Annotated in this window: 210 protein-coding genes, 3 tRNA genes and 1 pseudogene (2 of these 214 cut by a window edge); 95 read left to right on the forward strand and 119 right to left on the reverse strand. The window is 64.1% G+C overall.

Annotated features, from left to right (window positions below; genetic code table 11):
• The 3 genes from FGK63_RS02085 to FGK63_RS02095 form a co-directional block, all read left to right on the forward strand.
• Positions 1 to 590 carry the 3' portion of a TraB/GumN family protein gene (locus FGK63_RS02085; RefSeq protein ID WP_171052545.1) on the forward strand. It extends 397 nt beyond the left edge of the window, so only the last 590 of its 987 coding nucleotides appear in the window; its start codon lies beyond the left edge, outside the window; the stop codon is at positions 588 to 590.
• 26 nt (positions 591 to 616) lie between these two features.
• On the forward strand, positions 617 to 1600 hold the full coding sequence (locus FGK63_RS02090) for a TraB/GumN family protein (RefSeq protein ID WP_138839943.1): 984 nt from the start codon (positions 617 to 619) through the stop codon (positions 1598 to 1600).
• Positions 1601 to 1756: 156 nt separating this feature from the next.
• On the forward strand, positions 1757 to 3016 hold the full coding sequence (locus tag FGK63_RS02095) for a DUF2254 domain-containing protein (RefSeq protein WP_138839944.1): 1260 nt from the start codon (positions 1757 to 1759) through the stop codon (positions 3014 to 3016).
• A 151-nt stretch (positions 3017 to 3167) separates the two neighbouring features.
• Here the strand turns inward: FGK63_RS02095 and FGK63_RS02100 are convergent, their stop codons facing one another.
• Together FGK63_RS02100 and FGK63_RS02105 are read right to left on the reverse strand one after the other, a co-directional pair.
• On the reverse strand, positions 3168 to 3455 hold the full coding sequence (locus FGK63_RS02100) for a sll1863 family stress response protein (protein ID WP_138839945.1): 288 nt from the start codon (positions 3453 to 3455) through the stop codon (positions 3168 to 3170).
• Between the two features lie 47 nt (positions 3456 to 3502).
• Positions 3503 to 4003 carry a Dps family protein gene (locus FGK63_RS02105; RefSeq protein WP_138839946.1) on the reverse strand — a complete coding sequence of 167 codons (501 nt, stop codon included), beginning with the start codon at positions 4001 to 4003 and terminating at the stop codon, positions 3503 to 3505.
• Positions 4004 to 4224: 221 nt separating this feature from the next.
• On the opposite strand from FGK63_RS02105, the gene FGK63_RS02110 reads away from it, so the two are divergent.
• Both FGK63_RS02110 and FGK63_RS02115 read left to right on the forward strand, forming a co-directional pair.
• A complete protein-coding gene (locus FGK63_RS02110; protein WP_138839947.1) occupies positions 4225 to 4443 on the forward strand; it encodes a hypothetical protein in 219 nt (72 codons plus the stop codon).
• A gap of 153 nt (positions 4444 to 4596) precedes the next feature.
• The gene (locus tag FGK63_RS02115) at positions 4597 to 5517 is read left to right on the forward strand and encodes a manganese-dependent inorganic pyrophosphatase (protein WP_138839948.1); all 921 of its coding nucleotides are present in this window, start codon (positions 4597 to 4599) and stop codon (positions 5515 to 5517) included.
• Between the two features lie 90 nt (positions 5518 to 5607).
• Here FGK63_RS02115 and FGK63_RS02120 read toward each other — a convergent pair whose 3' ends face one another.
• Positions 5608 to 6396, reverse strand: a complete 789-nt coding sequence (locus tag FGK63_RS02120; RefSeq protein WP_138839949.1) for a hypothetical protein — start codon at positions 6394 to 6396, stop codon at positions 5608 to 5610.
• A gap of 170 nt (positions 6397 to 6566) precedes the next feature.
• On the opposite strand from FGK63_RS02120, the gene FGK63_RS02125 reads away from it, so the two are divergent.
• A complete protein-coding gene (locus FGK63_RS02125; protein ID WP_138839950.1) occupies positions 6567 to 7442 on the forward strand; it encodes a TIGR01459 family HAD-type hydrolase in 876 nt (291 codons plus the stop codon).
• Positions 7443 to 7546: 104 nt separating this feature from the next.
• A complete protein-coding gene (locus FGK63_RS02130; RefSeq protein ID WP_138839951.1) occupies positions 7547 to 7990 on the forward strand; it encodes a MaoC family dehydratase in 444 nt (147 codons plus the stop codon).
• 79 nt (positions 7991 to 8069) lie between these two features.
• Here FGK63_RS02130 and FGK63_RS02135 read toward each other — a convergent pair whose 3' ends face one another.
• Positions 8070 to 9059: a methylenetetrahydrofolate reductase gene (locus FGK63_RS02135; RefSeq protein WP_138839952.1), complete on the reverse strand. Its 990-nt coding sequence runs from the start codon at positions 9057 to 9059 to the stop codon at positions 8070 to 8072.
• Complete coding sequence (locus FGK63_RS02140) at positions 9056 to 9637, reverse strand: methylenetetrahydrofolate reductase C-terminal domain-containing protein (protein ID WP_138839953.1); 582 nt, start codon at positions 9635 to 9637, stop codon at positions 9056 to 9058. Before FGK63_RS02140 ends, FGK63_RS02135 begins: the two co-directional genes overlap by 4 nt.
• A 224-nt stretch (positions 9638 to 9861) precedes the next feature.
• Between FGK63_RS02140 and FGK63_RS02145 the strand changes: the two genes are divergently transcribed.
• Genes FGK63_RS02145 through FGK63_RS02155 form a run of 3 tightly spaced genes read left to right on the forward strand, consistent with a single transcriptional unit; the run spans position 9862 to position 12301 of the window.
• On the forward strand, positions 9862 to 10794 hold the full coding sequence (locus FGK63_RS02145; RefSeq protein ID WP_138840431.1) for a bifunctional riboflavin kinase/FAD synthetase: 933 nt from the start codon (positions 9862 to 9864) through the stop codon (positions 10792 to 10794).
• A complete protein-coding gene (locus FGK63_RS02150; protein ID WP_138839954.1) occupies positions 10791 to 11264 on the forward strand; it encodes a YcgN family cysteine cluster protein in 474 nt (157 codons plus the stop codon). The genes FGK63_RS02145 and FGK63_RS02150 overlap by 4 nt, the downstream gene beginning before the upstream one ends.
• On the forward strand, positions 11264 to 12301 hold the full coding sequence (locus tag FGK63_RS02155; RefSeq protein WP_138839955.1) for a threonine aldolase family protein: 1038 nt from the start codon (positions 11264 to 11266) through the stop codon (positions 12299 to 12301). The genes FGK63_RS02150 and FGK63_RS02155 overlap by 1 nt, the downstream gene beginning before the upstream one ends.
• Here the strand turns inward: FGK63_RS02155 and FGK63_RS02160 are convergent, their stop codons facing one another.
• The gene (locus tag FGK63_RS02160) at positions 12302 to 13114 is read right to left on the reverse strand and encodes an alpha/beta fold hydrolase (RefSeq protein ID WP_138839956.1); all 813 of its coding nucleotides are present in this window, start codon (positions 13112 to 13114) and stop codon (positions 12302 to 12304) included.
• A complete protein-coding gene (locus tag FGK63_RS02165) occupies positions 13111 to 13713 on the reverse strand; it encodes a 2-hydroxychromene-2-carboxylate isomerase (protein ID WP_138839957.1) in 603 nt (200 codons plus the stop codon). Before FGK63_RS02165 ends, FGK63_RS02160 begins: the two co-directional genes overlap by 4 nt.
• 107 nt (positions 13714 to 13820) lie before the next feature.
• On the opposite strand from FGK63_RS02165, the gene FGK63_RS02170 reads away from it, so the two are divergent.
• The gene (locus FGK63_RS02170) at positions 13821 to 14840 is read left to right on the forward strand and encodes a ribose-phosphate pyrophosphokinase (protein WP_138839958.1); all 1020 of its coding nucleotides are present in this window, start codon (positions 13821 to 13823) and stop codon (positions 14838 to 14840) included.
• Positions 14841 to 14928: 88 nt separating this feature from the next.
• Here the strand turns inward: FGK63_RS02170 and FGK63_RS02175 are convergent, their stop codons facing one another.
• The 8 genes from FGK63_RS02175 to FGK63_RS02210 all read right to left on the reverse strand — a co-directional run bounded on the left by FGK63_RS02175 (position 14929) and on the right by FGK63_RS02210 (position 21886).
• Complete coding sequence (locus FGK63_RS02175; RefSeq protein WP_138839959.1) at positions 14929 to 15426, reverse strand: hypothetical protein; 498 nt, start codon at positions 15424 to 15426, stop codon at positions 14929 to 14931.
• Positions 15427 to 15509: 83 nt separating this feature from the next.
• Entirely contained in the window at positions 15510 to 15860 is a 351-nt protein-coding gene (locus tag FGK63_RS02180; protein WP_138839960.1) for an H-type lectin domain-containing protein, read from the reverse strand.
• A gap of 117 nt (positions 15861 to 15977) precedes the next feature.
• A complete protein-coding gene (locus FGK63_RS02185) occupies positions 15978 to 16388 on the reverse strand; it encodes a F0F1 ATP synthase subunit epsilon (protein ID WP_138839961.1) in 411 nt (136 codons plus the stop codon).
• A 12-nt stretch (positions 16389 to 16400) separates the two neighbouring features.
• Positions 16401 to 17825 (reverse strand): F0F1 ATP synthase subunit beta, encoded by a 1425-nt coding sequence (atpD, locus tag FGK63_RS02190; RefSeq protein ID WP_138839962.1) that lies wholly within the window; start codon positions 17823 to 17825, stop codon positions 16401 to 16403.
• A gap of 18 nt (positions 17826 to 17843) precedes the next feature.
• Complete coding sequence (locus FGK63_RS02195; RefSeq protein ID WP_138839963.1) at positions 17844 to 18719, reverse strand: F0F1 ATP synthase subunit gamma; 876 nt, start codon at positions 18717 to 18719, stop codon at positions 17844 to 17846.
• Positions 18720 to 18731: 12 nt separating this feature from the next.
• Positions 18732 to 20270, reverse strand: coding sequence for a F0F1 ATP synthase subunit alpha (atpA, locus tag FGK63_RS02200; protein ID WP_138839964.1), 1539 nt, complete (start codon positions 20268 to 20270; stop codon positions 18732 to 18734).
• Positions 20271 to 20831: a F0F1 ATP synthase subunit delta gene (locus tag FGK63_RS02205; RefSeq protein ID WP_138839965.1), complete on the reverse strand. Its 561-nt coding sequence runs from the start codon at positions 20829 to 20831 to the stop codon at positions 20271 to 20273.
• Positions 20832 to 21151: 320 nt separating this feature from the next.
• Entirely contained in the window at positions 21152 to 21886 is a 735-nt protein-coding gene (locus tag FGK63_RS02210) for a class I SAM-dependent methyltransferase (protein ID WP_138839966.1), read from the reverse strand.
• Positions 21887 to 21947: 61 nt separating this feature from the next.
• On the opposite strand from FGK63_RS02210, the gene gloB reads away from it, so the two are divergent.
• Together gloB and clpA are read left to right on the forward strand one after the other, a co-directional pair.
• Entirely contained in the window at positions 21948 to 22715 is a 768-nt protein-coding gene (gene gloB, locus FGK63_RS02215) for a hydroxyacylglutathione hydrolase (protein ID WP_171052546.1), read from the forward strand.
• Positions 22716 to 22891: 176 nt separating this feature from the next.
• A complete protein-coding gene (gene clpA / locus FGK63_RS02220; protein WP_138839968.1) occupies positions 22892 to 25216 on the forward strand; it encodes an ATP-dependent Clp protease ATP-binding subunit ClpA in 2325 nt (774 codons plus the stop codon).
• A 288-nt stretch (positions 25217 to 25504) separates the two neighbouring features.
• Here clpA and FGK63_RS02225 read toward each other — a convergent pair whose 3' ends face one another.
• The 4 genes from FGK63_RS02225 to FGK63_RS02240 form a co-directional block, all read right to left on the reverse strand.
• Entirely contained in the window at positions 25505 to 26308 is an 804-nt protein-coding gene (locus FGK63_RS02225; protein WP_138839969.1) for a hypothetical protein, read from the reverse strand.
• Between the two features lie 79 nt (positions 26309 to 26387).
• Positions 26388 to 28151: a peptidoglycan -binding protein gene (locus FGK63_RS02230; RefSeq protein WP_138839970.1), complete on the reverse strand. Its 1764-nt coding sequence runs from the start codon at positions 28149 to 28151 to the stop codon at positions 26388 to 26390.
• Positions 28152 to 28154: 3 nt separating this feature from the next.
• Positions 28155 to 29333, reverse strand: coding sequence for a biopolymer transporter ExbB (locus FGK63_RS02235; protein ID WP_138839971.1), 1179 nt, complete (start codon positions 29331 to 29333; stop codon positions 28155 to 28157).
• A 68-nt stretch (positions 29334 to 29401) separates the two neighbouring features.
• Entirely contained in the window at positions 29402 to 29932 is a 531-nt protein-coding gene (locus tag FGK63_RS02240; RefSeq protein WP_138839972.1) for a gamma-glutamylcyclotransferase, read from the reverse strand.
• A gap of 68 nt (positions 29933 to 30000) precedes the next feature.
• On the opposite strand from FGK63_RS02240, the gene FGK63_RS02245 reads away from it, so the two are divergent.
• Entirely contained in the window at positions 30001 to 31002 is a 1002-nt protein-coding gene (locus FGK63_RS02245) for a DUF2125 domain-containing protein (protein WP_138839973.1), read from the forward strand.
• A 13-nt stretch (positions 31003 to 31015) separates the two neighbouring features.
• On the opposite strand, the gene FGK63_RS02250 is transcribed toward FGK63_RS02245, so the two are convergent.
• The 4 genes from FGK63_RS02250 to FGK63_RS02265 form a co-directional block, all read right to left on the reverse strand.
• A complete protein-coding gene (locus FGK63_RS02250) occupies positions 31016 to 31855 on the reverse strand; it encodes an extensin-like domain-containing protein (protein WP_246043902.1) in 840 nt (279 codons plus the stop codon).
• A gap of 14 nt (positions 31856 to 31869) precedes the next feature.
• Complete coding sequence (locus FGK63_RS02255; RefSeq protein WP_138839974.1) at positions 31870 to 32790, reverse strand: prephenate/arogenate dehydrogenase family protein; 921 nt, start codon at positions 32788 to 32790, stop codon at positions 31870 to 31872.
• Positions 32787 to 33872, reverse strand: a complete 1086-nt coding sequence (gene hisC / locus FGK63_RS02260) for a histidinol-phosphate transaminase (protein WP_138839975.1) — start codon at positions 33870 to 33872, stop codon at positions 32787 to 32789. Before hisC ends, FGK63_RS02255 begins: the two co-directional genes overlap by 4 nt.
• Positions 33873 to 33936: 64 nt before the next feature.
• Entirely contained in the window at positions 33937 to 35352 is a 1416-nt protein-coding gene (locus FGK63_RS02265; RefSeq protein ID WP_138839976.1) for an aminotransferase class V-fold PLP-dependent enzyme, read from the reverse strand.
• Between the two features lie 103 nt (positions 35353 to 35455).
• Here FGK63_RS02265 and FGK63_RS02270 point away from each other — a divergent pair, with 103 nt between their 5' ends.
• Entirely contained in the window at positions 35456 to 35917 is a 462-nt protein-coding gene (locus FGK63_RS02270) for an Lrp/AsnC family transcriptional regulator (RefSeq protein WP_138839977.1), read from the forward strand.
• A 4-nt stretch (positions 35918 to 35921) separates the two neighbouring features.
• On the opposite strand, the gene FGK63_RS02275 is transcribed toward FGK63_RS02270, so the two are convergent.
• The 4 genes from FGK63_RS02275 to FGK63_RS02290 all read right to left on the reverse strand — a co-directional run bounded on the left by FGK63_RS02275 (position 35922) and on the right by FGK63_RS02290 (position 38853).
• Entirely contained in the window at positions 35922 to 36365 is a 444-nt protein-coding gene (locus FGK63_RS02275) for a toxin-activating lysine-acyltransferase (RefSeq protein ID WP_342777304.1), read from the reverse strand.
• 56 nt (positions 36366 to 36421) lie between these two features.
• Positions 36422 to 37363 (reverse strand): Hint domain-containing protein, encoded by a 942-nt coding sequence (locus tag FGK63_RS02280; RefSeq protein WP_138839978.1) that lies wholly within the window; start codon positions 37361 to 37363, stop codon positions 36422 to 36424.
• 150 nt (positions 37364 to 37513) lie between these two features.
• Positions 37514 to 38134, reverse strand: a complete 621-nt coding sequence (gene rpsD / locus FGK63_RS02285) for a 30S ribosomal protein S4 (protein WP_138839979.1) — start codon at positions 38132 to 38134, stop codon at positions 37514 to 37516.
• A gap of 182 nt (positions 38135 to 38316) precedes the next feature.
• On the reverse strand, positions 38317 to 38853 hold the full coding sequence (locus FGK63_RS02290) for a hypothetical protein (protein ID WP_138839980.1): 537 nt from the start codon (positions 38851 to 38853) through the stop codon (positions 38317 to 38319).
• Positions 38854 to 40008: 1155 nt separating this feature from the next.
• Between FGK63_RS02290 and FGK63_RS20895 the strand changes: the two genes are divergently transcribed.
• From FGK63_RS20895 to FGK63_RS02305, 3 genes are all read left to right on the forward strand, one after another.
• Positions 40009 to 40494 carry a hypothetical protein gene (locus FGK63_RS20895; protein ID WP_218961092.1) on the forward strand — a complete coding sequence of 162 codons (486 nt, stop codon included), beginning with the start codon at positions 40009 to 40011 and terminating at the stop codon, positions 40492 to 40494.
• Positions 40495 to 40723: 229 nt separating this feature from the next.
• Entirely contained in the window at positions 40724 to 40996 is a 273-nt protein-coding gene (locus FGK63_RS02300) for a hypothetical protein (RefSeq protein ID WP_138839982.1), read from the forward strand.
• 532 nt (positions 40997 to 41528) lie between these two features.
• Positions 41529 to 42200 (forward strand): ankyrin repeat domain-containing protein, encoded by a 672-nt coding sequence (locus tag FGK63_RS02305; RefSeq protein ID WP_138839983.1) that lies wholly within the window; start codon positions 41529 to 41531, stop codon positions 42198 to 42200.
• Between the two features lie 32 nt (positions 42201 to 42232).
• Here FGK63_RS02305 and FGK63_RS02310 read toward each other — a convergent pair whose 3' ends face one another.
• Positions 42233 to 44029, reverse strand: a complete 1797-nt coding sequence (locus FGK63_RS02310; protein ID WP_138839984.1) for a PHA/PHB synthase family protein — start codon at positions 44027 to 44029, stop codon at positions 42233 to 42235.
• Between the two features lie 640 nt (positions 44030 to 44669).
• Positions 44670 to 45614, reverse strand: coding sequence for a LysR family transcriptional regulator (locus FGK63_RS02315; protein ID WP_138839985.1), 945 nt, complete (start codon positions 45612 to 45614; stop codon positions 44670 to 44672).
• 194 nt (positions 45615 to 45808) lie between these two features.
• Here FGK63_RS02315 and FGK63_RS02320 point away from each other — a divergent pair, with 194 nt between their 5' ends.
• The 8 genes from FGK63_RS02320 to FGK63_RS02355 all read left to right on the forward strand — a co-directional run bounded on the left by FGK63_RS02320 (position 45809) and on the right by FGK63_RS02355 (position 57478).
• Complete coding sequence (locus tag FGK63_RS02320; protein WP_171052547.1) at positions 45809 to 46813, forward strand: TRAP transporter substrate-binding protein; 1005 nt, start codon at positions 45809 to 45811, stop codon at positions 46811 to 46813.
• Between the two features lie 68 nt (positions 46814 to 46881).
• Entirely contained in the window at positions 46882 to 47436 is a 555-nt protein-coding gene (locus tag FGK63_RS02325; RefSeq protein ID WP_138839987.1) for a TRAP transporter small permease, read from the forward strand.
• On the forward strand, positions 47433 to 48689 hold the full coding sequence (locus tag FGK63_RS02330; RefSeq protein WP_138839988.1) for a TRAP transporter large permease: 1257 nt from the start codon (positions 47433 to 47435) through the stop codon (positions 48687 to 48689). Before FGK63_RS02325 ends, FGK63_RS02330 begins: the two co-directional genes overlap by 4 nt.
• A gap of 39 nt (positions 48690 to 48728) precedes the next feature.
• Positions 48729 to 49940 (forward strand): serine hydrolase domain-containing protein, encoded by a 1212-nt coding sequence (locus FGK63_RS02335; protein ID WP_138839989.1) that lies wholly within the window; start codon positions 48729 to 48731, stop codon positions 49938 to 49940.
• Positions 49941 to 49965: 25 nt separating this feature from the next.
• Positions 49966 to 53421 (forward strand): indolepyruvate ferredoxin oxidoreductase family protein, encoded by a 3456-nt coding sequence (locus FGK63_RS02340; RefSeq protein WP_138839990.1) that lies wholly within the window; start codon positions 49966 to 49968, stop codon positions 53419 to 53421.
• Between the two features lie 16 nt (positions 53422 to 53437).
• Complete coding sequence (gene ilvD, locus FGK63_RS02345; protein ID WP_138839991.1) at positions 53438 to 55309, forward strand: dihydroxy-acid dehydratase; 1872 nt, start codon at positions 53438 to 53440, stop codon at positions 55307 to 55309.
• A gap of 19 nt (positions 55310 to 55328) precedes the next feature.
• Positions 55329 to 56270: a 2-hydroxyacid dehydrogenase gene (locus tag FGK63_RS02350; protein ID WP_138839992.1), complete on the forward strand. Its 942-nt coding sequence runs from the start codon at positions 55329 to 55331 to the stop codon at positions 56268 to 56270.
• A 32-nt stretch (positions 56271 to 56302) separates the two neighbouring features.
• Positions 56303 to 57478: an L-lactate dehydrogenase gene (locus FGK63_RS02355; RefSeq protein WP_218961093.1), complete on the forward strand. Its 1176-nt coding sequence runs from the start codon at positions 56303 to 56305 to the stop codon at positions 57476 to 57478.
• Positions 57479 to 57839: 361 nt separating this feature from the next.
• On the opposite strand, the gene FGK63_RS02360 is transcribed toward FGK63_RS02355, so the two are convergent.
• A complete protein-coding gene (locus FGK63_RS02360; protein ID WP_171052548.1) occupies positions 57840 to 58745 on the reverse strand; it encodes an NAD(P)-dependent oxidoreductase in 906 nt (301 codons plus the stop codon).
• Between the two features lie 52 nt (positions 58746 to 58797).
• Positions 58798 to 60579: an IlvD/Edd family dehydratase gene (locus FGK63_RS02365; protein WP_138839994.1), complete on the reverse strand. Its 1782-nt coding sequence runs from the start codon at positions 60577 to 60579 to the stop codon at positions 58798 to 58800.
• Between the two features lie 126 nt (positions 60580 to 60705).
• Here FGK63_RS02365 and FGK63_RS02370 point away from each other — a divergent pair, with 126 nt between their 5' ends.
• The 3 genes from FGK63_RS02370 to FGK63_RS02380 are packed head-to-tail and all read left to right on the forward strand — an operon-like array spanning position 60706 to position 64031.
• Positions 60706 to 61398 (forward strand): GntR family transcriptional regulator, encoded by a 693-nt coding sequence (locus FGK63_RS02370; protein ID WP_138839995.1) that lies wholly within the window; start codon positions 60706 to 60708, stop codon positions 61396 to 61398.
• A 23-nt stretch (positions 61399 to 61421) separates the two neighbouring features.
• Positions 61422 to 62573 (forward strand): fumarylacetoacetate hydrolase family protein, encoded by a 1152-nt coding sequence (locus tag FGK63_RS02375; RefSeq protein ID WP_138839996.1) that lies wholly within the window; start codon positions 61422 to 61424, stop codon positions 62571 to 62573.
• Positions 62574 to 62594: 21 nt separating this feature from the next.
• Complete coding sequence (locus FGK63_RS02380; protein ID WP_138839997.1) at positions 62595 to 64031, forward strand: aldehyde dehydrogenase family protein; 1437 nt, start codon at positions 62595 to 62597, stop codon at positions 64029 to 64031.
• Between the two features lie 33 nt (positions 64032 to 64064).
• Here FGK63_RS02380 and FGK63_RS02385 read toward each other — a convergent pair whose 3' ends face one another.
• The 6 genes from FGK63_RS02385 to FGK63_RS02410 form a co-directional block, all read right to left on the reverse strand.
• Entirely contained in the window at positions 64065 to 64937 is an 873-nt protein-coding gene (locus tag FGK63_RS02385) for an NAD(P)-dependent oxidoreductase (RefSeq protein ID WP_138839998.1), read from the reverse strand.
• Between the two features lie 73 nt (positions 64938 to 65010).
• Positions 65011 to 65997: an AraD1 family protein gene (gene araD1 / locus FGK63_RS02390; RefSeq protein ID WP_138839999.1), complete on the reverse strand. Its 987-nt coding sequence runs from the start codon at positions 65995 to 65997 to the stop codon at positions 65011 to 65013.
• Between the two features lie 10 nt (positions 65998 to 66007).
• Positions 66008 to 67294 carry a TRAP transporter large permease gene (locus FGK63_RS02395; protein WP_138840000.1) on the reverse strand — a complete coding sequence of 429 codons (1287 nt, stop codon included), beginning with the start codon at positions 67292 to 67294 and terminating at the stop codon, positions 66008 to 66010.
• Positions 67291 to 67848 carry a TRAP transporter small permease gene (locus tag FGK63_RS02400; RefSeq protein ID WP_171052549.1) on the reverse strand — a complete coding sequence of 186 codons (558 nt, stop codon included), beginning with the start codon at positions 67846 to 67848 and terminating at the stop codon, positions 67291 to 67293. The genes FGK63_RS02395 and FGK63_RS02400 overlap by 4 nt, the downstream gene beginning before the upstream one ends.
• A gap of 60 nt (positions 67849 to 67908) precedes the next feature.
• Complete coding sequence (locus tag FGK63_RS02405) at positions 67909 to 68895, reverse strand: TRAP transporter substrate-binding protein (protein WP_246043905.1); 987 nt, start codon at positions 68893 to 68895, stop codon at positions 67909 to 67911.
• Positions 68896 to 68959: 64 nt separating this feature from the next.
• Entirely contained in the window at positions 68960 to 70042 is a 1083-nt protein-coding gene (locus FGK63_RS02410) for a 4-hydroxythreonine-4-phosphate dehydrogenase PdxA (RefSeq protein ID WP_218961094.1), read from the reverse strand.
• 100 nt (positions 70043 to 70142) lie between these two features.
• Between FGK63_RS02410 and FGK63_RS02415 the strand changes: the two genes are divergently transcribed.
• The gene (locus FGK63_RS02415) at positions 70143 to 70817 is read left to right on the forward strand and encodes a GntR family transcriptional regulator (RefSeq protein ID WP_218961095.1); all 675 of its coding nucleotides are present in this window, start codon (positions 70143 to 70145) and stop codon (positions 70815 to 70817) included.
• 55 nt (positions 70818 to 70872) lie between these two features.
• Here the strand turns inward: FGK63_RS02415 and FGK63_RS02420 are convergent, their stop codons facing one another.
• A complete protein-coding gene (locus FGK63_RS02420; protein WP_246043907.1) occupies positions 70873 to 71757 on the reverse strand; it encodes a LysR substrate-binding domain-containing protein in 885 nt (294 codons plus the stop codon).
• Positions 71758 to 71886: 129 nt separating this feature from the next.
• Here FGK63_RS02420 and FGK63_RS02425 point away from each other — a divergent pair, with 129 nt between their 5' ends.
• The 8 genes from FGK63_RS02425 to FGK63_RS02460 all read left to right on the forward strand — a co-directional run bounded on the left by FGK63_RS02425 (position 71887) and on the right by FGK63_RS02460 (position 84427).
• A complete protein-coding gene (locus FGK63_RS02425) occupies positions 71887 to 73428 on the forward strand; it encodes a trimethylamine methyltransferase family protein (RefSeq protein ID WP_138840004.1) in 1542 nt (513 codons plus the stop codon).
• Positions 73428 to 74897 carry an aldehyde dehydrogenase family protein gene (locus tag FGK63_RS02430; protein WP_138840005.1) on the forward strand — a complete coding sequence of 490 codons (1470 nt, stop codon included), beginning with the start codon at positions 73428 to 73430 and terminating at the stop codon, positions 74895 to 74897. Before FGK63_RS02425 ends, FGK63_RS02430 begins: the two co-directional genes overlap by 1 nt.
• A 4-nt stretch (positions 74898 to 74901) precedes the next feature.
• The gene (locus FGK63_RS02435) at positions 74902 to 76203 is read left to right on the forward strand and encodes an aspartate aminotransferase family protein (protein ID WP_138840006.1); all 1302 of its coding nucleotides are present in this window, start codon (positions 74902 to 74904) and stop codon (positions 76201 to 76203) included.
• A complete protein-coding gene (locus FGK63_RS02440) occupies positions 76200 to 78605 on the forward strand; it encodes a GcvT family protein (RefSeq protein WP_138840007.1) in 2406 nt (801 codons plus the stop codon). The genes FGK63_RS02435 and FGK63_RS02440 overlap by 4 nt, the downstream gene beginning before the upstream one ends.
• On the forward strand, positions 78602 to 81013 hold the full coding sequence (locus tag FGK63_RS02445) for a GcvT family protein (RefSeq protein WP_138840008.1): 2412 nt from the start codon (positions 78602 to 78604) through the stop codon (positions 81011 to 81013). Before FGK63_RS02440 ends, FGK63_RS02445 begins: the two co-directional genes overlap by 4 nt.
• 4 nt (positions 81014 to 81017) lie before the next feature.
• Positions 81018 to 82691, forward strand: coding sequence for a thiamine pyrophosphate-binding protein (locus FGK63_RS02450; protein WP_138840009.1), 1674 nt, complete (start codon positions 81018 to 81020; stop codon positions 82689 to 82691).
• Between the two features lie 2 nt (positions 82692 to 82693).
• A complete protein-coding gene (gene tcuA, locus FGK63_RS02455; protein WP_138840010.1) occupies positions 82694 to 84169 on the forward strand; it encodes an FAD-dependent tricarballylate dehydrogenase TcuA in 1476 nt (491 codons plus the stop codon).
• Between the two features lie 105 nt (positions 84170 to 84274).
• The gene (locus FGK63_RS02460) at positions 84275 to 84427 is read left to right on the forward strand and encodes a transposase (RefSeq protein ID WP_138840011.1); all 153 of its coding nucleotides are present in this window, start codon (positions 84275 to 84277) and stop codon (positions 84425 to 84427) included.
• Between the two features lie 135 nt (positions 84428 to 84562).
• Here FGK63_RS02460 and FGK63_RS02465 read toward each other — a convergent pair whose 3' ends face one another.
• Positions 84563 to 86845, reverse strand: coding sequence for an adenosylcobalamin-dependent ribonucleoside-diphosphate reductase (locus FGK63_RS02465; protein ID WP_138840012.1), 2283 nt, complete (start codon positions 86843 to 86845; stop codon positions 84563 to 84565).
• A 130-nt stretch (positions 86846 to 86975) separates the two neighbouring features.
• On the opposite strand from FGK63_RS02465, the gene FGK63_RS02470 reads away from it, so the two are divergent.
• Positions 86976 to 87407 (forward strand): DUF1489 family protein, encoded by a 432-nt coding sequence (locus tag FGK63_RS02470; protein ID WP_138840013.1) that lies wholly within the window; start codon positions 86976 to 86978, stop codon positions 87405 to 87407.
• Positions 87408 to 87432: 25 nt separating this feature from the next.
• On the opposite strand, the gene hisG is transcribed toward FGK63_RS02470, so the two are convergent.
• From hisG to FGK63_RS02490, 4 genes are all read right to left on the reverse strand, one after another.
• Positions 87433 to 88122 carry an ATP phosphoribosyltransferase gene (gene hisG / locus FGK63_RS02475; RefSeq protein ID WP_138840014.1) on the reverse strand — a complete coding sequence of 230 codons (690 nt, stop codon included), beginning with the start codon at positions 88120 to 88122 and terminating at the stop codon, positions 87433 to 87435.
• Entirely contained in the window at positions 88119 to 89207 is a 1089-nt protein-coding gene (locus FGK63_RS02480) for an ATP phosphoribosyltransferase regulatory subunit (protein ID WP_138840015.1), read from the reverse strand. Before FGK63_RS02480 ends, hisG begins: the two co-directional genes overlap by 4 nt.
• On the reverse strand, positions 89207 to 90703 hold the full coding sequence (gene hisS, locus FGK63_RS02485) for a histidine--tRNA ligase (protein WP_138840016.1): 1497 nt from the start codon (positions 90701 to 90703) through the stop codon (positions 89207 to 89209). Before hisS ends, FGK63_RS02480 begins: the two co-directional genes overlap by 1 nt.
• Positions 90704 to 90862: 159 nt before the next feature.
• A complete protein-coding gene (locus tag FGK63_RS02490) occupies positions 90863 to 91666 on the reverse strand; it encodes a crotonase/enoyl-CoA hydratase family protein (protein WP_138840017.1) in 804 nt (267 codons plus the stop codon).
• 98 nt (positions 91667 to 91764) lie between these two features.
• On the opposite strand from FGK63_RS02490, the gene FGK63_RS02495 reads away from it, so the two are divergent.
• Entirely contained in the window at positions 91765 to 91959 is a 195-nt protein-coding gene (locus FGK63_RS02495; protein WP_138840018.1) for a SlyX family protein, read from the forward strand.
• 163 nt (positions 91960 to 92122) lie between these two features.
• On the opposite strand, the gene FGK63_RS02500 is transcribed toward FGK63_RS02495, so the two are convergent.
• Both FGK63_RS02500 and dnaE read right to left on the reverse strand, forming a co-directional pair.
• Positions 92123 to 93538: an arylsulfatase gene (locus FGK63_RS02500; protein ID WP_138840019.1), complete on the reverse strand. Its 1416-nt coding sequence runs from the start codon at positions 93536 to 93538 to the stop codon at positions 92123 to 92125.
• A gap of 164 nt (positions 93539 to 93702) precedes the next feature.
• Positions 93703 to 97230, reverse strand: coding sequence for a DNA polymerase III subunit alpha (gene dnaE, locus FGK63_RS02505; protein ID WP_138840020.1), 3528 nt, complete (start codon positions 97228 to 97230; stop codon positions 93703 to 93705).
• 129 nt (positions 97231 to 97359) lie between these two features.
• On the opposite strand from dnaE, the gene FGK63_RS02510 reads away from it, so the two are divergent.
• The 10 genes from FGK63_RS02510 to FGK63_RS02555 all read left to right on the forward strand — a co-directional run bounded on the left by FGK63_RS02510 (position 97360) and on the right by FGK63_RS02555 (position 109042).
• Positions 97360 to 98124: a sulfite exporter TauE/SafE family protein gene (locus FGK63_RS02510; protein ID WP_138840021.1), complete on the forward strand. Its 765-nt coding sequence runs from the start codon at positions 97360 to 97362 to the stop codon at positions 98122 to 98124.
• A 300-nt stretch (positions 98125 to 98424) separates the two neighbouring features.
• Positions 98425 to 99786: a xanthine dehydrogenase small subunit gene (gene xdhA / locus FGK63_RS02515; protein WP_138840022.1), complete on the forward strand. Its 1362-nt coding sequence runs from the start codon at positions 98425 to 98427 to the stop codon at positions 99784 to 99786.
• Positions 99783 to 102230, forward strand: a complete 2448-nt coding sequence (gene xdhB / locus FGK63_RS02520; protein WP_138840023.1) for a xanthine dehydrogenase molybdopterin binding subunit — start codon at positions 99783 to 99785, stop codon at positions 102228 to 102230. Before xdhA ends, xdhB begins: the two co-directional genes overlap by 4 nt.
• Complete coding sequence (xdhC, locus tag FGK63_RS02525; protein ID WP_138840024.1) at positions 102220 to 103155, forward strand: xanthine dehydrogenase accessory protein XdhC; 936 nt, start codon at positions 102220 to 102222, stop codon at positions 103153 to 103155. The genes xdhB and xdhC overlap by 11 nt, the downstream gene beginning before the upstream one ends.
• Complete coding sequence (locus tag FGK63_RS02530; RefSeq protein ID WP_138840025.1) at positions 103152 to 104669, forward strand: ABC transporter ATP-binding protein; 1518 nt, start codon at positions 103152 to 103154, stop codon at positions 104667 to 104669. Before xdhC ends, FGK63_RS02530 begins: the two co-directional genes overlap by 4 nt.
• A gap of 54 nt (positions 104670 to 104723) precedes the next feature.
• Positions 104724 to 105806 carry an ABC transporter permease gene (locus tag FGK63_RS02535; RefSeq protein ID WP_138840026.1) on the forward strand — a complete coding sequence of 361 codons (1083 nt, stop codon included), beginning with the start codon at positions 104724 to 104726 and terminating at the stop codon, positions 105804 to 105806.
• A 3-nt stretch (positions 105807 to 105809) separates the two neighbouring features.
• Entirely contained in the window at positions 105810 to 106730 is a 921-nt protein-coding gene (locus FGK63_RS02540) for an ABC transporter permease (protein WP_138840027.1), read from the forward strand.
• A gap of 38 nt (positions 106731 to 106768) precedes the next feature.
• Complete coding sequence (locus FGK63_RS02545) at positions 106769 to 107842, forward strand: BMP family ABC transporter substrate-binding protein (RefSeq protein ID WP_138840028.1); 1074 nt, start codon at positions 106769 to 106771, stop codon at positions 107840 to 107842.
• Positions 107843 to 108260: 418 nt separating this feature from the next.
• Complete coding sequence (locus tag FGK63_RS02550) at positions 108261 to 108488, forward strand: YjhX family toxin (RefSeq protein WP_342777305.1); 228 nt, start codon at positions 108261 to 108263, stop codon at positions 108486 to 108488.
• A 14-nt stretch (positions 108489 to 108502) separates the two neighbouring features.
• Positions 108503 to 109042, forward strand: coding sequence for a GNAT family N-acetyltransferase (locus tag FGK63_RS02555; protein WP_138840030.1), 540 nt, complete (start codon positions 108503 to 108505; stop codon positions 109040 to 109042).
• Positions 109043 to 109316: 274 nt separating this feature from the next.
• Here FGK63_RS02555 and FGK63_RS02560 read toward each other — a convergent pair whose 3' ends face one another.
• Positions 109317 to 111422: an amidohydrolase family protein gene (locus tag FGK63_RS02560; protein WP_138840031.1), complete on the reverse strand. Its 2106-nt coding sequence runs from the start codon at positions 111420 to 111422 to the stop codon at positions 109317 to 109319.
• 289 nt (positions 111423 to 111711) lie between these two features.
• Between FGK63_RS02560 and FGK63_RS02565 the strand changes: the two genes are divergently transcribed.
• From FGK63_RS02565 to FGK63_RS02585, 5 genes are all read left to right on the forward strand, one after another.
• Positions 111712 to 112650, forward strand: a complete 939-nt coding sequence (locus tag FGK63_RS02565) for an aldo/keto reductase (RefSeq protein ID WP_138840032.1) — start codon at positions 111712 to 111714, stop codon at positions 112648 to 112650.
• A complete protein-coding gene (locus FGK63_RS02570) occupies positions 112647 to 113720 on the forward strand; it encodes an NAD(P)/FAD-dependent oxidoreductase (protein WP_138840033.1) in 1074 nt (357 codons plus the stop codon). Before FGK63_RS02565 ends, FGK63_RS02570 begins: the two co-directional genes overlap by 4 nt.
• A complete protein-coding gene (locus tag FGK63_RS02575; protein ID WP_138840034.1) occupies positions 113717 to 114370 on the forward strand; it encodes a DUF938 domain-containing protein in 654 nt (217 codons plus the stop codon). The genes FGK63_RS02570 and FGK63_RS02575 overlap by 4 nt, the downstream gene beginning before the upstream one ends.
• A 73-nt stretch (positions 114371 to 114443) precedes the next feature.
• Positions 114444 to 114782: a carboxymuconolactone decarboxylase family protein gene (locus FGK63_RS02580; RefSeq protein WP_138840035.1), complete on the forward strand. Its 339-nt coding sequence runs from the start codon at positions 114444 to 114446 to the stop codon at positions 114780 to 114782.
• Positions 114783 to 114813: 31 nt separating this feature from the next.
• Positions 114814 to 115251: an EF-hand domain-containing protein gene (locus tag FGK63_RS02585; protein WP_138840036.1), complete on the forward strand. Its 438-nt coding sequence runs from the start codon at positions 114814 to 114816 to the stop codon at positions 115249 to 115251.
• Between the two features lie 42 nt (positions 115252 to 115293).
• On the opposite strand, the gene FGK63_RS02590 is transcribed toward FGK63_RS02585, so the two are convergent.
• The 5 genes from FGK63_RS02590 to FGK63_RS02610 all read right to left on the reverse strand — a co-directional run bounded on the left by FGK63_RS02590 (position 115294) and on the right by FGK63_RS02610 (position 123736).
• Positions 115294 to 117801 (reverse strand): GcvT family protein, encoded by a 2508-nt coding sequence (locus FGK63_RS02590; protein ID WP_138840037.1) that lies wholly within the window; start codon positions 117799 to 117801, stop codon positions 115294 to 115296.
• A gap of 140 nt (positions 117802 to 117941) precedes the next feature.
• Positions 117942 to 119264, reverse strand: a complete 1323-nt coding sequence (locus FGK63_RS02595) for a hypothetical protein (RefSeq protein WP_138840038.1) — start codon at positions 119262 to 119264, stop codon at positions 117942 to 117944.
• Between the two features lie 80 nt (positions 119265 to 119344).
• Positions 119345 to 120772: an FAD-binding oxidoreductase gene (locus tag FGK63_RS02600; protein WP_138840039.1), complete on the reverse strand. Its 1428-nt coding sequence runs from the start codon at positions 120770 to 120772 to the stop codon at positions 119345 to 119347.
• A gap of 93 nt (positions 120773 to 120865) precedes the next feature.
• Positions 120866 to 122659 carry a gamma-glutamyltransferase gene (gene ggt, locus FGK63_RS02605; RefSeq protein WP_138840437.1) on the reverse strand — a complete coding sequence of 598 codons (1794 nt, stop codon included), beginning with the start codon at positions 122657 to 122659 and terminating at the stop codon, positions 120866 to 120868.
• Between the two features lie 90 nt (positions 122660 to 122749).
• Positions 122750 to 123736, reverse strand: coding sequence for a 2-hydroxyacid dehydrogenase (locus tag FGK63_RS02610; RefSeq protein ID WP_138840040.1), 987 nt, complete (start codon positions 123734 to 123736; stop codon positions 122750 to 122752).
• Between the two features lie 172 nt (positions 123737 to 123908).
• Here FGK63_RS02610 and FGK63_RS02615 point away from each other — a divergent pair, with 172 nt between their 5' ends.
• Positions 123909 to 124397: an SH3 domain-containing protein gene (locus tag FGK63_RS02615; RefSeq protein ID WP_425471832.1), complete on the forward strand. Its 489-nt coding sequence runs from the start codon at positions 123909 to 123911 to the stop codon at positions 124395 to 124397.
• Positions 124398 to 124408: 11 nt separating this feature from the next.
• On the opposite strand, the gene FGK63_RS02620 is transcribed toward FGK63_RS02615, so the two are convergent.
• Positions 124409 to 125317, reverse strand: a complete 909-nt coding sequence (locus FGK63_RS02620) for a haloalkane dehalogenase (protein WP_138840041.1) — start codon at positions 125315 to 125317, stop codon at positions 124409 to 124411.
• Positions 125318 to 125404: 87 nt separating this feature from the next.
• On the opposite strand from FGK63_RS02620, the gene FGK63_RS02625 reads away from it, so the two are divergent.
• Complete coding sequence (locus tag FGK63_RS02625; RefSeq protein WP_138840042.1) at positions 125405 to 126397, forward strand: NADPH:quinone reductase; 993 nt, start codon at positions 125405 to 125407, stop codon at positions 126395 to 126397.
• Positions 126398 to 126487: 90 nt separating this feature from the next.
• Positions 126488 to 126562, forward strand: a tRNA-Gln gene (locus FGK63_RS02630).
• A gap of 558 nt (positions 126563 to 127120) precedes the next feature.
• Here the strand turns inward: FGK63_RS02630 and FGK63_RS02635 are convergent.
• The gene (locus FGK63_RS02635; protein WP_138840043.1) at positions 127121 to 128665 is read right to left on the reverse strand and encodes a primase-helicase family protein; all 1545 of its coding nucleotides are present in this window, start codon (positions 128663 to 128665) and stop codon (positions 127121 to 127123) included.
• A 1044-nt stretch (positions 128666 to 129709) separates the two neighbouring features.
• Here FGK63_RS02635 and FGK63_RS02640 point away from each other — a divergent pair.
• Complete coding sequence (locus FGK63_RS02640; protein ID WP_246043909.1) at positions 129710 to 130243, forward strand: NYN domain-containing protein; 534 nt, start codon at positions 129710 to 129712, stop codon at positions 130241 to 130243.
• A gap of 236 nt (positions 130244 to 130479) precedes the next feature.
• Positions 130480 to 131043, forward strand: a complete 564-nt coding sequence (locus FGK63_RS02645) for a hypothetical protein (RefSeq protein ID WP_138840045.1) — start codon at positions 130480 to 130482, stop codon at positions 131041 to 131043.
• Positions 131044 to 131174: 131 nt separating this feature from the next.
• Here the strand turns inward: FGK63_RS02645 and FGK63_RS02650 are convergent, their stop codons facing one another.
• On the reverse strand, positions 131175 to 131468 hold the full coding sequence (locus FGK63_RS02650) for a hypothetical protein (RefSeq protein WP_138840046.1): 294 nt from the start codon (positions 131466 to 131468) through the stop codon (positions 131175 to 131177).
• A 191-nt stretch (positions 131469 to 131659) separates the two neighbouring features.
• Between FGK63_RS02650 and FGK63_RS20645 the strand changes: the two genes are divergently transcribed.
• The 4 genes and pseudogenes from FGK63_RS20645 (at position 131660) to FGK63_RS02660 (ending at position 133362) form a co-directional block, all read left to right on the forward strand.
• Positions 131660 to 131833, forward strand: coding sequence for a hypothetical protein (locus FGK63_RS20645; protein ID WP_171052550.1), 174 nt, complete (start codon positions 131660 to 131662; stop codon positions 131831 to 131833).
• Positions 131826 to 132020 carry a hypothetical protein gene (locus FGK63_RS02655; protein WP_138840047.1) on the forward strand — a complete coding sequence of 65 codons (195 nt, stop codon included), beginning with the start codon at positions 131826 to 131828 and terminating at the stop codon, positions 132018 to 132020. Before FGK63_RS20645 ends, FGK63_RS02655 begins: the two co-directional genes overlap by 8 nt.
• A 37-nt stretch (positions 132021 to 132057) precedes the next feature.
• A pseudogene (locus tag FGK63_RS21145) lies at positions 132058 to 132240 on the forward strand (DUF6538 domain-containing protein); the annotation flags it as partial.
• Positions 132241 to 132507: 267 nt separating this feature from the next.
• Complete coding sequence (locus tag FGK63_RS02660; RefSeq protein WP_246043912.1) at positions 132508 to 133362, forward strand: tyrosine-type recombinase/integrase; 855 nt, start codon at positions 132508 to 132510, stop codon at positions 133360 to 133362.
• 571 nt (positions 133363 to 133933) lie between these two features.
• Here the strand turns inward: FGK63_RS02660 and FGK63_RS02665 are convergent.
• Positions 133934 to 134395 (reverse strand): hypothetical protein, encoded by a 462-nt coding sequence (locus FGK63_RS02665; RefSeq protein ID WP_138840049.1) that lies wholly within the window; start codon positions 134393 to 134395, stop codon positions 133934 to 133936.
• Positions 134396 to 135299: 904 nt separating this feature from the next.
• On the opposite strand from FGK63_RS02665, the gene FGK63_RS02670 reads away from it, so the two are divergent.
• The 4 genes from FGK63_RS02670 (at position 135300) to FGK63_RS02685 (ending at position 137921) form a co-directional block, all read left to right on the forward strand.
• Positions 135300 to 136340: a hypothetical protein gene (locus FGK63_RS02670; protein ID WP_138840050.1), complete on the forward strand. Its 1041-nt coding sequence runs from the start codon at positions 135300 to 135302 to the stop codon at positions 136338 to 136340.
• Positions 136341 to 136406: 66 nt separating this feature from the next.
• Positions 136407 to 136703, forward strand: coding sequence for a hypothetical protein (locus tag FGK63_RS02675; RefSeq protein ID WP_138840051.1), 297 nt, complete (start codon positions 136407 to 136409; stop codon positions 136701 to 136703).
• Between the two features lie 272 nt (positions 136704 to 136975).
• Entirely contained in the window at positions 136976 to 137557 is a 582-nt protein-coding gene (locus FGK63_RS02680) for a multicopper oxidase domain-containing protein (protein WP_246043914.1), read from the forward strand.
• Positions 137558 to 137636: 79 nt separating this feature from the next.
• Positions 137637 to 137921, forward strand: a complete 285-nt coding sequence (locus FGK63_RS02685; protein ID WP_218961096.1) for a copper-binding protein — start codon at positions 137637 to 137639, stop codon at positions 137919 to 137921.
• A gap of 69 nt (positions 137922 to 137990) precedes the next feature.
• Here the strand turns inward: FGK63_RS02685 and FGK63_RS02690 are convergent, their stop codons facing one another.
• The 6 genes from FGK63_RS02690 to FGK63_RS02710 all read right to left on the reverse strand — a co-directional run bounded on the left by FGK63_RS02690 (position 137991) and on the right by FGK63_RS02710 (position 145547).
• Complete coding sequence (locus tag FGK63_RS02690; protein ID WP_138840052.1) at positions 137991 to 138470, reverse strand: DUF411 domain-containing protein; 480 nt, start codon at positions 138468 to 138470, stop codon at positions 137991 to 137993.
• 249 nt (positions 138471 to 138719) lie between these two features.
• Positions 138720 to 139061 (reverse strand): copper-binding protein, encoded by a 342-nt coding sequence (locus FGK63_RS02695; RefSeq protein ID WP_246043915.1) that lies wholly within the window; start codon positions 139059 to 139061, stop codon positions 138720 to 138722.
• 38 nt (positions 139062 to 139099) lie between these two features.
• On the reverse strand, positions 139100 to 142279 hold the full coding sequence (locus FGK63_RS02700; RefSeq protein ID WP_138840053.1) for an efflux RND transporter permease subunit: 3180 nt from the start codon (positions 142277 to 142279) through the stop codon (positions 139100 to 139102).
• Complete coding sequence (locus FGK63_RS02705; protein WP_138840054.1) at positions 142276 to 144465, reverse strand: efflux RND transporter periplasmic adaptor subunit; 2190 nt, start codon at positions 144463 to 144465, stop codon at positions 142276 to 142278. The genes FGK63_RS02700 and FGK63_RS02705 overlap by 4 nt, the downstream gene beginning before the upstream one ends.
• Before the next feature lie 89 nt (positions 144466 to 144554).
• Entirely contained in the window at positions 144555 to 144959 is a 405-nt protein-coding gene (locus FGK63_RS20905; protein WP_218961097.1) for a hypothetical protein, read from the reverse strand.
• Between the two features lie 174 nt (positions 144960 to 145133).
• The gene (locus FGK63_RS02710) at positions 145134 to 145547 is read right to left on the reverse strand and encodes a MerR family DNA-binding protein (protein WP_138840055.1); all 414 of its coding nucleotides are present in this window, start codon (positions 145545 to 145547) and stop codon (positions 145134 to 145136) included.
• Between the two features lie 90 nt (positions 145548 to 145637).
• On the opposite strand from FGK63_RS02710, the gene FGK63_RS02715 reads away from it, so the two are divergent.
• From FGK63_RS02715 to FGK63_RS02725, 3 genes are all read left to right on the forward strand, one after another.
• Positions 145638 to 146666 (forward strand): lysylphosphatidylglycerol synthase domain-containing protein, encoded by a 1029-nt coding sequence (locus FGK63_RS02715; RefSeq protein WP_138840056.1) that lies wholly within the window; start codon positions 145638 to 145640, stop codon positions 146664 to 146666.
• Positions 146656 to 147888, forward strand: coding sequence for an MFS transporter (locus tag FGK63_RS02720; RefSeq protein WP_138840057.1), 1233 nt, complete (start codon positions 146656 to 146658; stop codon positions 147886 to 147888). The genes FGK63_RS02715 and FGK63_RS02720 overlap by 11 nt, the downstream gene beginning before the upstream one ends.
• Before the next feature lie 75 nt (positions 147889 to 147963).
• Positions 147964 to 148434, forward strand: a complete 471-nt coding sequence (locus tag FGK63_RS02725; protein WP_246043916.1) for an ion channel — start codon at positions 147964 to 147966, stop codon at positions 148432 to 148434.
• Positions 148435 to 148452: 18 nt separating this feature from the next.
• Here the strand turns inward: FGK63_RS02725 and FGK63_RS02730 are convergent, their stop codons facing one another.
• From FGK63_RS02730 to FGK63_RS02790, 13 genes are all read right to left on the reverse strand, one after another.
• Positions 148453 to 150909: a phosphoketolase family protein gene (locus FGK63_RS02730; protein ID WP_246043917.1), complete on the reverse strand. Its 2457-nt coding sequence runs from the start codon at positions 150907 to 150909 to the stop codon at positions 148453 to 148455.
• A gap of 89 nt (positions 150910 to 150998) precedes the next feature.
• Positions 150999 to 151547 carry a ubiquinol-cytochrome c reductase iron-sulfur subunit gene (gene petA / locus FGK63_RS02735; RefSeq protein WP_171052551.1) on the reverse strand — a complete coding sequence of 183 codons (549 nt, stop codon included), beginning with the start codon at positions 151545 to 151547 and terminating at the stop codon, positions 150999 to 151001.
• A gap of 159 nt (positions 151548 to 151706) precedes the next feature.
• The gene (locus FGK63_RS02740) at positions 151707 to 152150 is read right to left on the reverse strand and encodes a hypothetical protein (RefSeq protein WP_138840058.1); all 444 of its coding nucleotides are present in this window, start codon (positions 152148 to 152150) and stop codon (positions 151707 to 151709) included.
• Entirely contained in the window at positions 152147 to 152485 is a 339-nt protein-coding gene (locus FGK63_RS02745) for a DUF2933 domain-containing protein (protein WP_138840059.1), read from the reverse strand. The genes FGK63_RS02740 and FGK63_RS02745 overlap by 4 nt, the downstream gene beginning before the upstream one ends.
• A 5-nt stretch (positions 152486 to 152490) precedes the next feature.
• The gene (locus FGK63_RS02750) at positions 152491 to 153813 is read right to left on the reverse strand and encodes an APC family permease (protein WP_246043919.1); all 1323 of its coding nucleotides are present in this window, start codon (positions 153811 to 153813) and stop codon (positions 152491 to 152493) included.
• Positions 153810 to 154937: a saccharopine dehydrogenase family protein gene (locus FGK63_RS02755; protein ID WP_138840060.1), complete on the reverse strand. Its 1128-nt coding sequence runs from the start codon at positions 154935 to 154937 to the stop codon at positions 153810 to 153812. The genes FGK63_RS02750 and FGK63_RS02755 overlap by 4 nt, the downstream gene beginning before the upstream one ends.
• Positions 154938 to 154939: 2 nt before the next feature.
• On the reverse strand, positions 154940 to 157297 hold the full coding sequence (locus FGK63_RS02760; protein WP_171052552.1) for a copper-transporting P-type ATPase: 2358 nt from the start codon (positions 157295 to 157297) through the stop codon (positions 154940 to 154942).
• A gap of 202 nt (positions 157298 to 157499) precedes the next feature.
• Positions 157500 to 157985 (reverse strand): c-type cytochrome, encoded by a 486-nt coding sequence (locus FGK63_RS02765; RefSeq protein WP_138840061.1) that lies wholly within the window; start codon positions 157983 to 157985, stop codon positions 157500 to 157502.
• Positions 157986 to 158147: 162 nt separating this feature from the next.
• The gene (locus tag FGK63_RS02770) at positions 158148 to 159047 is read right to left on the reverse strand and encodes a c-type cytochrome (RefSeq protein WP_138840062.1); all 900 of its coding nucleotides are present in this window, start codon (positions 159045 to 159047) and stop codon (positions 158148 to 158150) included.
• 9 nt (positions 159048 to 159056) lie between these two features.
• Positions 159057 to 159626 (reverse strand): c-type cytochrome, encoded by a 570-nt coding sequence (locus FGK63_RS02775; protein ID WP_138840063.1) that lies wholly within the window; start codon positions 159624 to 159626, stop codon positions 159057 to 159059.
• A gap of 54 nt (positions 159627 to 159680) precedes the next feature.
• Entirely contained in the window at positions 159681 to 160022 is a 342-nt protein-coding gene (locus tag FGK63_RS02780) for a hypothetical protein (RefSeq protein WP_138840064.1), read from the reverse strand.
• Positions 160023 to 160025: 3 nt separating this feature from the next.
• Positions 160026 to 160475, reverse strand: coding sequence for a c-type cytochrome (locus tag FGK63_RS02785; protein ID WP_138840446.1), 450 nt, complete (start codon positions 160473 to 160475; stop codon positions 160026 to 160028).
• A 70-nt stretch (positions 160476 to 160545) separates the two neighbouring features.
• Positions 160546 to 161127 carry a L,D-transpeptidase gene (locus tag FGK63_RS02790; RefSeq protein ID WP_138840065.1) on the reverse strand — a complete coding sequence of 194 codons (582 nt, stop codon included), beginning with the start codon at positions 161125 to 161127 and terminating at the stop codon, positions 160546 to 160548.
• Positions 161128 to 161367: 240 nt separating this feature from the next.
• On the opposite strand from FGK63_RS02790, the gene FGK63_RS02795 reads away from it, so the two are divergent.
• Entirely contained in the window at positions 161368 to 161643 is a 276-nt protein-coding gene (locus tag FGK63_RS02795; protein ID WP_138840066.1) for a hypothetical protein, read from the forward strand.
• A gap of 25 nt (positions 161644 to 161668) precedes the next feature.
• Here the strand turns inward: FGK63_RS02795 and FGK63_RS02800 are convergent, their stop codons facing one another.
• The 3 genes from FGK63_RS02800 to FGK63_RS02810 all read right to left on the reverse strand — a co-directional run bounded on the left by FGK63_RS02800 (position 161669) and on the right by FGK63_RS02810 (position 165113).
• Complete coding sequence (locus FGK63_RS02800) at positions 161669 to 162334, reverse strand: L,D-transpeptidase (protein ID WP_138840067.1); 666 nt, start codon at positions 162332 to 162334, stop codon at positions 161669 to 161671.
• A 698-nt stretch (positions 162335 to 163032) separates the two neighbouring features.
• The gene (locus tag FGK63_RS02805) at positions 163033 to 164409 is read right to left on the reverse strand and encodes an ATP-binding protein (RefSeq protein ID WP_138840068.1); all 1377 of its coding nucleotides are present in this window, start codon (positions 164407 to 164409) and stop codon (positions 163033 to 163035) included.
• 2 nt (positions 164410 to 164411) lie between these two features.
• The gene (locus tag FGK63_RS02810; protein WP_425471829.1) at positions 164412 to 165113 is read right to left on the reverse strand and encodes a response regulator; all 702 of its coding nucleotides are present in this window, start codon (positions 165111 to 165113) and stop codon (positions 164412 to 164414) included.
• 240 nt (positions 165114 to 165353) lie between these two features.
• Here FGK63_RS02810 and FGK63_RS02815 point away from each other — a divergent pair, with 240 nt between their 5' ends.
• The 7 genes from FGK63_RS02815 to FGK63_RS21180 all read left to right on the forward strand — a co-directional run bounded on the left by FGK63_RS02815 (position 165354) and on the right by FGK63_RS21180 (position 171229).
• On the forward strand, positions 165354 to 165773 hold the full coding sequence (locus FGK63_RS02815; protein ID WP_138840070.1) for a hypothetical protein: 420 nt from the start codon (positions 165354 to 165356) through the stop codon (positions 165771 to 165773).
• Positions 165774 to 165937: 164 nt separating this feature from the next.
• Positions 165938 to 166630: a hypothetical protein gene (locus FGK63_RS02820; protein WP_138840071.1), complete on the forward strand. Its 693-nt coding sequence runs from the start codon at positions 165938 to 165940 to the stop codon at positions 166628 to 166630.
• Between the two features lie 464 nt (positions 166631 to 167094).
• Positions 167095 to 168561 carry a sensor histidine kinase gene (locus FGK63_RS02825; RefSeq protein ID WP_246043921.1) on the forward strand — a complete coding sequence of 489 codons (1467 nt, stop codon included), beginning with the start codon at positions 167095 to 167097 and terminating at the stop codon, positions 168559 to 168561.
• The gene (locus FGK63_RS02830) at positions 168558 to 169166 is read left to right on the forward strand and encodes a response regulator transcription factor (RefSeq protein WP_138840073.1); all 609 of its coding nucleotides are present in this window, start codon (positions 168558 to 168560) and stop codon (positions 169164 to 169166) included. Before FGK63_RS02825 ends, FGK63_RS02830 begins: the two co-directional genes overlap by 4 nt.
• A gap of 89 nt (positions 169167 to 169255) precedes the next feature.
• Positions 169256 to 169738: a GlcG/HbpS family heme-binding protein gene (locus tag FGK63_RS02835; protein WP_138840074.1), complete on the forward strand. Its 483-nt coding sequence runs from the start codon at positions 169256 to 169258 to the stop codon at positions 169736 to 169738.
• Positions 169739 to 169804: 66 nt separating this feature from the next.
• Positions 169805 to 170479 carry an ankyrin repeat domain-containing protein gene (locus tag FGK63_RS02840; RefSeq protein WP_138840075.1) on the forward strand — a complete coding sequence of 225 codons (675 nt, stop codon included), beginning with the start codon at positions 169805 to 169807 and terminating at the stop codon, positions 170477 to 170479.
• 258 nt (positions 170480 to 170737) lie between these two features.
• Positions 170738 to 171229 carry a nucleoside deaminase gene (locus FGK63_RS21180; RefSeq protein ID WP_138840076.1) on the forward strand — a complete coding sequence of 164 codons (492 nt, stop codon included), beginning with the start codon at positions 170738 to 170740 and terminating at the stop codon, positions 171227 to 171229.
• Between the two features lie 317 nt (positions 171230 to 171546).
• Here the strand turns inward: FGK63_RS21180 and FGK63_RS20910 are convergent, their stop codons facing one another.
• The 25 genes from FGK63_RS20910 to FGK63_RS20650 all read right to left on the reverse strand — a co-directional run bounded on the left by FGK63_RS20910 (position 171547) and on the right by FGK63_RS20650 (position 189437).
• A complete protein-coding gene (locus FGK63_RS20910; RefSeq protein ID WP_218961098.1) occupies positions 171547 to 171666 on the reverse strand; it encodes a DUF3604 domain-containing protein in 120 nt (39 codons plus the stop codon).
• A 467-nt stretch (positions 171667 to 172133) separates the two neighbouring features.
• Entirely contained in the window at positions 172134 to 172652 is a 519-nt protein-coding gene (locus FGK63_RS02855) for a DUF3299 domain-containing protein (protein ID WP_246043923.1), read from the reverse strand.
• Positions 172649 to 173731: a hypothetical protein gene (locus tag FGK63_RS02860; protein ID WP_138840077.1), complete on the reverse strand. Its 1083-nt coding sequence runs from the start codon at positions 173729 to 173731 to the stop codon at positions 172649 to 172651. The genes FGK63_RS02855 and FGK63_RS02860 overlap by 4 nt, the downstream gene beginning before the upstream one ends.
• A gap of 35 nt (positions 173732 to 173766) precedes the next feature.
• Positions 173767 to 175020, reverse strand: a complete 1254-nt coding sequence (locus FGK63_RS02865) for an ABC transporter permease (protein WP_138840078.1) — start codon at positions 175018 to 175020, stop codon at positions 173767 to 173769.
• A complete protein-coding gene (locus FGK63_RS02870) occupies positions 175017 to 175742 on the reverse strand; it encodes an ATP-binding cassette domain-containing protein (protein ID WP_138840079.1) in 726 nt (241 codons plus the stop codon). Before FGK63_RS02870 ends, FGK63_RS02865 begins: the two co-directional genes overlap by 4 nt.
• A gap of 2 nt (positions 175743 to 175744) precedes the next feature.
• Positions 175745 to 176338, reverse strand: coding sequence for a DUF2796 domain-containing protein (locus FGK63_RS02875; RefSeq protein ID WP_138840080.1), 594 nt, complete (start codon positions 176336 to 176338; stop codon positions 175745 to 175747).
• A gap of 860 nt (positions 176339 to 177198) precedes the next feature.
• Entirely contained in the window at positions 177199 to 177672 is a 474-nt protein-coding gene (locus FGK63_RS02880; RefSeq protein WP_138840081.1) for a hypothetical protein, read from the reverse strand.
• A complete protein-coding gene (locus tag FGK63_RS02885; RefSeq protein WP_138840082.1) occupies positions 177653 to 178873 on the reverse strand; it encodes a tyrosine-type recombinase/integrase in 1221 nt (406 codons plus the stop codon). The genes FGK63_RS02880 and FGK63_RS02885 overlap by 20 nt, the downstream gene beginning before the upstream one ends.
• Before the next feature lie 150 nt (positions 178874 to 179023).
• Positions 179024 to 179098 (reverse strand) — tRNA-Phe (locus FGK63_RS02890).
• Positions 179099 to 179177: 79 nt separating this feature from the next.
• A complete protein-coding gene (locus FGK63_RS02895) occupies positions 179178 to 179360 on the reverse strand; it encodes a DNA gyrase inhibitor YacG (RefSeq protein ID WP_138840083.1) in 183 nt (60 codons plus the stop codon).
• On the reverse strand, positions 179357 to 180379 hold the full coding sequence (locus FGK63_RS02900) for a ribonuclease E/G (RefSeq protein WP_138840084.1): 1023 nt from the start codon (positions 180377 to 180379) through the stop codon (positions 179357 to 179359). Before FGK63_RS02900 ends, FGK63_RS02895 begins: the two co-directional genes overlap by 4 nt.
• The gene (locus FGK63_RS02905; protein ID WP_138840085.1) at positions 180379 to 180954 is read right to left on the reverse strand and encodes a Maf family protein; all 576 of its coding nucleotides are present in this window, start codon (positions 180952 to 180954) and stop codon (positions 180379 to 180381) included. The genes FGK63_RS02900 and FGK63_RS02905 overlap by 1 nt, the downstream gene beginning before the upstream one ends.
• A 10-nt stretch (positions 180955 to 180964) precedes the next feature.
• Positions 180965 to 181183: a translation initiation factor IF-1 gene (gene infA, locus FGK63_RS02910; RefSeq protein WP_005620785.1), complete on the reverse strand. Its 219-nt coding sequence runs from the start codon at positions 181181 to 181183 to the stop codon at positions 180965 to 180967.
• A gap of 69 nt (positions 181184 to 181252) precedes the next feature.
• The gene (locus FGK63_RS02915) at positions 181253 to 182149 is read right to left on the reverse strand and encodes a carbon-nitrogen hydrolase family protein (protein WP_138840086.1); all 897 of its coding nucleotides are present in this window, start codon (positions 182147 to 182149) and stop codon (positions 181253 to 181255) included.
• Between the two features lie 67 nt (positions 182150 to 182216).
• Entirely contained in the window at positions 182217 to 182486 is a 270-nt protein-coding gene (locus tag FGK63_RS02920; RefSeq protein ID WP_138840087.1) for a DUF4242 domain-containing protein, read from the reverse strand.
• Positions 182483 to 182680 carry a hypothetical protein gene (locus FGK63_RS20915; RefSeq protein WP_218961099.1) on the reverse strand — a complete coding sequence of 66 codons (198 nt, stop codon included), beginning with the start codon at positions 182678 to 182680 and terminating at the stop codon, positions 182483 to 182485. Before FGK63_RS20915 ends, FGK63_RS02920 begins: the two co-directional genes overlap by 4 nt.
• 109 nt (positions 182681 to 182789) lie before the next feature.
• The gene (locus tag FGK63_RS02930; protein ID WP_138840088.1) at positions 182790 to 183506 is read right to left on the reverse strand and encodes a winged helix-turn-helix transcriptional regulator; all 717 of its coding nucleotides are present in this window, start codon (positions 183504 to 183506) and stop codon (positions 182790 to 182792) included.
• A 514-nt stretch (positions 183507 to 184020) separates the two neighbouring features.
• Positions 184021 to 184614 (reverse strand): GNAT family N-acetyltransferase, encoded by a 594-nt coding sequence (locus FGK63_RS02935; protein ID WP_138840089.1) that lies wholly within the window; start codon positions 184612 to 184614, stop codon positions 184021 to 184023.
• Complete coding sequence (locus tag FGK63_RS02940) at positions 184607 to 185005, reverse strand: ketosteroid isomerase-related protein (RefSeq protein ID WP_138840090.1); 399 nt, start codon at positions 185003 to 185005, stop codon at positions 184607 to 184609. Before FGK63_RS02940 ends, FGK63_RS02935 begins: the two co-directional genes overlap by 8 nt.
• Positions 185002 to 185460, reverse strand: coding sequence for an arsenate-mycothiol transferase ArsC (locus FGK63_RS02945; RefSeq protein ID WP_138840091.1), 459 nt, complete (start codon positions 185458 to 185460; stop codon positions 185002 to 185004). Before FGK63_RS02945 ends, FGK63_RS02940 begins: the two co-directional genes overlap by 4 nt.
• A 2-nt stretch (positions 185461 to 185462) precedes the next feature.
• Positions 185463 to 185942: a UPF0262 family protein gene (locus FGK63_RS02950; RefSeq protein ID WP_138840092.1), complete on the reverse strand. Its 480-nt coding sequence runs from the start codon at positions 185940 to 185942 to the stop codon at positions 185463 to 185465.
• 106 nt (positions 185943 to 186048) lie between these two features.
• Positions 186049 to 187350 carry a histidinol dehydrogenase gene (gene hisD, locus FGK63_RS02955; protein ID WP_138840093.1) on the reverse strand — a complete coding sequence of 434 codons (1302 nt, stop codon included), beginning with the start codon at positions 187348 to 187350 and terminating at the stop codon, positions 186049 to 186051.
• A 180-nt stretch (positions 187351 to 187530) separates the two neighbouring features.
• A complete protein-coding gene (locus FGK63_RS02960; protein ID WP_138840094.1) occupies positions 187531 to 188004 on the reverse strand; it encodes a DUF2948 family protein in 474 nt (157 codons plus the stop codon).
• The gene (gene murA, locus FGK63_RS02965) at positions 188004 to 189269 is read right to left on the reverse strand and encodes a UDP-N-acetylglucosamine 1-carboxyvinyltransferase (protein ID WP_138840095.1); all 1266 of its coding nucleotides are present in this window, start codon (positions 189267 to 189269) and stop codon (positions 188004 to 188006) included. Before murA ends, FGK63_RS02960 begins: the two co-directional genes overlap by 1 nt.
• Positions 189270 to 189275: 6 nt before the next feature.
• The gene (locus FGK63_RS20650; protein WP_171052553.1) at positions 189276 to 189437 is read right to left on the reverse strand and encodes a hypothetical protein; all 162 of its coding nucleotides are present in this window, start codon (positions 189435 to 189437) and stop codon (positions 189276 to 189278) included.
• Between the two features lie 83 nt (positions 189438 to 189520).
• On the opposite strand from FGK63_RS20650, the gene FGK63_RS02970 reads away from it, so the two are divergent.
• The 5 genes from FGK63_RS02970 to FGK63_RS02990 all read left to right on the forward strand — a co-directional run bounded on the left by FGK63_RS02970 (position 189521) and on the right by FGK63_RS02990 (position 194895).
• Positions 189521 to 189595 (forward strand) — tRNA-Thr (locus tag FGK63_RS02970).
• A 261-nt stretch (positions 189596 to 189856) separates the two neighbouring features.
• On the forward strand, positions 189857 to 190870 hold the full coding sequence (locus FGK63_RS02975) for a glycosyltransferase family 2 protein (RefSeq protein ID WP_138840096.1): 1014 nt from the start codon (positions 189857 to 189859) through the stop codon (positions 190868 to 190870).
• Complete coding sequence (locus tag FGK63_RS02980) at positions 190870 to 191853, forward strand: lysylphosphatidylglycerol synthase transmembrane domain-containing protein (protein WP_138840097.1); 984 nt, start codon at positions 190870 to 190872, stop codon at positions 191851 to 191853. Before FGK63_RS02975 ends, FGK63_RS02980 begins: the two co-directional genes overlap by 1 nt.
• Positions 191850 to 193250, forward strand: coding sequence for an NAD(P)/FAD-dependent oxidoreductase (locus FGK63_RS02985; protein ID WP_138840098.1), 1401 nt, complete (start codon positions 191850 to 191852; stop codon positions 193248 to 193250). The genes FGK63_RS02980 and FGK63_RS02985 overlap by 4 nt, the downstream gene beginning before the upstream one ends.
• A complete protein-coding gene (locus FGK63_RS02990) occupies positions 193243 to 194895 on the forward strand; it encodes a hypothetical protein (RefSeq protein ID WP_138840099.1) in 1653 nt (550 codons plus the stop codon). The genes FGK63_RS02985 and FGK63_RS02990 overlap by 8 nt, the downstream gene beginning before the upstream one ends.
• A 20-nt stretch (positions 194896 to 194915) precedes the next feature.
• On the opposite strand, the gene FGK63_RS02995 is transcribed toward FGK63_RS02990, so the two are convergent.
• From FGK63_RS02995 to FGK63_RS03015, 5 genes are all read right to left on the reverse strand, one after another.
• Positions 194916 to 195161 (reverse strand): MoaD/ThiS family protein, encoded by a 246-nt coding sequence (locus tag FGK63_RS02995; protein ID WP_138840100.1) that lies wholly within the window; start codon positions 195159 to 195161, stop codon positions 194916 to 194918.
• Positions 195154 to 197412 carry a xanthine dehydrogenase family protein molybdopterin-binding subunit gene (locus FGK63_RS03000; protein ID WP_138840101.1) on the reverse strand — a complete coding sequence of 753 codons (2259 nt, stop codon included), beginning with the start codon at positions 197410 to 197412 and terminating at the stop codon, positions 195154 to 195156. The genes FGK63_RS02995 and FGK63_RS03000 overlap by 8 nt, the downstream gene beginning before the upstream one ends.
• The gene (locus FGK63_RS03005; RefSeq protein WP_138840102.1) at positions 197412 to 197891 is read right to left on the reverse strand and encodes a (2Fe-2S)-binding protein; all 480 of its coding nucleotides are present in this window, start codon (positions 197889 to 197891) and stop codon (positions 197412 to 197414) included. The genes FGK63_RS03000 and FGK63_RS03005 overlap by 1 nt, the downstream gene beginning before the upstream one ends.
• Positions 197888 to 198754, reverse strand: a complete 867-nt coding sequence (locus FGK63_RS03010) for an FAD binding domain-containing protein (protein ID WP_138840103.1) — start codon at positions 198752 to 198754, stop codon at positions 197888 to 197890. Before FGK63_RS03010 ends, FGK63_RS03005 begins: the two co-directional genes overlap by 4 nt.
• A gap of 158 nt (positions 198755 to 198912) precedes the next feature.
• Complete coding sequence (locus FGK63_RS03015) at positions 198913 to 202125, reverse strand: reductive dehalogenase (protein ID WP_138840104.1); 3213 nt, start codon at positions 202123 to 202125, stop codon at positions 198913 to 198915.
• Between the two features lie 74 nt (positions 202126 to 202199).
• Between FGK63_RS03015 and FGK63_RS03020 the strand changes: the two genes are divergently transcribed.
• Positions 202200 to 203102 carry a LysR family transcriptional regulator gene (locus FGK63_RS03020; protein WP_138840105.1) on the forward strand — a complete coding sequence of 301 codons (903 nt, stop codon included), beginning with the start codon at positions 202200 to 202202 and terminating at the stop codon, positions 203100 to 203102.
• On the opposite strand, the gene FGK63_RS03025 is transcribed toward FGK63_RS03020, so the two are convergent.
• The gene (locus FGK63_RS03025) at positions 203093 to 203944 is read right to left on the reverse strand and encodes a LysR substrate-binding domain-containing protein (RefSeq protein WP_138840106.1); all 852 of its coding nucleotides are present in this window, start codon (positions 203942 to 203944) and stop codon (positions 203093 to 203095) included. The two genes, FGK63_RS03020 and FGK63_RS03025, sit on opposite strands and share 10 nt — an antisense overlap.
• 103 nt (positions 203945 to 204047) lie before the next feature.
• Between FGK63_RS03025 and FGK63_RS03030 the strand changes: the two genes are divergently transcribed.
• Positions 204048 to 204752: an SDR family oxidoreductase gene (locus tag FGK63_RS03030; protein WP_138840107.1), complete on the forward strand. Its 705-nt coding sequence runs from the start codon at positions 204048 to 204050 to the stop codon at positions 204750 to 204752.
• Between the two features lie 3 nt (positions 204753 to 204755).
• Here the strand turns inward: FGK63_RS03030 and FGK63_RS03035 are convergent, their stop codons facing one another.
• The 4 genes from FGK63_RS03035 to FGK63_RS03050 are packed head-to-tail and all read right to left on the reverse strand — an operon-like array spanning position 204756 to position 210485.
• Positions 204756 to 206027, reverse strand: coding sequence for an NAD(P)/FAD-dependent oxidoreductase (locus FGK63_RS03035; protein ID WP_138840108.1), 1272 nt, complete (start codon positions 206025 to 206027; stop codon positions 204756 to 204758).
• A gap of 46 nt (positions 206028 to 206073) precedes the next feature.
• The gene (locus FGK63_RS03040) at positions 206074 to 207108 is read right to left on the reverse strand and encodes an ACP S-malonyltransferase (RefSeq protein ID WP_138840109.1); all 1035 of its coding nucleotides are present in this window, start codon (positions 207106 to 207108) and stop codon (positions 206074 to 206076) included.
• Entirely contained in the window at positions 207105 to 209294 is a 2190-nt protein-coding gene (locus FGK63_RS03045; protein WP_138840110.1) for a dehydrogenase E1 component subunit alpha/beta, read from the reverse strand. Before FGK63_RS03045 ends, FGK63_RS03040 begins: the two co-directional genes overlap by 4 nt.
• Before the next feature lie 24 nt (positions 209295 to 209318).
• On the reverse strand, positions 209319 to 210485 hold the full coding sequence (locus FGK63_RS03050; RefSeq protein WP_138840111.1) for a pyridoxal phosphate-dependent aminotransferase: 1167 nt from the start codon (positions 210483 to 210485) through the stop codon (positions 209319 to 209321).
• A gap of 101 nt (positions 210486 to 210586) precedes the next feature.
• Here FGK63_RS03050 and FGK63_RS03055 point away from each other — a divergent pair, with 101 nt between their 5' ends.
• From FGK63_RS03055 to FGK63_RS03065, 3 genes are read left to right on the forward strand one after another with little or no spacing between them, the layout of a single operon-like run.
• A complete protein-coding gene (locus FGK63_RS03055; RefSeq protein ID WP_138840112.1) occupies positions 210587 to 211501 on the forward strand; it encodes a LysR family transcriptional regulator in 915 nt (304 codons plus the stop codon).
• A gap of 23 nt (positions 211502 to 211524) precedes the next feature.
• The gene (locus tag FGK63_RS03060; RefSeq protein ID WP_138840113.1) at positions 211525 to 211875 is read left to right on the forward strand and encodes a hypothetical protein; all 351 of its coding nucleotides are present in this window, start codon (positions 211525 to 211527) and stop codon (positions 211873 to 211875) included.
• Positions 211875 to 212654 (forward strand): extensin-like domain-containing protein, encoded by a 780-nt coding sequence (locus tag FGK63_RS03065; RefSeq protein ID WP_138840114.1) that lies wholly within the window; start codon positions 211875 to 211877, stop codon positions 212652 to 212654. The genes FGK63_RS03060 and FGK63_RS03065 overlap by 1 nt, the downstream gene beginning before the upstream one ends.
• Positions 212655 to 212717: 63 nt before the next feature.
• On the opposite strand, the gene FGK63_RS03070 is transcribed toward FGK63_RS03065, so the two are convergent.
• The 6 genes from FGK63_RS03070 to FGK63_RS03095 all read right to left on the reverse strand — a co-directional run bounded on the left by FGK63_RS03070 (position 212718) and on the right by FGK63_RS03095 (position 221280).
• Positions 212718 to 213875, reverse strand: a complete 1158-nt coding sequence (locus tag FGK63_RS03070; RefSeq protein ID WP_138840115.1) for an acyl-CoA dehydrogenase family protein — start codon at positions 213873 to 213875, stop codon at positions 212718 to 212720.
• Between the two features lie 106 nt (positions 213876 to 213981).
• Entirely contained in the window at positions 213982 to 214773 is a 792-nt protein-coding gene (locus FGK63_RS03075; RefSeq protein WP_138840116.1) for a TIGR03084 family metal-binding protein, read from the reverse strand.
• A gap of 2 nt (positions 214774 to 214775) precedes the next feature.
• Positions 214776 to 215906: an NAD(P)H-dependent flavin oxidoreductase gene (locus FGK63_RS03080; RefSeq protein WP_138840117.1), complete on the reverse strand. Its 1131-nt coding sequence runs from the start codon at positions 215904 to 215906 to the stop codon at positions 214776 to 214778.
• 4 nt (positions 215907 to 215910) lie between these two features.
• A complete protein-coding gene (locus FGK63_RS03085; RefSeq protein ID WP_138840118.1) occupies positions 215911 to 217881 on the reverse strand; it encodes an acetyl-CoA carboxylase biotin carboxylase subunit in 1971 nt (656 codons plus the stop codon).
• A gap of 2 nt (positions 217882 to 217883) precedes the next feature.
• Positions 217884 to 219503 (reverse strand): acyl-CoA carboxylase subunit beta, encoded by a 1620-nt coding sequence (locus FGK63_RS03090; RefSeq protein WP_138840119.1) that lies wholly within the window; start codon positions 219501 to 219503, stop codon positions 217884 to 217886.
• A 13-nt stretch (positions 219504 to 219516) separates the two neighbouring features.
• Positions 219517 to 221280 (reverse strand): acyclic terpene utilization AtuA family protein, encoded by a 1764-nt coding sequence (locus FGK63_RS03095; RefSeq protein WP_138840120.1) that lies wholly within the window; start codon positions 221278 to 221280, stop codon positions 219517 to 219519.
• A 121-nt stretch (positions 221281 to 221401) separates the two neighbouring features.
• Here FGK63_RS03095 and FGK63_RS03100 point away from each other — a divergent pair, with 121 nt between their 5' ends.
• The 5 genes from FGK63_RS03100 (at position 221402) to FGK63_RS03120 (ending at position 227897) form a co-directional block, all read left to right on the forward strand.
• A complete protein-coding gene (locus tag FGK63_RS03100) occupies positions 221402 to 222034 on the forward strand; it encodes a TetR/AcrR family transcriptional regulator (protein WP_138840121.1) in 633 nt (210 codons plus the stop codon).
• Positions 222031 to 223188: an acyl-CoA dehydrogenase family protein gene (locus tag FGK63_RS03105; RefSeq protein ID WP_138840122.1), complete on the forward strand. Its 1158-nt coding sequence runs from the start codon at positions 222031 to 222033 to the stop codon at positions 223186 to 223188. The genes FGK63_RS03100 and FGK63_RS03105 overlap by 4 nt, the downstream gene beginning before the upstream one ends.
• Before the next feature lie 224 nt (positions 223189 to 223412).
• On the forward strand, positions 223413 to 224267 hold the full coding sequence (locus FGK63_RS03110) for an OST-HTH/LOTUS domain-containing protein (RefSeq protein ID WP_138840123.1): 855 nt from the start codon (positions 223413 to 223415) through the stop codon (positions 224265 to 224267).
• A 264-nt stretch (positions 224268 to 224531) separates the two neighbouring features.
• Positions 224532 to 225740: an acetyl-CoA C-acetyltransferase gene (locus FGK63_RS03115; RefSeq protein ID WP_138840124.1), complete on the forward strand. Its 1209-nt coding sequence runs from the start codon at positions 224532 to 224534 to the stop codon at positions 225738 to 225740.
• A gap of 12 nt (positions 225741 to 225752) precedes the next feature.
• The gene (locus FGK63_RS03120; protein WP_138840125.1) at positions 225753 to 227897 is read left to right on the forward strand and encodes a 3-hydroxyacyl-CoA dehydrogenase NAD-binding domain-containing protein; all 2145 of its coding nucleotides are present in this window, start codon (positions 225753 to 225755) and stop codon (positions 227895 to 227897) included.
• A gap of 28 nt (positions 227898 to 227925) precedes the next feature.
• Here FGK63_RS03120 and FGK63_RS03125 read toward each other — a convergent pair whose 3' ends face one another.
• Complete coding sequence (locus FGK63_RS03125; RefSeq protein ID WP_138840126.1) at positions 227926 to 228492, reverse strand: TetR/AcrR family transcriptional regulator; 567 nt, start codon at positions 228490 to 228492, stop codon at positions 227926 to 227928.
• 310 nt (positions 228493 to 228802) lie between these two features.
• Between FGK63_RS03125 and FGK63_RS03130 the strand changes: the two genes are divergently transcribed.
• Positions 228803 to 228898, forward strand: the beginning of a protein-coding gene (locus FGK63_RS03130; RefSeq protein ID WP_138840127.1) for a nuclear transport factor 2 family protein. It continues 369 nt past the right edge of the window; 96 of the gene's 465 nt are visible here — the first part of the coding sequence; its start codon is at positions 228803 to 228805; the stop codon falls past the right edge of the window.

A 228898-nucleotide genomic window follows, 5' to 3' on the forward strand; every position in this document is an offset into this window, starting at 1 on the left:
GGAGCATGTTGCAACTGCGGATGCGGCCCGAGGGCATGGACAGCGAGATCCTCGCGCGCTTGCAGCCCTGGTACATCTCGCTGGCGCTGTCGCGCTCGGGTTGCGGCGGCCGGGGGATCGCCGCCTATGCCGGCCTCGACGAACGGATCGAGCGGTTGGCGGTCCGCAACGGCGTGCCGGTCGGATCGCTGGAACGGGTGGGCGACGGGATACGCGCCCTGTCCGCGCAACCGCTGCGCGACCAGTTGCGGCTGCTGGAACTGGACATGAAAAGCACGCTCAACTACGACGACCAGATCGTGACGATGTCGAACGCCTATTTCGAAGAGCGTCTGGCCGAGGCGATGCTGATCCAGAAATGGACGCTTTACAGCGACATCAATATCCCGCGTGGCGAGGTGGACCGCCTTCTCAGGCAGTATGACCGGCAGATCCTGGACCACCGCAACCGCGCGTGGTTGCCCGTCATTCAGGCCACCAGGGGCCAGGTGCTTGTGGTTGCGGTCGGGGCGGGGCATCTTCCGGGCAAGGCGGGCCTGCTGAACCTGCTGAAACAGCGCGGCTACAGCCTGACCCGCACCGAATTCTGACAATCGACCTACCCGGGACTCGACACATGCGACTGATTTTCGGCCTCCTCTTCCTGTGCCTGTTGCCGCTGCAAGCCCTCGCCGCTTGCGACGGGCGTGACCTGCGGCCGGACATGACCGCACAGGACCGGGCCGAACTGGACGCGGCGCTGGCCGGGATACCCTTTGCCGAGGGCAATCACTGGATCGCCACCAAGGGCGGCGCGACGCTGCACCTGATCGGAACCCTGCACACGAACGATCCGCGCATGGATGCGGTGATCGAACGTCTGTCCCCTGCCCTGTCCGGGGCCGACAGCTATTACTTCGAGATCACCGAAGCCGACATGACGGCCTTCGAGCGGAAACTCGCAAGGGATTTCAGCCCGGTGCTGATCACTTCGGGCCCGACATTGGTGGACCTGATCGACGAGGACAACTGGGCGTCGCTGTCGGACAAGCTGGCCGAGCGTGGCATTCCGGGCTGGATGGCGGCCAAGATGCGCCCCTGGTTCCTCAGCATGATGCTGGGCATGCCGCCCTGCCTGCTGACGGCACCCGACGCCGACCGCGGCATGGACAAGCGCCTTTCGGAACTGGCCGGGGCGCAGGATATCCCGCAGCATTCGCTGGAACGGATCGAAGATCTGATGGCCCTGTTCGACACCAACCCGATCGAGGAACAGGTACGCTCGGTCGTGCGCCTGGCTGCGGCGCTGGATGCGGGCGACGACCAACTCGCCACGATGGCCAACGCCTACATGGAGGAAAAGCACGCCGAGATCCTGCAGTTCGCCCGCCTTCAGGGGCTGCGCGACTCGGGCCTGCCGCGGGCAGAGTTCGACGCGGAGTGGGCCGGGTTCGAGGAACAGTTGCTGGTCCAGCGCAACGAGAACTGGCTGCGCCACATCCTCGCCATCCGCGACCAGACAGCCGTCATTGCGGTCGGCGCGGGCCACCTGAGCGGCGAGTACGGTCTGCTCAACCATCTGCAGCAGGCGGGATATGCGCTGGAACGCGCGGCGTTCTAGGATCGGAACCTGTTTGCCGTCGTGTCAGAGGTTATCGGCCGCCTCGCCCTTGCGGCTCCGGCGACGCCCGCCGCCAAGAGAAGAAAAACGCCACCGGCACGCAATTCATTGTAGGATCGATTTTCAACAGGCAGATCTTACCTTTGGGCAGGTTTCATGTTCGATTCCCGGATTCTCACCAAACCCATTTTCCTGTTCCGCCAGTTGGTCCGGCGGCTCTGGGTGCGGACCAGCCTGATCGCGGCCCTGGCGCTGGTCAGCGCCTCGCTTGGTCCGGTCCTCGGCCCTCTGGTGCCTGCAACCTTCGCCGAACGCCTGAACGCCGACGCCGTCGGGCGGATCCTCGAAATCCTCGCCTCGTCGATGCTGGCGGTGACGACCTTTTCGCTTTCGATCATGGTGGCGGCCCAGAAATGGGCATCGAACCAGTCCTCGCCACGGGCGCAGCAGGTGATCGAGGAAGACACGGTGACGCAGAATGCGCTCGCCACCTTTCTCGGCGCGTTCATCTTTGCGCTCGCTTCATTGATCCTGGTCGAGACCGGCGTCTACGACGAACGCTCGAACGCCGTCATTCTTGCCTTCACCTTCATCGTCATCCTGCTGGTCGTCATCGCGATCCTGCGCTGGATCGAGCAACTGTCGAACCTTGGCGGGGTGTCGGAAACGGCCGACAAGATTGAAACCGCGGCGCGGCGCGCCCTGCGCCGCCGGTCGGAACTGCCGTGCCTCGGCGCGGTCGCGTGCGACCTCGACTCGGTTCCCGGTTCCGCCGAACCCGTCACCGCCGAGACCACCGGATACGTGCGGCACGTCGATACCGGAATGCTTGAGGAACGCGCCTGCGCCGACGACAGCCGAATCTGGATCCTTGCGCTTCCCGGCACCTTCATCGCCGCCGGCCAGCCGCTGGCCCGCGTCTCCGGGCCGCTGGACGAGGATCGGGTGCGCGCGGCCTTCCTGATCGGCGCCGAGCGCAGTTTCGATCAGGACCCGCGTTTCAGCCTGCAGATCCTATCGGAAATCGCCCAGCGCGCGCTGTCGCCCGGGGTCAACGATCCGGCCACCGCGATCACCATCATGGGGCGACTGCTGCGCCTGCTCGTGCCGCTCACCGCCGAAACGGCCCCCGAAGATACGGCAAGCTTTACCCGCGTCGCCGCGCCGCCCATCCCGACTGCCGCCCTGCTTGAGGACGCGTTCGCCGCCATCGCCCGGGATGCCGGCGACAAGGTCGAGGTTCACCTGTTCCTGCAATCCGCGCTGGAAAGACTGGCCAACAGCCAGGACGACGAAATGGCCGGGGCCGCCCGCGCCGCGTCGCGGCGGGCGCTGGCCTTTGCGGATCGCGACCTTGTGTTGAAAGAGGACCGGGACCGCGTCAATGCGTCGGCCCCGGTCTCTCTGAAAGACTGAATGCGTCCCTTCGCCCGCGTGGGAGGGGGAACTTTCGGGAAGCGGGCGCAGATCGTCATCCAGCCTTCCGTGGCAATTGCCGCAGCCCATCCGCCGTGCCCGGCGTCCCGGGCGTCAGCCTTGCCTGCTGCGGCATCCAGCGGTCACACGATCAATTGAAACGGCTGGCCGCCTTCTGGAACGCCTCCTGGATCTGGCCCCAGGCCTTTTCCGAGCCGGCCCGCATGTCGTCCCATGCGCTCTCGCTGGCCTTCTGCACCTTTTCGATCTGCTCCTTCGCCTCGTCGCGCTGTTCGCGAACCTGCTTCAGCTGATCTTCGTATTGCACTTTCGCGTCAGCTTCCGCCTTCTTCCAGCGCGCCTCGAGTTCCTCGATCTGCGCGTTCCAGCGGTCAAGCTGCGCCTTGGCCTTTTCGATGTATTCATTGCGTGTAGACATGTTTCACTCCTTTTTTCTTGTCATGCGCCTTGGCTGGACGTGTCCTGCTAGGCGGTTGCGATGGCCTTCAGCATCCAGATCGCCTCTTCGTGCTTCGCCATCCGGGCATTCATCAGGTCTTCGGTCGCGCCGTCGCCGTGACGGGCAGCCAGCGCCGCGGTTTCCCGCAACCGGCGCGCCAGCGACTCGTTGTCGGAAATCAGCTGCTTGATCATACCATGCGCGTCCCTGACGGTTTCCTCTTCGGTCAGCCGCGACTGGCTGATCATGTCCGTCACGGAAATCGGGGCGATCTGACCCAGGGCGCGAATGCGTTCCGCCAGCGTGTCGATTGCCTCGAACAAGTCGCGGTACTGCCGTTCGGTCAGTTCGTGGATCGGCAGAAACAGGGGGCCGACCACGTTCCAATGATACCCTTGCGTCTTCACCATCAGCAGAACGCTGTCGCAGAGCACTTCGGTGATCGCGTTCGCGATCCAGGCATTCTTGTCGATACCGGTGTCGTTGACCTCGTTCTGGGGTTCGGATTTCAGAACTTGCTGTGTCATTCTTGCTCCTGTTCGTGTGGTATCGAGTTCAGGAACCTAGGCGCTTCTGTAATTTTTTTCAATAAAAATCATATACTTAACTTACGTCACCCACTTGAGCGGCGTCCGTTGCCGATGCTCAATCGCCTGTGCGGGATACGGTGGTTCCGTAGGGAAATGATGCCAAGGAGGTTCATCAACATAGATAAATGGAGTAAGTGATGGTCAAGAGAGAGGAAATCATGCCCGACCAAGCCCGGCCGCCGAAGCGCACGGAAAAGCTGCAGTTGATGCTGGATGTCGAAGAACTGAAGGCCATCGACGACTGGAGATTCGAAAACCGTCTCCCTTCGCGGGCCGCCGCCATCCGCGAACTCATCCGCCGCGGGCTGAACACCGAGGAGTTCGAGGAACCCCCATCCGAGGTGCCGTCGGGCGAATTCCGCGTCGTGGACGATTGACGCACGACTGGCCGGGCCACCAATCGTTCCCCCGGCCACAGCCGCTTTATGCCAGCCCCTCTGACCAACCGTCGCATGCCGTCCGCAGCCGCGTGACAAGCCGGTGCAGCCGCCCTATAAGGCGCGCAAATTTCCACACTGCAGGACGCTGACATGACCACGCAAGTTTTTGGCCACAAATCCCCCGACACCGACTCCACCGGCTCGCCCATTCTCTGGGCCTGGTACCTGAACGAGGTGAAAGGCGAAAAAGCGGAGGCCGTGCTGTTGGGCGAACCGAACACCGAAGCCGCCTTCATGCTGAAACGCTGGGACCTGCCCAAACCGCAGATCATCGCCGACGTGGCCGAGGGCGCCCCGGTCGTGATCGTGGACACCAACAACCCCGCCGAACTGCCCGCCAGCATCAACAGCGCCGACATCCGCGCCATCATCGACCATCACAAGCTGGTCGGCGGGCTGGAAACCAAAGGCCCCATCGACATCACCGTGCGCCCGCTGGCCTGCACCGCCACCATCATGTACGACCTGATGGGCGACGACGCCGCCAGGATGCCCGACTGGGCCAAAGGCGCGGCGCTGACCTGCATCCTGTCCGACACGCTGGAATTCCGCTCGCCCACCACTACCGATCATGACCGCGAAGTGGCCGAGAAACTGGCCGCCGACCTGGGCCTCGACATCCCCGGCTACGCCGCCGAGATGTTTGCCGCCAAGTCGGACGTCTCGTCCTTCTCGGATGCCGAACTGCTGCGCATGGACAGCAAGGAATACAACGTCGACGGCAAGGAATTCCGCGTCTCGGTTCTGGAAACCACCTCGCCGCAGATGATCCTCGACCGCAAGGACAGCCTGATGGCGTCGATGACCGACGTCGCCAAGGAGGACGGCGCCGACCAGGTGCTGCTGTTCGTCGTGGACATCCTGAACGAGGAAGCCACCCTGCTGGTGCCCAACGACCTGGTCAAGACCGTGGCCGAGAAAAGCTTCGGCGCCTCGGTCGCCGGCGACACCGTCGTCCTGCCCGGCATCATGAGCCGCAAGAAGCAGATCATTCCGAACCTGAAGGTGTGATTTCCACCTGAACTCGCGAAGTCTCCGGGCGCCCCACGCGGGCGCCCGTTTCATTTCCAGCACCGCAAGCGGCCGGGCATCCGCCGCCGGTCATAGTCGCGCATGACCGTTGAAAAGACTTCCGTCCCTTCTGTAGATGATCATGTTGTGCTCGCGATAGAGCACGTCCTTGCCCACTTCTTCCCAATCCCGCGCGCCGTCGGCGATGACGGCGCGAAAGTACTGGACGCACAGGCGCGTCACCCCCACCCACAGGTTGTCGCCGGGACACTTTTCGCCCTCGGGGCGTTCCCATGTATCCGCCCTGAACTCGTAGCAGGTCTCGAACGGATAGATCCCGTTGCACCGCTGGGCCGCATAGTAAAACACCTGATAGGAAAACACGTAGGCGTTTTCGGTGTTCGCGAAGAACAGGATCTCGTTTTTCTGCTTCTCGTTTTTGTCCAGCCAATAGTACGGCGAGAACAACTCGAACGCGGTCGCGTGGGAAAAACCGCGTTCCCCGATGTTCTCGGCGAACCGGAACGCCTCGTGCTCGGTGGTGCTCCAGTCGCGTATGCCGAAAATCGGCCCTTCCTCCGGCGGATAGAACTGCTCTTCGCCCAGCACAGCCTTTGCGAACAGCAGGCTGACGCCGCGGTTCCCGGTATTCTGGATCACCGAACTCAGACGGATGGGAACATAGTCCGAGCCCTCGGAACCATCGCCGATTGGATCGCCAATCGACGCCGACACGTCGATTTCCAGAACGTATTTCTTGCGCGCCTCGAACACGCCGAATTCGAACACGGCCCACAAACCCGCCAGGGTAAGCGCGGCGACCTGAAACCACGGGGCGAAGATTTCGGAGAAACGGTGCGTTCTCTTGCCATCGATCATGTTCACCCCTCCAAGGACGAAGAAAGACCAGTCCACATCCTAGCACAACCCGGCCGATTTCCCGCGCAGGGGCTGTTGCAGCATGGATTGCTTGCGTTCTAGCGGGTGGCCTTTCTGCCTGAGCTTTGCCATAGCTGACTCAGAACCCTTGTGATCCATCAGAGGCCCCAATGACCCAGATCATCCACGCACTCTCCGACATCTCCGACCGCTACAAGGCGCTCTTCGTCGACCTGTGGGGCTGCGTTCACAACGGCGTCACCGCCTATCCCGAGGCGGTCGCGGCCCTGCGCGCCTATCGCGCCAAGGGCGGCATCGTGGTGCTTCTGACCAACTCGCCAAAGCCGCGGGCCGGCGTCGCGGAACAGATACGGCGGTTCGACGTGCCCGACGACGCTTATGACACCATCGCTTCCAGCGGCGATTCCGCCCGGGCGGCGATGTTCGAGGGCGCGGTCGGCGAGAAAGTCTATTTCATGGGCGAATGGCAGCGCGACGAAGGGTTCTTCGAGCCGCTCAAGATCCTGGATCATCCGGTCAAGATCGAGCGCGTGCCACTCGACCAGGCCGAAGGCATCGTCTGCTGCGGCCCGTTCGACCCGATGGCCGACCCCGCGGTCAACCGCCCCGATTTCCTCTATGCCAAGCAAAAGGGCCTGAAACTGCTCTGCGCCAATCCCGACATCGTCGTGGACCGGGGCGAAGTGCGCGAATGGTGCGCGGGCGCGCTGGCGCGGCTCTATACCGAGATGGGCGGCGAAAGCCTGTATTTCGGCAAGCCGCACCCGCCGATCTACGATCTGGCCCGGCGGCGCCTGGTCGCGCTGGGCGCTGATGTTTCGGACAGCGACATCCTCGCCATCGGCGACGGTCCGCAGACCGACATCGCCGGAGCCATGGGCGAGGGCATAGATTCCCTCTTCATTACCGGCGGCCTTGCCGCGGCCGAGACAAAAACGTCGCACCATCCGGACCCGGATGCGCTCAAGGCCCATATGGAAAAGGAAAAAACGGAACCGACCTATTCCATCGGGCGTTTGCGCTAGCAGAATTTTTTGACTTGATTTTCTGCGCCCGCAAAGTAATAAAGTTGCCACTCGGAGGCCGAATGTGACTTAATGTTGCTTGGTCGATGCAAAGAGAGGGCGACATGTTGGACAATCTTCCGCGCGGAACGATCTGTATCGAAGACATCGAAATGGGCATGACCCGGCACCTGCGCAAAGTGGTGACCGATGAAGATATCGAGATGTTCGCGCAGGTATCGACCGACCGGAACCCGGTGCATCTGGACGACGACTACGCCCGCGACACCATCTTCGAGGGCCGCATCGCCCACGGAATGCTGACCGCCGGATTGATTTCGGCCGTGATCGGCGAGCAACTGCCTGGCCACGGCACCGTCTACATGGGACAGTCGCTGAAATTCCTGGCCCCGGTGCGCCCCGGCGATATGGTCTATGCCGAGGTCAAGGTGATCGACATCGACTTTGCCAAGCGCCGGGTCAAGCTGGACTGCCATTGCTCGGTCGATGGCAAGAAGGTTCTGATCGGCGAGGCAATGGTGCTGGCCCCGTCGCGCAAATTCGACTGACAACATCCTCAGCCGGTGTGGAAAGGCGCCCCACGGGCGCCTTTGTCAATGCCGGAACGCCTTGTGCTGCGCCGGCCCGTCAGGCCCTGCGCGCCTTGCCCCGTCCCTTCAGCACCCCGGATTCCAGAATGATCTCGGACACCAGGTGCTCGCGCCGGTAGGCCATGACATGCACGCCGGCGACGCCAGCGATCTCCTTGATCTGCTGGATCAGTTCGATGCAGATCTTCTTGCCCTCGTCAGCGGGTTTCTCGGCCTTTTCCATGCGCTCGATCACGTGGTCCGGGATGTGGATGCCCGGCACATTCGACCGCATCCAGCGCGCCGCCTTGGCCGAGGCGACCGGCCCGACCCCGGCGATGATGTACACCTCCTTGTCCAGACCCTCGTCCCGCACCCGCGTCATGAACTTCTCGAACAGCGGAATGTCGTAGATATAGTTGGTCTGGATGTACTCGGCCCCCGCCTCCACCTTCTTGGCCAGTCGGTTCGGGCGCCATTCGTAAGGCGGGATGCACGGGTTTTCGGCCGCGCCCAGGAACAGCTGCGGCGGCCGCGTGATCTTGCGCCCGGACAGGAACTTGCCCTGATCCCGCATCGTGCGGATCGTGCGCAGCAAGGTCAGCGAGTCGAAATCGAACACGGGCTTCGCCCCCGGCTGGTCGCCGACGCCGACCCCGTCCCCGGTCAGGCACAGGACGTTGGTCACGCCCAATGCGGCCGCCCCCAGCACGTCGCCCTGGATCGCGATGCGGTTCCGGTCGCGGCACGAGATCTGGTAGACCGGCGAATAGCCCGCCCGCGTCAGCAATGCGCAGATCCCGATCGAGGACATGTGGCAGTTCGCGCCCGACGCATCGGTCGCGTTGATGGCGTCCGCCACCTCGCCCAAAGGCTGCGCCGCGTCATAGACATCCGCGGGGTCGGCGCTGTCCGGCGGGTTGAGTTCCGCCGTCACCGCGAACCGGCCCGAGCGCAGGACGCGTTCCAGCCGGCTGTGGGAAACGAATCCCTCGGGCGCGGGCACATAGCCCGAAGCGGTGATGTCCTTTTCTCCTGCCGGGCTCATTTCCGCGCCTCCTGGCTGGTCGCGCGCGGCGGTTCCTCGGCCAGCGGCGCTGCGGACGGCTCGGTCTTGCGCGCCTCGGGAAAGGCCTGCGCCAGGGTCAGCCGCGCGGCGTCGCGCGCCTCTCGCCGTTTCGCGGCGATCTCGCGGCTCACCCGCAGCCACGACGACGACCCGCGCAACGAGTGTTCGACCGGCGGCAGGACCTGCTTGATCTTCTCCGGCCCTTCGCGCATCCGGCTTGCCCCGTCCCAGGCCAGCGCCCAGACGCATTTCATCTCGGGCTTGACCTCGCAGAAGCCGCCCTCTCTCACGCCGCCGCACGGCCCGTTGCGCAGCTGCTTGGGGCAGTTCATCGGGCAGGACATGCCGGTCGAGGACAGGACGCACTGGCCGCACATCTTGCAGTCGAACAACAAAACCTTGACGCCCTTTTCGACCAGCGCGATCGGACGCTCGACACGGTTGTATCCGATTTTCGCGAACAGCGGATCAAGCGCCACCATGCCCTGTTCGACGCGCTTGTAGATCCACTCGAACGCGCGCGCGTGGCGTATGGCGAAGAGGCGCACTCGGTACATGGCGTTCATCCCCTCGATGTGCCTGCCGGCATATGGCCCTGAGCCGGATTACCTTTTCCCCGACAAAAGGTTAAGCAACCGGAACTTCAGTCTACACCCCGGCTTTTCCGCAGATCAAGAAATGGTTTTCCGCGGTTGATGCTGCGACCCCTCGTGCCCAACCGGCCGGGCCTTTCGCGAAGTGGCGCTTGAACATGCCCCGCAGTCCCGCTACGCAATCGCCCATGCGGATCATCCGGGACTACCAATTCGTCGAACCAGAGGACCGCGGCGCCAGCGTCGCGATCGGCAATTTCGACGGCGTGCATATCGGCCACCGGTCGGTGATCGAGCTGGCGCGAAAGGCCGCGCCCGAGGCGCCCTTGGGCGTCCTGACCTTCGAGCCGCATCCGCGCGAATTCTTCGCGCCCGAAAGTCCGCCGTTCCGGCTGATGCGCGGCGGCACCCGCGCGCACCGCCTGCAGAAGCTTGGGGTCGAGAAGCTTTACGAGCTGCCGTTCAACGCGGCGCTCGCGGGCCTGTCGCCCGAGGAATTCGCCCGGAACGTGATCTGCGATGGCCTGGGCCTCGCCCATGTGGTCGTGGGCGCCGATTTCTGTTTCGGCAAGGGACGCAGCGGCGATGCCGACGACATGGTCCGGTTTGGCCGCGAGATGGGCTTTGGCATCACCATCGCGCCACTGATGGAGCGGTCGGAGAACGTCGTCTCCTCGACCGCAATCCGCACCGCGCTGAGCGAGGGCCGCCCCCGCGACGCGGCCACCATGCTGGGGCACTGGCACCGGATCGAGGGCGTGGTGATCGGTGGCGAACAGCGCGGGCGCGAATTGGGCTTTCCCACCGCCAACATGTCGATCGAAGGGCTTCACCAGCCCAAGTTCGGCGTTTACGCGGTGCTGGTCGATGTGCTGGACGGGCCGCATCAGGGCAGCTACCACGGCGCGGCCTCGGTCGGCACGCGCCCGATGTTCAAGGGCGAACAGCCCAATATCGAAACCTTCCTGTTCGACTTTTCCGGCGATCTCTACGGCGCCACGCTGTCCGTGGGCCTGGTGGATTTCCTGCGCCCCGAGATGACCTTCGACGGCGTGGACGCGCTGGTGCGGCAGATGCAGGACGACTGCGCCAGGGCGCGGGACATTCTGGCCGCGCCATGAAGAAGGATCCGATCGACCGTTCCGGCCTCGCGCCGCGCTTCTGGGAACGCAAGCCGCTCAGGAACCTCAACGAGCAGGAGTGGGAGGCGCTCTGCGACGGCTGCGGCAAATGCTGCCTCAACAAGCTCGAGGACGAGGACAGCGGCGTCGTTGCGCTGACCTGCGTGGCCTGCCGCCTGCTGGACGACGAAACCTGCCGCTGCACGCAATACGAGATCCGGCACCAGTTCGTCCCGGAATGCATCGTCCTGAAGCCCGACAACCTGGACACCCACGCCTACTGGATGCCCCGAACCTGCGCCTACCGGCTGCTGTGGGAGGGCAAGCCGCTTTACGACTGGCACCCGCTGATTTCCGGCACCCCGGACAGCGTGCATGCGGCGGGCGTGTCGGCTCGGGGCCGGACGGTCTCGGAATTCGAAACCCCCGAGGAAGAGTGGGAAGACTACATAATCGAGGAGCCGACCTGATGTTCTTTGCCTCCGACAATTCCGGACCCGTGCATCCCGAGGTGCTGCAGGCGCTGGCCGAAGCCAACCAGGGCTACGCGATGGCCTATGGCGCCGACGCGCTGATGAACGAGGTGCGCGACCACATCCGCGGCATCTTCGATGCGCCCGGCGCTGCGGTCTATCTGGTGGCGACCGGGACGGCGGCGAATGTACTGGCGCTGGCGACGCTGGCGCAGCCCTGGCAGACGATCTTCTGCTCGCCCGTCGCCCATATCCACGAGGACGAGTGCAACGCGCCCGAATTCTACAGCGGCGCCAAGCTGACCCTCGTTCCCGGCGGCGACAAGATGACACCCGAGGCGCTGCGCGGCGCGATCGCCGCGGAGGAAACCCGCGGCGTGCACGGGCCGCAGCGCGGGCCGGTCTCGATCACGCAGGTGACCGAGCGGGGCTCGGTCTATTCCCTGGACGAGTTGCGGGCGCTTTGCGGCGTGGCCAAGGAATACGGCCTGCCCGTCCACATGGACGGCGCACGTTTCGCCAACGCGCTGGTCGCGCTCGACTGCTCGCCCGCCGAGATGACGTGGAAGGCGGGCGTCGATGCGGTCAGCTTCGGCGGCACCAAGAACGGGCTGATGGGGGTCGAGGCGGTGATCTTCTTCGACGAATCCAAGGCCTGGGAATTCGAATTGCGCCGCAAACGCGGAGCGCATCTGTTCTCGAAACACCGCTATCTCTCGGCGCAGATGGCCGCCTACCTGCAGGATGACCTCTGGCTGACCTCGGCGCGCCGGGCCAATGCAAACTGCGCGCGGCTCGTCGAGGGGCTGCGCGCGGCGGGCGCGGACTTCCTGCACGAGCCGCAGGCCAACATCGTCTTCGCAAGCTTCCCCCGCGGCACCCACAAGCGTCTGCACAAGGCCGGAGCGGTCTACCACCTGTGGGGCGCGCAACTGGAAGGCGACGACGAGGACGAGCCGCTGGCCTGCCGCCTTGTCTGCGACTGGTCGCTCGGCGGCGATCAGATCGACCGCTTCATCTCTCTGCTGGCGTGATCAGACCCGCGCCCACAGGGCGCGTATCTTCCCGGCGGTCTCGGCAGGATGCGAGATCGGCAGCATGTGCCCCGCCCCGTCGATCACCAGGCTTTCCGCGTCCGGCAGGCGCCGGGCCAGACCCTCGTTGATCGCCGTCATCACCGGATGGGTCAGCGACCCGCGCAGCAGCAGCACGGGCATCGCCGCGCGGTCCAGGACACCCGGCTGCAGCAACCCGGCTCGATCGTCGAACAGCGCCGGATCGACGAACGGGACCACGTGGATGCCCCGGATCATCGCGGCCCGCGTGCTTTCGGGCAGTTGCGGCCAGCGGGGGCTGTCCTCGGTGCTCCACATGCGGTTGAAAAGCCGCGCCGCAAGCGCCTCGTCCCCTTCGGCCATCGCATCCAGGTAGGGTTCGGCGTCGCGATGGTGCAAATCGATCAGGTCCGGCGCATCGCGCTTGGCGACCGCAAAGAACACCGGCTCGATCAGCACGACGCTGCGCACCAGGTCCGGGTGCTGCACCGCCAGGCGCAAGGCGACCGTCGCGCCGAAGGAATGGCCGATCACGTCCATCGGCCCGCTCAGCTGCGTTTCCGCGATGTCGGTGATCCGGTCCTGAAAGTCGCCCTGCCTGTCCCAGTCCCGGCTGCGCCCGTGCGACAACATGTCGGGGGCCACGAACGTCGCCTCCTGCCCCAGCTCTCCGGCCAGCCCCTTCCACGCGCCCGAATGGGCGATGGTGCAGTGCAGCGCCAGAACCCGGCGCGGCCCCTGGCCCAGATGGCGCACATGCGGGGTCTGCGGCAGCAGGGCCACATCCTTCATCCCCGGGTCTCCGCCAGATGCGCGTCCAGGTCGTCCAGCCGGTCCTGCCCCCAGAACCTCTGCCCGTCGCTGGTGATGTAGAACGGCGCGCCGAAGACGCCGCGCTCCACCGCTTCCTCCAGGTTGGCTGCATAGGTCTCGGCCCCCGCCAGCAGGCCACTGTCGGCCAGCTTGGGGTCGAAACCCGCGGCTTCGAGACAGTCCCGGATCACCGCATCCTCGGCGATGTCCTTTTCCTCGGCCCAGCAGGCGCGCAGGATCGAATGGCACAGCTTGCCCAGGTCGCCGCCGCCGTCACGGCTGGCGGCAATGATCGCGTAAGAGGACGGCGCGGGGTTGGTCGGCCAATGCGCGGGCTTCAGGTTGAGTTTCATGCCCAGCTTTTTCGCCTGCCGCTGCATCTCCTGCAGGCGGTATTCCTGGCGCGAGGGGTGGCGGTCCTTGGGTGGCGTGCCGCCGGTGCGCCCGAACAGCGCCACGATGTCCAGCGGCTTGTAGGCGATGGTCGCGCCATTTTTCGCTGCGATCTCTTCCAGCCTGGTGCCGGCCAGGTAGGAATACGGCGAGAGTGTCGCAAAAAAGTAGTCAATATCGGCCATGTTCACTTTCTCCGCGCCGTTAGCTTTGCTGAACGGTACGCCCATGCTAAGCGGTGTCAACATCACGAATCTGTCACAAAGCGCCTGCTGCCCGGGGATCACAGACAATGCCGACACTCAACGAACCCAAGCTCATCGCTGGGAACGCCAACCTTCCGCTTGCCGAATCCATCGCCCGCCGGATGAGCCTCTATCGCGGTGTCGATCAGGGTCTGGTCGATGCGCGGGTCGAGCGTTTCAACGATGGCGAGATCTTCGTCGAGGTGTTCGAGAACGTCCGCGGCGAGGACATGTTCATCATCCAGCCGACCTCGAACCCGGCCAACGACAACCTGATGGAACTGCTGATCATCGCCGACGCGCTGCGCCGGTCGTCGGCTGCGCGCATCACCGCCGTGATCCCCTATTTCGGCTATGCACGCCAGGACCGCCGCACCAAGGCCCGCACCCCGATCTCGGCCAAGCTGGTGGCCAACATGCTGACCGGCGCCGGCATCGAACGGATTCTGACGATGGATCTGCACGCCGCGCAGATCCAGGGCTTTTTCGACATGCCTGTGGACAACCTCTATGCCTCGCCGATCTTCGCGCTGGACGTGCGGAACCATTTTAAAAGCCAGATGGATGACCTGATGGTGGTCTCGCCCGACGTGGGCGGCGTGGCCCGCGCCCGCGAACTGGCCAAGCGCATCAACGCGCCGCTTTCGATCGTGGACAAGCGCCGCGAAAAGCCCGGTGAAGTGGCCGAGATGACGGTGATCGGCGAAGTGAAGGACAAGATCTGCCTGATCGTGGACGACATCTGCGACACCGCCGGCACGCTCTGCAAGGCGGCGCAGATCCTGATGGATAACGGCGCGAAGGAGGTCCACTCCTACATCAGCCACGGCGTCATGAGCGGCCCCGCGGTCGAGCGCGTGACCGGTTCGGTGATGAAATCGCTGGTGATCACCGACTCGATCCAGCCGACCGACGCGATCCTGAAGGCCCCGAACATCCGCGTGGTGCCGACCGCGCCGATCTTCACCCAGGCGATCCTGAACATCTGGAACGGCACCTCGGTCTCGTCGCTGTTCGAAGACAAGACCCTGATCCCGATCTACGAGACCTTCTATCGGTCCAACTGACTTGAAAGGGCGGCCCCACCGGGCCGCCCGATGACGTTTTCGCAGCGGCGCACGGTCCGCGACATGCGCCCCGCGACCCGGTGCGGTATCAGAACCGGAAGCCGACGCTGACGCCCGCGACGATCGCCGTGTCGCCGTCCACCCAATCGACGTTGACCTCGGGTTTCAGGGTGTAGTCGGTCAGTTCGAACTCATAGCCGACCCCGGCGCGGAACAGGAATTCCTCCTCGCTGTCTTCGATCTCGACTCCGGGCATGGCGGTCAACTGCCAGTTGGTTTCACCGAGGTTGAAGACCACCGGCGCGCCGACGATCCAGGCGTCGAGCGGTTCGTTCGCATATTCCGCAAGAACGCCGAACGACACCCTGTGGGTGATGGCATATCGGTACTGCACCCCCGCCGAGAACACGGTCTCGCTGCTTCCGTGATGGTCCGCATGGGTGCCGCCCAGAAAGACCTCGATGATGTGCGGGCCGTGCTCGGCCACCTCGAATCCATAGGTGGCGTCGTCGGCCAGGGTTTGACCTGGCGCATGGGTCAACGCGGCAACAACAGGCAAAAGCAGAATTCGGGTCGTCCGGCGCATTTGACATCCCCCTCCCAGAAGGCAGCATCAACAATTTGATCGGATTGGCGCCATTTCGGAGATAATTCTGTTAAACGCCGATCCTACGAAATCTCCCAATCATCCACATGCGGCACTTCCCCGAACGCGGTCCAGGCGACGCGGATGCGTGCGATGCGGGTGTCGGACCAGGTGCGGAACACCGCCTCGAACCCTTCGCAGGTGATGTTTTCCGCCTTCACCTCGGCCCGCAGCGCCGATGACGTGTCCACATCCCAAAGCGCGACGCCGATCTGGACCGCCGGCGGCGAACGAAAACCCTCGCTGAAACGGATGGCCGACCGCCGTTCGCGCGGCCCCTTGCCCGTCCACATGTCGCCGCCGTCTGCGAATTCCGAAAACAAGATCTCTTCGCCCTGATCAATGCCGATGGGATGGCTTCGAAAACTCTTCATTACCAAATCAAAACTGACAATTTGATGAACCATAACCCGCGATTCCCCCAAATCGCTACAAAAAAGACGGCCCCGCCAAAAGCAGGGCCGTCCAGCGTTTCATTCAGGTCACGAGCCTTACAGGCTCATATGCGTTCCCAGGGCTTCCATGTCGGCCAGCAGCTTGGCTGCATCATCGACAATGCTCGGGTGCTCCTGCCCCTTGGCGGCTTCGTGCGAAGCGCGCGCCTCGGCGATCAGATCGTCCAGTTGCGCACGGGTCATTTCGCCGACGGGGATGGCCTTTTCGGCCAGCACCGACAGGGCATCGCCATTGATCTGGGCGAACCCGCCGGTCACCAGGTACTCGCTGGAGCCTTCGGGCGCTTCGACCTTCAGGATGCCCGGGCGCAGCGTGGTGATGGTGGGGGAATGATCGGGCATCGCCGTCATGTCCCCGTCCGCGCCGGGAATCTGGACCGCGGTCACCTGAAGCGAAGCAAGGCTCCGCTCCGGGCTCACGAGGTCGAATTGCATCGTGTTTGCCATCAGGTTTACTCCTTAGGCAGCTGCGGCGGCCATACGCTCGGCTTTGGCGATCACTTCGTCGATGCCGCCGACCATCAGGAAGGCCGCTTCGGGCAGGTGGTCGAATTCGCCGGCCACGACGCGCTTGAACGAGTCGATGGTGACATCCAGCGGAACCTGAACGCCGGGCGAGCCGGTGAAGACCTGGGCCACGTCGAAGGGCTGCGACAGGAAGCGCTCGATCTTGCGGGCGCGGGCCACGGTCAGCTTGTCCTCTTCCGACAGTTCGTCCATGCCGAGAATGGCGATGATGTCCTGCAGCGACTTGTAGCGCTGAAGGATCTGCTGAACGTCGGTCGCGACCTTGTAGTGCTCGGCGCCGACGATGGCCGGGTCAAGCAGACGCGAGGTCGAGTCGAGCGGGTCCACGGCCGGGTAGATGCCCTTTTCCGAGATCGCGCGGTTGAGAACGGTGGTCGCATCCAGGTGGGCGAACGAGGTTGCCGGCGCGGGGTCGGTAAGGTCGTCTGCAGGCACGTAGATCGCCTGCACCGAGGTGATCGAGCCGGCCTTGGTCGAGGTGATGCGCTCCTGCAGGGCGCCCATGTCGGTGGCCAGCGTCGGCTGGTAGCCCACCGCCGAAGGAATACGGCCCAGAAGCGCCGACACCTCGGAACCCGCCTGGGTGAAGCGGAAGATGTTGTCCACGAAGAACAGAACGTCGGTGCCCGACTGGTCGCGGAACTGCTCGGCCAGCGTCAGGCCGGTCAGCGCCACGCGCGCACGCGCTCCCGGAGGCTCGTTCATCTGGCCGTAAACCAGGGCCACCTGCGATTCCGACAGGTTGTCGGGCTTGATCACGTTCGATTCGATCATCTCGTGATACAGGTCGTTGCCCTCACGGGTCCGTTCACCAACACCCGCGAACACCGAGAAGCCCGAGTGCACCTTGGCGATGTTGTTGATCAGTTCCATGATGAGAACCGTCTTGCCCACGCCGGCGCCGCCGAACAGGCCGATCTTGCCGCCCTTGGCGTAGGGGGCCAGCAGGTCCACCACCTTGATGCCGGTCACCAGAACTTCGGACTCGGTCGACTGCTCGTCGAACTCGGGCGCCGGCTGGTGGATGGCGCGGGTCTCGGTGGTTTCGACCGGGCCCTTTTCGTCGATCGGCTCGCCGACGACGTTCAGGATGCGGCCCAGGGTGGCGTTGCCCACCGGCACCGAGATCGGTGCGCCGGTGTCGGTCACCAAGGCACCGCGGACCAGACCTTCGGTCGCGTCCATCGCGATGGTGCGGACGGTGTTCTCGCCCAGGTGCTGCGCAACTTCGAGCACCAGGCGCTTGCCGTTGTTTTCGGTTTCCAGCGCGTTCAGAATTTCAGGCAGCGCGTCATCGAACTGCACGTCGACGACGGCCCCGATGATCTGAGTGACTTTGCCTTTTGCATTCGCCATGTTTCGTCTCCGGTTTTCTTACAGCGCTTCGGCGCCGGAAATAATTTCAATCAGCTCGTTGGTGATCACGGCCTGACGCGAGCGGTTGAACTGGATGGTCAGCTTTTCGATCATCTCGCCCGCGTTGCGGGTCGCGTTGTCCATCGCGCTCATCCGGGCACCCTGTTCGGATGCGCCATTCTCCAGCAGGGCCGAGAAGATCTGGGTCGCCACGCCGCGGGGCAGCAGGTCGGCCAGGATCCGCTCTTCGCCGGGCTCGTAGTCATACACCGCGCCCCCGGTGTCCTCCTCGACTTCCTCGAAGGAGGCCGGGATGATCTGCTGCGCCGTCGGGATCTGGGTGACGACGTTCTGGAACTTCGCGTAGAAGATCGTCGCGACGTCGAACTCTTCACCGTCGAACCGGGTCAGGATGTCCTTGGCGATGTCCTGCGCATTGGCATAGCCGATGCGCTTGACGTCGCTCAGGTCGATGTGCCCCACGAACAGATTGCTGTATTCACGCTTCAGCGCGTCGCGGCCCTTCTTGCCGACGGTGATGATCTTGACCGTCTTGCCCTTGGCGGACAGTTCGTCCGCCTTGGCGCGCGCCAGCTTGGCGATGTTCGAGTTGAACCCGCCGCAAAGCCCGCGTTCGGCCGTCATCACGATCAGCAGCTGAACCTGGTCGCTGCCCGTGCCGCGAAGCAGTTTCGGGGCGCTGTCGCTGTCCCCGACCGAAGCCGCCAGCCCCGCCATCACGGCATTGAACTGCTCGGCATAGGGGCGGGCGTTCTCGGCAGCTTCCTGGGCGCGGCGCAGTTTTGCCGCCGCGACCATCTGCATCGCTTTGGTGATCTTGCGGGTCGATTTGACCGACTCGATCCTGTTTTTTAGGTCCTTAAGACTTGGCATTGCCGCATCTCCTTAAGCGAAGGTGGCGGCGTATTCGTCCAGCGCAGCCTTGACCCTGTCTGCAGCCTCACCCTTGATCTTCGGATCCTCGTCGGTGATCCACTTGAGCAGGTCGGCGTGCTTGCCGCGCAGATGCGCCAGCAGACCGGATTCGTAGCGGCCCACCTCCGATACCTTGATCTTGTCCAGGTAGCCGTTGGTGCCGGCGAAGATGACGCAGACGATCTCGGCGTTGGTCAGCGGCGAGTACTGCGGCTGCTTCATCAGCTCGGTCAGACGGGCGCCACGGTTCAGCAGCTGCTGGGTTGCGGCGTCGAGGTCGGAACCGAACTGCGCAAAGGCCGCCATTTCGCGGTACTGCGCCAGTTCCAGTTTCACCGGGCCTGCGACCGACTTCATCGCGTTGGTCTGGGCCGACGAGCCCACGCGCGAAACCGACAGACCGGTGTTCACGGCGGGGCGGATGCCCTGGTAGAACAGTTCGGTTTCCAGGAAGATCTGGCCGTCGGTGATCGAGATCACGTTGGTCGGAATAAAGGCCGACACGTCGCCGCCCTGGGTTTCGATGACCGGCAGAGCGGTCAGCGAACCGGCGCCGAAATCCTCGTTCAGTTTCGCCGAACGCTCCAGCAGGCGGGAGTGCAGGTAGAAAACGTCGCCCGGATAGGCTTCTCGTCCCGGCGGACGGCGCAGCAGCAGCGACATCTGGCGGTACGACACAGCCTGTTTGGACAGGTCATCATAGATGATCAGCGCGTGGCGGCCGTTGTCACGGAAGTATTCGGCCATCGCGGTCGCCGCATAGGGGGCCAGGAACTGCATCGGCGCCGGGTCGGACGCGGTTGCGGCCACAACGATCGAATAGTCGATGGCCCCGGACTCTTCCAGTTTCTTCACCAGCTGGGCCACGGTCGAACGCTTCTGACCGATTGCCACGTAGACGCAGTACAGCTTCTTGGACTCGTCGTCGCCTGCGGCCTCGTTGTACACCTTCTGGTTCAGGATGGTGTCCAGGGCAACGGCGGTCTTGCCGGTCTGACGGTCGCCGATGATCAGCTCGCGCTGGCCGCGGCCGATCGGGATCATCGCGTCGACCGATTTCAGGCCGGTCGCCATCGGCTCGTGCACCGACTTGCGCGGGATGATGCCGGGCGCCTTGACGTCGGCCACGCCACGCTTGGTGGCATTGATCGGGCCCTTGCCGTCAATCGGGTTGCCCAGGCCGTCAACGACGCGGCCCAGCAGCTCGTCACCGATCGGAACGTCCACGATGGCGTTGGTGCGCTTGACGGTGTCGCCTTCCTTGATGTCCCGGTCGGACCCGAAGATCACGACGCCGACGTTGTCGCTTTCCAGGTTCAGCGCCATGCCCATGATGCCGCCGGGAAACTCGACCATTTCACCGGCCTGCACGTTGTCGAGGCCATATACACGGGCAATCCCGTCACCGACGCTCAGCACGCGACCGATTTCGGCCACCTCGGCTTCCTGACCAAAATTCTTGATCTGGTCCTTCAGGATTGCAGAAATCTCTGCAGCTTGGATTCCCATTTATCCGACCTCTTTCATTGCATTCTTGAGGGAGTTGAGCTTGGAGCGGATCGAGCTGTCGATCATCTTCGAGCCCACTTTAACGACAAGACCGCCAATGAGGCTTTCATCGACGGTCGCATTGATAGTCACGGTTTTGCCCACACGCTCGCTGAGCGTCTTGGCCAGTTTGTCCATCTGGGTCTTGGTCAGCGCCTTGGCCGACGCGACATCCGCGGTCACTTCGCCGCGCTCGTCCGCCAGCATCCCGCGCAGCACCTTGATCAGTTGCGGGACGACGAACAGGCGGCGCTTCTGCGCCATCAGTCCCAGCGAATTGCGCAGCAGGGCGTTCAGGCCCATCTTGTCTGCGATTGCGGTGATTGCGGCCTCCTGCCCCGAGCGCGAGATCAGCGGCGAGGCGATCAGCTGGCGAAGATCGGCGCTTTCGTCCAGGGCGGCGGCCAGATCGTTGATGCCTGCTTCCAGGCCGGCAAGGTCTTTGTTGTCTTTTGCGATCTCGAAGATCGCGGTGGCATAGCGCTCGGCGATGCCTGCGGAAATCGAAGCTGGTTCGGACACGTCCACCCTTCCGATACTTTAGGCCCCGAATTCGCGTAGCAAAGGCTTCCCCGGGGGCGTGAAGAAACCCCGCCTTGGCGGCAGGGCATCAAAATCACCGGGGATGTAGCAGAGCATATCCAACCTCGCAATATACTATAGCGGTAACAGTGTTATCCACAAATCCAAGCTTTTCAGGGCGTTACGGCAACTGCGACCCTTTGGACCCCATTGCTGCGTTGAAAAATGTTACGGATTTGCAGGTTTTTGCGATTCCTGTGACGGAATTCACGCAAGGCGGGACGGACTGGCAATCGCGATAAGTCCAGCCCCCCGCCCGCTCACACCGGTTTCAGCAGGCCGTCCAGCACTTTCGCCGGGCGGCGCGGCGCGTCCTTGGCCACGTTGCCGCTGGGCGGATTCACCCGTTTGCTGACCTCGACCATCAGAACGCCCCCGGCCATGATCGTCGGTATGCGCTGGCCGGCCTTTTCGATCAGGCTGCCCGATTTCAGCCAGAACCGCCGGAAGGACGGCGGCAGGTACAGCGCCGAGCAATGGTTCTCGGGCAGGAAATGGTGGATCTTGAGCTGCGTCTCCAGCTGCCCCAGCGTGTAGGGCCGCCCGAAGCCGAACGGCGTCTTGTCCGAGCGCGACCACAGCCCCGCCCGGTTGGGAACGATGAAGATGGCCTTGCCGCCCGGCCCCAGCACCCGCCAGCACTCGTCCAGAAGCTGGCTGGGCCGCTCCGAGGTTTCCAGGCCGTGCATCACCACCAGCTTGTCGACATGTCCCGTTTCCACGGGCCAGTTGGTCTCTTCGCTCAGGACCGAGACATTGGGCATTCCCGCGGGCCAGGGCATCACCCCCTGCGGGCCCGGCATCACGCCGATCACCCGCCGCGCGTCGGCCAGATAGGGGCGCAGCAGCGGGACCGCGAAACCAAAGCCGGCAACGGTCTGCCCCTTCGCCTCGGGCCAGATGTCCAGCAGGCGACCGCGGATCGCGGCCTGTGCCGCGCGCCCGAGCGTGCTGCGGTAGTAGAAATTCCTCAGATCCTGCACATCGAGATGCATTGCGGATACCTGCCCGATCAGCTTAGCTGGGGGCAGTCTAGCAATGAAAGGGCAAAACGCCATGCCTCTCGAGATCGTCACGATCCCCTGCCTCAGCGACAATTACGCGTTTCTGGCGCATTCCGCCGAAACCGGGGAGACGGCCTTGGTGGACGCGCCCGAGGCGGCCCCGATCCTCGCCGAGCTTTCGGCGCGCGGCTGGCGACTGAGCCACGTGCTTCTGACCCATCACCACTACGACCACGTGGACGGGCTGGCCGCGATCCTGGCGCAGCACCCCGCGCAGGTGGTCGGCGCGGCGGCCGACGCGCATCGCCTGCCGCCGCTCGACATCCAGGTCGCCGAGGGCGACACGTTCGAGGTGGGCGGCGAGCCGGTGCAGGTTTTCGACGTGTCCGGGCACACGCTGGGCCATGTCGCCTATTACATGCCGCAAAGCCGCGCGGTCTTCACCGCCGACAGCCTGATGGCGCTGGGATGCGGCCGCCTGTTCGAAGGCAGCGCGCCGCAGATGTGGGCCTCGCTCGGCAAGCTGGCGGCGCTGCCCGACGATACGACCGTCTGCTCGGGCCACGAATACACCCAGTCGAACGGCAAGTTCGCGGAAACAATCGAACCGGAAAACCCGGCATTGCAACAGCGCATCGCCGACATCGCCCGCGCCCGCGCCGCCGGAGAGCCCACGGTGCCGTCGTCGCTGGCGCTGGAAAAGGCAACCAACCCGTTCCTGCGCGCCGCCGAGCCCGGAATTCAGGCCAATCTGGGCATGACCGGCGCCGACCCGGCCGCGGTCTTCGCCGAGATCCGCGCCCGAAAGGACCGCTTTTGAAGGCCGAAAAACCGATCTTCACGGCCACGGTCACGGGAAATGTGACTGTCAAGAGCAAGAAAACCCTTGAAGCCGCGCGACGATCAACCAAACTCTATAAGTATGAGGACATGGTTGGGCTGGGGGTCCGACCGCAACTCCACCCCCTCCCGACCCAAGACTAGAGGAGCACACGCGTGCCTTCATTCTCGAGCACACTAGAACAAGCCATTCACGCGGCCCTCGCGGCGGCGAATGAACGGCGACATGAATTCGCGACGCTGGAGCATCTGCTGCTGGCGCTGCTGGACGAGCCCGAAGCGGTGCGCGTCATGAAGGCGTGCAGCGTCAACCTCGAAGAGTTGCGCGGCACTCTGATCGAATTCATCGACGAGGACCTGGCGAACCTCGTCACCGACATCGACGGTTCCGAGGCGGTGCCGACCGCCGCCTTCCAGCGCGTGATCCAGCGCGCCGCGATCCACGTCCAAAGCTCGGGCCGGACCGAAGTGACCGGCGCGAACGTCCTGGTAGCGATCTTTGCCGAACGCGAAAGCAACGCCGCCTATTTCCTGCAGGAACAGGACATGACCCGCTACGACGCGGTGAACTTCATCGCGCATGGCGTGGCCAAGGATCCCGCCTATGGCGAGAACCGCCCGGTGACCGGCGCCGACCAGGCCGAGGAAGGCGCCCAGAGCAACGCCGGCGAGGCCGACCAGAAGGAAAGCGCGCTCGGCAAGTATTGCGTCGATCTGAACGCCAAGGCCCGCGCCGGCGATGTCGACCCGCTGATCGGACGCGCCGACGAGGTCGAGCGTTGCATCCAGGTGCTGTGCCGCCGCCGCAAGAACAACCCGCTGCTGGTAGGCGATCCCGGCGTGGGCAAGACCGCCATCGCCGAGGGCCTGGCCCACAAGATCGTCTCGGGCGAAGCGCCGGACGTTCTGGCCAAGACGACCATCTATGCGCTCGACATGGGCGCGCTTCTGGCCGGCACCCGCTACCGCGGCGACTTCGAGGAACGGCTCAAGGCCGTCGTGACCGAGCTTGAGGATCACCCGGACGCGGTGCTCTTCATCGACGAGATCCACACCGTGATCGGCGCCGGCGCCACCTCGGGTGGCGCGATGGACGCCTCGAACCTGCTGAAGCCCGCGCTGCAGGGCGGCAAGCTGCGCACCATGGGTTCGACCACCTACAAGGAGTTCCGCCAGCACTTCGAAAAGGACCGCGCCCTGTCGCGCCGGTTCCAGAAGATCGACGTGAACGAACCGACGGTCGAGGACAGCATCAAGATCCTGCGCGGCCTCAAGCCCTATTTCGAAAAGCACCACGACATCAAGTACACCGCCGACGCGATCAAGACGGCCGTGGAGCTGTCGGCGCGCTACATCAACGACCGCAAACTGCCCGACAAGGCCATCGACGTGATCGACGAGGCCGGCGCGGCGCAGCACCTGGTCGCGGAAAGCAAGCGCCGCAAGACCATCGGCGTGAAAGAGATCGAGGCGGTCGTCGCCAAGATCGCCCGCATCCCGCCCAAGAGCGTCAGCAAGGACGACGCCGAGGTGCTGAAGGATCTCGAAGCTTCGCTGAAACGCGTGGTGTTCGGCCAGGACGAGGCCATCGAGGCGCTGTCCAGCGCCATCAAGCTGGCCCGCGCCGGGCTGCGCGAACCCGAGAAACCGATCGGCAACTACCTGTTCGCCGGCCCCACCGGCGTCGGCAAGACCGAGGTGGCCAAGCAACTGGCGGACACGCTGGGCGTTGAACTGCTGCGCTTCGACATGTCGGAGTACATGGAGAAGCACGCGGTCAGCCGCCTGATCGGCGCGCCGCCGGGCTATGTCGGCTTCGACCAGGGCGGCCTGCTGACCGATGGCGTCGACCAGCATCCGCATTGCGTGCTGCTGCTGGACGAGATCGAAAAGGCGCATCCGGACGTGTTCAACATCCTGTTGCAGGTGATGGACCACGGCGAGCTGACCGACCACAACGGCCGCACCGTGAATTTCCGCAACGTGGTGCTGATCATGACCTCGAACGCGGGCGCGCAGGAACAGGCCCAGGCCGCCATCGGCTTTGGCCGCGACCGCCGCGAGGGCGAGGACACCGCCGCGATCGAACGCATGTTCAGCCCGGAATTCCGCAACCGTCTGGACGCGGTCATCTCCTTCGCGCCGCTTCCCAAGGAGGTCATCCTGCAGGTGGTCGAGAAATTCGTCCTCCAGCTCGAGGCGCAGCTGCTTGACCGCGGCGTGACCATCGACCTGACCCCCGCCGCCGCCGAATGGCTGGCCGACAAGGGTTATGACGACAAGATGGGCGCCCGTCCGCTGGGCCGCGTGATCCAGGAGAACATCAAGAAGCCTTTGGCCGAGGAACTGCTGTTCGGCAAGCTGGCCAAGGGCGGCATCGTCCGGGTGTCGGTCAAGGACGGCCAGCTCAACCTCGAGATCCTCGGGCCGGATCAGCGGCGCATTTCGGGCAACAAGCCTCCGCTTCTGACGGCGGACTGACGCGCGCCACCCGATAGAAACGGAACGCCCGCCGCAATCCACGCGGCGGGCGTTTCACGTTGCGCCGTAGCGCCGCGAGGGCGGATGGCCTGCCCCGCGTCCGCGTCCGGGACAAGCCCCGCGTCTTTCCCGGTAAAAGAAATCGCGCGTCCGGAAACGCGCGAATTCAGGTCTTTCGGATTGTGGGTGCAGGGTCTTCGGTTGCCCCCTTCTTCAGGCTGCCGCATTCGCGTTTCCGAAAACCGGGACCAAACCGAAGCGCCGGTTTGGCCCCCTGCGCGTGGCGTTTTACTTGTCGTTGAATTCGCCGTCACCTTCGGCTTCTTCACCACCTTCTTCTTCGCCACCTTCTTCTTCGCCGCCTTCAGTGGTTTCTTCGCCGCCGTTCTCGACTTCCTCACCGCCGTTCTCGGCTTCTTCACCGCCGTTCTCGGCTTCCTCACCGCCGTTCTCGGCTTCTTCACCGCCGTTCTCGGCTTCTTCACCACCGTTCTCGGCTTCCTCACTGCCTTCGGTGCCTTCTTCACCGCCTTCGGTGCCTTCTTCGCCGCCTTCGGTGCCTTCTTCACCGCCTTCGGTGCCTTCTTCACCGCCTTCGGTGCCTTCTTCACCGCCTTCGGTGCCTTCTTCGCCGCCGTTCTCGCCCTCTTCGCCGCCGTTCTCGCCCTCTTCGCCGCCGTTCTCGCCTTCCTCGCCGCCGTTCTCGCCTTCTTCGCCGCCGTTTTCACCTTCTTCGCCGCCGTTCTGGCCTTCTTCGCCGCCGTTCTCGGCTTCTTCAGCATAGGCCGTGTCAGCCTGGAAAACCGCGAATATCGCCGTAGCCGGAACCAGAGCAAGAGCAGACAGGCTTGCCGCGATCGTCAGAAACTTTGCTAAAATCCGCATTTTCTTTTCCTTTTTTTCAATTTGAGCAGGTAGTTTTGAAAGATTCATTCGCCCAATGTCACATGCAACGACGAGATGGGGGCGTACCCGCTTTGGGCGATAGTTCGCGAAACCAAGGGCGCTGGCACGGCCAAAATGCGCCGATTTTGACGGTTTGGCACCGGAACCGCGCCTCTTGCGGGAAACGCCATCCGGACACTCTTCCATAGCGAAACCGGGCGCGATCCGGCGCCCGCAGGACCGTCAATCCAGCGCAGTCCGCCACTGCGGCGACTGTCAAAAGAGGCTACTTTTCCGTCAGCTTCAACTCGATCCGACGGTTCTGGGCGCGGGCTTCGGGCGTGTCCGCCGGGTTGACCGGCTGGAACTCTCCGAACCCGTTGGCGGCCAGTCTGTTGGGCGGGATGCCCAGTGAATCGACCATGTAGCGCACGACCGACAGGGCCCGCGCCTGGCTGAGTTCCCAGTTGTCCCGATAGCGCCCGCCGCCGCCAAGCGGGATGTTGTCGGTATGGCCGTCGACCCGGATGATCCAGTTCAGTTCGGGCGGGATGTCGGCCGCGACGCTGCGCAGGATTTCCGCGACCTTGGCCACCTCGCGCCGGCCTTCCGCGGACAGGACCGCCGAACCCGTGTCGAACAGCACCTCGGACGAGAACACGAACCGGTCGCCCTCGATCCGCACGCCTTCCTGCTGCCCCAGAACGTCGCGCAACCGGCCGAAGAACTCCGAGCGATAGCGTTCCAGATCCTCGGCCCGCGCGGCAAGCTCTTCCGTTCGGCCCGCCAGCGCCGCCGCCTCCGCCTCCAGGCGCTTGCGCTCGGCCTCTTCCAGCAGGCGGCGTTTGCGCTCTTCCGAGGCCGCGCGCGCCAGCGCCGCGTTCAGGTCCTGACCCAGCGTCTGGATCTGGATGTCGGCGGCCTCGTTGCGTTCCTTGTAGTCGTCGAGCAGGGCCTGCAAGGATCCCAACTGGCTGCGCAGGGCGGCGATCTGCTGGTTCAGCAGCGCCGCCTGCCGCTGCGCCTCTTCCGAGATCGCCTTTTCCTCCGCCAGGGCGCTGCGCGCCGCGGCCAGCAGGGCGGCGCGTTCCTCGGCCAGGGTCATCTGCGACGCGGCTTCGGCTTCGGCTTCGGTCCTTGCGCTCAGCGCCGCCTGCAACTGCTCCTGCAATTCTTCGGCGTTGAGTTCCCCGAACCGCCGCTCCAGCTCCTTCTTCGCTGCCTCGGCCGCCGCCAGCAGGGTCAGCGTCTCTTCGGCCTCCTTCCGCTGTGCTTCCAGCGCCAGCGTCATCGCCGTCAATTCGGCATCCGCGTTGCGCAGCCTCTCGCGCAGGGCGTTGGCCGCGGCGGATTCGGCAAGCTTCGCGGCTTCCGCCTCGGTCAGTTGCTGTTCCAGCGCCTCGGCCCGCGCCGCGTTCTCCTCGCCGCTGCGCTCCAGATCGGCCACCAGCGCTTCGAGCGCCTCGCGCCGGGCGGCGGCCAGCCGGGCGGCTTCCGTCTGCGCGTCGATCTCTTCGCGGCTGCGCGCCAGCGCCAGGTTCAACGCCTCCTGTTCCGACAACAGCTGTTCGCGCGCCGCCTCCAGTTCCTCGCGCTCGGCCTCGAGCGTCCGGATCTCGCCCAGGCTGCGTTCCTGCTCGGCCAGCAGCACGGCAACCTGCACCTCGAATTCGGCGATCTGGGTCTGCGCCAGATCCAGCGCCGCCGCCTGCCGGTCGCGCTCGGTGGTCAGCGACGAGATCATCGCCTGCGCCTGTGCCAGGTCATCCTCGGCCTCGGTCAGCGTTGCGCTCAGCGCGCCCAGCCGGGCCTGCAGGCGGCTGTTCTCGCGTTCCTCCAGGCCCAGCGCGGTGGCCAGCGCGGAAACCTCGTTCGCCAGCGCGCTCAACTCGTCCTCCTGCCCCGAGATGGTCTCGCGCAGCACGAACTGCACCACCATGAAGATGGTCAGAACGAAGGTCAGCACCATCAACAGCCCCGTCATCGCATCCACGAAACCGGGCCAGACCGACCCCTGGAAGCGTTGACCGGTGCGGCGAGACAGGGCCATGGCTTATTCTCCGTCGGGCGCGGCCCGCGCGGGCCCGCGCGGATAGGACAGCGCCTTGATCAACAGGTCGATATCCTTGCGGAACTCGATCATGCTTTCCTGGCGGCCCGCCGACATCTCTTCGAGAATGCGCAGCAATTGCACGTCCATCGACCGCAGCCGCATCCGGCTCTCGGCGTCCAGCCCCTCGCCCGCGCCCTTCTCGCGCATGTGGTCAAGCAGGGCTTCCTGCCCCAACGCCACCCGGTCCAGCGCGGCGGTGACCCCTTCGCTCCCGGCCTGCCGCTGGTTCATCTCGCCGATCACGTCGACCAGATGCCCCAGCTTCGACGACACCTCGACCTGCCCCTTCTCGGTGGACGAAAACATCGTCTGCAGTGCGTCCATCTGTTCGGACATCGCCTCGAGAACCGGCGTGAGCACCGCCAGTTCCGCGCTGCCCTCGTCGCCCGCGGCAAAGCCGACACGGGTAATGGTCGACAGCCATTCCTCGAGCTCGCGATAGAACCGGTTCTGGCCGTGGCCGGCGAACAGCTCCAGCAGACCCACGATCAGCGACCCGGCCAGCCCCAGCAGCGACGAGCCGAAGGCCACGCCCATGCCGCCAAGCTGCGCTTCGAGCCCGGTCATCAGCCGGTTGAACACGGCAAGCCCTTCTTCGCCCTCCTGCGGGTTCAGGCTGCGGATGGTGTCGACCACCGCCGGAACCGTGGTCGCCAGGCCAAAGAAGGTGCCCAGCAGGCCCAGGTAGATCAGGACGTTGGTGATGTACCGCGTGATCTCGCGCTCTTCCTCGATCCGCTCGGACACCGAGTCGAGGATCGACCGGGTCGAGGTCGAGCTGATCTGCATCCGTGCGCCGCGCGTGCGCAGCAGCGACGCCAGCGGCGCCAGCAATTGCGGCGGCCGCGTTCCGTCTCGCTCGAACCCGCCGACGAACTGCTCGATCCAGCGAACCGAGCCGATCAGCTGCGCCACCTGAAAGAAACAGGCGAAGACGCCGACGACAAAGACCAGCAGGATGAAACCGTTGAGATAGGGGTTCGCCTCGAATACCGGCATGACGCGCGGCAGGGCCAGAAACACGCCGACGCTGGACAGGGCGATCACGATCAGCATCATCACGATCTGCCGGATCGGTTGCGAGAATAGCGGCCTCGCCTCGTGGTGTGCCTGCGCCATGCGCCTTGTTCCTGGTATTATCTGCTCTTGCCCAAACCTACCGGTATTTCGCAGGTTACGCCAAGAGTTTATGCCGTCAGACTGCGCACCCGCCGGGACAGCCATTCGAGGTCCGGGTCATGCAGCCCGATTTCCGACAGGTGCTCGGCCGTGTTGTAAAGGTACTCGGTGTTCGGGCCCCGCCCGCCCACCGCCCGGGCGATGATGCTGGCCTGCTCTTCCAGCGGCATGCCGCCGCAATACTGTACGTGGTGGGGGTCGATCACGTAGGTCACCGCGTTCACCACCTCGCCGCAATCCAGATGCACGTCCAGCATCCGCTCGAGATAGGCCGACGAGATCAGCTCGCGCTCGCGCAGCTCGTCCAGCGTCCGCTCTTCGTGCCCACCCTCGACCGCCATCGCCAGGCCCTTGCAATGCGCGCCCTCAACCTCGTCCAAGGCCAGGACCAAGCCGGGGTTCTCCTCGGTGCCGCGATGGTGGATCGAACTCATGCAGAAGGACCGGGCATAGCCGTGCAGCACCGCCAATTCGCTGCGGGCCACGGGAAACCCGGGATTCCACAGAAGTGATCCATATCCGAACACCCACATCGTCATCGCGCTGGTCCTTGCCTTTCCCGCCCTATAAACAGCAATTCCAAACAAGGCAAAAGAGGCCATTTTCCATGAACCGCCTGGTGCGTTTGATCGTTTTCATCATCATCGCCTGGTCAGTCTACTGGTTCGTCGCGGGCTACGGTCTGCGCTCGGCGATCGCCGGCTGGTTCGAGCAGCGCCAGCAGCAGGGGTGGCAGGCCGAGTTTTCCGACATCGGAACAACCGGCTATCCCGCGCGGCACGTGACGCGGCTTGGCGCCCCCATCCTGGCCGACCCGGCCAACGGCACCGCCTGGAGCGCGGACTGGATCGATCTGGACAGTCCCGCGATCTGGCCCGGGCGGCAGACCCTGCGCTTTGCCGACACCCCGCAGCGCCTGTCCTATTTCGACCAGACGGCCATCGTCGCCGCCCGGAACATGCAGGCCGACCTGCACCTGAAACCGGGCGTGGCCCTGATGCTCGAACGCATGGCGCTGACCTCCGATCCGTGGTCGGTCGCGCGCGACGGGAAACTGGTGGCCGGGGCGCGCAACCTGAACCTCATCATGGTCCAGACCGAGACGCCCGAAACCTACGCCATCGTCGCCGAGGCCCAGGCGTTCACACCGGGCGAAGACCTGCGCGACCTGATGCAATCGGCGGCCTCTCTGCCGCAAGAGTTCGAGACCCTCCAGCTCGACATGACCGTGCGGTTCGACAAGCCCTGGGACAGGTCCGCGCTCGAAGAGCGCCGACCGCAGCCGGTGGTGATCGACCTTGCCCTGGCCGAGGCGAAATGGGGCGCGCTGCGGCTGTTCGCGACCGGCGAGCTGAACGTGGACGCGCAAGGCGTGCCCACCGGGGAAATCGCGCTCAAGGCGGAGAACTGGCGCGACATGGTGGCGATGGCGAATGCCGCGGGGGTCCTGCCGGATCAGGCCATCGATCCGGTCAACCGCGTGCTGAACCTGCTGGCCGGACTGGGCGGAAACCCGAACGCGCTGGACGTGTTGCTCAATTTCCGCAACGGCTACATGGCCCTCGGGCCGATACCGCTGGGCCCCGCGCCGCGCCTGATCCTGCGCTAGGCCGCAGGCGCGGTCAGCGGCAGACCGGGCCGCTGCGGTGCCGCGCGGTATCGAAGTGGAAATGATCCTGGTGGTGGCCGTCCGAGCCGGGCCCCAGAACCGTGCCGAACGGGCCGCAGGCGCCCTTGCGCACCTGCCGCAGCAGCTTTCGCGCCGGGTCCCGCTTCCAGCCTTCGAGCACGGTCAGAACCTCGCCGTCCATCATCGTGAAGGCGGAAATGTCGATCGCCCTGCCCTTGCCGTGTTCCGAGATCCGCGCGCCCTTCTGGTTGTTGCGGGTCCGGCAGGCGTAATGCGCGGCGACCTTCAGCTCGACCACCGGCCCGCGCCGCCGAAAGGTCGGTTTGACCGTGCGTTCGACCCAATGGTTCAGCGCCTGCGCCGTGCCGCAATCCATCACCGACGGCTGGCTCAGCCGCACGCCGGAAATCGAGGTGATCTCGACCGCGTCCTTGATCCCGCATACCCCCCGCCCGGGAACCTTGCCGATCTCCTTGCCCTGGATTTCTATGTCGCCGCACACCGCGCCCTTCTTCTTCAGGCGCCTCTTGAACAGGATCTTCTGCTCAAGCGACTCGGGCCGCAGGAACGGAAACGCCGACACGTCCGGCGCAAGCCCAGGCAGATCCGCCGGGCGGGTCGCCACCAGCAAAGCCTGCGGCGACTCCGGCCGGATCTCGGGCCGGACGGAGAAAACCTTTTCCACGACCGCCGCCGTGTCCTCCGCCACCGCGCTTGCGGCTGCCACCAGGGCGTCCTCGGCATCGGTCCGCGACTTGGGATGCAGCGACGCGTCGGGTGCATTCGCCGCGGCCGCCGTTGCGACAAGAGCCAGCGCGCCCAGCAAAGCCATTCCGCCCCGGCGCATCATGACTTGGCCTTCGCGCGCCCAAAGTCCGGCGCGTCCGTATCCTGTCCGGCGTCGATGATGCCCCGCCGGATCGCCCGCGTGCGGGTGAAATAGTCGTGTAGCAATTCGCCGTTGCCGGTGCGGATGGCCCGCTGCAACGCGAACAGTTCCTCGGTGAAGCGCCCGAGGATCTCCAGTGTCGCGTCCTTGTTGGTCAGGAACACGTCGCGCCACATCGTCGGATCCGAAGCCGCGATCCGGGTGAAGTCGCGGAAGCCCGCCGCCGAATATTTGATCACCTCGCTGTCGGTCACGCGGCGCAGGTCGTCGGCCACCCCGACCATCGTGTAGGCGATCAGGTGCGGCGTATGGCTGGTGACGGCCAGAACCAGATCGTGATGATCGGCCTCCATCTCGTCGACATTGGACCCCATCCCCTCCCACAGCGCCCGCAGCCGGGCCACCGCGTCGGGGTCGGTGCCTTCGACCGGAACCAGCAGGCACCAGCGGTTGTCGAACAACTCGGCAAAGCCCGACTCGGGGCCGGAATGCTCGGTTCCCGCCAGCGGATGGGCTGGTACAAAATGGACACCAGGGGGGATGTGAGGATGTACAGATTGGATAACATCGCGTTTCACCGACCCCACGTCGGTCACCGTCGCCCCCGGTTTCAGGACCGGCGCGATCTCTTCGGCCACCGCCCCCATCGCGCCCACCGGCACGCAGAGTACCACCAGATCGGCCCCCTCGACCGCCTCGCGCGCGCTGTCGCAGACGCGGTCGCACAGGCCGATGCGCCGGGCTGTCTCGCGCGTCGCCTCGGACCGGGCATAGCCCGTTACCTCGCCCGCCAGCCCGGCGCGCTTGATCGCCCAGAACATCGAAGACGCGATCAGCCCCAGCCCGATCAGTGCCACGCGGTCGTAAATCCGGCTCATGCGAGGCCCCCCTTGAAGGCCGTGACGGCCGCAACCACGCGGCGGCAGGCCGCTTCGTTCCCGACGGTGATGCGCAGCGCGTTCGGCAGTCCGTACCCCGCGACCCTGCGTACGATCAGTCCCTGGCTTTGCAGATGGACGTCGCAAGCCTCGGCCTCGTCCCTGTCGGCGAACCGCGCCAGTATGAAGTTGGTGCAGGAGGGGTCGGACGGTACCCCGATTTCGGCCAGGGCCGCAGCCAGCCACATGCGCAAACGGGTGTTTTCCGCACGGCAATACTCCACGTATTCCCTGTCGCGCACGGCCGCCTCGGCGGCGAGCAATGCGGTCGAAGACAGGTTGAACGGTTGCCGGATGCGGTTCAGAACATCGATCATCGCCTTTGGCGCGTAGCCCCAGCCGACCCGCATGCCGCCGAGGCCGTAGATCTTGGAAAACGTCCGCGTCATGATGACGTTGCTGCGCGCATCGACCACGGACACGCCGCCATCGAAGCCGTCGACGAACTCGGTATAGGCCCCGTCCAGAACAAGGATGACCTGCGGCGGCAGGTCGTCGGCCAGCCGCACCACTTCCGCCTCGGGGATCATGGTCGAAGTCGGGTTGCCTGGGTTGGTGAGGAACACGACCCTGGTATTGTCCGTGCAGGCCGCAAGGATCGCGTCCACACCGACAACGCGCTCGCGTTCTGGCACCTGAACCGGAACAGCGCCGGCCATCCGCGCCAGGATCGGGTACATGGAAAACCCGTGCTCGGTGTGGATCACCTCGTCGCCCACACCGGCATAAGCCTGCACCACGAATTGCAGCACCTCATCGGAACCGACGCCGCAGATGATCCGCTCGGGGTCCAGCCCGTGAACCTCGCCGATCGCCGCCCGCAAGGCGTAGTGATCGGTGCTAGGATAACGGTGCAGCGTCGCGGCGCTTTCGCGCACCGCCTCGATCGCCTTGGGGCTGGGCCCGAACGGGTTTTCGTTCGAGCTAAGCTTGATGACATTGGCCACGCCCTCGACATGGGACTTGCCGCCCTGGTAGAGCGCGATGTCCATGATGCCGGGCTGCGGAGTGATCTTGTTCATGTCGGGGCTCCTTGGATGCGCCCCTCATAACGATGTCACCGACCTGAGAAAAGCTTCAAAACCCTCATGCGGCCTTGAAGCGCGCGGTGGCGGGGTCAGCGTCGTAGAACCGCGCGAATTCCTCGGTCCGATGCGACAGGTCGTTGACGCTGTCGATGATGAAGCGCACCGTTTCCTCGCTCATCAGGTAAGAGAAGTTCAGCCGGACCCAGCCGGGTTTCCTCATTTCTTCGCCTGCGCTCAAAGCGGCGTGCAGCGCCTCGGACGCGGCCCGGTCGATCCCCAGCAGGCGGTGGGCGTAAGGACCTGCGCAGGCGCAACCGCCGCGCGCCTGAATGCCGTAGATGTCCGAGAGCATGCGGGTGAACAGCTGCTGGTGAACCGGCCGCCCTGCATTGTCCCGGACAAGGAACGAGAAAATCGGCAAACGGTGCGCCTTGTCGGTGCCCAGAAGGGTGAGGTTCGGATTTCCGCCCCAGCCCTCCAGCGCCATCCGGTTGTACAACGCCTCGCGCCGGGCGATTTCCTCGGTGCCCACGACATCCTTGACGATGAAGGCCAGCGCCGCGCGGATGTCGCCGATAACATTGGGCGTTCCCGCCTCTTCCCGTGCGGCCAGGTCGGCGCTGTAGTCGTGCCGCCAGGGCGAAACGAAGGTCACCGTGCCGCCGCCCGGCCAACTGGGGCAGGCACGTTTTACGGCGCCCGTGTTGACGGCCAGCACGCCCGAAGCGCCCGGCCCGCCGGGAAACTTGTGTGGCGAAACGACGATTGCATCCTTGCGCGCATCCGCAGGCCCCATGCTCATCGGCAGGTACGGGCCACCACCGGCATAGTCCCAGACGGCCAGCGCGCCATGCCGCTTCAACAGACGCGTGACAGGGTCCGGGTCGGTGATGATCCCTGTCACGTTCGACGCTGCGGAAAACGATCCGATCACCAGATCCGCATCGGCATTCGCAACCAGAGCCGTTTCCAGCGCCATCAGATCAGGCCCGCCCTCGGCGGCCTCGGGAATCTCGATCACTTCGGCCTTGCTCTCGCGCCACGGCAGGATGTTCGAGTGATGCTCGTAGGGGCCGATCAGGACAACCGGCCGGTCAGCCTCCCCGATTCCAAACAAGCTGACCAGCCGGTTGAGGCCCGCAGTCGCGCCGGACCCGGTGAAGATCACCGCATCCTCTCCCTTGGCGCCGATGATGCGGGCGATCTCGGCGCGCGCCTCGCGGCGCAGCCGGGTGATGTAGGACCCGCAATAAGAGGCTTCGGTGTGGCTGTTGGCATAGAACGGCAGTACATGCTCGGCCACAAACTGTTCGACTTGCCGCAGGGCGCGGCCCGAAGCGACGTAATCCGCATAGACCAGCGGCACGTCCCCGCACAGTCCGGGGATGAGAATGTTCTCACCGATCAGTCCGTCGCGCAGGACATTGTCGTGAGTGGCGGTTTCAATCGCTGCGCGGAAATTGGACAGGGACATGTAGCGGGCTCCTTCTTGCACTTTCCAATGTGATTGAGGGTGCGCGGGGAAACTTCACCTTTCTTTGTTCATTTTTTCCCATTTTTGTGTCATATGCTTCAAAATGAGCAAAACTTTGGATCATATTGACATGCGCATGTTGCGCGAACTGCAACAGGACGCCACTTTGTCCCAACGGGATCTGGCCGATCGGGTCGGCCTGTCACAAAACGCCTGCTGGCGGCGGTTGAAGGCGCTGACCGACGGCGGCGTGCTCAAGGGCTCTACTGCCCGGATCGCGCGGGAAAAACTGGGACTGAAACTGGTTGTCTTCGTCATGCTGCGCACGCGCCACCATTCGAAGGACTGGCTGCAGGCCTTTCGCAACCACGTGCTGACCATTCCCGAAGTGGTCGATTTCCACCGCATCGGCGGCGATTACGACTATCAGCTCAAGGTGGTGACGCAGGATATGACGACCTATGACAAGGTCTACCAACGGCTGATCGAAAAGGTCGAACTGGACAGCGTGACCTCGTATTTCGCGATGGAGGCGATTGCCGAGGGACGGCCCTTGCCGCTTTGACGGGTCAAACCGGTGGGAAATCCGCCTCGGACAGAAAGCGCGCCTTGCCTTCGGCGCGCTCGAAATCAATGTGCAGGATCCGCCGCGTCTTGTTCCCTTCCTTGACGCGCCGGAAGAAAAACTCGCGTTCTGCAAAGTTGCCCGGCTGCATGATCCACCTAGTCAAACCCGCCGCCATGCCCTTGTAGGGGGCGATCAGGTCGACAAGCCAAAGCCGGTCGCCCGACTTCCAGTCATCGAAGCTCAACACCTCGACATTGACCAGCCGGGCCTCGGCGTTCGAGTTCAGATAAGCCCAGGAAAACATGGCCCGGGGAACACCGTCGAAGCGAAATATCCGAAACTGCCCCAGCTCCACAGGGGGTTCCACCGCTGCCCGCAGATTCGCGACACTCATGCCGGCATGATGTGGGCTGCGCAAAGCCAGGAACATCACGTCGCCATACACGCGCAGCTTTTCCTGCGAGGGGTACTCGGCCCCCTGTTGCTGACCACTGCCCGCGTTCAAATCTCGACCTGCGTCAGCAATTTGGCTTCCTTGACTCTCGCCACGAAACGCGCGGTCATTCTGTATCCCGAATCCGCCTCGATTTCGGGAAACAGTTCAAGCAATTCCGCCCGCATGTCCGCGTCGATCGCTCCCAGGGAATAGTCCGCGGGATGAAAACTCTCGGTCGGGGTTCCATTCGTGAAGATCACCTGATGGCTGTCGAACAGCACGTGGTAATAGTCGACGTCCTCGACCGTGTCGTCGACGTAGATGTTCTGCCCATCAACCAATCCCTTGGCGGGAACGAGGGCTTCGTCCTCACCCAGGAAAAGCTGGACCCGCCAGTCGCCGATCAGCACTCGATGCTGCGGCGAGACAAGCAAATCCTGTTTCGGCCGCCCGTCGCCAAGCGCTCCGGCGGTAATCCGAATTGGCCGCAGGTTGGGATTGTCCTGCAGATCGCCGGCGGTCAATGAGCGTGATCCCACCCATCGAATCCGTTGCATCCCGTCATCCACCGTCGGCACCAGGTCGCCAACCCTCAGATCTTCCACGGGAACTTGGCCTTTCTCGGTTTTGACCAACGTACCCCCGGCCAGGCAGATCAGCAGAGTGACCGTGACCGTATCGTCGTCCGACTGGCTTCCCGTCCTCCCGACGATCGTGAACGAGACCGTCTGATCGACGCCGCTCTGGATCACGGCCTGTCGGTCGATATCGAAAGAAAAGCTGCCATCCGGATTCAGAACGAAATTGTTCGTGTAGGTGCCGAAATTGGCGCTGAACTGGGCGATCGAGTAACTGTTGGCCTCACCAACGGACTGACCAGTGACGAGGCTGACGAGATCGAAATCGCCCGTGACCGTCGTGACGGATGGGTCGGACAGATCGGCTGTCATGGTCCAGTCTGACGGGCCGCCCGCGTAGCCAGTAACTTCTCCGATGTTGTAGCCCATTCGCGCTGCTCCCCGGCATCCGTTCCAGTTGCCGCTGGCCTGTCACCTGATATCCTGTATCGGCCCTGTTCTACCCGCTTTTGGGAAGCGGTTCCAAAGAAAAAAGCCGCGCTGATCGCGCGGCTTTCGCATTCCGTTGGTCGGCGAAGATCAGTTCTTCGCGTAGAATTCGACCACCAGGTTCGGTTCCATCATGACCGGGTACGGCACATCGCCCAGGGCGGGTGTGCGCACGAAGGTGGCGGTCATCTTGGAGTGGTCGGCGTCGATGTAATCCGGCACGTCGCGCTCGGCCAGCGAAACGGCTTCCAGAACGGCTGCCAGTTGCTTGGACTTGTCGCGGACCTCGATCACGTCGCCTTCCTTGACCCGGTAGGACGGGATGTTCACGCGCTTGCCGTTCACCTTGACGTGGCCGTGGTTCACGAACTGGCGGGCGGCGAACACGGTCGGCACGAATTTCGCACGGTAGACGACGGCGTCCAGACGGCTTTCCAGCAGGCCGATCAGGTTTTCACCGGTGTCGCCGCGGACCCGCTCGGCCTCGGCGTAGATGCGGCGGAACTGCTTCTCGGTCAGGTCGCCGTAGTAGCCCTTGAGCTTCTGCTTGGCGCGCAGCTGAAGGCCAAAGTCCGACAGCTTGCCCTTGCGGCGCTGGCCGTGCTGGCCGGGGCCGTATTCGCGGCGGTTCACCGGGGATTTCGGACGGCCCCAGATGTTTTCGCCCATCCGGCGGTCGATTTTGTACTTGGCAGACGTGCGTTTGGTCACGGCTGATCTCCTTCAGTTTTGGTCGAAGCCCATACAGGCCACTATGAAGGGCGTTGTCCTCTTGGGTTTCCCCATGACAGGCATCCCCTTGCGGGGGCCACCAACACCAATGAAGCCGCGCTTATATCCGCGTTGTTGGGAGAGTCAACATGGCGATGCGATAGAAACGAACTTTCCCGGGCTCAGCTGGACAACGGCTGACGGCTGCCGAGTTCCACTGCCGCCGAAGCGGTCGCCGCAGCGGGCCGTGACACCGGCGCTTGTTCCTGCGCGGCGGCGGCCGCAGTCGCCTGCCGCCAGCTTGACAGGTAGGTCACCCCGTCCTCCTCCGAATGCGCCGTATCCATCTCGCCGGTGGAGTAGCGGGTGATCCCGCCGATCCAGAAGTCCGTGTCCCGCGGCGGCATTTCCCCGTCGAACACCAGCAAGGGCGAGGATTGCGCATCCGCTTCGACCAACAGCATCGTGTAGCTGCGGGCGCCGTTGGTGATCATGACGCTTGCGGTGACGTTCTGCACTGCGAAACCGGTTGCGCCCGACACGCGGCGCCGTCGCGCCACGGACAGCAGGGCATCGGGTCCAGCCGGGCTGTCGACGATTTCGGGAACGGACCAGAACCCCGTCTGGGCCACGCTTTCGGCCTGCGCCAACCGGGTGGTCCGCCCGCGCCAAGACCAGGCGGACCCTATCGCCATCGACGCCATGGGCGCCGATTCCAACCCGTCAATCTCCGTCTGCGACCATTTGATGGCTGTCACACCGCCTGAGCCGGTTATCATCCGCCTGTCTGCCCGTTACCCAAAAGCATTCGTACTTTTTTTCAGCGTAACATTAACAAATGCAGAACAGAGGAAGAAGAGCCCCTTGCCTTGAAAGAAACAACTGTTGCCGTAGTATCATTTCGACCTGAGACCTGTTCATCTATAGGTTGCATTTCTGCCACGGCTTTGCGGCTGAATACAACCTATGGGGCGTCAATCGCCCTGCTGCCTGTCGATATCATGTTGACGGCTGAGAAAGTATCGCGCCGAAACGCACATTTTGAGGCCGAAACGGAAACTGTTGCAACGGCTGTTGTTACGACAAACGTCACTCGGGGCGGTTACAAAACACAGCAACACCAGTACCCCAGCCACACTCGCAACTGAAAGCGGTGGCTTTCCTTGCCAAGCAGGCGGGCATAGTTTGCCAAGTCGCAATCGAATTTCCGGCAACGTCGCCGCCGCCGCGAGCGACCGGGACAATACCCTCGAACCGACACCGCGTTCGGTCACGTTCATCAAGGTGAAAAAAACGAGATGGCCTGAGGATATGCTCAGGCGGCTTCCGCTTTAGTACTGAGAAATGGGTCGGTGTAGCCTGCCCGGACTTCATCGAATGTGATCTCGTCCATGCCTTGCGTCATGGCCCTGCCCGGCGGCGGTCAGGTGCACCATGAGGCGTCGGCTCGGATAGGTGGAGGAACTCGCGGCGGAATGCCTCCGTCGATGCCCGATCCGGGCAATGTCACGGCAATTCTACCCGCTGCACCAAGCGCGACAGCCGCGCGGGAGACATTGCAGGCCGGAGGAATGTCAGGCCAGGCCCGGTCGGGTTGATCGCCTCGGGCGGCGGTGGAGACTGGCACGTTGGGCAGCGGCAGAGCGCCCTTTCCTCTTGGCCAAACCTGTTAAAGGGGCACACTCCACTCATGTGCGTCGCGGCCTTCTTGCGGAAGCCACTCGCCAAAGAAGGTTTTCAAGGTCCATCTGATCTCGCAGACGTGACCATCGTGCCAGAACGCGGCGCATGTCTGCGGCGGCATGAGCTTCTGGCTTCCCCTCCCCGAAGCGTGACATGAGTTCATTGGCCTTTTGCCTGCGGCTTGGCCCATCATGCAGATGGTCCCTCCGGCGAAAACGAAAGGCGGCACCATGTTCCAAACCGCTCTGATTTTTTTTGTTGCCCCGGCGTTGGCAGTTGCAGCCAATCTGTCGTTTGCGCAGGTCGCAATGGCCCACGACGCAGGCGCCGGATCCGTCAATGTTGTTGATAGGATCATTTCTCCAGGAGTTGTGGCCGAAAGCTCGCATGAACGCCACAAACCGCGCGTCAACAGATACTACATTCAGCCGAAGCCCTACCATCCTCGCAAGACTTCCCGATATCCCGGCAGTTCAGGTGTCGAAAAATACTTCGATCGGCCCAAAAGGTATCATCCGCGCAAGCGGTACTACTACCACAGCAGCAAACCCCGCTACTCGCCTCGCTCCTACAGGTATCCACGCTACAACTACGGATCTTACCCGTATCCCAGCCAGCTGCGAAAACCCTACCGGCAACGCAGCTCGTACCGCGGGTATTTTCGGTTTGGGCACTGACCAGTGCATTGCGGCGAAGCTTGTACGGGAGCTTTCGAGGGGGAGAGAGGCCAGCTTGAGGGGGTAGAAGCCAGCCTCTCTCTCAGGGAAACCCCTCAGGGTGTCAGTGAACCCTTCGATTGGCCCCAGATTACCTCTACTTCCATACGTCTGAAATTGGGGGTTTCCCGTAAAGTTTTCCGATTTCGGCGTTGTTGGTCATCTTTAATGAACCGGACACAAATTCGCCATGGCGCAGAGCTACGACGTAGGGGCGGCGCGTCCTGAATTTCCGATAGCGATTTCCAAGAGGGGGTATGAGTTCGGCGCGCCGTTCCAATTCAACCTGCGCTTCGTTGACCTCGGAAACCGTCCCTTGAAACTGGAGCCGGAGAATATGGCCGTGGTGCCGGACTCAGAGTTTGAGTGGCAGTCACAGAGAGACGGCAGCGCAAAGAAATTCGCCTATTTTGGTTGCTGCATTTGTTCGGCAAAAACGGTCGCACAAACGATCGTTGCGTGAACATGTGACGCTCATCGGTTTGCACGAATGGCGAATGGCAGAACTGACAGGCCGCAGCAATTCAGGATCTGACGGACAAGTGCTGAAAACCTACACGGACGCCCAATTCGACGCGAGCCGGATGGAGACCCCGGCAAGCGAAGCCTTGGCGAGCGGCACGGTCCAAGGTGCTGTAGCCGAGCGAGGCGGAGCGCACGGATCATGCTTTTGGTGGCCGGACAGGCAAATCGATCGCTTCTAGAAGGGTGGTTCTCCCGGTTGTGAAGGTGGCTATCCTGGGGTCGAAAAGCCATGATGATCGCAAGTGCAACGAGCCGGCCTGCTTTTCGCGTGCAGCACGTGCAATTCGTACGCCGCGGCATTTCTCGTCTTGGGCGAAGGTTGATTTGTCCCTTGGTCTTGCTGAGCGCTCGCGACATTCGAAAGATCGCGCATTTGCAGCGTTTTCGAAGCGCTTTTTTCTGCGGACGTGTATCCTGGCCCTGGCGCCCTGCCATTGATGCGGGCCACCTACCACACTGGGAGAGCCGTCATGTTCAAACACATTCTGGTCCTCTTGGTCCTGGGAGCGGCCGTGCCAGCGCTGGCGCAGACCGCTCCTTCACCGTCGGACATTGCCGGCTACCAGGGGCTGCACCGGGCCGCGCATGAAGGCAGCGTTACCGAGATCGTACGGCTCGCCGCGGAAGGCGCCGACGTCAACGCCCGTGACCGCCGCCGCCGCACTCCGGCGCATGTCGCGGCCTTTGCGTCGCACGATGACAGCCTGCGCGCCCTGGCCGAAGCCGGGGCCGACATGAATGCGCTGGAAGGCCAGGACTACGACGTCGTGACCATTGCTGCCGTCGCCGACGACCCTGCGCTGATGTCGCTGGCGATCGAACTGGGCAATGACCCGGGCCTCGTCACCAGCCCCTACGAAGGCACCGCCCTGATCGCCGCCGCGCATCTGGGGCATGTCGAGGTCGTCCGGCGCCTGATCGAGGCGGGCGCGCCGCTGGACCATGTCAACAACCTCGGCTGGACCGCACTGATGGAGTCGGTCGTACTGGGCGATGGCGGCCCGGATCACCAGGTCGTGGCGCGCCTGCTGGTCGAGGCAGGGGCCGACCGCGGCATTGGCGATTTCGACGGGGTAACGCCGCTGGAACACGCCAAGGCAAGGGGATTCTCGGAGATGGTTTCGATCCTGTCCGGGAAATAGACGTGAAGCTGAAATGCCCGCCGGGTGCATTGTCAGCTTTCGAAGATATAGGTGCCCGGCGCGTCGCAGAGCGGCGGATATCCGGCCTTGGCCGCGCCCATCGTCGGCGGTTTCACGTGACCTGAACTGCGGGCGTTCAGCCAATTCGTCCATTCGGGCCACCAGGACCCCTGGATTTGCTCTTGCTGCGCAAACCATTTGTCCGGGCCAACGTAAAGATCGTCGGGCGAGGTTTGGCCGATGTAGTAATGGCGCCCCGGACGCCCCGGTTCGCTGACGATACCGCCGTTGTGGCCGCCGGAGGCCAGAACGAATGTCAGTTCAACATCGGTGAACAGACGCGCCTTGTAGACCGACTGCCATGGCGCGATATGGTCCTTTTCGGTGCCGACCACGAACATGGGCGCGGCGATGTCCTTCAGCGCGATCACGCGCCCCTCGACGGCGAAGCGACCGGCGGTCAGCCGATTTTCCAGAAACAGCCCACGCAGGTATTCCGAATGCATCCGCGCCGGCATCCGGGTGGTATCGCCATTCCAGACCATCAGGTCTGACGGAAGATCGGCCTTGCCCAAAAAATACCGCCGCACCGCGCGGGCATAGATCAGATCCTCGGCGCGGATTGCCGCGAAGGCACGCGACATCTGCGGCCTGTCGAGATAGCCCTGCTCCCACATCAGGTCCTCGAGAAAGGCGACCTGGCTTTCGTCGAGAAACAGCAAAAGCTCACCGGCTTCCACGAAATCGACCTGCCCGGCCATCAGCGTGACGCTGGCCAGCCTGTCGTCACTGTCGCGGGCCATGGTCGCGGCGGCGATCGCCAGCATCGTACCACCCAGGCAGTAACCATTGGCATGGATCTTGCGGCCGGGAACGATCGCTTCGATCACGTCCAATGCCGCCATGACGCCGCGTTTCCGGTAGTCCTCCAGCCCCAAATCCGCCTTCTCGGCCTCGGGATTGCACCACGAGATGACGAATACCGTGAACCCTTGCCCAACCAGATAGTTGATCATTGAGTTTTCGGGCGACAGGTCGAGAACATAGTATTTCATGATCCACGCGGGAACGATCAGAACGGGTTCCGCCTGCACCGAGTCCGTTTGCGGAACGTATTGGATCAACTCGAAAATGTCGTTGCGAAAGACGACCTTGCCCAGCGTGCAGGCAAGATCCACGCCGATCTTGAACCCTTTGGGCGCTTCGGCCTTTCGCTGGCTGATGGTCTGAACGTAATCTTCCCAGAAATGTGCCGAGCCCTCGATCAGGTTCCACCCTTTTCGCCTGGTGGTCTCTTCAATGATCTCAGGGTTCAACCAGGGAAAGTTCGAAGGCGCGACAAGGTCCAACGTCTGACGCACCAGAAACGCGATGCGGTCGGAATCTCTCTGGCTCAGCCCGTTCAGGCCATGAGTGGCATGATCCCACCAGTCCTGCACCGCCAGAAAGCTCTGCTGCCAGACCGAGTAGGGAAAAATCTGCCATGCCGGATGCCGGAAACGGGGGTCGATGTCCTTGGGTTGGAATGGGGGGGTGTCGACCTGGTTCGATGCCGACAACGCCGCATGGGTCCAGACCTTGGCGGCATTCTCATTGGCAAGTTCCACCAAATCCATCTGCCGTCCCGGCGCCCGCGCCGTGTGGAGCGCCCAGTCGCTCCACGCCTGTGAGATGGCATAGGGCGACACACCTCCGGTCAACCGCGCGACGATTGAATGAAGCCGTCTGTCCAACGTCGCACGGGGGTATTCGGGCGCGTCCGACCCTGCGCGGTGGTCTGCCGCCGAAACCGGCTGAGTTGCCGCTGGTCTTTTCGTGATTGCACCCATCGGGATCCTCCTGGGGTGAGACGCATCGAAACCCGTCAATGCCGAGGCGGTGGCCTAACTCTGCTTTAGCACAGTTTTCGGCATCGGCAGGGACAATCGGCGCAGAAATTCGCGTCACACCTTTTTTGGTGGCAGCCTGGTGGCAGAGCGCCCCGACCTCGGACCTGGGATTCTTGCACTGTCAATACCAAGGCAAAAAGGGCCAGTTTCCCAGAGCAGTAATCCCCAGTTGTTTTGATATGGCGGGGACGGCGTCAGTAAAGAAGACCTTGTGCGGGGTCCGGCTTGGACTGCCGCCATGCCATCAAACGATGCTCGAAGCTTTTCAATGGTTTCGCAGTTGGCAATGGCAGCTTCATGCAGCGTCATTGGGTCCATTCTCGTCCGTTTCCGTTCGCCCCACGTTCAAACGGTACTTTGCGTACGCTTGCGTTGCCGGGTCCGATGAGATCGGTCAAAGGCGGATATTCGAACCGTTCCGCGGGATGCGCGTCCGTTGTGTTTGTCTCAATCCTGAAACCGAACGATTTCGATGCGCGAGAGAGAATTACCGGGAAGGACAGTGGCGGCTTCGACGCGACGTGCGCTTTGACAGATCCGTTGGCATGGCTGTTTCAAACCTTTCAACGCAATTCGATCTCTAGCGCAGATACTGGCTTGTGTAAGGCGTCAGGCGGCGGTCGTGCTCGCGTCGGCTGACCTCGGCGATCTTGCGGATCATCTGGGGCACAGCGGGATGCGTGACGCGGCCTTTGAGGGTGACAACCGACCAGAGCCCGTCGATCCCGATCTCTATTGCGACGCGCTTGAGGATACCCAGCGCCAACATGTTGCGGACGGTGCCGCGGGTCGTCAGCAGGATCAGGTCGCTTTCGGCGACGGCATCGCGCAGCGCGGCCACGTTGTGACTGTTTATCGCGATGACGTCCTGATGTCCGTCCTGGACCCCCAGAAAGCGGGTCACGGCATTCGCAACCTCGGCAGGAAAATGGGATGCGGCGAAGCGATAACGCGCGAGATCGGCAGGCAGCGGTTTGGGGATTTTCAGGATCGGGTGCCCGGCCCTGCAAAACGCGCCACCCGCCTGCGGCGACAACTCGACGATGTCGAACTCGCTGGAATTCTCGGGCAGGTCGCGTACGTCGCCAACGATCAGGTCAAAGGCTTCCTCGCGCAAACCGGCCAGCAACTCCACCGTTTCCGTGACGATCAGATCGAGTTTCACGTCAGGGTTTGCGTTGTGCCATTCGGCGATGATCGGACCGGCGAGGCTGGTTGAGAAAACCGCCGTCATGCCGACGCAAACATGTCCACCCTTGCCGGCGGCGAGGTTGGACAATTCTTGATCCAGATTGCGGGCTTCGAACAGGACGCGGTCGACGCGGTCCAGGATGCTCCGGCCGAAAGGGGTAAGCCTGACCGGACGTTCCGACCGTTCGATGAGTTGGTACCCAAGCCGCTCCTCCAGCGCGCGAATCGAGTTGCTGAGCGCCGGTTGGGTGATGCTCGCCAGTTCCGCGGCGCGGGCGAAGCTGCCTTCACGGGCAACGAGCTGGAAGTGACGCAACTGGTTGAGGTTGAGCACTGGCCTGCATCCCGATCAACGATGTGACGCAACGTCGGATTGTCCCGTCTGCGGAAGTCAGGCGGAAAACCCAAGGATTTCGGCATTAGTATTCAAGTTGTGAATGAAATTTCAAGAAAAATAAATTTGCGGGAATGCACCTCATTCTTCAGCTTAAGGGCGTTGCTATGCCCGCGAGGGCTGGAGGAGGAAACATGAAGATCATCAAGACATTTGTGGCTGCCGGTGCGCTGTCCGCCAGTCTCGCCGTTGCCGCGCACGCCGAAACCGTTCTCAAACTGGCGACGGCGGCCCCGGAAAAGACGCCGTGGGGAGCGCAGGTGGTCCGCTTGGCGGATGCGATAGCCGAAGAAAGCGAAGGGCGGCTCAAGGTAGAGCCCTATTTCAACTCGCAGCTCGGCACCGAAAACGACACGCTTGCGCAGTTGGCGCGCGGTCGGATCGAGATGGGCCTGTTCACGATCAGCGCCGGGGCGCAGCAGGCGCCCGAGATCGGGTTGATGCAGCTTTATGGCTTTTTCGATTCCAACGATCAGCGGGCCTGCGTTCAGGACAACCACCTGACCGACGAGATCCGCGCGCGGCTGAGCCCCAAGGGCGTGTACTTCGGAACCTGGGCCGAAGTCGGCAACGGCTACCTGATGGCGAACCGCGAGATCACAAGCGCCGAAGACGTGAAGGGCCTGAAGGTCGGGATTTCGGTCAACAAGATCAACACCGAATACTGGAAGACGCTGGGGGCCAACCCGGTTCCGCTGAGCCCCGGCGAGGCGGCTTCGGCAGCCTCCACCGGCCTGATCGATTTCTACCCGACCGTCTACACCTTCTACATCCCCTCGGGGTTCAACAAGATCTATCCGATCGTCAACGAGTACAACTACAACAACGGGCCGGCGATGTTCGCCATGAGCCAGCGCGTGATGGACCGGCTCAGCGCCGAAGACCAGGACGCCGTGAAGCGGGCCTTCGCGCGCTTCGACTCGAAGCAGGTGATGGATGAAATCTTCGGCTTCGAGGACAAGATGCGCGAGATTCACACCTCGAGCGGCGGCAAGATCGTCGAGGTCAGCGCCGAACAGGCCGCCACGTTCCGGGAAAAGCTGCCGCCGTTCTGGGAGACGATGGCGTCGGAATACGGCGATGACGGCGCTGCCATCCTCAAACTGATGGAAGAGGGCAAGGCAGCCTGCGGCTCCTGACCCTCATCAAGCTCTGACGGACGGGCGCCGCAATCAGGCGGCGCCCGAAAGCAAGAGGAACATTTGCCATGACCTCCGATACCGCGCCCGTCGCCGTGACGCGACTTCTGAACGGCTGGCATCTGCTGGAGCGCTGGATTGCCGTGATCGCCTTTTCCCTGATCGGCGGCCTGATATTCGCCGATGTCGTGGGCCGCGAAGTGATCGGACCGGTCGGGAAGGCGCTTGGCTTCGACATGGGGGCCACCGGCATCTACGGCGCGGGCAAGATCGCCCTGTTCATGCTGGTGATCGGCGCCTTTGCCGGCCTGGGTGTAAGTGTCGCCACCGGCACGCAGATCGTTCCCCGCATCGCCTTTGCCTGGGTGCCCGAAAGCTGGGGGCCGCCGGTAGATCGGATCGCCAACGCGCTGAGCGGCGTCCTGTTTCTGGCCGTGGCGTACTACGGTGTCGTCTTTGTAGCCGCTTCGCGCGACATCGGCACGGTGATGCCGGGCCTCGACTGGCCCGTCTGGATCATCCAGAGCGTGATCCCGCTGGGTTTCGCCTCGGCGGGTCTGAGGTACTTCATCTTTGCCATCTGGCCCGCCACGGCGCCCGCCCGCGAGGAGGCGCCGGAATGAGCGCGCTTGGACTTCTTGCGCTGGTTTTGTTGCTGCTGGTCTTGCGCCAGCCGCTGACCATCCTGCTGATTGCGGCGATCGCCTATGTGCATCTGGTCTGGGGCCAAGGCTATCTCGACTACATCGTCGAGGACATGTGGACCTCGCTCAACAAGGAACTGATCCTTTCGGTGCCGCTGTTCCTGTTGTGCGGCGCGGTGATGACCGAAGGCAGCGCCGCCCGCAGACTGGTGCGCATCGTGCGGGCGCTGACCGCTCCGACCCGCGGCGGTCTGGGCGTGGCGGCGATCATCAGCTGCGCCGTCTTCGCCGCCATTTCGGGCTCGTCCATCGTGACCATGATCGCCGTGGGCTCGGTGCTTTATCCGGCGATGAAGGAGGCGGGCTATACAAACCGTTTCGCCCTTGGCACCGTCGTGTCGGGCGGAACGCTGGGGATCATCATCCCGCCATCGATCCCCCTGATCCTTTACGGGCTGGTCACGGAAACCTCGATCGTCGATCTGTTCCTGGCCGGTGTGCTGCCGGGGTTGGTGCTGATCGTCCTGATGGCGCTTTACGCGGTTTGGGCCAACCGCCGCCAGCCGGCGCAGCGGATGGACTGGGCCGAACTGGGCACCGCCCTGCGCGAAGGCATTTGGGCGGCGCTGTTTCCGGTCATTCTGCTGGGCGGGATCTATTCGGGTTACTATTCTCCGACTGAAAGCGCGGCGGTCGCGCTTGTCTATGCGCTGGTGATCGAATTTTTCGTGCATCGCGAGATGAACCCGAAGATGTACTTCAACGTGGTCACCGAAACCGCCAAGCTGGGCGGCGCGCTGTTCCCGCTGATCGCGGTGGCGCTGTCCCTGAATCTGATCCTGACGGAATACCGGGTGGCGGCCCAGATCGTCGAACTTGCCAGCGCCTATATCGACAGTCCGATCGCCTTCATCCTGATCGTGAACCTGATCCTGCTGGCGGTCGGCGCATTCATGACCACCAACGAGGCCATCCTGATCCTTGGCCCGATCCTGATGCCGGTGGCGCAGGCCTATGGGTTCCACCCGGTGCATTTCGGGATCATCATGATCGTGAACCTGGAAATCGGCTACCTCACGCCGCCGGTCGGTCTGAACCTGATGGTGGCCATGGTGACCTTCAAGCAGAAATTCGGCGAACTGGTGATGTCGGTGCTGCCTTACATCGGCGTGATGATCCTTGGGCTGATCCTGATCACGTTGGTTCCGTGGCTGTCGCTTGGTCTGCTCTGAACGCCGGTACGCTGCACTAGGTAACGAAAGGTATCTGACATGAACCCGACACAGGATTGCTATTCGGCCGAGGAAACGGCGCGCCTCCGGGCGCAAGTGTCGGTGCCCAAGCTGCTGGAATGCGGAGATGTCGCGCGCTGGTGGTGCACCCACATCGCCGAGACCATGCCAACGGCCGTGATCCAGAGCCCCCGCGCACCCGCACCGCTGGCGCAGGCCGAGGAGCCGCGCATTCTCGACGTAATGGCCGAGACGGACCTGGGCCGCCTGAGCCTGCAAGATTTCCTTCACCACCCCGAAAGCGGCGTACGAGGTCTTGCGGTGATCAAGGGTGGCAAGGTCATGGCCGAGACATACCCGGGTATGCGCGCTGATGCAGCGCATCTCTGGGCCTCCTGCGCCAAGCCGATGGCCGGCCTGATGATCGAGCACCTGATCGAGGATGGCGCGATCGACGAAACCCGCGGGATCGGGGAATACCTGCCTGCGCTGCGGGATACGGACTGGCATGGTGTTGCCATTCGCGATGCGATGGACATGACCCCGGGAATGGATTGCGAGGAAAACGACGAAACCCGGAACGATCCGTCCTCAAATGCGATCCGCGCCTTTCTGGCCGAGTTCGCCGCACCCCATAAGGGCCGTGTGGAAACGCTTCTGGAAGTTCTGCAATCGAGCCGCCGGGTCGGCACGCCCGGCGAGAAGTTCGAATACGGCTCGCCCTGCACGCAGGTTCTGGTGCTGCTGGCCGAGGCGATTTCCGGCCAGCCCTGGGCCGAGATGTTCCGCCGCCGGGTTTGGTCGCATGTGGCGGCCGATGGTGCGCTGCAGGTGCACCTGTCGCCGGACGGGGTGGCGCTGGCGCATGGCGTGGTGTCCAGCCGCCTGCGCGACCTGGCCCGTTTCGGGATGCTGTTCACCCCGGACTGGAACCGGGTGGCCGGAAAACAGGTGGTCAGCGCCGAAACCATGCAGCGCATCCGGACCGGCACCCGCGACCGCGCGTTTTTCATCAACGGCTATGACGGCCCGATCTTCATTGACCGGCTTGGCGACGACACGATGCTGGGCAACGCCCGACAGTGGGATTGCGTCTGGCCCGACGGCGATCTCTACAAGGGCGGGTTCATGGATCAGGGGCTCTATGTCTCGCCCGCCAGGGATGCCGTCATCGTGTATTTCTCGACCACTCCCAACATGCGGATGACCCGCTATCTGCGCCCGATCGCGACCTCGGGCCTGCTGGATTGACCCTCGCACAGGAAAGGACGACGCAATGACTGTTCATGTGCCCGCCAAACGGCTGAAAATGACATTGGAGGACCGTCTGACCCAGGAAGAAGGGTGGGTCTACATGACGGGGATGCAGGCGCTGGTGCGACTGCCGATACAGCAGCGCAAGCGCGACATGGCGGCGGGGTTGAATACGGGCGGCTACATCTCGGGCTATCGCGGCTCGCCGGTGGGCACCTACGACATGAACCTCTGGCAGGCCGAGGCGGAACTCAAGGCGCACAACATCGTCTTTCAGCCCGGGCTGAACGAGGATCTTGCCGCGACCGCCACCTGGGGCGCGCAGATGGTTGGGCTGTTTCCGGGCGCCAGGGTCGATGGGGTCTTTTCGATCTGGTACGGCAAGGCGCCGGGGCTGGACCGGTCGATGGACCCGATCCGGCATGCCAACCTTGCGGGCACAAATCCAAAGGGCGGCACGCTGCTGCTGGTGGGCGACGATCACGGCGCGAAATCCTCGACGCTGGCCTGCTATTCGGACCTGAACTTCGCCTCGCTCGGCGCGCCGCTGCTGGCGCCGGCCAACGCGCAGGACGTGCTGGACATGGGCCTGCACGGCATCGCAATGAGCCGCTATGCCGGAACGCTGGCCGGCATGAAGCTGGTGACCGACGTGGTCGAGGGCGGCGGTTCGGTCCACGTGTCGCCCGAAAGCCCCAGGATCGTGCTGCCCGAGAGCGAGGCGCCCGATACCTCGATCAAGCCCTTCGTGCCGGTGGCGGAACAGGAGCGGCTGTTGTGGGATGTGAAGCTGCACAAGGTGCTGGCCTATGCGCGCGCGAACCGGCTCAACCGCCAGGACGGGCCGGACGAGGCGCGCATCGGCATCATTGCGGCGGGCAAGGCCTGGCAGGATCTTGCGCAGGCGCTGGCCGGGCTTGGATACCGCGACGGGATGATACGGGGCTTGCCGGTCAGGCGGCTCAAGGTCGGGATGGTCTGGCCGCTCGACGCCGCGGCCATCCGCGACTTCGCCAAGGGACTCGACACGATCATCGTGGTCGAGGAAAAGCGGCCGCTTCTCGAAGATCAGGTCCGCGGGATCCTCTACGGGTCGGACATGGCCCCGCGCATCGTGGGCAAGACCTTTGCCGGGCAGGCCTATGCGCCTGACGCCACCGACTGCGCCTTTCCCAATGCCGGCGAGATCGATCCGGGGTTGATCACCCGCGTCCTGGTGCGGGTCGCGAACGAAACCGATCCGGCCTGCGGGTTGTCATTGCCGAACCGCCCCGAAGCGCCACCCGCGCTTGGGGCCGGAGCGACAAGATTGCCGTCCTTCTGCGCCGGATGCCCGCATGGGCGCTCGACGCAGGTGGTCGATGGCAGCCGCGCGCTGGCCGGAATCGGTTGCCACACGATGGCGATGCTGCGCGACCCGATGAAGACCAACTCGGTCAGCCATATGGGCGGCGAAGGGGCGATGTGGCTGGGCCAGTTCCCGTTTAGCGACGAAAAGCACGTCTTCGCCAACATAGGCGACGGCACTTATTTTCATTCCGGGTTGATGGCGATCCGGGCTGCGGTGGCCGCTGGTGCGCCGATCACCTACAAGCTGTTGCACAATGGCTTTGTCTCGATGACGGGCGGCCAGCCGCACGACGGCGAGATCAGCCCGGAGCAGATGGTGCGCCAACTCAGGGCGGAAGGGGTCGAACGGATCGCGCTGGTGGCCGACGAGCCCGAGAAATACGACGGCAAGGATCTGGGTTTCGGCGTCACCGTGCATCCGCGCACCGAACTTGAGCCGGTGCAGAAGGAGCTGCGCCAGAAGCCCGGCGTGACCGTCATCATATATGACCAGCCCTGCGCGACCGAGCGCCGCCGCCTGCGCAAGCGCGGCAAGTGGGCCGATCCCGACAAGCGGGTATTCATCAACCCCGAGGTTTGCGAAGGCTGCGGCGATTGTTCGACGGTTTCGGCATGCATGGCGATCGAACCGCTCGAGACCGAGTTCGGGCGCAAGCGACGGATCAACCAATCCTCGTGCAACAAGGATTTCTCCTGCGTCGAGGGGTTCTGCCCGTCATTCGTGACGATCACCGGCGCGACGCCGCGCCGGGTCAGGACAGCCGAGGTGGAAATCGATGTGAGCCACCTGCCGGCGCCGGCGCACAGGGCCATCGATGGTTCATGGTCGATCCTCGTATCCGGCATCGGCGGCGCGGGCGTCGTCACTGTTGGTCAGACCCTGGCCGTCGCGGCGCATGCGGATGGGTACTTCTCGTCGAACCTCGACATCACCGGGTTGGCGCAGAAATACGGCGCGGTCCACAGCCACATCAAGATCGCCGCCCGCCCCGAGGACATGCGCGCCACCCGGATTGCCGCGGGCGAGGCGGATGCGCTGATCGGCTGCGATCTGGTCGTGGCCGCCGGCGACGAGGCGTTGTCCAAGCTGACCGCCGGAAAATCGGTGGCCGTGACCGACACGACGGTGGTTCCGACTTCGGAGTTCTCGAAGAATCCCGACTGGCAGTTGAACGGTGGCGAACAGTTGGAACGCATGAACCGCATTCTGGGTGCGGATTCGCGCGGCCTGACGGCGCAGGACCTTGCGGAAAAGGTCATGGGCGACCGGGTTTTCGCCAACATGGTGCTGATGGGAGCATCCTGGCAGCAGGGCGGCATCCCGCTGTCGCTGGAGGCGATCCACCGCGCCATCGAACTGAACGGCGTCGCCATCGACCGAAACAAGCGGGCCTTTGACCTTGGCCGCCTGGCCTTCGCGGACCACAAGGCTGCGCGGCGGCTGACGGGAGAGGGCGCGCCGGTCGAGCTAGACGCCCATCGCGAACAGTCCCTCGACGAGATCGTGGCGCGGCGTGTCGAGGAACTGAAAGCCTACAGGAACGACGCTTTCGCCCGCAGCTATGCCGACCGCATCGCCGAGGTACGGGAAACCGGGCTGCCGGACAATGCCGTGGTGGCGGTCGCGCGGGGACTCTACAAGCTGATGGCAGTGAAGGACGAGTGGGAGATCGCGCGGCTTTATTCCAAGCCCGAGTTCCGCAAGTCGCTGAACGAGACCTTCGAGGGGGACATGGAACTGACCTTCCATTTCGGCGCCTGGCCCTATGGCGGCACCGATCCGAAAACCGGCAAACCGGTCAAGGGACCGGTCAAGGGCAAAACGGCACTGCGGTTCTTTGCCTGGATGAATCGCCTGCGCGCGCTGCGCGGCACCATCCTCGACCCGTTCCGCAACTCTGAGGAGACACGGATGGCCCGTGAGCTTCTCGCCGATTACCAGGCCGATATCGATTTCGCCATGGCCAATGCCTCTGCGGACAATGCGCCCGCCATCGCCGAACTGCTGAACCTGCCCGAACAGATCCGCGGCTATGGTCACGTCCGCGAGCGTCACGCCGCGGCGGCGGGCCAGAAACGCGCTGAACTCCGCGCCGCAATTCTGGCCGGTGAGGCCAACGCCGCTTAACCCCGAGGAGCCGAGCATGAAACTGAGATCCGACAAGGTCACCGTGGGCGCCATGAACACGGGCGCCCGAGCACTCTGGCGGGCTACGGGCACCCAGCCCAACGAGTTCGGGCGGCCGATCATCGGCATCGCCAATTCCTTCACCGAAATGGTACCGGGGCATGTACACCTGCAGGCGCTGGGCCGTCTGGTGGCCAAGGAAATTCGCGCCGCGGGCGGCGTTCCCAAGGAGTTCAACACAATCGCCGTCGATGACGGCATCGCCATGGGGCATGAAGGGATGATGTATTCTCTGCCCAGCCGCGAGATCATCGCGGATGCGGTGGAGTACATGGCCAATGCCCATGCCATCGACGCGCTGATCTGCCTGTCGAATTGCGACAAGATCACCCCGGCCATGCTCATGGCCGCCAACCGACTGAACATCCCGACCATTTTCGTTTCGGGCGGGCCGATGGAGTCGGGCAAATTCGACTACCGCGGCCAGACCCGGCGCATCGACGCGATCGACACGATCTACGTCGCGGGCGCACCGGACGCGACTCAGGCCGAGATTGACGCCGTCGAGGAAAGCGCCTGTCCGACCTGCGGTTCCTGCGCGCTGATGGGCACCGCCAACTCGATGAACTGCCTGACAGAGGCCCTTGGCATGGCCCTGCCTGGCAACGGCACCATCGTCGCAACCCATACCGACCGCGAGGATCTGTTTCGCATGGCCGCGCGCCGCATCGTCGCGATGGCCCACGCCTGGTACCGCGACGGCGATGACAGCGTGCTGCCGCGTTCCATCTGCTCGCGCGAGGGGCTGGAGAACGCCGTGCGCATGACAATGGCGATCGGCGGCTCGACCAACACGATTCTGCACTTGCTGGCGGTGGCGCAGGAATCCGGCGTCGAATTCACCATCGACGATTTCGACCGGATCAGTCGGGACACCCCTTGCCTGTGCAAGGTCTCGCCCTCTGCCCACGAGGTCTTCATCGAGGACATGCACCGTGCCGGAGGCGTGATGGCGGTGGTGAACGAACTGGTGAAGGCAGGGCTTTACAACAGCGCAAATCCCACCGCACTCGGCAAGCCGGTGGCCGAGTATGCTGCGGAATGGGACATCACCGATCCCGGCAACGAGGCGGCGCTCAAGCTGTTTTCCGCGGGCCCCGGCGGTATCCGTTCGATCCGGGCCTTTTCGCAATCGAGCCGGTTCCGGGAACTGGACACCGACCGGGCAAACGGCGTGATCCGCAGCGCCGAACATGCCTTTACGCCGGATGGCGGCCTGGCGGTTCTGCGCGGCAATCTGGCGCCCGACAGCTGTGTGGTCAAATCCGCGGGCGTGCCTGAAGGTCTCTGGCGTTTCCGCGGCACCGCGATCGTCAGCGAGAGCATGGAAGAGGCACTGGAGAAGATCCAGAACGGAACGGTTCAGGCCGGTCACGTGGTGGTCATCCGCTACGAGGGTCCGCGCGGCGGTCCGGGGATGCGCGAGATGCTGACGCCCACGGGTATGCTCAAGGCGCGCGGGCTTGGCGACAAGGCGGCGCTGATCACCGACGGACGGTTCTCGGGAGCGACTTCGGGCCTGTCGGTCGGCCATGTCTCGCCCGAAGCGGCCTCGGGTGGAGTGATCGGCCTCGTTCAGGACGGCGACCCGATCGAATTCGACATCCGCGATCGCCGTGTGCATCTGGACGTGAGCGACGAAGAACTGGCGCGCCGCCGCGCCGAGATGAATGCCCGTGGCGACAAGGCATGGCGGCCGGCAAGCCGGGTGCGCGAGGTGTCCACTTCGTTGCGGGTCTATGGGCTGATGGCCGCGTCGGCCGACAAGGGCGGGGCGCGCGACACGGATCGTTTGGCCCGGCTCGAACGCATTGCAGCGCAAGCATGACAGGACAAGGACCCAGAACATGACGAGGATAGTCACGCTTTCACGGGCTCTGCCCCTGCCGAAGATCGAGATAGCCGGCACACCGGTAGAGTTCGTTCCCGTCGCCTCGCCCAAGGACATCCCCCCGGAGGCCGAGGTGCATTGCACCACCTCCCTCGACCCCCTGCGGGCAAATGCGATCGCGGATCTGCCGGACAACGTCGGTCTTGTGGCCAATATCGGCGTCGGAGTGGACAATATCGACCTCGCCGCCGCGTCGGCACGCGGGATCATCGTGTCGAACACGCCGGTCGTGACCGAAGACACCGCCGATCTGGCCTTTGCGCTGATCCTGGCAGCCTGCCGCCGCATTGGGCAGGCCGAAAGGTTCCTTCGCGGCGGTCATTGGACTGCCGTTGGCGCGGCGCCACCTCTTGGTGGGCGTGTGCATGGCAGGACGCTGGGGCTGGTGGGGTTCGGCGCCATCGCCCAGGCGGTAGCCCGGCGCGCGCGGGGTTTCGACATGGAAATCCTCTATTGGAACCGGACACGCAGGCCGGACGCGGAAAACGTTACCGGAGCTGCGTATGAACCCGATCTGGATGCGCTGATGGGCCGATGCGACATCATCTCGGTCCATGCCGCTTTGGCTCCGGATACGCACAACCTGATCGATGCAAACCGCCTGAGCCGGGTCCGCCGCGGCGCGGTGCTGGTCAATACGGCGCGCGGCGGTCTTGTCGACGAAGCCGCCCTGATCGCGGCGCTCGAGGACGGCAGGCTTTCCGCCGCCGGTCTGGACGTGTTCGTGAACGAACCGCAAGTGGACCCGGGCTTGCTGGCGCGCGACGACGTGATCCTGACGCCGCATATCGGCAGCGCGACGGATGCGTGCCGAACCGACATGGCGCGCCGGCTGTTGGCCAATGTCAGCTCGTTTCTGGAACATGGCCGGGTCATCGACCCGGTCAAGGCCAGTTGAGGACAGGCCGAAATCACGACTGGAGGACCACAATGCCCACGATGAATCTCGTTCCCGTCTCGGTCTCGGACTACAGGCGCATCGCCGAGCGCAAGCTGCCCCGCTTTCTGTTCGACTACGTGGATGGCGGCGCCTATGGCGAGGTGACGCTTGCGAGGAATGTCGCTGACTTTGCAGGGATCTCCCCTCGTCAGAGGGTCATGCGCGACGTGTCCTCGGTCGATACATCCGCCAGCCTCGCCGGAACCGATTGCGCCATTCCGCTGGCACTGGCGCCGGTTGGCATGGGCGGCATGCTGGCCCGGCGCGCCGAGATCCAGGCCAAGCGCGCTGCCGATGCGGCGGGAGTCCCGTTCACCCTCTCGACCGTGTCGATCTGTTCGCTGGAAGAAGTGGCCGAGGTTTCCGACCGGCCGTTCTGGTTTCAGCTTTACATGCTCAGGGACCGGGGCGTGGTGACCGAGATTTTGAACCGGGCCTGGTCCGTGGGGGTTCGGACGCTGGTCTTCACCGTGGATCTCGCCGTCGTGGGTGAACGCTACCGCGACGTGCGCAACGGTATCGCCGGGGGCGCGTCCACCTGGGGCCGCCTGCGGGCCGGGCCGTTGTCCTACCTGTCGCATCCGCGCTGGCTCTGGGACGTGGGGCTGAAGGGCAAGCCGCATACGTTCGGCAATCTGGCCTCCTATGTACCCGCCGCCACGAATCCGACGCAGTACCGCGACTGGGTAGGCCGACAGTTCGACGCCTCAGTCACATGGAAGGATATCGCGTGGCTGCGCGAGCAGTGGCAAGGCCAACTGATCATAAAAGGCGTCCTGTCGCCCGAGGATGGCATAGCGGCGGCGCAGGCCGGGGCGGATGCGGTGGTCGTGTCGAACCACGGCGGGCGTCAGCTTGACGGGGTGGCCTCGTCCGTTTCGACCCTGCCGCGTGTGCGCGAAGCCGTGCCGGAACAGGTCTCGGTGCTGATGGACGGCGGCGTGCGCTGCGGCTTGGACGTGTTCCGTGCGGTGGCGCTTGGAGCCGACGGCGTGATGATCGGAAGACCCTGGGCTTATGCCGTAGCCGCGCGGGGCGAGGCCGGTGTCCGCGGTCTTCTGGAGGCTTTCGCGCGCGAAATGTCCGTCGCCCTGGCGCTGTGCGGTGTGACTTCGGTAGCGGAGGTGTCCCGCGATCTCTTGATCTTGGACAATGACAGGCACTGAGCCCAACCAAGGGAAGCATCCGGGGTCGGGTGCGCGGCAGCGGCGCGAAAAGGTACGCAAAACCCGAAACCGACAGCTCAAAGGCGTTATCTTGGGTTTGGTTGGCGTGCGACCAACGAGCCGGAAACCGTGTCGCCGCTGACGTATCTCCGACGAATGCTGCCGGACAACCGGATAATCCGCATCGTGTGAACTTGTGACGCGTTTCAGTTTGCCTGGGTAGCGAAAGGCAGAAATTGCGGGAAGCGCGTCGGAGAGCGGTCCGGCGACAGGTTGCGCCAAGCGAACGGTCCTCCGGCCTGCCGGAATCCTAGACCGGCGATTTGCCCGATTTCCGAAGCCGCGCGCCAGCGCAATCCGCTCAAGTTTCCGGCAACTCGCCCACCGCGCCATCTTGGTCCAACAGACGACTGACGAACCGTTCCGCGTCTCCCGATGCAACCCGCTCCGCAAGAATGGCATGCAGGATTTTCGCGACTTCGGTGCCGGGCATGGCCTCATCGGAGAACAGCTGCACCACGTAGCGCAGGTCCTTCTCCGCATTGGCGATCGTGAACCGGCTTCCGTCGAAATCGCCCTTCAGCGCGGGAGCGACCGCCTTTTCGAGCGTGCCCGATCGCGCGGCTCCCGCCGCCATCACGTCATAAAGCGCGGTCCAGTCGATGCCCTTGCGCCGCGCGGCGCCGAAGGCTTCGGCGAGCAGGATCATCGTCCCCTGCGACACGAAATTGTTGAGCAGCTTGGCGGTGTGCCCGGCCCCGACCTCGCCAAAGCGCCGCACCACCTTGGAATAGGTGCCGACGACCGCCTCGACCGCCGCGAAATCCTCGACCGCGCAGCCGACGAGAGAGGCAAGCTCGCCACGCTCGGCCTGCGGAGGGCCACCCGTCACGGGCGCGTCGGCGAACGCTGCGCCGGCCGCTGCCACGCGGGCGGCGACGCGTTCGGTCACCGCAGGGTCGGACGTCGTCGCGTCGATCCATAGCTTGCCGGGTCCGAGTACCGGAACGATATGCTCAGCCAGTTTCTCCACGGCGGGGCCGTCCGGCACGCAGGACAGGACGACATCACAAGCCGCGGCCAACTCGGCTGGCGTCGCGGCCTCGGCTGCGCCGTCCCTCAGCAGCGGCTCGATCGCTGTGCGGCTCCGGTTGGCGGTCACGGTCAGCGGATACCCCGCCCCCATGATACGCCGGGCCATCCCCGCCCCCATCATGCCGAGGCCGATGAAACCCACGCGGAGATCGTTCGGTCGCCTGTTTGCCATCTCAACCCTTCTCCCCGGTACGTTTTGGCTGTCACACAGTCTTGGCGGCGGCTCAGTGGTTGTCGCGCGGCAGGTCCTTTGCAACCCGCTGATAGGCCGTCGCCAGTTCCAGGCAGCCGCCATCGGCAAGCTGACCGACATTGGCGCGGTAGATTTCCTGCCACGGGGTCTGGTGCTTCAGCTCAGGCGCAGTCCACGCCTTGCGCCGCGCGTCCCATTCGGCGTCGTCCACCAGCGCATCCATGCGCGCAGTGTTGAGGTCCAGCCGCACAGGGTCGCCGGTCTGCAGCAAGGCAAGACCGCCGCCCACTACCGATTCCGGCGATGCGTTCAGGATTGACGGGCTTTCCGACGTGCCGGATTGACGGCCATCGCCAACCGTAGGCAGATGGTTGATGCCGTTCCGGATCAGCGCATCGGGCGGCTGCATGTTCACAACCTCGGCCGAGCCGGGATAGCCGACGCAGCCGACGCCGCGGATGAACAGAATGCAGTTCTCGTCGATCCCGAGCGCAGGATCGTTGATCCGGTCGTGATAGTCCTCGGGCCCCTCGAACACGACCGCACGCGCCTCGTGAATGCCTTCCTGCCCTTTGCGGGACAGGAAACGGCGACGGAAATCCTCGGAAATGACCGAGGTCTTCATCAGGGCGCTGTCGAAAAGGTTACCCGACAAGACGATGAAGCCCGCCTTCTCGCGCATCGGCGCTGCGACGGTCTTGATGACATCGTGGTCGAGGCTGCGCGCATCGCCCACCGAGTCCGCCACCGGCTTGCCGCTTACGGTCAGCGCGTCCGTGTGCAGATGGCCCGCCGCCATCAGTTCGCCCATCACGGCCGGCACGCCGCCTGCCCGGAAAAAGCTTTCGCCCAGGTATTCGCCGGCCGGCTGCATGTTGACCAGCAGCGGCAGGTCATACCCGACCGTTTGCCAGTCCTTCACGTGCAGGTCCACGCCGGCATGGCGCGCGATCGCCTGAAGGTGCGGCGGCGCGTTGGTGGAGCCGCCGATCGCCGTGTTGACGCGGATCGCGTTCTCGAACGCCTTGCGCGTCAGGATCTGCGAGGGTCGCAGATCTTCATAGACCATCTCGACGATGCGTTTGCCTGTCAGGAACGCCATTTCCATGCGCTCGCGGAACGGCGCCGGGATGGCCGCATTGCCCGGCAGCGTCATGCCAAGCGCCTCGGCCATCGCGTTCATCGTCGACGCCGTGCCCATCGTGTTGCAATGGCCCAGCGACGGCGCCGATGAGCAGACGCGGTCGATGAACTCGTCATAGTCGATCTTTCCTTCGGACAGCAGGCGGCGGCTTTCCCAGACGATCGTGCCAGACCCTGCCCTCTTGCCCTTGTACCATCCGTCGAGCATCGGACCGCCGTTCAGCGCGATGGCCGGCAGGTCAACGGTGGCCGCCCCCATCAGCATCGCCGGGGTGGTCTTGTCGCAGCCCGTGGTCAGCACGACACCGTCGATAGGGTAGCCGTGGATCAGTTCCACCAGGCCCAGATAGGCCAGGTTCCGGTCCAGCGCCGCGGTGGGCCGCTTGCCGGTTTCCTGAATCGGGTGAACCGGAAACTCGATCGGAATTCCACCCGCTGCACGTATGCCCGCCTTGATCCGATCCATCAGGAAAATGTGGATCTTGTTGCACGGCGCCAGGTCGCTGCCCGAATTGGCGATGCCGATGATAGGCAGGCCCGCCTGCAACTCGGCTCGGGTGAAGGTCGAATTCTGATATCGTTCCAGATACAGCGCGGTCATTCCCGGGTTGTTCGGATTGTCGAACCACTCCTGCGAACGGAACCGCTTGTTTGCGCGCGTGTCGGACACTTTTCTGTTCCTTGCTCAGCCTGAACGGGCCCATCGGAATGCGCCCGAATTTCTGCCGGAACAGTTGCACAGTTCCGTATTTTGTGCAATGTATTTTTGTATACAGAATACCACACAGGTGAGTCCTTGCCCGAAAATCCTCAGCCCAACGATTACGCGATCCAGCGCATGACGCTGGCCGACAAGGTCGCGAACCGGTTGCGCGACTGGATCCTGACCGGAACCCTGCCCCCGGGACAGCCGCTGGTGGAAAGCGAGCTCGCCGCCCTGCTGGATGTTTCGCGCACCCCGACGCGCGAAGCCCTGCGCGTACTTGCCACGGAAGGACTGATCGAGATGCAGCCCAACCGCCGGCCGAAGGTTGCCGACCCGACGCTGGAAGACCTGCTTGCGCTGCTTGACGTCCATATCGAACTCGAGGCGCTTGGCAGCCGCATGGCCGCACAGAGGATCACTGCCGAAGAGCTTGACGCGCTCCAGGCCCTGCAAAAGGAAATGGAGAATTTCCCCGAGGACGGCGACCCGCTGGACTTCTTCCGGCTCGACATGGAACTGCATCAGCGGATCATGCAGGCTTCCGGCAACGCGCCGCTCTGCGCGACCCACGAACAGTACAACGGCCGCCTGTTCCGAGCCCGCTTCCTGTCGACCCACCTCAAACCTCGCCGCGCCGCATTGCTGGGTCAGCACGGCGCGGTTCTGGACGCGTTGCGCGACGGTGACGGCGAAAGGGCCAGCGCCATCATGCGCGAACACCTGGAGCAATTGAAAGCGAACACGACCGCCATCGCCGCCGAACGCGCGTCGGGCGGCGCCTGAACAACATTCCCGAAAGGACGACTATGGAAACCGATTTCACGATCGACCTGCCGCCCGGCGCAACGCTGGTCGGTCGCGCCTGGCGGCCCGACTGCGACGGCCCGTCGCTGATCGCCGTGCGCGACGGCGCGGTGTTCGACATCTCGGTGCCCGGCACCGCGACGATGCGGGATCTGCTGGAGGCCGAGGATCCGGCGGCCCTCGTGCGAGATGCCGACGGAGATATGCTGGGATCGGTCGAGGAACTGGCGGCAGGTGCCAAGGCGGAAACCGGACTGCGGCTGCTGGCGCCAAACGACCTGCAGGCGGTGAAGGCCTGCGGCGTCACCTTTGCCCGCTCGATGGTGGAGAGAGTGATCGAAGAGCGCGCGGCCGGCGATCCCGCCAGGGCTGAGGCGATCCGCAAGGAGGTGGGCGCGCTGATCGGCGACAGCCTGCGCAATCTGGTCGCCGGCTCTGACAAGGCGATGCAGGTCAAGTCGGCGCTGGTCGAGGCCGGCCTCTGGTCGCAATACCTCGAGGTGGGGATCGGCCCGGATGCCGAGGTGTTTTCCAAGGCCCAACCGATGTCCAGCGTCGGCTGGGGCGCCCGGGTCGGGCTGCATCCGGTTTCCGCCTGGAACAACCCCGAGCCCGAGGTGGTTCTGGCCTGCGACAGCCGCGGCCGCGTGAAGGGCGCGACCTTGGGCAACGATGTCAACCTGCGCGATGTCGAAGGGCGGTCGGCTCTGCTGCTCGGCAAGGCCAAGGACAACAACGCCTCGGCTGCCATCGGCCCGTTCATCCGGCTGCTCGACGCCGGTTTCGGCATCGACGACGTACGCGACGCCGAACTGCAACTGACAGTCGAAGGCAAGGACGGTTATCGGCTCGAGGGGCACAGTTCCATGTCCGAGATCAGCCGCGATCCGCTGGACCTCGTCGCGCAGACCTGCGGGCCGCATCATCAGTATCCGGACGGCTTCATGTTGTATCTCGGCACGCTGTTCGCGCCGACCCAGGACCGCGACGTGCCCGGCGAGGGCTTTACCCACAAGGTCGGCGACGTGGTCACGATCCGGTCCGAGAAATTCGGCGCGCTCGTGAACACCGTAGACCTTTCCACCAACTGCCCGCCCTGGACCTTCGGAACCGGCGCGCTGATGCGCAACCTGGCCGGACGCGGGCTGATCTGAAACAAATAGGGAAACGAACACATGAGCCTTCATCAGAATTTCATCGCCGGCCAATGGGTGGGCGGTGAGGCGATCGACAACATCAACCCCTCGAACACGAATGACGTGGTGGGACAGTACGCCCGTGCCACCGCCGAGGACGCGAAAAACGCCATCGCTGCGGCAAAGGCGGCCTTTCCCGCCTGGTCGCGCTCGGGACCGGCGCAGCGCCATGCCGTGCTGCGCAAGGCCGCTGACGAAATCACCGCCCGCAAGGAAGAACTGGGACGCCTGCTGTCGCGCGAAGAGGGCAAGACGCTGGCCGAAGGGATCGGTGAAGCGACCCGCGCCGCCCAGATCTTCGACTTCTTCGCCGGCGAGGCGCTGCGGCTGACGGGTGAGATCCTGCCATCGGTCCGGCCCGGCGTCGGCGTCGAGATCACGCGCGAAGCGGTCGGTGTCGTCGGGCTGATCACGCCCTGGAACTTCCCCATCGCAATTCCGGCCTGGAAAATGGCGCCCGCGCTTTGCTATGGCAACACGGTCGTCATCAAACCCGCCGACCTGACGCCGGCCTGCACCTGGGCCCTCGTGGACATTCTGCACCGCGCGGGCCTTCCGGACGGCGTTCTCAACCTGGTCATGGGCAAGGGTTCGGTGGTCGGGCAGACCATCCTCGACAGCCCCGACGTGGACGCGGTCAGCTTTACCGGATCCGTCGGCACCGGCAGCCGCGTCGCCGAAGCCTCGGTCCGTCACCGGCGCAAGTTCCAACTCGAGATGGGCGGCAAGAACCCGTTGGTCGTGCTCGACGATGCCGACATCGACGTGGCGGTGGATTGTGCCGTCAACGGCGCGTTCTTCTCGACCGGTCAACGCTGCACGGCCTCGTCGCGGCTGATCGTGACCAATGGCATCCATGACAAGTTCGTCAAGGCGATGATCGACCGGCTCGGCAAGCTGACCATAGACGATGCGCTCAAGGACGGGACGCATATCGGCCCGGTGGTGGACCAGTCGCAGCTGGATCAGGACGTCGACTACATCGCCATCGGCAAGGACGAAGGCGCGACGCTGGCTTTCGGCGGCGAACGTCTGAACCGTGAGTCACCCGGCTTCTACCTGCAGCCCGCCCTGTTTACCGAAACGACGAACGCCATGCGGATCAACCGCGAGGAGGTCTTCGGCCCCGTCGCCGGCGTCATCCGCGTCAAGGATTACGACGAGGCGCTGGCGGTTGCGAACGACACCGATTTCGGCCTGTCGGCGGGTATCTGCACACAAAGCCTGAAATACGCCACCGACTTCAAGCGCAACAGCGAGGCCGGCATGGTGATGGTTAACCTGCCGACTGCAGGTGTGGATTTCCACGTGCCGTTCGGTGGGCGCAAGGGTTCGAGCTATGGCTCGCGCGAGCAGGGCCGCTATGCGGCCGAGTTCTACACCACCGTCAAAACCGCGTATCAGTCAGCTGGCTGAAACGAAGGGGCGCCCGATACCGGGCGCCCACTTCTACCCGGCATTCAGCCGTTCGATCTCGAGGATCAGCGCGCTGTGGTCAGGGTCGCCTTCGTGTTCGGCGAGGCCCTGGAACAACGTCGTCGCCTGCGTCAGCAAGGGGGATGTGAAACTCAACCCTTCGGCAGTGGCCAAGGCGTTTTCCAGGTCCTTGATCTGCGTCGCGGTCCTGCCCTTGGTTTCAAAATCGCGCTCGACCATCCGCTGACCGTGCAGGTCCAGAACCCGGCTTTCCGCGAAACCGCCGCGCAGCGCCTCGCGCACCCGTGCCGGATCGGCGCCGAACCGGGCCGCCAGCGCCAGCGCCTCGGCCACGGCGCCGATGGTTATGCCGACGATCATCTGGTTGGCAAGCTTTGCCACCTGCCCCGACCCGACCGGCCCGACATGGACCGGGTTCCCCATTTCGCGAAGCACCGGCTCCGCCCGCACGAACGCGGCCTCGTCGCCCCCGCACATGATGGCGAGCGAGGCGGCCTCGGCCCCGACCGTGCCGCCCGAGACCGGCGCATCCAGATAGGCCGCCCCAACCTCGACCAGCCGCGCCGCATGGTCCCGCGCCTCTGACGGGCGGATGGAGCTCATGTCGATCACCAACGCATCCGGCGAAATCCCATGGCGCACGCCGGCTTCGCCAAACAGCACCTTTTCGACGATGGGCCCGTTTTCCAGCATCGTGATGATGACTTCCGCACCTTGGGCCGCAGCTTGTGGCGTGTCGGCCACCGCCGCGCCGCCCAACGCCTCGGCCTTGGCCCGCGTGCGGTTCCAGGCGGTGACCGGATAGCCCGCAGCGACGAGGTGGCGGGCCATGGGCAGGCCCATGAGGCCGATGCCGAGGAAGGCGATGCGGGGCTTGTTCGTCATGAAGACCTCCGTTCGGGCGCAACGATTACCGTCGAACTACGTGCCGGTACTTCCCGGCCAGGTGACAGGTGATTCAAAGCGGTCTCACCACCGCCAGCCCGGTATCGGCAGCGCGTATCAACGGGTTGCGCAAGGCCCGGCCAAAGCCCGGCGCGGCGATCTCGAACACGTCGCCGGGGCGCGTTTCGACGCCGTCGGCGAAGCTCAGCGTGGCGGTGCCGAAGAAATGCACGTGAATGTCCCCCGGCTGGCGGTGTTGGGGATATTTGAAATGATGATGCTCAAGATTGGCGATGCTGTGGGACATATGCGTTTCGCCGGACAGAAAGGGCTTCTGCCAGATCACCGCACCGTCGCGGAGGATGCGCGAGGTTCCCTCGACCCGTTCGGGCAACGAACCAAGCATCAGTTCCGGCCCGATGGAACAGGCGCGCAGCTTGGAATGGGCCAGGAGCAGGTAGTTCCGCCGCTCGGTCACATGGTCGGAAAATTCGTTGCCCAGCGCAAAGCCAAGCCGCAGCGGCGTGCCGTCATCGCCGATAAGATAGACGCCGGCGATTTCCGGTTCCTCGCCGCCATCCTCGGCAAAGGCCGGCATTTCGAGCGGCGAACCGGGCCCAACAAGGATCGACCCGTCGCCCTTGTAGAACCATTCCGGCTGAACCCCGGCCCGCCCGGCTTCGGGCTTGCCGCCGGCGACCCCGTCACGGAACATCCGCATGGAGTCGGTCACGTCGCCCTGCCCGCTGTCGGTGTGCATCGCGTCGCGGGTATCGGCGCTGCCCAGATGGGTCAGGCCGGTCCCCGTGATCCGGATGCGGGCGGGTTCGGCATGGCCGACCGGCGGCAGAAGCCGCCCCTCGGCCTCGACCTTGGCGTAATCTTCGGACTTGTCACCGAGGCGGGCTTGCGCCGCCTCTGCAAGGGGCGTCCCCTCCCTCAGCGCCAGCCGCGCCAGTTCGGCGACTTCGCCGATCCCCGCCAGCGGACGCAGGGTTTCACCCTGCACGCCTGCGATGACCGGGTTTCCTTTAACGTCTCGATACCGCACAAGGTTCATGCGTCAATCCTCACGGACCATAGAACACGCCGACAAGCCACAGCGGGAAGGCCGGCACGTAGGTGACGAGCAGCAGCACCGCAACCAGAACACCGATGAACGGCAGGTTGGTCTTGGTGGTGCCCCAGACATCGGTCTTGGCGATGGAGCAGGCGGTGACCAGTACGCTTGCAACCGGCGGAGTCTGCTGACCCAGCGCGATGTTCAGCGTCAGCAGAATGCCGAACTGGATCGGGTCGATGCCGATCTGGTTGACCAGCGGCATGAAGATCGGAACGGTCAGGATGATCGCCGCCGCGCCGTGCAGGACCATGCCGACGAACAGCAGGAAGACGTTGATGATCATCAGCACCGCCAGCTTGTTGGTGGTGATCGTCGTGATGCCCTGTGCCAGTCGCTGCGGCAGTTCGGTCTCGGTCAGGTAAAGCCCCAGGACCGCCGACGTCGCGACCAGAAGCATCACGGTCGAAGTCTGAAGGACGCCATCGACCAGCGCGTGATACAGGCGTTTCAGGTCCAGTTCCCGGTAAATGAACAGACCGATGACCAGCGCGGCGAGGACCGCAAGCGCCGCACCTTCGGTCGCGGTGACGATGCCGCCGAAGATGCCGCCGAGGATGATGACCGGCAAAACCAGCGCCCAGGATGCGTCCTTGGTGGTCTGCCACAGCCGGCAGAGGCTGAAACTGTCCTCGCGCGGCAGATCGTAGCGCGCCGCGAAATAGTAGCTGAGGGACATCAACAGGAACCCGCCAACGATCCCGGGCACGATGCCCGCAACGAACAGCTTGACGATCGAGGTGTCAGACAGCGCGCCGTAGAGGATCATCGGGATCGAGGGCGGAATGATGATGGCGAGCGATGCCGAGGATGAGGTGATCGCTGCGGCGAAGCGGGGCGTGTAGCCCTTTTTCTTCATCGCCGGGATCAGCACGGAACCTGTCGCCGCCACGTCCGCCACCGCCGAGCCCGAGATTTCGGCAAAGAACATCGACACGCCGACATTGACCATGGCAAGCCCGCCCCGCACGAATCCGATCAGCGCGGAAACGAACGCGATCAACCGGGCCGATATGCCGCCGGTATTCATAAGCGCGCCCGCAAGGATGAAGAGCGGGATCGCGATCAGCGGAAAGCTGGTGGCCCCGTCATAGATCGACAGCGCCGCATTGAGAAAACCCAGATGCCCGTTCAGCAGCCACACTCCGATCAGCGCGCTGGCGAGAATGGACAGCGCGATCGGCAAACCGATGGCGATCATCAGGAACATCGACAGGAGGATCATCGCCTCGGTCATTTGCGTGCTTCCTTCAAACTGGCAAGTTCCTCTTCCGCGCGGGCGATTTCATGTTCGATTTCACGCGTTTCCGGGTCCACGCCTTCGTGCACTTCGCGGAGGCGGCTGGTGAGCGTCAGCAACCGGCCCAGCAGCATCAGCGCGGCGCTGACCGGCAGGATGCCCTGTACAACGCTGCGCGGCACGAACCGCAAGGTCGTCATCGTCTCGTTGCCGAAGATTTCCAGGATGGCCCAGCCCGCCCAGGTCATGATGGCGCAGACCGTGATGAAGATCGCCTCGCCGATCCAGAACAGCGCCAGCCGGCCGGGAAGCGGTAATCCGAACAGCAGCCCGTTGAAGCCGAGATGCGCGTTGCGCAGCACCGCGAGGGCCGCGCCGGTGAAAGTGATCCAGGCCAGCAGCACCGCTGCCACCTCGTCATACCAGATCAGCGAGTTGCCGGAATAGCGGAAGGCGACGCCCATCAGGACGACGATGGAAAGGATCACGATCATCGCGATCGTCGCGACCTGTAGCACGAGGTCAAGCCAGTGTGTGAGCCGGGTCAGCATTGAGCGTCTCTTGAAAGATATTGAAAGGGCGGCGCGTGAACCGCGCCGCCCATCAGGTGATCAGGAACCGTCCGCAAGCGACAGCGCCTGGTCGATCATCGCCTGGCCGTTCTCGACCTCGGAAGCGAATTTCTCGTAAAGCGGTGCAGATGCGGCCACAAATGCGGCGCGGTCGGTGTCGTTGACTTCCATGCCGCCGGCCTTCAGCTCTTCAAGAAGCGTGCCGTCCTGCGCCGCGCCCTGCTCGCGCGCCCAGATCGCGACTTCCTGCGCGGTTTCGGCCAGAACGGCCTGCACCTCGGGATCAAGCTTCTCGAAGGTGGCAATGCCGACGGTCGGATAGGCCGGCGAATAGACGTGGCCGGACATCGACAGGTATTTCTGTACTTCGTTCAGCTTGCCGCCGACGATGTTGGTCAGCGGGTTTTCCTGCCCGTCGATTACGCCGGTCTGAAGCGCCACGAAGACCTCGGAGAACGACATCGGGGTCGGGTTCGCGCCGTATTCCGAGAACATCGCAACCCGCCAGGACGAGTTCGGCGTGCGGATCTTCAACCCGTCCAGATCTGCGGGGGTCGTGATCGGCTTGGCGTTGTTGGTGATCTGACGGAACCCGTTTTCCCAGATCGCCAGTGGCCTGTAGCCCTGCGCCTCGGCAGCCGGAACCAGCACCTCCTTGAACAGCGTCTCGTCGATCCGCGCCAGGTGATCGCGGTCCTTGACCAGGAACGGCAGGTCGAAGATGGCGTATTCGGGGGCGATCTCGGGCATCGTGGACGACGGCAGGGTCAGATGCATCGTGCCAAGCTTGACCTTCTGCAGCATGTCCTTGTCCTTGCCAAGCTGCGAGGAGTCGAACACCTTGACCACGGCCTTGTCGCCGAGTTTCTCGTTGGCGCGGCGGGCGAATTCGCTCGCCGTCTGCTCCTGCAGCGAGCCGGGCGACGCACTGATGCCGAAGATGATCTCTTCCTGGGCCAAGGCGGCCCCAGATCCCATCGACATCGCCAGCGCGGCGAGCCCGAATGCGGTGTGTCTGAGTTTCAAAGTAAGTCCTCCCTTGCTTTGGTCGTGGCGTTGATCCGCCGTGTCAAAAATCGGTCGTCGGGGGTCAGCCCCATTCTGCGTCGGCCCCCTCCAGTACGCGCTGGAACTGGCCGGGCAAGGCTTGGCGCCGGGTTTCGTCCGGCGCGGTTTCACCGCCCAGCTTGGCCAGCTTCCGGCCAAGCGCGACGGCATTGAATGTGGCGCCGGTGTCGGCCTTGCCCTTCCCGGCAATGTCGTAGGCCGTTCCGTGCGCCGGAGTGACGATCGGAAACGGGTATCCGGCGATCAGGGTCACGCCCCGGTCGAAGCCCAGCAGCTTCATCGCGATCTGGCCCTGGTCGTGATACATCGTCATGACCGCGTCGAACTCGCCCCGCACGGCCCGGACAAAGACCGTGTCGGACGGGATAGGCCCGGTGACGGCCATATTTTCGGCCTGCGCGCGTTCGACGGCCGGCAGCAGGATATCCTCGTCCTCGGTGCCGAAATTCCGCCCGTCGCCCGCATGGGGGTTCAGCGCCGCGACGCCGATCCTCGGCCGCTCGAACCCGGCGCCCTGCATGATTTCCACGGTCAGCTTGAGGCTGTTGTAGATGCGGTCGGTGGTCAGCGCGTCGGCCACTTCGCGCAGGGGGATGTGCGAGGTGACGCGCGCGTTCCAGACTTCGTCCAGAACGTTGAACTCGCGCCCGCTGCGCTTTGCATTGATCGTCGCGTTGATGAAGCCGATCTCGTCCACGTAGTCGGACTTGGCCAGGCGCATGGCATGTTTGTTAAACGGCGTGAAGAACACCAGATCCGCAAGACCGGAATGCGCCGTCAGCAAGGCCGCCCGAAAGTTCTGCAACGACGCGCGACCGGCGGCGGCGGTCGACGAGCCGATCTCGACCGCGTCCGGGTCGCAGTTCTGCATGTCAACGAGGAATGTGCCCTCAGGCAGATCGCCTGCCAGGGCATCGGGGCTGACCACGGGAATATCGATTTCGACTCCCGCATGGCGCGCGCCCATCTCGAGCACCCGCCGGTCGCCGATGACGATCATGTCACCCCGGTTCGCGGTTTTGTCGGCCAACACGCGCGCAGCCAGTTCCGGGCTGATGCCGCCTGCGTCACCGATGGCAAAGGCAATGCGAGAAGCGTTCTTCATGTATATCCTCATTTTGTATACAGAATACATGAAAAAAATATCGCGGAGCAAGCCTCAATTTTGTAAGCTTGGAAAAATTGGACAACGAATGAGAAAACCCGTGGAAATAAGCGACCTTGATGCAGGCCACCCCATAGCAATCCAGAAAGAGACCCTTCACGACCAGGTCGCGAACCGGATCCGGGACCTGATCATCGAAGGTTATCTGGAACCGGGATCGCGAATCGACGAAACCAAACTGGTCCAGCAACTCGGCGTATCCCGCACGCCGTTTCGCGAAGCGTTGCGAACCCTCGCGGCCGAAGGCCTGATCGTGATCCGCCCCTCAAAAGGCAGCATCGTGCGCAAGCTGACACGCGAGGATGTCTACTCCATGCTCGAAGTGCTGGCCCACCTGGAACGGCTGAGCGGCGAGCTTGCCTGCCAGAGGGCCAGCGACGAGGAAATCGACGATCTGCTCAAGCTCCACGGCGAGATGCTGGTCCTGTACGAAAAACGGGACCGCCTGCCCTACTACAAGCTGAACCAGGAATTCCATTCCCGGCTTTCCGAACTCAGCGGGAACGAAACCCTGCTGAGGCATCAGGGCATGATCCAGGCCCAGCTGAAACGCATCCGCTTCATCGGCAACCGGAAGCCGGAATACTGGGCCAAGGCCGTCTCGGAGCACAACGAAATGGCGGACGCCCTGAAAGCCCGCGACGGCGCACGGCTGGGAGAGGTGATGAGCAGGCATCTCATGAACACCTGGGACCGGGTGAAGGACATCGTGTGATCCGCGCCATCGTATCTTGGTGACATTGCGGCTCGACGGTTCACACCTCAAAGCGTCAGATTGCGGCGCCCGTGGATGAGCAGATCCTCGATACCGATTGCCCGGAAGTCAGCCACTCAATGACCGCCCGCGTTTCCCGACGCCCCTGCGCGTCGTTCCGGACCTCGACGAAATACGCGTGGGTAGGCGCGATGTCTTCCCCAAACAATCGGACAACCCGTCCTTCCTTAAGATCCTGATCGATGAGCGGCAACCATCCTACGATCGCTCCCTGACCGTCGGACGCACCTCGCAGGAGCACGTTTGCATCTTCGAAGACCGGACCCCGCAAGGGGCCGTCCGGCTGAACGCCCATGGCCGCGAACCAGTCGAGCCAGCCCCAATGATTGCTTTGATGCATGATGGGTTTCGCCAGCAGGTCGCGGGGGGCCGAAACCGGGCCGTGCCGGCGAAGGTATTCCTGGCTGGCAATCGCGGTCGGGCGCAGTTCCAAAAGTTTGACTGCGCCTTCGGGCATGTCCGTCATGCGTTCCCACCGGATCACGATATCCGAATGGGTCTGGTCCCGCATTCGGGGACGGTAGGAAGGGACCACTTCCAGTTCGATCCCCGGATGCCGCTCCCACAGGTCGCTGACCCTCGGCATAAGCCAGCGGGCAGTGAAAATGGGCCCGGCGGATAGGCGCACCACCCTGCGCGACGAGTGACGGAGGGCGCGCACGGCGTCGTCCAGCATGCCGAACGCCTGAACCGTGGTCTCGGCCAGCCGCCTGCCGTTTTCGGTCAGCGCGACCTCGCGCCCGGCCCGTTCGAACAGCTTTGTTCCGAGTTGCTCTTCAAGGCTGCGGATATGGTGACTGATCGCGGTGGGGGTAACGGACAGGAATTCCGCCGCGGCGCGAAAACTGCCCCTTTGGGCGGCGGCATCAAAAGCGCGCAATGCGGAAAGCGACGGCAACACGGCTGCCTCATAGATGATTTCACTTCATCAATTGATGAAGAATCGCCGTTTGTAAATGGCGTTTTTAGCCTGCATCGTCAATTCGACCAAAACTGGATTCATGAATCTATGACATCGGAATCCCGAAGGCGCGGCCGCAAGGACCGTCTCAACCAGACCACGGAACCCGACAGCCGAAAACCGGTATGGCCCGGGGTGCCGGGCGGCCGACTGAAGCCGCTGAAGCCCGACGAGATCGCGTTGGTCGAGGAAACCGCGCTGATGCTTCTGGAAACCCTGGGCCTGAGCCAGGCAATCCCGTCGATGATCGAAAAGGTCTGCTCTGCCGGAGGAGAGCTGACCGAAGACGGCCGACTGCTGTTTCCGCGCAGCCTGGTGCGAACCACGATAGATGGGGCCCGGCGGGGTTTCACCCTGTGCGGGCAGCGGCCCGAGCACGATCTGCTGATTGAAGATGCCCGGGTTCACATGTCCACCGGCGGCGCGGCGCCGGGCGTTTTCGACCTTGATACCGGCGCCTATCGCGATTCGACGCTGGCTGACCTGTACGATGCCGCGCGGATCGTCGACCGGATGGACAACATTCACCATTTCAGCCGCTCGGTTGTGGCCCGCGATGTCGAGGGCAGCGCGGCAATGGACATCAACACCGCCTATGCCTGTCTGATGGGCACGTCGAAGCATGTCTCGATCTCGATCACCGAGCCCCAAAACGTGACCGCAATTGCGGATCTCTGCTATCGCATTGCCGGGGGAGAAGCCGCATTTCGCGCGCGTCCGTTCCTGACCGTGATGGTCTGCCACGTGGTGCCGCCGATGCGTTTCGCCGAAGAAGCCTGCGAGGTTCTGGAGGCGGCGATACTGGCGGGTTTCCCCGTGCAACTGATCAGCGCAGGCCAGGCCGGGGCCACCAGCCCTGCCACGATCGCCGGGTCGCTGGTCCAGGCCGTGGCCGAGACGCTGGCCGGGCTGGTCTTTGCCCGGTTGGTGGACCCCGAGGTCAGGGCGATCTTTGCCCCGAAACCCCTTGTCGCCGATCTGCGTACCGGCTCGATGTGCGGCGGCGGCGGCGAACAGGCGATCCTTATGGCCGGAGCCGCGCAGATGGGCCGCCATTTCGACCTGCCGACATCCTCCATCGCTGGCATCACCGACTCCAAATGCCTCGACGCGCAGTATGGCGCCGAGAAATCGCTGGCTGTCGCCATGGCCGCCCATGCCGGGTCCAACCTCGTGACCCAGGCGGCGGGCATGCAGGCAAGCCTGCTGGGCGTGAGCCACGCAGCCTATGTCAGTGACAACGACCTTCTGGGCAATATCCTGCGCACCATTCGCGGCATCGAGGCGACGCCCGAGAACGTAGCGGCGGATGTGATTACCGGGGTGTGCCGGGGCGAAGGCCACTACCTTGGCGACCCGCATACGTTCAGCCGCATGAAATCGGACTACTTCTATCCCGTTGTCGGCGACCGCCGTCCGCCGCGCGAATGGCAGGCGGACGGCGCGCGCCCGGTGGGCGACGTGGCGCGCGACCGCGCCAAGGACATTCTTGCCAGCCATTTCCCGTCGCACATCCCCGACGCGGTCGACCAGGATCTGCGCGCGCGTTTCGACATCCGTCTGAGCCGCCAGCAGATCGGGCGCGATTGATGCAGGACCACCCGCGATACCCGACCGATATCGCGCAGGCCACGGCGCAATGGATCGGCGGCGCATTCCGGCCCGGAGAGGGCAGCATGCGGGTGCTGCTTGATCCGGCAACACAGAACGGGATTGCGCGGGTGCCAGATGCGGCGGCGGTCCAGGTCACGCAGGCGGTGGAGGCCGCCGCACAGGCGCTCGGACGCTGGGCGCGGCGGCTTCCGGCGGACCGGGCGCGGGTGCTGACGCGGCTGGCCGGATTGCTGGAGGAGAAGGCCGACCACCTGGCCGCGCTGGAGGCGCTGAATGTAGGCAAGCCGCTTTCGCAGGCACGGCGTGACGTGCTGCGTGCCGCAGACTATTTCCGTTTCTACGCCGGCGCCTGCGACAAGCTGAACGGTGAAACCATTCCGCTCGGCCCCGATCAGACGGCGCTGACCCTGCCCGAGCCTGTCGGCGTCACCGCCCATATCCTGCCCTGGAACTACCCGCTGTCGACGCTGGCGCGGGGCGTGGCGCCGGCGCTTGCGGTCGGCGCCACGGTGGTGGCCAAGCCCTCGGAACTAACGCCGCTGACCACCCTGCGCATGGCCGAACTTGCGCAGGCGGCGGGGCTGCCGGACGGTGCCTTCAACGTGGTGACCGGTGGGGCCGAGGTCGGCGCCATGCTCGCCGGCCATCCGGGCATCGCGCATGTGACCTTCACCGGGTCAACCGCCACCGGGCAGAAGGTGATGCAGGCAGCTGCGGCGCCGGTGGCAGGCGTGACGCTGGAACTGGGTGGCAAGTCCCCGGTCATCGTGCTTGAGGACGCCGATCTGGACTTGGCCGCACGGGACATCGCACGCGGGATATTCTTCAATGCCGGTCAGGTCTGTGCTGCGGGCTCGCGGCTGATCGCGCAGGACAGCGTGCATGACGATTTGATCGCTCGGCTCGTCACCGAGGCCAAGGCGCTCGGCATGGGCCACCCGCTCGACGATCCCGCGCTCGGTCCGCTGGTGAGCCGCGCGCAGTTCAAGCGCGTTGCGGGCTACGTCGATCGTGCCCGGGCCGCCGGGCTTACCTGCGTACTGGGCGGCGAACCCGCGCCTTTGCCGGCACCGCTCGACAAAGGCAATTTCTATCCGCCCACCATCTTTGCCGATGTCCCGGCCGAGGCCGAGATCGCCTGCGACGAGGTGTTCGGGCCGGTCCTCGCCACTTTCCGGGTACCGGATGCCGATGCGGCGCTGGCGCTGGCCAACGCGTCGCCCTTTGGTCTGGTTGCCGGGGTCTACAGCGCCGACGCCACGACCGCGCTGCGCCTCGCACGCGGGCTGGAGGCCGGGCAGGTCTTCGTCAACGGCTTTCTCAAGGCAGGCGACACCGTGCCGTTCGGCGGCGTCAAGACCAGCGGCATCGGGCGGGAAAAGGGACTGGCGGGCCTCGCCACCTATACCGCCCCGAAATCCATCATTCTCAACCATCCGGGCTGAAACCATGACGCACGATAGCAACGCCACTCTCGCCGCCCGCGCCCGTGCCGTGATGCCGGGAGGGGTGAGCCACGATTTGCGTTTCCGCGCGCCGCATCCGATCTACTTCGCCCGCGCCAAGGGGGCCGAGAAATGGGATGTGGAGGGCAAGCGATACATCGACTTCAAGCTTGGCGCGGCCAGCCAGATACTGGGACATGCCCATCCCGAGGTCGCCGAGGCCGTGTCGCGGCAGATGTTCGAGATGCCCTATACCGGCGACTGCCATCCGCTGGAAATCGAATGGGCCGAATGGCTGTGCCGCCTGTTTCCCAGCGCCGAAAGGGTGCGCTTCACCGGCTCGGGAACGGAATCCACCATGCTGGCGCTGCGGCTGGGGCGGGCGCAATCCGGCCGTGACAAGGTGCTGAGAATCGATGGCCATTTCCACGGCTGGCACGACCTGCTGCTCAAGGGCTCCAAGCCCGGAGCCAATACGCCGCCCTCCCTCGGCATACCGCAGGCGATTGCAGACCTGACGGTCGTCGCGCCGCCGGACGTGGAGGCGATTGCCGGGATCCTCGCCGAGGATCCGCGGATCGGCACGGTCTTTGTCGAGGTTTCGGGCGCCAATTACGGCTCGGTGCCGCTGCCCGATGGGTTCCTGCCCGCGATACGCGCCTTGACCGAAGACATGGGCCACGTGCTCGTGTTTGACGAGGTGATCACCGGCTTGCGCTGGTCTCCCGGCGGGCGGCAGGCGCGCGACGGGGTGGTGCCGGATCTGACCACGCTGGCCAAGATCGTGACCGGCGGCCTGCCGGGCGGCGCGGTGGTGGGCAAGGCGGAGATCATGGAGCTGTTGTCCCCTGCCAATCAGCGCGACGGGCTGGCCCCACCCGTAAGCCACAAGGGCACCTTCAACGCCGCCCCGATGGTCGCGGCCGGGGCGGTCAAGGCGATGGAGATCCTGTCGACTGGCGAGGTGCAGGCCCATGCGGATGAAATGGCCGCCAGGCTGCGCGACGGGTTCAACAAGGTCTTCGCCCGTCACGGGATAGGCGCGCTGGCCTACGGCGACAGCTCGACCTGCCACCTCTATTTCGGCGGCACCTCCATCGAGGGGCTCGACGCCGCCACCATCCGCCGCACCCCGCCGGTGCTGGTCAAGGGGCTGCGCGACGCGCTGCTCGACCGAGGCGTCGATTTCATGTCCTTTACCTCGTGCGTGACGGGCCTGCCGCATACGCCCGACCTGATCGACGAAGCCGTCGCAATCTTCGACGACGCCATCGCCGCCCTCATCCGCGACGGAGTCCTGCAATGAGCCTGCCCGCACATGCCCGCACGGTGATCATCGGCGGCGGCGTCATCGGGTGTTCCATCGCCTATCACCTGGCCCGCGAGGGACGAAAGGACATCGTGCTGCTGGAACGGTCCAAACTGACCTCGGGCACCACATGGCACGCCGCCGGGCTGGTGCGGCGGCTCAGGCCCTCGGCGACGTTGACCAGGCTGATCAACTATTCCATCGACCTCTACGGAGAGTTGGAGCGCGAAACCGGCCAGGCCACCGGATGGACCCAGACCGGATCGCTGACGCTGGCCACCAATCCGGACCGGCTGACCAACATCAAGCGGCAGGTGTCGCTGGGCCGCGCATTCGGGCTAGAGGCGTATGTTGTGGATGCAGCGCGGGCGAAAGAGCTCTGGCCGTTGATCGAGGTGGACGACGTGATCGGCGCGGTTTGGTCACCCGCCGACGGGCGGGTGAACCCGTCGGACGTCGCCCTGGCGCTGTCCAAGGGCGCGCGGGCGCGCGGCGTGCGGATATTCGAAGATACCCGCGTCACCGGCCTGCAAAAGAAGGGCGGCAGGATCTCTGGCGTCGAAATCGGCGGGCATGTGATCGAGGCCGAGGAAGTGGTGATCGCCTGCGGCCTGTGGTCCCGCGAAGTGGCTGCGATGGCCGGGGCGCATATGCCGCTTTATGCCTGCGAGCATTTCTACATCCTGACCAAGCCGCTGCCCGAGGTGCAGGCGCTTGGCAAGGGCGTGCATCTGCCGACGCTGAACGATCAGGACGCTTTCCTTTATGCCCGCGACGATGTGGAGGGGCTGCTGGTCGGCTCGTTCGAACCCCACGCCAAGGGATTGCCGTTGGACCGCCTGCCCGCCGATTTCTCGTTCGACCTTCTGGACGAGGACTGGGACCATTTCATGCCGATGATGGAAAACGCGCTGCGCCGCATTCCGGCGCTGGAAAAGGCCGAGGTCCGGATGCTGCTGAATGGGCCGGAAAGCTTCACGCTCGACAGCCAGTTCATGCTGGGTGAAAGCCCTGACGTGCCGGGCCTGTTCCTAATGGGCGGCATGAACTCGACCGGCATCGCACTGGCGGGTGGCGCCGGCAGGGCGATGGCCGAATGGATCATCGCGGGCGAACCGACCATGGAGTTGAACGAGGCCGACATCCGCCGCTTCAGCCCCGAGATGAACGTGCTGGGGGCGCTCGAAGCCCGCATTCCCGAGGTTCTGGGGCGCCATTACGACAACCCATTTCCTGGCCGGTCGATGGAAACCGCGCGAGGTCAGCGCCGGTCGCCGGTTCACGCGGGGCTCGTGGCGGCCGGGGCAAGGTTTGAGGCCCGCGGCGGCTGGGAACGCGCGCTGCATTTCGGCGGCGCGGCGGCGCATCTGCCGCTGACCTTCGGCTTGCCGAAATGGCGCAATCAGGTGGACCGCGAGGTCCAAGCCTGCCGCACCGGTGCGGCGATCCTGGACCAGTCTGCCTTCGGCAAGATCATGGTTCAGGGACCGGATGCGACGGCCTTTCTCAACCGCCTTTGCACGGCTGAAATGGATATCGCCGAAGGGCGCATTGCATACACGCAGATCCTCAATCGCAAGGGCGGCATCGAAAGCGACCTGACCGTGCAGCGCCACGGGCCCGAAACCTATCTGCTGGTCGTCGGTGCGGGTGAGGTGGTGCGCGACTTGAAGCGGATGCGCGAGACCAAGGGTGAGTTCCGCGTTGAATTCACCGATGTGACAAGTGGCTACGCGATCCTCGGACTTGCGGGCGCCAAGGCCCGAGAGGTGCTGCAAGCAACGTCGAACACGCAGGTTCCCGACCTCGGGCGCTTCCATATCGCCCCCGTCGAGATCGGCCTTGCCCGCGGTTGGGCCGGGCGGCTGAGCTTTACCGGCGAGGAGGGCTATGAACTCTACCTCCCCGCCGACATGGCGTTGGCCGCGCACGAGGCGCTGGTGGCGGCGGGGGCCACTCATGCCGGGCTGTTTGCCAGCGGCTCCCTACGGATCGAAAGCGGCTTCCGGGCGTTTGGCCACGAACTTGGCCCCGGCACCACGCCGTTCGAAGCCGGACTTGAGGCATTCTGCGCCTGGGGCACGGGCTTCGTCGGCGAAGACGCCCTGCGCGAGGCGGGCAATCCGCCCCGGCGGCGGATCGTCTCGCTTGTGTTCGATGACCCGGACGCCATCCCGATCCATGACGAGCCGATCTGGCGCGACGGCAAGGTGGTCGGGCAGATCACCTCGGCCGCCTGGAGCTATCGTTTCGGCCAAACTGTTGCCCTGGCGATGGTCAACGCGCCGCTCGACCTGCTGCACGCGCAGGACGTCGTCGGCGGATTCGAGGTCGAAATCGCCTGCACCCGCTTTGCCGCCCGCGCCTCGCTCAAACCGGCCAAGGAGGTTTTCCGATGACCGACAGCATTCGCTCCACGCGTGTCGCCATCATCGGCGGCGGCATCATGGGCGTCGCCGCCCAGTTCCAGCTGGCCGAAAACGGCTGGACCGACACGATCCTGTTCGAAAAGGCCGAACTGACCAGCGGCTCGACCTGGCACGCCGCGGGCCAGATCGCCCACGCGGTCGGCTCGCGCCTGATGGGATGGATCAACAAGATCTCGATCGAAACCTACAAGCGCGTCGAGAAGGAAACCGGCCAGTCGATCGGCTGGCACCAGGTCGGCGGCTTCCGCATCGCCACCACCGCTGACGAAGTCGACTGGATGAAATCCATCATGGGGGTGGGCAAGTTGCTGGATCTGCCCATGGAACTGGTGGGTCCGGAAGAAGTCGCCAAAGGCAACCCTTTCTACAGGACGTCCGACATCAAGGCCGCCATTCAGACCTTCGAGGACGGGCATATCGACCCTTCCGGTGTCACGATGGCGCTGGCGGCGGCCGCCCGGGCGCGCGGCGCAAGGATCGAGCGCCACAACCGCGTCGTCGGCGCATCGCGCAAAGGGGACATGTGGCTATTGCGCACCGAAAAGGGCGACGTGCTGGCCGAGCATGTGGTGATCGCGGCAGGGTCCTATGCCAACCAGGTCGGCGAATGGTTCGGGCTCAGGATCCCGTCGGTCTCGTGCCTGCACCATTATTTCGTCACCGAAACGGTCCCGGAATTCCTTGACCGACCCGAACTGCCGGTGATGCGGGACAATGCTTATGGAGGTTACATCCGGCAGGAGCAGAAATCGGGCCTCATCGGGATCTACGAGGGCCACCGCTGTCCCACGGTCTGGGAAATGCCCAGGGGCGCGCCGTGGGAGGCGGAGAACGAGCTGTTCGAGGCGGATTATGACTCGATTGGCGACTTTCTGACGATTGCCTTGGAGAAGATGCCGGTTCTGGCCGAGCTGGGCATCAAGCGCGTCGTGCGCGGGGCGATCACCCATACCCCGGACGGCGGCATGCTGGTCGGCCCCTCGGGCGCGCCCAATGTCTGGCTTTCCTGCGGCTCGTCCATCGGTCTTGCCTGGGGAGGCGGCGCAGGCAAGGTTCTTGCAGACTGGATGGTGCACGGTGAGACAGCGATCAACACGCGCAGCCTCGACCCCCGGCGATACGGCAATTTCGCCAATGACCATTTCATCCTCGAGCGCACCAAGGATGAATTCATGCGCCGCCATGACACTCCCTGTCCCGGCCAACAGTTCGAAAGCCTGCGGCCGGTAAAGCGCCACCCGCTTTACGACCGGCTGGCGGCCAAGGGCGCCGTCTTTGGCGAGATCGCCGGCTGGGAACGGCCGCGCTACTTCGGTGCGGTTGGCGAGACGGAAACGATCGGCTGGCGGCGCCAACCCTGGCACGAGAATGCGCAGATGGAGGCGAAGGCGACCCGCGAAGCCGCCGGTGTCATCGACCTTTGCGCCTTTGCGCAGTTCGAGATTACAGGCCGTGATGCGGGCGCGTTGCTTGGCCGGCTGTCGGCCAACAGGATCCCCGCGAGGGACGGCCGGATCACCCTCAATCACCTCCTGACTCCGAAGGGCCGTTTCGAGACCGAAATCACCATCTGGCGCATCGGTCAGGATCGCTATTTCACCGGCTCCGCCATCGCTCGCGCGACCCCGGATTTCGACTGGATCAGGTCGCACATTCGTCCGGGCGAGGATGTGCGGATGGTCAATCGTTCCGCCGACTGGGGCATGCTGGCCCTGTCCGGTCCGGCATCGCGCCGGATATTGTCGGAACTCACCGGCGCGGACCTGTCCAACGCCGCCTTCCCCTGGCTCTCGGGACAGGAGATCGAGGTCGCCGGCGTGCCGTGCCATGCGCTCCGCGTCTCGTTCGTCGGAGAGCTTGGCTGGGAGTTGCATGCGCCGCTGAATCGCATCGCCGAGCTTTACGACGCGCTGTTCGCGGTTGGCGCGATGCATGGTCTGACCGATCTGGGCTCTTACGCGTTCAACGGTATGCGGATGGAGAAAGCCTATCGCGCCAGCGGCGAATTGACGACCGATGTCGGCCCTCTGGACGTCGGTCTTGAGCGGTTCGTCGTGACTGACGGGCGCGACTTCCTTGGCAAGGACGCCCTTCTGAGCCGGGAACCGCAATGGGAGCTCCTTTACGCCGAGCTGCACTCGGACGACCACGACATTCTGGGCGGCGAACCGGTGCTGAGCGATGGCCACGCGGTCGGCCTGACCACCTCCGGCGGCTACGGCTACACCGTGGGCAAGTCGCTCGGCTGGCTGTTTGTCCGCAAGGGCACGCCGCGACGGGGCTTGTCGGTGCAAATCCTGAACCGCGAAATCCCTGTTACCATCCACGAGGAGGCCCTGTTCGACCCGCAGAACCTGCGGCCCCGATCCGAGGACTAGGACCATGACCATCATCAATGGCGGCGAGGCCGTTTGTCGCGTGCTGAAGGCCAACCGCATCGACACCGTATTCGGGCTGCTGGGTGGCTCGATGCTGGAGCTTTACGACGCCATGTATCGGGGCGGCGAAATCTCCTATATCGGCGCGCGGGACGAGCGTGCGGCGGGCCATATGGCCGATGCCTGGGCGAGGATGACGGGCAAGCCCGGTGTCGTCCTTGGCGCGCAGGCGGGGCCGGGCGTGGTCAACATCGTGACGGCAGTGGCCGAGGCGTATCTGGCCTATTCGCCGCTGGTGGTGATTGCCGGCGCCATCACCCGTGCCGATCAGTGCAAGGACACCTTTCAGGAAGTCGACCAGGTGGCCCTGTTCGCGCCCATTTCCAAGCGTTCGGTCATGGTCACCGATCCCTCGCGGCTGGCCCCGATGCTGGAAGACGCGATCCGGCTCGCGAATACCGGCCGCCGGGGTCCAGTGGTGCTGCATGTCCCACGCGATCTCTTTGCCGCCCAAATGCCCGCCATTGATCCGGCCCCGGTCATGATCGCGCGTCCCGGTCCGGCAGCCCCGACAGATGTGCAGGCGATGGCAGCGCTGCTTGCGCAGGCCCAGCGCCCTGTCATCTTTGCAGGCGGCGGCTTCAAGTGGTGTGAGGGGCGCGATGCCCTGACCGAACTGGCGGAAAAGCTCGAAGTGCCCGTCGTCGCCTCGACCGGCCATGCCGACGTGATGCGGCACGGCCATCCGTGGTTCGCGGGCCAGGGCGGGCCGCGCGGCAACCGGGTCGCCAGCCGCCTGACGAAGGAGGCCGACGTGATGGTCGTGCTTGGCGCCAGGCTCGGCTTCAACTCGACCTTCCACTCGAATGACTACGTCGGTGCGGATACCCGCATCGCGCATGTGGATGTGGAGGGCTCTGCCGTGGGCCGGTATTTCCCCGCCGAAATCGCGGCGCAGGGAGATGCCCGTCTGACGGCCGAAGCCCTGGCCGGAATCGCCGCGCGCCCGGACTGTGACGCGTGGCGCGCCGCCTTCCGCGTGGATATGGAAAGCCTGGCCGAAGAACGTGTCGCGGAGGCCGCCCTCGACACATTGCCGATGCACCCCCGGCGCGCGTTGGCCGAGATCCGCGCCGCCCTGCCCGAGGACGCGATCGTCACTCTCGACACGGGCAACACCTGCCTTCAGGCCGCCGACCGGCTGGCCCACTATGCGCCGATGTCGCTGATCACGCCGCTGGATTTCGGTCTGGTCGGGTTCGGACTTGCGGCCGCCATCGGCGCCAAGGCCGCCGCACCAGACCGGCCAGTGGTGGCCGTGATGGGGGACGGCGCCCTTGGCTATACGATGATCGAAATCCAGACTGCCGTTCAGCACAATCTGCCGATCACCATCGTTGTGCTGGACAACCAGGCCTGGGGGGCCGAGAAGGCCTATCAGCAGGAATTCTATGGCGGGCGCCTGCTGGGCGCTGAAATCCAGTCGCCCCGTTATGACAAGTTCGCCGAACTCTGCGGCGGCAAGGGCATCTGGGTCGACGGTCCGGGCGGCATGGGCCCGGCACTGCGCGAGGCCATCGCCAGCGACCAGACCACCGTCATCCAGGCCCGGATCGACCCGGCCGCGCTGATGACGCTTCGCAAGGATCTGTTCAAGGCGCCAAGTAAGGATCAGTGACAATGACGAATTGGGATACGATCATCGTCGGAGCCGGAAACGCCGCATTCTGCGCGGCCCACGCGGCGCGGGAAAAGGGCGCAAGCGTCCTGATGCTGGAATGTGCGCCCGAGGTCGAAAACGGCGGCAACTCGCGCTTTACCGCCGGGGCAATCCGCTTTGCATACGACGGAGTGGACGATATCCGCGCACTTTGCCCGGACCTGTCCGAAGAACAGATCGCGATCACCGATTTCGGCACCTACACCACCGATCAGTTCTTCGACGACATGTTCCGCGTCACCCGTTTCCGCACCGATCCCGAATTGTGCGAGCGGCTGGTGATGTCGTCGCGCGAAACGATGCACTGGATGCGCGACAAGGGCATCCGCTTCATGCCGATCTATGGGCGGCAGGCCTTCAAGGTGGATGGGCGGTTCAAGTTCTGGGGCGGCCTCACTCTCGAAGCCTGGGGCGGCGGCCCGGGCCTTGTCGATGCTCACACCGAAATCGCCAAGGCCAGCGGCGTCGAGATCCGGTACGAAACCCGCGCGCTTGAACTGTTGACCGATGGCCACGCCGCCACGGGCGTCAAGGTGCGGCACAAGGGCGAAATCCACGACCTGCGCGCCAAGGCGGTGGTAATCGCATCGGGTGGGTTCCAGGCCAGCCCCGAGATGCGCACCCGATACCTTGGCCCGGGATGGGAGATGGCCCGCGTGCGCGGCTCGCGCTTCAACACCGGCGAGGGGATCAGGATGGCCATGGCCGCAGGTGCCTCGACCTGTGGCAACTGGTCGGGCTGCCATGCGGTCGGCTGGGACTACAACGCGCCGGAATTCGGCGATCTGGACGTGGGCGACGGGTTCCAGAAACACTCCTACCCCTGGGGCATCATGGTGAACGCCACCGGCCGCCGCTTTGTCGACGAGGGCGCGGATTTCCGCAATTACACCTATGCAAAATACGGCCGGGTTATCCTGAACCAGCCGGACCAGTTCGCCTGGCAGATCTTTGACGCCAAGGTGACGCATCTGCTGCGCGACGAATACCGCATCAAGCGGGTGACCAAAGTCACCGCGCCCACGCTCGAGGAACTGGCGAGCAAGCTGGAAGGCGTCGATCCGCGGGGATTCCTGGACGAGATCCGCGCCTACAACGCCGCGGTGGACACAGACACGCCCTTCGATCCCAACGTCAAGGACGGCCGCGGCACGCGGGGCTTGCCGGTGCCGAAATCGAACTGGGCCAACACGATCGACCAAGGCCCGTTCGAGGCCTATCAGGTCGGTTGCGGCATCACCTTCACTTTCGGCGGGCTGCGCATCGACCCCGACAGCGCCCAGGTACTGGACAACGACCTTTCCCCGATCCCTGGCCTGTTTGCCGCGGGCGAGTTGGTGGGGGGCGTGTTCTTTTTCAACTATCCGGGTGGAACGGGCCTGATCAACGGCTCGGTTTTCGGCCGGCTCGCCGGGGAACATGCCGCAAATCGTTGACATGGCTCCGGTCGTCAGGACATCGCGCCTGGTCCTGCCCCAAGAAACTGGTCCGAGCTGAATGCGAAATCTTGGGTACATTTCTGGCAGGAGAAAGGCGTACCAATGCCGAAGAATCGATTCCGCGATGAACAGATTGCCTGTGCGCTGAAGCAGGCGGAATCCGAAGCGAGGGCCGGCGAGATATGCAGCAACATGGGGATCGCCGCAGCGTCTCTCCATCGCTGGAAGAAGGTCTGCGCCGGGTTGGGTGTTTAAGTGATCCGGCGCCTTCGGTCAGCTATGAATACAAGGGGATTTCGAAGCTTGGGCGTTAATGACCTTGTTTTTGGGCGGCAAAACCGCCCAAATGGGCCTTATTCGCTTGGTATTTCAACAACCACCAGATCGTCGTCAGCCGCACTTGGAATGGCCGCAACTGGCGCATGTCATGCAGCCTTCGACCATGCGCATCTCGTACTGGCCGCAGCTCGGGCAGGGCTTGCCGCGCGGCAGGTCGGCGTTCACCACCTGCGCTTGCGGATCGGACTTGAGGCCCATCCCCTCGCCGTCGAGAAAACCGATGGCGATCAGGTGCTGTTCGATCACGCCGCCAATGGCCGCCAGGATCGACGGGATGTATTTTCCCTTGACCCAGGCACCGCCGCGCGGGTCGAACACGGCTTTCAGTTCCTCGACCACGAACGACACGTCGCCGCCGCGCCGGAACACCGCCGAGATCATGCGGGTCAGCGCCAGCGTCCAGGCGTAATGCTCCATGTTCTTCGAGTTGATGAACACCTCGAACGGCCGCCGGCGGCCGCCGATGATGATGTCGTTGATGGTCAGATAGATCGCGTGTTCGCTGTCGGGCCATTTCAGCTTGTAGGTCGAGCCTTCAAGGGATTGCGGGCGGTCCAGCGGTTCGGACATGTAGATGACGTCGCCGCCATCGAACTCGTGCGGCGCGTCGGCGCTTTCGCCCGGCAGCTTGTCGACGCTTTCCGACACGGTCAGCACCGACCCGGTCACATCATTCGGGCGATAGGTGGTGCAGCCCTTGCAGCCCTGATCCCAGGCCTGCATGTAGACATCCTTGAAATCGTCGAACGAGATGTCCTCGGGGCAGTTGATCGTCTTCGAGATCGAACTGTCGATCCATTTCTGCGCCGCCGCCTGCATCCGGACGTGGTCGGACGGGGTCAGCGTCTGGGCGTTCACGAAATAGTCGGGCAACGCCTTGTCGCCATGCTTGTCCCGCCACATCTGAACCGCATAATCCACCACTTCTTCTTCGGTGCGCGACCCGTCCTTTTGCAGAACCTTGCGCGTATAGGCATAGGCAAAGACCGGCTCGATCCCCGACGAGACGTTGCCCGCATAAAGCGAGATCGTCCCCGTCGGCGCGATCGAAGTCAGCAGGGCGTTACGAATTCCGTGCTCGCGGATCGCGTCACGAACGTCCTCGTCCATCTGCTGCATGGTGCCGCTGGACAAATACTTGTCGGCGTCGAAAAGCGGGAACGCGCCTTTTTCCTTTGCCAGATCGACCGAGGCCAGATAGGCGGCGCGGGCGATCGCGCGCAGCCAGTCCTCGGTCTGACGCGCCGCCTCGTCCGAACCGTAGCGCAGGCCCAGCATGAGCAGCGCGTCGGCCAGACCGGTCACGCCCAGCCCGATCCGGCGCTTGGCCTGCGCTTCGGCGGCCTGTTCCGGCAGCGGGAATTTCGAGACGTCGACCACGTTGTCCATCATCCGGACCGAGGTTGCGACCAACTCCCGCAGCGCCGCTTCGTCCAGATGCGCGCCAGGTTCGAACGGCTGCGTCACCAGCCGTGCCAGGTTGACCGAGCCCAGCAGGCAAGCGCCGTAGGGCGGCAGGGGCTGTTCGCCGCAAGGATTGGTCGCCGCGATGGTTTCGACGTAGCTCAGGTTGTTCGACTGGTTGATCCGGTCGATGAAGATCACGCCGGGTTCGGCATAGTCATAGGTCGCCTGCATGATCCGGTTCCACAGATCCTGCGCTTGGACCGTGTGATAGATCTTGCCGCCGAACTGCAGCTCCCAGGGACCGTCCGCCTTGACCGCTTCCATGAAGGCGTCGGTCACCAGCACCGACATGTTGAACATGCGCAGCCGCGCCGGATCGGACTTGGCCGAGATGAACTGTTCGATGTCGGGGTGATCGCAACGCATGGTCGCCATCATCGCACCCCGGCGCGAGCCCGCCGACATGATGGTGCGGCACATGGCGTCCCAGACGTCCATGAAGCTGAGCGGCCCCGACGCATCCGCCGCCACGCCATGCACGTCGGCACCGCGCGGGCGGATGGTAGAGAAGTCGTAACCGATGCCGCCGCCCTGCTGCATGGTCAGCGCCGCCTCTTTCAGCATGTCGAAGATGCCCGCCATGCTGTCGGGGATCGTGCCCATCACGAAACAGTTGAACAGCGTCACCTGCCGCGCGGTGCCGGCGCCCGCGGTGATGCGGCCGGCGGGGAGGTATTTGAAATCCTCCAGCGCCTCGTAGAATTTCTGCTCCCAAAGCGCCGGATCCTCTTCGGTCCGGGCCAGATCGCGCGCGATCCGCCGCCACGTATCCTCGACGGTCAGATCGATCGGGGTGCCGTCCGCCTTCTTGAAGCGGTATTTCATGTCCCAGATCTGCTCGGCGATGGGGGCGGCAAAGCGGCTCATTCGTTGATTCCCTGTGCTGGAAGAGGAACCCATATTACACCCAATGTGCCGCTCGCCACAACAGCTTGATGAAAAACGTTGGCGCACTACAATATCAAGGTGAACCTCTGGACGACTCTGTGGGGGAGTTGTGGATAACTACGTGAACCTGATCAAGCTTTCGGTCGGATCCGAAAGCGTCGACAGCCTGGCGGAATGGCAGGAAGGCCACCGGCAGCAGTTCGACGACGGCCTGCCCCGTCACATCACGCGCATGTGGCCAAAGCGCGAAAGCGAGATCCTCGACGGCGGCTCGATCTATTGGGTGATCCGGGGCACGATACAGTGCCGGCAGCGCATCCTGCGGTTGGACGAGGTGATCGGCCAGGACGGCATCCGCCGCTGCGCCATCGTGCTGGATCCCGAGCTTCATCGCACCCAGAGCGCGCAGAAACGCCCGTTCCAGGGCTGGCGCTACCTCAAGCCCGAGGACTCGCCGCCGGATCTTCCGAAAGAGCGGGAACAGGACGACGCCCTGCCGGACGAGTTGAACCGGGCGCTGGCGGAAATCGGCGTGTTGTGACGGGCGCGCGCCGACGGCACAACGGTTATTCCAACCGGTCCAGAATGGCGTCAAGGGACTGTTTTTCGGGCGGCTCGTACACGGCGGTGCGGCTGCGCCAGAGCGTCGCCTGAGATTTCAGGATCACACCGTCGCCCAGAATCTTCAGGTGATTGGCCCTGAGCGTCTCGCCGGTCGAGGTGATGTCGGCGATCGCCTCGGCGGTTTCATTCTTCACGGTTCCTTCCGTCGCACCCTGGCTGTCCACCAGCGCGAAATCCGCCACCCCGGCATCGGTCAGAAACTCCCGCACCAGACGGTGATACTTGGTCGCGATCCGCAACCTGTGACCGTGCCGTTCCCGAAAGGCCGACGAGGCGGCGTCCAGATCGTCCAGCGTATCCACATCCACCCAGCAGGCCGGAACCGCGATGATCAGGTCCGCCTGGCCGAACCCCAGGGGCGCGATCTCTTCGACCTGCTGCTCCCAGCGCGGCAGCTTCTCGTGAACCAGATCGGTGCCGGTGATGCCCAGGTGAATCCGGCCCGCGGCCAGTTCGCGCGGGATCTCCCCCGCCGACAGCAGCACCAGCGACACGCCGTCGACCCCGTCCACATGACCGGCATATTCCCGATCCGATCCGGTCCGGGTCAGCGTGATGCCGTGCTTCTCGAACCAGGCGAAGGATTTTTCCATCAGCCGCCCTTTCGACGGCACTCCCAGCTTCAGGCTCATGCCGCGGCCTCCTTGATCTCGAGCATCAGATCCGGACGCAGCACCCCGCCGACCGCCGGGATCTCGGCGCCGTTGCCCAGCCGGCGGGTCAGCGCGTCATAGCGCCCGCCCGTGGCGATCGGGGGCAAGTCGGGACGACGCTCGGCATAGAAGCCAAAGACGAAACCGTCGTAGTACTCCATCGACGTACGCCCGTAAGACGCCTCGAAATCCAGGCTGCCAACATCCACCCCGCGCGCCTGCAGGGCGTCGATCCGCGCCTCCAGCCGGTCCAGCGCCACGGTGATCTGCGGTAGGTCCACAGCGACGTCGCGCAAGTGTTCCAGCGCGAAGGGCATGGTCTCGCGCACCGACAGCAGCGTTTCCAGCCCGGCCAGTTCGTTGTCCGAGATCGGCTCTGCCGCCGCATCGGCGCGCAGGGCCTCGATCCGGTCGGCGATCTCGGCGTTGCTCCGCTTGCCGACGAACGGCACGTCGGTCGCCATAGGGTCTGACGTGGCCAGCAGCGCCGCCCGGGTCGGCGGCGTCTTGGCGCGACCGCCGAACCGGTCCAGCAGGGCGCGGAACCTGCGCGGGCGCCAGATGTGGCGCATCAGCGCGGCCTTGCGCCGTTCGGTGGTGCGCAATCCTTGGACCGCGGCCATGAGAACGCCGATATCGCCGGTCGCCGCGCGCAGCTGGTATCCTTCCAGAGCCTGCGAGATCAGGGCAAAGACCTCAGCATCGGCGGCCGCGGGGTTTTCGCGGTCGAACACCTCGTAACCCACTTGCACATATTCGTTGGCCCGATCCGAGTCATGCTCCTGCCGCCGGAACACCTCGCCCGCATAGGTGTAGCGGGCAGGCTCGGCTCCGTGCTCCATGTGTTTCTGCACCACCGGAACCGTGAAGTCGGGCCGCAGCATCTGCTCGCCCCGCAGGGCGTCCGACGTCACATAGGCGCGGCCACGGATGTTCTCGCCATAGAGATCCAGCAGGGTTTCGGCCGGCTGCAGGATCGGCGTCTCCACCGGCGCGGCCCCGGCCCGTTCGAAATGACCACGCAGCCGGGCGGCCAGTTCGAGTGTCTCGGCGCGGTTCCGCATCAGCCCTGCCCGTCCTGCGTGGCCAGGATTTCGCGCACTTTGGCGACCAGGTCGCCGCGCGGCACTTCAAACTGGCTGGGGAGTTCCTTCCATTCCTCCAACGTGGCGCTTTCCGCGATCTTCGCCCCAAGGATCAGGTCCTTGATCTGCACGATCCCCTTCGCCTTTTCGTCGCCCCCTTCGATCACCGCGATCGGAGAATTGCGCTTGTCCGCGTATTTCAGCTGGTTGCCGAAATTTTTTGGGTTACCCAGATAGACCTCGGCCCGGATGCCGGCGTTGCGCAACTCGGCCACCATTGCCTGATAGTCGGCCATGCGGTCGCGGTCCATGACCGTGACGACGACGGGGCCATGCTCGACGGCCTGGATGCGGCCCTTTTCGCGCAGCGCGGCCAACAGGCGGTCGACGCCGATGGAAATGCCGGTCGCCGGCACTTCCTGCCCGGTGAAACGCTTCACCAAATCGTCGTAGCGCCCGCCCCCCGCGACCGAGCCAAACTGCCGCTTGCGACCCTTTTCGTCGAAAATCTCGAAGGTCAGTTCGGCCTCGTAGACGGGGCCGGTGTAGTAGCCCAGGCCGCGCACCACCGAGGGGTCAATCTCGATCCGGTCGGGGCCGTAGCCGCCTGCATCCAGAAGCGCCGCGATCTGTTCCAGTTCCGCGATGCCCTCTGCTCCGATCCTGCTGTCGCCCACCGCAACACGCAGGTTGGACAACGTCGCCGCGGTATCGCCCGCCTTCGAGGTCAGGAAAGCGACGACCGGGTCGGCCTGATCCTGGCTCAGGCCCACGCCGTCGATATAGGCGCCCGAGGCGTCCAGCCGCCCCTGAGTCAGCAACTCGCGCACGCCCTGCTCGCCCACCTTGTCGAATTTGTCGATGGTGCGCAGCACGGCGTCCCGGGCGTCGGCATCTTCGGCCAGACCCATCGTTTCCAGAACGCCGTTCAGAACCTTGCGGTTGTTGACCCGTACCAGGTAATCACCACGGGGAATGCCCACGGTTTCCAGCGTGTCCGAGAGCATCGCGCAGATCTCGGCATCCGCCGCCATCGAAGCGGTGCCGACCGTATCGGCGTCGCACTGATAGAACTGGCGGAACCGCCCCGGCCCCGGTTTTTCGTTGCGCCAGACCGGCCCCATCGCGTAGCGGCGATAGGGGGTCGGAAGATCGTTGCGGTGCTGCGCGTAGACGCGCGCCAGGGGCGCGGTCAGGTCATAGCGCAGGGCCATCCAGTCGCCCTGACCCTCGTCATCCGCCTCCTGCCAGGCAAAGACGCCGTCGTTCGGCCGGTCCACGTCGGGCAGGAACTTGCCCAGCGCCTCGACGGTCTCCACCGCGCTGCTTTCCAGCGCATCGAAGCCATAGCGATGATATACGCCAGCAATGGTCCGCAGCATCTCGGTGCGCTGCGTGACTTCCGAGCCGAAATAGTCGCGGAACCCTTTCGGCGTGATCGCCTTGGGGCGGGGCTGTTTCTTGGGCTTGGCCATGTCGGGCGTCCTTGCGGGTAGTCATGTTTCGCGCGCGGTCTAGCCCAAGGTCCGCACAGGGGCAAGGCAATGCACCGCCGCAGCGGCAAACGCATCGCCGCACTTTATCTTTTCGGCAAATACTCCCGCCGGAGGCTGCGCATCTTTGATGCGCATTCCTCAGATGTCCGCGAAATCCCCGGAACGCCCCTTGCCCGCCGCGAACCGGGCCGCGCCCGCGCGCCCTTCGGCGGCAAAGGCCGACGCCGAACGCCATTCGCGTCGCAGCGCCGCCGCCAGTTCCGCGGGCGGCATTCGCGCCGAGAGGTGGTCGGCCAGCATGCAGGCCTGTGGGTACCGGAGCAGGTCGTGGGCAAGCGCGGCCGCGGTCTGCAAAGCCTCGCCCTGCGGGCAGGTCCGGTTGGCGAAGCCCATGGCCAGCGCCTCGTCGGCCTCGACCGGGCGACCGGTGAGGATCAGGTCATTCGCCCGCCCCTGCCCCAGGATGCGCGGCAGGCGGACCGTGCCGCCGTCGATCAGCGGCACACCCCAGCGGCGGCAGAAAACGCCGGTGACCGCGCCTTGCGCCATCACGCGCAGGTCGCACCAGGCGGCCAGTTCCATGCCGCCCGCGACGGCGGGGCCTTCGATGGCGGCGATCACCGGCTTGGACAGCATGAGACGCGATGGCCCCATCGGGCCGGGCAGCGGATCGTTCGCCGGGTCGGACCAGTCGGGCGGAATGTCCAGTTCCGCGACCCAACCGTCGGACGCCCCGGAACCTGCTGATTTCAAATCGAAACCTGCGCAGAAACAGCCGCCTGCGCCGGTCAGGATGGCGATGCGCTGGTCGTCCGCCGCCTCGAAGGCCAGGAAGGCGGTGTAGAGCGCCCGCGCGGTTGCGGGATCGACGGCGTTGCGCGCCTCGGGCCGGTCGATGGTGACGGTGGTTATCCCGTCGTCGGTGTCGATGGATACGGTCATGGCTTCCTCCGGCTTCAAGCCTCCGGCCTGTGCCCGGGACTGGCAAGCGTAACGTTGCGCCTATATGAACAAGGTGAACGAGCACAAGGAAGCCCGCCATGCAGCATCTCGAGGAACAGATCGCCCATCTCATCCGGACGGTGGACGAATTGAGCGCCGTGGTCGCAGGTCAGCAGGACGAGATCGACCGGCTGGAGCGGCGGGTGCAGATGCTGATGCAGCGCGAGGCGGCGCGCGATCAGGAGGGCTCGGGCGGGGTGGTGTTCGGCGACGAACGCCCGCCGCATTACTGAGGCCGGAGGGCGTTTCTTCCGTTTTGTACAGGGACGGAGGGCGGGTGTGTCCGTTTTGTACTTCGTTTTTCGGGGCCGAACCGGCACCTTCGGAAAGAACCCGCGGCGGCGGAGCGTCGCCGGATAAGCGTCAACTGTCGGCAATGCGCAACACAGTTGCCAATCAGTTCTTTGGCGGTTCGTAGGGTTCCAACACTCCAAATGGGACTGGCGGCTCTTCCACCAAGGTACTTTCGAACTCCACGATCTTTTCGAAGATCACCGGCAAGATCCAAGTCGCCTCCTCCTGGATTTCGTACTCCTCTTTCGGATCGGTGATCAGATTGAAGACACGTGGTACATTGAGTGGGCGCGGCTCACTGTTCATGTTGTCGAGTTCGATCAGGTGCAGCTTCCAATTGCGCCACTTGTATCCGTAGACATCGTCATTGTTGTAGACAATGAACCCTTCGCGGTTCGACCTGGTCTGTTGTCCCAGAAAGAAATCGAGTTGATCAACACCATCGATGATACGGTCGTCCGGAACCTCATAACCCGCGACGCGACCCAATGTCGGGAGCATATCGACCAGGTGAACGATCTCATTGCTTGTGGTTCCCGCACCTATTCGGCCCGGCCACCTGATGAGGAATGGCACCCGAAGCGATCCTTCCCAAGCCGTGAAATAGGCGCCACGCCACGGGCCTGCCGTGCCGTGCCACGGGCGGAAGTACTCCGGCCCGTTATCGCTCAGCCAGATGACGATTGTGTCATCTTCAATCCCGAGTTCCTCGATTGAGTCGAGGATTTGCCCGGACCTGAAATCGATCTCGGCCAAGACATCTGCATAATGCCCATTGCCGGTGATCCCGTCGAAGTCGGGATGCGGCAGGGTCGGCAGGTGGGGTTGGGTAAAGGGCACAAACGCAAAGAAAGGCTGATCATCCGCGACCGAACGTTTCATGAAATCGATGGCGCGGGCGATTAGTTCGCTGTCAATTTCGCGGCGCGAGGCGATATCGTACGGCTTGACGTCGCGGGGGGACTCGTCGCGTCTGGCCTCTTGGATCATCGGTTGGCCGCTGACCGAGGCGTCAAACTGGAACTGAGAAGAATATTCGGACTCGTCCGTTGTATTTGCGACGCCGTACCATTCGTCAAAACCTTGATCGGTAGGGAAACGCCCGGGTATGTCACCCAAGTGCCACTTGCCGAACATACCGGTCGCGTATCCGGCTTCCGAGAACAACTCGGCCATCGTGATTTCCCAGTTCACCATGCCGTAAGGGACACCCCACACCACTTTGGTCGTTGCCGAGCGGATCGGGCGACGCCCTGTCATCAAGGCCGAGCGACTGGGCGTGCACTGTGGCTCGACATTGAAGTTCAGAAGTCTCATTCCTTCAGCGGCCAATGCATCGAGGCGCGGCGTCGCTGCGCCGCGCAACTCGCCGCCGCCATACACGCCCAACTCGCCCCACCCGAGGTTGTCGACCATCATGAGCACGACATTCGGTTTTTCCGCGCCTTGCGCGATTGCGGCAGAAGGACTGTTTGTGGTGGCGGCCAAAAGAATGGTGCAAAGCAAGAGATTGCGCATCTGTCGCGTCCTATGAAACGATACCGGGATGCGACAAGACTACAGGAACCTGGGTTACAGAAACAAACTAAGTTCAAGAGCGCCGGTGCTTGATCGGAAAAAACGTCTGCGTGGGGCTCAGACCCGCCATCCCGCGCACCTGAAAACAAGGCTGCCGCTGCCGCCTATATCTCCTCGACGTCCAGCACCCCTTCGAGCGATTTGATCGCGCCCTTGATCTGGGGGTTGATGGGGAAATCCTGGCCCAGATCCATTTCCACGTCCCCCGGCAGGCCCGGGTCCAGCAGGCAGAGCTGGATCGGGCCCTTGGCGGAGCCGCGGGCCGCGGTGGCCGCGTCTTCGAGCACCTTGGCCACGGTGGACACGGCGCCGGCGGCGTCGACGAAGACGCGCAGGCCGGTCGCGCCCGCGTCGGCCACGGCGGCGTCGATCGGGCCGACGGACCGGCCCAGAAGCTTCAGCTGATCCGCCTCCATCGTCGCCTCGGCGGTCAGCACCACCTGCGCGCCGGTCTCAAGGAACTCGCGGGACTTTTCCAGCGTTTCCGAGAACAGCGTGACCTCGTAGGCGCCGGTCGGGTCCGACAGCTGCGCGAAGGCGAAGCGGTTGCCACGGGCCGATTTGCGTTCCTGCCGCCCGGACACGACGCCCGCCATCTTGGCGATCAGCGGGCCCGAGCGCGCCCGTTCCGTCACCTCGTCCAGCGTCATCACCTGCTTGCGCTTGAGCGCGGGCATGTAGTCGTCCAGCGGGTGCCCCGACAGGTAGAAGCCGATGGCCTTGAATTCCTCGCTCAGCCGTTCCGCCGGCAGCCAGTCGGGCGTGGGCGCAAGCCGCGGTTCGGGCAGGTCGTCGCCCGCCTCGCCGAACAGCGAGACCTGGCTTGAGTTCTTCTGGTCGTGGATCGCAGCGGAATATTGCACCAGCTGTTCGAGGCTGTCGAACACGCGCCGGCGGTTCGGGTCGAGCTGGTCGAAGGTCCCGGCGCGCGCCATCATCTCGAGCGGGCGCTTGCCGACCTTCTTCAGATCGACGCGGCGGGCGAAATCGAACAGGTTGACGAAGGGCCTGTCGGCACCTTCATTGGCGCTCGCCCCCGAGCGACGCCCGGCGACCACGAGGTTCATCGCCTCGACGCCCACGTTCTTGAGCGCGCCCAGCGCATAGACCAGCTCGCCGTTCACCACGTCGAAGGTCGATTGCGAGCGGTTCACGCAGGGCGGAACGTAGGGCAGGCCCAGCCCCTTGCGGACTTCCTCGAAATAGATCGCCAGCTTGTCGGTCAGGTGGATGTCGCAGTTCATGACGCCGGCCATGAACTCGACCGGGTGGTTCGCCTTGAGCCAGCCGGTCTGGTAGCTGACCACCGCATAGGCCGCCGCGTGGGACTTGTTGAAGCCGTAATTGGCGAATTTTTCCAACAGGTCGAAGACCTCGGACGCCTTCTTCTTGTCCACGCCATTCTCCATGGCGCCCTTTTCGAACTTGGGTCGTTCCTTGGCCATCTCCTCGGCGATCTTCTTGCCCATCGCGCGGCGCAGCAGGTCGGCGCCGCCGAGGCTGTAGCCGGCCATGACCTGCGCGATCTGCATCACCTGCTCCTGGTAGACGATGATGCCCTGCGTTTCCGCGAGGATGTCGTCGATCAGCGGGTGGACCGAAGTGATCTCGCGCAGGCCGTTCTTGACCTCGCAATAGGTGGGGATGTTTTCCATCGGGCCGGGACGGTAGAGCGCCACCAGCGCCACGATGTCCTCGATGCAGGTGGGCTTCATGCGCTTGAGCGCGTCCATCATGCCCGAGCTTTCCACCTGGAACACCGCCACGGTTTTCGCCGCCGAGTAGAGCTTGTAGGTGGCCGCGTCGTCCAGCGGGATGGCGTTGATCTCGTTCACCGCGCCCTCGGGCGGGTCGTAGAGCTGCGTGCCGTCGGCGGCGACGTGCAGGTCGCGGCCGGTCTTGCGGATCAGGTCGACGGCGTTCTGGATCACGGTCAGGGTCTTGAGACCCAGGAAGTCGAACTTGACCAGCCCCGCCTGTTCCACCCATTTCATGTTGAACTGGGTCGCGGGCATGTCCGAGCGCGGGTCCTGGTAGAGCGGCACCAGCCTGTCCAGCGGGCGGTCGCCGATCACCACCCCGGCGGCGTGGGTCGAGGCGTTTCTGAGCAGCCCCTCGACCTGCTGGCCGTAGGTGAGCAGGCGGTCCACCACCTCTTCGTTGCGGGCCTCTTCGCGCAGGCGGGGTTCGTCCTTGAGCGCCTTTTCGATCGAGACGGGCTTGACCCCTTCGACCGGGATCATCTTGGACAGGCGGTCCACCTGGCCGTAGGGCATCTGCAACACGCGGCCGATGTCGCGCACGGCGGCCTTTGACAGAAGCGCGCCGAAGGTGATGATCTGGCCGACCTTGTCGCGGCCGTATTTCTCCTGCACGTAGCGGATCACCTCTTCGCGGCGGTCCATGCAGAAGTCGATGTCGAAGTCGGGCATCGACACCCGTTCGGGGTTGAGGAAGCGTTCGAACAGCAGCGAGTAGCGCAGCGGATCGAGGTCGGTGATGGTCAGCGCATAGGCCACCAGCGAACCGGCGCCCGAGCCGCGCCCCGGCCCGACGGGAATGTCGTTGTCCTTGGCCCATTTGATGAAGTCGGCCACGATCAGGAAGTAGCCGGGAAAGCCCATGCCTTCGATGATGCCAAGCTCGAAATCGAGCCGCTTCTGGTATTCCTCGGGGCTGACCGCGTGGGGGATCACCGAAAGGCGCTGCTGCAGCCCCTCGTTGGCCTGCCGCCGCAGTTCCTCGACCTCGTCATCGGCGAATTTCGGCAGGATCGGGTCGCGCTTGCTGGCCATGAAGGCGCAGCGGCGGGCGATTTCCACGGTGTTCGCGATCGCCTCGGGCAGATCGGCGAAGAGCGTCGCCATTTCCTGCGGCGACTTGAAATAGTGCTGGGCGGTCAGGCGGCGGCGGCCTTCCTGCTGATCCACGTAGGCGCCCTCGGCGATGCAGATCAGCGCGTCATGCGCCTCGTACATGTCGGGGGTCGGGAAATAGACGTCGTTGGTGGCCACCAGCGGCAGGTTCCTGGCATAGGCCATTTCGACATGGCCGCGCTCGGTCAGGCGTTCGGCGTCGGGCTGGCCGTCCTCGCCGGGATGGCGCTGAAGCTCGACGTAGAGCCGGTCGGGGTACGTTGCGGCGAGCCGGTCCACCAGCGCCTCGGCCGCCGGGCGCTGGCCCTGCTGCAGCAGGCGGCCCACCGGCCCGTCCGGCCCGCCGGTCAGGCAGATCAGCCCGGCGGAATGCTGTTCCAGTTCCTCGAGCGTGACCTGAGGCAGCTGCCCGCCCTTGTCCACGTAGAGACAGGTGTTCAGCTTCATCAGGTTCTCGTAGCCGGTCTCGGACTGGGCCAGCAGCACCACCGGCGCGGGCGGTTTCGGTTTCTCGCCGGGCTGCGCCTCGAGATAGGCGAGGTCTACCTGGCAGCCGATGATGGGCTGGATGCCCGCGCCGCTGGCGGTCACCGAGAATTCGAGCGCCGCGAACATGTTGTTGGTGTCGGTCACCGCCACCGCCGGCATGTCCAGCTTTTCGCACAGGCCGGGCAGCTTTTTCAGCCGTATTGCGCCTTCGAGAAGCGAGTATTCGGTGTGGACGCGGAGATGGATGAATCGGGGCTCGGTGCTCATGTCCGGCACGATAGGCGATCCGCAGCCGCGCCGCCACGGGCGGACCTGCAAAAAGGAATTTTTCCCTGTTGAACGGCGCAGGCAACCACTCTAACTCTCTGGCGCACAGCCGCATTTTCGGGGCACTCCTTGGACTCGTTCCTGACCTTTCTCGCCGTTGGTTTCGTGGCACAGCTTGCCGATGGCGCGTTGGGCATGGGCTTTGGCGTCATCTCGTCCTCGGTGCTGCTGTTCCAGGGTTTCCCGCCGCCGCTGGTCTCGGCCAGCGTCAATGCCGCCAAGATCCCGACCGGGTCGATGGCGGGGATTTCGCACGCGCTGAACGGCAACATCGACTTTTCGCTGTTCCGCCGCCTTGCCCTGTCCGGCATGGCGGGCGGCATCGTCGGCGCGCTGATCCTGGGCGAGTTGAAACGGCCGTTCCTGACGGTGCTGATCGCGGCCTTCCTGATCGGGATCGGCAGCCTGATCCTGTGGCGCGGCATCACCGGCCGCGCGCCGCGCCTGCTGGCCACGCGGCGGATGTCGGTGATCGGCGCCGCGGGCGGCCTGATCGAAGGCATCGGCGGCAGCTGGGGGCCGATCGTCACCAGCAGCCTGATCGGTTCCGGGACCGAGCCGCGGCGGGCCATCGGATCGTCGGCGCTGGCGGAACTGGTGGTCAGCGCCATCGTCTTCGCGGTGCTGCTGATGACGTTTCAGGCCGGGCATTGGGGCGGCGACCGGGCGCTGTCCGACGTGCTGATGCCGGTTGCCGGTCTGGTCGCCGGCGGCGTTCCCGCGGCCTTCATCGGCGGCCGCCTTGCCGCCGTCGCGCCGAAACGCCCGCTGACCATCGCCGTCGGCCTGCTGGCGCTTGGAATCGGGCTGCAGCGGCTTTCGACGTTGATCTGAAGGCGATTGCGCCGAAAATATGCAGGGATTTTAAACTTTTTCCGAAAAGTGCTTCCAAGCGATGCCCCGCAAACCGGGTATCTGCGCGGAATTCCTTGTGAATCCGAGGAATTTTTCGTCACGGAATGGGAAAAAAGCGCGGTTTCGACCGCCAGACGCCCGAAACCGCGTCGGTTTTTCTTGCCATGTCGCGCCCGTGCTTTCTAACCTTGAAGCAACAAACAAGGCCCGCGCCCCTTCTACGTCGCATCGGGGGGGCGCATTCCGGGGCCCAACGGGGTAACGCGACGGGTTTCACAAATGAAGATCACGTTTCTTCTGAACGGAGAGACTGTGGAGTTGGCGGATGTGCCGCCGACTGCAACGCTGCTGGATTGGCTGCGCGAAGAGCGCGGGCTGACCGGGACCAAGGAAGGCTGCAACGAGGGCGACTGCGGCGCCTGCACCGTCATGGTGACGGACCGGGACGGGGCCAAGGCGCTGAACGCCTGCATCCTGTTCCTGCCGCAGCTGCATGGCAAGGCGGTCCGGACGGTCGAGGGCGCAAGCGGACCGGACGGGCAGATGCACCCGGTGCAGCAGGCGATGGTCGAGCATCACGGGTCGCAATGCGGGTTCTGCACGCCCGGTTTCGTGATGTCGATGGTGGCGGCCCATGCGAACGGCGCGACCGATCACGACACGCAACTGGCGGGCAACCTGTGCCGCTGCACCGGCTATGCGCCGATCATCCGCGCGGCTGAGTCCGTCGAGGCGCAACCGGTTCCGGTCTGGGTCAAGGACAAGCCGGCCGCGGCCGGGGCCGCCTCGCCCATGCTGCCGCGCTCGGGCGATGAGCTGGCCGAGGTCTATGCCGCCCATCCTGATGCCACGCTGGTGGCGGGGGCGACGGATGTGGGTCTCTGGGTCACCAAGCAGCTGCGCGATCTGGATCCGGTGATCTTCCTGACCGGCTGCGACGATCTGAAGGCGATCGAGGTGGGGAAGGACGAGGTGCGCATCGGCGCGATGGCGGACATGAACCGCCTGGGCGCGGCGATGGCGGATCTGCATCCCTCTTACGCCGAGATGATCCGGCGCTATGCCAGCGTGCAGGTGCGCCACGCGGCGACGGTGGGCGGCAACATCGCCAACGGCTCGCCCATCGGGGACAACCCGCCGGCGCTGATCGCGCTGGGGGCCACGCTGCACCTGCGCAAGGGCGATGACCGCCGGTCGCTGCCGCTGGAGGCGTTCTTCCTCGACTACGGCAAGCAGGACCGCGCGCCGGGGGAATTCGTCGAGGCCGTCAGCTTTGCCCGGCAGGACGACCGGCTGAAATGCTACAAGCTGAGCAAGCGGTTCGATCAGGACATCTCGGCGGTGTGCGGCTGTTTCAACATCGTGGTTGCCGAGGGCGCGGTCGCAGAGGCGCGGATCGCGTTCGGCGGCATGGCCGGGATCCCGAAGCGCGCGGCGAATGTCGAGGCGGCGCTTGTGGGCCGGCCGTGGACATATGAGGCGGTGCATGCCGCCCTGCCCGCCTTCGGCGCGGATTTCACGCCGATGACGGACATGCGCGCCTCGGCCGAATACCGGCTGGAGACGGCCCGGGCGATGCTGGAGCGGTACTTCGCCGAGGATCAGGGCGAGATCACCAACGTGCTGGAGGTGTCGGCATGACCGTGAGCAAGCCCCTACCCCATGACGCGGCGCCGCTGCACGTCTCGGGCACGGCCCGCTACGTGGACGACATCCCGGCGCCCAAGGGCACGCTGCACCTGGCCTTTGGCCTGAGCCCGATCGCCAAGGGCCGGATCACCGCGATGGACCTGTCCGACGTGAAGGCGGCGCCGGGCGTGGTCATGGTGATGACCGCCGGGGATCTGCCCTTTGCCAACGACGTCTCGCCGTCGATCCATGACGAGCCGCTGTTGTCGGACGGGGCGGTGAACTATGTCGGGCAGCCGGTGTTCCTGGTCGTGGCGACCAGTCATCTGGCGGCGCGCAAGGCGGCGCGGCTGGGCAAGGTCGAATACGACGAAGAGACGCCGATCCTGACCATCGAAGAGGCGCTGGCCGCCGACAGCCGGTTCGAGGAAGGGCCGCGGATCTACCGGAAGGGCGACGCCGAGGCGGCGATCGCCGGTTCCGCGCATGTGATCGAAGGCAGCTTCGAGCTGGGCGGGCAGGAGCATTTCTACCTCGAGGGGCAGGCCGCGCTGGCGGTGCCGAACGAGGGCGGCGACATGCTGGTGCATTCCTCGACCCAGCACCCGACCGAGATCCAGCACAAGGTGGCCGATGCGCTGGGCGTGCCGATGCACGCCGTGCGGGTCGAGACCCGGCGCATGGGCGGCGGGTTCGGCGGCAAGGAAAGCCAGGGCAACGCGCTGGCGGTGGCCTGCGCGGTTGCGGCGCGGGCGACGGGCAAGTCCTGCCGGATGCGGTACGACCGCGACGACGACATGGTGGTCACAGGCAAGCGGCACGCCTTCCGCATCGCCTACCGCGCCGGGTTCGACGCGGAAGGGCACATCCAGGGCGTGAGCTTCCTGCACCACGCGATCTGCGGCTGGGCGCAGGACCTGTCGCTGCCGGTGGCCGACCGGGCGATGCTGCATTCGGACAATGCCTACCTGCTGCCGGCCGCGCGGATCGAAAGCCACCGGCTGAAGACCAACACCCAGTCCGCGACCGCGTTCCGCGGCTTTGGCGGGCCGCAGGGCATGGTCGGGATCGAGCGGGTGATGGATCATGCGGCGCATGTGCTGGGGCTGGACCCGGTCGAGTTGCGGCGGCGGAACTACTACGAGGCGCCGGCGGAGGGGGGCTCTGCCCCCCGGCCTGCGGCCTCCCCCCGGAGTATTTCTGAAAAGGCGAAGCGCGGGGAGCCGGTGCAGAGGGTCGATCCGCAGGACGACCTGACCAGCCTCGGCAATGTCAGGCAGGTTTCCAGCCCGCCGCCGGTCCGGCCGGTGCCGCAGGGCGGCAACACCACGCCCTACGGCATGGAAGTGACCGATTTCGAGCTGCACGGGATGACCGAGGCGCTGCTGGAGTCGAGCGACTATGCGGCGCGCAAGGCGGCGATCGAAAAGTGGAACGCCGGGAACCGGGTGATCAAGAAGGGCATCGCCTTTTCGCCGGTGAAGTTCGGCATCTCCTTCACGCTGACGCATCTGAACCAGGCCGGCGCGTTGGTGCATGTCTATCAGGACGGGTCGGTGCATCTGAACCACGGCGGCACCGAGATGGGACAGGGCCTGTTCCAGAAGGTGGCGCAGGTGGCGGCAAGCCGTTTCGGCATTCCGCCGGAAATGATCCGGATCACCGCGACCGATACGGCCAAGGTGCCCAATACCTCGGCCACCGCGGCGTCCTCGGGCAGCGACCTGAACGGCATGGCGGTCAAGGCGGCCTGCGACACGATCCGCGACCGCATGGCCGAGTTCCTGGCCGAGCGGCATCAGGCGGAGGCCGGATCGGTGCGCTTTGCCGACGGGCATGTGGAGGTGGGCGAGGCCCGCTACAGCTTTGCCGAGGCCGCGGCGCTGGCCTATCAGGGCCGGGTCAGCCTGTCGGCCACGGGGTTCTACAAGACGCCCAAGATCGAGTGGGACCGGATCAAGGGCCACGGTCGCCCGTTCTTCTACTTCGCCTATGGCGCCGCCGTCACCGAGGTGGCGGTGGACACGCTGACCGGCGAGAACCGCATCCTGCGCGCGGATATCCTGCATGACGCGGGCGCGTCGCTGAACCCGGCGCTGGACATCGGCCAGGTCGAGGGCGGCTATGTGCAGGGCGCGGGCTGGCTGACCACCGAGGAGCTGGTCTGGGACGACAAGGGGCGGCTGCGCACCCACGCGCCATCGACCTACAAGATCCCGGCCTGTTCCGACCGGCCGGACGTGTTCAACGTCGCGCTGTGGGATGCCGAGAACCGAGAGGACACCATCTATCGCTCGAAGGCGGTGGGCGAGCCGCCCTTCATGCTGGGCATCTCGGCCTGGCTGGCGCTGTCGAACGCGGTGGCGGCCTGCGGCAACGGCTATCCGGCGCTGAACGCTCCGGCCACGGCCGAAGAGGTCTGGAAAGCCATCCGGAGGGTTCGCGATGGGATTTGACCGGGAGACATTGCGGGAGGCGGTCGAGACCCACGGGCGCGTGGTGCGCGTCGTCATTGCCGCGATCCGGGGATCGTCCCCGCGCGAGGTCGGCGCGGCGATGCTGGTTTGGGAGAACGGGCAGTCGGGCACGATCGGCGGCGGCACGCTGGAATACCAGGCGGCCGAGGCGGCGCGGCGGCAGATGGTTCCGGCACGGCTGAGTCAGCACGCGCTGGGACCCGATCTGGGCCAGTGCTGCGGCGGGGCGGTCACGTTGCTGAGCGAGGTCTACGATCTTGCGGCGGTCGGGGCGCTGGACGAGACGGTCGTTGCGCGGGCGGTTTCCGGCGGCGGGATGCCGTTGACGGTGAAGCGCCTGCTGGCGCGGGCGCGCGGCCAGGGCCTGCCGCCCGAGCCGCAGCTGATCGACGGCTGGATGGTCGAGCCGGTGCACAAGCCGGGCCGCGCGTTGTGGATCTGGGGCGCGGGCCATGTGGGGCGGGCTCTGGTCGGGGTGCTGTCGCCCCTGCCCGATTTCGCGATCACCTGGGTCGATACCGGACCCGAACGGTTTCCCGATGCGGTGCCGGGCGGCGTGACGGTCGTCCCCGCGGCGAAACCCGCCGAACTGGTGCGCCACGCCCCGCGCGACGCGGAACACCTGGTGCTGACCTTTTCGCACAACCTGGACCTGGAACTGTGCAACCGGCTGCTTTCGCACGATTTCCGCTTTGCGGGCCTGATCGGCTCGGCTACGAAATGGGCGCGGTTCCGGTCCCGGCTTGCCCCGCTGGGCCATCCGCCCGGGCGGATCGGCCGGATCACCTGCCCGATCGGCGACCCGTCGCTGGGCAAGCATCCGCAGATGATCGCGGTCGGTGTCGCGGCAGAGCTGCTGCGCCACGCCCGGCAGAACGAACAGAAGAAGGACCTGAGCGCGTGACCACCCCACTTCTGAGCCTGCAAGGGCTGACCAAGGCCTATCCCGGCGTCGTGGCCAACGACAACGTCTCGTTCGATATCGGCGAGGGCGAGGTCCATGCGCTGCTGGGCGAGAACGGCGCGGGCAAATCGACGCTGGTGAAGATGATCTACGGGCTGGTGAAGCCCGACAGCGGCACCATGCTGCTGCGCGGACAGCCCTATGCGCCGCCCGAGCCGCGCGCCGCGCGGGCGGACGGGATCGCGATGGTGTTCCAGCATTTCTCGCTGTTCGACGCGCTGAACGTGGCCGAGAACATCGCGCTGGGAATGGAGAACCCGCCGCCGATGGGCGATCTGGCCTCGCGCATCCGGGAGGTGTCGGAAACCTATGGCCTGCCGCTGGATCCCTATCGGACGGTCGGCGACCTGTCGGCGGGCGAGCGGCAGCGGGTCGAGATCATCCGTTGCCTGCTGCAGGATCCCAAGCTGCTGATCATGGACGAGCCGACCTCGGTGCTGACGCCGCAGGAGGTCGAGATCCTGTTCGAGACGCTGCAGAAACTGCGCGCCGAGGGAACCTCGATCCTGTACATCTCGCACAAGCTGGAGGAGATCCGCACGCTGTGCGATCACGCCACCATCCTGCGCCTGGGCAAGAACGTCGGGGAATGCACGCCGCGCGAGACTTCGGCACGCGACATGGCGGAACTGATGGTGGGCACGGCCCTGCAGACGCCGCAGCGCGCCGGGCGGGACTTCGGCGAGGTGGCGCTGGACATCAGCGGGTTGTCGGTACCCTCGCCCACGGAATTCGGCACCGCGCTGAAGAACGTGCATCTGACCGTTCGCAAGGGCGAGGTGCTGGGAATCGGCGGCGTGGCCGGCAACGGGCAGGACGAGCTTTTGGGCGTGCTGTCCGGCGAGATCCAGACTGCGGCGGACGCCGTCAAGATGGCCGGGCAGCCGGTCGGGCGGCTGGGCCCGACGGCGCGGCGCCGGCTGGGCCTGCTGACCGCGCCCGAGGAGCGGCTTGGCCACGCGGCGGCCCCGGACATGAGCCTGACGGAGAACGCGCTTTTGACCGGATCGGTGCGCGAGGGGCTGGAGAGCAACGGTTTCCTGAAATGGAACGACACCCGCAGCTTTGCGGAACGGATCATCAAGGCCTTCGACGTGCGCACGCCGGGGCCCGAGAACGCGGCGCGGTCGCTGTCGGGCGGCAACCTGCAGAAATTCGTCATCGGCCGCGAGGTGCTGCAGAACCCGGAGGTGCTGGTCGTCAACCAGCCGACTTGGGGCGTGGATGCGGCCGCGGCCGCGGCGATCCGGCAGGCGATCCTGGACCTGGCCTCGAAAGGGGCGGCGGTGGTCTGCATCAGCCAGGATCTGGACGAGCTGATGGAAATCTCGGACAGCTTCGCGGCACTGAACGAAGGACGCCTGAGCGCACCGCGCCCGACCACGGGACTGACGGTGGAGGAGATCGGCCTGATGATGGGCGGCGCACATGGCATGGAGGTGGCGCATGTGTGATCCGCAGGGCCGTGAGTATTTGGAAAAAGATGAAGAAACGGGAGGCGCGCGCGGATGATCGTGCTTGAGAAAAGGCCGCAGCCGTCGCGGGCGTGGTCGATGTCCACGCCGTTGGTGGCGGTGCTGGCGACGATGTTCTTCGGGGGGCTGCTGTTCGCCGCCCTGGGCAAGAATCCGGTCGAGGCCATCGAAACCATCTTCTGGGAACCGCTGTTCGGCGAGTTCGCGTTTTATTACCGCCCGCAGCTGCTGGTCAAAGGCGCGCCGCTGGTGCTGATCGCCATCGGCCTGAGCCTGGGGTTCCGGGCCGGGATCTGGAACATCGGTGCCGAGGGGCAGTACATCATGGGCGCCATCTGCGGCGCCGGCGCCGGGCTGGCCTTCTATCCCGTCGAGGGGTGGTTCATATTCCCGATCATGGTGATCGCCGGCGCGCTGGGCGGCTGGGCCTGGGCGATGATCCCGGCGCTGCTGAAGGTGCGGTTCGGCACCAACGAGATCCTCGTTTCGCTGATGCTGGTCTATGTGGCGGAACAGCTTCTGGCCTCGGTCTCGCTGGGGCTGCTGAAGAACCCCGAAGGCTTCGGCTTTCCCGGGTCGCGCAACCTGCAGAGCTATGCCAGCGCCCACAATGCCGAACTGTTCGAGGGAACCGGAATGCACTGGGGCGTCGTCGGAGCCCTGATCGCGGTGATTTTCGCCTATGTCCTGCTCAACCGGCACATGCTGGGCTTTCACATCCGGCTGACCGGCGAGGCGCCGCGGGCGGCGAAGTTCGCCGGCGTCAACCCGGCGCGGCTGATCCTGTTCTGTCTCGGCCTGTCCGGGGCGCTGGCGGGGCTGGCGGGGCTGTTCGAGGTGTCCGGCCCGTCGGGCGTGGTCAGCATCGACTTCAACGTGGGCTACGGCTTTACCGCGATCATCGTGGCCTTCCTGGGCCGGCTGCACCCTGTCGGCATCCTGCTGGCGGGCGGGCTGATGGCGCTGACCTACATCGGCGGCGAGATCGCCCAGTCGCAGCTGGGCCTGCCCGCCGCCGCGATACAGGTGTTCCAGGGAATGCTGCTGTTCTTCCTGCTCGCGCTGGACCTTCTGACCAACTACCGCATCCGTGCGGCCCGCAAAGAGGTGGCCTGATCCATGGACCTGACCGAAATCAATCCCGTCCTGCTGGTGGCCTCGCTGATGGTGGCCGCAACCCCGCTGCTGCTGGCCGCGATCGGCGAACTGGTGGTGGAGAAGTCGGGGGTTCTGAACCTCGGCGTCGAAGGCATGATGATCGTCGGCGCGATCAGCGGCTTTGCCGTCTCGGTCGAAACCGGCTCGCCCTGGCTGGGCTTCGTGGCGGCCGCGGTGGGCGGCGCGCTGTTGTCGCTGCTGTTCGTGGTGCTGACCCAGGTGGCGCTGGCCAACCAGGTCGCGAGCGGCCTGGCGCTGACGCTGTTCGGCCTGGGGCTGAGCGCGCTGCTGGGGCAGAGCTATGTCGGCATCAAGCCGCCCAGCATGGCTGAGCTGAACATCCCCGGCATCAGCGACCTGCCGGTGATCGGCCCGATCCTGTTCGGCCACGATCCGATCCTATACCTGGGCATCGCGCTGACGGCGGCGGTATGGGCGGTGCTGAAATTCACCCGCGCCGGCCTGATCCTGCGGGCGGTGGGCGAAAACCACGACGCCGCGCACGCGCTGGGGTACAAGGTGGTGCGGATCCGCTGCCTGGCCATCCTGTTCGGCGGCGCCTGCGCAGGGCTGGGCGGGGCCTATATCAGCCTGATCCGGGTGCCGCAGTGGACCGAGGGCATGACCGCCGGTGTCGGCTGGATCGCCCTGGCGCTGGTGGTCTTCGCCAGCTGGAAGCCGTGGCGCGTGCTGCTGGGCGCCTATCTTTTCGGCGGGGTCACCGTCGTCCAGCTGAACCTGCAGGCGGCGGGCGTTGCCATCCCGGTCGAGTATCTGGCAATGTCGCCCTATCTCATCACGATCCTTGTGCTTGTGATCCTTTCGGCCGACAAGAGCAGGGCGCCTGCTTCGCTGGGCCGGATATTCCACGCCTCTCACTGACAAGAGGGGCATATCGTACCAACTTGGGGAGTAACCTGATGAAATTCACTTCACTTCTGGCAACTGCCGCGATGGCGATCGGTCTGGCGACCGGCGCCGTCGCGCAGGACAAGACCAAGGTCGGCTTCGTCTATGTCGGCCCGGTGGGCGACGGCGGCTGGACCTACGAGCACGACAAGGGCCGGCAGGCCGTCGAGGCGCATTTCGGCGACAAGGTCGAGACCGTTTTCGTTGAATCCGTACCCGAAGGCCCTGACGCCGAGCGCGTCATGACCCAGATGGCGCTGGAAGGCGCCGACCTGATCTTTACCACCTCGTTCGGCTACATGGACCCGACCATCAACGTGGCCAAGAAATTCCCGGACGTGAAGTTCGAGCACGCCACCGGCTACAAGACCGCCGACAACGTGTCGGTCTACTCAGCCCGCTTCTACGAGGGCCGCGCGGTCCAGGGCCACATCGCCGGTAAGATGACCAAGTCGAACATCGTCGGCTATATCGGCTCGTACCCGATCCCCGAAGTGATCCGCGGCATCAACTCGGCCTTCATCCACGCGCGCAAGGTGAACCCGGATGTCGAGTTCAAGATCGTCTGGGCCTACACCTGGTTCGATCCGGCGAAAGAGGCCGACGCGGCCACCGTGCTGATCGAACAGGGCGCGGACGTGATCCTGCAGCACACCGACTCGACCGCGCCGCAGGCGGCCGCGCAGAAGGCGGGCAACGTGATCACCTTTGGCCAGGCGTCGGACATGAGCGAATACGCTCCGCTGCCGCGCGTCAGCTCGATCATCGACAACTGGGCCCCCTATTACATCGCGCGCACGCAGGCGGTGATGGACGGTTCCTGGGAAAGCGCGAACACCTGGGACGGGATCGGCCCCGGCATGGTCGAGATCGGCGAGATCTCGGACGCGGTTCCGGCCGAGCTGAAGGCCGAGGCGCTGGCGCTTAAGGACGCCATCGCGTCGGGCGAGTACCACCCCTTCACCGGCCCGCTGAACAAGCAGGACGGCAGCGCCTGGCTGGCCGAGGGTGAGGTTGCCGACGATGGCACGCTGGCGGGCATGAACTTTTACGTCGAAGGGATCGAAGGCGAGATCCCGCAGTAAGACCGAGCCATACGAATGCGAAGGGGCCCGCCATGTTTGCGGGCCCTTTTTTGTTGCGTCCGGGGAGCAGCGGCGGAGGTGACCGGGGGGGCTGGGTATTGGCGGGGGCAGAAATGCCCTTGGAAGCACGGGTGTGAGCGTCCGCTTTCGCAACACAGGCCCAGAAATCCGAACAGCAAAGGTTTCGCGGCTTGAATCCGATCATTTGAAGGGCTAACTGGGCTCCGGCAGGAGGCATGAGCCTCGTGCAACGGAGATTTTATGCAAGAGACCCGGGCATAAGCCCGTTCCCGATCCAACGACAAGGGAACGCCAGAACCAGAAGGACACTCACGCGCGACGCTGAGTGACCCTGCTTTCTGTACTCTCATGAAATCGAGACACTCCGTTGAATATATCAAAGCACGAACAGCGTGTTTTGCATGAACTCGCCCTTGGTGGAGCCATCCACCACGAAAGGTGCGAGCGCGGCAAGATACGCGCCATCACCTGTTTCACACGAGACGGTCACGTCCTCTCGGACTGCACCCTCGACGTGTTTCTGCGCCTGAGAAAACGGCGCTTCATCCTCTCGCGGAACGGCCAGCCCTACCGCGCATCGCGGCAGGGCATCAAGGCCGTGCGCGCGCAACTGAACCAAAGATAGAAAGGGGCCAAATCATGGACTTCACGACCAGCTACACAGACCGAATGAGCGAAATCATCGATCTCTTCAGATCAACTTTCACGAGCTCCGAGGGCGCCGAAGAAGGCGAGCTGATCGGCAATCTGGTGGCGGAGATGTTCGCAACGGTCGATGCGGCTGACATCACCGTCATTTCGGCCCTTGAAGGCAACGCGATTGCCGGGACGATCATCTTCACGCGCATGAGCTATCCGGAGGACGAGCGCACCGTCTTCATTCTGTCGCCAATGGCCGTGGCTACGACCCGACAGGGCAAGGGGCTTGGACAGAAGTTGTTGAGCTTCGGCTTGAACACGCTGCGGGATGACGGTGTGGACGTTGCGCTGACCTATGGCGATATCAGCTTCTACTCCAAGGTTGGGTTCGCCCGGATCACGGAAACCGTCGCCCAGCCGCCTTTGCCTCTGAAGTATCCCGAAGGTTGGCTGGGGCAATCGCTGACGGGCGGACCGCTCGACCCGCTGCAGGGTCCGTCACGCTGCGTCGAGGCGCTTGACAACCCGGCCCTCTGGTGACCGTGGACGACACGACCAAAGGCATCCCGGCAGAACCCGGAGATGCCTTTTGTCAAAGCCGCCCCTCCAAGAATGATCGCGCCGCCCGAGGGCGGGAAGGCTGGGTCGTCGGATTGGGGCCCGCCTTGGTTGCGGGCCCATTTTTGGCGTCCGGGGTGCAGCGCCCCCAGCCAAGGGAAGCGCGGTTCGTTCTGGAGGCTGGTTGCGGGGGCCGGAAGCACCCGGCGCAGGAACCGCATGGATGTCCGTTTGTCTCCTGGCCCTGTGCCGTCCGCTATTCCGTGCGGTCGTCGGGTGTTGCAACGGATGCGGTGATGATCTGTCCCAACGTCCGCGCCACGCAGGCTCCGGAATGCGGTGCCTGGGCCAGAACCGATGGCGGAATGTGGCGGAATGCGCCGCCCGCCCCCTTCAGTTCGTGGGAAATCGTGAAAGTGCGCAGGAAGTCCGCGTAGGGATCGGAGCCGTCCTGGCGCGGGCGGTAATTCAGGCGCCCCTCGCGCACGCTCGCTTCATAGATGGTCTCGCCTCCCTTGATCGTCTCCAGAACGGTGATGCTGTCGAGCGTTTCCGGATCGACGGCGGTGGGATCATCCGACAGGATCACGAGATCGGCCACTTTGCCCGCCACCAGCGACCCTTTCCGGTCTTCTTCGAAATGCTGATAGGCTGGCCAGATCGTAAGAGATTTCAGCGCCGTGAGCACATCGACCCGGTGGGTAGGGCCAATGATGTCATTCGAGCGCGAGCGTCGCGTCACGGTCGCATCCAGAATGCGCATCGAATCGGGGAAAGCCACGGGGGCGTCGTGGTGGCTTGAGAACATCATGCCGCGCTCTCGCACCCATCCGGTCGGCGAGATATTGTCGGCGGCATCCGGGCCGACCGTGCGGTCGCGGTGCCAGTCGCCCCAGTAGAACGTGTGCATGGGAAAGAGCGACGGGAACACATCGAGCCGGTAATACGCATCCACCTGGTCTTCGCGCAGAAACTGGCCGTGGACAAGGACCGGACGGCGGTCAGCCGGCCCGTAGGTTTCGGTCGCCGTGTCGATGGCGGCGATGAGCATGTCGGACGCACCTTCGCCATTGGCATGTGTCAGTATCTGCACGCCGTTGGCAAAGGCCCAGTCGACTGCGTCGAACACCTGATCTCCGGAGGCGGAGGCATAACCCGAGTAATCCGCCCGGAACCCCTCGGGAGGGTTGAAATAGGGGCGATCCCGCAACGCGGTGAATCCCTGCGGCGAGCCGTCAATCGTCAGCTTCGCGCCCCCGACGCGAAAGCGGTCCGTATACTCGCGCGAGTGATTTTCCAGGATATAGTCACGGTTTACCAGAACATCCGGATAGGTGACCACGTCGATGTCCAGCCCTTCTTCGGTTGCCACCGCCTTCATCAGCTTGGCGACAGCCGGTGTGGAGCGGCCCTCTTGCGCAGTGGTGTATCCGAACGACGCGATCAGTTCGGTGCCTGCTCTGAAAATCGCCCGGTTGGCTTCCTTGTCCAATCCGCCGAGGAGTTCGCCAATCACAGCAAAGGCCGCGTTCTCTTCCAGCACGCCGTTCGGCTCGGTACTGCCTTCGCGTCGCCTGATCAGACCGCCCGCAGGGTCGGGCGTGTCGGCGGTAATCCCGGCCAGTTCCAGTGCCTTCGAATTTGCGACGCCCAGATGGCCTGACTGGTGAACCGCGTAAACGGGGATTTCGGTGGAAACGGCGTCCAGTTCGTCACGCGTCGGGTGGCGCTGTTCGGCAAGCTGGGCATCGTCGTAACCGAAGCCGAGGATCAGGCCAGCTGCGGCGACGCGATCGGGTTGGGCATCCGCAAAGTCGCGCAGGACCTGCTGCAGCGACGGAATATCGTTGACCGTCCCGTCCGGCGCAGGCAGCAGGTTCGCCGACAGCGCCTGAATACCGATCATGAACACATGCCCGTGGGCATCCACGAAACCGGGAATCATCGTGCGGCCCGAGAGATCAATAACCTCGGTCTGCGGCCCCCGAAAGGCCATGACGTCGTCCGTATCGCCGACACCGATGATCACACCGTCTTTCTCTGCCAGTGCCTCGGCCCGCATTGCGCCATCAACCATGGTCAGGATCGGACCACCCATCCAGATGCGATCCGCCTCTATTGCGGCGGCCTCGGTTGTGTTCGCCGCGGCATGTTGCTCGCGGAAGTAATCCCAGGCGTCGACCTCGGTGCCGTCCGCAAGCTTGCAGAACCCGCTCTGCCCTTCGGCGCCGTCCGCTATGGAATAGGTGCCGCCTTGATCGACGCAAAACGCTGCCGCCGGGTTCGGCGTTTCCGATGCAAGCGCGACGGATGCAAAAGCGGTCGAAATGAAACTGGCGATCATTGTCAGGGAACGAAGCATGTCGAGTAGCCTATCTGTTTGCGCAATTGGTGCTGCCTGGTGATCTTGTCGTTGCCGGGCAATCGGCTTGGCCAACGCCCGAATGGCATAAAGATATTCCAATACTTTCGTGGAAAGACCACTTGCGTGTCAACGACGCCGGCAAACAGGGCAAGAGACCGAGCCGGAAGCAGGAACCTCAAGGCGGAAGCTTGTTGAAACCGGGCAGACGCAAAGACCCGCCCCCGCCTGGATGATCGCCACGATCTTCGCCCTTTTCGCCGGGGATTTGCCGTGCGATTGTCCGCGCATGACTCGCCTTCTGACCAGCCCCGACGGAACCCCCGCAAGCCGCTTTGCCTTTGGCGCGATGCAGTTCGGCGGGCGGGCCGATGCCGGCCGGAGCCGGGCGATGTTTGATGCCTGCCGCGCGGCGGGCATCACGCATTTCGACACTGCGCATGTCTATACCGACGGCGCCTCGGAAACGCTGTTGGGCGGGATGATCGGCGCCGAGCGCGACGGCCTGCTGATCGCGACCAAGGCGGGGTACGTCGGAGGCGCGGGCGCGGCCAATATCAGGGCGCAGTTCGACGAGTCGCGCAGGCGGCTGGGGCTGGACATGGTGGACGTCCTCTACCTGCACCGCTTCGATCCGGACACAGACCTGGCCGAGACGATGGCCTGTTTCGCCGAGCTGAAACAGGCGGGCCGGATCCGCCATGTGGGCCTGTCCAACTTTGCGGCGTGGCAGGTGATGAAGGCGGTGGGCGTAGCGGCCGAGGTCGATCTGAGCATCGACGTCCTGCAGCCGATGTACAACCTGGTGAAGCGGCAGGCCGAGGTCGAGATCCTGCCCATGTGCGCGGATCAGGGCATCGCGGTGGCCGCCTATTCGCCGCTGGGCGGCGGGCTGCTGACCGGCAAGTACGCGCAGGGCGATCAGGGCCGGCTGGCCGAGGATGAACGGTACGCCACCCGCTATGGCGTGGGCTGGATGGCCGATGCGGCGCGGCGGCTGGCGGAACTGGCCGCGGAACTGGGCGTTCATCCGGCCACGCTGGCGGTGGCCTGGGTCGCGGCGAGCCCGTGGCGCCCGGCGCCGATCATCTCGGGGCGCAGCGCGGAACAGCTTGGACCTTCGCTGGCGGCGCTGTCCCTGGATATGTCGCCGGAGCTTTATGCGCGGATCACCGCGTTCAGCCAGACCCCGCCGCCGGCCACGGACCGGCTTGAGGAGCAGTCATGATCGATTTCCTGGTGATCGGCGGCGGCATCGCCGGCCTCAGCGCGGGCGCGCGGCTGTCGGCCCACGGCAAGGTGGTTGTGCTGGAGGCCGAGGAGGCGTTGGGATACCACGCCTCGGGCCGGTCGGCGGCGCTGTTCGAGGCGAATTACGGCCTGCCCGAGACGGTCGCGCTGAGCAAGGCCAGCGACGCGTACCACCGGAGCGCCAACGGCGGATACCTGAGCCCGCGCGGGCTGATGTTGGTGGCCGGACCCGACCAGAGGGCGGATTTCGAGGCGGATGTGACGGAGCTGGGGCTGGAGCCGATGCCGCTGGAGCAGGCGATCGGCCTTGTGCCGATCCTGAACCCAGAAACGGTGGGCTTTGCCGCCCATCACGAGGCCGCCTGGGATCTGGACACTGACCGGATGCTGCAGGATTTCGCCCGCGAGATCCGCGGCAATGGCGGTCAGGTGCTGACCCGGCGCCGGGTGACGTCGATCTCGGGGCCCGGGCCCTGGGTGGTCGAGGCCGGCGAGACCTTTGAGGCGCGAAGCGTCGTCAACGCGGCGGGCGCCTGGGCCGATCAGGTCGCGGAGATGGCCGGCGTCGGTCGGATCGGATTGACGCCCTGCCGCCGGTCGATGGCGCGGCTGCCGGCGCCGGGGGGGCATGACGTCTCGGGCTGGCCGATGATCCTGGGGGTGAACGAAAGCTGGTACGCCAAGCCCGATGCGGGCAAGCTGCTGGTTTCGCCCGCCGATGCCGAGCCGGTCGAGCCGCATGACGCCTGGGCGGACGACATGGTTCTGGCCGAGGGGCTGGCCCGGTACGAGGCGATGGTGACGGAACCCGTGACGCGGCTGGAGACCAGCTGGGCCGGGCTGCGCAGTTTCGCGCCCGACCGGCGGCTGGTGCTGGGGCCGGACCCGGCCACGCCCTCGTTCGTATGGTGCGCGGGTCAGGGCGGCTATGGGTTCCAGACCGCGCCGGCCGCCTCGCAACTGGTGGCCGATCTGGTTTGCGGCGCGGCGCCCGACCTGGACGCGGCCACGGTGGCGGCGCTGCGACCCGAGAGGCTGAGGCCATGAGCAAGCGGAGGCTGCCGCCGAGCGCGAGCGTCGCGGAACAGGGCGAAGGCGCCAGGCTGGTCGCGCCGGCGGCCAGCCGCAACCTGGGGCCGCTTTGCGACCTGCTGGCGCATGTGGCCCCGGCCGGCGGACGCGCGCTGGAACTGGCCAGCGGCACCGGCCAGCACGTCGCCGCCTTTGCCGAAAGGCTGCCGGATTTCGACTGGCAACCGACCGAGATCGACCCCGGGCGCCGGGCCAGCATCGACGCCTACGCCGGCAACCTGCCCAACGTGGCGCCGGCCATCGCGCTGGATGCGACCGAGCCGGAATGGGGAGCGCGGCATGGCGGTCAGGACCTGATCGTGCTGATCAACCTGCTGCACCTCGTCAGCCTGGCCGAGACCGAGACCCTCATCACCGAAACCGCCCGCGCGCTTGCGCCCGGCGGCCGCTTCGTCCTTTACGGCCCGTTCATGCGCGGCGGCGAACTGACCAGCGAGGGCGACGCCAGGTTCCACGCGACCCTGACCGCGCAGGACCCCGAGATCGGCTACAAGGACGATTTCGACACCATCGACCTGATGCAGGCGGCGGGGCTGGACATGGTCGAGATCGTCGAGATGCCCGCAAACAACCTTGCCCTGATCGCGGAAAAGCCCGCCACCTGATCAAGATCAAGGAGGCGGTCCGGAAACCCTTTACACATGCAAAGAACGTGATGTTTACGAAAGGGATATCGTCATGAGCTGGGAAGAGAAACTGTCCGCGACGCGATCGGGGTTGCGGAACCTGAACACCGCGATACCGGACACCGCCCGCGCCTTTGGCGGGCTGGGAAAGGCGGTCAAGGAAGGCGGGACGCTGGATTACAAGGTCAAGGAATTCGTGGCGCTCGGCATTTCCGTCGCGGTGCGGTGCGAGCCCTGCATCTCACTGCATATCGAAGCGCTGATCAAGGCGGGGGCCACCCGCGAAGAGGTCGCGGACGTTCTGGCCATGACGATACAGATGGGCGGCGGGCCGTCGATGATGTACGCCGCCAAGGCCCTTGAATGTTTCGACGAGCTTGCCGGATCCTGATCTTCGGATCCTGTCGCAAAGGAGTGCCATGATGCGATCTATCCTGCTTTGCACCGCGGTTTGGGCGGTGGCGTCCTCCGCGCTGGCGGACGGCCAAAAGGTGCCCGGCGCGCATTTCATCGAGAACTGGGACCTTGACGGCGACGGTCAGGTGACCGTGGCCGAAACCGCGAACAAGCGCGGCGAGATCTTCGCCATGTTCGACCAGAACGGCGATGGCGCGCTCGACCAGGGGGAATACGACCTGTTCGACGAGACGCGCCGCGCCGACATCGAAGCCAATGCCGGCGGAAGGAAGGGCCCGATGCAGGTGGTGGACGAGGCGATGGACCGCCGGTTCAACGACCTGGATGGCGACGGAGCCGTTTCCAGGGCGGAGTTCGACGAACAATCCGCGACGTTCTTCGGGATGATCGACCGGAATGGCGACGGCGTCGTCACCGGCGCGGATTTCAAGCCGCAAGGATGAAAAAAGGCCCCGCCGAGGCGGGGCCGTAGTGGCCGGAAGGGGTTATCCGTCCTTGCGGATAACCTCGTTCTTCGGGTCGTAGGGGCTGTCGCAGGTCACGACGGCGTCCCACAGCTGGTCCAGCATCTTGACCTTCAGTTTCGTGCCTTCGACCGCCAGTTCGGGCTTCACGTAGCCCATGCCGACGGATTTCTCGAAGGCCACCGAATAGCCGCCCGAGGTCAGGCGGCCGACTCGCTCGCCTTCGGGGGTGTAGAGCGCCTCGCGGCCCCAGGGATCGGCGTCCGACGGACCGTCGATCAGCAGGGTGCAGCATTTGACGCGCACGCCGGTCTCTTCCAGCCTGGCCTTGCCGTGGAACTCCTTCGACAGGTCCACGAAGCGCGGCAGGTCGGCCTCGAGCGGGGTCGCGTCGCGGCCCAGTTCGTTGCCGAAGGCGCGATAGGATTTCTCCTGGCGCAGCCAGTTCTGGGCGCGGGCGCCGACCAGCTTCATGCCGTGCTTCTCGCCGGCCTTTTCGAGCAGGTCGAACAGGTAGTTCTGCATCTCGATCGGGTGGTGCAGTTCCCAGCCCAGCTCGCCGGTATAGGCGACGCGGATGGCGTTGACCGGGCACATGCCCAGTTCGATCCGCTGGGCCGACAGCCACGGGAAACGCTTGTTGGACAGCGCGGTGTCCGGATCGGCGTCCTTGATCACCTCTTTCAGCACGTCGCGCGATTTCGGTCCGGCGATGGCGAAGACGCCCCACTGGGTGGTCACGTCCTGGATCTCGATATAGCCGAACTCCTCCATCTTGTCCTCTGCGGCCTTGCGCAGGAAGTCGGCGTCATATTCGGTCCAGGCGCCGGCGGAGACGAGGTAGTAGTTGTTCTCGCCGTTGCGCACGATGGTGTATTCGGTGCGGGTGGTGCCATGCGCGGTCAGCGCGTAGGTCAGGTTGATGCGGCCCACCTTGGGCAGCTTGTTGCAGGTGAACCAGTCGAGGAACTGGGTGGCGCCGGGGCCTTTGACCACGTGCTTGGTGAAGGCGGTCGCGTCGATCAGGCCGACGCCGTTGCGGATCGCCTTGGCCTCTTCGACGGCGTATTGCCACCAGCCGCCGCGGCGGAAGCTGCGGGCGTCATGGTCGAAGGTTTCGGGCGCATCGAGCGGGCCGTAGTAGTTCGGGCGTTCCCAGCCGTTGACCCAGCCGAATTGCGCGCCGCGCGCCTTTTGCCGGTCATAGGCCGGGGCGGTGCGCAGCGGGCGGCAGGCCGGGCGTTCCTCGTCCGGGTGGTGCAGGATGTAGACGTGATCGTAGCACTCTTCGTTCTTGCGCGCCGCGAATTCGGTGGTCATCCAGTTGGACGAATACCGCTTGGGGTCGAGCGAGGCCATGTCGATCTCGGCTTCGCCGTTCACCATCATCTGCGCCAAGTAGTAGCCGGTGCCGCCGGCGGCGGTGATGCCGAAGCTGAAGCCCTCGGCCAGCCACATGTTGCGCAGGCCCGGCGCCGGACCGACCAGCGGGTTGCCGTCGGGGGTGTAGCAGATCGGGCCGTTGAAATCGTCCTTGAGGCCGCTTTCCTCGCAGGAGGGGATGCGGTGGATCATCGCCATGTACTGGCTTTCGATCCGCTCGAGATCCAGCGGGAACAGGTCGGCGCGGAAGCTGTCCGGCACACCGTATTCGAAGCAGGCGGGCGCGTTCTTTTCATAGACGCCCAGGATCCAGCCGCCGCGTTCCTCGCGGACGTAGGATTGCGCGTCGGCGTCGCGCACCACGGGGTGCTCCTTGCCGCCGTTCTTGCGGTATTCGACCAGCGCCGGGTCCTGGTCCATGACGATGAACTGGTGTTCGACCGGGATCGCGGGGATCTTGATGCCCAGCATCTTCGCGGTGCGCTGCGCGTGGTTGCCGGAGGCGGTCACCACATGCTCGGCGGTGATGACGATCTGTTCGTCGGAAGGCACCAGGTTGCCGCCCTTTTCCACCATCTTCGAGCAGGTCACTTCCCAGTGGGTGCCCGTCCAGTTGAAGGCGTCGGCCTGCCATTTGCGCTCGATCATCACGCCGCGCTGGCGGGCGCCCTTGGCCATCGCCTGGGTCACGTCGGCGGGGTTAATGTAGCCGTCGGTGTTGTGGTAGAGCGCGCCCTTGAGGTCTTCGGTGCGGATGAGCGGCCAGCGTTCCTTGATCTGCTCGGGCGTCAGCCACTCGTAGGGCACGCCACAGGTCTCGGCGGTCGAGGCATAGAGCATGTATTCGTCCATGCGCGCGTCCGTCTGCGCCATGCGCAGGTTGCCGACCACGGCGAAACCGGCGTTCAGGCCGGTTTCCTCTTCCAGCGTTTTGTAGAAATCGACGGAATACTTGTGGATGTGGGTCGTCGCGTAGGACATGTTGAACAGCGGCAGGAGGCCCGCGGCGTGCCAGGTCGAGCCGCTGGTCAGCTCGTCCCGCTCGATCAGCATCACGTCTTCCCAACCCGCCTTGGCCAGGTGATAGGCGATCGAGGTGCCGATGGCGCCGCCGCCAACGACCAGTGCTTTGACTTGGGTTTTCATATCCGGGCATCTCCCCTTGAATTGAGTTGCCACCATATGGCGCATTCAGTTGGGGGGGCGCGCTATTCATCCGACCTGTGATGGGAAAAAAACGACCCGCGCCGGGACGCGGGTCGCGATAATCCGTCCAGTCCGGCGCTTCATCCGCCGCCGGTCGCGCATCTTTTGAGGATGCCCTGGACGCTGCATCCCTTGCCGTCGGCGGAAATGCCCTTGTTCACCCGGATCGCATCCTGTTTTCCGGCCCCGGCGACCTTGTCGGAGTTGGAAAAGAAGGATTTGACGGTTCCGAACAGGCCCGCCGCGCCCGCACCTGCCGCCGCTGCGGAACTGTCGGCGGGGGTCGCGTCGGACTTGGCGAAGAAGCCGCCCAGAAGGTTGCCGATTCCCGACTCGGTCTTGCGCATGTCGGCGTCCATCATGTCGGACAGGGCCTGCCGGTAACCGGTCTGGATCATGTCCTCCATCGTCTCGACACGGCCGCCGGTCAGGTCGAAGATACCCTCGGGCAGGCCGCGGCTTTGTGCGAATGTGTTGGCGATGAGCGAGGCCCCGTCGATGTTGTTCAGGCGGGTCTGGGCGACCTCGGCGCGAAGCCGGATGAACTCGGCATGGAGCTTGTTCATCCTGGCGGCGAGGTCCTGTTCCTGTTCGGGCTGGACGGCGACGCCGTTCCCGACCGTCGGCACGGGAATGCGGAGCAGCCCGTTCAGCGTGTCGTAGTCGAGCCGCGCCAGCAGATCGCGCACGTCCGCCTGCTCGGCGTCGGTGCGGAGCGTGATGCGCACTTCCTCGTCAAAGCCGATGATGCCGGAATAGGTGTGGAAACCGACCTCGCCCTTTTGGGCCGGGGTGGAGGTGACCAGCGCCCATTCCTGGCGATGGGCCTTGGGCGTGTCGAAATGGAGCCTTTCCACGAAAGCGACGCCGCCGATCACCCCCAGGGGGATTTCCTCGATGTCGCCGAAATCCAGCGCCGCGATGGTCTGTTCCACGGCCCCGGCCAGCGAGTTCGCGTTGGACCCGGAAACCAGATCGATCTCGAGCCAGGCGGTCTTGCCGTCCCGTTCGTAGACCCAGCCGCGCTTGTCGAGCTTTTCGGCCTGGATCGCGGCGTTCTGTTCGGCCATCTTGGTGACGAGCGCGCCTGGCGCCAGACCCGAGCCGGTGTCCTCGGCCACCGAAGCGGCGATGTCCCCGTCCAGAACGGATCTGCGCGCCCACGCATCCGCGGGTTCGGGCAGATAGGCCTTGCCCCCGGCGCGCCAGCGTTTCTGCCTGTCGCGTTCGGCCTGTTCCGCAGCCTTCCCGGCCTGGTAGAGATCGAAGCGGTCGGCGATGGCGTCGGCATAGCCGCGCAGGCTCAGTCTGTCTTCGGATTTCCTGTCCTGCTGATAGTAGTCGAGTCCAAGGAAAACCAACGCACAGATCACCAGAAACCCCAAACCACGCAAAATGCCCATAATCTTCTCCGGACGGAAAACTGCCTTTTGGCCCGTTTTCCACGGAACTCAGGCGCCCGTGTGGCAGAGTGTTGGCAAGTTTACGATTTCGAAACAGTCCCGGCGGTTGCGGGAAGGATCTTGCCGGGGTTCATGATGTTGTCGGGGTCCAGCGCCACCTTGATCGCCGCCATGTAGCGCGTGGCCGGGCCAAGTTCTTTTTCCAGATAGGGTTTCTTGCCCTGCCCGATCCCGTGCTCGCCGGTGCAGGTGCCCTCCATCGAGATGGCGGCGTCGTTCAGCCAGCCCACGAATTCCTCGGCCTTGGCGACCTCGTCCTCGTTTTCCATGTCGATCAGCAGAAGCGTGTGAAAGTTGCCGTCCCCCACGTGACCGACGATCGGCGCCAGCAGCCCCAGCTTGGCCGCCTTGTCCTGCGCCGCGGTCACGCATTCGGCCAGGCGCGAGATCGGCACGCAGACATCCGTGGAAATCCCCTTGGCCCCCGGCCGCAGCTGCAACGACGCCCAGTACATGTCGTGGCGCGCCTGCCAGAGCTTGCTGCGTTCTTCGGTCGAGGTGGTGGCCGCGAAATCGGTGCCGCCGAATTCCTCGGCGATCGTGCCGAAGGTTTCGGCCTGCTCGACGACCCCCGACTCGGAGCCGTGGAATTCCAGCAGCAGAAGCGGCGTATCGGGCAGTTCCAGCTTGGAATAGGCGTTGGCCGCCCTGACGGAGAGATCGTCCAGCAACTCGATCCGGGCGACGGGAACGCCGTATTGAATCGTCATCATCACCGCCCGGCAGGCGGCATCGACCGAGGGGAAGGAGCAGCGCGCCGAGCTTATCGCCTCGGGTATGCCCTGCAGGCGCAGGGTGATTTCGGTGATGATGCCCAGCGTGCCCTCGGCCCCGATCAGCAGCCGCGTCAGGTCGTAGCCCGCCGAGGATTTGCGCGCCCGCTTGCCGGTGCGGATGACCTGCCCGTCGGGCATGACCGCTTCGAGGCTGAGGATGTTGTCCTTCATCGTGCCGTAACGCACCGCGTTGGTGCCGGAGGCGCGCGTCGAGGCCATGCCGCCCAGCGAGGCGTTGGCGCCGGGATCGATGGGAAAGAACAGCCCCTTGTCGCGCAGATGGGTGTTCAGATCCTCGCGCGTGACGCCGGGCTGCACGACGCAATCCAGATCCTCGGCATTGACCGCGAGGACCCGGTTCATCTGGCTGAGGTCCACCGAAATTCCGCCGGCCGGCGCATTCACGTGCCCTTCGAGCGAGGTTCCGGTGCCGAAGGGAATGACCGGAACCTTGTGGGTCGCGCAGATCTTGACGATCTCGGACACTTCTTTGGTCGATTGCGGAAAGGCGACGGCGTCGGGCACCTGGTTGTCGATCCAGGTGGTGGTGTGTCCGTGCTGTTCGCGAATCGCGGCGCCGGTCTGCACGCGGTCGGCGTAACGCTGTTTCAGGATGCCGATGACCGTCTCGATTCCGGTTTCGTTGCGCGGCAGTGCCGTGGCCTGGACCATGTCTATCCTCCTTCCGGCCACCCGATGGAACCGGCGATATTGCGTCAGGCTAAAGGGCCGGGGAACTGCGGACAATACCCATGAAACGGTAGTTCACTCGCCCAGCGCGATCCCCTCGCGTCTTGGGTCTGCCGCCCCCCGCAGCCGGTCGCCGATTTCGATCGCGTGCAGTCCCGAGTTCAGGTCGCGGGATTCGACCTTGAAGCCCAGCGCGGTCAGCGCCTCGGAAAACCCGGTCGCGGTGGTGTCCTCCTCGACATCGTAGGTGCCGAACCGGTTGACCAGATGCGGCAGCGCCACGGCCTGCTGCACGTCGAAGCCCCAATCCGCCCAGGCGATGATCGACTTGGCGACATAGCCGATGATCCGGCTGCCGCCGGGCGAGCCGATCGCCAGAACCGGCTTGCCGTCCTTCATCACGATGGTGGGCGCCATCGACGACCGGGGCCGCTTGCCCGGCGCCAGCCGGTTGGCGATGGGAACGCCGTCCTCGTGGGTGCGGAACGAGAAATCGGTCAGTTCGTTGTTGAGCAGGAAGCCGTTCGTCATCAGCCGCGAGCCGAAGCCGTTTTCGATGGTCGTGGTCATCGACAGGACGTTGCCCTGCGCATCGGCGATCGAGATATGCGAGGTCGAAGGCAGTTCGATGGACCGGTCGTCGGCCCAGTTCAGCGCATGATCGAATTCGGGGTTGCCCGGCTCGACCTCGGGCAGCGCCGCGCCGGTGTTCAGCAGGCCGCGGCGCTGCGAAAGGTAGCCGGGATCGACCAGGCCCTTCGTCGGCACGGGCACGTAATCGCTGTCGGCCATGTAGCGGCCGCGGTCGGCGAAGGCGAGGCGCGAGGCGTCGCCGATCAGCCGCCACGCCTCGACGCTGTCGGGCCCTATCACCGACAGGTCAAAGCCGTCGAGCATCCCCAGGATCTGCCCGACGGTCAGCGCGCCGGACGAGGGCGGCCCCATGCCGCAGACCTGGTAGACGCGGTAGGCGGCGCAGACCGGTTCGCGTTCGATCACCTGGTACAGCGCGAGGTCCGCCCCCGACAGCACGCCCGGATTGCCGGGCGCCGTGCGCACCGTGTTGACGATGGCGGCGGCGATGTCGCCGCCGTAGAAGCCAGCCGAGCCTTCGCGGGCCAGAACCTGCAGGGTTTCGGCATAGGCCGGGTTCCGCAGCAGGTCGCCCTCGGCAATGGGCTTGCCGTCCGGCAGGAAATAGGCTGCGGTCGCGGGAAACCGCCCGAGCCGTTCGGCGTCGGCCTCGACCAGCCCGGCGAGACGGGGCGAAACGGTGAAACCCTCTTCCGCCAGCCGGATGGCGTCCTGGAACAGGTCGGGCCAGCGCGACCGGCCCCAGCGGCGATGCGCCTCTGCCAGCAGGGCCGGCGTGCCGGGGGTTCCGACCGAAAGGCCGCCGACCACGGCGTCAAAGAACCCAAGGGGTTCGCCGTTCTCGTCGTGGAACAGGGTCGGCGTCGCCGCGCGCGGCGCGGTTTCGCGAGCGTCCAGAGTGGTGAGGGTTTCGGTTTGCGCGTCGTACCAGACCAGAAACGCGCCCCCGCCCAGGCCGGAGGATTGCGGCTCGACCAGCCCCAGCACGGCCTGCACCGCGATCATGGCGTCGGCAGCGGTTCCACCGGCGCGCAGCACCTTCGCCCCGGCCTCGGCGGCCAGCGGGTTGGCTGCCGCGACCATCCAGGTGTCGGCCTCGACGGGTTTGCCCGCGGCCTTGGCCTCGAGCGCCGCCGCCACTTCGGCGGACCCGGCCTGGACCTGCCCGGCGGTCGATTGCTCGGGCGCGACGGCATCCGCCGTTTCCTGCGCCCAGGCAGGTGCCGCGCACACCAATGCCGCCATCAATGGTCCCGTCAGCCATCCCGGTCGCATCATTCCCTCTCCCGGCTTGCACCAATCCGGGGCGAGTCTGCCTGATTCCGGGACAAAAAAACACCCGGCCAGGGGCCGGGCGTCGTGGTGTCAGAGCATCGAGGGCACGACCTGATCGGGCGGGCGATGGCCGTCTTCGAAGGTCTTGATGTTGATGATGACCTTCTCGCCCATCTCGATCCGGCCTTCGAGCGTGGCGGACCCCATATGCGGCAGCAGCACCACGTTTGGCAGTTGCCGCAGGCGCGGGTTCACCTGCGTGCCGTGTTCGTAGACGTCAAGCCCCGCCCCCGCGATCTCGCCGGCGCGGATCATCCGGGTCAGCGCGTTCTCGTCGATCACCTCGCCGCGCGAGGTGTTCACGATCACCCCGGTCGGTTTCATCAGTTTCAGGCGGCGGGCGTTCATCAGGTGGAAGGTCGATGGCGTCGAGGGGCAGTTGACCGTGATCACGTCCATGCGCGCGATCATCTGGTCCAGGCTGTCCCAATAGGTCGCCTCGAGCTCGTCCTCGACCTCGGGACGCAGCCGGCGGCGGTTGTGATAATGCACCTGCATCCCGAAGGCGCGGGCGCGCCGCGCCACCGCCTGCCCGATCCGCCCCATCCCGAGGATGCCCAGGCGGCGGCCGCCGATCCGGCCGCCCAGAAGCGCGGTCGGCGCCCAGCCCGCCCAGTCGCCCTTTTGCATCACCGCCAGCCCCTCGGGGATTCGGCGGGTGACGGCAAGAATCAGCGCCATGGTCATGTCCGCCGTGTCGTCGGTCAGAACGCCCGGCGTGTTGGAGACGAGGATCCCGCGCTGCCGCGCGGTCGCCACGTCGATGTGATCGACCCCGGCCCCGTAATTGGCGATCAGCTTCAGCCGTTCGCCCGCCTGCCCCAGCAGACCGGCGTCGATGGAGTCGGTGAGCGTAGGGACGAGGATGTCCGCCTCCTTGACGGCCTCGACCAGTTCGGTTCGGGTCATTGGCGTGTCATCGTCACGCAGGCGCACGTTGAAAAGCTCGCTCAGGCGGGTTTCAACCGCCTCGGGCAACCGTCGCGTAACGACAACACTCAGACGTTCTCTTGGCACTTTGGCCCTCCCACTGCTTTGCAATCCGACGCGCGCCATGGCATCGTGGCGCAGGATCAGGCGGGGCACAAGAACCCCATGCTGAATTGACGCAGCCTTTTTTGAAAACCGGATCAACAGGCAAAAGAGCAGACACACAGTGAGGCAGTCGGTATCGGTGAAACGCCAGTGTCTGGCGCTCTATTCCTTGTTGTTTCTTGCCCTCAGCATCCCGGCGGCGAGCGCCGAGGAAAAGCGCGGCCAGGTCACCAACCTGCCCCTGCCCCGGTTCGTCTCGATGAAGGCCAACGAGGGCAACGTGCGGCGCGGGCCGTCGCTTACCCATCGAATCGACTGGGTCTTCAAGCGCCGCGACATGCCGCTGCAGATCACCGCCGAATACGGCAACTGGCGCAAGGTGCAAGACCGCGACGGCGCGGGCGGCTGGGTGCATTACGCGCTGCTGTCGGGGGTGCGCACGGTGCTGGTGGAACAGGACATGACGCCGATCTATCCGCGCCCGGATTCAAACTCGCCGGTGAACGCGCATTTCGAGAACGGCGTCGTCGCGCGCCTGGGAAGCTGCACCATCGACTGGTGCCGGATCTCCGCCGGGGGCTACAGCGGCTGGACGCCCAAGACGAACCTATGGGGCGTCGATCCGGAAGAGCTGCGCGACTGATCCGGCCCGGCTCAGGCCGTGCGCGCGATGAACTCGATCGTCAGGGCCGCCAGTTCCCCGCCCACGTCCTCCTGCAGGAAATGCCCGGCATTCGGCAGCACCACGTGCGGCTGGCCCGCGGCGCCGGGGCAGAGTTTCTGGAACACCCTGTCGATGCCCGCCATCACCCGGTCATCGGCGCCGAACGCGGTCAGGACCGGCGTATCGAGGCCGCGGATCACCTGCCAGGCCTGCCGGTTCGCCTCGGACGCCGGATCGTCCGGGCGGTCGGGCACCAGCATCGGGAACTGCCGCGCGCCGGCCTTGTAGCTTTCGTCCGGGAAGGGCGCGTCATAGGCCGCGACTTCGGCGTCGGTCAGCTTTGAGACGGTTCCGCCATGGACGATCCGGCCCGCCCGGAAATCGGGCACGTCCTGGCTGAAGGCGCGCCAGGAGGCGAACGCCTCGCCCATCGGCTGATCGCCGGTCGGCAGGGCGGTGTTCGCCACCACGATCCGGGCGAACCGCTCGGGCATTTCCGCCCAGAGCCGCAACCCGATCAGCCCGCCCCAGTCCTGGCAGAGCAGCGTGATGTTCCGCGGATCCAGCTTGCGCAGCAGCTCGCCCATCCAGAACACGTGCCGCTGATAGGTGTAGTCGCCGCGTTCGGCCGGCTTGTCGGATTTGCCGAACCCCACCAGGTCCGGCGCGATCACGCGGTGTCCGGCGGCCGTGAGGCGCGGGATCATGTGGCGGTAGAGATAGGACCAGGTCGGCTCGCCATGCATGGCCAGGACCGGCGCGGCCGCGCGCGGCCCCTCGTCAAGGTAATGGACGCGAAGGGCGCCGCCCTCGGTGTCGTCAACGTCAACGTAGTTGGGCGCGAAGGGATAATCCGCCAGCCCCTCGAACCGCGCATCCGGTGTCCGCAATACCTTCATGTCATGCCCTCCCCCTGGCGCGGACGAGCCTAGCATTCATCACGCAGCTCGCTAGGGTGAACGTGACGGCAGGAAAGGGAGAGCGGGATGAAGGCCATCACCTACAGCGCATTCGGACCGGCGGCGCAGGTTCTGCAACTGAGCGAACTTGAGGCGCCGCGGCCCGAACCGGGGGAGGTCCTGGTGGATCTGGCCTTTTCGGGCGTGAATCCTTCGGACGTCAAGGCCCGCGCCGGGGCGCGGCCGGGCGTCACCAAGCCGCCCTACCCCGTCATCGTTCCCCATAGCGACGGGTCAGGCGTGATCTCGGCTGTGGGCGAAGGCGTTTCCCCGGCGCGGATCGGCGAGCGCGTCTGGCTGTGGAACGGCCAGTGGCGACGCGCCTTCGGCACCGCCGCCGAACGGATCGCGCTGCCGTCGGAACAGGCGGTCGCCCTGCCCGGTTCGGTGTCGCTGGAAACCGGCGCCGTGTTGGGCATCCCCGGTCTGACGGCCTGCCACACGGTGTTCTCGGGCGGCGACATCGCCGGGCGGACGGTGCTGGTGCAGGGCGGTGCCGGGACCGTCGGCTACCTGGCGGTGCAGCTTGCGAAATGGGGCGGCGCCAGGGTGATCGCCACCGCCGGGGCCGGCAGCCTCGAGCGCGTGCGCGCCGCCGGGGCCGATGCCGCGCTGGACTACGCGGCCCCCGATCTGGCCGAACGGATTCTGGATGCCAACGGCGGCGCGCCGGTGGATCGAATCGTCGAGGTGGAATTCGGCGCGAACGCCCGGACCGATACGGCGGTCATCGCCGAAAACGGCCGCATCAACGCCTATGGCTCTGCCAGGGACATGACGCCGGTGCTGCCTTTCTATGCGCTGATGTTCAAGGCCGTGACGCTGGAGATGGCGCTGATCTATCTTCTGCCGGCCCCGCTGCGCCTGGCGGCCATCGAAAGACTGACACGCGCATTGGATAGCGGCGCTCTGGAATGCCCGGTGCAGTCGGTCCACGACCTGGCCGATTGCGCCGCCGCGCACGAGGCCGTGGAGGCCGGCGGACGCACCGGCGCGGTCCTGATCGCAACCGGCGCATGACGGCGCTGAAAAATGCGCGAGACGGTGCGATTTTTTTGCCGGGAGGGCCTTGATCACCGTCTGCAACCCGCGTAGATAGCCGCTCACCGTTGGGGTGTAGCCAAGTGGTAAGGCAACGGTTTTTGGTACCGCGTACCGTAGGTTCGAATCCTACCACCCCAGCCATTCAATCAGAACATCGATAGACCGCCACCCGTGGCCCCCGTTGGCTAGGGAAAATGCCCCAGTTTCTGCCCCCGACACCCGAGCCACCCGATCTCAACTATAGCGGGTGCTGCGGGGGTGCCCCTCCCTTCAACGGGAGGAGCGGGTTAGCTGGTTTAGGGGCGAGAGTTCTGCATAGCCACGGCTATATCAGCCCCCAATCGACCCCATTCGCTCGCCGGTCGCGCTCGTCCAGCAGATTGTCCCGACGGTCCCCGATGTCGAGATGTCGCGGGTTCACGCAGAGCCGGTTATGGCAGCGGTGGCGAACGACTTGGTCGCGGGTGGCTGGAAGTCGGTGGCGGATGCAATAGACGAACCGGTATGCACGGTCCTGATGACCTCGAAACCGAAGTTTCCTCGGTTGGTCTGTTGGCGTGACCATACATCCGTTTTCATCCACTTCTGTATCGGCCAAAACTTCCTCCACTTTCTGGCGGGCTTCTTCGTAGTGGTTTTCGATCAAGTCGGTGTACCACTCTTGGTGCCGATCCATGGCGACGAGTACACGAGGGGCTCTCATTCGATGATCTCCACCTCGTCTTCATCTGGGTCGATCGGTTGGTCGTACCCGTCAGGGCCTCTCACCCGTCCGCCTGCGACCTGATAGTCGGGATGCACCCAGACGGTTCGGCCGTAGTCAACACCACCCCACTTCACGTTTTCGGAACGCCACCTAAGTTCAGTCATCATGTGGCGAATTCGGTTTTGATTGGATTTCAGTACCTCGATGAAAATTTCCGCCAGTTTCTCCTGTGGAAGTGCGAACCTGCCGAGCCCGTTGATGTGTTCTTCCAGCCGAACCAGAAGAACCTCGCGCGAAGCCTCCATGATGTCCCGCATAACAGGCGTCTCGATCAGGGACAGGTTGAGCGATCGAGGGTTGAATTGGTTCGACGGCTGGTGCGCCATCAGCCCATTATAGAGTCGGGCGATGTTCTCGGGGCGGGCCATCCAGGCGTTGAACTCAGCGATGAAGCCGCCGAAGTTTTCAGCGTCCGGGCCAGACGCATGCCCAGAATGGTCGACGTCAATCACGTAGTAACGCCGATCATCCCCTTCAATCCAGAGGGGCAGATGGTTGGTGGTGAAGACGAAGCAGCAGCACTGTTCGACCTTCTCGACCTCTCGACCTTTCGCCTCCGAAACCGTCACCTTTTCCGTTATGTAGGTTTTTAGGGTGTTTCCGTGCGGCGAGTCCGGCTTCAACTGCAATTCCTCCGAAATCACCAGCTTACTGTCCAGGATTGGCTTGTTGAACTTGCCGGTCAACTTGGCGACGCTGTTTTGCGTGAACGAGTTTTCCGCCCCGAATAACTTGGAAATCAGCGAGCACAGGGTGCTTTTCCCGGTCCCCTTATGCCGCGAGTAAAAGAACGGAGCCCAAGCGGGTTTATCGGCTTCGTTCTGAAGGCACCACGCGAGCCAGTCTTTCAGGACACGACGGTCGACCTCGTGAGGAAAAATCCGGACGAGAAAGTTGTCGAACATAGTCGTATCCGCATCGGCGACGGCAAGGTTGCGGTAGGCCGGTTTGCTCCAAGTGTTGATCGCGACGGTTTCGCCTTCGGGGATGATCGCGCCTTGGGTATCCGGGCGGCATTTCGTCGACCCGTTCCAGATCGGAATTGACTGGCTCGGATCGTCGTGGACTTCTTCGAATGCGCGCTGGAAAACCGAACGCAGCAAGTCTTTGGTCAATTCCACCGTCGGATAGTTATCTGTGAACCGGCGCACACAGATGCGTTTGGCATCCGTCTGGGTCAGCGGCGAGGTGATCTTTTCGACCAGATAGAATTGGTTTTTGCTTCGAACGAACCACTTGCTCACCTGCTTTGACAGGAAAGCGACGTGGTCGTTGGCATCTGTGCCCGCCTCGGGTTCAGACACCGTTACGGGCTCTGATGGGTCAGCTGATACTTCGCCGGTGCCAGAGATCTGAAGATCGGCATTGGTATCTGACACTGCTTGATCATCCACTCTCCGGCGGCGGCGGCGAGGTCTTGATCGGTGGAGTGGTTGGTTTGAGTTTTCGGAAAGAATTTCGCTGGGCTCTTGGTTCATGAATGTTCCTTTCTGAACGTAAAAAAACCGCCATGGAAGGCGGTCTTGGGTTGCATAGTTTTTTCGGTTTTCTCAGGAGTTGAGCAGTCTGCGTACTGGGCAGAAGTTAAGAAACAAGACAGTGCTTCTTAAGGGAGGGAAACAGTTTAGCGCCCGAGATCTTCGTCCCTCGTCGAGCCGCTACTAGTGCGATAACGGGCTTACCTTCCTTCCATTTCCGCTCGTATCATGCGCAAAATTCGCCGTCTCCTCGGCTGCATGTCCGAGCGGTGCTGTAGCGGGTAGCCAGCACCAACACTCTGTACTTGTTTCTCATATGGAAACGTTTCGGTCAACACCCTGCAGCCACCCGCGACCAAGTCGTTCGCCACCGCTGCCATAACCGGCTCTGCGTGAACCCGCGACATCTCGACATCGGGGACCGTCGGGACAATCTGCTGGACGAGCGCGACCGGCGAGCGAATGGGGTCGATTGGGGGCTGATATAGCCGTGGCTATGCAGAACTCTCGCCCCTAAACCAGCTAACCCGCTCCTCCCGTTGAAGGGAGGGGCACCCCCGCAGCACCCGCTATAGTTGAGATCGGGTGGCTCGGGTGTCGGGGGCAGAAACTGGGGCATTTTCCCTAGCCAACGGGGGCCACGGGTGGCGGTCTATCGATGTTCTGATTGAATGGCTGGGGTGGTAGGAAACCTTGCCGCCCGATGATTGTTATAGGCTTTTTGGCGTAGCCCGAGAAACTGGGGCGGTTTCGGGGGCATTCTCGGAGCAAAGCGACGGGCGGAACGTCAGTGAGCAGGGGGCATTTCGTGGACGAAGGACGAGTGAGCAGGAGGCATTGCTGGCCGCTGACCGCCGCTCACGGCTGCTAGCGACTGGCTGGGCCACTGGAGAGCCGTCGACCTCGGCTGACTGGTTCTGGCTGGTGGCTGGGGGTTGGCTGGCCTGGGGGGGTGGATTCAGGCTGGCGAGGCGGCACGAAGCAAGCTACTAAGTCTCTATGATTGCTCCGATTGTTTTGTTCCTAGCGTCTGGTTCCGCCGTAATGGCTACCCTGTTTATCCCCGACTGGTCGGACTTCCTTTTGATTGCCGGACCCTGTTTTTTGGCAAGCGTCGTCCTTTTAGTCCGCGCTATCGCAAGGCGCGCCAAGCAAAGGAAATCGTCAAGTACGCGTTGGATCGTCGTGGATGGGTCGAACGTGATGCACTGGCGCGATGGCACCCCGCAGATCGAGACGGTCAAGGAAACAGTCAACCAGATATCGGCGTTGGGCTACACCCCCGGGGTCGTGTTTGACGCGAACGCTGGTCACCTCCTGTCTGGACGGTATCAGCATGATGGAGCTTTCGCCAAGTTCTTGGGGCTACCGGAAGAGCGAGTGATGGTGGTTCCGAAGGGCACTCCCGCTGACCCAGCAATCCTTACCGCCGCACGCGACCTCGGCGCTCAGATCGTGACCAATGACCGCTTTCGTGATTGGGTTGGCCAGTTTCCCGAGATCCACCAGCCTGGACACCTAATCCGTGGCGGTTACAGGTCCGGTGAGCTTTGGCTGGATGTTGGAGCAATCGGCTAGCAGGTGACTCAGGCTTCCTGCGCCAATTCCAAATCGCACTTCAGGTCACTAGCGAGACCGTCGTCCACCGCTGACGACCCGGTGACTGGTTGGAGGCAGGGGGCTGGCTGGTGGGGGCTCCGGTGGCTGGCGGTTTTAGAGAACAGCAGCCGCCCTGCCGAATACGAACCACCATTGCAAAGAATGTCAGGGGGAGCCACAGACCTGTTGGCGACTAGGCTGGGGGAAAGAAGCATATGTTGGAAACGAGGGAAGGCAAACTCGCGGTAAAGCAATTCCAAAAAACTACGGAAGCCGCTCACACCGCTTATCAGATGGCAAACTATGGAATGGGGCGCACTGCAAGGGAGTTGTCGAGGCATCAAGGCATCGACCCCTTGGCACCTTTTGCAATCGGCCCTGGCGAGCCCGGAAAAACCGACCAGCTAGTAGTTCTTCCAACCAAACTTGTGATCGAGGGGATGCAGCACAACGGCTTATTCTCGACACTCATCGCTACCGGCTTGTTGGCTTGGATCTACTCGCTCTGGGAGGAAGAATATCGATACAAGATTTCCCAAGCGGAAGACTGTAAAAAGAACGATGTGCGATGCGATTTGATGAATGATTTGCGCCTGATACGACATTGGGTTCTCCACGATAGAATGATCGCAGACGAGAAGAACCATAAAAAACTGAAGGTTCTAAGTTGGCCATCCAAGTCAGGCGAATTCGCTATTGGAAAGGCAGAGATGGAAGAACTACAGCGTGCGATCAACAAAATGGAAGTTTACAAACAGCCAGTGTCTCAAAAAAGTTAGTTACCGAGAATTCACTCGTTTGCTTACGAGGCTAAAGCTTTGAATTCCGCGACAAACAGAAGCACTGTCCCGCACAGCAGCCATCAACCGGCCACGATATCTTCAGCGTCCTTCGGACTGGCGGGCGCGGATTACCCGAGCCCCTCCCTGCTAAGGCGCGCCGTGATCTGGCAGGGGTTATGCTGGTTATTGGCATCTTGATGGTTTCGCGCATGGCAGAACGGGCAAAGGGCTATCGGCGTCAGTACCCTTTCGCCCGTCGCAATGTCAGAGCAGAACTCTTCGCCGCAGACTTCAAGAAGTTCTCCCCGCAGAATCAGATCCAAGGTCGTAGTGCCGCAGTAGTGGCATTGGGCTTCTGAGAGAGCTTCCCTGAGTTCCTTGAACGTGATCTTGCGTTGATAATTGCACTCGATGCCTGACATGGTCGCCCCCCCTCAGCCGAAAACTACTTAATCCCGGTTACCGCCGCGTTCACCAAAACGCTGCTTTTTGCTTTCGAAGGTTGACGCTAGTTCCCAGTCGGACTTCTTCAAGTCGAAATTTGATCGGGGCGCGACCAAAAACCGAGGACCCTCCTGTACCTAAATTGATAGCAACTACAGGAGTTTGACTAATGAAGTACCTGTCTGCCCTCGGCGTCCTCGCCGGGGGTTTTCTTTTGACCCCACCTCCCAAGGCCGTCCTGACGACGATGCTCTGGGTGATCTCCCGTTCCCACCCCGCCGTCTCGGCGCTGGTTCTGCTGGCGGTCGTATCGGCTTGGAAGCACGGAGGCGACGATGACTGAGTTGGAGTTGAACCCCGGCGACGTCGTGGTGATCCGGGCCTTCGATGACGTCCCTGAGCATCGCTTCCGAGTGGACGAGGTGTTCGAAGACTGCGTGACCGGGTTTGCGCTGACCGGCCCTCTGGCTGGCGAGTACGGCGAACCATCCTTGGAGTTAATCATCCGGGTCGTCACCAAGACCGGCTGACATCCCCCAAAAACCAAATCAGAAAGGAGGAGACGCAATGTCTGCTCACATTCGGTATGCCTACCTGAAAGGCCATACGTGGCTCTATCGCCGAAACTACCCCGTTGACGTGGCTCTTGCGCTGGGCGCTCAGGCGCTGAAGCAGAGCCTCAAGACCGGTGACCGCAACACCGCCCGCGTCCGAGCCGCTGAAGTCAACGCTCGATTTGAGACGTTGGTGGAGCAGGTTCGGTCGCAAGCAGAGGACGCCCTGTCTGCCACGGAGAGCAACGCTGAGGCTCCCGCATGGTTGGACCACCCGACGACCGCCCTCGTGCGTCTCCGGGCCACTCTGGAGGACTCTGGTACCGTTCTCGATCGCCCCACGTTCACGCGGCCAGTGGTACCGGAGAAGGTGTTGGTCCGAGAGAAAAGTCGAGAGTACCTACGACGCCGCAGTAATGACCTTCGGCCCAGCGGGTTCAAGTCGATCCGATACTCTGTCGGTTTGTTCGCTAGCAAGTTCGGTGACCGGTCCGTCTGCAGTCTGTCCAGGGCCGACGGGCGTGAGTTTCTGAGCCTGATCGCCCAGCTTTCCCCGATGATCGGCAAGTCGGAAACGACGCGGGGGCTGGGGCTGGACCAGTTGGTCGCGTTCTCGTCCCACGGATCGGTGACCATAACGGCCAGAACCCAGCGGCGGATCTGGTCACAGGTCAACCACTTCCTCGACTGGGTGGTCTACGAGGGGCATTTGGAGGTCAATCCGTTTCGGACGGTTCCTTTCGATCGGAAGGTGCGCCCAGCGCCCTACGCGGTTCCGACCGACGATGAGGTGGTCCGGGTTCTCCAAGCCAAGGATCGGGAACTGCATCCGGTTCTGCTGACCTGCCTGTTGTCGGGAATGCGAGCGGGGGAAGCGGTCGGGCTGCTCCGGGACGACCTCGTGACCAAGGGAAACCTCGGGTGGTTCGTTCATGTTCGTCCCAACCAGCTTCGACTGCTGAAGACCGACGCGGCGGAGCGGCTAGTCCCGGTGCATCCGGTCCTGGACGAGCTGTTTCGGGAGTTACCGTCGTCCGGCCCGCTGTTCCCTGATCTGACCGTCGCGCAGGTGACCAAGGGGTTCGCCCGACTGCGACGACGGCTGGACCTGGAGCGACCGGGGCTGGTGTTTCACTCGACCCGAAAGTGGTTCATCACCCAGTGCGAGCGAACCGGGGTTCCGGAGCACTTCACGGCGTCGCTGGTCGGCCACAAGTCGGCGCGGTCGGAGAACGGGATCACCTACGGCATCTACTCTGCTGGCATCAGTGACGAGCAACGCCGGTCGATCGTGGACCAAATCCGGTTACCGACATGACGTTCCCGGACATCGACGCGTTCGAGGAACGAGCCGCTATCGCTGAATTCGATGGCGGTTGCTCTCGTAGACAGGCTGAAAATCTGGCGGCGCGGGCTCAAGGGTTCCGTGACGCTGACGCCTACTGGCAGTGGTTGGCCGACTACGTGGTTAACCGGACACCACCCTGACACCTATCCCTCGGCGGCCCTTAGCGGGTTCGCCGGGGGTGTTCAGTTTGCTTTCTTTTTGCCAAAGCGGATGTTGATTGGCCGAAGGTGGATGGCCGAGTTGCGGGACTCAACAGCCGTTCAACTGCGGCTTACGGATGACTGCAGCCAGCCTAAAGTAGACCTTTACTTGGTTTGGTGGCGTGAACGCAGCTAGGACAATGCTGCCATTTGATATGCACGGGCCTGAATGTCCGGATTATTGGGCTTACCGCATTTCCAATCCAGAAGAACAGCTCGCAGCATTTTGCGAGTTGCCTAAGTGTTCGCTTTACAAGAAGTAATGAAAACCACCCGTTCAGGTCAACTCGATATGGTTCACGGATAAGTTGGAGTTTTGCTATGGGTTTCACTCCCAAAAGCTACTTAGTTGTCGCAAGCACTGATGCACCAACTGTTTGATTTTCATCAGAAAAGCTCAATATCACTTCGTACCTTATCACCGTATCAAATCCGGTTAAGGTTCTAATTATTGATGGTGTTTGTTTGCGGTACTGCTCTACCGTCCAATAGCCGGTCATTGATGCCACCGGTTGATTTTCTCTAGTCGGCACGAAGCTTTGGCTTCGATACCTATGAGGTCCTGCAATCTCGAAGTGATGGTATGCAAACCAGTGTTGAAGCCTATTTTGGTTTGACAGGCTTCTGGCTATACGAAACACACAGACCGCTGCTCCGCGCCCCGTACCAACCCTGTCCCAATCAAACTTAAGTAGGTTTGGTTGTTTTTTGTTTTGTTCATCTTCTATTAGGCAACTCTGCACATCTGGATAAGCATGAATTGCCTTTCGAAACTGGCCCCATCGAGCTTGTTCAGAATCCATGACATATCCGAGGAACAAGTACGGCTCGTCTTCTTGGGTGGATAAATGGTCATACTCAATCGTACAGCTATCGTCAGAGCGGCAATGCTCCCAAACGTCAACAGGGGCGCTCTCTGACAAAACTGCATACCCGGAGCAAAACCACACGAGTGATGACGCGATCACCAAATATCTAGCCCATTGCTTTGTCATAAGAGCACTTACTCAACCAAAGGCGGTGCGCCTGAGTCATGCTCACCCTATGGGCACAAATCAATATGCCACCAGTCGGGTTTACCTTACCTGACCACTTCATAACCTCAGTTTCCACGAGTTTCTTCGACAAACCCATTCCCTCCGCCACCTCGGATGCGCAAAGCTCCTTTCCCGACACTCAGACAAGGAGCGGCAATTGTTACTTTGGGCTCGAACCGGTCATCTGACCGAACCACCCGGATGACCGCTTCGGCGGCCCCCAGCCCCAGCCACCAGCCAGAACCAGTCAGCCGAGGTCGACGGCTCTCCAGTGGCCCAGCCAGTCGCTAGCAGCCGTGAGCGGCGGTCAGCGGCCAGCAATGCCTCCTGCTCACTCGTCCTTCGTCCACGAAATGCCCCCTGCTCACTGACGTTCCGCCCGTCGCTTTGCTCCGAGAATGCCCCCGAAACCGCCCCAGTTTCTCGGGCTACGCCAAAAAGCCTATAACAATCATCGGGCGGCAAGGTTTCCTACCACCCCAGCCATCTTTCTCTGAAAGACCCGCAAAACAAGGGGAAATCCTCCCCGTCCTCCCGTCGTGTATCCCAGCCCTCCGGCAGTGGGATACAAGGTGGGATACATCCCTCCAGTTCCAGGATCGGTTACCGCGCCCGGGGACGCAGCCGCGTCGGCCCCTATCTCATGCGGCGTGGCCGTGTCTTCTACTTCATGAAGCGGCTGCCCCGAAAAATTTCCGGCGGGGCATCAAACCGATTTCTGCGCCTTTCCCTGCAGACCGAGTTCCCGCTCGACGCCGTGGTGCGGGCCGGACGCCTGCTCACGGTCTACGAGCAGAAGGAACCGGAAATCGTGGACGCCCTGGCAAAAGAATACCTGTCACCCAAGCAGGCGGAGGCCCTGCTGAAAGCAATGCTGCGCAACGAACTCAATCGCATTCTGGAGGACCAACGTGCGGAACGCGCATTTTCGGATCGGGAAACCGAGGACCGTATCGAGGCCCTGGAAGCGGAAAACCAGGCCCTGAGAAAAGCCATCAGGCAAAAGGACTGGAACCTCGTGCAACCGGCCCTGGTGGCGGCAGGGAAGGACATATCTCTGAAAGTACCGCTCCCGGTTTCTCCTGACCTTGGGTGCCAGGCCGCGTCCCTGCAACGTCAGATCAACAAGGTCGAAACCGAAGTTCTCGATGGCGAGGATATCCGGGTCGCCGCCGCGCGGCTTCTGCCGGGCGCCGACAACAAGGATTTCGATCGGTTTATCCAGGGGGAGATCATGTTGTCGGGCGCGATCGAGAGCGCGGTCGCCAATGCGACGTCAGCAGACATGGCGCGAAAGAACGCCGCCACCGGCACCATCGCGCTCGAGTTCTGGGGGGATATTCCCTTGGCCACGGTCACGACGGAGGACGTAAAGGATCTGATGTGGTTCATCCAGCGGATCCCGTCACTGCACGGGAAGAAGCACGGCAACAACCGCTTCGTCAAGGATCGCACGCATGCGACGAAGCGCGAGGAAATTGAACTGGCAGATCTGCAGGATGCTGAACTCCGCGCCGAAATCGAGGCGGACACATCGCTCTCGCTGCCCGAAAAACGGGCCCGCCTCGCGGAGGTCCCTGTCCCGCGACTGACCATGACGACGGTCGGAAATCACCTCGACCGCCTGCACGGCATCTTCAGAAATGCGCAGGACAACCTCGGCTATTCCGGCCAAACCCGTTTCTTGACGCACGTGAGCAGCCCGATCTGATTGGTCCAGGAAACGGGCGCTCTTGGAGCTCTGCGCAAATCCCAGTGACCGGAATATGTTCAGCGCGTGGTAGTGCTGGCAAAGATACCTGTCTGCGTATTCATACCTGGCCTGCTCCTCGTCGAGCACGACGGTTGGCCATTCTTCCTCTTCAAGGAGCTGGAGATAAATCAGCGCGATGAGCAATCTCCTGGCAGCGGGTTCAATCGGCGCCAGCTTGATGTATTCCGCCATGGCATGCCAAATCATGAAGCGGCCGTTGTCTTCGGGCATGTCGTCCTCCGTATCTTGTACGTCGAACAGGTGGTACCGCTGCGCCTGGACCGGAGCGGGTTTGAGTGCTGCGCGAAACACCCGGATTGATGACGCATGGACCCGGATCGCGATCGCGGGGAGCCGGAAGGTCGCTTCATCGACCCGGACCGATGCGAGGCGGCGCGTTTCAAGCTTCTGACAGTCAACGTTTTTTCCGACCACGAAATCCTTGAAGTTCCTCAAATCAGGAAATCGACAAATGGCCTGCGGCCGGGTTTGACTTGGGTTTTCAAGAGGTGATCAGCCCTCCGCGAAAAACTGAAAAAAAATTTCTCTCTGTCCGCTGCGATCCCACTTCTTGTCTACACGGCAACCTGACCATGACCAACCATCCGATCCACATGCATGGCTACGACTTCGAGGTAACCGGTACCGATGGCGGCTGGGTCCGCCCCGAGGCGCGCTGGCCCGAGGTGTCAATCGACATCCCGGTCGGCGCCATGCGCGCCTATGAGTTCGATGCAGTGCACGAAGGCGACTGGGCCATCCACTGCCACAAGTCGCACCACACGATGAACGCGATGGGGCATGATGTTCCGACCTTCATCGGCGCCGACAAATCGCGCCTGACACAGATGATCCGCCGGCACCAGCGCGGCTACATGCCGATGGGCACCGCCGGGATGGCCGACATGGGCGAGATGGAGATGCCGTTGTCTGACAACACAGTGCCGATGATGACCGGCTGGGGGCCCTATGGGCCCTTGGAGATGGGCGGCATGTTCTCGGTCGTGAAGGTGCGCGAAGGATTGGCGGCGGACGATTACGCCGATCCGGGGTGGTACGAGAACCCGCCGGGAACCCAGGCTTATGAATGGACAGGCGAGTTGCCCGAACCGGCCTCGCATGACAGCGCTCGCACGCTCTATTCGCCACGTCCCTCAAGCCGGGACCGGGCGTGAACGTAAAATGCGTGTCCGGACCGCAATGCGTGCCGGTCACGCCGGATCCACGGGTTCAACCAAAAGAAAAGGAAATCTGATGACATCCCTGAAGTCGCTTGCCGCATCCGTCCTGCTGATCGCGGTTTCCGCGGTTCCGGCATTCGCCGAAACCTTTACGCGTGGCGTTGTCACTGAAATCGACAGCGACGCGCAGAAAGTTACGATCGAGCACGAAGAACTGGTCGACCTCGGCATGCCCGCGATGACGATGGTGTTTCGTCTGGCCGATCCGGCGATGCTGGAAACGCTTGGCGAGGGCCAGGAAATCGAGTTCGTCGCCGAGCGCATCAACGGCAAGCTGACCGTGACCAAGCTGCAATGACGAAAACACCCCTTCAGGCGTCCGCCAGAAGGGGTAACCGCCCGAAACCTTTCGCGCGAACCGTACGGCTCACGCGGCTGGGTAGCTGCTGAACACTTCCGTAGTGCCGTCTTTGCGGATCAGGAAAACATCAAAAGCTTCGCGCTCGCTCTCCGGGCCCATTCCGGGAGAACCCATGGGCATTCCCGGTACCGACAGACCGGCGGCATCAGGGCGCTCGGCCAGAAGGCGCCGAATGTCTGCAGGTGGAACGTGCCCTTCTATGAAGTAGGCTCCCAACTGGCCTGTATGGCAGGATGTCATGTCCTCGGGAATACCATTGGCAGACTTGTAGGCGTTCAATGCCTCCCACGAGACGTTTTCGACGCTCACTTCGAAACCTTCCGCTTGCATGATCTTGATCCACGAACCGCAACAGCCGCAACTCGGGTCCTTGAGAACGTGGATCGAATTACTGCCCGTCGCGAAAGCGGGCATTGCGGCCGAAACCGCCAACGCCGCCGCTCCTCGCATGATCGAACGTCGGCTCAGATTGTTTGCCATCGTCATGTTTACCCTCCAGAGATAGCACCCATGCGCCGGAACGTGACTTGCGCGCTGGAAAACGTCACGGTTCTTTCACGGTTCGCTGCAGTGGTGTTGGTCCTATTTTACGGTTAACGCTTACCTTGGTGTGGTTTTCGTTTTTGCATTTACGCGAAGTACTCGGTCTCGCATATGACGTTGATCAAGTTCAAAACCGTTCTCATCCATGTCTGCGAAAATCACTTCTCCGGGACGGCATTGATGAGCTTCTCGTCAGTTCGGCACCATGGCGCTAATGGCGTACATTCCGTCAGAACCCTTGACCAGCATGATCGTTACCTTGTCGCCGGGTACGATTGCGCCTTGGATCTGCGCGTCAGCGAGGAGCGGCAGGTCCATTGTCATACCAGGCCAGCCGATCTCGGGAATGGGGTCGTGACTGACGTTTGCGGTGCCCTCGCCGATCGAGTTGAGGACGGCGGTGGCGTGTACCGCGCCCTCCATCTGGCTGTCACTCATGTGCATGCTGGTGTGATCCATGCTGTGAGACGTCTGGGCCAAGGCACCGCCGGAAGAAAAGGCAAGGACGGCGCAGAAGAAGGCAAGATTTTTCATTGGAGTTTCTCTCCGAGGTTCAGGTTTACTACTGTGTTTCATTCGGCTGGAACAGCTGTTTCGGCCGCCTGCAAAAGGTTGCCGATCTGGCGGTTGACGCGCCGCAGGGCCAGGCGCTTCCAGATGACGAAGATCGCGGGGATGACGAAAAGCGTCAGCAGCGTTGCCGTGACCATGCCTCCGACCATCGGCGCCGCGATACGTTGCATGATCTCCGATCCGGTGCCATGGCCGTACATGATCGGGATCAGGCCGGCGAAAATCGTCGCAACCGTCATCACTTTCGGGCGGACGCGCAAGAGCGCGCCCTCGAACACGACTTCCTCGATGTCGAAGGATACAAGGCTACGGCCTTCGGAGACGGCGAGTTTCTTCCGTTTCTCCCAAGCCAGGTTTAGATAAAGCAGCATCACGATCGCGGTTTCGACGGCGACCCCGGCCAGCGCGATGAAGCCCACCAGCACCGCCACCGAGATGTCGAAGCCGAGGTACCACAGGAACCAGACCCCGCCGGCCAAAGCTACGGGCAGCGCTGCAAGGATGATGCCCACTTCGATCACGCGGTTGAACGCCAGGAACAGCATCAGCGTGATGATCAGAAGCGTGGCAGGCGCAACCACTGTCAGCCGCTGCTGCATCCGCTCGATGTATTCGTATTGCCCGGACCAGGTTATCGAGTAGCCCGGCGGAAGCGATACCTCCTGCGCAACCTTGGCGCGTGCCTCGTTCACGTAGCCGCCCAGGTCGCGCCCGGCGATGTCGATGAATACGAAGCCGGTGCGCCGGGCGTTTTCGGACCGGATCATGCCTGGGCCGTCGACGATGCGGACATCGGCGAGGGCACCAAGCGGGATGTGCGCACCGGAGGGGGTCACCACCGGCAGATCCTTCAGGCGTTCGGGGCTGTTTCGCCATTCCTGTGGATAGCGCAGGTTGATCGGGAAACGTTCGAGCCCCTCGACCGTTTCCGAGACCTGCATTCCGCCGATCGCTGTCTGCACCACATCCTGAACGTCGCGCACGCTCATCATGTAGCGTGCCGCGGCCTCACGGTTGACGTCGATTTCGATGAACCGTCCGCCCACGGGTCGCTCGGCATAAGCCGATGCCGTGCCCTCAATGCCGGCGACGGCGCGTTCGACCTCGACACCGATCTCTTCGATGACCGAGAGCTCCGCACCTGAAATCTTGACCCCCACCGGCGTCTTGATCCCGGTTGCCAGCATGTCGATCCGGTTCTTGATCGGCTGGATCCAGACGTTCGTCACTCCCGGCACCTGAACCGTACGGTCGAGTTCGTCACGGATTCGCTCCATCGTCATTCCCGGCCGCCATTCGGACTCGGGCTTCAGCTGGATTGTCGTTTCGATCATGGTGAGGGGCGCGGGATCGGTAGCCGACTCGGCGCGTCCGAGTTTGCCGTGGACCGTTTTGACCTCGGGCACTGTGGCTATTAGCCGGTCCGTCTGTTGCAGGACCTCGCGCGCCTTGCCGATGGACACACCCGGGTACAGCGAGGGCATGTAGAGGAAATCGCCCTCGTTGAGCTCCGGCATGAACTCGCTGCCGATCCGCTGGAGCGGCCACCACATTGAGGTGACCAGCGCGACCGACAGCAGTGTCGTTGCCCAGGGCCAGGCAACTGCCGCGTCAAGAAACGGACGATAGGCCCAGATAACCATGCGGTTGAGGGGATTCTTGTGTTCCGGCATGATCCGCCCGCGCACGAAGTACCCCATCAGGACCGGTACAAGCGTGATCGACAAGATCGCGGCCGCTGCCATGGCGTATGTCTTGGTGAAAGCCAGCGGCTTGAAAAGCCTGCCTTCCTGGCTTTCCAACACGAAAACCGGAAGGAAGCTCACCGTGATGATCGCCAGCGAATAGAACAGTGCCGGCCCCACTTCGGATGCGCATTCGCCGACGATCCGCCATCGATTCCGATCAGTCAGCTTCTCGTTTTCCAGCCTCCGGTGCATGGCCTCTATCATTACGATAGCTGCGTCCACCATGGCGCCGATAGCAATGGCTATGCCGCCCAGTGACATGATGTTGGCGTTCACGCCCTGCAGTTTCATGATGATGAAGGCCGCGAAGATTCCCAGAGGCAATGACAGCAAGATCACAAGTGATGAGCGCATGTGCAGCAGGAACGCCGCGCAGACCAGCACGACGACAATGAACTCTTCGGTCAGCTTGTCCTGCAGGTTGTCGATGGCCCGCTCTATGACACCCGCGCGGTTATAGGTGGTCACCAGTTCCACGCCTTCGGGCAGGTTTGGGCGGATTTGCTCGATCCGCTCTTCGACGTTCTTGATTGTGGCAAGAGCGTTGCCGCCCCAACGCAGGATAACGACGCCGCCCACAGCGTCACCTTCACCGCCGAATTCACCGACGCCTCTGCGAAGTTCGGGGCCAAAGCGGATATCGGCGACATCGCCAAGCGTGATCGCCGCGCCACGTTCGTTCACCATCAGCGGCGCGCGGGCGAGATCGGCCAGCTCGTCGACATATCCGGTCGAGCGGATCATGAACTCGGCTTCGCCCATCTCGATGACGCTGCCGCCAGTCTCTCTGTTGGCCGCCTGAATGGCGCCTCTTAACTGCGGCAGTGTGATGTCGTAGGCGCGCAATTTGTCAGGATCGACCACGACCTGGTATTGGCGGACCATGCCGCCGATGGTTGCGACTTCGGATACACCGTCGACCGTCTGGAGTTCGTATTTCAGGTACCAGTCCTGCAGGGTCCGCAGCTGCGCCAGATCGTGATTGCCGGTCCGGTCTATCAGCGCGTACTGGTAAATCCAGCCGACGCCGGTCGCATCGGGTCCCAGTTGCGGAGAAACATCTTCGGGCAGGCGAGACGCGATTTGCCCAAGGTATTCCAGAACGCGGGTCCGCGCCCAGTAAAGATCGGTGCCGTCCTCGAAAACGACATAGACATAGCTGTCGCCGAAGAACGAGAAGCCGCGCACATCGCTTGCGCCCGGGACGGCAAGCATCGCAGTGGCAAGCGGATAGGTGATCTGGTTCTCGACCACCTGCGGCGCCTGACCGGGGTATGGGGTGCGGACGATCACCTGTACGTCAGACAAGTCGGGGATGGCGTCCACCGGAGTTTCGCGGATTGCCCAAACTCCTGCAATTCCTATCATCACCGCAAGCGCGAGGATCAGGAACCGGTTGGCCAGGGAAAGACGGATGATTGCGGGAATCATTGGGTCAACTCCCGTTCGGCGGCGATCCCAACCAGCGTCAGTGAGAAATCAGGGTTGCGAAGGAACAGCAGACCAACCTTCTCGCCTACCGGAAGGGTTGCCGGGTCAATAGCATCATCCACGGCGAAATCCATCGTCATCCCCGGCATGCCAATCTCGACCATTGCCTCATGGGTGATATTCACCATGCTTCGGCCCGGATCTGTCGCGTTGATCGTGCCCTCTACCTCCATAGGGGGTGGGACCGGCTCTGCGCTCGCCAATACAAGCGCCATGCCGTCTGGGCGGACGAAAGTGAGGGTCATCTCAGCTCCGGTGACCAATGTGGCCGGATCCAACTCTTCGGCAATGGCGAAGGCCATCGTCATTCCGGGCATCCCGAGTTCGGTCATCGGGCCGTGGCTGATCGTTGCCATGCGCGCCCCATCGTCCACCGCATCGATGGTGCCGCGGACGACGATCGGCGCTGCTTCCACCATCGCGGATTCCTCTGCCGTCGGTGCGTCTTTGTCGGATTCCGCCCGCAGCGCGATGATGTTGAACATGCCAGCGGTGTCCTTGGCCAGATCGAACTCGACCGGTACGTCCAAAGCCACCGATGTCGGATCGAGCCCGGAGACCCTGAAATCCATTTCCATCGCAGGCCAGCCAAGTGCCGGAATCGGATCATGCGATACAGTCAGTTTGCCGTCCGGGGTCACGGCCCGGACGGTGCCGGTTCCCGTGGCCGCAATCCCGTCGTCGCCGCCGATCTCAACCACCGCAAGAAGGTTATCCGCGCCGCGGGCAACCGTGAACGCGACTTCGGACGCTTCGGCCAGTTGATCGAGCGCAACATCCGCCCGCACCGGAAAATCAGAGATCATTGCCGGCCAGTCGAGGCTTTCGATGGCGCTATGCCGGATCCTCGCCAGCCGGGCTTCGCGGTCCAGCGTGACAAGCGTGCCTGTGCCGCGCGCCGGCGCCTCGTCGGTCGGTGCCATGCGCATCAGACCGGCGCTTAGGGCGCTTTCGCTGTCGATCAGGAACTGAGCCGACGCGACGACCTCTTCGCCCGGAGCAAGTCCCTGGACGATTTCGGTTCGGCCGCCCTCGCCAAAATTGTCACGCAAGCCGGTTGTAACCAGTCGCGGTTTGAAGGTTCCGTCACCGGTCTTCAGGATTACGCGCTCCGCCGAACCGGTCCGGATAACAGCCTCGGACGGCACCGTCAGCGCCGTTCGTGTTTGGGATGAAACCAAGCTCACGGTTCCGAACATGTTAGGTCGTAAAAGCCCCTCCGAGTTGTCGAACCTCAGCCGCACCGGCAGTGTGCGGGTCTTGGGATCGAGCTCGGGGTAGATGTAATCGATCTCTCCCATAAATGTGCGCCCGCGCAGATGCTCAAACCGAGCGATGGCGCGCATGTCTTCGTCGAGCCGCGCGATATCCCGCTCGAATACATCGACGATCACCCAGACGGTGCTCAGGTCGCCAAGCGAAACGGCCGGCGTCCCGGGCTGAAGATACATGCCGTCGGCAGCCGAGAGTGCGATCACGACGCCGTCTTGCGGGGCCTTGACCTTGATGGTGCGCGCAAGCTCGCCCTGGGCTTCAATTTCAGCGATCTGGGTGCCCGACATTCCGAGGTTCAGCAACTTGCTTCGGGCAATTTCCAGGATCTTGGGCTCCCCCGCCCTGGCTGCCCGCACCAGATCGCCGGTCGCACGGCCAATCTCGGGCGAAAACATTTCGAACAGGACGTCACCTTTCGACACACGATCACCGACTGCGCGCGTCATCAGCCGCTCGATCCACCCGTTGACGCGGGTGTGTACGTGGCTTGTCCGGTGCTCGTCGTATCGCACAAAACCGACGGTCTCGATTTTCAGCGAAATGTCCGACATCCGCGAAACCGCAGTGCGCACGCCGATGGCATTGACCTCGGCCGGAGAAAGCGACACTTCGGCGGGATCGCCTGCTGGCTCCTGCCCGGCGTAGACCGGGATCAGGTCCATACCCATTGGCGATTTCCCGGGTTCGCCGCGTCGGTAGTTCGGATCCATCGGGGCAACCCAGTACAAGATCTCGGGACTATCCGAAGCCGAGTTTTCAGTGAAATTGAGGTAGGTCCGTTCCAGAAAAACCCCACCTGCCGCGCCTGCCGCAAGGGCAAGGATGCTGAGCGCCGTGTAACGTCCACGCATGATATCCTCCAGGCTGATCGTAGTGAGACAGCCGATATTGTTGACCTATTCCCGGCGCGTCTCAGGACCGACGCCGGCAGAAATGAACGTCAAACGTTCTTGGGAGGCCGAACTGGAGGTGGTGTTTCCATGTGAACGCCAAAATCGTTCACGCCTGCTTTCAGGAGCAGCATGGAAGCATTCATAACTGGGGATGGAACAATTGCGGACAGCATGTCGCAGCTGAAACATGTGCTGCCGATGCACCGGGCGGAAACCTGATTGTCCTTACATCCAGAGCGATCATCGCTCCGTGATGGAGCCGCCGATTCATGAGTGTTAGCAAGCCCGAAACTCGATGAGTGGACCAATTCTTCGGAGTGAGTTTGCTGATGTGTCGTGTGCATGGCCATAGTCGACGAGATGTTTGTCGCAGCGGCAAAGACCAGTGCAACAAAAACGATGGCCACGCGTCGTGCCAGACATATCCAGAATCGATAGTCCACGAGCAGCATATAGCCTCGCTCGGCAAGGCTGCCAAGTGGTCACATAAGAGGTCCGATCGTCCAAGTTGATTTCCGCCGCCGGGCATCGGAAAGCCGTTTTCTGCGCATTCTTTGTGACGTTACCCCGGCACACGCCGAGAAGTACCATACGCCGGATCAGTCGGACGGCCATCAGACCAAGATCTAATCTGTTTCTTTGCCCTCGATGGCGTCAACAATCGAGCATTGCCGGATTTCGCCACGCCCCGGACAGGCCTCAATCAACTTGTCCAGAACGCTTCGCATCCGGGTGAGCCCTTCGATCCGCCCCTGAATATCGTCGCGCTTGACGCGTGCGCGAGCCTGAAACGCTTCGCATCCGGCATTCGGCGCCGTGCGCAACACCAGCAGGTCGGCGATTTCGGCCAGCGAAAAGCCGAGCTTCTTGGCGCCGGAAATGAACTTCAGCCGCCAAAGCGTGTTACCACCATAATCCCGCGCTCCGCCGCTGATCGGGCGCGGCGGTTGTGCGATAAGGCCCTTCCTTTCATAGAAACGGATGGTTTCGACACCCATCCCGGCTTCGCGCGCAGCCTGGCTGATCGTGAGCGATTGCATCTTGGTCTACCTCCGTCACCGGCACCTTGACACCGTATCATGATACGGAGGGTAAAACATTTCGGACGTGAACAGGTGTGAGGGTATCACATGCGGTTCTTCCTCAAACGGTGGTTGCTGCCGGTAGTCGGCTCGGCCTTGGCGCTCTACCTGGTGTTCGCGCTCTATGGCAGCCTCGATTTCCGGCTATTTCTGCAGGGTCTGCGCGGGGCCGACATGGTCTGGATCGCCGTTCTTGCCGCAACCATCCTGCTGGAGCAACTGATGAGCGGATGGAAGTGGCGGCAGATCCTGTTCGACGTGAAACCGGTCGGCACGCTGCGGCTGACCGGGGCGCTGCTGGCGGGGTATGGCGCGAATGTCCTTGTCCCGCTTGGCATCAGCCCGCTGGTCCGGGCCTGGCTGATCGCCCGGTTGGACCAGTTGAGCATGGCGACCGTGCTGGCGACCACGATCATCGCCCGGTTCCTCGACGGCGTGGTTTTTGCGCTTTTTGCCGGGGTTGTGGTCGCCGCCGGCCAGATGCCGCAGATCGAAGGCGAGTTGCGGCTGGGGCTGAGCGTGGCGGGTCTGCTGAATCTCGTGCTCTTCGGCGGGCTGCTCTGGCTGCTGTTCCGGTTCCGCGCGTCGCTGCTCAGCGAAGCCCCCTTGCTCTGCCGCCTCTTCGACTCGGCGGCGGCCCGCATGGGAGCCGATGGCGCGGGCCTGCGCGCCGCATTGGGCGCCGGGATCATCTGGCCGCGGGCGCGGGCCCGCCGCGTCGCCGCCATCGCCGCGGCCGTCGTCGGCAAGCTGGTGGCGACGACCCATTTCCTGTGGGCCGGGCTTGCCGCCGGTGTGGTGCTGAACGTGTGGGATTACCTGTTCCTGATGGTATTTGCCGGGTTCGCCATGGTTCTGGGGCGCTTCGTGCGCATCCCGGCGAGCTTTGTTTTCGGGGCGGGGTTCGCGCTCAAGGCGCTGGGGGTACCGGACGAGACGGCGCTTCTGATGATCCTGTTCAACTACGTACTGACGATCCTTCTCGTTGTCGGGATCGGTCTGACGGTGTTGTGGCAGAGCGGCATCGACATCCGCCGCGCGCGGGCGGAGGCGGAGGCCGCGAAGGGTGGCGCGTGATTCCGAAGAGACGAGATTTTGGCGCATCGCCGGTGCCGGGGCGGCATTTCAGGGCGGATCGGCAGCGGTGGACAGCGCAACGGTGGTGGCGAGCCTGGTGCACATGCTGACCGGCAGCGCGCTGGCGGTCGGCTATGCCAGCGCGGTTCTGCGCCTCGGCTGGCTGTTGCCACAGCTGTTCGTGGGTTACCTCGCTGGCCGCACGGAACGGCGGATGCCGTTCTACGCCGTTGGCGCCTATGGGCGAGCGATCGCGGTCGCGTTGATCGGTCTGCTTCTGTGGTGGGGGGCGGACTGGCCTCCGGTCCCGCTGGCGCTGGCTCTGCTGGCACTCTGGTCGATTTACGCTTTCATCAGCGGTGTCGTGGCGGTGCCCTACAATGACATCGTCGGCAGGGCGATCCCGTCGGAGCGCCGCAGCCGGATGCTGGCCTGGCGCTTTTTCGGTGGCGGCATTCTGGCGGTCCTGGTGGCGGGCCTGCTGCGCCTCGCGCTCAACACGATGCCGCCGCTCACGGCCTATGCGCTGATCTTCGGCCTCGGTGCGGGGCTGATGATCGTCTCGGCAACCCTTTTCGTCTCGGCCGGTGAACCCCCCGCCGTAGCAACAGCGCCGCGCGACCGCTCGGCCGACTTGGCGGCCTTTCTGCGCGAAGGGCTGTCAACGCTGCGGCAGGACCGCCGGTTCCGGCTGTACCTGATCTTCCAATGGCTCGGGGCAGCAACGCTGATGGCGCTGCCGTTCTACGTCGTGATGGCCGCCCGGCAGGGTCTCGGGGCGGCAGAGGTCGGCACGATGCTGGCCGCGCAAACCTTCGGCGCGCTGGCCTCGAACCCGGTCTGGGGTCGCATCGGCGACCACACGGGCAAGCTGCGGCTGTTGCAGATCGTAGCGGTGGTGCGGATGGGGCCTCCGGTCCTTGTCCTGATGCTCGCGGCCATGGATTCGGGTCTGGCGGGGTACGCGGTTCTGTTCTTCCTGATCGGCGCCATGATGAACGGGGTGACCATCGGTTATCTCGGCTTCCTGATGGAGATTTCACCCGACGACCGCCGCCCGGCCTATTCCGCCTGGTTCAACAGCTTCGCGGCCCCGGCGGCGCTGGCGCCTCTGTTGGGTGGAGCGCTGGCCGGTGTGATCGCTATCGAAGCTGTGTTCATTGTTGCGATCTTCGCCGCACTTGCGCAAATCGCGGTTGGTTTGCGGCTGTCTCAAGGCTGAAATCCTACCCATCCAATTGGTTGGTATGTTGTACAGTAACGTGCATTGGCATGTCAGAAAAATGGGAATTGGAAAATGCTGATCGCGGTAATTGGGGCTATCCTGCTCGTCCTGGCAACGACCACACTACACTTGATCACATTGCGTTGGCTTTCCGGGCCATCGGCGTCGATACCAATGGCTCCAAGTTTGCGGATCCTCATGATCGTTCTGGCTGTTTTTCTGGTGCATATGGGCGAAGTTACGCTTTATGCAGTGGCCTATTGGCTTGGGGGCCAGGTTTTTGGGATCGGCAGTTTTGGCGGCGTCCCAACCAATGCGCCGCTGGATTACTTCTACTTCTCGGTGGTCAGCTTTACCTCGCTGGGCATCGGCGAGGTGTTCCCCCACAGCCACCTGCGCTTTTTGACCGGGGTCGAGGCACTGAATGGGCTGTTGCTGATCGCGTGGTCCGCCTCGTTCCTTTTTGTCGCGATGAACCGGCTGTGGGAATGGCAATCATTCTCGGTGCCTGAGGCTGGAGAAACGCCCGATCGGGCCGACTGACCCCCGCGCTCTTCCGCCTCAATCCGTCCAAAGCGCCGACGGCATGCCTTCGCCAGCGATCGCGGCCAACTCGGCTGGCGACAGGAAATCACTGATCGGGCGCGCCAGCAGGTCGGCAGCCTCAGCCACGACATGCGCCCAAGTGGTCCGGTTGGCGAACAGCATCCCGTTCAGATCGAGCGTTCCGCCGTGGTTGATGAACCCCAGCGCGCGGGTTGTCTGGGGGCCACTGTCGATGCGACGCAACGCACCCAGAAACGGCCCGGGCCGGGTATGGGTGACGAACAGACGGGGAACGCCAAGTGGGAAGAAATCGGCGAGCGCCCGGTCGTCGAGGACATATCCGGCCTCGCGCGCGTCGCGGGGCGCGCGCAGCCGTCCCGGCTCGATGACATAGATAAGCGCGCTTTTCACGCCACCTTTCTCGAGCCGGGTCCGCGCGACCCTGCAGATGTCCAGCTGATAGGCGCCGGTTGCCGACAACAGGATCTCCGCCTTCTGCGGGTCGCCGGAAACCACCGCCGCCCCGTCGGCCAGCATCTGTTCCGCCTGCGCCGCGCCAATGACGCTGGTGACCGGCTGCTTGGGCACGACCATGACCGCGAGCCGCCCGTGGCTTCGATACACGCTCGACAGGGCCGCCGCCGTGCTGGTGGCGTCGGGCGGAAACAGCACCGACACCGCGTCGGCCATTTCGCTCAGCAGCACTTCGGGGAGGGTAGTGTCCTGGTGCGAGATCTCGTTCTTTGCGTTTTCCCATGCGTGCGAGGTCAGCACAATCGGCACCGACAGCCAGCCGGGCGGGCGGCCAGCCGCCGCCAGTTGCCGGGCAAAGGTGATTTCCTGCCGGATCGCGCCCAGCATCTTGGGGGCGAAGGCCTCGTAGGTCACGACCAGATTGATGCCACCCTTGTTGCCAAGCGCGGCACAGACCACTGCCTCTTCGTTGAGCGCGGTGATGACGCCGCCAGTCTGGGACTCGGCAATCCCCGCCTCGGGATCGAAGACGCGGTGTTTCAGCGTGTCCAGCGTCTCGTCGAGCCGGTTGCTGCGCAATTCATCCGGGTTGCCCACTCTTGGGCGCAGATGGGGGTTTGCCCCGACAATGGCGCAGAACTGACGATCAAGCGCTGTCATCGGCGACACTGTCTCGCCGAGCGGATAAACCGCGGCAACCGGAATGTCCGGCTGCGCGATCCGCCTCGTCGCCATAGGATGATCGCGCTCTTTCGGCCGGTTCTGGCGCTCATGGGTGGTCAGTTCCGTCACTGCGTCGCGCAGGATTTGTTCCGGAACGTGTAGGTGGCTGGCGCCATCGTTGAACATCCGGCGGCTCTCGGCGTCTGTCGCTGGATTTCCGGGAAGCGGCAGGTTGTGCGCACGGTTTGTTCCTGCGCCGGGAAAGCCGAAGCCTTTGGTTGTTTCGGCAATACCGTAGCCCAACCTCTCTTGCGGAATCGAGCCGCCATTGTCAGCCGCAGCAGTATCGTACCCGCTTTCGATGGCATAGATGCCCCACAGGATGCTGGCCGGGTCGCGCCCGTCCAGTCCGATCGGATTGAACCCGTTCAGGCGCAGATGATGATCCAGCCACCGCTCACCACCCTGTTGCGCGATCTGCGTCCGCTGCTCGATGCGGCGACCATTCAGGATCATGATCGGCGCCACCAGACCGCAATCTTCGGCCCGCCACCAGCGCGGTGCCCAGTCGCTGCCGCGCTGCTCCTCGAACGCCCCGTCGCTGAGAAATGCAACGAGGCGCTCGCCTTTCAACGGCGCATGCACATAGTGCAGTTCAGCGAATCCGAGATAGCCGCCTTCCTGAATGCCGCCGGCGGTATGGGCGTTGACATGCGAGCCCAGCGGAGAGACCTGCGAGCCGTCAGGGCCGACCTCGCAGGAGTAGAAATCCGACACGAACCGTGTCATACCCGCGTTGGTGAGATCGTAGCGCGCGGCATGTGAGGGCGTCATGTTGCCGACCAGCAGGTTGACCGCGTCGATCGCCGCGACGCAATGGCCCTGCCCCATCATCCAGCTGCGGGTGCGCCCGTCGAGCGCGTTGAGGGCCAGGTAGGCGACATAGGCCGGCACCATATTCAGCGATCCACCGGTATGGCCCTGTGGGTTGTCCTTGAACGCGTTGGCAGCAAGTGCCTTGCCATCAAGCCGCACGTTCTTGGCGTAGGTCATATGCACCACCAGCCACATAGCTGCGTTGGCGATCATGTCGGCGGCGCGCAGCCTGCGATAGCCGGTCGCCGTGTCCGGCAGGCTGCCCGTCTCGACCAGCACCCTGACCATCTCATGTATCCTGACCTGCGTAAGGTCATCATGGGGGATGACCCCGGCTCCGGCCGCCCAAGCGGCGAAATCGGCGTCCCGGCTGCGATATTGTTCGGCCCGTTGCGAGATCTCGCGCCGGTTCGGCACGGACAGGTCATCGCATGTGCCGCATGTCATGATTTCCCGCATCGTTGAGCTCCTGTCGCATTGCCGCAGTCACCGGCCGCCGGCGGTCCGGCTGCCCCTGCGTGTTTCCTCTTTTGCCCGGCCCCGTCCGGTCAGCCGATCTTGACCAGCGTGCCGGTCACGAACTCATAAGGTGGCATTTCGAGGTTTCGCGGTGCCGGTCCTTTTCTAATCCGCCCAGAGGTGTCGTAGTGCGAGCCGTGGCAAGGGCAGAACCAGCCGTTCCAGTTCCCGGTAGAGTCGCTGCCGCCCTGCCCCAGCGGGATGCAGCCCAAATGGGTGCAGACCCCGACCACCACCAGCCATTCCGGTCGTTGGACACGCTCGGCATCCGGTTCCGGATCGATCATCGGCGCGTTGTCATCTGCCCGCGCCTGTGCGATCCGCTCCTCTGTACGGTGGTCTATGAAGACCGGCTTGCCCTTCCATTTCAGCGTGATGCGGCTACCGGCCTCGATGCCCTCAAGATCGATATCCACCACCGCCAGCGCCGACACGTCAGCGCTGGGGTTCATGCTGTTGATCAAAGGCCAGACTGCGGCGCCGGTGGCGACGATCGCCGCGCCGCCTGTCGCAAAAAACAGGAAATCGCGGCGGGTCTCGGACTCTTGCGTTTGCTGTCTTGTTGAGGCGTGAGACATGATGCTCCTCCTTTTCATCCGATCTATGTCCTCCGCGGCCAGCATGGGCGCGGCTCGGTAGATCTATCGAAATGGTCATTTTCCCATTCGTCGTGTTGTCCTCTCCGGCTTTGCGGTTCATTGTCGACAGTCAGTCAAATGGATTCCGAGATCGCCTCCTTACTCAGATCCGCGCGAAAGTACTGGAATGCGGGTCCGGCCATACTGCAGCCAACCATAGAGCGGGCCGCCCACTAAGGCCGGAATGACTCCGGCAGCAATGAAAAGCCCGTTATTCTCCGGTCCCCCGAAATAGCCAATCCGGATGTCGATTTGGCTGCACAGCCATGCGCAATAGCTGCCAACTACGGCGACGATGAGCGCCGCCCGCCACAATGCGGCGTTGCCCCGGAGCCGAGGCTCCACCCATACCAGCGTTCCGGCTCCGATCACCGCCCCCATCGCCAACCCGCAGGTCAGGGTCCAGACTGCCTTGCCGACCAGGCTATCTTGCGGAAATAACAGCATTCCCCAAGCGCCCAGATAGAAAAGTTCCACCAAGGTGGTCAGCAGAACAGCCGTGCCTAGGACGGTAAAAACTCGGGTTGAGGACAGGGCAGTCAAGGTTTGTTACCTCCACCTCCGTGCCCGCCATGGCCGCGATGCATCAGGAAATGCATTCCAAGGCAGATCAACAGGAACAGTGCCGAGGTTCCGGCACCGGAAAACAGGACGTCCCGGTATTCCCAGCTCAGAACGCCGGCTCCAACGACAAGGGCAATGGCAAGCGGCAGCCAACGGCGATTTAGTCCCTTGGGCGGGGACTCCGCCGTTGAGCGTGGATCCTCTTTCTTATCATGCACGTGTCTCTCTCCATCACGGTCTGAAGAGTTCGAAGGATGATGTGAAACGGCGCTCCCCTGTTTGTTTTCGCTGCCGTCAATTGCTTGAAAACTCATTGCAATCACTCCTCTTGGGTTTTGGTCCATTGATCGAGAAACACCCGCTCATAGGCGAAGACCAAAGCTATCCCTACGACCGCATAGATCACGATCATCGGGTCCGACCGCCATTTCAGGGTGGTAAAGGCCACCAGCACCACCGCGTCCAACAGCAGTGCAGTCAACAGGATCCATCCGCGTGCGGCGATCTGATCTCGCAGATTGCGCCAGACGCCCCAGTGCACCGCCATGTCCATGACTAGATAAAAGAACGCGCCCAGTGAGGCGATGCGCGACAGATCGAACAGCACGGTCAGAAGCCCGGCAATAACCACGGTGTAGATCAAAGTGTGCGACTGGATGGTTCCGGACATGCCGAAATGGCTGTGCGGAATCATCTTCATGTCGGTCAGCATCGCCAGCATCCGCGAAACCGCAAAGACGCTCGCGATGATGCCCGAGGCCGTTGCCACCATCGCCAGCGCCACTGTCAGGTAGAACCCGCTTCGGCCCAGAACTGGCTCGGCGGCCTCGGCCAGGGCGTAATCCTGTGCCGCACGGATCTGCTCGGACGGAAGGCTCGCGCCCACGGCGAAAGCGACCAGCAGGTAGACCACAACGCAGATTGCGATCGAGATCATGATGGTGCGTCCGACATTGCGATGCGGATCCACGATCTCGGCGCCGCTGTTGGTGATGGTGGTGAAGCCCTTGAACGCGAGGATCGACAGGGCTACCGACGCGACAAACCCCAACGGTGCGGTCTTTTCCGATCCATTCGCCTGCCAGTCCCCGCCGCTGGCCCAAAGCGCAGCAATGCCAAAGAGCGCAATCCCACCGATCTTGAAACCCGACATGACGATCGACCACAGCCCGACTGACCGGTTGCCGGAGGCGTTGATCACATAGGCAAAGATGATCAATCCGACACCGATGACCGGCACCAGAGGTCCTCCCTCGATGTCGAAGGGCCTGAGCGCGTAGGTGGCGAAAGTACGGGCAACAAGGCTTTCGTTGATGACCATGGACAGCGCCATCAGCAGCGAGGCCGCCGCCGCGACGGCCCCTGGCCCGTAGGCTTTGGTCAGGATCATGGCGATGCCACCGGATGATGGCCAAGTATTCGACATGGCGATGTATGTGTAGGCGCTAAACGAGGTGACGATGGCCCCGGCAATGAATGACAGAGGAAACCAAGGGCCAGCCAGCCCGGCGATCTGACCGGTCAGAGCAAAGATGCCCGCGCCGATCATAACCCCGGTGCCCATTGCCACCGCCCCGATTAGAGAGATCGACCCGGCCGTCAGGCCGCCATCCTTGCCATGTGCCATGTGCTGTTGCGTCATCCAGCCACCTCCTTCCCCTGTTTTCCAAACTCCGTTTCGCCGCCCGGTTCCCCGTCCAGACGCGCCTCGGGCTGGACCGCCCGGATCACCGCGACCGCCTCGTCCAGCTTCAGGACGTCGGCCGCCGTAAGGGTCGTGCTGCTGGTCACGGACAACGCCGGGGCTGCCATCGCCGTGGCAGCGATGACCGCCGCCGTCGCGGCGCTCTGGCCCCCGGTGGCAAAGCGCAGCTCCCCCGTTTTCCGCCCCCCACCGTCGAAGCCGCGCACAACAACACCGGTCGAGGCCGGTCCGAACGCCGGCATGTACAGCAGGCCGCGGGCGATCCTGCTGGCATTGCGGGACAGGACACCGTACCCAGACCACCGCAACAGCCGCTCCGCGGCGGTGGTGGCCCAAGGTGGATCCAGCGCCAGGTAGCTCAGAACGGTGGTGCGCGGCCCGGGAAGTTCCCCGGCAAGCACCGATTGCTCGACGAAAGGAAAGCTCAGGGCGGCCCGGTCGGGGAATCCGCTGCGGAACGGAAAGAGGCCCCGCAACTGCCCCGGGCGCAAGGACTGCACTACCCCGTCGACCGTCGCGTCATAGGGAGTGTCGATCGCAGACAGAAACCACTCGGTGGCGGCAAGACCGGCGTGTTTGCCCAAGCCCAGTTCCACGGCGATCTCCAGACGCCGGGTCTTCGGGTGCCCGTCGGCCACCCGGCGCGCCATCATGTTGGTCAGTCCGGGTGCCACGCCCGCGCAGTCCACCAGATAGCCCGGCCCGGCAGCCTCGTCCGCAGCCCGGCGCAGGGACCGCACATAGTCCGGGCTGGCGGAACTGTCGATGAAGACCGCACCGCGCCGGATGGTCTCGTACACGAGCGCCGGAGACGTGCGCTCGGTCAGGTTGATCACCCGGTCCCCCCTGTGCAGCGGCAGGGTGGCGTCCGGCCGGGTCAGGTCCAATTGCACATGGCGTGGCCACCCGGTCAGTGCGCCCTGCTCCTGGGCGCGGCGTGACACGGTGATGACCTCGCCGACCCGCTTTCGCGGCAGCAGGAGCGCAACCTGACGGCCCACGGTGCCCGTGCCGCCCAGGATCCAGACCCGGGTCTTGTCGGTCGCCATGGGCCGGGACATGTTCATATCTTCCCCCCCCTGAGCCTGAGCGCATTCAACACCACCGAAATCGACGAGGCGCTCATGGCGAAGGCGGCGAACATCGGGCTGATCAGGATGCCGAAGACCGGGAACAGAACACCGGCCGCCACCGGCACGCCCGAGGCGTTGTAGATCAGCGCGAAGAACAGGTTCTGGCGGATGTTGCGCATCGTGGCGCGGGCCAGTTTCCGGGCACGTACGATGCCGTCGAGGTTGCCCTTGACCAGCGTGAAACCCGCGCTTTCGATCGCAACGTCGGCGCCGGTGCCCATGGCGATGCCGACATCGGCCTGCGCCAAGGCCGGAGCATCGTTCACGCCGTCGCCAGCCATGGCCACCTTGCGGCCCTGCTCCTGCAGCTCGCGGATGATGCGGGCCTTGTCCTCGGGCAGAACGTCGGCGCGGATCTCGTCGATGCCCAGACGCTCGGCAACCGCCTTGGCGGTGCGTTCATTGTCACCGGTGGCCATGATGATACGGAAGCCCAGGTCATGAAGCGCCTCCAGAGCGGCAGGGGTCGTTTCCTTGACCGGATCGGCAACGCTGACCAGCCCTGCCACCTCTCCGTCAAGCACCACGAACATCACCGTTTCGCCTTCGTCGCGGCGGGCATTGGCCTTTTCGGTCAGGTCCGCCGCCTCCAACCCCAGATCCGTGACCAGCTTCAGGTTGCCCAGCGCGACGGGGCGGTCATCCACCCTGCCCTTCACGCCCTTGCCGGTCACGGCTTCGAAATCAGTTGCCTCCGACAGCGCCACGCCGCGCTCTTCGGCCCCTTCGACGATCGCCTCGGCCAAGGGGTGTTCCGAGCCCTTCTCCAGCGTTGCGGCAAGGCGCAGCACCTCGGTCTCGTCATGGCCGGGTTCGGGCAGCACGGCCACGAGCCGCGGCTTGCCCATCGTCAGGGTGCCGGTCTTGTCGACGATCAGCGTATCGACCTTTTCGAACCGCTCCAACGCCTCGGCGTTCTTGATCAGCACCCCAGCCTGCGCGCCGCGCCCGGTGGCGGTCATGATCGACATCGGCGTTGCCAGACCCAAAGCGCAGGGACAGGCAATGATCAGCACCGCCACCGCGGCGACCAGCGCGTAGCTGAGCCCCGGATCCGGCCCCCAGATCGCCCAGCCGATGAAGGCCAGCACAGCGATGGCGATCACCGCCGGCACGAACAAGCCCGCCACCATGTCCGCGTATTTCTGGATCGGCGCGCGGCTTCGCTGTGCATTCGCCACCATCTCGACGATCTGGGACAGCATCGTGTCGGCACCCACTCTCGTCGCTTCGATTACCAGACTGCCGGTGCCGTTGATCGTGGCGCCGGTGACGGGCTCGCCCTCAACCTTCTCAACCGGCACCGGTTCACCCGAGATCATGCTCTCATCGACCGAGGAACGTCCTTCCAGCACCACCCCGTCCACCGGAATCTTGTCACCGGGGCGCACGCGCAACCGATCACCCACCTGCACGTCCTCCAGCGGGATCTCTTCCTCGCTGCCATCGCTGCGGATGATCCGGGCGGTCTTGGCCGCCATATCCAGAAGTGCCCGGATCGCCTTGCCGGTGCCCTCGCGGGCGCGCAACTCCATCACCTGCCCCAACAGAACCAGCGTGACGATCACCGCCGCCGCCTCGAAATAGACACCGACATGGCCCTCTTCGTCGCGGAAGCCGTCGGGGAAGATGCCCGGCGCCAGCACCGCCACCACGCTGAAAGCCCAAGCCGCCAGTACCCCCATGCCGATGAGTGAGAACATGTTGAGGTTCATGGTGCGGAAGGAAGCCCAGCCGCGTGTCAGGAACGGCCATCCGCACCACATCACGACCGGTGTGCCGAGCACCAATTCGATCCAGAGCGTCGTGCGTTCACCAAAGATGTCGCGCACGCCAGTGAGTCCGAGAAAAGGTCCCATCGTGAGGACCAGAAGCGGCAGCGTCAGAACCGCCCCGACCCACAACCGGCGCGTGAAATCCACCAACTCCGGGTTTGGGGTGTCGTCGGCCATGGTCGCGGACTCAAGCTCCAGCCCCATGCCACAGAGCGGGCAGGAGCCCGGATGCGTCTGCCGTACCTGCGGGTGCATCGGACAGGTGTAGACAGGGCCGGAATGGCCGGCCGGTACGGTGTCGTAACTTCCGTTTCCAGATTTTCCGCCCCCGTTCTGATGTGCAGCATGGCCGCCAGGCGCACCTGCATGTTCCGCCTCGTCTTCAGGTACAAGGTGCATCCCGCAAATCGGACAATCCTCAGGCTCGGCGCTGCGGACCTCGGGATGCATCGGGCAGGTATAGACTGCCGGTACGGTGTGCTGTGAGGTGGTTTCCTTGGTCTGGTCATTCATGATCATCGTCCTTCTGACCTGTGTTCGACCTCGAATATGGGGCTTCCAGTGGCTGGAAGGTCAAGCCCGCCGTTACCTCCGGAACAGCCCGCGCAAGCAGCGGTGCGAGCCCGATGGCGTTGCTGTCATGCGGGATGCTGACGGTGGTGACGATGCGACGGGCGCCACCGCGATAAACGCGCAGGCAGCAGTGTGATCCTCGTCAATTTCCCTTCATTTGTTCCGCCAGTGTGCGCTGCTGCTGAAGCTCCCGCTCCCGCTCCGGCCAGCTCGTTTTGATGAAGGCAAGAATGTCCCAGATCTCTTGATCTGAGAGGCTGTCCGCAAAACCCGGCATACCGCTGTTCACACCGGTCACGCCCATTCGCTTCAACATCTCAGCGCCGCCCAGCTTGGTGTAATCGAACAACAATCCGTCGCCGTGGTGCCAGGTGTGGCCGGTCCGATCATGCGGCGGAGCCGGAAGCACGCCATCTTCACCCGGCGACCGCCAGTCCGGCTGACCTTCAAGGTTCGCGCCATGACAGGACGCGCAGTTCTCGGCATAAAGCACCGCGCCGCGTGCCGGATCACCCAGATCAGCTTTTCTGTCGGCGCCCTGACCTATCACCACGATCACGACAGCGATCGCGGCCAGCACGAAAAACCCCGAAAGTGTCACCCATCTCATTGAAACGCCGATACTCATACCGCGCTGACCTTTCCGGACCGGGCCTCGATGGTCCGGGGGCCAGAGGTTGCCCCTCCGGTATCCGGCAAGATGGACGGCTTTAAGGTGCCTGCTTGGAACCGCCGGCGATCCAAGATCATTCTTTTGTCCTTTTCGCTGCTTGTCGTCACCGGCATCCGCCTACCCGCCCTCGTGTTCGTCCAGCAGGTAGGTGGCCATCGCCAACCGGTCCTCGTCGGTCAGAAAGCCGGTTCCGTAGAGCACAACCTCTCCCATTGCGCCGCCAAAGGCATCGCCGTCCGGGGTGATGCCGGTGCGCAGCGCATAGGCCAGGCTATCCACCGTCCAGCCGCGCTCTCGCAGGGTTTCGAAATCGATGGCGGGGGCCTTGCCGCCACCGGGCAGCGAATCGTTGCCCTTGAAGTGTTCGGTGTCCAACTTGCGCGCGCCGGCGATGTTGCGCCCGGTATGACAGGCGGCACAATGCGCCGCACCCTCGACAAGCAGCCGTCCGCGGTTCCACACGTCGCCGTTGCCAGCAATCGGCTCGGTGCGCGGCGGTTCGAGGAAAGCCGCCCGCCACAGCTTCAGCCCCCAACGCTGGTTGAAGGGAAAGGCCATCTCCTGGTCCTTCGACGGCTCCGCCACCGGTGGAACCGTTTGGAAGGCAGCCCACAGGTCGGCGATGTCCTGATCCGTGAAGTTTGCGTAGAACGGATAGGTGAAGGCCGGGTAGTAGGGCTGCCCGTCGGGCGACACGCCCTGCCGGACGGCACGGGCAAATTCCTCCATCGTCCAGCCGCCGATGCCGTGCTCGGGATCGGTGGTCAGATTGGGCGAATAGAGCGTGCCGAAGGGCGTCTGCAGTTTCACGCCGCCGGCCAGCGGCGCGCCGCCCTCGGCGGCGTTGGTGTGACAGGCAATGCAACCGCTGGCACGGGCCAGGTAGGCTCCCCGATTGACGTCGCCCTCAAGATCAAGCGACTCCAGAGGCAGGCCGATCGGCCAGGCAATCACCGCAGCGAGGCCTGCCGACGCCGTAACGGCGGCGGCAAGGCCAAAACGGAAAACACGTCTCATTTGCTTTCCTCATTCCGACCGGAACCGGGTGTGGCAGGCCGAGCAGGTCTGGCTCAGCATCATGAAGACGCCATCGGCGGGCATCTCCGACAGTTTCTCGCGGCCGGGTACGCCCCCCATCATCATGCCGGACCCCATCATGGAGCCGCCCATCATCGAGCCTCCGGCCATCATGCCTGCGCCCTGCCCTGAACCGGACATCATCAGCCCGTTCCCCGCGGCCAGTGCCAGACCCTCGGCATAGGTGTGCAGCTGGTCCGCCAGTTCGGAAAACGCGTCCCAGTCCTGCCAGATCTCGGGCTTAGCTTCCGAGGGCATGCCATCCGATCCCTCCGGGAACAGCTTCGTCATAGCCTCGCCCGCGTGATGCTCAAGCTTTTCCGCCTCGCGCCGGACGGTGTCCTCATCGTAAGGCTCTTTGCCCTGCATCATTGGCGTCAGCACCTTGATGCTGTCCTTCATGGCCGACATTCCGTCCATGCGCTCCTTGACGACGCCCGTCGCCCCACCATGCGCGAGGGCGGTGACGGCAATCATCGACGCCGTGACGGCGCCCGTTGTCAGTTTGAAAATCGTCATTGTTCTGTCCTGTATGACTGCTGCAACGCGCCTCGTGCAGGCGCAGCTCATGTTTCAGGACAATGCGCGCGGCGGCGGTGGATCAAACGTGGAGACAGCCAAAACCCGGAACTGACCCTTGGGGATGGCATGTGTGTCTACGGCCGAGAACGGCTCGGGCGCAGTCGGCCCCGCCACGACCATGGCGACGCCGTTGCAGAAAGAGCCGCCGTGACAATGGCCAGGGTGGCCCTTTTCAACGTGATCGGGATCAGGAGTATCCGGGTCCAGCGGAGCGTGAACCGCCCCGTCGCCGCCATGAGCGAAGGCCGGCTCGGGCGCGAGCAGGAAGCCAGCGATGAAAAGACCCACCGCCAAAAGCCAACACCCGAAAACATTGCCCGTCTTGCCCGTCACGGTTCAGTTTATCCCGTTTTCCCGCTGCAACTCTCTCACATAGGCAACGATGCCTTTCACGTTCCCGCGGGTCAAGCCTTCGACCGGCGGCATGTTGCCGAAGCGCCAGTGATGCGCCCTGACCCCGTTCTGCACGGCAAGAAAGAACGCCTCGTCTGAATGGTGGCTCGGCTCGTAGATCTTATGCACAAGCGGCGGTGCCGACCCTTCCAGACCTGTCGCGTCGGTTCCGTGGCAGGCGGCGCATTTCGTATCGAACGCCGTTTTTCCAGAAGCCGCCAACGGGCTGAACTCGGCGGGCAGCCGTACCTCGGCGATCGGATCACCCGCTGACAGCATCGACGTGTCGGGCGGTGTCATCGAATGCCCGGAGGGTTGTTGGTTAAGATTGTAAACGAATGCTGCTACGCCAGCGACCAGAACGCCGCCGATCAGTAGTGTGAGCTTGTCCATTTTTCCTGTTTCATTTGGTTTCTGGTTGTCACTTCCTTCGTCGGTTCGCACCGAAGCGCCCTGACAAAGGTCAAATCAATTTCACCTGCGTGCCAACCTCGGCAAGCTCGAAAAGTTCGGCGATCTGCTCATTGTAGAGCCCAATGCAGCCGTTCGACGATTTTCGCCCGATCTTGCGCGTGTCGTTGGTGCCGTGGATGCGATAGTACTGCCAACTTAGATAAAGCGCATGTGTGCCCAAGGGGTTGTCCGGGCCTGGGCCCACGAAATCCGGCCACTCCGGGTTGCGTTCCTTCATCGAAGGTGTCGGCCGCCAGGACGGACCTTCGACCTTGCGGATAATGGTGGTGTGGCCCAGTTTCGTCAGATCATCCGACAGCGGAACGCTCGTAGGGTACATCCGGTAGACGCTTTCATCCTCGGACCAGTATTGCAGCACCTTGGATCCGGTGTCGGACAGGATGGCGCCGTTCCTGAGCGAGTCGAAATGGTCCTGCCACTTGGCGACGCTGAATGAAGAAACATTCCGGCGGATTCCGGAAATCTCGTCGGGCTGCGCCCAAACGGCAGGTGCCGGAAACAGCGTCGCTGCCCCCACGCCAGCAATCACGTTTCGACGGGATAATCTTCCGCGCTTTCTGCTCTGTCCCATTCCTGCCTCCTGGGATCGTTGTTCACTTGTGCCTCCAACATCCCAAATGCCCGCTTCCCGCGCTGGAAGGTCAACACGTTTCCCTGCTCACAATCCGGTGAGCGCCTGTCTTTGTGTGTGCGGATTGCCACCCTGACCGTAAACGGCCGCGCCGCATGTACTTGACCTAATTGCCGACAGCGCCAGCGGATGCCAAAGTATCTGGAAACGAGGACTGAAAATAAGACGGGGAAACACGGGATGGCCGCGACGAGAGTATTCTGGATTTTGCCCATACTTGCGGCTGTTGCAGCCTGTTCCGCCACCGTTCCCGGTTCGGGTGATGCCGATGCGGGAACCCTCGCAAGACTGCCCGACAGCGTCGTCGCCATAGCGGCCCCCTACCAGGATCTGAGTGAAGTTCGCATAATGCCGGACGATGGCTGCTACTGGTACCGGCACACCGGTCCTGTCGAGACCACCTATCTGCCGTTGCGAACCGTCGAAGGCCGCCCGATCTGCACCCGCGTGCAGTAGGTTCTTTCGGCTGAGGCCGGTCGCATCAACTGCTTGCCGTCAAATACCGCTCGGCCGGATACAGATGCGCCGTCGCACCAGGCGCAACCTGGTCATACAGTCCGATGATATGCGGCATCACCATTCTGACGCAGCCGGAGCTGGCCCGGCCGCCGATGGATCTGGGATATGGCGTCCCATGAATGCGCAGGTATGTGTCACGCCCGCCTTCATACAGGTAAAAAGCCCTTGACCCCAACGGGTTGGTCGGTCCGCCGGGTACCCCGTCGGCGAACTGGGCATAATCCTGCGGATCGCGCCGGATCATGTCGGTCGTCGGTGTCCAACGCGGCCATTTTGCTTTTCTCCGGATCGTATAGGTGCCGGGCTCGTACAGATTGCCCCGCGCAATGGCCACTCCGAAACGCAAAGCCGTCCCGCCGTCCTGAATGAAGTAGAGGTACCGCGCGACCGCATCGACGTGGATGTCGCCCGGAACAAGGGGACGATTGGTCTCGACCTGCTGGGGCAAGAAGCGAGGGTGCAGACCCCAGGGGTTCGAAGTGGCCGGATCATAGTTTGCTGGTGTCACCTGCGCGTCCCAGGTCGCCCACTGAGACGACGTCGAAGATGCGGCCGCTATCGTAGTGCCTGCGATCGGTTGCGAAAACAATGCAAACGAGGTCACAACGAAATGTCGCCTGGTCAGCATGATTGGATCTCCTGTCGCCTTGCACTTCGCCAGATCGAATTGGCTTGACCCGAAACAATTCCAACAAGCCGCCGGCGAGTCCATTCGCATTTTTGTTCTGCCGGGAAAATTCCTTCTTCTGTGGTTTTTGGCAAACTGCCTGTTTCGAATGAACATCCCTTGGCTGTGTCTTTCGGGATCCCGATCAGATGCTCATTGCAACCCGATGCGGGATCGTCTGACAGCGTGTGGACCTGACCTACCTCACCTCACGTACCGTGCGGAACCCACCCTGCCGTTACCGGGTGTCAAGCTGTGTCGCGATGAACTCCGCGAACTGAGCGATGTCGCCGGCAACGCTCGCGGTTTCCAGCGCGGCCATGTACTCAGAACGGTCTTGTATCCGGAAAATAGTCCAAGGGTATCTTGGCGTCGAGCTTGAAGACGCATTGGCAATTGCCGAAGCTGTCGAAATCTGATCGGAACCGGGCTGCACTGCTTCAACGGCTCTAACCAGTCGTTCAACTTGTCATCCGCCGCCGCAATGCGGCTTCACCGAGCCAGGCATTCGCCGCATGTGCGAGATCAGCGCCCAGGCGGTGATCAGCGCAGCTATGCTGGCGTTTCGTTTGATAGGACGCCAAGGGCGTCATCCTACCAATTCTCGACCTTCAGCCGCTTTTACCTGGCCTGCACCAAGCACGAATTTCAGCGGAACCTTACGCAGGAACAGGTGATGGCAGAACTATTGAAACACGAAGACCCCGTTCCGTTTTGTTGTGTACGGCAATGGTGCCCCCGTGATCCTCGATGATCATTCGCGCAATGCTCAAGCCAAGCCCGACACCTTCACCGTGGTGTGATCCTGAGTTCGCAAGCCTGCTGAAGGGTTGGAAAACCGCGTCAACGTCCTCCAAGGGAATACCGGGGCCATTGTCGTCGATTTGGACGACGACGTGCCCGGCGTCGCTAAAGACGAACACGTCGGCTGTATCGCCGTACGTAAACGCATTTTGCACGACGTTGGAAATGGCGCGTTTCAAGGCGATGCGTTTTCCGATGAAAAGCACTTTTTCGCGAACGACGCAGGACACCGAAGCGCCGCTGTCGGAAAAGTCGTCACAAATGCTTTCCACGAGACTTCCCAAGTCGAGCAGGACGCGTTTCTCATGGTCGCTGGAAGCGCGAGCATAATCGAGGAACGAGCCGATGATACCATTCATTTCATCGAGCGCCTCAAGCGTCTTCTCGCGGTCTTCGGAAGGCGGGGAAAGCTCCGCACGCAGACGCATCTGCGTAATTGGCGTGCGCAGATCATGCGAAATGGCAGCCAGCATCCTGGTGCGGTTTTCAATCTGCCGGATCAACTGCTTTTGCATAGAGTTAAAGGCCTGCGCGGCAAGTCGAACTTCGTGGGGAGACGCTTCTTTCATTGGCGCGGCGTGCAAATCGTATCCCAAACGGGCTGCCGCGCGTGCCATCCTTTGCAAGGGTTCCGTCACTCGATTCACCAGCCAGACTGCAACGGCACCTTGCACCAAAAGGGCGATGATCAAGTTTATTACCAAAATGCGCGGCAGAACGCCGACCGAGGGTGTCGTCTGGCTGTAGACGTTGAGCCAGTCGGCCCCTCCGTGATGCACGGCGATGGCCAGTGACCAGCGGCTTCCTTCGGAAGTATTATCCGCCGGCTCGATTGTGTCCGGTCTGTTCGGAAGCAGGAAATTCGCAGGCAGTTTTGGGCGGAACCAGATCCGGATCTCGTTGTCGTTGATACGAGGGACATGCGTTCTAAAAAACGCGATCAGTTCTTGCTCTTCTTCCGTCGGCTCACGATTTTCGAAGGGCGGTGCCGTGCTGCTCCAAACGCGGAAAACGCGGCTGTCGGAGGCGGTCACGATTTCGGGGTTCCAGGCATCGGGAATGTTGCGCAACAAGCGACTGACGCCTGCCGCGCGCTCGGCGATGTCATATGCTTCCTGCAGAACCAGTGTGTCGGTCCTGTCACGCAGGTAGAGTGAAAAGCCTATTCCGTTCGCCACCAGCAACCCGACGAGCACGATCGCGACGGTCTGCGCCTTTAGACTGCGCAACATGGTCAGCTTTCCGATACGTCAGGCGTGAAAAGGTAGCCGCCACCCCATACGGTCTTGATGATCGCAGGATTTTTCGGGTCATCTCCCAACTTTCGGCGCAGGCGGCTGATCTGGATGTCGATGCTTCGATCGAAAACGATCGAGTTGCGGCCCCGCGTGAGGTCCAGAAGCATATCGCGGGTCAGCGTGCGCTGGGGCCGCTTCGCCAAGGCATGCAACAAGTCATACTCGCCGCTGCTGAGCGATACCACGATACCCTCAGAGCTCAGAAGCTCGCGTTTGCCCGTGTCGAGCCTCCACCCCTCAAAGCAGAGAAATCGGGCACCGTCCTCTGCCTTGGGCCTTGGATCCTGGGCAGCGCGGCGCAGTACGGCCTTGATGCGCGCGGTAAGTTCGCGACTGTTGAAAGGTTTGGCAACGTAGTCGTCTGCGCCCATTTCAAGGCCGACGATACGGTCGATGTCATCTCCCTTGGCCGTCAGCATGATGATCGGTGTCTGGTCGTTCATGCCCCGCAGTTCTCGGCACAGTGTCAGCCCGTCCTTTCCCGGCATCATGAGGTCCAAAACGATCAGATCGATCAAGTTGTCGGCAAGAACGCGACGCATGGTTGCTCCGTCTTCGACGCGGCTGATGCGGAAGCCATCGCGTTCCAGGACCTTGCCAACCAGATCACGAATTTCGCGATCATCGTCAACGATCAAGATATGGGGTGAGCGGGACATGTCGTTCTGTGAATCTCGCCTCAGATGCACTGGCTTCTAACACGGGTCGCAACGCGGGCAAACGTCCCCGGCGGCAGATACCAAAACCCTGGAAGTCGAAATTGTAACAAGGTGTTTCGAAACCGGAGATACCAAGGATTAGTTACAAACCGAAAAAACATCACCAGAACACTCAAGAAGCGGCAGCGGTACGGTTTCAAGAAAAAAGAGAGCAGACCGATGCGCACCACTCTGAAAAATACTTCGATTTCACCTTTCGCCGAGGCGGAAAGCGAAGAGTTGGCCCTCAACAGGGAATTGCGGGAACAGCAGGGAAACGAGGCCTGCGATTTCGCAGCTCAGCAAAGCGAAGAAATCCAGAATATTGTTGTTCGGGCGTGGGCCCTTGCGGAGCAGGCGATGAAGGACCCTTGCCCGGCCAGCGCTGTTGATCTTGTCGTCCTTCGCGAGCGCACCAGCTTGGCCGAAAAGGTTGAAGCGCTGCCAAAACAGCAGTTGATGCACCCGCTTGTGAATGCAGAAGTCTCACGGCAGGCAGCCATGATTGGTGCTCAGGGCGAAATCGCCAAAGCAATAGTACAGAGCACCGTGAAATACGCGACCAAGACGTCGCACGGTCTTGCCCGCTTTTTTCTCTGAACGATGTTTGTCGGCGCGCCTCAACCCGTCCCCATCCACGCCGACAGCCTGGCGGATCGGCCGATTTGTTCCCTCAAAAAACGCCGATCCGCCATTTTCTTACTTTGGAGATGAAATACATGCCGAGATTTCAAGCGGTTCAACGAATCTTGTCCAGGTTATTCATGCCGACGAATCTCAGACTCCGCTTGGCGGATACTGGCGGTAGTCTCACGGATGATTTGAAGGTTCTTTCACCGGTCCTCTGCGAAGCGGTAGAAGCAAACGCCATCGACCCGACGGTGAAGATTGGCGGACCCGATCTGCATCGTCCTCCCGGCACTGCACTTTTGGGCTACCGGGTCATCGGACAATACGAAAGGCACCCTTGGTCGAGTCGATTGAACGCATCTGACGCGCTGATCATCACGCGGTTCATGCTTGACGAAGTCGATGACGGGATGTCGCGGGTTCTTGGTCGAAACTGCTGTGGCATTGGGATACTAAATCTTTCGCTGTGCGGTCTGGAAATGTGCTGGAACAGTGATTTGATCCAGGCACTTGAGCGCCGCGCTCCCATCTATAGCCGCGCGACCATCCACTATCCGGACGGGGACGTCGAAATCGAGCATCTCGTCATGCTTGAAGGGTCTTATGGAAGCGGTCCCGTGCTGCGCGGCTGGTTCAACCCACTTCATGGAGCAAGAATTACCGGCCCTATCATGCAGGACGGTGTCAGGATCACTCGGGTTGAACGCGGCCGGCCAGTTTCCGTGCCGGTCGTGGCTGAAAATGCGGCTGCAATCAAGGGAGCGCAAATAGAGGATTGGGCAAGCGAGGTTTCCCTTTCGACTCTACAAAAAGCTGAAACCACTTGACCAGATCGGAGTTGTGTTGGCGATGGGAACTTCGTTTCAGCCAGGCGGCAACACGGCGCGGTTTCGCGCCACTCCCCGAGATTTCTGACGGTGGGTTCAACAACCCTGAGGTCGTCGCAGGCGTCCGCATTCTCACATTGTGACGGATGGAGCGATCAGCGTTGACGAACGCACCTGGCCCTTAGCAGACCTTGAGCGTGCACTTCCTATGCCGCATTTGAAGCCCACATTCCGGACACTCGCCGCGAGTGCAAAGTTCGTGTTCCATCGCCCCACTTAAGCCGGCCTCAGTAGTCCTACGGATTTCAAAATCGCGCCAAGAGATTATGCTGGCCCGAACTCTACGATGCGCAAACGGCATCGCCCACACCGGAACCGGAAACGTGTCAGAGAGAGCGCGATCAGCACGAGACATCCTGCGCCGACCACTTGCCCGTGGTATCGTCTGGGTGGTTGCCTGCGTCTTGGCGCTTGGGGTCCTCGCCGGTTTCGAGCGCAGCGCGCGGCTGGCCGACCTGACGGCGGAGAGCGAGCGCCTTCACGCGGTCGCCTCGCAACGCGTCGACCAACACGATGCGCATCTGACAGCCCTGTCGGCCATCGCGGTGGCCGGAGCGGAGCAGCGTCCGGACCTCTTTCGCGAGGTTGCGGGAGCGATCATGCGGTTCTACCCCCGGATCATCAGCATTTCCCTCGTGCCGCTCGAAGGGGAGGACGGCGTGCTGGAGATCGGTGTCCGCGAAGCCGATCTCCGGGAGCTCATCCGCGCGGCCGCCGAACGCTCGACCGGCGCCCCGGTCCTGGTGCGGTATCCCTCCGAACGCCCGGCCTATCTGATCGTCAAACGAAGCCCGAATTCCGAGACGGCGCGCTACGGGCTCGCACTCGTGATCGACGCCTCGGCGCTGCTCGATGGAGACTCCGACTATTGGACGCGGACCGAGGCGACGCGCTGGCTGGCGCTTCCCGACGGCACCTCGCTCGTCGGTGTGGCCCAGGGCGCGCGCGCACCACACTTCACCCGCGCCCTTTCGAGTGGCACGCAGCCGCTTGAGCTGAAGACTGCGATCCGCATGACGGTCTCGGACATCCTGCCTCCGGTCCGGGTGGCCCTTGCCCTTGCCCTGATTGCGATCTGTGCCATCGCTCTGCGCGCGATCGGTCGGCAACGCGCCAAGGTCCGCGCTGCGGAAGCGCGGGTTGAATTGAGCGGTCTCGAGACCCGTCTCAGCCATGCGTCCCGGGTGAACGCGCTCGGTGAGATGGCAAGCGGCATGGCGCATGAACTGACCCAGCCTCTGACGGCGATCCTGGCGCAGGCGCAGGCGGCCCGGCACCTGGCTGCACGGGGAGACATGGACCGCGTCGCGGGGATCCTCGAGGAGGTTGTCGGACAGACGCGGCGCGCCTCCGCGATCCTGGAGCGCCTGCGGACGTGGACGCGGCCGCGGGAGCGCAATGCAGAACCGATCGATCTCAGAGACTGCATCCGCGTGGCCGAAACCCTGCTCGCGGGACAAGCCCAAGAGCTTGGCGCCCGCCTCACCCTGACGATGCCAGCGACGCCTCTGACGGTGGAGGGCGATCGCGTGGAACTGGAGCAGGTGCTGTTCAACCTGATGCGAAACGCTCTCGATGCGGTCGCCGAGAGCGCGGGGGCGCGGGAGGTTGACGTTGACGCGTCGCTCGACGGCGAAATGGCGATGATCGACGTGACCGACACCGGGCCCGGCATTCGGCCGGATGTGCGGGATCGGCTGTTCACCCCATTCGTCACAACACGGGAGAGCGGAACGGGCCTCGGCCTCGCGCTCAGCCATCGTCTGGTCGAGAGGGCTGGCGGCGATCTGATATTGGTCGAAGCCCGCGACGGCGCCCGATTCAGGATCAGCCTGCCGCTGGCCCGCGCCGCCCGGGAGGCCGCGGAATGACCGCGCCGGTCTATCTCGTCGACGACGATGCGGCGGTTCGCGACGCTCTCTCGCTGCTTCTCTCGACGGTCGGGATCGATGTCAGGACCTTCGCCGGCCCCGAAGACTTCCTGTCAGCTCTGCCGAAGCTCGATCCGAGTTGCCTGATCCTCGATATCCGGATGCCGGCAATCTCGGGGTTGAAACTGCAGGAACGTCTGACCGCGAGCGGTGTGGCCTGGCCGACCGTCGTGATTTCGGGGCACGGCGATATTGAGGCCTGCCGAAAGGCGTTCCGCAACGGCGCCATCGACTTCCTGTCGAAACCGGTCGACGAACAGGATCTCATCGACGCCATCCAGAAAGGGCAGGCAGCGCTCGGCCGGGCCGCCGAGGCCGATGCCGAGCGCCGCGAGACGATAGCGCTCCTGGCCGGGTTGACGCCGCGCGAGCGGGAAGTGCTGTCGCTCGTGGCGCGTGGCTTCGCGACCCGAGACATCGCCGGAGCGCTTGATGTCTCCCCTCGGACGGTGGAAAGCCATCGGGCGGCGATCGGAACCAAGCTCGGCACGACGTCGCCAGCCGAGATGACCCGTCTCTGGATCGAGGCCGAGAGCGCTCCGTAGTTCTACGGAGGTGTCGGGCCGGCCTACGAATGGGGCGGGCTCCCGCGATGGCGTATGTCTCTCCCTGTCATCAGCAAAGGAGAACCGACATGCTCAGAACAACCGCTCTTCTCGCGGCCCTCGCTGCTCCCGTGGCGGCCGTGGCCCAGGATCTGCCCACCAGCCCTTATCTACCGCTTGCCATGGCGGTTGATGCTGCAAATGCCGCGCTCGCCGCCTGTGCGGCCGACGGCTATAACGTCAGCGTCGCCATTGTCGCCCGCGACGGCGCGACCAAGGTGCATCTGAAAGCGGACAATTCCGGCCCGCACACCGTTGGCAGCGCGCAAGGCAAGGCCTTCACCTCAGCCTCGATGGGCCGCGACACCGCCGGGTTGGCCCAATTCATCGGCGAGAACCCGCAGCACGACGGTTTGCGCTATATGGATGCGCGCATGGTCATCCAGGGCGGCGGTCTGCCGATCCGGATCGGCGGCGCGCTGGTCGGCGGTATCGGTGTTGGCGGTGCGCCCGGCGGTCACCTGGACGAGGCCTGCGCCCGCGCCGGGCTGGATGTAATCGGCGCCGAATGAGCCCCATGGGGTCCGTGCACCGTGCGCGGACCCCTCACCACGAACACCACAAGGAAAGGTCGAACCATGCGCCTTCTTCCCCTGATTGCCCTTCTCACCGGACTTGCCGACCCGCTTCTGGCGCAAACCGCCCCGTCTGCCAGCGAACTCGCGGCCTATGACGGACTTTTTCGTGCCGCGCACGAGGGCAATGTCGAAATGATCGAGCGGCTGGTCAAGGATGGCGCCGACGTCAATGCGCGCGATCGCCGGGGTCGAACACCGATACACGTCGCCGCCTTCGCTTCCGAGGACGAGGCGCTCCGTGCTCTGGCCAAGGCTGGTGCGGATTTAAACGCGCTGGAGCATCAAGCCTATGACGTCGTGACGATTGCCGCTGTCGCAGACGATCCCGAGCTGATGTCGCTTGCCATCGAACTGGGCAACGATCCCGGCTTGACGACCAGCCCCTATGACGGCACCGCACTGATCGCCGCGGCCCATCTGGGCCATGTCGAGGTCGTGCGGCGGCTAATCGCGGCAGGTGCGCCCCTCGATCACATCAACAATCTGCACTGGACGGCCGTCATGGAAGCCGTGGTGCTGGGCGACGGCGGTCCGGATCACCAAGCCGTGCTCGACGCGCTGCTGTCAGCCGGGGCTGACCGCAAGTTGGCGGACCGTGACGGCGTCACTCCCGTTCAGCATGCTAAAGCGCGCGGATACGCCGAGATGGTGGAACGCCTGAAAAGAAAGGACTGAGCTGCGAACGGGTCAGCTGTCAACGTCGTAAACGCATATAGACTCAGGCGAAAACGGTAGACCCTCATGTGCCCGAAGAGGCCAGAATGACCAGGGGACTTGCATTTTTGGATCCGCGATCGCGTCTCAGCAAAACCTTCGTAGAGGGCGGACGTGATTGACATCGATAACAACGCTTAGAGTTTCTGACCTCGGTTAAGCTGCGCCGACCGCGACGAAAAAAACCAAACGACGAACAGAATGAAAAGGAAAAGACAAATGAGACCGCCTCTTCGAGCTGCTCCCTATTTTACCCGGCGTCGAATTTTTGCCGCTACGGGTCTTGCCGCGCTGAGCGTTTGCCATGGTGGACCCGTCCTTGGCGAAACGCCTCCAGAAAATGACAATCCGATCCGGCAACCCGTTGATCCAGGCGAAGAGGCATTTATTAGCCGGGCGTTCGAGATGCGTCAGACTGCGATTGAATTTGGAGATCAGGCTTACGGAGCAGTTATCGTTCGTGACAGTGTCATTATCGGCCAATCCTGGAGCAGGGTCGTCTTGGACAACGATCCGACCGCCCACGCGGAAATGGAGGCAATAAGAGATACCGCGCGCCGGCTCAACAGCAGAGACTTGAGCGGATCGGTCATGTATTCAACATCTCGGCCTTGCCCGATGTGCGAGGCGGCCGCCTTTTGGGCTGGCGTGGGACAGATGGTCTATGGGCGCGACATGAGAACGGGCGGCTCCCCAAAGTTGTGTAGTTAGTCTCGACTCGGAGTTCCGCCCGCACTCCGCACGCGCGTCGAATTCACACGCCCCGCCCTGACTACTGAAACGCTGCGGGCCACACCCTTGGCTGTTTGCCGACGAATGGACGTCTGAGGGTATCAGTCGATTGACCGGCTCATATCCCGAAATCGACTTTAATTGCATTGCCCACTTCCGACGGGACAATGACCGGGCACAATTCGGATTCCGCAATCCACAATGATCTACCCGCCTGGCGTGTACCAGATCGGCGAGATGTAAGAATGTTCTGTCACCGTCATCGGAATCACCGGGGCGACCTCTCCCTCCTTGTACTAAGCCGCGTCGTATTCGGTCCAGCGCGGCGTCGGAAATTCGATTTCGCGGGCGCAGTAGTGCGTATTCAGGGATGGCTCGAAGTCCGGGTCCCGCCAGACAGTGATCAGTTCCGGCATGGACCGCCTCACGACGCTGACCGCACGCAGCCCGGTCCTTTACAGATTTCTGACGGGCGATGCCGTCGAGACGCTCGGTCGGAGGAACCCGGAGGTTTGGAAGGCGCTCGGACACCTTGCCGCCGAGCACATTTGCCTGTCCGTCACGGCCATCGAAGACCTTTCCATTCGCTCCTCTGAGGTCCGCCTGGACGCAGTCACTTTACGCCTTGTCGGCAGACGGCTGGACATTCCGCTTGGCAACGCGGTTGTCAAGGTGGACGCGACGCAAACGGAACTCGCTCGGATAGACGAGGCGAACGGCGGGAGTGCGCCTGGTTCGCGGAACTCGCAGCAGCCATCCAGAGGTGATCATAGTGCGCCGTGGTGGGGGCAGTCTTTTTCATGTGTCGCCAAGTTGGCCGGCGACAAGGAGCAGTGGCTCTTTCCGTTTCGAGCCCAGCTTTCACAGGTCCGAAATCAGACTGTCACGAATACGGCACGATCTCGTCGGCGGACAGTGCATAGCCAACCTCGGCGAGTTGGGTGTTGGTTGCGGCGGTGCCGAACATCCCGGTCACGTGGACGGGCTCGAACAGAGACCTGCTTTCGTATGGTTTTTCGGTCGTCACGAAAATCAGCTGGTTGGGCGGCGGCGGGGGCACGTGGATGCAGGCGCCGACATAAGGCACCAGCAAGGCCGAGGTGACACCTTGTTCCTTGTACTCCAGCGGAACCAGGTAGCCGGGGATGCGCACGCGTTTGCCGTTGTACTCGGTAGTGACCTGTGCGTTGGTTTCCTGGTCGAACGGGGTGCTCAACTGGCCGTGCTGAATCACGCCCTGTCTGCGGAGGGCTTCCATCGCCTCTCCACCCGCATCCGGGGCGAGGTCGGACCATCTCAATTCGATCGGCGCTTCCTCGGCTTTCAGCGGCAACCCCGCCGCAGTCAGAACACAGCCCGAAAGGATGGTTTGGCGCAGAAAAGCGCGGCGTGACATGGTCATTCAAAAACTCCGCTTTCCGGCGATACGTCGTCTCCCATACCTGATCTGGCGGAAACGCCTTCGGCCAATGCGATATATTGGCTGACGGTCAACACATCCGCCATCGAACGAACGGAGCCGTTCCGGACCAGCGAGGACAGCGTGTCGCTCTGCGACCAGACACCTCGGGCGCCGAACTGCCGGGCGACTGCCGGCGCCAGATGAGGCGCAGCTTGGAGCGCATGGTCCATGGCCTCGGCCACCGCGCTCTGCATGGTCTCGTCGCCGTACTGGCTGTGCAGGGCCAACGCTTCGACGATCATTTCCTGTGTCGCGGCTGAATAGGCCGGACCGGAGAGATAGGTTTCGGCGATGGTCCGCACGCTTTCGGGGCCGTCCATCTCGATCATCGCCGTGGCGAAGGCGCCCAGCAAAGTGCTTTCCAGTTGCGCCGAACGGTGCATTCCCCGGATCAGATAATCGCGCGCCGCGTCGCCGCCGGCTATGCCCAGCAGGAGGACCCGTATGGCCCGAAGGTCCATCTCGGCCCGGTCGTCGATTCTGGACAGGATCCGCCCGGTGTCGACCTGCAATTTGTGCGAGACGAGAAATCCGTAATCCGCCCGATCAAGTTCCCGAAGGGCCAGTTTCCCCACAACCGGGTCGGGATGATTCAGCAGTTCCGCAAAAGTCCGGAACCTGCCGGCATCCTCGCCGAGTCTCCATTCGGGCAGTTGGTCCAGCACCGAACGAAGCACCGGCTGCATGGCCGAATCGATGTAGGCGACGCGAAGCCACGGCCCGTATGCGCCTTCGCGGGCGAACAGCACGACATCGTCCTGGGACCGGGCCAACCGGCGCCGGGTGATGGAATCGACGAGGTTCGGTATGTCCGCGTCGGCGTCCATGCCGGACAGGTCTTCAACCACCTTGTAGCGAAAGGGGTTTGCCGGATCCTGCCGGACCAGAACCACATGCTCGCTTTCGATCAGCCGATCGACCATCGTCGGTTGCGGCACATAGTTGTGGAACCCGCAGGCGCCTGCCGCCGAGGCGGCGCCCATCAGAAATCCGATCAGCACTGCGGACAAGCGTGTCATGCGCGCATTCTGCCTTTTTTGGGAACCGAGAGAAATCACATTTTGATCATCATGCCATCCGCCAGGGACATCCGGTAGGCCCGGACGGCGGGCAGCAGGCTGACCAATGCCGATGCAGCCAGGACCGCGACCAGCAGCAGACCCTCTCGGGCCGACAAAGCGGTGATCGGGATAAAAAGACCATAGGTGTAGTCCAGCCAAGGCTGGATGGCCGCCAAGCCGAGATAGAGCAGCACGACACCCGTCGCCGCGCCGACCGCCCCCATCAGTATCGCCTCGATCATCAACAGCGCCACCACCGCCCAGGGCCCTGCCCCCATCGCGCGCAGGATCGCCATCTCGCGCCGGCGCGCATTGAGGCCCGACAGGATCATGGCCGACATGCCCATCAAGGCCGTGACCACAACCATCGCAGACACGCCGACCAGCGCGGTTTCGGCAATGCCGACGATGCCCCACAGCTCCTGCAACGCGACGCCCGGCAGAACGGCAAGCAGGGGCTCCTCGGGGTACTCGTTGATGGCGCGCTGAACAGTGAAGATCTGCAGGGGCGACTCGACCCCCAGCATCGCGGCCGTGATCGCCTTGGGCCGCAGATTCATCTCCCTGAGCCGGTCGACCGGAGTCGGCGCGCCGGGTTTTTGCGCACCGCTTTGCCAGTCGACGTGGATGGCTTCGATCGCTTCGAGGCTGACGATCACCGTACGATCGACGGGCGTTCCGGTTTTCTCCAGAATGCCCGAAATGCGGAACGGCGTGTCCTCGTGCTCGCTGAAAGAGGCCAGGCCATGAGCCACGATGATCGGATCTTCGACCACGTAGCCAAGCTGTTCCGCGACATCCGCACCGACGACGGCATCGAACAGGTCGGCCATCACCCGCCCCTGTTGGAAGGCCAGCGGCCGGCCGCCGCGGTACCGGTAGCGCTCGAAATACGCTGGCGTCGTGCCCATGACGCGGAACTGCCGGTGGCTGTCGCCCAGAGAGATCGGGACCGCCCATGACACCTCGGGCCTGGACGCTATGTCCTGAAAGCTTTCCCAGGTCACGTTGTTGGTCGCGTTGCCGATCCGGAATACGGAATAGAGCAACAGTTGCACGCTGCCGGACCGCGCCCCCATGATGAGGTCGGTGTCCGAGATCGTGTCTGTGAAACTGGCTCTTGCGCCGGTTCGCAGCTTTTCCACGCCGAGGAACAGAACCACCGACAGGGCGATGGCAAGGATCGTCAGGCCGACGGTCATCCCCCGGCTCTTGAGCGACAGAAATGCCAGCCTGAACAATGTCATGCCGCTGCCACGCCGCTCGTGACGGCGAGATCGGAAAGCTGGACCGAGCGATCGAACCGATCCGCCAACCGCTCGTCATGACTGACCATGATCAGGGTGCTTTCCGCCTGCGCGACCTGATCGAACAGAAGGTCGATGAACTCGGCCTGAGCCTTCTTGTCCAGTGCCGAGGTCGGCTCGTCCGCCACGATGATCTCGGGCCGGCCGATCATGGCGCGCGCCACCGCGACCCGCTGTTGCTGACCGACGGACAGGTTCGACGCCGGCTCGTCCGTGACGAGGTTCCGCGGCAATCCCAAAGCGGCGGCAAGTTCCAGCGCCTCGTCCCGCGGCGAGGCGCAGCGCGCCCGGCGTTCAGGCGAAAAGCGGAGCGGAACAAGAATGTTCTCGATCGCGCTGGCATAGGGCAACAGGTTGAACATCTGGAAGATCACGCCGATCTTGTTCGCGCGCAGACGGTCGCGCCGCGCGGCACTCAGCTGGGTCAACTCCTGCCCGGCGACACGGATCGACCCCTGATCCGGAGCGACAACGCCGCAAATCAGGCTGAGAAGCGTCGATTTCCCGCCGCCGCTCTCGCCAAGCAGCAGCAGCCTTTCGGCGCGCGGCACGCGGAATTCGGCGACCGTCATCGAGAACGCGCTGTTCGGCCAGGAAAACCGAATGTCGTTGACGTCAACCGCACAGGTGTCGGGCTGGGCCGGGGCCGCGCCATGATGCATGGTCAGAACATTTCCCTCAGGTCGAGTTCCACATCGGATCGCCCGATCTCATAAGCCCGCGCGCCTTTGGGCGACACGACCTGAACGTCCAGTTCCTGTGCATTCGGGAACCTTTCGAAATAGTCGAAGCGGATGCCGTCGATCGCATCGATGTTTTGACAGGTCATCACGTACTCGGCGTGGAATTCGCTGTGAACCGCAGCGTGATCTTCCGCGTGCTCGGAGTGATCGTGTTCTTCAGTGGCCTCGCCGGAATGGTCGCCTTCGGTTTCGTGCTCGCCGATCTGCGACATGGCCACAGAAACGTTGGCAGATTTGACGGTGCAGCCGGCCTCGTCGGACACAACGAACAAGGTCAGCGGCTTGGCGAGGTCCGAAATCGCCGCCTGCACCAGGTCGCGATCCTCGGCCGTCACCGCCGCATGTTCGAAACCCACGATATCGGCGCCGGGCGCCTCCAGCGACAGCGAGAAGTCCGAACCGGAAAACGCGATCCCGACCGTGCCGGCTCCGTGCACATGCGCGTCGACGGACCGGGTCTGTTCGGCGGAAAGGGCGGCGGGAAAAACGGACATGGCGAGAACGAGGTGTTTCATGGGCGGGTCTCCAAGGCTCCGGGAACTACGGCCGACATTAGTCAATGGATGTGACGGCACTGTCAAAGGAAAGCGGTAGGGTCGGCCAGGAAGCGCGCAGGCATTCTCTAGACCTGAAATGCCGCGGAATAGCTGCCAATCAATATCAGCGAAGGGAGGCGTGGCGAACTTTGCCCAGTATTCGACTTTGCGCTTGGCCGGATACGGATGCCGATGCCGACTTTGCAGCAAGCGGAACTCGCCCCGTTTCCGGTCCGGCCTTCAAGCGACTCAGCGGCTTCGTTTTTTTCGGTCTCCAAGCGTTGACCCGCGTGCGTGCGCCGGCCATGGACAGGAGCCATGAGGCGGTTAGGAGTTCTTGGTGATGGATGGTGCCGGGGGCGGATCCGAACAAGAATTTTTATTTGTTATATTTCAATTATTTACACGATTACCAAAGTTAGCCCATACCCCGATTCAAACCACCGGAACCCAAACATACGAATCCGGAATCGAACAGGGGTATAGTCTGGGGTGTCAAACCCGGTCAAATTTTAGCAAAAATGACTTGCCAAATCTAGGCCGAGGTCTGCGGCATAGGGCCTTGCCAATTCCTGTCGGTCCAGCAGAGCCGTGGAGCCGCGTTGATCGCCGAAGACCTGCAGGAACTTCGTTCTAACGGCCAGGTCAAGGAATAGAAAAACCGCCTCAAGACCATCCAGCGCCAGCTACACGGTCGGGCGGTAATCAATCTGGTCAGAGCCCGGTTGCTGGGCGTTCTAACAGAAGCGGCGCCGGAGCTGCACCGAAATCTAAGTTAGAATCAAACTAGGATACCGATCAGCATCCAGCCCCCTTCTCGCCCTTGGCGAAAAACTGCTTCAGTTTGCTCGTGTTAGCGCGGCTTCCGAAATTCGGCCGCCCGCGCCGTTGCTGGGGCCATGGTCAAATTTTTCCACGGCCAAGACCAAAAGGATCTTTCTTAAGGTGTTCAGTTCCTTGGTCGTCGCACTCTTGGTGCGTTCGTCAGTTGACCCAGATACCGTCGCACGATCGATCGCCTCGCTCAGGGGCTTCGGTAGCTGAATTCCGGCATCCGACAGCAAGTCTCTCGCATCTTTCGGGCTTATCGACCTGGATTTGGCTGTCCCGTCATAGCGGGTATCGAGCACGTCTTGGATTTCCAGTACCAAGTTGCTTTGTTCATCACTAAGTTCAGGTGTCGCTTTGGAACGCCTGACCTTTTGGGGATCGCACCCCAACGCTAACCAACACATCTGGTCCACGTTCCAATGGGCGGCTCGCGCCCACAGTTCAGTCCTGATTTCGTAGCTCTCACTGTCTCTTTTGCTCAAGTGCCTTCTCCATTGCAACCCGTTGCAATTCGTCCAATTCGTCAGCCCACCACTGGGACATCTTCACACGCTCATCCCAATATGCCCCTCTTGCGTACGCGCGCCGGACTTCATTTCCTTCGACATGGGCCAAGGCTCGTTCGATCGCATCGGGATTCCAATGACCACTTTCGTTTGCAAGCGTGGAGAACGTTGCTCGAAACCCGTGTGCCGTCATTTCCTCGTTGCCGAAGCCCATCTTGCGAAGCGCCTGGTTGAAGGTGTTCTCGCTCAAAGGTTTGATCTTCAGGCTTTGAGACGGGAGGACGAGAGCATCCGGATGCGAGTACGTCTTGAGTTCTTCCAGAACTAAGATGGCTTGGCGTGGGAGCGGTGCGACATGTTCAGTGCGCATCTTCATCCTCTCCGACGGGATGCTCCATTTAGCTGCGTCCAAGTCGAACTCATTCCAACCGGCTAGCCTCAGTTCTCCGGGACGAACATGGAGAATGGCCAGAAGTTTTAAGCCGAGTGCGACCACCCTGTATCCGCCATAGCTATCGATGGCAGCCATGAGTTCTCCGAGTCGGTCCTTGTCCGTGATTGCTGAGCGAGACTTGACACGCTTGCGTACAAGCGCGCCTTTCAACGGAATTGTCGGGTCGTTGGTGGTGATGCCGCTAGCAATGGCGTACCTGAAGACTTCTCCGATCGTCGTTCTCAATCTGCTAGCGGTTTCCAGGTTGCCGGTTTTTTCCTGCCTCTTCAGAACAGCAAGAACTTCGCTCGACGTGATCTCCATGATCGGGCGCCCTTCGAGATCCTTGTTGGCCATACCAAGCAGCCACGCCTTCTTCTTGACCGTTTGTTCGGCGCGTCCCTCAAGGCGATTTTTCTCCAGCAGTTCAGCCGCAAGAACGTCGAAACGACCGCGAGCCTCCACTTCCGCCGCGCGTTTCCGTTCCTTTTTCACCGTTGAAGGGTCAATACCTTCAAGTAGCAGCTTGCGGTCCCTGTCGCGTTTGTCCCTGGCTTCCTTCAATGAAATCAGAGGGTAAGGACCGTATGACATCAGTTTTTCTTTGCTATTGAAGCGGTACTTCAGGTGCCAGTGCTTGGATCCGTTCGGTTTTACCAAAATGTACAGGCCATTTTGGTCTGAACGTTTGTAGGGGCGCTCAGAAGGTTGTAGGTTTTTCAATGCTATATCGGTCAGAGGCATGTCGTTTGATAGCAAATTGCAACCCCCACTTCCACCCCCAGATTTTTCGGCTGGAGGTGGACAAAACCGGAACACGCTGGACAATCAAAAGACGAAACATCAATAATAACAGACACATCGGACGTTATCGGACTATCGTGGAGGTTGTAGTGGTGCCCGGGGGCGGAATCGAACCACCGACACGAGGATTTTCAATCCACTGCTCTACCCCTGAGCTACCCGGGCACGGGAACGGCGAGTGCCGTTGGGTGGAGGCCTTCTATGACTTGCTACAGGCGGTGTCCAGAGGATATTTGAGATTTTTTCAATGCGGGCGCGCGGGGTTTTCTTCGTCCGGAATTTCGCGTGCTTCCGCGTCGTCCTGCTCTGCCGAGGGCACTGCGTAGGACCCGTTCAGCCACTTGGCCAGGTCCAGGTCCGCGCAGCGTTTCGAGCAGAAGGGGCGGTATTTGCGCTCCGTTTTCTCGCCGCAGATCGGACAGCTCATTTCAGCACCTCCGCCAGCGGCACGCGGCCGCGTTTGCGCTGCAGTTCGAAATGGCCGAGCGGCGTCCATCCGGCCAGCGTGGTCTCTTCACTGTCCGCCCTGAAAGCTGCGCGCAGGGCGGATTCGAACCCGCGCCGGTCTTTCTTGGCCATCGGCGCCAGGTCCAGCGTGATCTGCCCCCCCAATCCGCGTACACGCAGCGCCCGCGGCAGGGCCTTGGCGCAGGCGAAATTCGCCTTTTGCCCGGCCGCCAGCGAGGTGTCGGCGCCGGTATTCACGTCCACCGCGACCAGCGCGCGGGTCGGCTGCACATAAAGATGCCCGCCGCCGGGCAGAGGCTCCGCGATCCCACGCGCCGTCTCCAGCGCATCCAGCACGCCATGAGTGGCAAAGCCGCCAGTCTCCGTCACGATCTCTGCCGGGTCGGTCCAGTCGCGCCAGGCCAGCGCATGCGGGCCATCCCCTTCGACCAGCGTCTCGGGCTCGGAGCCGGGGTCGTCCAGGATCTGCGCCGCCAGGGCGGACATGGCCGCGATGTCCTCGGCGATTTCGTCCGCCGACGCGTCGGCGCAGCAGGACCGCAGGATCAGGCCAAAGGCCGAGCCGTCCATCGCGTCATGCGCGATCTCCAGCAGCCGGTCGCGCACGCCCTCGTCGCGGATGCTGCGCGAAACATTGAGGCCCGGCGCGTCGGGCGTGACGATGGCATAGCGGCTCTTGAACAGCAGGCGGCTTGTCACCGGGATCGCCTTGCCCGGCTCGGCGTAGCCGCCGACCTGCACCAGCAGTTGCGCGCCGGGCGCAAGGCCCTTGACCTGCCTCAGAAAGGCCGGGCCGTCCGGCGTGGACAGGAACATGCCGCCCTGTCCTTTCACGGGACGATCCGCGCGGGCCCGGTATATCGTTCCGGGCGGGGGCGCATCGCCTGCGATCAGGAAATCGTCGAGCTTGCCGTCCACCATCAGGGCGGCAGCTTCGCGGTTCTGGATGTGGTCCAGGATGATGGTGCGGCCTTTCATCATGCCCTCCCGTACAGCGGGTAGCCGGCCGCTTGCAGCAGCGCGGCGGTTTCCGACAGCGGCAGGCCCACGATACCGGTGAATGACCCGCTGATCCACGGGATGAAGGCCCCGGCGGGTCCCTGGATCGCATAGGCACCAGCCTTGCCCTGCCAATCTCCGGTCGCCAGATAGGCGTTGATCTCTTGATCCGCCAGGCGCTTGACCTTGACCTGGCTCACCACGTCGCGCTCCCAGACCTTATCGCCCCGGCGCACCGCGACGGCGGTGATGACCCGGTGCCTGCGCCCCGACAGCGCAAAAAGGAACTCGGCCGCCTCGCCCGCATCGGCGGGCTTGCCCATGATGCGGCGACCGACGGCGACGGTGGTGTCGGCGCAAAGCACGATGTCCTCCGCATCCGCCCGAACCGCCAGCACTTTTTCACGGGCGATCCGGGCGCAATACGGGCGCGGCTGCTCGCCGTTTCGCGGCGTCTCGTCGATGTCGGGAGGAAGCACGGCGTCGGGCCGCACGCCAAGCTGAGCCAACAGGTCCAGCCGTCGCGGACTGCCCGATCCCAGGATGAACGCCATTAGGCTGGCGTTATTTGAAGCGGTAGTTGATCCGACCCTTGGTCAGATCATAGGGGGTCATCTCGACCTGAACGCGGTCGCCAGCCAGAACACGGATGCGGTTCTTGCGCATCTTGCCTGCCGTATGTGCGATGATCTCATGGCCGTTTTCCAGCTCGACCCGAAACGTCGCATTCGGCAGGAGTTCCTTCACGACACCGGGAAATTCGAGCGTATCTTCCTTGGCCATGTTGTCTCCATAATTGCGTTTAGCCCGCAGAATCTGCGGGACGTGTGTCTAAATGAGCGCATCTCCCCCTTATTTCAAGGGCTCAAATGCCTTCAGGCAACAGTTTGTGACCGATTGGACGCGGGGTTCCTGCTCGGACCAGTGCTTGCGGTTCAGCACTCTGCCGTCGGCGCGGACATGCGCGATCGCCTCGAGGTCGATCTCGGCATAGGTCCAGCCAGGCCGGTTCAATGCGCCTTCGGCCAGAACGCCGGTTTCGGGAAAGCCCACGTCGGGCGGGCCGAACACGCCGCCCATGCCGGTGTTCATGTCCACCGCCTCGGACCAGTCGTTGCTGCCGACCAGCGACGCCATCACCGTAACACATTGATTTTCCAGCGCTCTTGACATCGCCCCGATGCGGACGCGCCAGTATCCCGACAGCGCCTCGGTGCAGGACGGCACCAGGATCAGATCCGCGTCGCACAGTGCCCGGCCGAGCAGGGGAAACTCGCTGTCATAACAGATCAGGACGCCGATCCTGCCCAGTGCGGTGTCGAACAGTTTCAGCGGGCCGCCCGGTGCGATGTCCCATTGCTCGCGTTCGAACCGGGTCATGATCTGCTTGTCCTGATGGTCGTGGGTTCCGTCGGGGGTGAAGAGTTCGGCCCGGTTCACCGGCCGCCGGAATCCGGCGTCGACGGGCGCCGAAGCGCCCAGAATGTACAAATTGTACTCTTTCGCGAGCCGCATGTGCAGTTTTGTAACATCCTCCATGCGGTCGGAAACCGCGTGAATCGACCGTTCGAGGTCACCCGCCACCCCGGCGCCGTCCAGGGTCGAAAGCTCCATCGCGCCGTACTCGGGAAAGACCAGCAGCTCGGCCCCCTGCCCGGCGGCTTCGGACACCCAGTTGGCCAGCTTGTCCTCGTACTGCGCCCAGCTGTCGAGCCAGTCGAGAGGATAGGCGGCGGTGGCGATCTTCATGGCGGCGTTCCCATATGCAATTTGCCCGCGACATTAGTCGCGGCGGCCATGCTCTGTACAGTGCCGATCAACCCGCGGTGGTCGGGTCGATCACGGTCTTGATTTCGGTGATCCTGGTAGCCGGAAAACCGCTGAGTTCGGCGTGCTTGTGTATCGCGTCCTCGTTCTCGGCCAGATAGATGCAAAATGTCTTGTCGCCGGCGACGTAGGAGTGCTGCCACTGCACGCCCGGGATCTTATCCAGCGCGTCGTTCGATTTGGCCGACGCCCCGCCGAGTTCCTCTTGGGACATGGCCCCGACGCCCGGCAAATCGCGTTCGATGACGTATCTTTTCATGACAATTCCTCCCGGTGAAACGCGACCAGTATCCACTTTCCGGGTGAGTCGATCCAGCGCCGGGAAAAAAGACCGGCAAACGGCGCCTTGCCGAGGTAATTCCGGGCGAGCATCCCGCGGGTCCGGATCCAGAACAGCAGCGGCTTTTGCGTTTGTTCGTCGTCGCCCACGTCCTTCCACGCGAACTGCGCCACCGCCCCCGGCAGGGGCGCGTCGCTGCGCGTGCCGGAAGGCGTCGAGCGGGCGGGATATTGGCAGGGTATGTCTAATTTGAGCCCGAAGCGGACAATCGAAATATGATCGTTACTCCGCCGCCGCCAATTGCAGTGTGCCATCAACAGAGGCCAGGATCGACTTTGGCATCCATAGGTCGATCGTTCGTTCCAACACCTTATCGCCCGAAAAGAACATGCGCCCTTCAGAGACCTCGCGCGAAAAACTGGATCGGCCATAGAGAACAGCGCCAAATGACAACTTGGTCGTCTCAATGTACAGATCTACGTCAAAGGCGGGCACGTCAACGCAGGCTTCTACGATCCTGCTACGAGGTTCATAGACAAGCCAGTAAACCGGGAATGGCCCCTCTTCGTCTGTGAAGTTCATGCGTACCACGACCCGCCGTTGGGGAAGTTCGTCGACGATGACGGCGCCGCGCAAACGCCACATGAGAAGTGAAAGGTCATAGCTGCATACAGCCAATTCCGCCTCGATATGCCGCTGGGCCCACTCGGCGAGAGCATCCAAGATCGGATTTAGTGCTTTGGCTTTGTCGGTGGGCAGGTAGTCGACGGTTCCCTTGGCTTTGTCTTCGACCCTCTCGATCAGACCAATCCGCTCCATCTCGGACAGTCGCTTAGACAGAATGGCTGGAGAGATGTTGCCAAGCACGCGCTTGATATCGCTGAACTTGGTGTAGCCGCCATACACCATTTCGGTAAGAATTGGGATTGTCCAACGAGGCGTCAGAATCTCGCAGGCCTTCGAAACGGGGCAAATTAGTCCATAGGATTTGGTGGGCATAGTCGCAGTCCTCTCTCGCCTTCAGCGTACATCCTGCGTCGAGTTCCGATCCAGTTCAGGAAATGTATCACGGTTCGAATTGTACTGAACTGGCCTGAGGCGGTTCCCGTGCGCCATGCTTTCTCGGAAACGAACCGGAGGACGAAGGCTGATGACCGGCTTCCCAAATTCGCCCGCACTGACCCGTAGATGCCTGTTCCGCGCAAGTAACTTGTGGCGAAGCTTCCAAGCCCGCCGTGCCGAGCGGATCGAACACCGGAAGCTGAATGAAGCACTGCGCGAACTTAACACTGCCCAGTTGCGAGACATTGGGTTCGTCAGGAGCGAGTTTGCAGATAGCTGGAATTCCAAAAGTAATTCGGAACATCCCCGTGATCGCGCGAGAATAATCGAAATGATCTTTTGAGGTTGGCCAAGACCAGCCAGACATTAAAGAAAGAACCTTCGAGCTAAACTTCGCCGCGCACCATGTGCCGAATTTCCGCTCCGTCCCGCCCAGCGGACCAATTCGGACTCACAAGTCCCGGATCCAGAACTGCAGCGGCTTCTGCGTTTCTCCGTCTTCGCCCAGGTCCTTCCACGCGAACTGCGCCACCGCCCCCGACAGGGGCGTGTAGCCGCGTGCGCGCCAGAAGGGGTCGAGCGGTCTGTAGCCTTCGGGGCGCATGGGATGATCGGCCGGGCGTTGAACGCCGCAGAAGGCGACCTTGGCAAAGCCCAGGCCCCGCGCGTGATCCTCGCGCAGATCGAAGAACCGGTGCCCGATCCCCTGCCCGCGATAGCCCGGTTTCAGGACCGATTCCGCGCAATAGAAGATCTGGTTCAGGTCCAGCCCGGTGCCCTCGAAGGCCGCGCCGAAATCGTCGGCATGATCGGCCAGCGGCATCCCGGTCGCGGCGCCGACAAGCCTGTCGCCGTCGAACGCGCCGACGACGATCGCGCCTTCGCTGTCGCGATAGGACTGCAGGTATTCGCGCTCGTAGGCCAGGTCGCCGTCATAGAGATACGGCCAGGCGTGGAACACCTCGATGCGCAGACGCGCCACGTCGTCCAGTGCGGCCTCGAGGGCCGGCCCGGTCAGGGCGCGGACGTCCGTGACACTAGCCATTCGAGACCTGCTTCACCCAGTCCGCGAGGTTGTAGAAGGTGGTGACGCGGGTGATCTTGCCGTCCTCGAGGTTGAAGAACGACCCGGCCGGCAGGCGGTAGGTCTGACCATGCGCCGCGGGAAGCCCTTCGTCGGTGGCAAGATAGGTGCCGTTCACGGTGAACTCGGCCGCGGCGCGGCGGCCGCCCTCGGCCTCGAAGATCACCATGTCGGTGAGATTTTCCTTGTAGCAGCGGTTCATGTGGGCGCAGAACTCGGCGAATTTTTCCTTGCCGGTGCGAATCTTCCCTTCGTTCACGTGATGCGCCACATCGTCGGACAGGCAGGCCAGCATCCCATCGACATCGCCGGCGTTGAAGGCGTCGAAATAGCGTTTGACGGTCTCGTTCATGGTGTCTCCAAAGGCTCTCCCCAGCGGTCCTTGAGGTGCTGGACGATCTGATCTCGGGTTTGTCGATAGTGGTGTAGCTTCTCGGCGCGCGTCTCGCCGAGCCCAGTAGGGTCCATTATTGGCCAATAATCGACATCGAGGTGAAAAAACCGGGTGAGCTCCAGCGCCTTGCGCTGGCTGGCGGGGGACAGGGCGATGATCAGGTCGAAGGAGCTGAGGTCGTCACCCCACTGCTCCATCTCGTCGAAGGAGCGCGACCGGTGGCGCGAGAGTTCGACGCCGATCTCGTGGCAGACCGCGATGCAGAAGCCGTCGATCTCCATGTCGTCGCGAACGCCCGCGGACTGGACGTAGGTGCCCTTGCCGTAGAACTTCTTCATGATGCCTTCGGCCATCGGGGAACGGACCGAATTGTGGTCGCAGCAGAACAGGACCGAGTTCGGAAGCTGCTGCACTCTCAGCCCCCGAAATGCAGCACGCAGATCAGCGTGAACAGGCGGCGGGCGGTGTCGGTGTCGATCTCGGCCTTGCCTTCGAGCCGTTCCTGCAGGACCCGGCTGCCTTCGTTGTGAATGCCGCGCCGCGCCATGTCGATGGTTTCGATCTGGCTGGGCGGCATGGTCTTGACCGCCTTGAAGTAGCTTTCGCAGATCTGGAAATAGTCCTTGACGACCTGGCGGAACGGACCGAGCGACAGGTGGAACTCGGCCGCCTTCTGGTGATCCTCGGTCTCGACATCGAAGACCAGTCGCTTGTCGCGGATCGACAGCTGCACGTGATACGGCCCATCGGGCACCGCCCGGTCATCGCGCGGCGGCAGCTTGAACGAGTTTTCCTCGAGCAGATCGTAGATGGCGACCTTGCGTTCCTGCTCGATCTCCGGCGTCGGCGGCGGCAGGTTGCGGTCGTCCAGCTCTATGTGGGTAATTCGGCTCATGATTTTCGGAACTCTGGGTCGGGACCGGGTCAGACCTACAACAACGGCACTGGATGGGCAATGCGGGCTTCCGCGCACATCTTGCCGCCGGTCCGGCAACCCGACGTCAGCCGTTCAACCGGTCGAGGCGGGCCCGGACCGAAAGCCCGTGCGCCTCGAGGCTTTCCGACTTTGCCAGGCATTCCGCGGCCGGTCCGATGGCGCGCAGCGCCTCGGGGGTCATGCGGCTGAGGGTGGTGCGTTTGAGGAAGTCCATCACCGACAGGCCGGACGAGAACCGGGCCGAGCGGGCGGTCGGCAGGACGTGGTTCGGGCCGCCGACATAGTCGCCGATCGCCTCGGGCGTGTACTGGCCCATGAAGATCGCTCCGGCATGGATGGTCTTCGCGCCAAGCCCCACCGGGTCCGCGACGCACAGTTCGAGGTGTTCGGGCGCGATGCGGTTCGACAAGGCCGCCGCCTCGTCCAGGTCGCGGACGGTGATGACGGCGCCGAAGTCGCGCCAGCTGGCCCCGGCGATCGCGCGCCGCTCGAGCGTTTCGAGCCGCTTGTCCACCGCCTGCGCCACCGCGCGGCCGAAACCGGCGTCGTCGGTGATCAGGATGGATTGCGCGCTTTCATCGTGCTCGGCCTGGCTGAGCAGGTCGAGCGCGATCCAGTCCGGGTCGTTGTCCTTGTCCGCGATCACCAGGATTTCGGACGGCCCCGCGATCATGTCGATGCCGACCTTGCCGAAAACCCGCCGCTTGGCCGCCGCGACGAAGGCGTTGCCGGGGCCGGTGATCTTGTCCACCGGCGCGATGGTCCGGGTGCCGTAGGCCAGCGCGGCGATCGCCTGCGCGCCGCCGATGCGGTAGATCTCGTCCACGCCGGAAATCCGCGCGGCCAGCAGCACCAGCGGGTTGACCTGCCCGTCCGGCGTCGGCACCGCGACGGCCAGCCGTCCGACCCCTGCGACCTTGGCGGGAATGGCGTTCATCAGCACCGAGGACGGGTATGAGGCCAGCCCGCCCGGCACGTAGAGCCCCGCCGCCGACACCGCCGACCAGCGCCAGCCCAGAGTCGCGCCGGTCTCGTCGGTCCATTCCTGGTCCTGCGGCATCTGGCGTTCGTGATAGGCGCGGATGCGGTCCGCGGCCAGTTCCAGCGCCTGCCGTTCCTCGCCGGGCACGCCTTCGATCGCGGCGTCCACCTCGGCGGCGGTGAAGGCCAGTGTTTCGGGCGTCAGCTCCAGCCGGTCGAATTTCGAGGTCAGTTCGATCACCGCGGCGTCGCCGCGGTTGCGCACGTCGTCGATGATCCGGGCGACGGTCGCATCCACGTCCGGGCTGTCCTCGCGCTTGGCCGACAGCAGGGCTGTGAAACGCTCTTCAAAGTCCGGGGCGCTGGCGTCGAGAAACTGGGGCATCGGCGATCTCCTTTGCCGCTGCATAGCGTTGCGGCGAGGCAGCCTCAAGCGGTTAGCCGAAATGCCGGATCGCCGCGTCAGCGCCCGGATCCCCAAGCCGGTCGCGCGCCGGAGGATGATCCGGTCGCCTTCGTTCGGCGGAAACAAAGAAATCAGGCGCAGGCGACGGTCGCTGCGGCCTCAGCCGTGGTCCGGCACATGCCCGGACGGCGCCCGATAGGGCCGGGTGACGTCCTTGAGCCTGCTTTCGAGCGCCTCGACCGACAGCCGGATCGCGCCATCGCCGGCGAGCGTCAGCAAGATCTGCCCCGCCCCGTCCTCCGCCGCCTCGAAATCGACCGACAGCAGCGACAGGATCATGTCCTCGTCCCTGCGGTCCACGCCCTGGCTTGCCACCGCCAAGACATTGTCGAAGACCAGAAGGGACTGCACCCTCTCGAAGGGCCGGCCCCGCCGTTCGGCGGCATCGCGATCCTCCCACCGGAACCGGTTGAGCAGCAGGGCGAAGCGGCGCTCGGACGGGCGCCACGACATCTCGGTCACGGGAAACACCGCATCCTGCGTCAGGGTCGAGATCACCTGCAGGTCCTCGGCATCCTCGGCCCCGAGATTCAACGGGGCCTCGCGCCCGTCTTCAAAGGTTGCGTCCGCCATCAGCCCTTGATCCGTTCGATCTTTGCGCCCACGCCTTCCAGCTTGCGCACCACATGCTCATATCCGCGGTCCAGATGATAGACCCGGCTGACCACGGTTTCACCCTCGGCCGCCAATCCGGCCAGGATCAGCGACACCGAGGCCCGAAGATCCGTGGCCATGACCGGCGCGCCCTTCAGCCGCTCGACCCCGGTCACCGTGGCGACGCCGCCATGCACGTCGATGTGCGCGCCCATGCGCGTCAGTTCGGGGGCGTGCATGAAACGGTTCTCGAAGATCCGTTCCTCGAGCACCGAAGTGCCTTCCGCCGTGCACATCAGCGCCATCATCTGCGCCTGCAGATCCGTGGGGAACCCCGGGAACGGCTCGGTGACCACATCGACCGCGCGCACCCGCCCGTTCTTGCGGGAGACCTTGATGCCCTGCTCGGTCTCTACGACATCGATGCCGGCGGCATCCAGCTTTTCCGAGAAGGCGCCGACCAGGTTCATGCGGCCGCCCAGCAGCTCGACCTCGCCGCCGCAGATGGCGGGGGCCAGCATGTAGGTGCCCAGTTCGATCCGGTCCGTCACCACCTGGTGCGTCGCACCGTGCAGCCTGTCGACGCCCTGGATCTCGATGGTCGATGTCCCCTCGCCCGCGATCTGCGCGCCCATCTTGCGCAGGCATTGCACCAGGTCGACGATCTCGGGCTCGCGCGCGGCGTTCTTCAGAACCGTCGTTCCCTTGGCCAGCGTCGCGGCCATCACCATGTTCTCGGTGGCGCCCACCGAGGCAAAGCGCATCTCGTGCACCGCGCCCTTGAGGCCCCGCGGCGCCGAGGCGTGCAGGTAGCCGTCCTTCAGTTCGATCTTCGCGCCCAGCGCCTCGAGCGCCTCGACATGCAGGTCCATCGGCCGCGCGCCGATGGCGCAGCCGCCGGGCAGCGACACGACCGCCTGCCCCAGTCGCGCCAGCATCGGACCCAGCACCAGGTTCGAGGCGCGCATCTTGCGCACGATCTCGTATTCCGCGGTGTGGCTGGTCAGGTCGTGGCTCGACATGGCCAGAACCTGCCCGTCCTGCAGGGCGGACACCTCGGCCCCCAGTGACTGCAGCAACAGAGTCATCGTCTTGATGTCGCTCAGGCGCGGCGCGTTGGTCAGCGTCAGCGGTTCTTCGCTCAGCAGCGTGGCCGGCATCAGCGTGAGGCAGGCATTCTTGGCGCCCGCGATCGGAATCCGGCCATTGAGCGGCCCGTTGCCTGTTACAAGAATCGAATCCATCTGCTCCTAGCCTTCGTCCTGACCGGCCTTGCCGCCCGCCGTGGCGCGCGCTTTCGCCTTCGCCTGCGCCTTGCGCCGCGCGAGATTGGCCTTGAGCGCCGCCTTCAGACGGTCCTCGCGCGCATCGCCGGGTTTGCCGTGTTTTTTGGATGGGTTTTTGTCTGACATGGTCTTTCTCTACAGGAGGCGAAAAAAACCGTCCAGATGCCCTTGCGCCCCGTTTCGTTTGAGTCTAATCACCCGCACACCGCGCTGCCGTAGCTCAGGGGTAGAGCACTCCCTTGGTAAGGGAGAGGTCGAGAGTTCAAATCTCTCCGGCAGCACCATCCCAACATCTTCCGACAACGAACGCCCCCAGGCGCGGGCTTTGGCCGGGTTGTTTCCGTAGCGTGATTTTTGCAACGGCAGGGCCGGGAATGTGGCCGCAACTCGACGTAGCGGGCCGTGGAACCTACAATTTTCTTTGGCCGGGCAATCGGCTTCGGTTTAGTCTTTTTTGAAATGCCTATTGGCCACGGCGCCACAACGATTGGAGTTTCAGTCAGATTTCGGAACCACACGGCCTATTGCGAAAACGGGAATTGCCCATGCGAACCAATGGCACAGCCGGCGTCGGAGCGAGCGTGTCCATCGTGGTGCCCTGCTTCAACGAGGAAGAGGTGCTGCCGGCGGCCAGCGAGCGGTTGCTGGGGCTGGCCGACCGCGCCAAGGGCTACGAGTTCGAGTTCATCTTCGTGGACGACGGCAGTTCGGACGGCACCCTTGGCTTTCTGCGGCGCCTTGCCGACAAGGACGACCGTGTCCGGGTGCTTACGTTCTCGCGGAATTTCGGGCACCAGATCGCTGTGTCGGCGGGCATCGACGCGGCCACGGGCGACTGTGCCGTGCTGATCGACGCCGATCTGCAGGACCCGCCGGAGGTCGTGCTGCGGATGCTGGAGAAATGGCGGGAGGGTTTCGATGTCGTCTACGGCGTCCGCGAAAGCCGGCCCGGCGAGACCCATTTCAAACGGGGGTCTGCCCGGATCTTCTACCGGCTTCTGAACCGGCTGTCCGACGTCCCGATACCGCTCGACACGGGCGATTTCCGGCTGATGAGCCGCCCGGTGGTCGAGGTGCTGAAGACGATGCCCGAGAAACACCGCTTTGTGCGGGGCATGGTCGCCTGGGCCGGGTTTCGGCAATACGCGCTGCCCTATGAACGCGAGGAGCGTCGGGCCGGCGTCTCGAAATACCCGCTGCGCAAGATGATCCAGTTCGCGTCGGACGGCATCGTTTCGTTTTCGTCCAAACCGCTTCGGCTTGCGACCAACCTGGGGCTCTTGGCCTCGGGGCTGGCGATCGTCGGCATCTTCTACGCCCTGGCGATGCGGATATTCACGTCAATCTGGGTCGAAGGCTGGACGGCGCTGATGATCGCCGTGCTGTTCATCGGCGGCGTGCAACTGATCTCGCTGGGGGTCATCGGCGAATATATCGGCCGCGTCTACGAGGAAACCAAGAAGCGCCCCCTCTACATCGTGCGCGAGCGCATCGGGTTTCCGGACGCCGCGGCGGAACAGGACGCGGCAAAGACGCCCGCTGAATCGGGTGCGGGCTGATGGGCAAAAGAAAAGGGTTTCAGGTCGCGTTCGGCCTGGTGCTGTCCTGCGCCTTCATCTGGCTGATCCTGCGGTCGATTCCGGCCGGCGACCTGCTGTCGGCGCTGGCCACGGTGCGGGCGGACATGGTTGCGGCGGGCGTCGGGTTCTTCATCCTGGGCTACACATGCCGCATCGTCCGCTGGCAGCTGATGCTGAGGATCGACAACCCGGCCCTGCCGTTCCATCGCGCCGGCGTCCCCTTCATGATTTCGATAGCGGCCAACAATGTCCTGCCGCTGCGCGCCGGCGACGTGATGCGCGCCTTCGCCTTTTCCAGGTGGCTTTCGGTGCCGTCTTCCGGCGTGCTGGCGACGCTGGTTTCGGAGCGGCTGCTCGACCTGTTGTCCCTGCTGCTGTTCCTGGCGCTGGCCCTGGCCTATCTGGGACTGTCGGCGGACAGCGCCGCGGCCCTGCTCGGCGTCGGTTCGGCGGGTCTGTTCGCCCTGGCGGTGATGGTCGCGCTGGTCTTTGGGTTTCCGCAGGTCTTTCAGCCGGTGGTCATGTTCTTCGTCCTCCGGATCGCTGCCTTGGCCGGCAACGCGGGCGAGCGCCTGACGCGCGCGATGGAGAACCTGTTCCGGACGTTGCAAAAGGTGACGCGCAGCGGACGGACGCTTGCGCTGATCGCGATGTCCGTTCTCGCCTGGTCGGCGGAGGCGATCGTGTTCTACTGCGCGGCGCTGGCGGTGCCGGCGATCACCGAGCCGCAGGCCGCATGGCTGGCCATGCCGGTGGGCACCCTGTCGACGCTGCTGCCCTCATCTCCCGGCTATCTGGGAACGTTCCACTATTTCGTGATCGAAGCGACCAAGCTGGTGGGCAACGCGCCTGCCGCCGCTGCCGCCTTCGCGGTGCTGGTGCATCTGATCCTGTGGGTTACCGCCACGCTCATCGGTGGCATCTGTTTCGTTTATTGGACTGTTTTTGGGATTAGATCATGAAACTTGAAAATGGCGCCACGTTCGGCCCGGACGAGACCGCCGCACCGCGCAGCCGAAAAACGGCGACCGTGATCGGCGCCGGTTTCGCGGGCTTGTCGGCGGCCTATGAACTGGGCAAGGCGGGATTCCATGTCACCGTCCTGGAGGCCGCGGACAGCGTCGGCGGGCTGGCCTCATCCTTCGAGACCGAGGGAGAGCGGCTGGACAGGTTCTATCACCACTGGTTCACCAACGATCTGGAAGTGTCGGACCTGATCGCCGAGCTTGGCCTTTCGGACAACGTGGTCACCAACCCGACCAATACCGGCCTCTACTACGCGAACACGATCTTCCGCCTGTCCACGCCGATGGACCTGTTGCGGTTCTCCGCGCTGCGTTTCACGGACCGCATTCGCCTGGGCCTGCTGACGCTCAGGGCCCGGCGCGTCGAGAACTGGATGGAGCTGGAACAGCTCACCGCCGCCGAATGGCTGCGCAGGCTGGGCGGCGACAGGGTCTACGAGGTGGTCTGGGAGCCGCTGCTGAAGGGCAAGTTCGGCCCCTATGCCGAGAAGATCTCGGCTGTGTGGTTCTGGAACAAGCTCAAGCTTCGCGGCGGCAGCCGGGGCAACAAGGGCGAAGAGCGGCTGGCCTATCTGGAGGGGAGCTTCGCCAAGCTCGCCGAAGAGATCGCAGGGGCCATCCGCGGCATGGGTGGCGAGGTCAGGCTGAACTGCGGCGTCGATGAGGTCCGCCGCAACGGCAGCCGCTGGACCTGCGCCGGGTCCTGGGGCAGCATCGACAGCGATCTGGTGATCGCCACGCCGGCGCTGCCGCTGGTCGCCGGCATGATCGAAGGATGGGCCGCGCCCGACTACCTGGCGCAGTTGCGGCGCATCGACTACCTGGCCAACATCTGCCTGGTGCTGCAGCTGAACCGGTCGCTTTCGTCCACCTACTGGCTGAACGTCAACGATCCGGGGTTTCCCTTCGTCGGCGTGATCGAGCACACGAATTTCCGGCCGGCGGACAAATACGGCGGGCGGCACGTGGTCTATCTGTCGAAATACCTTCCGCATACAGACGCTCTCTACAACATGACCGATGAAGAGGTGGTCGAGTTTTCGATCCCGCATCTTGAACGCATGTTCCCCGAATTCGACCGGACCTGGGTCGAAGCCTGCAACGTCTGGCGCGCGCGCTGGTCGCAGCCGGTGGTGGAAAGGAACTTTACGGCGCTGATCCCCGCCGAGGACGGCCCGTTGCCCGGGTTCCACATCTGCTCGATGGCCCAGATCTATCCCGAGGACCGCGGCACCAACTACGCCATCCGCGAAGGGCGCAAGATCGGCAGGCGGCTTGCGCGCGCGATGCGCGACGGTCAACAGGCCCGGACGAACGAGGCGCACGATGGCTGACGCGCCGAGGATCCCGGATTTCGGCAGCCGCCTTGCGCTTGGCGGCCGCGCAGCGTCCGCCTGGTTCCTGGCCGTGGTCGTGACCGCGCTGCTCGGGTTCCTGGCGTTCGTCTACGGCCGCCCCGTAAGCCATTCGGCCGTGTTCGTCGAGGACAGCTTCGTGTTCTTCGACGGCATCCACCGCGTCGCGCATGGCAAGACGCCGCATGTGGATTTCTCGACCCCCGTCGGAGCCCTGGCCTATTGGCTGCCCTATCTCGGACATGTCCTTGCCGGAGGCTATGCGGGCGCGATCGAGTTCGCCTCGCTCTTGCTGGCCGCGGTCGTGGTGCCGATCGGGGCGGTGCTGATCTGGCGGCGCGCAGCCCCCGCGATGGCGCTGGCCGTGCTGGCGACGATTGCCGGCATCATCGTCGTTCCCCTGGTGCCGGGATGGGTGCCCGAGGAAGTGTCGCACGCGATGCACTACAACCGATGGTCCTGGGGGGTGATCCTTGCCCTGTTCCTTCTGGGTTTGCCGCCAGCGCCGGATGATCCTCCGGGTTGGTTGCGCGGATCGCTGGCCGCCCTGCTTCTGTCGGCGCTGTTCCTGACCAAGATCACCTATTTCGCCGTCGGATCGGTCTATCTGATCCTGCTGCTGGCCTATCCGGACACCCGCCGCCGCGACGCCGTGGTGGCATTTGCCGGGACCGCCCTGATGCTGGGCATCTGCGTCGTTGCGACCGGCGGCATGGTCTTTTCCTACCTCGCCGATCTCGCCCAGGCGCTCGAAGTCGACGAGGCGGTGCGCGGGTCCTACCTGAGCGTCGCGATGATCAGTCGCAACAGCCTGATCCTGCTGGTCCTCGCTGCCTACGCGGCGGTGCTGAAGGGAAATCTCAGGTGGCAGGATCTTCTGGTCGCGGGCTATGTCGGGGCCTCGGGGCTGGCGATCATCGACCAGAATTTCCAGTACACCTTCATCGTGTCGCTGCCGGCCGCCTTCGCCCTGCTTGCCGCGCCGCAGGGCACGGCAAGCGACGCCATCCGCATCGGCAATTCGGTCATCATCGCCGCGTGTTTCGCGATGCTGCTGCCCTACGCGGCCGATTGGGCCCGCGTGACCCTACGGCACATGCAACCGGCGCCTGCCGGGTCGTTCACGACGCTCGATCTGCCGGGATTCAGGGGGATCCACGTTTACGACCGCAACAAGCAGGAACCCTCGGAAACGTCGACGCGGTCAGGCCCGGTCGACGCGAAGGCGTATCTGCGCGGCGAAACGAAGATCACCTGGCTGAACCAGCGAGACAACCTGCCTGCGTTCGAAGACGGCGTCCGGCTTTTGCAGTCGGCGGGGGTGAAGGACGCCACGATCTTCACGCTGGACTATTCCAACGTCATGCCGGTCCTCGTGGACGCCCCGCGCGAGCCCTATGGCTATTCCTGGTATCATTTCGGCCGCAACGTCAGCGAGGAGACATTGCCGGACGGGCCGGAGATGTTCGAAGGCGTGGACTACGTGATGGCGCCGCTGAAGTCCTATTCCCTTGTCGCGGACTACTTCCGGGACATCTACGGGGACTACCTTGCCGGCACCCTGACCGAGGTCGCGCAATCCGACAGCTGGATCCTGTTCCGTCACGCCCCGGAACGGGATTAGAGAACCCGGGCGCGAAGTCCCTACCCGCCCCGGAGACGCTGCATCAGGTAGACCTCGCTGCCCTCGGGGATCGGTTCGGTCAGGCCGCTGGCGATGACGCGCCCGTCTATGGCCACGGACACACCCGCGTCGATCGGCCCCTCGAGCTGCGGATAGGCCCGGACCAGTGCGCGCAGCAACTCGCCGGTGTTGGAGGCCTCGACCTCCACCACCTCGCGGCCCCCGGTCAAGGACCGGAGGCCGGACCAGAGATGGACCTCAACCATTGCCTTTCAGGGCCGCCAGAACGCGCGGCGGCGACATCGGCAGCTGGCGCATCCGCAGGCCCGCCGCGTTCGACACCGCGTTGGCGATGGCCGCCAGCGGCGGCACGATGCCGGTCTCTCCGACGCCGCGCACGCCGAACGGGTGGCCCGGATTGGGCACTTCGACGATCACCGTGTCGATCATCGGCAGGTCGCTGGCGACAGGAATGCGGTAGTCGAGGAAGATCGAGTTCTGCAGCCGCCCGTCCTCGCCATAGATGTATTCCTCGTTCAGCGCCCAGCCAATGCCCTGCGCCGCGCCGCCCTGGTACTGGCCTTCGACATAGGCCGGGTGGATCGCCTTGCCCGCGTCCTGAATGACGGTGTAGCGGGTGATCGTGGTCCTGCCGGTCTCGCGGTCGACCTCGGCATCGACGATATGGGTGCCGAAGGATACGCCCGCCCCTTCGGGCGTCGCCTCGAAATGGCCCGAGATCGGCCCGCCGGTGCGCCCCATGCTGGCGGTGATCTCGGCCAGCGGCATCGGGTCGAAATCGCCGGCGTTGGGGCCCGAAGGCACGGCGCAGCCGTTTTCCCATTTCACCGCATCGACCGGGATGCCCCATTTCGCCGCCGCGCGCTCGCACAGTTTCTCGACCGCGTTGCGCGCCGCCTTGATCGTCGCCAGGCCGGACGCGTAGGTCACGCGCGAGCCGTGCGACACGTCGTTGTAGCCCAGCGTTGCGGTGTCGGCGACGGTGACGCGGATGTTCTCGTAGGGGATGCCCAGAACCTCGGCCGCCATCAGCGCCATCGACGCACGCGAGCCGCCGATGTCGGGCGTGCCCACCATGACCTGCGCCGAGCCGTCCTCGGACAGCGCCAGCGACACGCTGGTTTCGCCGCCGTGGTTGAACCAGAACCCGCAGGAGATGCCGCGGCCCTGCCCCGGCTTCAGCGGCGCCGAGTAATGCGGATGCGCCTTGGCGGCCTCCAGCGTCTCGACCAGGCCGATGCGTTCGTAGCGCGGGCCGTAGCTGGCCTTGGTGCCCTCGTGCGCGGCGTTCTTGAGGCGCACGTCGATCGGGTCGAGGCCCAGCTTGTTGCACAGCTCGTCGATCACCGATTCCACCGCAAAGGCCCCCATCGGAGCGCCCGGCGCGCGATAGGCCGCCTGTTTCGGGCGGTTGGTCATCACGTCATAGCCGACCTGCCGCACGTTGGTCAGGTGGTAGGGCGCAAAGGCGCACATGGCGGTCATGTCGCCCGGCGCGCCGGGGAAAGCGCCGCCCTGCAGGCGGAAGACCCCTTGGGCGGCGGTGATGGTGCCGTCCTTCTTCATGCCGATCCTGACATCCATCGAGGCCGAGGCGGTCGGTCCGGTGGCGCGGAACACCTCGGACCGGCTCATCACCAGCTTCACCGGTCGGTTGGCCTTGCGCGACAGCGCCAGCGCCACCGGTTCGATGAACACGGTGGTCTTGCCGCCGAAGCCGCCGCCGATTTCCGATGCGGTCACGCGCAGCTGCGAGGTCTCGATGCCCAAAAGCGCCGCACAGGTCTTTTGCACGATCCAGTGCCCCTGCGTGCAGCACCACAGCTCGCCCTTGCCGTCATTGCCCAGCGTGGCGAGGCAGGCGTGGGGTTCGATATAGCCCTGATGGGTGGCCTCGGTCACGAAATGGTCCTCGATCACCAGGTCCGCCTCGGCGAATCCGGCCTCGACATCGCCATGTCCGCTTTCGTGATAGCGCACCACGTTCGGATGCATCCCCTCGGGCACCGAATAGTCGGCGGCGCCTTCGCGGATCACCGGCGCGTCCGGCTGCATCGCCTTGTCCACGTCGGTGACATGCGGCAGCACCTCGTATTCCACCTCGATCAGCTTGAGCGCATCGCGCGCCGCCAGCGCCGAGGTCGCGGCCACCGCCGCCACCGCATGACCGTCATAAAGCGCCTTCTCGCCCGCCATGACGTTTTCCAGAACGTTCCAGAATTCGCCCTTGAGGCCCGGCTTGAACGCCACCTTGTCCGAGAAATCGGCGCGGGTGACCACCGCCTTGACGTCCTTGAGCGCCTCGGCCCTGGAGGTGTCGATCCTGACGATCCGCGCATGGGCGTGCGGCGAGCGCAGGATCGCGCCGTGCAGCATTCCGGGCGCATGGGCATCGGCGCCGAACTTGGCCCGGCCCGTCACCTTGTCCAGACCGTCGGGACGGTCGGGCCGGGTGCCTACGAACTTGAACTCGGATTTACGGTCATCGAGCGCCATCACGAAGCCTCCCGCATTTCCGCCGCCGTATCCATCACGGCGCGGATGATCTTGTCATATCCGGTGCAGCGGCACAGGTTGCCGGCCAGCCAGTACCGGGTTTCCTCCTCGGTCGGGTCGGGGTTCTTTTCCAGCAGCGCCTTGGCCGCGACCAGAACCCCGGGCGTGCAGATGCCGCATTGCAGGGCGGCATGTTCGATGAACTTCTTCTGCAGCGGGTGCAGGACGTCGCCGTCCGCCATGCCTTCGACGGTTTCGATCTTCTTGCCCTCGGCCTCGACCCCCAGCATCAGGCAGGAACAGACGAGGCGGCCATCGACCGTGACCGAACAGGCGCCGCAGTCGCCGGTGCCGCAGCCTTCCTTGGCGCCGGTCAGGTTCAGCCTGTCGCGCAGGCAGTCAAGCAGGGTCTCGCGCGGGTCGCAGAGGTAATCGACCGCGTCACCGTTGACGGTGGTGGATACGTGGATCTTGCTCATGCTTTTTCTCCCTTCGCGCGGGCATAGGCGATCCTGGCCGCGCGTTTGGCCAGGACGCCCGCGACCTCGGTCCGGAACTCGATGGTGCCGCGCTTGTCGTTGATCGGATTGCAGGCCGCCGAGGCCGCCGCGGCCAGGGCGTCCAGCGCCGCCTCGTCGAGCGTGGTGCCGAGGATCGCCTTGGCGCAGTCCTCGACCAAGAGAACGGTCGGCGCCACGGCCCCCAGCGACACGCGCGCCTCGGTGATCGTCTCACCGTCCAGCCGCAGGTTCACCCCGCAGCCCACGACGGCGATGTCCATTTCGGTGCGGGGGATGAAGCGCAGGTAGGCGTCGCCTCCATTGGCGCCGCGCGCCGGCACGTTGACCGCCGAGACCACCTCGCCCTTGGCCAGCGAGGTGCGGCCCGGCGCGGTCGGGATCTGTTCGACCGGCACCTCGCGGACGCCGTCCGGGCCGGTCACGCTGATCGTCACCTCGGCGGCGACCATCGCCGGCACGGCGTCCGCCGCGGGCGAGGCGTTGCACAGGTTGCCGGTCAGCGTCGCGCGGCCCTGAACCTGGGTCGAGCCGATCAGGTCCATCGCCTCGACCAGGCCGGGCCATTCGCGGCCCAGCTCGGGGTGTTCGCTCATTTCGGCGCCGGTCACTGCGACGCCGATGGTCCAGCTTCCGTCAGCGTTCCGGGTGATGTCGCGCACGCCGCCGATCTTCTTGATGTCGATCAGCGTATCGGGCGTCACGATGTCCGAGCGCAGCTGCACCAGAACATCGGTTCCGCCGGCAAGAAAGCGGGTCGTGCCGGTCGCCTTGGCGGCCAGCGCCGAAGCCTCGGCGAAACTGGCGGGGCTGTGGTAGTCCATGATCTTACCTCGCACCTGTGGATCAGGAGTTCATCTGAGTTTTGGGGGACGTTAGTGCAGCAAATCCGCCGCGTCCATGACATGAACGACGGTTTTTTTCGCAACGGAATGTCGTTTCCGGACCATGCGGGGGGTCCGGCCGCGACCGCGCCGGGGCGCTAGAGGTCGATCTCGATCACGCCGTTCTCGGTGGCGGCGCGGCTCTGGCAGAGGATGATCGCGCGCTCGCGCTGTTTCTTCGACAGAACGAAATCGCGATGTTCGACTTCACCCGAGATCAGGCCGCATTTGCAGACCCCGCAGATGCCGTCAGAGCATTTGACGTCCACGTGAATCCCCGCCTCGTTCAGCACCTGGGCGGCATCCTTGTCCTCTGGCACCGCAAGCGCGCGGCCGGACCGGGCCAGTTTCAGGGTGAAGGGGCGATTCAAGTAGTCCGGCTGTTCGGGAACCGAGAAATACTCCAGATGCCGCGCCTCTTCGGGAAAGCCCTGCCGCTCGGCCGCCTGAATGACGCCGTCCATGTAGCGGTCCGGCCCGCAGGTGTAGACGTGCCAGCCATCCCGGTATCCCGCCAAGACGGCATCCAGATCGGCGCGCGTCCCTTCGTCGGAGAAATGGTAATGCACCCGATCCGCCCAAGGCGCATCGGCGAGGTCATCCAGGTATCCCGCCGCCGCCCGCGTGCTGGCCGAGTAATGCAGCTCGAACTCGGCGCCCAGGCTGTGCAGGCGGTGCGCGAAGGCGATCATCGGCGTGATGCCGATGCCGCCGCCCATCAGGAAGGTTTTCGCTGCCGTCTCGTCCAGTTCGAAATGGTTGATGGGCTTCGAGATGAAGACCTTGCGCCCCTCGCTGAAGATCCGGTGCAGCAGGGCCGAACCTCCGCGCCCGGCATCCTCGCGCAGGACGCCGATCTGGTATTTCGACCGGTCGGACGGGTCGCCGGACATCGAATACTGGCGCAGGAATTCCGGCGCCACCAGGACGTCGAGATGCGCGCCCGCCGTCCATTCCGGCAGCGGCACGCCGTTCGGCGCTTTGAACTCGTACTTGCTCACGTCCGCGGTCATCTTCTCGACCCGGGCCAGTTCGACCCGCATCACCGGCGCGTCGCCCGCGATCCGGTAGCGATGCACGACCGAAATGTCGCCGGCAGCCAGCCGGGCCTTGTACTCATCGGCCGTCACCAACGCCTGATAGGCGGCGATCCCGGCCTCGCGGTCCATCGCGAAAGGATAGGGCCAGGGGTGCGGCGCCAGGGGGGCGGGATAGACAGCCAGCGTCTGATCCTCGTATTTCAGGTCCAGATCCCGTTGCAGGCCGCGCCGGTTCAGCGGGTGCTGGGACGGACGATAGGCGCCGTCCGGCTGCAACTCGATATCCCACCACCATTTCTTGACGTCGTTGAGGCCACCGTTGCCCACGGCATCGTCAAGCCTCGCCAGCGCCGGCGCGGCGGCGGGAATGTTCATCGCGGCCCAGCGGAAGGGGCGTTCGGCGAACAGCCCTTCGAGGTTCCACGGGCAGGTCTTCATGCAGCGCCCGCACATCGCGCCGCCCGGGGTGGTGATCCGGTAGGTGGCGCATTTCTGGCTGTCGGATTTCCAGATCTCGTAGCCGTTGAACATCAGCTTCGGTCCGGCGGTGATCGCCCCCGACGGGCATTCCCGCGCGCATTTGTTGCAAGCCTCGCAGAATTTCTGCAGGCCGAAGTCGATGGGCCGGTCATGGCTCATCGGCATGTCGGTCGTCACCACGCCGGATTTCAGGCGCGGGCCGAGATAGGGGTTCAGGATGACCTCGCCGATGCGGCTGACCTCGCCCAGACCGGAAAGCAGCAGCAGCGGCGGCTGCAGCACCTCGCCATCCATCACCGTATGCGCCTTGGCCTTGTAGCCGAGGTTGCGGATCTGCTGCGCGATCACGCCGCCCAGCAGCGAAAACCGCAGATAGGCGCGCATCGACTGGGCGACGCTGATCCAGTCGTCGCCCGACGCGCCTTCCATCGTCTCGTAACCCTGGTCGATGATCATGCTGACCGCCTGGTCGTGGGGCGGCACGATCCTTTCACCGGTGGCGTCGTGCGAATACCACGTCCAGTCCGGGCAGCGGCTGAGGCCGACCGCATCGACGCCCAGGAAATAGCTTGCCGCCTTGACGTTCGCCGCGTTGCGTTCGGCGTCTGTGGGTTTCGGGACGGCTGCGCTGTCGCCGTCCTGCAGCAGCACGAACGCCCCCAGCGCCCGCCGCTGGGCAAAGCTGGGCGCGGCCTTGCGGGCGTAATGGCCGCCCCTGGCCCCGTCCTGCACCGCCTTGCCCATGTCGCCGAACTGGGCGCGGGCGAACATGTCGGCGCGTTTCGGCACGCGCGCCACGTTGGCCTCGTCGATGTAGGTGGTCGGGTTCTCGACCCGCTTGAGCTTTTCGAACGGATGCGTCCCGTCCCTGTAGCGGCGTCTGGCATAGGGGTCGCAGTTCAGCGCGTTCCTGGCAAATCCCTTGCCCAGCCACCAGGCCGGGCCTTGCGTGCGGAACCAGGGCTGCTGCGACATGGGCGCCAGCGGCCGGTCATGGGCGATCTCCATCGTGGTCGTCACCGCCGCAAGGCCGAACCGCTCGCCCAGCCAGGGCGCGACCAGCCTGCCGCCCTCGTCCGAGACCAACCCGGCCGCCACCGCCAGCCTGCCCAGATCGACATCCGACGAGGTTGCGGTATGCGCCCGCGCATCGAAACCCAAAAGGCGGATGTAGTTGGCGATCACCACCGCGTTTTCGGTCGCCAGCAGGCAGGCGCGGTGATCCTGCGCATCGAGGATCCAGTCGGAGCCCGGCTCGTCCGGGTCCGGGTCGCGGTTGTGCTGGTAGAGGAACACGATCGCGTGCCTGTGGCCGTCGATCGAGGCGGGCTCGGCCTCCATGCTGTCCTTGAGGTCGGCCATGATCAGGTCGATGCCCGAGGCCAGCGTCTTGGTCTGGCGGGTCTTCAGCGCATGGGCCAGCCGGTCGATGTCAGGGTTGCGGCGCGGTACGGCCAGCAGGGCTTCGGGCGGCAGCGGGCCGCAGCCCATCATCGAGGCATCGTTGAAATAGCCGAAGGCTTTCAGATGGTTGGCGCGTTCCACCGGATCGCCGGGAATTTCCGCCCTGGCCGGGTTGACGAACCCGTCGCGGATCGCGTCCATCATCGCCTGGAACTCGCCCATCGCGTTGACGATGCTGTCCGGCCGCTCGGGGCGATGAAAGCCGAGTTCCGCCATGGGCGGCACACCCGACAGGTCCGGCACGGCACCCCGCCGCTCAAGCCGCTCCAGCGGGTAATGTCCCATGTTGACGGGCCGGTTCCTGTCCGAGAAAAAGCGGATACCCATCGCGTGCTCCTGTTGCCGCCATTCACCTAGCCGGAAATGGACAGCAAAACCATTCATGATTAATCATATATGACATGAGCAAAATCGATTTCACCGATCTCGACGGCAAGGTCCTGCGTGCCTTTCTGACCATTCTCGAGGAAAGCTCGGTCTCCCGGGCCGCCGACCGGTTGGGCGTCACCCAATCGGCGGTCAGCCACACGCTGTCCAAGCTGCGGGCGGTTCTGGGCGACCCGCTGTTCGTGCGCTCGGGCCAGGGGCTGATGCCCACCGAGCGGGCGCTGGCGCTGAAGGACCCGGTGCAACGGGTGCTGGACGGGATGCGCGCGCTGACCGACGGGCGGCCCTTCGACCCGCTTGGCGAAGAGATGCGGTTCCGGATCGCCGCAAACGACCTGCAGCGCGAGTTGATCTTTCCGGACCTGCTGAACGCGGCCCGCGCCGAGGGGATCCGGCTGCGGCTGAACTTCGTGCCGTCAGGTGTGCCCGACGCGACCATCCTGCGGAACGACAGGTGCCAGATGATGCTGACGCCGCTGCCGCCCGACGGGCCGGACATCTTTCAGAAGCGGCTGCTGACCAGCCCGCTGATGGTCTATTACGACGCCGGCCGCCGCGCGCCGCCGCAAAGCTGGGAGGACTATTGCGCCGCCGAACATGTCGAGGTGCGCTTTGCCGACGGGCGCAGCGCCAGCATGGTCATGCGCGGCGTGGACAGAAGCCAGATCAGGCCACCCACCGTCACCCTGCCGCATTTCAACGCCATCCCGTCCTTCGTCAGGGGCAGCGACCTGATTTCCACCGACACCGCCCTGATGAAGAAGGGTCCGCTGGCCGTGCTCGACTGCGCGCCCCTGCCCTTCGACTGCGAATCGGTGCCGATCTACATGGTCTGGCACGAACGCTCGACCGGAGACCCGGCGCATCGGTGGCTGCGGGACAGGATCGAAGGGATCGCGGCCGGGCTTCAGCCCTGAGATTTCAGCCAGTCGCGCATGGCCGCGACCAGGTCCGGCTGGCGTGGCTGGCGCGGCGCGACGATGTAGAAGCCGGGATCGGTGCTGAGGCTGTCCGGCAGGGGCCGCACCAGCCGGCCCGACGCCAGCTCCGACGACACCAGCGGCGCATTGGCAAGCGCGAACCCCTGCCCGGCAACCGCCGCGTCGATCGCCAGGCTGGTCTGGCTGAAGTTCATCATCCGCGGTTTGCCGGACGCGCCGAGCCGCTCCAGGAACAGCGGCCACAGCCCGTGGGCGTCGTTCAGCAGCACCTGCCGCACCAGGTCTCCGGGGCCGGAGATGCGCGCGGCCAGGTCCGGACTGCACACCACCACGTATTCGGTGCCGAACAGCGGCTCGGCCACCAGCCCCGGCCCAAAGGGCGGGCGCCCCTGCCGGACCGCGATGTCGATGCCGTCGCTCTGGAAATTGGCTAGGCGTTCGCCGGCGTCCACCTGCACCGCAATGTCCGGATGCCGTTCGGTGAAATCGCCCAGGCGCGGCACCAGCCACTTTGCGGCGAAGCTGGGCGTGACCGAGATGGTCAGGCCGCGTTCCCCGTGCAGGTCCCCGGCTGCTTCCTCGATCAGGCGGAAGGCGCGGCGCAGCGGCGCGTGAAACCGGCGCCCCGCCTCGGTCAGGCGCAACCCGCGCGGCAGGCGGTCGAAAAGCTGCACGCCAAGCCGCGCCTCGAGCCCCCTGACCTGCTGCGCCACGGCACCCTGGGTCACGCCCATCTCGTCGGCCGCCAGCCGGAAATTCAGGTGCCGCCCGGCGGCTTCGAAGGCGCGCAGGGCGTTCAGGGGCGGGAGCGTCGGCATGAATTCACCCTGTAGGATTTCTACAGGATTACCGCAGCAGAACTGATTGGTCAAACGGCGGGAAAGGCGTCACATTCCCCGCACTGGAAAAAGGAGTTCCGACATGACTGACAAAGTGGCCCTGATCTCTGCCGGCGGCAGCGGCATGGGGGCGGATGCGGCGCGGCGGCTGGCGGCGGATGGATTCAAGGTCGGGATCCTGTCTTCGTCCGGCAAGGGCGAGGCGTTGGCAAAGGAACTGGGCGGCGTCGGCGTCACCGGTTCGAACCGGTCGAACGACGATCTGCAGCGGCTCGTCGATGCGGCGATGGCAGAGTGGGGCCGCATCGACGTGCTGGTCAATTCGGCTGGCCACGGCCCCCGCGCGCCGGTGCTTGAGCTGACCGATGAGGACTGGCACCAGGGGATGGAGGTCTATTTCCTCAACGCGGTGCGCCCCACGCGGTTGGTGACACCGATCATGCAGAAACAGGGCGGCGGTGCGATCATCAACATCTCGACCTTCGCGGCCTTCGAGCCCGATCCGGTCTTCCCGACCTCGGGCGTGTTCCGCGCCGGGCTGGCGGCCTTTGCCAAGCTCTACTCGGACAAATACGCCGCCGACAACATCCGCATGAACAACGTCCTGCCCGGCTTCATCGACAGCCTGCCGGAGAAGGAAGAGTTCCGCGCCCGCATCCCCATGGGCCGCTACGGCCGGAGCTATGACGAGATCGCCGCGGTCATCGCCTTTCTCGCCTCCGAAGGCGGCGGCTATGTCACCGGGCAGAACATCCGGGTGGATGGCGGCATCACGCGCTCGGTCTGACCGCTAGAGACGCGCCTTGACCAGATGGGTCAGCGCCGCGCCGGTTTCGAAAAAGGCGCGGCGCACGCCTGTCCAGCTTTCCCGGTGTTCGTCCGAGACCGGCAGCGGCAGGCGCGCCGGATCATCGTTCAGCAGGCTTTCGGCCATCATCCGGCCGAACACCGTGCCGGGTCCGATGCCGCGCCCGGAATACCCGTGCGCGGACAGCGCGTTCGGCCCGATCCGGACGATCTTGGGAATGTGGTCCGACGTCATCGCGATGCGGCCGTGCCAGCCTTGGTCCAGGGGCTGACCGGCAAGCGCCGGAAAGATCTCGGCCAGCTTGCGGCGGATCCAGCCCCGGTGGGCAAAGCTGCCGGCATGACCCAGATCACCCATCGCCCCGATCACCAGCCGCCCGGCCTGATCCATGCGGAAGGAGGTCATGATCAACCCGGTGTCCCAGCAGCCTTCGCCGCCCGGCAGGATCGAAGCGCGCAGATCCTCCGCCAGAGGCGCGGTCGCGTGCTGGAAGTAGTAGACCGGCACGTAGTTCTGCGCCGTGGCGGCAAGGCCGGTGTGATAGGCGTTGGTCGCCTGGATCAGCGCCCTGGTCCTGACCGATCCGCGCGGCGTGCGCAGATGCCATAGATCGCCGTCGTGCCGCAGTTCAAGAACCGGGCTTTGCGCGTGAATATGCGCACCGGCTGCGGCCGCGGCCCGCGCCAGCCCCTGCACATAGGCCAGCGGCTGGATCGTTCCCGCGCGGGGGTCGAACAGGGCGCCGTGAAAGGCGGCGCTGCCGGTGCGGCGGGCGGTTTCCTCCGCCGGCAACAGCTGGACCGGCGCCCCCGCCGCGCAAAGCTGCGCCCGGCGGGTTTCCAGATCCCGCAGCCCCGACGGCGAATGCGCCAGGTGCAAGGTGCCGTTCCGCACCGCTTCGCAGTCGATCCCATGCGTTTCGATCAGCCGGAACACCTCGGCGGGGGCCGCTGCCAGCAGGTCGATCAGCCGATCCGCCGGGCCGCGCCCCAGATGCGCGCGAATATCCTCCGGCGGCAGCCAGAGCCCGGCATTGACCAGCCCGACATTGCGGCCCGAGCCGCCATGCCCGATCTCGCGCGCATCGAGCAGACAGACCGACGCCCCGGCCTGCGCCGCATTGAGGGCCGCCGAACAACCCGTGTAGCCGCCGCCGATAACGGCGAGGTCCACCGTGACCTCACCGTTCAGGACGGGCGTTTCGACCCGCTCGCGGCTGGTCTCTTTCCAGAGGCTCTGGGCATGGTCGGTCATCGCGAGTCGGCCTTTCCTTCACGTCGCGGGCACATTTCAGAACTGCTCAGCCGGTGACAAGGGCCCTCTGATCCTCCCGGCCCATCGAAACCAGAAGCGGGGATTCGTCCTGGCGTTTCCTGAACCCGGCCTTGTCGGACATGCCGTGCCAGTTCGCCAGCACCAGCGACTGCGCCACCGCGCCGCCCAGCGTGCTGCCGGGGCCGGTGACGATGAACAGGTCGGGCGCGAATTCGCGGGCCGCCGTCTGCACGGCGCGGGTGAAATCGTAGGGCTCGGTCACCTGATGCCCCAGCGTGTAGTCCCACAGCGCGCCGGTGTCGGTCGCCCAAGGCCACCAGATCTTGCCGCGCCCGTCGATCAGCGGCAGGTCGGGCTGGCCGAACAGACCGGCGGGCAGGCGCGCGCGGCCTTCGGCCGCGACAGGCGCCTGCAAACGGGTGTGAAAGGCCGCGTGGTTGGCCAGCCGCATCGGGAAACGCTCCTGCGCAACGGGCTGCGACGCCTCGAAGGCTTTCAGCCCCGCCTCGTTCCCTGCCAGGACCACCATGCCGCCAAGATCGATCGACAGCGCAAGGTCATGGTCGGGCAGGGCGTCGATCCGCGCCACGTCGACCAGAATTTCGGCCTTGCGCGCCGGGTCGTCGGCCCAGTCCTCGGCGGTGAAGGGATAGACCAGTTGCCCGCCGATCAGGTGCTCCTGCATCAGAGTGCCCATCGTGTTGACGACCCGGAAGCCGTTTTCGGGCGACAGCGCCCCGGCGGCGGCTAGCGAGATGTACCAGCCCATCGAGTTGCCGGTGACCGCGACCACCTCGATGTCGTCCGCCAGCGCCTGCGCATCGGCCAGCGACGCGGCGTAGATCAGGGGCGAGGCCACGTCGCCGCGCGAATACCGGGCGACCGAGAACCGGTTCGCGCCATCCAGTTCGGTCACCGCCTCCTGCCCGGTTTCGGCGCGGATGACGTCGAATTCGCGAAACAGGTCCATCCGGTCCGCGTGGTGGCGGTGCAGGTAGCCCAGTTCGGACTTGTTGTAGGTGCCCCGTCCGGGGCAGATCACGACGGCGGTGCGGGTCATTTCGCGGCTCCGGTCAGGCTGAGGGCGGCGGCGACGATGCCGTCTTTCGACGGCAGCGGGGCGGCATAGGCGGGGCCGGTGGCGATGAAGCAATCCTCGGCCACCACGCGGGCGGCGGGAATGCCGGACTGTTCGGCAAACAGCGTCATCAGCGCCTCGGACTGGCTACCGGTGCGGCGGCATTCGTCCACGATCAGCACGTGCTTGCAGCCTTTGGTGGCCTCCAGCAGCGCCTCGGCGGGCAGCGGGGCCAGCCAGCGCATGTCGATGATCCGGGTCTTCAGCCCGGCGGCCTGCAGTTCGGGAAGCGCCTGCCTGGACAGGTAGTGGCCGTTGCCGTAGGTCACGATCGCCAGATCCTTGCCGTCGCCGTGAACGCCGATCTCGCCCAGCCCGATCCGCTGATCGGGTGAGGGATAGACCGTCATCCAGCCGCCATCCTGCGCCTCGTGCAGATCGCGCATCGGGTAAAGCGCGATGGGTTCCAGGAACACCACCACCCGCTGCTCCTCGCGCGCCAGCCGCACGCATTCGCGCAGCATTTGCGCGGCGTCCGCCCCGCTGGACGGGCAGGCGATGATCACGCCCGGAATGTCGCGCAGAACCGCCAGCGAGTTGTCGTTGTGGAAATGTCCGCCAAAGCCCTTCTGATAGCCCAGCCCGGCGATGCGCAGCACCATCGGGTTGGTGAACTGGCCGTTGGAAAAGAACGGCAGCGTCGCCGCCTCGCCCCTTATCTGATCCTCGGCATTGTGCAGATAGGCGAGGAACTGGATTTCCGGGATCGGCACGAACCCGTTGTGCCCCATGCCGATGGCGAGGCCGAGGATGGACTGTTCGTCCAGAAGCGTGTCGATCACCCGGTCGGGGCCGAAACGCTGCTGCAGCTTCTGCGTGACGCCATAGACGCCACCCTTGCGGCCCACATCCTCGCCCATGCAGACGATCTCGCCATGTTCCAGCATCAGGTCGGTGAGCGCCCAGTTGATCAGGCGGCTCATCGGCTGCGGATCCTCCATCGCCCGCAGGTCGCCGCCGAACGCGGCGGCGCGCGCCTCGGCGCCGGGGCCGTTGGTGGGCTTGCAGACCCGCTTCGGCGGGATGAGGCTGGCCGCGACTTCCTGCGCGTTCGCCAGATGCGGGCGGGTCGCGGCCTGCGCCGAGATGCGGTCGGTGCGTGCGCAGGTGTCCTTGTAGATCTCAAGCGCCTGATCGGGCGACAGCGCCCCGGCCTGGTCCAGCAGGCGCACGCTGTGCAGCAACGGATCGTTGGCCTCGTCGGCCTCGACCTCGACCTTGCTGAGATAGGTGGTCGGAACGTCGGCCCCCGCATGGCCATAGAGCCGCACGGTCTTCAGGTGCAGGAAGGCGGGCTTGCGGCGGGTGCGGACATAGTCGGCGGCCTGCCGCGCCACCGCGTAGGTCTCGAAGATGTCCAGCCCGTTGGCCTGGAAATACCTGATCCCGGGCCGGTGCTGCATCGACGCCTGGATCCACCCCTTGGGCGTTTTCACCGAAATGCCGATGCCGTTGTCCTCGCAGACGAAGAGCAGCGGCAGCGGAATGGACTGCACGCTGGTCCAGCCCGCCGTGTTGATCGCCCCCTGCGCGGTCGAATGGTTCGCCGAGGCATCCCCGAAAGAGCACATGGCGATGCCGTCCTCGGGCAGCTGCCGATGCTCGGGCGGGTGCCGCCGCGCCGCGCCAAGGCTGTAGGCCGCGCCGACCGCCTTGGGCAGGTGGCTGGCGATGGTCGAGGTCTGCGGCGGGATCGTCAGCGCCCTGGACCCCAGAACCTTGTGCCGCCCGCCCGAGGTCGGATCCTCGCTGGAGCATGCAAAGCTCAAGAGCATGTCCCAGGCGATCTGCTGGCCCGGCACCTGATCGGCGCGGGCGATCTGAAAGGCCGCGTCGCGATAGTGCAGGAAGGCGATGTCGGTCGGGCGCAGGGCATGGGCCACCGCTGCCATGCCTTCGTGCCCGGACGAGCCGATGGTGTAGAACCCCTGCCCCGCCTTCTGCATCGCCCGGCTGGTGCGGTCCAGCGCGCGGCTGAGCACCTGCGCGCGGTAAAGCGCCACCGCCTCCGGGTTGCTCAGCCCGGGCAGCGGCGGCGCGCCGCCCGGCAGGTCGCGGCTGGCGACCCGGGAAAGGAAGTTCTCGTGAACGATCTGGGCGCGGTCCATCACATGTCCCCGGTATCTGGTCGATTACAGTTTGGCGGTCGCGTCCGCGATGCGGCGCAGCCCTTCTTGCAGGCTTTTCGTGGCATAGGCGAAGGACAGGCGCAAATGCCCAGGCATCCCGAAGGCCCGCCCAGGCACCAGCGCAACGCCCGCCTCGTCCAGCAGGTACCGGCAGAATTCGTGATCCACCGGCATTTTCGCCGGCGTCCTCGGGAACGCGTAGAACGCCCCGTCCGGCAGCGCGCAATCGAGCCCGGCGTCGTTCAGCCCCCGGACCACCAGGTCGCGCCGCGCCCGCATCTCGGCCCGGCGTTCCGCCAGCAGATCCTGCGGACCGGTGATCGCGGCAAGCGCCGCCGCCTGCGCGATGGAGCAGGCGCCCGAGGTGATCTGTCCCTGCACCTCGACCATCGCCTTGATCAGCGGCGCGGGGCCGATGCCCCAGCCGATCCGCCAGCCGGTCATGGAATAGGCCTTGGAAACGCCGTTCACCGTCAGGGTACGGCCCGCCAGCGCGGGAACCGCCTGAACGAACGGAGTGAAGGGGACATAGGCAAGATGCCGATAGATCTCGTCCGAGATCACCCAGACCTGGGGATGCCTTTCCAGCACCGCGCCCAGCGCCTGCAGTTCGGCCTTGGAATAGACCGCGCCCGTGGGGTTCGACGGCGTGTTGAGCAGCAGCCAGCGGGTGCGCGGGGTGATCGCCGCCTCCAACTGGACCGGCGTCAGCTTGAACCCCTGCGCAGGCGGGCAGTCCAGCACCACCGGCACACCGCCGGCCAGTTTCACCATGTCGGCATAGCTGGTCCAGAACGGCGCGGCGGCGATCACCTCGTCGCCCGGATCGAGCGAGGCGAGGAACGCGCCCGCCAGCACCTGCTTGGCCCCGGTCGAGACGATCACGTTCGCGGGCTCCGCCCCGGCCTCGGCGGCGATGGCGGCGCGCAGCGCGGGCGTTCCGGCGGTGGGCGGGTAACGGGTCTGCCCGTCCTGCGCCGCCCGGTGCGCGGCCTCGACCACGTGCGGCGGCGTCGGAAAATCGGGTTCGCCGGTGCTGAGCGCGATCACGTCCACGCCCTGCGCCCGCAGTTGCGCCGCGCGTTCCGTGATCCGCACGATTTCAGACAGTTCGATCCCGTCAAGCCGCCCGGCCCGGCGGAACCCGCCCAAGCTGTTCTGAATGGTCATGGCATCCTCGCTGTGCAACCCTGGCCGTTTCCGCCCTTCATCGCGCTGGATCAATGCGAATGCCAGTGATATTCCTTTTACAAGGTATGAGGATAAATCATATGATCGCGCCCCGCCGTTTCCTGCCTTCGATCTCGTCCCTGCTTGCGCTCGAAGCGGTGGACCGGCTCGGCAGCGCCTCGGCGGCGGCCGAGGAACTGTCGCTGACCCAAAGCGCCATCAGCCGCCAGTTGAAGGTGATGGAGGAACAACTGGGCGTCGCCCTGATCCAGCGGACGCAGATGCGGCTGCAGCTGACGCCGGCGGCAAGGGAATACGTCGAAACCGCCCGCGCGGCGTTGCAGCAACTGGCGCAGGCGTCACTCAAGCTCAAGGCGAACCCGACCGGCGGCTCGCTGCACCTGTCCATCCTGCCCGCCTTCGGGATGCACTGGCTGGCCCCGCGCCTGCAGGATTTCGCGCGGCGGCACCCCGAGGTGACGGTAAACCTGAGCACGCGCCTGAAGCCCTTCGATTTCGCCGCCGAGCCCTTCGACGCGGCGATCCATTTCGGCCGCAGGGACTGGGCCGGGGTGAACCACCTGCGGATCATGCGCGAAGAGGTGGTTCCGGTCTGCGCGCCGGACCTTGCGCAGGATGCGGACGGCCCGGACTGGCTGCTGACCGCGCCCCTGCTGCATCTGGACACGCGGCCCGACGCCTGGGAGCGGTGGTTCGCCGCGCAGGGGCTGGACGCGCCGGGCCTGCGCGGGATGCTGTTCGACCAGTTCTCGACGATGATTCAGGCGACGATCCACGGCCTGGGCGTGGCGCTGCTGCCCAGCTACCTGATCACGGCCGAGTTGGAAACCGGCCGTCTGGTCCCGGCCTGGCGGGGACCGGCCGTCAGCCTTGGCGACTACTACCTCGTCTGGCCGCAGGACCGTGCGGAACCGGCGCCGCTGGCTTCGTTTCGCAGGTGGTTGGAGGGACAGTTGCCGGAATCCTCTGCGGACGTGCCGCGGGAGAGGGGGTAGCGCCCCCTGCTGACTGAATTGCGGTGATCAAGACGAAGGAAGAAGGTCGAGCACTACCTGGAAAGTTGGCAAGTTTTCCTGGGCGCGGCTCCAATCCCATAGCGGAACGGACGTCAGCAGGCACCGGGCTTCACGGCGAACAATTCGAAAAAGTTGTTGAACCCGTGGGGTCAAATCTTCTTATCATTCTTGTGAAACGATCGCTGGTCACGGAGAATTCAGTACCGATGAAGAAGCGAAGCTGTGCTTGGCACTCAACAAAAGTCCGTCTGGTGCAGGCCTGTTTCACCGCCAACCTCCGCAATTGCCGTGAAGCCCGCAACGCCGGTCGGAATGCAGATGCGTTGCGCTTGCGACGCGAGAAGTCGATCTGATGCGGGTTTTGGTCGCCTCATTGATGCTTTGCGCAAACATGGCGGGTGCCGAACCGGATTGCGCCGAAAGTCCGCTCGCGCATCCGTCCCACCTTCTTGCGTATGAGCCGGTTGGCGGCGCTGCCATGCTTCCAGGAGAGGCATCCGCGACAGTCGCCGCTGCACCTTGGCAAGAGGTCGTGATTTCACCGAGGCCCGCGCTGCGGCCCTGCAAGTTTCGCAATTTCGCCCTTGGACGTGAACGTATGCGCCAGCGCGGTGCGGTGTGTGGCGATTGGACGATTTTGGGTGAGACACTCAAGTCTTTTTCAGGGAAATATCGAGGATGCGGAATTGCCGACCCTGTTCGGGTCCGCAGGGTTTCCGACGTCTACCTCAGCCAGCTTGCGCTGATGGATTGCATGACTGCGGTTACGCTCAAGACGTGGATCGAAACCACGGCCAAACCTGCTTTTGCGGACCAAGGCGGTGGCTTGAAGGGCCTGCGTCTGGCCGGGCACTATTCCTGCCGGACGCAGAACAACCTGCCTCGCGCCCGAATTTCCGAGCATGCCAGGGGCCGGGCAATCGACATATCCGCCTTTGTGCTGTGGGACGGCACCGAGATCACCGTTGGCAACGGGTGGAACGCAGAAGACTCGGGCGACGTTTTGCGCAAGCTGCACGCCGGCGCTTGCGGTCTGTTTGGCACGGTGCTGGGCCCGAACTCGGATCGGTTTCACAAGGGGCACTTTCATTTCGATACGGCCCGTCGCCGCAGCGGCCCTCTCTGCCGATGACGGCCTTGGACCACCGGCACCGCCCGTGATGCGAACGGCGGGCAGGAGCCCGCCGCCGCCCCCTCACACGTCCATCGACCGCGCGATCAGTTCCTTCATCACCTCGTTGGTGCCGCCATAGATCATCTGCACGCGGGCGTCGGCGTAGAGGCGGGCGATGGGGTATTCCATCATGAAGCCGTAGCCGCCGAACAGTTGCAGGCATTCGTTCATGATCTCGTTCTGCACCTCTGAACCCCAGTATTTCACCATCGACGCGGTGGCGGCGTCCAGTTGCCCCTGTTCCAGCTTGGCGATGCAGTCGTTGACGAAGCTGCGCAGAACCTCGGCCTTGGTCTTGCATTCGGCCAGCTTGAAGCGGGTGTTCTGGAAATCCATCACCCGCTGGCCGAAGGCCTTGCGCTCCTGCACGTATTTCACCGTCTCGGCGATGGCGAAGTCGATCGCGCCCAGCGCCATGATGCCGATGGTCAAACGCTCCCACGGCAGCTGTTTCATCAGCTGGTAGAATCCCTGCCCCTCTTCCGGCCCGATCAGGTTGGTCATCGGCACCTTCACGTCCTCGAAGAACAGCTCGGCGGTGTCGTTGGCCTTCATGCCCAGCTTCTTGAGGTTGCGGCCCCGGCGGAAGCCTTCGGCGCCCTCGGTTTCCACGGCGATCAGCGAGACGCCCTTGGCGCCCTGCCCCTTGTCGGTCTTGGCCACCACGATGACCAGGTCGGCGCTCTGGCCGTTGGTGATGAAGATCTTGGAGCCGTTGATCCGGTAGCTGTTGCCGTCCTTCTCGGCGGTGGTGCGCACCGCCTGCAGGTCGGACCCGGTTCCGGGCTCGGTCATGGCGATGGCGCCGACCATCTCGCCCGAGGCCAGCTTGGGCAGCCATTTCGCCTTTTGGTCGTCGCTGCCATAGGCGGTGATGTAATGGGTCACGATGGACTGGATGCCATAGCCCCAGCCCGCGTCCCCGCGCGAGGTCTGTTCGTAGATGGTCACGGCGTCAAAGCCCATGCCGCCGCCGACCCCGCCGAATTCCTCGGGGATCGATCCGGCCATCAGGCCGGTTTCGCCGGCCTTGCGCCAGAACGCCCTGTCGACCACGCCGTTGTCGACCCAGGCTTCGATGTTCGGCACGAGTTCGTCGTCCAGAAAACGGCCCGCCATCTCGGAGAACATCCGGTGCTCGTCGGTGACCCACGATGCGGTGCTGGTGAAAAGAGACATGTTGCGTTGCTCCAAGCTGAGATTGCCCGCAGGCTACAATCGCCGCCGATTCAAGCCAATCCGAGTGACGCGGCGTCCTGACCGCGCAACGCAACGTCCTTTGGTCTCAGCCGCCGGTCCTGTGGCGCGCGCCCATGGCCGGCGGCGTCTCGGGACCGCCCGCAAAGCACTGGGCGATCGACATCCATTCGGCCGCGATGGGGCCTTCGACCCGCAGCGACGTGTCGGCGATGTTGCGGGTCTGCGCGACCACGCGCGCGAAATCGACCGCCGGGCCGCTGATCCGGTTCTCGCCGGGCTCGCCGTATTCCCAACGCGCGCCCGATGGCGCGGTCAGCTCCAGCCGGGGCATGACCTCGGGCGCGTCGCGGCCATGCACCTTAAAGGACCAGCCAAAGGTGTTCACCCCCAGCACCACGATGTTCCTGATCCTGTCCGTCTCCCACCGCTCGACCCCGAGGATGTCGAACACTTCCTGCCCGTGGGCCCAGGTCTCCATCTGCCGCGCGGTGATGGAGGAACGCACCGACATCTCGGGGCCGGCCCATTTCACCCGGCGACGTGGGTCGAGCCGGGCCCAGCTTTCGCCCATCTGCGTGTAAAGCGACCGCCAGGCCGCGCGCAGGTCCTCGCCCCGCTCGGGGACCATCGCGTTTTCGGTGGCGCGGAACCCGCTGGACCGGATGCCAGCAAAGGTTTCGGCGACGCGCGCCTGAAACGCGGTCTCGTCGGTCAGCGACAGTTCGGCCATCCCGTTCCAGAAATGCAGGTGAACCAACACGTCGTTCAGCGTCCAGCCCTTGAACTGGGTCACCGTATCCCACTGATCGCCGGTCACGTTTGCCAGAACCGCGTGCAGCGCCTCGCTTTCCTCCAGGAAATCCCGTGCCTGTTCCATCCCTACTCCTCCAAGGTGGCCATCAGCCGCTCGGCGGCGTCCAGATAGTCCTGCTTGAATTCCTGAACGACCGCTCCGGCCGAGGTCATCCGGTTCATCAGCCCGACCCCCTGTCCGACCCAGTAGGTCGCCAGATCGGCCGCGCCTTCGTGCCCGCCTTCGGCCAGCTTCTCGATCTTGCCCAGCGCCGGTTCCGAAATCAGCGACTGCAGCGGCATCGGCAGCGGATCGGGACCGCCCGCCTCCCACGCCTCGGTCCAGGCCGAACGCAGCTGGCGCGAGGTCTTGCCGGTGCGCGACCGCGACCGGATCGTGTCGGAGCAGGAGGCCGCCAGCATCTTGTCCTTGATCCGCTGGCCCGGCTCGCCCTCGGCCGTGGTCAGCCAGACCGACCCGCACCAGGCCCCCGCCGCGCCCATCGCCACGGCTGCGGCCATCTGGCGGCCGGTGACGATGCCGCCCGCCGCCAAAACCGGCGTGTCGCCCGCGACCGACACCACCTCGGGCACCAGCACCATCGTCGAGACCTCGCCGCAATGACCGCCGGCCTCGCCGCCTGCGGCCACCAGGATGTCCACCCCGGCGGCGATCTGCCGCTCGGCATGTTTCTTCGATCCCACCAGCGCGGCCACGGTCACGCCGGCCTCGCGGGCGCGGTCCAGCATGATCTGCGGCGGCGTGCCCAGCGCGTTGGCGATCAGCCGGACCGGAAAGGAAAACGCCACGTCCAGCATCTCCTCCGCGCCCGCGGTGTTGAGGTTGTGCGAGACATGCAACAGCGCCCTGCGCCGTTCGGCAAGGTCATCCGCGGGAACGCCGTTCCGGGCCAGAACGCTTTCCACGAACTCCAGATGCTCGCGCGGCAGCGCGCCCAGCAGTTGCTCGTCCGACGGGCCGCCCTCCTCCTGCCGCTGCAGCGAGGTGGGCACGATCAGATCGACGCCATAGGGTTTGCCGCCACAATGGGCGTCGATCCATTCCAATTCGGTCCTCAACTGGTCGGGCGTGTAAAGCACCGCCCCGAACACGCCCATTCCGCCCGCGCGGCTGACGGCGGCCACCACGTCGCGGCAATGGCTGAAGGCGAAAAGCGGGAATTCGATGCCGAGCTTCCGGCAGAGGGCCGAGTTCATCCGGTCATTCCTCCTCGATCTCGATCATCACCTCGCCCGAGGCCAGTTGCTGCCCCGCCGCGACATGCACCGCCTTCACGACCCCCGCGGCCGAGGCGGTGATCTGGTGCTGCATCTTCATCGCCTCCAGAACCGCCAGCTTGCCGCCCCTGGCCACGGTCGCGCCGGGCGCCACCTCGACCGCCAGCACCAGCCCCGGCATCGGCGCCGTCACGCGCCCGCCGCCTGCGCGCGCCTCGTCCTGCGACCCGGCGCGTAGCCGACGGAACGCAAGGCGCCGGGCACCCACGGCAATCTGCACCGCGTCGCCGGCGACGCGCGCCACCGCCTCGACCCGGTGCCCGTCGATCCGGGCGCTCAGGTCGTTACCGTTCACCGCAAGTTCAACGTCGAAAACCGCCTCGCCGATCCCGACGCTCCATCCGCCGGGAAAGGCGCCGACCGTCGCGTCGATCCGCCGGTCCCCCTCGGCCAGCGTCAGCCCGCGCGGCAACAGCGGCGCGCTGGACCAGCCGAGCTGATCGGCCGAGACGTAGCCCGCCCGCGCCAGCGCCGCGTCGCGGTCATGCTGCATCAAGGCGGCGACGGCCAGCGCGGTGTCCCGCGGGCGCGTCTCGGCGGCGGGGAACCCTTCGGGATAGACCTGGTCGAGCAGCCCTGTCGTGGCCTCGCCCGCAGTGAATTTCTCCTGCCCCAGCACGTCGGCCAGGAACTCGGCATTTGTCACCGTACCCAGAAGCACCGTTTCCCTGACCGCACGGATCAGCCGTGTCCGCGCGACCTCGCGCGTCGGGCCGTGGGCGATGATCTTGGCCAGCATCGGGTCGTAGAAGGGTGAGATCTCCTGCCCTTCGACGATGCCCGCATCGATGCGGATGCCGGGGCCCGTCGCGGGCCGCCACAGGTCCACCGGGCCGGTCGCGGGCAGGTAACCGTTGGCCGGGTCCTCGGCATAGAGCCGAACCTCGATGGCGTGGCCGTCGAGGCGCACCTCGTCCTGCGTCACCGGCAGCGGCGAACCCTGCGCGACGGCAATCTGCATCGCCACCAGATCGAGCCCGGTAATCATCTCGGTCACGGGGTGTTCGACCTGCAGCCGCGTGTTCATTTCGAGGAAATAAAACGCGCCCGACGCGTCCAGCAGGAACTCCACCGTTCCCGCACCGCGATAGGCCACCGCCCGCGCCGCCTCGACCGCCGCCGTGCCCATGCGGGCGCGCAGCTCGGGCGTCATGACGGGGCATGGGGCCTCTTCCACCACCTTCTGATGCCGGCGCTGCACCGAACAGTCGCGCTCGCCCAGATGGACGATGTTGCCGTGGGCGTCGGCAAAGACCTGAATCTCGACATGGCGCGGCAGGGTGATGGCCCGCTCAAGGATCAGCTCGTCCGAGCCGAAGGCGTTCGCCGCCTCGGAACGCGCGGCGGCCAGCGCCGCCGCCAGGTCCGCGCCGTTGCGCACGACCCGCATTCCGCGCCCGCCGCCGCCCGCAGCGGCCTTGACCATCAGCGGAAAGCCGATCTTTTGCGCCGCCGCCGTCAGGGCCGCGTCCGACTGGTCCTCGCCCTCGTATCCCGGCACGCAGGGCACCCCGGCGGCGATCATCAGGCGCTTGGCCTCGGCCTTGTTGCCCATGACGCGGATCGCCTCCGGCCCGGGCCCGATGAAGGTCAGACCCGCCGCCTCGACCGCACGGGCGAATTCCGCGTTCTCGGACAGGAACCCGTAGCCCGGATGGATCGCCCCCGCGCCGGTTTCCCGTGCCGCGGCGATGATCCTTGCGCCGTCCAGATAGCTGTCGCCGACCGGCCCTTCGCCGATCCAGACCGCCGCATCCGCCAGCGCGACATGCGGTGCCTTGGCGTCCGCCGTGGTATGGACGGCCACCGTGCGCAGCCCCATCTCGCGGGCCGTGCGGATCACCCGCGCGGCGATCTCGCCCCGGTTGGCCACAAGTATCGTGTCGAACGCCATGCTCAGAACCTCGCCACGCCGTAGGAGCCCGGCTTGACCCTGCGGGCGCGGCCTTCCAGGCTGGTTTCGAGGCAGAAGCCCAGCACCCGCCGCGTGTCGCGCGGGTCGATGACGCCGTGATCCAGGCACCGGCCCGAGGTGTGGAACGCCCCCGCCTGCCGGTCGAAATGCGCGGCGATCATCGCGCTTTGTTTGGCGAGCCGGTCCTCGTCGATCTCCTCGCCCTTGCGTCTGGCCCCGGCGCGGGCGACCATCGCCATGGTTCCGGCGGCCTGTTCGCCGCCCATCACGCCGGTCGTGGCATTCGGCCAGGCGAACAGGAAATCGGGCTCGTAGGCATAGCCGGACATGCCGTAGTTCCCGGCCCCGAAGCTCGCCCCGATATAAAGCGTGATGCGCGGCACATCGACCGAAGTGACCGCCTGGATCATCTTGGCCCCGTGCTTGATCATGCCCGCCTGCTCGTATTGCGTGCCGACCATGTAGCCGGTGGTGTTGTTCAGGAAGATCAGCGGAATATCCGCCTGCCCGCACAGCTGGATGAACTGCGCCGCCTTTGTCGCGCCCGCCGGGTCGATGGGGCCGTTGTTGCCGATGATCCCCACCGAAATGCCGTTGACCGCTGCCTGAAGGCAGACCGTCGAGACGCCGTAGAGCGGTTTGAAATCCTCGAACTCCGAGCCGTCCACGATCCGCGCCACCACCTCGCGCACATCGTAGGGAATCCGGTAGTCGGTCGGCACCAGACCGGCGATGTCGTCGATGTCATGGCGCGGCTCGGCAAAGGCGTGGGCGGCGCGCGGCGGCAGCGACTTGTTCCAGTCGAGCCGGGCGATCACGTCGCGGGCGATCTCGACCCCGTGGGCGTCGTCCTCGGCCAGGTATTCCACCAGCCCCGAGGTCGATGCGTGCATCTCGGAGCCGCCAAGGTCGCGGTCGTCGGCCTTTTCGCCGGTCGCGGCATGAACCAGCGCGGCCCCGGCCAAGGCGGCCATGCCGTTCTTCTTGACCCCGATCACGTAGTCGGCCAGTCCCGGCATATAGGCGCCGCCCGCCGTCGACGGCCCGTGCAGCACGGCAAGGTTCGGCAGCCCCGCCGCCGACAGGCGGGCGAGGTTGCGGAACAGCCTGCCGCCCTTGGCCCAGAATTCGACCTTGTATTCCATCAGGTTGGCCCCGGCGCTTTCCACCAGATGCACGAAGGGCAGGTTCTGCCGCAGCGCCATCTCCTGCGCCGACAGGAAGGCCGCGGCGGTCATCTCGGCCATCGCGCCGGCCTTGATGCCGCTGTCATCGACCACGACCATGCAGCGCGCGCCCGCGATGAAACCGATCCCGATGATGACCGAGGCTCCGGGCACCGATGCCTCGGGGTCATCGCTGTCGACCATGTATCCGGCCAGGCTGTGCAGTTGCAAAAACGGCATCCCCGGGTCCAGAAGCCGCGCCAGCCGGTCGCGCGGAGTGATCTGGCCGCGCGCCTCCATCCGTTCGCGGCGCTTCTCGGACAGGGCGGCGGGCCGCGCCTCGAGGTCGCGCAACTCCTGCACCAGCGCCAGCATGTCGGCCCGGTTCCGGGCAAAGGTTTCGCTGTCTCGGACAACCTGGCTGACAAATCCCATCGTTCCCTCTCCGTCAGGAATTCACGATCAGCCCCGCCGGCATCTTTACCGGCAGGGACAGGAGTTTCTGGGCAAACGCCTTGCCCTGCGGATCGTTGCGCAGACTGGCGACGCCGCCGCCGCCCAGAACCCGCGTCATCAGGATGTTCATCGCGCAGGTGCCGGGCAAGAAAAACCGCGCGACTTCGCCCTGCAGTTCTTCGGCAAAGACCGTCGCGACCGCCTCGGGCGTGAGCGCCGCCCAGATGTGCGGCATGTAGGCCGGGTGCCGCGCGATCACCCCGATATTGGCGCTGTCGCCCTTGTCGCCGGACCGCGCCCAGGCCAGCGCCTCAAGCGGGCGCATGACGGTTTCCGCCGCAGGCTCGGCCTCTGGCGGCGATTTCGGCTTGGACGGACCGATTTCCCGCACCGGCAGTTCGGGCGGGTCGAACGGCACCGGCTTTCCATCGATCGTCACCCGGCAAGCCAGCGCGTTTGCATCGACGAGGAACGAGAACAGCGCCACCACCGGTGACGGCTTCGGCCGGCCGCCGCCGGTGAAGAAATGCAGCCCCGGCGGCGTGGCCAGCGCGCCGCCGATCAGTTCCTTCAGAAACAGCCCGACCGCGCGCGCATCGTCGTGCCGGACCGCGGCCTTGAAGGCGATTTCTTCGTACGCGCCCGATCCCGGCCTTCCTCCGAACGCCTCGAAGGACACCTCGCGGTAGTCCACCGCGTGCATCCGGGCCAGCCTCGCCCGCGCCCGGTCCAGCCCCGCCTGCGCGAAGGCCCGCGCCTTTTTCCGCGCGTCGCGCCCGCTCATCTGGAACACCATCCCGGCGCGGTAGCCGTCGGCCCATGTTGCCGACACCTTGAGACGCCCCGAAGGCGCCCGCCCCTGCGCACCCGTCACGCGCACCCGCTCCGGCCCGTCCTGCGCCATCCGCACCTCGGAAAAATCGCAGATCACGTCCGGCAGAAGATAGGCCTGCGGGTCGCCGATCTCGTACAGCATCTGCTCGCCGACCGAGGCGGGCGTGACGATGCCGGTCGTCCCTTCGGGCTTGGTCAGCACCAGGGCGCCATCGCCCGCGACCTCGGCGATCGGATAGCCGATCCGCGCCGGATCTCCCGCCTGCTCCCAGTCGGTGAAATTGCCGCCGGTCGATTGCGGCCCGCATTCCAGCAGATGCCCCGCCAGCGAGCCCGCCGCCAAAAGGTCGTGATCGCCCGCCGTCCAGCCGAAGCGGTGCATGCAGGCGGCAAGCGTCAGCGCGCTGTCGGCGCAGCGCCCGGTCAGGACGATATCCGCCCCGGCCTCCAGCGCCGCCACGACCGGAAACGCGCCGACATAGGCGTTCATCGAGGCGATCCTGTCCAGCGGCGGCATCGGCTCGCCCGAGAACATCTCGACCTCTTCCACAAACTCGCCGGCGCGCGGCAGCAAGTCGTCGCCTTCGACCACGGCGACCGACAGCGACAATCCCGCCTCAGCGATCCGGGCCCGCAGCGCCGCGGCGCAGGCTTGCGGATTCACCCCGCCCGCATTGGACAGGACCCGCACGCCTTGCGCCGCAATCGCGGGCAGGTTCGGCCCCATCGCCTCGGTCACGAAATCGGTGGCATAACCCAGCGCGGCATCCTTCATCCGGGCCCGGGCCAGGATCGACATGGTGATCTCGGCCAGGTAGTCGTAGACCAGAACGTCCACCCCAGCGCCCAAAAGCTGCGCGGTGGCGTGGGGCGCTTCGCCCCAGAACCCGCTGGCTCCTCCGATGCGCAGGATATCCGTCACGCGACGTCCTTTCCTCTCCCTGGCCGCGCGGCACTTTACAGACCGCCCGTTCTGTTTTTAAGTTGCCCGCAACCTTTTCACCGGTCAAGCGGGCTCGGCCCGGAACGACGCGACGGAACGAATGGCGGCCACGGACAAACCCACGACGCAGGACCAGCGCTCCAGGGCGATGCAGGCAAAGGTGGTCCGCGCCGCCATCGCCTGCCTCGACACGCTGGGCTATGCCGAGACCAGCTTTGCCAGGGTGCAGGCGCAGGCGGGCGTGTCGCGCGGCGCCATCACCCATCACTTCCCGACCAAGCAGGCGCTGGTCGCGGCCACGGCGATGGAGCTTCTGGCCAATGCGCTGGGGCCGGTCGAACGCCGCCCCGGCCCGCCGGACGGCAATCCGGCCCCGGTCTACGACCTGATCATGACGGCCTGGGACAGGGTGGTGAACTCGCCCGGCGGCCGCGCCATGGTCGAGATCCTCGTGGCCTGCCGCACCGACCCCGATCTCTACGACCTGCTGAAGCACCGTCTGCACGACTGGGACCGGCAAAGCCGCGCATCGATCGCCCGCAGCTATGTCGGCAACGGTCCCGACCCCGACGACGCGGAACTGCTGTGGAGCATGGCCCGGAACTTCCTGCGCGGGCTGGTGCTGCACGACAAGTTCGTCTCGGACCCGGCCTATCTGGCGCGGATGGTCGACCGGTTCGCCCGGATGATGGAAACGCAACTGACCGTCCTGCCCGCAAAGGAGACGCCATGACCTGCCCTTCCCCCTTCATGACCCCCGAGCGCGAAGCCTGGCGCGGCAACCTGAAACGCTTTTTCGACGCCGAGGTGAAACCCCATGTCGAAGAGTGGGAGGCGAACCGCTCGGTCCCGTGGGAGCTGCATGAAAAACTGGGCGATCTGGGCGTGTTCGGCTTCGGCATCCCCGAGGAATACGGCGGATTGGGCTTCGACGACGCCTTCATGCGCGCCGACTATGCCGAACTGGCCTTCGGCTGCGGCGCCTCCGGGGTGGCGGCCGCGGTCGGGGGGCGGATGATCTCGCTGGGTCCCATCGCGCGCTTTGCGCCCGAGGAGTTCCGGCGCACGGTCCTGCCCCAGATCGTGGGCGGGCGGATGAACTCGGCGCTGGCGATCACCGAGCCGGGCGGCGGCTCGGACGTGGCGAACCTGACCACGGGCGCGAAGCGCACCGCGAAAGGCTGGGCGCTGAACGGCGCCAAGGCCTACATCACCGGCGGCATGGATGCGCAATGGTTCGTCGTCGGCGCCCGCACCGGCGGCCCGGGGCTCGCCGGCATCTCGCTGTTCCTGGTCGAGGCCGGCGCGCCCGGTTTCACCCGCACGCCGCTGGGCGGCAAGATGGGCTGGCACTGCTCGGAACAGGCGATGCTGCATTTCGACGATTGCGAGGTGCCGGAAACCGCGCTGATCGGCCCCGAGAACAAGGGCTTCATCGCGATCATGAACAATTTCAACCACGAGCGTCTCGCCATGATCGCGGGCAGCCTTGGCATGATGCGGGTCTGCTACGACGCCGCGCTGGACTGGGCGCGCGAACGCGTGACCTTCGGACGGCGGCTGATCGAACACCAGGTCATCGCGCACAAGTTCGCTGAGATGTCCGCGAGGATCGACATGATCGAAGCCTGGCTGGAACGCATCTGCTGGGCGATGAACCAGGGGCTCATGCCCGCGGCCGAGATCGCCAAGGCCAAGGTGCAGGCGACCAAGGCGCTGGAATTCACGGCCTCGGAAGCCATGCAGATCTTCGGCGGCGCGGGCTATCTGACCGGCAACCCGGTGGAACGGGTCTGGCGCGAGGTCAAGGTGATGGCGATCGGCGGCGGGTCCGAGGAGATCCTGCGCGACCTGGCCGTGCGGCAGATGGGGCTGGCGGGGCAGTAGTGGTTTGCACATTCCGATCGGAGTAGTGATCCGCGAGAAGAATGCTGTGCGGGTTCGTCTGTATTGCGGGACTGAGAGATCCGTTTCTGCGGGCAGGCAACGGATTTGGGCTGCCTGATACAGAACAATCGAACAACCGAATGCGTGGCAGGAACCCTTTTGGCGGGGTAGCGTCTCCGGGCAAAACGTGGTTGACGTGTGTGGAAAAAAAATCGGATCGCACTATGACGGCATTTCCTGACAATGCACTGAAGACGCATCAAAATGAAGTCCAGAGATTGCTGGGGAGATGTTTGTTGCGGTTACAAGCATACGAACGTTTGCTCAAAGCTGTCATCGCCCATCACGAAATCTCTGGGCCGATTCATGGCTTGAAGGCAGTACGAGACACTCGTACTGAAAGCGCTGCCCGCAAGACTCTCGGAACCTTGGTCGGCGATCTGTTCGAGTCGAATGTTGTTACGCACAAAATCGACACACCCAATACAATGAAGATCGATTTTCCGGAGAACAGCGTTTCCTACAGCAGTCGGGTTGTTCTGAATTTACCGGACGTGGAATTCGCCCGAATAGAAAGTGAACTGAAGGAATTTGTCACTCTACGAAACAATTTGGTGCACCATTTCATTGGCCAGCATGACCTTGGAAGCCTGGAGGGGTGCCGTGACGGTCGCGACGCCCTGGTCGCTGCCGGCGACCAAATCAATCACCACTACGAACAGCTTCGGGAGTGGGCGACAGACATGCAACAATGTCGACGGGCGCTTGCAGAGTTCCTCCGGTCGGATGAGTTTCGCGAATTTCTGGTCAATGGCACGAGAATCTGGTCTGGCTCAGAAATTGTGCTTGCATTGAAGGAGGCTGCGGGTGAATTGGCCGTCGATGGATGGACAACCGTCGCGGAGGCTGAAGAATGGATTGCCGAGCGGTACCCCGAACAACTGCCCGCGGAATATGGATGCAGCAGTTGGCGGCAGGTCGTCCATGAGTCGCGTATGTTCGAGCTCCGGTATTTTACAATAAATGGACTACGTTCCGCCAAGTATCGGGAAATAAAACGTCCTAAGAACTCAAGTTGAGTTTCGCTTGCGGCATAGATTCTTGTTGGTGCCATTCGTTTTGGCGTGTGGATCCGATCCGAGGGTCCTGTTTGGACTTCATGCTGACTTTCACAAGCTACAGGCTCACGCATTGGTCCATTCATCGGTTTCGCATCAAAACCGGCGCGAAATCTAAACCAAACGCCGCTACGCGACGTCACAACTCAAATGCCGCGACTGTCCTGTTGGGGAATCGCGGGGCCTCGCCCTACGCTCCGCGCAATCGGATCAGGAGGAGAGACGATGGCGACCCCTGCCTATATCTACGACGCCCTGCGCACGCCGCGGTCGCGCGGCAAGAAGGACGGAACCCTGCATGAAGTGAAGCCGATCCAACTGGCCGCGGGCCTGCTGCGCGAGCTGCAGTCGCGGCACGATCTGGACACGTCCCAGGTGGGCGACGTGATCCTCGGCTGCACCGCGCCGGTGGGCGATCAGGGCGCCTGCGTCGCCAAGGCCGCCGTGCAGGCCGCGCATTGGGACGAGGCGGTGCCGGGCGTGCAACTGGACCGGTTCTGCGCCTCGGGCCTTGAGGCGGTGAACATGGCCGCCGCCAAGGTGGGCTCGGATCAGGAGGACATGGTGGTCGCCGGCGGCGTCGAATCCATGAGCCGCATCCCCATGCTGTCCCAGGGCGGCGCGATGTTCACCGACCCGGATTTCGTGATCGACCAGCACTCGGCCCCGCAGGGCATCGGCGCCGACCTGATCGCCACCATCGACGGCTATTCCCGCGAGGACGTGGACGCCTTTGCCGTGGAAAGCCAGAAACGCGCCGCCCACGCCCGCGACAGCGGCTGGTTCGACCGCTCGGTGGTGCCGGTGAAGGACGAGAACGGCATCACCATCCTCGAGCGCGACGATTTCATCAAGCCCGACACCGACATGCAGAAACTGGGGGCGCTGAACCCCTCCTTCGCGCAGATGGGGTCGTTCGGCTATGACGACATGGCGTTGGCGAAATACCCGCAGGTGAGCCGGATCAACCATGTGCACACGCCGGGCAACTCCTCGGGCATCGTGGACGGGTCCTCGGCCATCATGATCGGCTCGGAAAAGGCAGGCAGGGATCTGGGGCTGGAGCCGCGGGCGCGGATCGTTTCGGCCACGGTGATCTCGACCGATCCCGTGATCATGCTGGCGGGCCCAGGGCCCGCGGCCAAGAAATGCCTCGCCAAGGCGGGGCTCAAGGTTTCCGACATCGACATCTGGGAGATCAACGAAGCCTTCGCCTCGGTCGCGCTGCGCTACATGAAGGATCTGGATATCGATCACGAGATCACCAACGTCAACGGCGGCGCCATCGCCATGGGCCACCCGCTGGGCGCGACGGGTGGGATGCTGGTCTCGACCGTTCTGGACGAGCTCGAACGCCGCAACGCGAAACGCGCGATGATCTCGCTCTGCGTCGGCGGCGGCATGGGCATCTCGACCCTGATCGAGCGGCTGTAAGGGAGACAGGACATGGGCGAATTCGCTTACGAAAAGGACGCCGACGGCATCGTCACCGTCACCATGGACATGGACGGCCCGGTCAACGCGATGAACGCGCAGTTCTGGCCGCTGTTTTCCGACACGATGGACCGGATCGAGGCCGAACAGGACCTCAGGGGCGTGATCTGGACCTCGGCCAAGGACACGTTCTTTGCCGGGGGCGATCTGAACATGCTCAAAAGCATCGAGCTCGACGGCGTCGAAGAGCTGTTCCTGTCGGTTGAGGCCACCAAGGCCATCATGCGGCGGCAGGAAAAGCTGCCGGTTCCCGTGGTCGCCGCCATCAACGGTGCGGCCCTGGGCGGCGGGTTCGAGATCTGCCTGGCCTGCCACCGCCGCATCGCCGCCGACGACCCGAAAACCAGGATCGGCCTGCCCGAGGTGACGCTCGGCCTGCTGCCGGGCGGCGGCGGCGTCGTGCGCCTGACCTGGCTGCTGGGGCTTGAGGCCGCGATGCCCTTCCTGCTGGAAGGGCGCCAGGTCTCGCCCGACAAGGCGCTGCAAGCGGGCCTGATCCACGAGGTCGTGCCCGCCGACCGGTTGTTGAGCCGCGCGAAGGAGTGGATCCTGTCGGTTCAGGGCGACGAGGCGGCGGTGACGCAGCCCTGGGACGACAAGGGCTACAGGATACCCGGCGGCCCCTCGACCGCGCCCAAGAACATGACCCGCATCGCCGGCGCGGCGGCGATGCTGTTCAAGAAGACGCGCGGGTTGATGCCCGCCCCGGCCAAGATCCTCGACATCATGACCGAGGCGGCGGGCAAGGTCGATTTCGACACGGCGCAACGGTATGAAAGCCGCAAGTTCGTGTCGCTGACGCCGCTGGCCAGCACCAAGAACATGATCGAAACGCTGTTCTTCGGCATGAACAAGGTCAACGGCGGGGCCAGCCGGCCGAAGGGCGTGCCGCCGTCCAGGGTCGAATGTCTGGGCATCCTGGGCGCCGGCATGATGGGTCAGGGCATCGCCTTTTCGGCGGCCATGGCGGGCCTGCCGGTGGTGCTCAAGGACATGTCGATAGAGGCGGCCGAGCGCGGCAAGGCCTATACCGCCAAGCTGCTGGACAAGCGCGTCGGCCAGGGCCGCATGACAGGGGAACAACGCGACGCCGTGCTGGCCCTGATCACGCCGACGGACAAATCCGGCGACCTGAAGGGCTGCGACCTGATCATCGAGGCGGTGTTCGAAAAGATCGACGTCAAGGACGCGGTGCTGGCCGAGCATGAATCGCTGCTGGCCGAGAACGGCATCTGGGGCTCGAACACCTCGACCCTGCCGATCACCCGGCTGGCGACCGGATCGGCGAATCCTGCGAATTTCGTCGGCCTGCATTTCTTTTCGCCGGTCGACAAGATGCCGCTCTTGGAGATCATCGCGGGCGAAAAGACTTCGGACGAGACGCTGGCCCGCGCCTTCGACTTCGCCCGCCAGATCAGGAAGACGCCGATCATCGTCGGCGACAGCACCGGCTTCTACACCTCGCGCACCATCGGCACCAAGATCATCGAAGCGGTGGAACTGGTGGCCGAGGGGCACGACCCGGTGCGGGTGGACAACCTTTCGCGCCAGACCGGAATGCCGACGGGGATGCTGTCGCTGCTCGACGAGGTTCAGATCAAGCTGGTGGTGGACATCTACGACACGCAGGTCGAGATGGGGCTGCTGGATCCCGAGCGCGAACAGAACCCCGCAGCCCGCGCCATGCTGGCCGAGATGATCAGTCAGCACGGACGCCACGGCCGGGCCACCGGCAAGGGGTTCTACGACTATTCCGACCAGGGCAAGACGATCTGGCCCGGTCTGGCCGCATGGCGCAAGGAAGACGCCCAAATCAGCGACCGGGACATCCAGGACCGCATCCTGTTCCGCGCCGTGCTGGAAAGCCTGCGCTGCCTCGAGGAAGGCGTGCTGCGCACCGTCGCGGACGGCAATGTCGGCTCGATCCTCGGCATCGGCGCGCCGGTGCATACGGGCGGCTACATCCAGTTCGTCAACACCTATGGCCCCGAACGGTTCCTGGCCCGGTGCGAGGAACTGGCCGCGCAATACGGTCCGCGCTTCGACCCGCCCGAGATCCTGAAACGGCACGTGGCCGAAGACAGGGCTTTCGCCTGAGAACCGGGGGCGCGGCGACGCGCCCCGTTCACCCCGCCAGCGCCGCGTCGAGCAGAACCTGCGCCGCCGCCTTGGCGTCCTGCGCCGGTTCGCAGCTGTTCAGCAGCACGGCGGTGACGATCGCCCCTTCCTTCAGCAGCAGGATCTGACAGCCCAGCCGTTCCGGATCGCGCGCCCCCGCCGCACGGGCCAGCCGCGTGAAATGTTCCAGCAGCAGCCGCTTGTGTTCCGCCGCCTGCACGTGGATCGGGTGGTCCTTGTCCTGATACTCGGCCCCCGCCTTGATGAACATGCAGCCGCGGAACTTGTCCTCCCGGAACCACTCGCCCAGGGCGTCGAACCCGGCGATCAGCTGCCCGGCGGGCGTATTGGACAGCTCTTCGATACGGCGCAGGAACCAGTTGCGGAAATTCTCGTCGCGCAGGCGCAGCGCCGCCAGAATCAGCTCTTCCTTGGTGCGGAAATGCTTGTACATCGACGTCTTGGAAACGCCCGTCTCGACGACCAGCTTGTCCATTCCCGTGGCGTGAAACCCGTCACGGTAGAACACCTCGAGCGCCTTTCGCACCAGTTCGTCGCGTTTGTTCGGCCGCATGATTCGGCTCCTATCTTTACCGATCCGTACATAATACTGCAAATCCTGGAGTGCAAATCAAGGCACCCAACCCTTTGTAATAAATGAGCTTCAGGCATCCGGCGCGGAGAACGGCGAAAATTTCTGCCGCTCAGCCCTTGAAATTATTAACCGATCGGTACACATATAACCCATGAGTTAACCGATCTGTAAACCAAGGATCAGCCCGATGCGCCGTCATTCATCCCTGTTCCCGACCCGACACATTCACGTGCTGCTTGCGCTGGCCCTGCTGGCCGCCGTCCTCGCCTGAACCGCCTGCGAGACCACCATGCCCCGTCCCCCGCTGCCCCCTTTCACCGCCGAAACCGCCGCCGAAAAGGTCCGGCTGGCCGAGAACGCCTGGAACAGCCGCGACGCCGACATC

Origin of the sequence: Ruegeria sediminis (assembly GCF_005938215.1) — a bacterium.
Classification (GTDB): Bacteria; Pseudomonadota; Alphaproteobacteria; order Rhodobacterales; family Rhodobacteraceae; genus Ruegeria; species Ruegeria sediminis.

Coding starts and splice junctions, on each gene's coding strand:
- FGK63_RS02090 (WP_138839943.1), top strand. CDS start 617: ATGCGACTGATTTTCGGCCTCCTCTTCCTGTGCCTGTTGCCGCTGCAA.
- FGK63_RS02095 (WP_138839944.1), top strand. CDS start 1,757: ATGTTCGATTCCCGGATTCTCACCAAACCCATTTTCCTGTTCCGCCAG.
- FGK63_RS02100 (WP_138839945.1), bottom strand. CDS start 3,455: ATGTCTACACGCAATGAATACATCGAAAAGGCCAAGGCGCAGCTTGAC.
- FGK63_RS02105 (WP_138839946.1), bottom strand. CDS start 4,003: ATGACACAGCAAGTTCTGAAATCCGAACCCCAGAACGAGGTCAACGAC.
- FGK63_RS02110 (WP_138839947.1), top strand. CDS start 4,225: ATGCCCGACCAAGCCCGGCCGCCGAAGCGCACGGAAAAGCTGCAGTTG.
- FGK63_RS02115 (WP_138839948.1), top strand. CDS start 4,597: ATGACCACGCAAGTTTTTGGCCACAAATCCCCCGACACCGACTCCACC.
- FGK63_RS02120 (WP_138839949.1), bottom strand. CDS start 6,396: ATGATCGATGGCAAGAGAACGCACCGTTTCTCCGAAATCTTCGCCCCG.
- FGK63_RS02125 (WP_138839950.1), top strand. CDS start 6,567: ATGACCCAGATCATCCACGCACTCTCCGACATCTCCGACCGCTACAAG.
- FGK63_RS02130 (WP_138839951.1), top strand. CDS start 7,547: ATGTTGGACAATCTTCCGCGCGGAACGATCTGTATCGAAGACATCGAA.
- FGK63_RS02135 (WP_138839952.1), bottom strand. CDS start 9,059: ATGAGCCCGGCAGGAGAAAAGGACATCACCGCTTCGGGCTATGTGCCC.
- FGK63_RS02140 (WP_138839953.1), bottom strand. CDS start 9,637: ATGTACCGAGTGCGCCTCTTCGCCATACGCCACGCGCGCGCGTTCGAG.
- FGK63_RS02145 (WP_138840431.1), top strand. CDS start 9,862: ATGCGGATCATCCGGGACTACCAATTCGTCGAACCAGAGGACCGCGGC.
- FGK63_RS02150 (WP_138839954.1), top strand. CDS start 10,791: ATGAAGAAGGATCCGATCGACCGTTCCGGCCTCGCGCCGCGCTTCTGG.
- FGK63_RS02155 (WP_138839955.1), top strand. CDS start 11,264: ATGTTCTTTGCCTCCGACAATTCCGGACCCGTGCATCCCGAGGTGCTG.
- FGK63_RS02160 (WP_138839956.1), bottom strand. CDS start 13,114: ATGAAGGATGTGGCCCTGCTGCCGCAGACCCCGCATGTGCGCCATCTG.
- FGK63_RS02165 (WP_138839957.1), bottom strand. CDS start 13,713: ATGGCCGATATTGACTACTTTTTTGCGACACTCTCGCCGTATTCCTAC.
- FGK63_RS02170 (WP_138839958.1), top strand. CDS start 13,821: ATGCCGACACTCAACGAACCCAAGCTCATCGCTGGGAACGCCAACCTT.
- FGK63_RS02175 (WP_138839959.1), bottom strand. CDS start 15,426: ATGCGCCGGACGACCCGAATTCTGCTTTTGCCTGTTGTTGCCGCGTTG.
- FGK63_RS02180 (WP_138839960.1), bottom strand. CDS start 15,860: ATGAAGAGTTTTCGAAGCCATCCCATCGGCATTGATCAGGGCGAAGAG.
- FGK63_RS02185 (WP_138839961.1), bottom strand. CDS start 16,388: ATGGCAAACACGATGCAATTCGACCTCGTGAGCCCGGAGCGGAGCCTT.
- atpD (WP_138839962.1), bottom strand. CDS start 17,825: ATGGCGAATGCAAAAGGCAAAGTCACTCAGATCATCGGGGCCGTCGTC.
- FGK63_RS02195 (WP_138839963.1), bottom strand. CDS start 18,719: ATGCCAAGTCTTAAGGACCTAAAAAACAGGATCGAGTCGGTCAAATCG.
- atpA (WP_138839964.1), bottom strand. CDS start 20,270: ATGGGAATCCAAGCTGCAGAGATTTCTGCAATCCTGAAGGACCAGATC.
- FGK63_RS02210 (WP_138839966.1), bottom strand. CDS start 21,886: ATGCATCTCGATGTGCAGGATCTGAGGAATTTCTACTACCGCAGCACG.
- gloB (WP_171052546.1), top strand. CDS start 21,948: ATGCCTCTCGAGATCGTCACGATCCCCTGCCTCAGCGACAATTACGCG.
- FGK63_RS02225 (WP_138839969.1), bottom strand. CDS start 26,308: ATGGAAGAGTGTCCGGATGGCGTTTCCCGCAAGAGGCGCGGTTCCGGT.
- FGK63_RS02230 (WP_138839970.1), bottom strand. CDS start 28,151: ATGGCCCTGTCTCGCCGCACCGGTCAACGCTTCCAGGGGTCGGTCTGG.
- FGK63_RS02235 (WP_138839971.1), bottom strand. CDS start 29,333: ATGGCGCAGGCACACCACGAGGCGAGGCCGCTATTCTCGCAACCGATC.
- FGK63_RS02240 (WP_138839972.1), bottom strand. CDS start 29,932: ATGACGATGTGGGTGTTCGGATATGGATCACTTCTGTGGAATCCCGGG.
- FGK63_RS02245 (WP_138839973.1), top strand. CDS start 30,001: ATGAACCGCCTGGTGCGTTTGATCGTTTTCATCATCATCGCCTGGTCA.
- FGK63_RS02250 (WP_246043902.1), bottom strand. CDS start 31,855: ATGGCTTTGCTGGGCGCGCTGGCTCTTGTCGCAACGGCGGCCGCGGCG.
- FGK63_RS02255 (WP_138839974.1), bottom strand. CDS start 32,790: ATGAGCCGGATTTACGACCGCGTGGCACTGATCGGGCTGGGGCTGATC.
- hisC (WP_138839975.1), bottom strand. CDS start 33,872: ATGAACAAGATCACTCCGCAGCCCGGCATCATGGACATCGCGCTCTAC.
- FGK63_RS02265 (WP_138839976.1), bottom strand. CDS start 35,352: ATGTCCCTGTCCAATTTCCGCGCAGCGATTGAAACCGCCACTCACGAC.
- FGK63_RS02270 (WP_138839977.1), top strand. CDS start 35,456: ATGAGCAAAACTTTGGATCATATTGACATGCGCATGTTGCGCGAACTG.
- FGK63_RS02280 (WP_138839978.1), bottom strand. CDS start 37,363: ATGGGCTACAACATCGGAGAAGTTACTGGCTACGCGGGCGGCCCGTCA.
- FGK63_RS20895 (WP_218961092.1), top strand. CDS start 40,009: ATGCAGATGGTCCCTCCGGCGAAAACGAAAGGCGGCACCATGTTCCAA.
- FGK63_RS02300 (WP_138839982.1), top strand. CDS start 40,724: ATGGCGCAGAGCTACGACGTAGGGGCGGCGCGTCCTGAATTTCCGATA.
- FGK63_RS02305 (WP_138839983.1), top strand. CDS start 41,529: ATGTTCAAACACATTCTGGTCCTCTTGGTCCTGGGAGCGGCCGTGCCA.
- FGK63_RS02310 (WP_138839984.1), bottom strand. CDS start 44,029: ATGGGTGCAATCACGAAAAGACCAGCGGCAACTCAGCCGGTTTCGGCG.
- FGK63_RS02320 (WP_171052547.1), top strand. CDS start 45,809: ATGAAGATCATCAAGACATTTGTGGCTGCCGGTGCGCTGTCCGCCAGT.
- FGK63_RS02325 (WP_138839987.1), top strand. CDS start 46,882: ATGACCTCCGATACCGCGCCCGTCGCCGTGACGCGACTTCTGAACGGC.
- FGK63_RS02330 (WP_138839988.1), top strand. CDS start 47,433: ATGAGCGCGCTTGGACTTCTTGCGCTGGTTTTGTTGCTGCTGGTCTTG.
- FGK63_RS02335 (WP_138839989.1), top strand. CDS start 48,729: ATGAACCCGACACAGGATTGCTATTCGGCCGAGGAAACGGCGCGCCTC.
- FGK63_RS02340 (WP_138839990.1), top strand. CDS start 49,966: ATGACTGTTCATGTGCCCGCCAAACGGCTGAAAATGACATTGGAGGAC.
- ilvD (WP_138839991.1), top strand. CDS start 53,438: ATGAAACTGAGATCCGACAAGGTCACCGTGGGCGCCATGAACACGGGC.
- FGK63_RS02350 (WP_138839992.1), top strand. CDS start 55,329: ATGACGAGGATAGTCACGCTTTCACGGGCTCTGCCCCTGCCGAAGATC.
- FGK63_RS02355 (WP_218961093.1), top strand. CDS start 56,303: ATGCCCACGATGAATCTCGTTCCCGTCTCGGTCTCGGACTACAGGCGC.
- FGK63_RS02360 (WP_171052548.1), bottom strand. CDS start 58,745: ATGGCAAACAGGCGACCGAACGATCTCCGCGTGGGTTTCATCGGCCTC.
- FGK63_RS02375 (WP_138839996.1), top strand. CDS start 61,422: ATGGAAACCGATTTCACGATCGACCTGCCGCCCGGCGCAACGCTGGTC.
- FGK63_RS02380 (WP_138839997.1), top strand. CDS start 62,595: ATGAGCCTTCATCAGAATTTCATCGCCGGCCAATGGGTGGGCGGTGAG.
- FGK63_RS02385 (WP_138839998.1), bottom strand. CDS start 64,937: ATGACGAACAAGCCCCGCATCGCCTTCCTCGGCATCGGCCTCATGGGC.
- araD1 (WP_138839999.1), bottom strand. CDS start 65,997: ATGAACCTTGTGCGGTATCGAGACGTTAAAGGAAACCCGGTCATCGCA.
- FGK63_RS02395 (WP_138840000.1), bottom strand. CDS start 67,294: ATGACCGAGGCGATGATCCTCCTGTCGATGTTCCTGATGATCGCCATC.
- FGK63_RS02400 (WP_171052549.1), bottom strand. CDS start 67,848: ATGCTGACCCGGCTCACACACTGGCTTGACCTCGTGCTACAGGTCGCG.
- FGK63_RS02410 (WP_218961094.1), bottom strand. CDS start 70,042: ATGAAGAACGCTTCTCGCATTGCCTTTGCCATCGGTGACGCAGGCGGC.
- FGK63_RS02425 (WP_138840004.1), top strand. CDS start 71,887: ATGACATCGGAATCCCGAAGGCGCGGCCGCAAGGACCGTCTCAACCAG.
- FGK63_RS02430 (WP_138840005.1), top strand. CDS start 73,428: ATGCAGGACCACCCGCGATACCCGACCGATATCGCGCAGGCCACGGCG.
- FGK63_RS02435 (WP_138840006.1), top strand. CDS start 74,902: ATGACGCACGATAGCAACGCCACTCTCGCCGCCCGCGCCCGTGCCGTG.
- FGK63_RS02440 (WP_138840007.1), top strand. CDS start 76,200: ATGAGCCTGCCCGCACATGCCCGCACGGTGATCATCGGCGGCGGCGTC.
- FGK63_RS02445 (WP_138840008.1), top strand. CDS start 78,602: ATGACCGACAGCATTCGCTCCACGCGTGTCGCCATCATCGGCGGCGGC.
- FGK63_RS02450 (WP_138840009.1), top strand. CDS start 81,018: ATGACCATCATCAATGGCGGCGAGGCCGTTTGTCGCGTGCTGAAGGCC.
- tcuA (WP_138840010.1), top strand. CDS start 82,694: ATGACGAATTGGGATACGATCATCGTCGGAGCCGGAAACGCCGCATTC.
- FGK63_RS02460 (WP_138840011.1), top strand. CDS start 84,275: ATGCCGAAGAATCGATTCCGCGATGAACAGATTGCCTGTGCGCTGAAG.
- FGK63_RS02465 (WP_138840012.1), bottom strand. CDS start 86,845: ATGAGCCGCTTTGCCGCCCCCATCGCCGAGCAGATCTGGGACATGAAA.
- hisG (WP_138840014.1), bottom strand. CDS start 88,122: ATGAGCCTGAAGCTGGGAGTGCCGTCGAAAGGGCGGCTGATGGAAAAA.
- FGK63_RS02480 (WP_138840015.1), bottom strand. CDS start 89,207: ATGCGGAACCGCGCCGAGACACTCGAACTGGCCGCCCGGCTGCGTGGT.
- hisS (WP_138840016.1), bottom strand. CDS start 90,703: ATGGCCAAGCCCAAGAAACAGCCCCGCCCCAAGGCGATCACGCCGAAA.
- FGK63_RS02490 (WP_138840017.1), bottom strand. CDS start 91,666: ATGACCGTATCCATCGACACCGACGACGGGATAACCACCGTCACCATC.
- FGK63_RS02495 (WP_138840018.1), top strand. CDS start 91,765: ATGCAGCATCTCGAGGAACAGATCGCCCATCTCATCCGGACGGTGGAC.
- FGK63_RS02500 (WP_138840019.1), bottom strand. CDS start 93,538: ATGCGCAATCTCTTGCTTTGCACCATTCTTTTGGCCGCCACCACAAAC.
- dnaE (WP_138840020.1), bottom strand. CDS start 97,230: ATGAGCACCGAGCCCCGATTCATCCATCTCCGCGTCCACACCGAATAC.
- xdhA (WP_138840022.1), top strand. CDS start 98,425: ATGAAGATCACGTTTCTTCTGAACGGAGAGACTGTGGAGTTGGCGGAT.
- xdhB (WP_138840023.1), top strand. CDS start 99,783: ATGACCGTGAGCAAGCCCCTACCCCATGACGCGGCGCCGCTGCACGTC.
- xdhC (WP_138840024.1), top strand. CDS start 102,220: ATGGGATTTGACCGGGAGACATTGCGGGAGGCGGTCGAGACCCACGGG.
- FGK63_RS02535 (WP_138840026.1), top strand. CDS start 104,724: ATGATCGTGCTTGAGAAAAGGCCGCAGCCGTCGCGGGCGTGGTCGATG.
- FGK63_RS02540 (WP_138840027.1), top strand. CDS start 105,810: ATGGACCTGACCGAAATCAATCCCGTCCTGCTGGTGGCCTCGCTGATG.
- FGK63_RS02545 (WP_138840028.1), top strand. CDS start 106,769: ATGAAATTCACTTCACTTCTGGCAACTGCCGCGATGGCGATCGGTCTG.
- FGK63_RS02555 (WP_138840030.1), top strand. CDS start 108,503: ATGGACTTCACGACCAGCTACACAGACCGAATGAGCGAAATCATCGAT.
- FGK63_RS02560 (WP_138840031.1), bottom strand. CDS start 111,422: ATGCTTCGTTCCCTGACAATGATCGCCAGTTTCATTTCGACCGCTTTT.
- FGK63_RS02565 (WP_138840032.1), top strand. CDS start 111,712: ATGACTCGCCTTCTGACCAGCCCCGACGGAACCCCCGCAAGCCGCTTT.
- FGK63_RS02570 (WP_138840033.1), top strand. CDS start 112,647: ATGATCGATTTCCTGGTGATCGGCGGCGGCATCGCCGGCCTCAGCGCG.
- FGK63_RS02575 (WP_138840034.1), top strand. CDS start 113,717: ATGAGCAAGCGGAGGCTGCCGCCGAGCGCGAGCGTCGCGGAACAGGGC.
- FGK63_RS02580 (WP_138840035.1), top strand. CDS start 114,444: ATGAGCTGGGAAGAGAAACTGTCCGCGACGCGATCGGGGTTGCGGAAC.
- FGK63_RS02585 (WP_138840036.1), top strand. CDS start 114,814: ATGCGATCTATCCTGCTTTGCACCGCGGTTTGGGCGGTGGCGTCCTCC.
- FGK63_RS02590 (WP_138840037.1), bottom strand. CDS start 117,801: ATGAAAACCCAAGTCAAAGCACTGGTCGTTGGCGGCGGCGCCATCGGC.
- FGK63_RS02595 (WP_138840038.1), bottom strand. CDS start 119,264: ATGGGCATTTTGCGTGGTTTGGGGTTTCTGGTGATCTGTGCGTTGGTT.
- FGK63_RS02600 (WP_138840039.1), bottom strand. CDS start 120,772: ATGGTCCAGGCCACGGCACTGCCGCGCAACGAAACCGGAATCGAGACG.
- ggt (WP_138840437.1), bottom strand. CDS start 122,659: ATGCGACCGGGATGGCTGACGGGACCATTGATGGCGGCATTGGTGTGC.
- FGK63_RS02620 (WP_138840041.1), bottom strand. CDS start 125,317: ATGAAGGTATTGCGGACACCGGATGCGCGGTTCGAGGGGCTGGCGGAT.
- FGK63_RS02625 (WP_138840042.1), top strand. CDS start 125,405: ATGAAGGCCATCACCTACAGCGCATTCGGACCGGCGGCGCAGGTTCTG.
- FGK63_RS02635 (WP_138840043.1), bottom strand. CDS start 128,665: ATGAACCAAGAGCCCAGCGAAATTCTTTCCGAAAACTCAAACCAACCA.
- FGK63_RS02640 (WP_246043909.1), top strand. CDS start 129,710: ATGGCTACCCTGTTTATCCCCGACTGGTCGGACTTCCTTTTGATTGCC.
- FGK63_RS02645 (WP_138840045.1), top strand. CDS start 130,480: ATGTTGGAAACGAGGGAAGGCAAACTCGCGGTAAAGCAATTCCAAAAA.
- FGK63_RS02650 (WP_138840046.1), bottom strand. CDS start 131,468: ATGTCAGGCATCGAGTGCAATTATCAACGCAAGATCACGTTCAAGGAA.
- FGK63_RS20645 (WP_171052550.1), top strand. CDS start 131,660: ATGAAGTACCTGTCTGCCCTCGGCGTCCTCGCCGGGGGTTTTCTTTTG.
- FGK63_RS02655 (WP_138840047.1), top strand. CDS start 131,826: ATGACTGAGTTGGAGTTGAACCCCGGCGACGTCGTGGTGATCCGGGCC.
- FGK63_RS02665 (WP_138840049.1), bottom strand. CDS start 134,395: ATGGATTCTGAACAAGCTCGATGGGGCCAGTTTCGAAAGGCAATTCAT.
- FGK63_RS02670 (WP_138840050.1), top strand. CDS start 135,300: ATGAAGCGGCTGCCCCGAAAAATTTCCGGCGGGGCATCAAACCGATTT.
- FGK63_RS02680 (WP_246043914.1), top strand. CDS start 136,976: ATGACCAACCATCCGATCCACATGCATGGCTACGACTTCGAGGTAACC.
- FGK63_RS02685 (WP_218961096.1), top strand. CDS start 137,637: ATGACATCCCTGAAGTCGCTTGCCGCATCCGTCCTGCTGATCGCGGTT.
- FGK63_RS02690 (WP_138840052.1), bottom strand. CDS start 138,470: ATGACGATGGCAAACAATCTGAGCCGACGTTCGATCATGCGAGGAGCG.
- FGK63_RS02695 (WP_246043915.1), bottom strand. CDS start 139,061: ATGAAAAATCTTGCCTTCTTCTGCGCCGTCCTTGCCTTTTCTTCCGGC.
- FGK63_RS02700 (WP_138840053.1), bottom strand. CDS start 142,279: ATGATTCCCGCAATCATCCGTCTTTCCCTGGCCAACCGGTTCCTGATC.
- FGK63_RS02705 (WP_138840054.1), bottom strand. CDS start 144,465: ATGCGTGGACGTTACACGGCGCTCAGCATCCTTGCCCTTGCGGCAGGC.
- FGK63_RS20905 (WP_218961097.1), bottom strand. CDS start 144,959: ATGCTGCTCGTGGACTATCGATTCTGGATATGTCTGGCACGACGCGTG.
- FGK63_RS02710 (WP_138840055.1), bottom strand. CDS start 145,547: ATGCAATCGCTCACGATCAGCCAGGCTGCGCGCGAAGCCGGGATGGGT.
- FGK63_RS02715 (WP_138840056.1), top strand. CDS start 145,638: ATGCGGTTCTTCCTCAAACGGTGGTTGCTGCCGGTAGTCGGCTCGGCC.
- FGK63_RS02725 (WP_246043916.1), top strand. CDS start 147,964: ATGCTGATCGCGGTAATTGGGGCTATCCTGCTCGTCCTGGCAACGACC.
- FGK63_RS02730 (WP_246043917.1), bottom strand. CDS start 150,909: ATGCGGGAAATCATGACATGCGGCACATGCGATGACCTGTCCGTGCCG.
- petA (WP_171052551.1), bottom strand. CDS start 151,547: ATGTCTCACGCCTCAACAAGACAGCAAACGCAAGAGTCCGAGACCCGC.
- FGK63_RS02745 (WP_138840059.1), bottom strand. CDS start 152,485: ATGAGTTTTCAAGCAATTGACGGCAGCGAAAACAAACAGGGGAGCGCC.
- FGK63_RS02750 (WP_246043919.1), bottom strand. CDS start 153,813: ATGACGCAACAGCACATGGCACATGGCAAGGATGGCGGCCTGACGGCC.
- FGK63_RS02755 (WP_138840060.1), bottom strand. CDS start 154,937: ATGTCCCGGCCCATGGCGACCGACAAGACCCGGGTCTGGATCCTGGGC.
- FGK63_RS02760 (WP_171052552.1), bottom strand. CDS start 157,297: ATGAATGACCAGACCAAGGAAACCACCTCACAGCACACCGTACCGGCA.
- FGK63_RS02765 (WP_138840061.1), bottom strand. CDS start 157,985: ATGAGTATCGGCGTTTCAATGAGATGGGTGACACTTTCGGGGTTTTTC.
- FGK63_RS02770 (WP_138840062.1), bottom strand. CDS start 159,047: ATGAGACGTGTTTTCCGTTTTGGCCTTGCCGCCGCCGTTACGGCGTCG.
- FGK63_RS02775 (WP_138840063.1), bottom strand. CDS start 159,626: ATGACGATTTTCAAACTGACAACGGGCGCCGTCACGGCGTCGATGATT.
- FGK63_RS02785 (WP_138840446.1), bottom strand. CDS start 160,475: ATGGACAAGCTCACACTACTGATCGGCGGCGTTCTGGTCGCTGGCGTA.
- FGK63_RS02790 (WP_138840065.1), bottom strand. CDS start 161,127: ATGGGACAGAGCAGAAAGCGCGGAAGATTATCCCGTCGAAACGTGATT.
- FGK63_RS02795 (WP_138840066.1), top strand. CDS start 161,368: ATGGCCGCGACGAGAGTATTCTGGATTTTGCCCATACTTGCGGCTGTT.
- FGK63_RS02800 (WP_138840067.1), bottom strand. CDS start 162,334: ATGCTGACCAGGCGACATTTCGTTGTGACCTCGTTTGCATTGTTTTCG.
- FGK63_RS02805 (WP_138840068.1), bottom strand. CDS start 164,409: ATGTTGCGCAGTCTAAAGGCGCAGACCGTCGCGATCGTGCTCGTCGGG.
- FGK63_RS02815 (WP_138840070.1), top strand. CDS start 165,354: ATGCGCACCACTCTGAAAAATACTTCGATTTCACCTTTCGCCGAGGCG.
- FGK63_RS02820 (WP_138840071.1), top strand. CDS start 165,938: ATGCCGACGAATCTCAGACTCCGCTTGGCGGATACTGGCGGTAGTCTC.
- FGK63_RS02830 (WP_138840073.1), top strand. CDS start 168,558: ATGACCGCGCCGGTCTATCTCGTCGACGACGATGCGGCGGTTCGCGAC.
- FGK63_RS02835 (WP_138840074.1), top strand. CDS start 169,256: ATGCTCAGAACAACCGCTCTTCTCGCGGCCCTCGCTGCTCCCGTGGCG.
- FGK63_RS02840 (WP_138840075.1), top strand. CDS start 169,805: ATGCGCCTTCTTCCCCTGATTGCCCTTCTCACCGGACTTGCCGACCCG.
- FGK63_RS21180 (WP_138840076.1), top strand. CDS start 170,738: ATGAGACCGCCTCTTCGAGCTGCTCCCTATTTTACCCGGCGTCGAATT.
- FGK63_RS20910 (WP_218961098.1), bottom strand. CDS start 171,666: ATGCCGGAACTGATCACTGTCTGGCGGGACCCGGACTTCGAGCCATCC.
- FGK63_RS02855 (WP_246043923.1), bottom strand. CDS start 172,652: ATGACCATGTCACGCCGCGCTTTTCTGCGCCAAACCATCCTTTCGGGC.
- FGK63_RS02860 (WP_138840077.1), bottom strand. CDS start 173,731: ATGACACGCTTGTCCGCAGTGCTGATCGGATTTCTGATGGGCGCCGCC.
- FGK63_RS02865 (WP_138840078.1), bottom strand. CDS start 175,020: ATGACATTGTTCAGGCTGGCATTTCTGTCGCTCAAGAGCCGGGGGATG.
- FGK63_RS02870 (WP_138840079.1), bottom strand. CDS start 175,742: ATGCATCATGGCGCGGCCCCGGCCCAGCCCGACACCTGTGCGGTTGAC.
- FGK63_RS02875 (WP_138840080.1), bottom strand. CDS start 176,338: ATGAAACACCTCGTTCTCGCCATGTCCGTTTTTCCCGCCGCCCTTTCC.
- FGK63_RS02885 (WP_138840082.1), bottom strand. CDS start 178,873: ATGCCTCTGACCGATATAGCATTGAAAAACCTACAACCTTCTGAGCGC.
- FGK63_RS02895 (WP_138840083.1), bottom strand. CDS start 179,360: ATGAGCTGTCCGATCTGCGGCGAGAAAACGGAGCGCAAATACCGCCCC.
- FGK63_RS02900 (WP_138840084.1), bottom strand. CDS start 180,379: ATGAAAGGCCGCACCATCATCCTGGACCACATCCAGAACCGCGAAGCT.
- FGK63_RS02905 (WP_138840085.1), bottom strand. CDS start 180,954: ATGGCGTTCATCCTGGGATCGGGCAGTCCGCGACGGCTGGACCTGTTG.
- infA (WP_005620785.1), bottom strand. CDS start 181,183: ATGGCCAAGGAAGATACGCTCGAATTTCCCGGTGTCGTGAAGGAACTC.
- FGK63_RS02915 (WP_138840086.1), bottom strand. CDS start 182,149: ATGAAGATCGCCACCGCCGCCTATCCTCTCGACTGGCTCGACAGCTGG.
- FGK63_RS02920 (WP_138840087.1), bottom strand. CDS start 182,486: ATGAAAAGATACGTCATCGAACGCGATTTGCCGGGCGTCGGGGCCATG.
- FGK63_RS02930 (WP_138840088.1), bottom strand. CDS start 183,506: ATGCCCACCAAATCCTATGGACTAATTTGCCCCGTTTCGAAGGCCTGC.
- FGK63_RS02935 (WP_138840089.1), bottom strand. CDS start 184,614: ATGGCTAGTGTCACGGACGTCCGCGCCCTGACCGGGCCGGCCCTCGAG.
- FGK63_RS02940 (WP_138840090.1), bottom strand. CDS start 185,005: ATGAACGAGACCGTCAAACGCTATTTCGACGCCTTCAACGCCGGCGAT.
- FGK63_RS02950 (WP_138840092.1), bottom strand. CDS start 185,942: ATGAGCCGAATTACCCACATAGAGCTGGACGACCGCAACCTGCCGCCG.
- hisD (WP_138840093.1), bottom strand. CDS start 187,350: ATGCCCCAGTTTCTCGACGCCAGCGCCCCGGACTTTGAAGAGCGTTTC.
- FGK63_RS02960 (WP_138840094.1), bottom strand. CDS start 188,004: ATGGCGGACGCAACCTTTGAAGACGGGCGCGAGGCCCCGTTGAATCTC.
- murA (WP_138840095.1), bottom strand. CDS start 189,269: ATGGATTCGATTCTTGTAACAGGCAACGGGCCGCTCAATGGCCGGATT.
- FGK63_RS20650 (WP_171052553.1), bottom strand. CDS start 189,437: ATGTCAGACAAAAACCCATCCAAAAAACACGGCAAACCCGGCGATGCG.
- FGK63_RS02975 (WP_138840096.1), top strand. CDS start 189,857: ATGCGAACCAATGGCACAGCCGGCGTCGGAGCGAGCGTGTCCATCGTG.
- FGK63_RS02980 (WP_138840097.1), top strand. CDS start 190,870: ATGGGCAAAAGAAAAGGGTTTCAGGTCGCGTTCGGCCTGGTGCTGTCC.
- FGK63_RS02985 (WP_138840098.1), top strand. CDS start 191,850: ATGAAACTTGAAAATGGCGCCACGTTCGGCCCGGACGAGACCGCCGCA.
- FGK63_RS02990 (WP_138840099.1), top strand. CDS start 193,243: ATGGCTGACGCGCCGAGGATCCCGGATTTCGGCAGCCGCCTTGCGCTT.
- FGK63_RS02995 (WP_138840100.1), bottom strand. CDS start 195,161: ATGGTTGAGGTCCATCTCTGGTCCGGCCTCCGGTCCTTGACCGGGGGC.
- FGK63_RS03000 (WP_138840101.1), bottom strand. CDS start 197,412: ATGGCGCTCGATGACCGTAAATCCGAGTTCAAGTTCGTAGGCACCCGG.
- FGK63_RS03005 (WP_138840102.1), bottom strand. CDS start 197,891: ATGAGCAAGATCCACGTATCCACCACCGTCAACGGTGACGCGGTCGAT.
- FGK63_RS03010 (WP_138840103.1), bottom strand. CDS start 198,754: ATGGACTACCACAGCCCCGCCAGTTTCGCCGAGGCTTCGGCGCTGGCC.
- FGK63_RS03015 (WP_138840104.1), bottom strand. CDS start 202,125: ATGGGTATCCGCTTTTTCTCGGACAGGAACCGGCCCGTCAACATGGGA.
- FGK63_RS03020 (WP_138840105.1), top strand. CDS start 202,200: ATGAGCAAAATCGATTTCACCGATCTCGACGGCAAGGTCCTGCGTGCC.
- FGK63_RS03025 (WP_138840106.1), bottom strand. CDS start 203,944: ATGCCGACGCTCCCGCCCCTGAACGCCCTGCGCGCCTTCGAAGCCGCC.
- FGK63_RS03030 (WP_138840107.1), top strand. CDS start 204,048: ATGACTGACAAAGTGGCCCTGATCTCTGCCGGCGGCAGCGGCATGGGG.
- FGK63_RS03035 (WP_138840108.1), bottom strand. CDS start 206,027: ATGACCGACCATGCCCAGAGCCTCTGGAAAGAGACCAGCCGCGAGCGG.
- FGK63_RS03040 (WP_138840109.1), bottom strand. CDS start 207,108: ATGACCCGCACCGCCGTCGTGATCTGCCCCGGACGGGGCACCTACAAC.
- FGK63_RS03045 (WP_138840110.1), bottom strand. CDS start 209,294: ATGGACCGCGCCCAGATCGTTCACGAGAACTTCCTTTCCCGGGTCGCC.
- FGK63_RS03050 (WP_138840111.1), bottom strand. CDS start 210,485: ATGACCATTCAGAACAGCTTGGGCGGGTTCCGCCGGGCCGGGCGGCTT.
- FGK63_RS03055 (WP_138840112.1), top strand. CDS start 210,587: ATGATCGCGCCCCGCCGTTTCCTGCCTTCGATCTCGTCCCTGCTTGCG.
- FGK63_RS03065 (WP_138840114.1), top strand. CDS start 211,875: ATGCGGGTTTTGGTCGCCTCATTGATGCTTTGCGCAAACATGGCGGGT.
- FGK63_RS03070 (WP_138840115.1), bottom strand. CDS start 213,875: ATGTCTCTTTTCACCAGCACCGCATCGTGGGTCACCGACGAGCACCGG.
- FGK63_RS03075 (WP_138840116.1), bottom strand. CDS start 214,773: ATGGAACAGGCACGGGATTTCCTGGAGGAAAGCGAGGCGCTGCACGCG.
- FGK63_RS03080 (WP_138840117.1), bottom strand. CDS start 215,906: ATGAACTCGGCCCTCTGCCGGAAGCTCGGCATCGAATTCCCGCTTTTC.
- FGK63_RS03085 (WP_138840118.1), bottom strand. CDS start 217,881: ATGGCGTTCGACACGATACTTGTGGCCAACCGGGGCGAGATCGCCGCG.
- FGK63_RS03090 (WP_138840119.1), bottom strand. CDS start 219,503: ATGGGATTTGTCAGCCAGGTTGTCCGAGACAGCGAAACCTTTGCCCGG.
- FGK63_RS03100 (WP_138840121.1), top strand. CDS start 221,402: ATGGCGGCCACGGACAAACCCACGACGCAGGACCAGCGCTCCAGGGCG.
- FGK63_RS03105 (WP_138840122.1), top strand. CDS start 222,031: ATGACCTGCCCTTCCCCCTTCATGACCCCCGAGCGCGAAGCCTGGCGC.
- FGK63_RS03110 (WP_138840123.1), top strand. CDS start 223,413: ATGACGGCATTTCCTGACAATGCACTGAAGACGCATCAAAATGAAGTC.
- FGK63_RS03115 (WP_138840124.1), top strand. CDS start 224,532: ATGGCGACCCCTGCCTATATCTACGACGCCCTGCGCACGCCGCGGTCG.
- FGK63_RS03120 (WP_138840125.1), top strand. CDS start 225,753: ATGGGCGAATTCGCTTACGAAAAGGACGCCGACGGCATCGTCACCGTC.
- FGK63_RS03125 (WP_138840126.1), bottom strand. CDS start 228,492: ATGCGGCCGAACAAACGCGACGAACTGGTGCGAAAGGCGCTCGAGGTG.